205 protein-coding genes, 3 tRNA genes and 1 riboswitch (2 of these 209 cut by a window edge) are annotated in these 230,686 nt (G+C 69.0%); of the genes, 103 read left to right on the forward strand and 105 right to left on the reverse strand.

Annotated features, from left to right (window positions below; translation table 11 throughout):
- The 7 genes from ACFYRH_RS01760 to ACFYRH_RS01790 form a co-directional block, all read right to left on the reverse strand.
- Positions 1-1,038, reverse strand: the 5' portion of a protein-coding gene (locus ACFYRH_RS01760) for a VWA domain-containing protein (RefSeq protein WP_387766472.1). 111 nt of this gene lie to the left of the window's left edge; 1,038 of the gene's 1,149 nt are visible here — the first part of the coding sequence; the start codon lies at positions 1,036-1,038; the stop codon falls past the left edge of the window.
- Positions 1,035-3,212, reverse strand: a complete 2,178-nt coding sequence (locus ACFYRH_RS01765; RefSeq protein ID WP_387766475.1) for a DUF5682 family protein — start codon at positions 3,210-3,212, stop codon at positions 1,035-1,037. Before ACFYRH_RS01765 ends, ACFYRH_RS01760 begins: the two co-directional genes overlap by 4 nt.
- The gene (locus ACFYRH_RS01770) at positions 3,209-4,291 is read right to left on the reverse strand and encodes an AAA family ATPase (protein ID WP_387766478.1); all 1,083 of its coding nucleotides are present in this window, start codon (positions 4,289-4,291) and stop codon (positions 3,209-3,211) included. Before ACFYRH_RS01770 ends, ACFYRH_RS01765 begins: the two co-directional genes overlap by 4 nt.
- Complete coding sequence (locus ACFYRH_RS01775; protein ID WP_387766481.1) at positions 4,288-5,691, reverse strand: DUF5691 domain-containing protein; 1,404 nt, start codon at positions 5,689-5,691, stop codon at positions 4,288-4,290. The genes ACFYRH_RS01770 and ACFYRH_RS01775 overlap by 4 nt, the downstream gene beginning before the upstream one ends.
- Positions 5,688-6,971, reverse strand: coding sequence for an SWIM zinc finger family protein (locus ACFYRH_RS01780; protein ID WP_387766484.1), 1,284 nt, complete (start codon positions 6,969-6,971; stop codon positions 5,688-5,690). Before ACFYRH_RS01780 ends, ACFYRH_RS01775 begins: the two co-directional genes overlap by 4 nt.
- 422 nt (positions 6,972-7,393) lie before the next feature.
- Entirely contained in the window at positions 7,394-9,757 is a 2,364-nt protein-coding gene (locus tag ACFYRH_RS01785; RefSeq protein ID WP_387766487.1) for an MFS transporter, read from the reverse strand.
- A 287-nt stretch (positions 9,758-10,044) separates the two neighbouring features.
- Positions 10,045-10,896, reverse strand: a complete 852-nt coding sequence (locus ACFYRH_RS01790) for a LysR family transcriptional regulator (protein ID WP_387766490.1) — start codon at positions 10,894-10,896, stop codon at positions 10,045-10,047.
- Between the two features lie 88 nt (positions 10,897-10,984).
- On the opposite strand from ACFYRH_RS01790, the gene ACFYRH_RS01795 reads away from it, so the two are divergent.
- Together ACFYRH_RS01795 and ACFYRH_RS01800 are read left to right on the forward strand one after the other, a co-directional pair.
- Positions 10,985-11,884, forward strand: a complete 900-nt coding sequence (locus ACFYRH_RS01795; protein ID WP_387766493.1) for a TIGR03564 family F420-dependent LLM class oxidoreductase — start codon at positions 10,985-10,987, stop codon at positions 11,882-11,884.
- 39 nt (positions 11,885-11,923) lie between these two features.
- Positions 11,924-12,994: a serine hydrolase domain-containing protein gene (locus ACFYRH_RS01800; protein ID WP_387766496.1), complete on the forward strand. Its 1,071-nt coding sequence runs from the start codon at positions 11,924-11,926 to the stop codon at positions 12,992-12,994.
- 22 nt (positions 12,995-13,016) lie between these two features.
- Here the strand turns inward: ACFYRH_RS01800 and ACFYRH_RS01805 are convergent, their stop codons facing one another.
- Entirely contained in the window at positions 13,017-13,193 is a 177-nt protein-coding gene (locus ACFYRH_RS01805) for a hypothetical protein (protein WP_387766499.1), read from the reverse strand.
- Between the two features lie 128 nt (positions 13,194-13,321).
- Between ACFYRH_RS01805 and ACFYRH_RS01810 the strand changes: the two genes are divergently transcribed.
- Positions 13,322-13,813: a DNA polymerase ligase N-terminal domain-containing protein gene (locus tag ACFYRH_RS01810; protein WP_387766502.1), complete on the forward strand. Its 492-nt coding sequence runs from the start codon at positions 13,322-13,324 to the stop codon at positions 13,811-13,813.
- 30 nt (positions 13,814-13,843) lie between these two features.
- On the opposite strand, the gene ACFYRH_RS01815 is transcribed toward ACFYRH_RS01810, so the two are convergent.
- Complete coding sequence (locus ACFYRH_RS01815) at positions 13,844-14,491, reverse strand: nitroreductase family protein (RefSeq protein WP_387766505.1); 648 nt, start codon at positions 14,489-14,491, stop codon at positions 13,844-13,846.
- Positions 14,492-14,605: 114 nt separating this feature from the next.
- Between ACFYRH_RS01815 and ACFYRH_RS01820 the strand changes: the two genes are divergently transcribed.
- Positions 14,606-15,253: a nitroreductase family protein gene (locus tag ACFYRH_RS01820; RefSeq protein WP_387766508.1), complete on the forward strand. Its 648-nt coding sequence runs from the start codon at positions 14,606-14,608 to the stop codon at positions 15,251-15,253.
- A gap of 6 nt (positions 15,254-15,259) precedes the next feature.
- Here the strand turns inward: ACFYRH_RS01820 and ACFYRH_RS01825 are convergent, their stop codons facing one another.
- Entirely contained in the window at positions 15,260-15,877 is a 618-nt protein-coding gene (locus tag ACFYRH_RS01825; RefSeq protein WP_387766511.1) for an L-threonylcarbamoyladenylate synthase, read from the reverse strand.
- Between the two features lie 534 nt (positions 15,878-16,411).
- On the opposite strand from ACFYRH_RS01825, the gene ACFYRH_RS01830 reads away from it, so the two are divergent.
- Positions 16,412-17,896 (forward strand): MFS transporter, encoded by a 1,485-nt coding sequence (locus ACFYRH_RS01830; protein ID WP_387766514.1) that lies wholly within the window; start codon positions 16,412-16,414, stop codon positions 17,894-17,896.
- Between the two features lie 39 nt (positions 17,897-17,935).
- Here the strand turns inward: ACFYRH_RS01830 and ACFYRH_RS01835 are convergent, their stop codons facing one another.
- On the reverse strand, positions 17,936-18,718 hold the full coding sequence (locus ACFYRH_RS01835) for a DNA alkylation repair protein (RefSeq protein WP_387766517.1): 783 nt from the start codon (positions 18,716-18,718) through the stop codon (positions 17,936-17,938).
- Positions 18,670-19,413: an SDR family oxidoreductase gene (locus ACFYRH_RS01840; RefSeq protein WP_387766520.1), complete on the reverse strand. Its 744-nt coding sequence runs from the start codon at positions 19,411-19,413 to the stop codon at positions 18,670-18,672. The genes ACFYRH_RS01835 and ACFYRH_RS01840 overlap by 49 nt, the downstream gene beginning before the upstream one ends.
- A gap of 206 nt (positions 19,414-19,619) precedes the next feature.
- Here ACFYRH_RS01840 and ACFYRH_RS01845 point away from each other — a divergent pair, with 206 nt between their 5' ends.
- The 10 genes from ACFYRH_RS01845 to ACFYRH_RS01890 all read left to right on the forward strand — a co-directional run bounded on the left by ACFYRH_RS01845 (position 19,620) and on the right by ACFYRH_RS01890 (position 31,909).
- Positions 19,620-20,003: an STAS domain-containing protein gene (locus ACFYRH_RS01845; protein WP_387766523.1), complete on the forward strand. Its 384-nt coding sequence runs from the start codon at positions 19,620-19,622 to the stop codon at positions 20,001-20,003.
- A 53-nt stretch (positions 20,004-20,056) separates the two neighbouring features.
- A complete protein-coding gene (locus tag ACFYRH_RS01850; protein ID WP_387766526.1) occupies positions 20,057-21,787 on the forward strand; it encodes an MBL fold metallo-hydrolase in 1,731 nt (576 codons plus the stop codon).
- Positions 21,788-21,798: 11 nt separating this feature from the next.
- Complete coding sequence (locus tag ACFYRH_RS01855) at positions 21,799-23,457, forward strand: hypothetical protein (RefSeq protein WP_387766529.1); 1,659 nt, start codon at positions 21,799-21,801, stop codon at positions 23,455-23,457.
- A 9-nt stretch (positions 23,458-23,466) separates the two neighbouring features.
- The gene (locus ACFYRH_RS01860; RefSeq protein ID WP_387766532.1) at positions 23,467-24,531 is read left to right on the forward strand and encodes a LacI family DNA-binding transcriptional regulator; all 1,065 of its coding nucleotides are present in this window, start codon (positions 23,467-23,469) and stop codon (positions 24,529-24,531) included.
- Between the two features lie 136 nt (positions 24,532-24,667).
- Positions 24,668-26,038, forward strand: a complete 1,371-nt coding sequence (locus ACFYRH_RS01865) for an extracellular solute-binding protein (protein ID WP_387766535.1) — start codon at positions 24,668-24,670, stop codon at positions 26,036-26,038.
- A gap of 4 nt (positions 26,039-26,042) precedes the next feature.
- On the forward strand, positions 26,043-27,014 hold the full coding sequence (locus ACFYRH_RS01870) for a carbohydrate ABC transporter permease (RefSeq protein WP_387766538.1): 972 nt from the start codon (positions 26,043-26,045) through the stop codon (positions 27,012-27,014).
- Positions 27,014-27,844: a carbohydrate ABC transporter permease gene (locus ACFYRH_RS01875; protein ID WP_387766541.1), complete on the forward strand. Its 831-nt coding sequence runs from the start codon at positions 27,014-27,016 to the stop codon at positions 27,842-27,844. The genes ACFYRH_RS01870 and ACFYRH_RS01875 overlap by 1 nt, the downstream gene beginning before the upstream one ends.
- A 2-nt stretch (positions 27,845-27,846) precedes the next feature.
- The gene (locus ACFYRH_RS01880; protein ID WP_387766544.1) at positions 27,847-28,836 is read left to right on the forward strand and encodes an ROK family protein; all 990 of its coding nucleotides are present in this window, start codon (positions 27,847-27,849) and stop codon (positions 28,834-28,836) included.
- Positions 28,833-29,450, forward strand: a complete 618-nt coding sequence (locus tag ACFYRH_RS01885) for an SIS domain-containing protein (RefSeq protein WP_387766547.1) — start codon at positions 28,833-28,835, stop codon at positions 29,448-29,450. Before ACFYRH_RS01880 ends, ACFYRH_RS01885 begins: the two co-directional genes overlap by 4 nt.
- On the forward strand, positions 29,447-31,909 hold the full coding sequence (locus tag ACFYRH_RS01890) for an alpha-mannosidase (protein WP_387766550.1): 2,463 nt from the start codon (positions 29,447-29,449) through the stop codon (positions 31,907-31,909). The genes ACFYRH_RS01885 and ACFYRH_RS01890 overlap by 4 nt, the downstream gene beginning before the upstream one ends.
- 10 nt (positions 31,910-31,919) lie before the next feature.
- Here the strand turns inward: ACFYRH_RS01890 and ACFYRH_RS01895 are convergent, their stop codons facing one another.
- Positions 31,920-32,777 carry an aldolase gene (locus ACFYRH_RS01895; RefSeq protein WP_387766553.1) on the reverse strand — a complete coding sequence of 286 codons (858 nt, stop codon included), beginning with the start codon at positions 32,775-32,777 and terminating at the stop codon, positions 31,920-31,922.
- A complete protein-coding gene (locus ACFYRH_RS01900; protein WP_387766556.1) occupies positions 32,774-34,117 on the reverse strand; it encodes an L-fuculokinase in 1,344 nt (447 codons plus the stop codon). The genes ACFYRH_RS01895 and ACFYRH_RS01900 overlap by 4 nt, the downstream gene beginning before the upstream one ends.
- Before the next feature lie 58 nt (positions 34,118-34,175).
- Between ACFYRH_RS01900 and ACFYRH_RS01905 the strand changes: the two genes are divergently transcribed.
- Positions 34,176-34,904: a polyprenol monophosphomannose synthase gene (locus ACFYRH_RS01905; RefSeq protein ID WP_387766559.1), complete on the forward strand. Its 729-nt coding sequence runs from the start codon at positions 34,176-34,178 to the stop codon at positions 34,902-34,904.
- Between the two features lie 160 nt (positions 34,905-35,064).
- Here the strand turns inward: ACFYRH_RS01905 and ACFYRH_RS01910 are convergent, their stop codons facing one another.
- Positions 35,065-35,406: a metallopeptidase family protein gene (locus tag ACFYRH_RS01910; RefSeq protein ID WP_387771668.1), complete on the reverse strand. Its 342-nt coding sequence runs from the start codon at positions 35,404-35,406 to the stop codon at positions 35,065-35,067.
- 93 nt (positions 35,407-35,499) lie between these two features.
- On the opposite strand from ACFYRH_RS01910, the gene ACFYRH_RS01915 reads away from it, so the two are divergent.
- The 3 genes from ACFYRH_RS01915 to ACFYRH_RS01925 all read left to right on the forward strand — a co-directional run bounded on the left by ACFYRH_RS01915 (position 35,500) and on the right by ACFYRH_RS01925 (position 35,828).
- Positions 35,500-35,572 (forward strand) — tRNA-Glu (locus ACFYRH_RS01915).
- A gap of 60 nt (positions 35,573-35,632) precedes the next feature.
- A tRNA-Asp gene (locus tag ACFYRH_RS01920) sits at positions 35,633-35,709 on the forward strand.
- A gap of 46 nt (positions 35,710-35,755) precedes the next feature.
- Positions 35,756-35,828: transfer RNA gene (locus ACFYRH_RS01925), tRNA-Phe, on the forward strand.
- A gap of 427 nt (positions 35,829-36,255) precedes the next feature.
- Here the strand turns inward: ACFYRH_RS01925 and ACFYRH_RS01930 are convergent.
- The gene (locus ACFYRH_RS01930) at positions 36,256-37,104 is read right to left on the reverse strand and encodes a LysR family transcriptional regulator (protein WP_387766562.1); all 849 of its coding nucleotides are present in this window, start codon (positions 37,102-37,104) and stop codon (positions 36,256-36,258) included.
- Between the two features lie 103 nt (positions 37,105-37,207).
- On the opposite strand from ACFYRH_RS01930, the gene ACFYRH_RS01935 reads away from it, so the two are divergent.
- The 3 genes from ACFYRH_RS01935 (at position 37,208) to ACFYRH_RS01945 (ending at position 39,232) form a co-directional block, all read left to right on the forward strand.
- Positions 37,208-37,945 carry an SDR family oxidoreductase gene (locus ACFYRH_RS01935; protein WP_387766565.1) on the forward strand — a complete coding sequence of 246 codons (738 nt, stop codon included), beginning with the start codon at positions 37,208-37,210 and terminating at the stop codon, positions 37,943-37,945.
- 352 nt (positions 37,946-38,297) lie between these two features.
- Entirely contained in the window at positions 38,298-38,585 is a 288-nt protein-coding gene (locus ACFYRH_RS01940; protein WP_387766568.1) for a hypothetical protein, read from the forward strand.
- A 125-nt stretch (positions 38,586-38,710) separates the two neighbouring features.
- The gene (locus tag ACFYRH_RS01945; protein ID WP_387766571.1) at positions 38,711-39,232 is read left to right on the forward strand and encodes a nucleotidyltransferase domain-containing protein; all 522 of its coding nucleotides are present in this window, start codon (positions 38,711-38,713) and stop codon (positions 39,230-39,232) included.
- A 53-nt stretch (positions 39,233-39,285) separates the two neighbouring features.
- On the opposite strand, the gene ACFYRH_RS01950 is transcribed toward ACFYRH_RS01945, so the two are convergent.
- Complete coding sequence (locus tag ACFYRH_RS01950; RefSeq protein WP_387766574.1) at positions 39,286-39,486, reverse strand: hypothetical protein; 201 nt, start codon at positions 39,484-39,486, stop codon at positions 39,286-39,288.
- 254 nt (positions 39,487-39,740) lie between these two features.
- Here ACFYRH_RS01950 and ACFYRH_RS01955 point away from each other — a divergent pair, with 254 nt between their 5' ends.
- Together ACFYRH_RS01955 and ACFYRH_RS01960 are read left to right on the forward strand one after the other, a co-directional pair.
- Positions 39,741-40,238, forward strand: a complete 498-nt coding sequence (locus ACFYRH_RS01955; protein ID WP_387766577.1) for a TrmO family methyltransferase — start codon at positions 39,741-39,743, stop codon at positions 40,236-40,238.
- 115 nt (positions 40,239-40,353) lie between these two features.
- On the forward strand, positions 40,354-40,647 hold the full coding sequence (locus ACFYRH_RS01960) for a hypothetical protein (RefSeq protein WP_387766580.1): 294 nt from the start codon (positions 40,354-40,356) through the stop codon (positions 40,645-40,647).
- 373 nt (positions 40,648-41,020) lie between these two features.
- On the opposite strand, the gene ACFYRH_RS01965 is transcribed toward ACFYRH_RS01960, so the two are convergent.
- Positions 41,021-41,836, reverse strand: coding sequence for a hypothetical protein (locus ACFYRH_RS01965; RefSeq protein ID WP_387766583.1), 816 nt, complete (start codon positions 41,834-41,836; stop codon positions 41,021-41,023).
- Between the two features lie 1,037 nt (positions 41,837-42,873).
- Between ACFYRH_RS01965 and ACFYRH_RS01970 the strand changes: the two genes are divergently transcribed.
- The gene (locus ACFYRH_RS01970) at positions 42,874-43,650 is read left to right on the forward strand and encodes a hypothetical protein (RefSeq protein ID WP_387766586.1); all 777 of its coding nucleotides are present in this window, start codon (positions 42,874-42,876) and stop codon (positions 43,648-43,650) included.
- A gap of 96 nt (positions 43,651-43,746) precedes the next feature.
- Here ACFYRH_RS01970 and ACFYRH_RS01975 read toward each other — a convergent pair whose 3' ends face one another.
- A complete protein-coding gene (locus tag ACFYRH_RS01975; RefSeq protein ID WP_387766589.1) occupies positions 43,747-44,151 on the reverse strand; it encodes a hypothetical protein in 405 nt (134 codons plus the stop codon).
- An 83-nt stretch (positions 44,152-44,234) separates the two neighbouring features.
- Positions 44,235-45,518, reverse strand: a complete 1,284-nt coding sequence (locus ACFYRH_RS01980) for an alpha/beta hydrolase (RefSeq protein WP_387766591.1) — start codon at positions 45,516-45,518, stop codon at positions 44,235-44,237.
- A gap of 105 nt (positions 45,519-45,623) precedes the next feature.
- Between ACFYRH_RS01980 and ACFYRH_RS01985 the strand changes: the two genes are divergently transcribed.
- Together ACFYRH_RS01985 and ACFYRH_RS01990 are read left to right on the forward strand one after the other, a co-directional pair.
- The gene (locus ACFYRH_RS01985; protein WP_387766593.1) at positions 45,624-46,406 is read left to right on the forward strand and encodes an alpha/beta fold hydrolase; all 783 of its coding nucleotides are present in this window, start codon (positions 45,624-45,626) and stop codon (positions 46,404-46,406) included.
- Positions 46,407-46,452: 46 nt separating this feature from the next.
- Positions 46,453-47,055 (forward strand): hypothetical protein, encoded by a 603-nt coding sequence (locus ACFYRH_RS01990; protein WP_387766595.1) that lies wholly within the window; start codon positions 46,453-46,455, stop codon positions 47,053-47,055.
- A 4-nt stretch (positions 47,056-47,059) separates the two neighbouring features.
- On the opposite strand, the gene ACFYRH_RS01995 is transcribed toward ACFYRH_RS01990, so the two are convergent.
- The 3 genes from ACFYRH_RS01995 to ACFYRH_RS02005 all read right to left on the reverse strand — a co-directional run bounded on the left by ACFYRH_RS01995 (position 47,060) and on the right by ACFYRH_RS02005 (position 50,222).
- Positions 47,060-47,629: a hypothetical protein gene (locus ACFYRH_RS01995; protein WP_387766598.1), complete on the reverse strand. Its 570-nt coding sequence runs from the start codon at positions 47,627-47,629 to the stop codon at positions 47,060-47,062.
- 391 nt (positions 47,630-48,020) lie between these two features.
- Positions 48,021-49,310 carry a hypothetical protein gene (locus tag ACFYRH_RS02000; protein WP_387766601.1) on the reverse strand — a complete coding sequence of 430 codons (1,290 nt, stop codon included), beginning with the start codon at positions 49,308-49,310 and terminating at the stop codon, positions 48,021-48,023.
- Between the two features lie 132 nt (positions 49,311-49,442).
- Positions 49,443-50,222, reverse strand: coding sequence for a hypothetical protein (locus ACFYRH_RS02005; RefSeq protein ID WP_387766604.1), 780 nt, complete (start codon positions 50,220-50,222; stop codon positions 49,443-49,445).
- Between the two features lie 323 nt (positions 50,223-50,545).
- Between ACFYRH_RS02005 and ACFYRH_RS02010 the strand changes: the two genes are divergently transcribed.
- Both ACFYRH_RS02010 and ACFYRH_RS02015 read left to right on the forward strand, forming a co-directional pair.
- The gene (locus ACFYRH_RS02010; RefSeq protein ID WP_387766607.1) at positions 50,546-51,670 is read left to right on the forward strand and encodes a hypothetical protein; all 1,125 of its coding nucleotides are present in this window, start codon (positions 50,546-50,548) and stop codon (positions 51,668-51,670) included.
- Positions 51,667-52,872 carry a hypothetical protein gene (locus tag ACFYRH_RS02015; RefSeq protein ID WP_387766610.1) on the forward strand — a complete coding sequence of 402 codons (1,206 nt, stop codon included), beginning with the start codon at positions 51,667-51,669 and terminating at the stop codon, positions 52,870-52,872. Before ACFYRH_RS02010 ends, ACFYRH_RS02015 begins: the two co-directional genes overlap by 4 nt.
- Here the strand turns inward: ACFYRH_RS02015 and ACFYRH_RS02020 are convergent.
- From ACFYRH_RS02020 to ACFYRH_RS02035, 4 genes are all read right to left on the reverse strand, one after another.
- A complete protein-coding gene (locus ACFYRH_RS02020; RefSeq protein ID WP_387766613.1) occupies positions 52,807-53,316 on the reverse strand; it encodes a GNAT family N-acetyltransferase in 510 nt (169 codons plus the stop codon). The genes ACFYRH_RS02015 and ACFYRH_RS02020 overlap by 66 nt on opposite strands.
- Before the next feature lie 123 nt (positions 53,317-53,439).
- A complete protein-coding gene (locus tag ACFYRH_RS02025; RefSeq protein ID WP_387766616.1) occupies positions 53,440-54,510 on the reverse strand; it encodes a serine hydrolase domain-containing protein in 1,071 nt (356 codons plus the stop codon).
- 79 nt (positions 54,511-54,589) lie between these two features.
- Positions 54,590-55,207: a tyrosine-protein phosphatase gene (locus ACFYRH_RS02030; RefSeq protein WP_387766619.1), complete on the reverse strand. Its 618-nt coding sequence runs from the start codon at positions 55,205-55,207 to the stop codon at positions 54,590-54,592.
- A gap of 41 nt (positions 55,208-55,248) precedes the next feature.
- Complete coding sequence (locus tag ACFYRH_RS02035) at positions 55,249-56,673, reverse strand: DHA2 family efflux MFS transporter permease subunit (protein ID WP_387766621.1); 1,425 nt, start codon at positions 56,671-56,673, stop codon at positions 55,249-55,251.
- A 97-nt stretch (positions 56,674-56,770) separates the two neighbouring features.
- Between ACFYRH_RS02035 and ACFYRH_RS02040 the strand changes: the two genes are divergently transcribed.
- Both ACFYRH_RS02040 and ACFYRH_RS02045 read left to right on the forward strand, forming a co-directional pair.
- Complete coding sequence (locus ACFYRH_RS02040; RefSeq protein ID WP_387766624.1) at positions 56,771-57,433, forward strand: TetR/AcrR family transcriptional regulator; 663 nt, start codon at positions 56,771-56,773, stop codon at positions 57,431-57,433.
- Positions 57,434-57,522: 89 nt separating this feature from the next.
- Positions 57,523-57,708: a YegP family protein gene (locus ACFYRH_RS02045; protein WP_344188618.1), complete on the forward strand. Its 186-nt coding sequence runs from the start codon at positions 57,523-57,525 to the stop codon at positions 57,706-57,708.
- Between the two features lie 73 nt (positions 57,709-57,781).
- On the opposite strand, the gene ACFYRH_RS02050 is transcribed toward ACFYRH_RS02045, so the two are convergent.
- Complete coding sequence (locus tag ACFYRH_RS02050; RefSeq protein WP_387766627.1) at positions 57,782-58,144, reverse strand: YciI family protein; 363 nt, start codon at positions 58,142-58,144, stop codon at positions 57,782-57,784.
- A 97-nt stretch (positions 58,145-58,241) separates the two neighbouring features.
- Here ACFYRH_RS02050 and ACFYRH_RS02055 point away from each other — a divergent pair, with 97 nt between their 5' ends.
- Both ACFYRH_RS02055 and ACFYRH_RS02060 read left to right on the forward strand, forming a co-directional pair.
- A complete protein-coding gene (locus ACFYRH_RS02055; RefSeq protein WP_387766630.1) occupies positions 58,242-59,204 on the forward strand; it encodes a threo-3-hydroxy-L-aspartate ammonia-lyase in 963 nt (320 codons plus the stop codon).
- 271 nt (positions 59,205-59,475) lie between these two features.
- A riboswitch (cyclic di-AMP (ydaO/yuaA leader) is annotated at positions 59,476-59,668 on the forward strand.
- Positions 59,668-60,516, forward strand: coding sequence for a C40 family peptidase (locus ACFYRH_RS02060; protein ID WP_387766633.1), 849 nt, complete (start codon positions 59,668-59,670; stop codon positions 60,514-60,516). Its footprint overlaps the riboswitch before it by 1 nt.
- Before the next feature lie 200 nt (positions 60,517-60,716).
- Here ACFYRH_RS02060 and ACFYRH_RS02065 read toward each other — a convergent pair whose 3' ends face one another.
- Positions 60,717-61,373 carry a response regulator gene (locus ACFYRH_RS02065; RefSeq protein ID WP_387766636.1) on the reverse strand — a complete coding sequence of 219 codons (657 nt, stop codon included), beginning with the start codon at positions 61,371-61,373 and terminating at the stop codon, positions 60,717-60,719.
- Entirely contained in the window at positions 61,370-62,614 is a 1,245-nt protein-coding gene (locus tag ACFYRH_RS02070; protein ID WP_387766639.1) for a sensor histidine kinase, read from the reverse strand. The genes ACFYRH_RS02065 and ACFYRH_RS02070 overlap by 4 nt, the downstream gene beginning before the upstream one ends.
- Positions 62,615-62,757: 143 nt before the next feature.
- Here ACFYRH_RS02070 and ACFYRH_RS02075 point away from each other — a divergent pair, with 143 nt between their 5' ends.
- From ACFYRH_RS02075 to ACFYRH_RS02085, 3 genes are all read left to right on the forward strand, one after another.
- Complete coding sequence (locus ACFYRH_RS02075) at positions 62,758-63,642, forward strand: ABC transporter ATP-binding protein (protein WP_387766642.1); 885 nt, start codon at positions 62,758-62,760, stop codon at positions 63,640-63,642.
- Positions 63,643-63,670: 28 nt separating this feature from the next.
- Complete coding sequence (locus ACFYRH_RS02080) at positions 63,671-64,477, forward strand: ABC transporter permease (RefSeq protein ID WP_387766645.1); 807 nt, start codon at positions 63,671-63,673, stop codon at positions 64,475-64,477.
- Positions 64,478-64,670: 193 nt separating this feature from the next.
- Entirely contained in the window at positions 64,671-64,856 is a 186-nt protein-coding gene (locus tag ACFYRH_RS02085) for a DUF3073 domain-containing protein (RefSeq protein ID WP_387766647.1), read from the forward strand.
- Between the two features lie 235 nt (positions 64,857-65,091).
- Here ACFYRH_RS02085 and purM read toward each other — a convergent pair whose 3' ends face one another.
- The 3 genes from purM to ACFYRH_RS02100 all read right to left on the reverse strand — a co-directional run bounded on the left by purM (position 65,092) and on the right by ACFYRH_RS02100 (position 67,999).
- Positions 65,092-66,165, reverse strand: coding sequence for a phosphoribosylformylglycinamidine cyclo-ligase (gene purM, locus ACFYRH_RS02090; protein ID WP_387766650.1), 1,074 nt, complete (start codon positions 66,163-66,165; stop codon positions 65,092-65,094).
- Between the two features lie 106 nt (positions 66,166-66,271).
- Entirely contained in the window at positions 66,272-67,834 is a 1,563-nt protein-coding gene (purF, locus tag ACFYRH_RS02095) for an amidophosphoribosyltransferase (protein WP_387766653.1), read from the reverse strand.
- Between the two features lie 42 nt (positions 67,835-67,876).
- Positions 67,877-67,999 (reverse strand): hypothetical protein, encoded by a 123-nt coding sequence (locus ACFYRH_RS02100; protein ID WP_387766656.1) that lies wholly within the window; start codon positions 67,997-67,999, stop codon positions 67,877-67,879.
- Positions 68,000-68,100: 101 nt separating this feature from the next.
- Between ACFYRH_RS02100 and ACFYRH_RS02105 the strand changes: the two genes are divergently transcribed.
- On the forward strand, positions 68,101-69,081 hold the full coding sequence (locus tag ACFYRH_RS02105) for a LuxR C-terminal-related transcriptional regulator (protein ID WP_387766659.1): 981 nt from the start codon (positions 68,101-68,103) through the stop codon (positions 69,079-69,081).
- Between the two features lie 34 nt (positions 69,082-69,115).
- Here ACFYRH_RS02105 and ACFYRH_RS02110 read toward each other — a convergent pair whose 3' ends face one another.
- The 4 genes from ACFYRH_RS02110 to ACFYRH_RS02125 are packed head-to-tail and all read right to left on the reverse strand — an operon-like array spanning position 69,116 to position 73,287.
- Entirely contained in the window at positions 69,116-70,486 is a 1,371-nt protein-coding gene (locus tag ACFYRH_RS02110) for an NAD(P)(+) transhydrogenase (Re/Si-specific) subunit beta (protein ID WP_387766661.1), read from the reverse strand.
- On the reverse strand, positions 70,483-70,788 hold the full coding sequence (locus ACFYRH_RS02115; protein ID WP_387766664.1) for an NAD(P) transhydrogenase subunit alpha: 306 nt from the start codon (positions 70,786-70,788) through the stop codon (positions 70,483-70,485). Before ACFYRH_RS02115 ends, ACFYRH_RS02110 begins: the two co-directional genes overlap by 4 nt.
- Positions 70,788-71,909, reverse strand: coding sequence for an NAD(P) transhydrogenase subunit alpha (locus ACFYRH_RS02120; protein ID WP_387766667.1), 1,122 nt, complete (start codon positions 71,907-71,909; stop codon positions 70,788-70,790). Before ACFYRH_RS02120 ends, ACFYRH_RS02115 begins: the two co-directional genes overlap by 1 nt.
- Positions 71,910-71,952: 43 nt before the next feature.
- Entirely contained in the window at positions 71,953-73,287 is a 1,335-nt protein-coding gene (locus tag ACFYRH_RS02125; RefSeq protein WP_387766670.1) for a dipeptidase, read from the reverse strand.
- A gap of 119 nt (positions 73,288-73,406) precedes the next feature.
- Here ACFYRH_RS02125 and ACFYRH_RS02130 point away from each other — a divergent pair, with 119 nt between their 5' ends.
- Entirely contained in the window at positions 73,407-74,366 is a 960-nt protein-coding gene (locus ACFYRH_RS02130; protein ID WP_387766673.1) for a hypothetical protein, read from the forward strand.
- Here the strand turns inward: ACFYRH_RS02130 and ACFYRH_RS02135 are convergent.
- Positions 74,363-75,775: a serine/threonine-protein kinase gene (locus tag ACFYRH_RS02135; protein ID WP_387766676.1), complete on the reverse strand. Its 1,413-nt coding sequence runs from the start codon at positions 75,773-75,775 to the stop codon at positions 74,363-74,365. The genes ACFYRH_RS02130 and ACFYRH_RS02135 overlap by 4 nt on opposite strands.
- 167 nt (positions 75,776-75,942) lie before the next feature.
- Here ACFYRH_RS02135 and ACFYRH_RS02140 point away from each other — a divergent pair, with 167 nt between their 5' ends.
- The 10 genes from ACFYRH_RS02140 to ACFYRH_RS02185 all read left to right on the forward strand — a co-directional run bounded on the left by ACFYRH_RS02140 (position 75,943) and on the right by ACFYRH_RS02185 (position 85,912).
- Positions 75,943-77,103 carry a hypothetical protein gene (locus ACFYRH_RS02140; RefSeq protein WP_387766679.1) on the forward strand — a complete coding sequence of 387 codons (1,161 nt, stop codon included), beginning with the start codon at positions 75,943-75,945 and terminating at the stop codon, positions 77,101-77,103.
- 303 nt (positions 77,104-77,406) lie between these two features.
- Entirely contained in the window at positions 77,407-78,144 is a 738-nt protein-coding gene (locus ACFYRH_RS02145; protein ID WP_387766683.1) for a metallophosphoesterase family protein, read from the forward strand.
- A 17-nt stretch (positions 78,145-78,161) separates the two neighbouring features.
- The gene (locus ACFYRH_RS02150) at positions 78,162-79,292 is read left to right on the forward strand and encodes a histidine kinase (RefSeq protein ID WP_387766686.1); all 1,131 of its coding nucleotides are present in this window, start codon (positions 78,162-78,164) and stop codon (positions 79,290-79,292) included.
- 163 nt (positions 79,293-79,455) lie between these two features.
- Positions 79,456-80,670, forward strand: coding sequence for a formaldehyde dehydrogenase, glutathione-independent (gene fdhA / locus ACFYRH_RS02155; protein ID WP_387766689.1), 1,215 nt, complete (start codon positions 79,456-79,458; stop codon positions 80,668-80,670).
- Between the two features lie 98 nt (positions 80,671-80,768).
- A complete protein-coding gene (locus ACFYRH_RS02160) occupies positions 80,769-80,960 on the forward strand; it encodes a hypothetical protein (RefSeq protein WP_387766692.1) in 192 nt (63 codons plus the stop codon).
- A gap of 34 nt (positions 80,961-80,994) precedes the next feature.
- Complete coding sequence (locus ACFYRH_RS02165) at positions 80,995-81,741, forward strand: LytR/AlgR family response regulator transcription factor (protein ID WP_387766695.1); 747 nt, start codon at positions 80,995-80,997, stop codon at positions 81,739-81,741.
- Between the two features lies 1 nt (position 81,742).
- On the forward strand, positions 81,743-82,123 hold the full coding sequence (locus tag ACFYRH_RS02170; RefSeq protein WP_387766698.1) for a hypothetical protein: 381 nt from the start codon (positions 81,743-81,745) through the stop codon (positions 82,121-82,123).
- A 2-nt stretch (positions 82,124-82,125) separates the two neighbouring features.
- Positions 82,126-83,712 (forward strand): cation acetate symporter, encoded by a 1,587-nt coding sequence (locus ACFYRH_RS02175; protein WP_387766701.1) that lies wholly within the window; start codon positions 82,126-82,128, stop codon positions 83,710-83,712.
- Between the two features lie 221 nt (positions 83,713-83,933).
- Positions 83,934-84,269, forward strand: a complete 336-nt coding sequence (locus ACFYRH_RS02180) for a DUF485 domain-containing protein (protein WP_387766704.1) — start codon at positions 83,934-83,936, stop codon at positions 84,267-84,269.
- An 11-nt stretch (positions 84,270-84,280) separates the two neighbouring features.
- Positions 84,281-85,912, forward strand: a complete 1,632-nt coding sequence (locus ACFYRH_RS02185) for a cation acetate symporter (protein ID WP_387771671.1) — start codon at positions 84,281-84,283, stop codon at positions 85,910-85,912.
- Between the two features lie 116 nt (positions 85,913-86,028).
- Here the strand turns inward: ACFYRH_RS02185 and ACFYRH_RS02190 are convergent, their stop codons facing one another.
- The 3 genes from ACFYRH_RS02190 to ACFYRH_RS02200 are packed head-to-tail and all read right to left on the reverse strand — an operon-like array spanning position 86,029 to position 88,492.
- Complete coding sequence (locus ACFYRH_RS02190) at positions 86,029-87,522, reverse strand: CHAD domain-containing protein (protein ID WP_387766706.1); 1,494 nt, start codon at positions 87,520-87,522, stop codon at positions 86,029-86,031.
- A 32-nt stretch (positions 87,523-87,554) separates the two neighbouring features.
- Positions 87,555-87,695 (reverse strand): hypothetical protein, encoded by a 141-nt coding sequence (locus tag ACFYRH_RS02195; protein WP_387766709.1) that lies wholly within the window; start codon positions 87,693-87,695, stop codon positions 87,555-87,557.
- Positions 87,692-88,492, reverse strand: coding sequence for a methyltransferase (locus ACFYRH_RS02200; protein WP_387766711.1), 801 nt, complete (start codon positions 88,490-88,492; stop codon positions 87,692-87,694). Before ACFYRH_RS02200 ends, ACFYRH_RS02195 begins: the two co-directional genes overlap by 4 nt.
- Before the next feature lie 28 nt (positions 88,493-88,520).
- Here ACFYRH_RS02200 and ACFYRH_RS02205 point away from each other — a divergent pair, with 28 nt between their 5' ends.
- Positions 88,521-90,071, forward strand: coding sequence for a PLP-dependent aminotransferase family protein (locus tag ACFYRH_RS02205; protein WP_387766714.1), 1,551 nt, complete (start codon positions 88,521-88,523; stop codon positions 90,069-90,071).
- 48 nt (positions 90,072-90,119) lie between these two features.
- Here ACFYRH_RS02205 and ACFYRH_RS02210 read toward each other — a convergent pair whose 3' ends face one another.
- Together ACFYRH_RS02210 and ACFYRH_RS02215 are read right to left on the reverse strand one after the other, a co-directional pair.
- Positions 90,120-91,073 carry a hypothetical protein gene (locus ACFYRH_RS02210; RefSeq protein ID WP_387766717.1) on the reverse strand — a complete coding sequence of 318 codons (954 nt, stop codon included), beginning with the start codon at positions 91,071-91,073 and terminating at the stop codon, positions 90,120-90,122.
- A gap of 13 nt (positions 91,074-91,086) precedes the next feature.
- Entirely contained in the window at positions 91,087-92,373 is a 1,287-nt protein-coding gene (locus ACFYRH_RS02215) for an MFS transporter (RefSeq protein ID WP_387766720.1), read from the reverse strand.
- A 189-nt stretch (positions 92,374-92,562) separates the two neighbouring features.
- Here ACFYRH_RS02215 and ACFYRH_RS02220 point away from each other — a divergent pair, with 189 nt between their 5' ends.
- Positions 92,563-93,333: a hypothetical protein gene (locus ACFYRH_RS02220; protein ID WP_387766723.1), complete on the forward strand. Its 771-nt coding sequence runs from the start codon at positions 92,563-92,565 to the stop codon at positions 93,331-93,333.
- A gap of 53 nt (positions 93,334-93,386) precedes the next feature.
- Here the strand turns inward: ACFYRH_RS02220 and ACFYRH_RS02225 are convergent, their stop codons facing one another.
- A complete protein-coding gene (locus ACFYRH_RS02225; RefSeq protein WP_387771674.1) occupies positions 93,387-93,725 on the reverse strand; it encodes a sterol carrier family protein in 339 nt (112 codons plus the stop codon).
- 89 nt (positions 93,726-93,814) lie between these two features.
- On the opposite strand from ACFYRH_RS02225, the gene ACFYRH_RS02230 reads away from it, so the two are divergent.
- Complete coding sequence (locus tag ACFYRH_RS02230) at positions 93,815-94,447, forward strand: hypothetical protein (RefSeq protein ID WP_387766729.1); 633 nt, start codon at positions 93,815-93,817, stop codon at positions 94,445-94,447.
- On the opposite strand, the gene ACFYRH_RS02235 is transcribed toward ACFYRH_RS02230, so the two are convergent.
- Together ACFYRH_RS02235 and ACFYRH_RS02240 are read right to left on the reverse strand one after the other, a co-directional pair.
- Positions 94,448-95,986, reverse strand: coding sequence for an alpha/beta hydrolase (locus ACFYRH_RS02235; RefSeq protein ID WP_387766731.1), 1,539 nt, complete (start codon positions 95,984-95,986; stop codon positions 94,448-94,450).
- Positions 95,983-97,011 carry a stage 0 sporulation family protein gene (locus tag ACFYRH_RS02240; protein ID WP_387771677.1) on the reverse strand — a complete coding sequence of 343 codons (1,029 nt, stop codon included), beginning with the start codon at positions 97,009-97,011 and terminating at the stop codon, positions 95,983-95,985. Before ACFYRH_RS02240 ends, ACFYRH_RS02235 begins: the two co-directional genes overlap by 4 nt.
- 109 nt (positions 97,012-97,120) lie before the next feature.
- On the opposite strand from ACFYRH_RS02240, the gene ACFYRH_RS02245 reads away from it, so the two are divergent.
- Together ACFYRH_RS02245 and ACFYRH_RS02250 are read left to right on the forward strand one after the other, a co-directional pair.
- Entirely contained in the window at positions 97,121-97,636 is a 516-nt protein-coding gene (locus tag ACFYRH_RS02245; RefSeq protein ID WP_387766733.1) for a GNAT family N-acetyltransferase, read from the forward strand.
- Positions 97,637-97,719: 83 nt separating this feature from the next.
- Entirely contained in the window at positions 97,720-98,595 is an 876-nt protein-coding gene (locus tag ACFYRH_RS02250) for an NAD-dependent epimerase/dehydratase family protein (protein ID WP_387766736.1), read from the forward strand.
- A 25-nt stretch (positions 98,596-98,620) separates the two neighbouring features.
- On the opposite strand, the gene ACFYRH_RS02255 is transcribed toward ACFYRH_RS02250, so the two are convergent.
- The 5 genes from ACFYRH_RS02255 to ACFYRH_RS02275 all read right to left on the reverse strand — a co-directional run bounded on the left by ACFYRH_RS02255 (position 98,621) and on the right by ACFYRH_RS02275 (position 104,776).
- Positions 98,621-99,628, reverse strand: a complete 1,008-nt coding sequence (locus ACFYRH_RS02255; RefSeq protein ID WP_387766739.1) for a DUF4190 domain-containing protein — start codon at positions 99,626-99,628, stop codon at positions 98,621-98,623.
- A 27-nt stretch (positions 99,629-99,655) separates the two neighbouring features.
- On the reverse strand, positions 99,656-100,324 hold the full coding sequence (locus ACFYRH_RS02260; protein ID WP_387766742.1) for a DUF4190 domain-containing protein: 669 nt from the start codon (positions 100,322-100,324) through the stop codon (positions 99,656-99,658).
- A gap of 139 nt (positions 100,325-100,463) precedes the next feature.
- The gene (locus tag ACFYRH_RS02265) at positions 100,464-101,672 is read right to left on the reverse strand and encodes a DNA polymerase III subunit delta' (protein ID WP_387766745.1); all 1,209 of its coding nucleotides are present in this window, start codon (positions 101,670-101,672) and stop codon (positions 100,464-100,466) included.
- Positions 101,669-103,654, reverse strand: coding sequence for a dTMP kinase (gene tmk, locus ACFYRH_RS02270; RefSeq protein ID WP_387766747.1), 1,986 nt, complete (start codon positions 103,652-103,654; stop codon positions 101,669-101,671). Before tmk ends, ACFYRH_RS02265 begins: the two co-directional genes overlap by 4 nt.
- Positions 103,655-103,663: 9 nt before the next feature.
- On the reverse strand, positions 103,664-104,776 hold the full coding sequence (locus ACFYRH_RS02275; RefSeq protein ID WP_387766750.1) for a pyridoxal phosphate-dependent aminotransferase: 1,113 nt from the start codon (positions 104,774-104,776) through the stop codon (positions 103,664-103,666).
- Between the two features lie 64 nt (positions 104,777-104,840).
- Here ACFYRH_RS02275 and ACFYRH_RS02280 point away from each other — a divergent pair, with 64 nt between their 5' ends.
- The 3 genes from ACFYRH_RS02280 to ACFYRH_RS02290 are packed head-to-tail and all read left to right on the forward strand — an operon-like array spanning position 104,841 to position 106,967.
- Entirely contained in the window at positions 104,841-106,250 is a 1,410-nt protein-coding gene (locus tag ACFYRH_RS02280) for a PLP-dependent aminotransferase family protein (RefSeq protein ID WP_387766753.1), read from the forward strand.
- A 37-nt stretch (positions 106,251-106,287) separates the two neighbouring features.
- Positions 106,288-106,563, forward strand: a complete 276-nt coding sequence (locus tag ACFYRH_RS02285) for a type II toxin-antitoxin system Phd/YefM family antitoxin (protein WP_387766756.1) — start codon at positions 106,288-106,290, stop codon at positions 106,561-106,563.
- Positions 106,560-106,967 carry a type II toxin-antitoxin system VapC family toxin gene (locus ACFYRH_RS02290; protein ID WP_387766759.1) on the forward strand — a complete coding sequence of 136 codons (408 nt, stop codon included), beginning with the start codon at positions 106,560-106,562 and terminating at the stop codon, positions 106,965-106,967. Before ACFYRH_RS02285 ends, ACFYRH_RS02290 begins: the two co-directional genes overlap by 4 nt.
- Before the next feature lie 82 nt (positions 106,968-107,049).
- On the opposite strand, the gene ACFYRH_RS02295 is transcribed toward ACFYRH_RS02290, so the two are convergent.
- Together ACFYRH_RS02295 and ACFYRH_RS02300 are read right to left on the reverse strand one after the other, a co-directional pair.
- Complete coding sequence (locus ACFYRH_RS02295) at positions 107,050-109,836, reverse strand: glycoside hydrolase family 2 TIM barrel-domain containing protein (protein WP_387766762.1); 2,787 nt, start codon at positions 109,834-109,836, stop codon at positions 107,050-107,052.
- Positions 109,837-109,920: 84 nt separating this feature from the next.
- Positions 109,921-110,352: a Fur family transcriptional regulator gene (locus ACFYRH_RS02300; protein ID WP_387766765.1), complete on the reverse strand. Its 432-nt coding sequence runs from the start codon at positions 110,350-110,352 to the stop codon at positions 109,921-109,923.
- A 104-nt stretch (positions 110,353-110,456) separates the two neighbouring features.
- On the opposite strand from ACFYRH_RS02300, the gene ACFYRH_RS02305 reads away from it, so the two are divergent.
- On the forward strand, positions 110,457-110,861 hold the full coding sequence (locus ACFYRH_RS02305) for a hypothetical protein (RefSeq protein WP_387766768.1): 405 nt from the start codon (positions 110,457-110,459) through the stop codon (positions 110,859-110,861).
- Positions 110,862-110,875: 14 nt separating this feature from the next.
- Here ACFYRH_RS02305 and topA read toward each other — a convergent pair whose 3' ends face one another.
- Positions 110,876-113,656 (reverse strand): type I DNA topoisomerase, encoded by a 2,781-nt coding sequence (topA, locus tag ACFYRH_RS02310; RefSeq protein ID WP_387766770.1) that lies wholly within the window; start codon positions 113,654-113,656, stop codon positions 110,876-110,878.
- A gap of 242 nt (positions 113,657-113,898) precedes the next feature.
- A complete protein-coding gene (locus ACFYRH_RS02315) occupies positions 113,899-115,233 on the reverse strand; it encodes an alpha/beta hydrolase (RefSeq protein ID WP_387766772.1) in 1,335 nt (444 codons plus the stop codon).
- Positions 115,234-115,388: 155 nt separating this feature from the next.
- Here ACFYRH_RS02315 and ACFYRH_RS02320 point away from each other — a divergent pair, with 155 nt between their 5' ends.
- Together ACFYRH_RS02320 and ACFYRH_RS02325 are read left to right on the forward strand one after the other, a co-directional pair.
- Entirely contained in the window at positions 115,389-119,042 is a 3,654-nt protein-coding gene (locus ACFYRH_RS02320) for an NPCBM/NEW2 domain-containing protein (RefSeq protein ID WP_387766775.1), read from the forward strand.
- Positions 119,043-119,169: 127 nt separating this feature from the next.
- Positions 119,170-120,612 (forward strand): methyltransferase, encoded by a 1,443-nt coding sequence (locus ACFYRH_RS02325; protein ID WP_387766778.1) that lies wholly within the window; start codon positions 119,170-119,172, stop codon positions 120,610-120,612.
- Here ACFYRH_RS02325 and ACFYRH_RS02330 read toward each other — a convergent pair.
- A complete protein-coding gene (locus tag ACFYRH_RS02330) occupies positions 120,606-122,177 on the reverse strand; it encodes a diguanylate cyclase (protein WP_387766783.1) in 1,572 nt (523 codons plus the stop codon). The genes ACFYRH_RS02325 and ACFYRH_RS02330 overlap by 7 nt on opposite strands.
- A 28-nt stretch (positions 122,178-122,205) precedes the next feature.
- A complete protein-coding gene (locus tag ACFYRH_RS02335; RefSeq protein WP_387766786.1) occupies positions 122,206-123,768 on the reverse strand; it encodes a diguanylate cyclase domain-containing protein in 1,563 nt (520 codons plus the stop codon).
- Between the two features lie 221 nt (positions 123,769-123,989).
- Between ACFYRH_RS02335 and ACFYRH_RS02340 the strand changes: the two genes are divergently transcribed.
- Positions 123,990-124,799: a TIGR03619 family F420-dependent LLM class oxidoreductase gene (locus ACFYRH_RS02340; RefSeq protein WP_387766789.1), complete on the forward strand. Its 810-nt coding sequence runs from the start codon at positions 123,990-123,992 to the stop codon at positions 124,797-124,799.
- 2 nt (positions 124,800-124,801) lie between these two features.
- On the opposite strand, the gene ACFYRH_RS02345 is transcribed toward ACFYRH_RS02340, so the two are convergent.
- The 8 genes from ACFYRH_RS02345 to ACFYRH_RS02380 form a co-directional block, all read right to left on the reverse strand.
- A complete protein-coding gene (locus tag ACFYRH_RS02345) occupies positions 124,802-125,278 on the reverse strand; it encodes an NUDIX domain-containing protein (RefSeq protein WP_387766791.1) in 477 nt (158 codons plus the stop codon).
- Positions 125,279-125,439: 161 nt separating this feature from the next.
- Positions 125,440-126,744 (reverse strand): cytochrome P450, encoded by a 1,305-nt coding sequence (locus ACFYRH_RS02350; protein ID WP_387771680.1) that lies wholly within the window; start codon positions 126,742-126,744, stop codon positions 125,440-125,442.
- A gap of 326 nt (positions 126,745-127,070) precedes the next feature.
- Positions 127,071-127,865: a DUF2785 domain-containing protein gene (locus tag ACFYRH_RS02355; protein WP_387766794.1), complete on the reverse strand. Its 795-nt coding sequence runs from the start codon at positions 127,863-127,865 to the stop codon at positions 127,071-127,073.
- A gap of 186 nt (positions 127,866-128,051) precedes the next feature.
- Positions 128,052-128,801: a hypothetical protein gene (locus ACFYRH_RS02360; RefSeq protein ID WP_387766797.1), complete on the reverse strand. Its 750-nt coding sequence runs from the start codon at positions 128,799-128,801 to the stop codon at positions 128,052-128,054.
- Between the two features lies 1 nt (position 128,802).
- A complete protein-coding gene (locus ACFYRH_RS02365) occupies positions 128,803-129,795 on the reverse strand; it encodes an ABC transporter ATP-binding protein (RefSeq protein WP_387766800.1) in 993 nt (330 codons plus the stop codon).
- A gap of 302 nt (positions 129,796-130,097) precedes the next feature.
- Positions 130,098-131,327, reverse strand: a complete 1,230-nt coding sequence (locus ACFYRH_RS02370; protein ID WP_387766802.1) for a DUF4142 domain-containing protein — start codon at positions 131,325-131,327, stop codon at positions 130,098-130,100.
- Between the two features lie 139 nt (positions 131,328-131,466).
- On the reverse strand, positions 131,467-133,770 hold the full coding sequence (locus ACFYRH_RS02375; protein ID WP_387766805.1) for a sodium-translocating pyrophosphatase: 2,304 nt from the start codon (positions 133,768-133,770) through the stop codon (positions 131,467-131,469).
- A 238-nt stretch (positions 133,771-134,008) separates the two neighbouring features.
- Positions 134,009-134,338 (reverse strand): STAS domain-containing protein, encoded by a 330-nt coding sequence (locus ACFYRH_RS02380; RefSeq protein WP_387771683.1) that lies wholly within the window; start codon positions 134,336-134,338, stop codon positions 134,009-134,011.
- A 189-nt stretch (positions 134,339-134,527) separates the two neighbouring features.
- On the opposite strand from ACFYRH_RS02380, the gene ACFYRH_RS02385 reads away from it, so the two are divergent.
- The 8 genes from ACFYRH_RS02385 (at position 134,528) to ACFYRH_RS02420 (ending at position 144,577) form a co-directional block, all read left to right on the forward strand.
- Entirely contained in the window at positions 134,528-136,837 is a 2,310-nt protein-coding gene (locus tag ACFYRH_RS02385) for a DEAD/DEAH box helicase (RefSeq protein WP_387766808.1), read from the forward strand.
- 35 nt (positions 136,838-136,872) lie between these two features.
- Positions 136,873-137,250: a hypothetical protein gene (locus ACFYRH_RS02390; protein WP_387766811.1), complete on the forward strand. Its 378-nt coding sequence runs from the start codon at positions 136,873-136,875 to the stop codon at positions 137,248-137,250.
- Between the two features lie 320 nt (positions 137,251-137,570).
- Positions 137,571-138,338, forward strand: coding sequence for a ricin-type beta-trefoil lectin domain protein (locus tag ACFYRH_RS02395; RefSeq protein WP_387766814.1), 768 nt, complete (start codon positions 137,571-137,573; stop codon positions 138,336-138,338).
- A 587-nt stretch (positions 138,339-138,925) separates the two neighbouring features.
- A complete protein-coding gene (locus tag ACFYRH_RS02400) occupies positions 138,926-140,356 on the forward strand; it encodes an extracellular solute-binding protein (RefSeq protein ID WP_387766817.1) in 1,431 nt (476 codons plus the stop codon).
- Positions 140,356-141,300 carry a carbohydrate ABC transporter permease gene (locus ACFYRH_RS02405; protein WP_387766820.1) on the forward strand — a complete coding sequence of 315 codons (945 nt, stop codon included), beginning with the start codon at positions 140,356-140,358 and terminating at the stop codon, positions 141,298-141,300. Before ACFYRH_RS02400 ends, ACFYRH_RS02405 begins: the two co-directional genes overlap by 1 nt.
- Complete coding sequence (locus tag ACFYRH_RS02410; protein WP_387766823.1) at positions 141,297-142,115, forward strand: carbohydrate ABC transporter permease; 819 nt, start codon at positions 141,297-141,299, stop codon at positions 142,113-142,115. Before ACFYRH_RS02405 ends, ACFYRH_RS02410 begins: the two co-directional genes overlap by 4 nt.
- A gap of 61 nt (positions 142,116-142,176) precedes the next feature.
- Complete coding sequence (locus ACFYRH_RS02415) at positions 142,177-143,298, forward strand: ABC transporter ATP-binding protein (protein WP_387766826.1); 1,122 nt, start codon at positions 142,177-142,179, stop codon at positions 143,296-143,298.
- A gap of 31 nt (positions 143,299-143,329) precedes the next feature.
- Complete coding sequence (locus tag ACFYRH_RS02420; protein ID WP_387766829.1) at positions 143,330-144,577, forward strand: CehA/McbA family metallohydrolase; 1,248 nt, start codon at positions 143,330-143,332, stop codon at positions 144,575-144,577.
- Positions 144,578-145,204: 627 nt separating this feature from the next.
- Here the strand turns inward: ACFYRH_RS02420 and ACFYRH_RS02425 are convergent.
- The 8 genes from ACFYRH_RS02425 to ssd form a co-directional block, all read right to left on the reverse strand.
- Positions 145,205-145,825: a response regulator gene (locus ACFYRH_RS02425; protein WP_387766832.1), complete on the reverse strand. Its 621-nt coding sequence runs from the start codon at positions 145,823-145,825 to the stop codon at positions 145,205-145,207.
- Between the two features lie 177 nt (positions 145,826-146,002).
- Positions 146,003-146,500 carry a pilus assembly protein TadG-related protein gene (locus ACFYRH_RS02430; protein WP_387766834.1) on the reverse strand — a complete coding sequence of 166 codons (498 nt, stop codon included), beginning with the start codon at positions 146,498-146,500 and terminating at the stop codon, positions 146,003-146,005.
- A complete protein-coding gene (locus tag ACFYRH_RS02435; RefSeq protein ID WP_387766837.1) occupies positions 146,497-146,829 on the reverse strand; it encodes a TadE family type IV pilus minor pilin in 333 nt (110 codons plus the stop codon). The genes ACFYRH_RS02430 and ACFYRH_RS02435 overlap by 4 nt, the downstream gene beginning before the upstream one ends.
- Before the next feature lie 320 nt (positions 146,830-147,149).
- A complete protein-coding gene (locus ACFYRH_RS02440; protein ID WP_387766840.1) occupies positions 147,150-147,647 on the reverse strand; it encodes a DUF4244 domain-containing protein in 498 nt (165 codons plus the stop codon).
- Between the two features lie 105 nt (positions 147,648-147,752).
- A complete protein-coding gene (locus tag ACFYRH_RS02445; RefSeq protein ID WP_387766842.1) occupies positions 147,753-148,469 on the reverse strand; it encodes a type II secretion system F family protein in 717 nt (238 codons plus the stop codon).
- 13 nt (positions 148,470-148,482) lie between these two features.
- Positions 148,483-149,331 carry a type II secretion system F family protein gene (locus ACFYRH_RS02450; RefSeq protein WP_387766845.1) on the reverse strand — a complete coding sequence of 283 codons (849 nt, stop codon included), beginning with the start codon at positions 149,329-149,331 and terminating at the stop codon, positions 148,483-148,485.
- A complete protein-coding gene (locus ACFYRH_RS02455) occupies positions 149,328-150,809 on the reverse strand; it encodes a TadA family conjugal transfer-associated ATPase (RefSeq protein ID WP_387766848.1) in 1,482 nt (493 codons plus the stop codon). The genes ACFYRH_RS02450 and ACFYRH_RS02455 overlap by 4 nt, the downstream gene beginning before the upstream one ends.
- A complete protein-coding gene (gene ssd / locus ACFYRH_RS02460; protein WP_387766851.1) occupies positions 150,806-151,909 on the reverse strand; it encodes a septum site-determining protein Ssd in 1,104 nt (367 codons plus the stop codon). The genes ACFYRH_RS02455 and ssd overlap by 4 nt, the downstream gene beginning before the upstream one ends.
- Positions 151,910-152,114: 205 nt before the next feature.
- On the opposite strand from ssd, the gene ACFYRH_RS02465 reads away from it, so the two are divergent.
- Both ACFYRH_RS02465 and ACFYRH_RS02470 read left to right on the forward strand, forming a co-directional pair.
- The gene (locus ACFYRH_RS02465) at positions 152,115-153,851 is read left to right on the forward strand and encodes a glycosyl hydrolase family 18 protein (RefSeq protein WP_387766854.1); all 1,737 of its coding nucleotides are present in this window, start codon (positions 152,115-152,117) and stop codon (positions 153,849-153,851) included.
- Between the two features lie 28 nt (positions 153,852-153,879).
- On the forward strand, positions 153,880-155,421 hold the full coding sequence (locus ACFYRH_RS02470; protein WP_387766857.1) for a cellulose binding domain-containing protein: 1,542 nt from the start codon (positions 153,880-153,882) through the stop codon (positions 155,419-155,421).
- A gap of 36 nt (positions 155,422-155,457) precedes the next feature.
- Here the strand turns inward: ACFYRH_RS02470 and ACFYRH_RS02475 are convergent, their stop codons facing one another.
- On the reverse strand, positions 155,458-156,231 hold the full coding sequence (locus ACFYRH_RS02475) for a hypothetical protein (RefSeq protein WP_387766860.1): 774 nt from the start codon (positions 156,229-156,231) through the stop codon (positions 155,458-155,460).
- Positions 156,232-156,319: 88 nt separating this feature from the next.
- Positions 156,320-157,207, reverse strand: coding sequence for a LysR family transcriptional regulator (locus tag ACFYRH_RS02480; RefSeq protein ID WP_387766862.1), 888 nt, complete (start codon positions 157,205-157,207; stop codon positions 156,320-156,322).
- A gap of 71 nt (positions 157,208-157,278) precedes the next feature.
- On the opposite strand from ACFYRH_RS02480, the gene ACFYRH_RS02485 reads away from it, so the two are divergent.
- Together ACFYRH_RS02485 and ACFYRH_RS02490 are read left to right on the forward strand one after the other, a co-directional pair.
- Positions 157,279-158,490, forward strand: coding sequence for an MFS transporter (locus tag ACFYRH_RS02485; RefSeq protein WP_387766865.1), 1,212 nt, complete (start codon positions 157,279-157,281; stop codon positions 158,488-158,490).
- A 4-nt stretch (positions 158,491-158,494) separates the two neighbouring features.
- Positions 158,495-158,944, forward strand: a complete 450-nt coding sequence (locus tag ACFYRH_RS02490; protein WP_387766868.1) for an aminoacyl-tRNA deacylase — start codon at positions 158,495-158,497, stop codon at positions 158,942-158,944.
- On the opposite strand, the gene ACFYRH_RS02495 is transcribed toward ACFYRH_RS02490, so the two are convergent.
- Positions 158,941-159,843 carry a helix-turn-helix domain-containing protein gene (locus ACFYRH_RS02495; RefSeq protein ID WP_387766871.1) on the reverse strand — a complete coding sequence of 301 codons (903 nt, stop codon included), beginning with the start codon at positions 159,841-159,843 and terminating at the stop codon, positions 158,941-158,943. The two genes, ACFYRH_RS02490 and ACFYRH_RS02495, sit on opposite strands and share 4 nt — an antisense overlap.
- Positions 159,844-159,845: 2 nt before the next feature.
- Positions 159,846-161,525, reverse strand: coding sequence for a chitinase (locus ACFYRH_RS02500; protein WP_387766874.1), 1,680 nt, complete (start codon positions 161,523-161,525; stop codon positions 159,846-159,848).
- A gap of 408 nt (positions 161,526-161,933) precedes the next feature.
- Between ACFYRH_RS02500 and ACFYRH_RS02505 the strand changes: the two genes are divergently transcribed.
- Positions 161,934-162,743 carry an HAD family hydrolase gene (locus tag ACFYRH_RS02505; protein WP_387766877.1) on the forward strand — a complete coding sequence of 270 codons (810 nt, stop codon included), beginning with the start codon at positions 161,934-161,936 and terminating at the stop codon, positions 162,741-162,743.
- A gap of 314 nt (positions 162,744-163,057) precedes the next feature.
- Here the strand turns inward: ACFYRH_RS02505 and ACFYRH_RS02510 are convergent, their stop codons facing one another.
- On the reverse strand, positions 163,058-163,837 hold the full coding sequence (locus tag ACFYRH_RS02510) for a cell filamentation protein Fic (RefSeq protein ID WP_387766880.1): 780 nt from the start codon (positions 163,835-163,837) through the stop codon (positions 163,058-163,060).
- 90 nt (positions 163,838-163,927) lie between these two features.
- Here ACFYRH_RS02510 and ACFYRH_RS02515 point away from each other — a divergent pair, with 90 nt between their 5' ends.
- From ACFYRH_RS02515 to ACFYRH_RS02530, 4 genes are all read left to right on the forward strand, one after another.
- Positions 163,928-166,033, forward strand: a complete 2,106-nt coding sequence (locus ACFYRH_RS02515) for a CDP-glycerol glycerophosphotransferase family protein (RefSeq protein WP_387766883.1) — start codon at positions 163,928-163,930, stop codon at positions 166,031-166,033.
- Positions 166,034-166,162: 129 nt separating this feature from the next.
- On the forward strand, positions 166,163-167,836 hold the full coding sequence (argS, locus tag ACFYRH_RS02520) for an arginine--tRNA ligase (protein ID WP_387771686.1): 1,674 nt from the start codon (positions 166,163-166,165) through the stop codon (positions 167,834-167,836).
- Positions 167,837-167,853: 17 nt separating this feature from the next.
- Positions 167,854-168,885, forward strand: coding sequence for an alpha/beta hydrolase-fold protein (locus ACFYRH_RS02525; RefSeq protein WP_387766886.1), 1,032 nt, complete (start codon positions 167,854-167,856; stop codon positions 168,883-168,885).
- Positions 168,886-168,925: 40 nt separating this feature from the next.
- Complete coding sequence (locus ACFYRH_RS02530) at positions 168,926-169,906, forward strand: GNAT family N-acetyltransferase (protein WP_387766889.1); 981 nt, start codon at positions 168,926-168,928, stop codon at positions 169,904-169,906.
- On the opposite strand, the gene ACFYRH_RS02535 is transcribed toward ACFYRH_RS02530, so the two are convergent.
- A complete protein-coding gene (locus ACFYRH_RS02535) occupies positions 169,895-171,382 on the reverse strand; it encodes an MFS transporter (protein WP_387766892.1) in 1,488 nt (495 codons plus the stop codon). The genes ACFYRH_RS02530 and ACFYRH_RS02535 overlap by 12 nt on opposite strands.
- 123 nt (positions 171,383-171,505) lie before the next feature.
- Between ACFYRH_RS02535 and ACFYRH_RS02540 the strand changes: the two genes are divergently transcribed.
- Positions 171,506-172,105: a TetR/AcrR family transcriptional regulator gene (locus ACFYRH_RS02540; RefSeq protein WP_387766895.1), complete on the forward strand. Its 600-nt coding sequence runs from the start codon at positions 171,506-171,508 to the stop codon at positions 172,103-172,105.
- Here ACFYRH_RS02540 and ACFYRH_RS02545 read toward each other — a convergent pair.
- Both ACFYRH_RS02545 and ACFYRH_RS02550 read right to left on the reverse strand, forming a co-directional pair.
- Complete coding sequence (locus tag ACFYRH_RS02545) at positions 172,065-172,583, reverse strand: dTDP-4-dehydrorhamnose 3,5-epimerase family protein (RefSeq protein ID WP_387766898.1); 519 nt, start codon at positions 172,581-172,583, stop codon at positions 172,065-172,067. The genes ACFYRH_RS02540 and ACFYRH_RS02545 overlap by 41 nt on opposite strands.
- Entirely contained in the window at positions 172,580-173,785 is a 1,206-nt protein-coding gene (locus ACFYRH_RS02550; protein WP_387766901.1) for a DUF2786 domain-containing protein, read from the reverse strand. The genes ACFYRH_RS02545 and ACFYRH_RS02550 overlap by 4 nt, the downstream gene beginning before the upstream one ends.
- Before the next feature lie 133 nt (positions 173,786-173,918).
- Here ACFYRH_RS02550 and ACFYRH_RS02555 point away from each other — a divergent pair, with 133 nt between their 5' ends.
- The gene (locus ACFYRH_RS02555) at positions 173,919-175,295 is read left to right on the forward strand and encodes an FAD-binding oxidoreductase (protein WP_387766904.1); all 1,377 of its coding nucleotides are present in this window, start codon (positions 173,919-173,921) and stop codon (positions 175,293-175,295) included.
- Here the strand turns inward: ACFYRH_RS02555 and ACFYRH_RS02560 are convergent.
- The 3 genes from ACFYRH_RS02560 to ACFYRH_RS02570 are packed head-to-tail and all read right to left on the reverse strand — an operon-like array spanning position 175,292 to position 177,531.
- Positions 175,292-176,038: an SDR family NAD(P)-dependent oxidoreductase gene (locus tag ACFYRH_RS02560; RefSeq protein WP_387766907.1), complete on the reverse strand. Its 747-nt coding sequence runs from the start codon at positions 176,036-176,038 to the stop codon at positions 175,292-175,294. The two genes, ACFYRH_RS02555 and ACFYRH_RS02560, sit on opposite strands and share 4 nt — an antisense overlap.
- Complete coding sequence (locus ACFYRH_RS02565) at positions 176,031-177,272, reverse strand: AMP-binding protein (protein WP_387766910.1); 1,242 nt, start codon at positions 177,270-177,272, stop codon at positions 176,031-176,033. Before ACFYRH_RS02565 ends, ACFYRH_RS02560 begins: the two co-directional genes overlap by 8 nt.
- Positions 177,273-177,279: 7 nt before the next feature.
- Entirely contained in the window at positions 177,280-177,531 is a 252-nt protein-coding gene (locus ACFYRH_RS02570) for an acyl carrier protein (RefSeq protein WP_387766913.1), read from the reverse strand.
- A 312-nt stretch (positions 177,532-177,843) separates the two neighbouring features.
- Here ACFYRH_RS02570 and ACFYRH_RS02575 point away from each other — a divergent pair, with 312 nt between their 5' ends.
- Positions 177,844-180,336 (forward strand): hypothetical protein, encoded by a 2,493-nt coding sequence (locus ACFYRH_RS02575; RefSeq protein WP_387766916.1) that lies wholly within the window; start codon positions 177,844-177,846, stop codon positions 180,334-180,336.
- Here the strand turns inward: ACFYRH_RS02575 and ACFYRH_RS02580 are convergent.
- On the reverse strand, positions 180,311-181,891 hold the full coding sequence (locus ACFYRH_RS02580; RefSeq protein ID WP_387766919.1) for a glycoside hydrolase family 10 protein: 1,581 nt from the start codon (positions 181,889-181,891) through the stop codon (positions 180,311-180,313). The genes ACFYRH_RS02575 and ACFYRH_RS02580 overlap by 26 nt on opposite strands.
- A gap of 99 nt (positions 181,892-181,990) precedes the next feature.
- On the opposite strand from ACFYRH_RS02580, the gene ACFYRH_RS02585 reads away from it, so the two are divergent.
- Positions 181,991-182,500: a GNAT family N-acetyltransferase gene (locus ACFYRH_RS02585; protein WP_387766922.1), complete on the forward strand. Its 510-nt coding sequence runs from the start codon at positions 181,991-181,993 to the stop codon at positions 182,498-182,500.
- Positions 182,497-183,549, forward strand: a complete 1,053-nt coding sequence (gene pseI / locus ACFYRH_RS02590) for a pseudaminic acid synthase (RefSeq protein WP_387766925.1) — start codon at positions 182,497-182,499, stop codon at positions 183,547-183,549. Before ACFYRH_RS02585 ends, pseI begins: the two co-directional genes overlap by 4 nt.
- Here pseI and ACFYRH_RS02595 read toward each other — a convergent pair.
- Positions 183,546-184,331 carry a hypothetical protein gene (locus tag ACFYRH_RS02595; protein ID WP_387766927.1) on the reverse strand — a complete coding sequence of 262 codons (786 nt, stop codon included), beginning with the start codon at positions 184,329-184,331 and terminating at the stop codon, positions 183,546-183,548. The two genes, pseI and ACFYRH_RS02595, sit on opposite strands and share 4 nt — an antisense overlap.
- Before the next feature lie 98 nt (positions 184,332-184,429).
- On the opposite strand from ACFYRH_RS02595, the gene ACFYRH_RS02600 reads away from it, so the two are divergent.
- The gene (locus ACFYRH_RS02600; protein WP_387771688.1) at positions 184,430-185,884 is read left to right on the forward strand and encodes a class I SAM-dependent methyltransferase; all 1,455 of its coding nucleotides are present in this window, start codon (positions 184,430-184,432) and stop codon (positions 185,882-185,884) included.
- A gap of 105 nt (positions 185,885-185,989) precedes the next feature.
- Here the strand turns inward: ACFYRH_RS02600 and ACFYRH_RS02605 are convergent, their stop codons facing one another.
- Genes ACFYRH_RS02605 through ACFYRH_RS02625 form a run of 5 tightly spaced genes read right to left on the reverse strand, consistent with a single transcriptional unit; the run spans position 185,990 to position 193,716 of the window.
- On the reverse strand, positions 185,990-188,110 hold the full coding sequence (locus ACFYRH_RS02605) for a glycosyltransferase family 2 protein (RefSeq protein WP_387766930.1): 2,121 nt from the start codon (positions 188,108-188,110) through the stop codon (positions 185,990-185,992).
- A 35-nt stretch (positions 188,111-188,145) separates the two neighbouring features.
- On the reverse strand, positions 188,146-189,810 hold the full coding sequence (locus ACFYRH_RS02610; protein WP_387766933.1) for a hypothetical protein: 1,665 nt from the start codon (positions 189,808-189,810) through the stop codon (positions 188,146-188,148).
- A complete protein-coding gene (locus tag ACFYRH_RS02615; protein ID WP_387766935.1) occupies positions 189,803-190,627 on the reverse strand; it encodes a hypothetical protein in 825 nt (274 codons plus the stop codon). Before ACFYRH_RS02615 ends, ACFYRH_RS02610 begins: the two co-directional genes overlap by 8 nt.
- On the reverse strand, positions 190,627-192,912 hold the full coding sequence (locus ACFYRH_RS02620; protein ID WP_387766938.1) for a glycosyltransferase family 2 protein: 2,286 nt from the start codon (positions 192,910-192,912) through the stop codon (positions 190,627-190,629). The genes ACFYRH_RS02615 and ACFYRH_RS02620 overlap by 1 nt, the downstream gene beginning before the upstream one ends.
- Before the next feature lie 54 nt (positions 192,913-192,966).
- A complete protein-coding gene (locus ACFYRH_RS02625; RefSeq protein ID WP_387766941.1) occupies positions 192,967-193,716 on the reverse strand; it encodes an N-acetyltransferase in 750 nt (249 codons plus the stop codon).
- 120 nt (positions 193,717-193,836) lie between these two features.
- On the opposite strand from ACFYRH_RS02625, the gene ACFYRH_RS02630 reads away from it, so the two are divergent.
- Positions 193,837-196,065 carry a hypothetical protein gene (locus tag ACFYRH_RS02630; RefSeq protein WP_387766944.1) on the forward strand — a complete coding sequence of 743 codons (2,229 nt, stop codon included), beginning with the start codon at positions 193,837-193,839 and terminating at the stop codon, positions 196,063-196,065.
- Here ACFYRH_RS02630 and ACFYRH_RS02635 read toward each other — a convergent pair.
- Positions 196,058-197,080: a PseG/SpsG family protein gene (locus ACFYRH_RS02635; protein WP_387766947.1), complete on the reverse strand. Its 1,023-nt coding sequence runs from the start codon at positions 197,078-197,080 to the stop codon at positions 196,058-196,060. The two genes, ACFYRH_RS02630 and ACFYRH_RS02635, sit on opposite strands and share 8 nt — an antisense overlap.
- A 147-nt stretch (positions 197,081-197,227) precedes the next feature.
- Between ACFYRH_RS02635 and pseB the strand changes: the two genes are divergently transcribed.
- From pseB to ACFYRH_RS02680, 9 genes are all read left to right on the forward strand, one after another.
- Complete coding sequence (gene pseB, locus ACFYRH_RS02640; RefSeq protein WP_387766950.1) at positions 197,228-198,211, forward strand: UDP-N-acetylglucosamine 4,6-dehydratase (inverting); 984 nt, start codon at positions 197,228-197,230, stop codon at positions 198,209-198,211.
- Position 198,212: 1 nt separating this feature from the next.
- A complete protein-coding gene (pseC, locus tag ACFYRH_RS02645; protein ID WP_387766952.1) occupies positions 198,213-199,340 on the forward strand; it encodes a UDP-4-amino-4,6-dideoxy-N-acetyl-beta-L-altrosamine transaminase in 1,128 nt (375 codons plus the stop codon).
- A gap of 58 nt (positions 199,341-199,398) precedes the next feature.
- The gene (locus tag ACFYRH_RS02650; RefSeq protein ID WP_387766954.1) at positions 199,399-200,868 is read left to right on the forward strand and encodes a hypothetical protein; all 1,470 of its coding nucleotides are present in this window, start codon (positions 199,399-199,401) and stop codon (positions 200,866-200,868) included.
- Positions 200,868-201,683, forward strand: a complete 816-nt coding sequence (locus tag ACFYRH_RS02655) for a hypothetical protein (RefSeq protein WP_387766956.1) — start codon at positions 200,868-200,870, stop codon at positions 201,681-201,683. The genes ACFYRH_RS02650 and ACFYRH_RS02655 overlap by 1 nt, the downstream gene beginning before the upstream one ends.
- Entirely contained in the window at positions 201,671-202,408 is a 738-nt protein-coding gene (locus ACFYRH_RS02660; protein WP_387766959.1) for a cytidylyltransferase domain-containing protein, read from the forward strand. Before ACFYRH_RS02655 ends, ACFYRH_RS02660 begins: the two co-directional genes overlap by 13 nt.
- Before the next feature lie 37 nt (positions 202,409-202,445).
- Positions 202,446-203,282, forward strand: a complete 837-nt coding sequence (locus ACFYRH_RS02665) for a class I SAM-dependent methyltransferase (RefSeq protein WP_387766962.1) — start codon at positions 202,446-202,448, stop codon at positions 203,280-203,282.
- Positions 203,283-203,385: 103 nt separating this feature from the next.
- Positions 203,386-203,730, forward strand: coding sequence for a DUF485 domain-containing protein (locus tag ACFYRH_RS02670; RefSeq protein ID WP_387766965.1), 345 nt, complete (start codon positions 203,386-203,388; stop codon positions 203,728-203,730).
- The gene (locus ACFYRH_RS02675; RefSeq protein ID WP_387766968.1) at positions 203,727-205,364 is read left to right on the forward strand and encodes a cation acetate symporter; all 1,638 of its coding nucleotides are present in this window, start codon (positions 203,727-203,729) and stop codon (positions 205,362-205,364) included. Before ACFYRH_RS02670 ends, ACFYRH_RS02675 begins: the two co-directional genes overlap by 4 nt.
- Positions 205,365-205,549: 185 nt before the next feature.
- Entirely contained in the window at positions 205,550-209,128 is a 3,579-nt protein-coding gene (locus ACFYRH_RS02680; RefSeq protein ID WP_387766971.1) for a discoidin domain-containing protein, read from the forward strand.
- Between the two features lie 774 nt (positions 209,129-209,902).
- On the opposite strand, the gene ACFYRH_RS02685 is transcribed toward ACFYRH_RS02680, so the two are convergent.
- Both ACFYRH_RS02685 and ACFYRH_RS02690 read right to left on the reverse strand, forming a co-directional pair.
- Positions 209,903-212,260 (reverse strand): DUF222 domain-containing protein, encoded by a 2,358-nt coding sequence (locus ACFYRH_RS02685; protein WP_387766974.1) that lies wholly within the window; start codon positions 212,258-212,260, stop codon positions 209,903-209,905.
- A gap of 55 nt (positions 212,261-212,315) precedes the next feature.
- Positions 212,316-213,329, reverse strand: a complete 1,014-nt coding sequence (locus tag ACFYRH_RS02690; RefSeq protein ID WP_387766977.1) for an ArsR/SmtB family transcription factor — start codon at positions 213,327-213,329, stop codon at positions 212,316-212,318.
- Between the two features lie 198 nt (positions 213,330-213,527).
- On the opposite strand from ACFYRH_RS02690, the gene ACFYRH_RS02695 reads away from it, so the two are divergent.
- Entirely contained in the window at positions 213,528-214,457 is a 930-nt protein-coding gene (locus tag ACFYRH_RS02695; protein WP_387766980.1) for a superoxide dismutase, read from the forward strand.
- On the opposite strand, the gene ACFYRH_RS02700 is transcribed toward ACFYRH_RS02695, so the two are convergent.
- The 4 genes from ACFYRH_RS02700 to ACFYRH_RS02715 form a co-directional block, all read right to left on the reverse strand.
- Complete coding sequence (locus ACFYRH_RS02700) at positions 214,454-214,912, reverse strand: MarR family winged helix-turn-helix transcriptional regulator (protein ID WP_387766983.1); 459 nt, start codon at positions 214,910-214,912, stop codon at positions 214,454-214,456. The two genes, ACFYRH_RS02695 and ACFYRH_RS02700, sit on opposite strands and share 4 nt — an antisense overlap.
- 10 nt (positions 214,913-214,922) lie before the next feature.
- Positions 214,923-216,764, reverse strand: coding sequence for an asparagine synthase (glutamine-hydrolyzing) (gene asnB, locus ACFYRH_RS02705; protein ID WP_387766986.1), 1,842 nt, complete (start codon positions 216,762-216,764; stop codon positions 214,923-214,925).
- Between the two features lie 107 nt (positions 216,765-216,871).
- Complete coding sequence (locus tag ACFYRH_RS02710) at positions 216,872-217,312, reverse strand: hypothetical protein (protein ID WP_387766989.1); 441 nt, start codon at positions 217,310-217,312, stop codon at positions 216,872-216,874.
- Positions 217,309-217,962, reverse strand: coding sequence for a hypothetical protein (locus ACFYRH_RS02715; RefSeq protein WP_387766992.1), 654 nt, complete (start codon positions 217,960-217,962; stop codon positions 217,309-217,311). Before ACFYRH_RS02715 ends, ACFYRH_RS02710 begins: the two co-directional genes overlap by 4 nt.
- A gap of 49 nt (positions 217,963-218,011) precedes the next feature.
- On the opposite strand from ACFYRH_RS02715, the gene ACFYRH_RS02720 reads away from it, so the two are divergent.
- Together ACFYRH_RS02720 and ACFYRH_RS02725 are read left to right on the forward strand one after the other, a co-directional pair.
- Positions 218,012-218,728 carry a methyltransferase domain-containing protein gene (locus tag ACFYRH_RS02720; RefSeq protein WP_387766995.1) on the forward strand — a complete coding sequence of 239 codons (717 nt, stop codon included), beginning with the start codon at positions 218,012-218,014 and terminating at the stop codon, positions 218,726-218,728.
- Positions 218,725-219,264, forward strand: a complete 540-nt coding sequence (locus ACFYRH_RS02725; RefSeq protein ID WP_387766998.1) for a hypothetical protein — start codon at positions 218,725-218,727, stop codon at positions 219,262-219,264. The genes ACFYRH_RS02720 and ACFYRH_RS02725 overlap by 4 nt, the downstream gene beginning before the upstream one ends.
- Before the next feature lie 101 nt (positions 219,265-219,365).
- Here the strand turns inward: ACFYRH_RS02725 and acs are convergent, their stop codons facing one another.
- Entirely contained in the window at positions 219,366-221,300 is a 1,935-nt protein-coding gene (gene acs / locus ACFYRH_RS02730) for an acetate--CoA ligase (RefSeq protein WP_387771691.1), read from the reverse strand.
- A gap of 358 nt (positions 221,301-221,658) precedes the next feature.
- Here acs and ACFYRH_RS02735 point away from each other — a divergent pair, with 358 nt between their 5' ends.
- Positions 221,659-221,811 carry a hypothetical protein gene (locus ACFYRH_RS02735; RefSeq protein ID WP_387767001.1) on the forward strand — a complete coding sequence of 51 codons (153 nt, stop codon included), beginning with the start codon at positions 221,659-221,661 and terminating at the stop codon, positions 221,809-221,811.
- 3 nt (positions 221,812-221,814) lie between these two features.
- Here ACFYRH_RS02735 and ACFYRH_RS02740 read toward each other — a convergent pair whose 3' ends face one another.
- Together ACFYRH_RS02740 and ACFYRH_RS02745 are read right to left on the reverse strand one after the other, a co-directional pair.
- Entirely contained in the window at positions 221,815-222,255 is a 441-nt protein-coding gene (locus tag ACFYRH_RS02740) for a MarR family winged helix-turn-helix transcriptional regulator (protein ID WP_387767004.1), read from the reverse strand.
- Between the two features lie 56 nt (positions 222,256-222,311).
- Positions 222,312-222,665 (reverse strand): winged helix-turn-helix transcriptional regulator, encoded by a 354-nt coding sequence (locus ACFYRH_RS02745; RefSeq protein WP_387767008.1) that lies wholly within the window; start codon positions 222,663-222,665, stop codon positions 222,312-222,314.
- Positions 222,666-222,736: 71 nt separating this feature from the next.
- Here ACFYRH_RS02745 and ACFYRH_RS02750 point away from each other — a divergent pair, with 71 nt between their 5' ends.
- Entirely contained in the window at positions 222,737-223,348 is a 612-nt protein-coding gene (locus ACFYRH_RS02750; RefSeq protein ID WP_387767011.1) for an NAD(P)-dependent oxidoreductase, read from the forward strand.
- A gap of 45 nt (positions 223,349-223,393) precedes the next feature.
- Positions 223,394-224,068, forward strand: a complete 675-nt coding sequence (locus tag ACFYRH_RS02755; protein ID WP_387767014.1) for a sugar isomerase domain-containing protein — start codon at positions 223,394-223,396, stop codon at positions 224,066-224,068.
- A gap of 144 nt (positions 224,069-224,212) precedes the next feature.
- Here ACFYRH_RS02755 and ACFYRH_RS02760 read toward each other — a convergent pair whose 3' ends face one another.
- A complete protein-coding gene (locus ACFYRH_RS02760) occupies positions 224,213-224,971 on the reverse strand; it encodes a GntR family transcriptional regulator (protein ID WP_387767017.1) in 759 nt (252 codons plus the stop codon).
- A 199-nt stretch (positions 224,972-225,170) separates the two neighbouring features.
- Between ACFYRH_RS02760 and ACFYRH_RS02765 the strand changes: the two genes are divergently transcribed.
- A complete protein-coding gene (locus ACFYRH_RS02765; RefSeq protein ID WP_387767020.1) occupies positions 225,171-226,127 on the forward strand; it encodes a glutathione S-transferase family protein in 957 nt (318 codons plus the stop codon).
- On the opposite strand, the gene ACFYRH_RS02770 is transcribed toward ACFYRH_RS02765, so the two are convergent.
- Entirely contained in the window at positions 226,120-226,701 is a 582-nt protein-coding gene (locus ACFYRH_RS02770) for a TetR/AcrR family transcriptional regulator (RefSeq protein WP_387767023.1), read from the reverse strand. The two genes, ACFYRH_RS02765 and ACFYRH_RS02770, sit on opposite strands and share 8 nt — an antisense overlap.
- Positions 226,702-226,750: 49 nt before the next feature.
- On the opposite strand from ACFYRH_RS02770, the gene ACFYRH_RS02775 reads away from it, so the two are divergent.
- Complete coding sequence (locus tag ACFYRH_RS02775) at positions 226,751-227,422, forward strand: haloacid dehalogenase type II (protein WP_387767026.1); 672 nt, start codon at positions 226,751-226,753, stop codon at positions 227,420-227,422.
- On the opposite strand, the gene ACFYRH_RS02780 is transcribed toward ACFYRH_RS02775, so the two are convergent.
- Together ACFYRH_RS02780 and ACFYRH_RS02785 are read right to left on the reverse strand one after the other, a co-directional pair.
- On the reverse strand, positions 227,404-228,693 hold the full coding sequence (locus ACFYRH_RS02780; RefSeq protein WP_387767029.1) for an SLC13 family permease: 1,290 nt from the start codon (positions 228,691-228,693) through the stop codon (positions 227,404-227,406). The two genes, ACFYRH_RS02775 and ACFYRH_RS02780, sit on opposite strands and share 19 nt — an antisense overlap.
- 16 nt (positions 228,694-228,709) lie before the next feature.
- A complete protein-coding gene (locus tag ACFYRH_RS02785; protein ID WP_387767032.1) occupies positions 228,710-229,156 on the reverse strand; it encodes a CBS domain-containing protein in 447 nt (148 codons plus the stop codon).
- Positions 229,157-229,417: 261 nt separating this feature from the next.
- Between ACFYRH_RS02785 and nhaA the strand changes: the two genes are divergently transcribed.
- The gene (gene nhaA, locus ACFYRH_RS02790; RefSeq protein ID WP_387767035.1) at positions 229,418-230,632 is read left to right on the forward strand and encodes a Na+/H+ antiporter NhaA; all 1,215 of its coding nucleotides are present in this window, start codon (positions 229,418-229,420) and stop codon (positions 230,630-230,632) included.
- A 51-nt stretch (positions 230,633-230,683) separates the two neighbouring features.
- On the forward strand, positions 230,684-230,686 hold the start of the coding sequence (locus tag ACFYRH_RS02795) for a phage holin family protein (protein ID WP_387767038.1). 441 nt of this gene lie beyond the right edge of the window; only the first 3 of its 444 coding nucleotides appear in the window; it begins with the start codon at positions 230,684-230,686; the stop codon falls past the right edge of the window.

The following is a 230,686-nucleotide window of genomic DNA, read 5'->3' on the forward strand; positions in this document are numbered from 1 at the left end:
CGCCAGCGCGGCCGCGTTCTCGGCGTCGTACGACGGTGACCCCGAGTCCGCCAACGCCAGCAGTGCGATCACCTGTACGCCGGATTCCACCAAGGAACGCGCCCGGCGCAGCATCTCTTCCCGCACGCCGCCCTCGTAGAGATCCGAGATCAGCACCAGCACGGTCTCGCCGGGCTTCGTCACCAGCTCCTCGCAGTACGCGAGCGCCCGGTTGATGTCCGTACCGCCACCGAGCTGCGTACCGAACAGGACGTCGACCGGGTCCTCCAACTGGTCGGTCAGGTCGACCACTGCGGTGTCGAAGACGACCAGCGAGGTACGCAAGGTCCGGATCGACCCGAGCACCGCGCCGAACAGCGACGCGTAGACCACCGACTCGGCCATCGATCCGGACTGGTCGATCGCCAGCACGATGTCCCTCTGCACGCTGTGGTTCCGCCGCGCGTACCCGACCAGCCGGTCCGGCACGATCGTCCCCAGCGTCGGCGAGAAGTGCTTCAGGTTCGCGCGGATCGTCCGGTCCCAGTCGATGTCCGAGTGCCGCGGTCGCGACGTACGTCCGGCCCGGTCGAGCGCGCCCGTGACGGCGGCCCGGGTCCGCTCGGCCAGCCGTGCCTCGAGTTCGGCGACGACCCGCCCGACCACGTCGCGCGCGGTCTGCTTGGTCTCCTCCGGCATCACCTCGTTGAGCGCGAGCAACGTGGAGACCAGGTGCACGTCCGGCTCGACCGCTCCGAGCAGCTCCGGCTCCATCAGCATCCGGGTGATCCCGAGCCGCTCCACCGCGTCCCGCTGCATCACCTGTACGACGGTGCTCGGGAAGTACTGCCGGATGTCACCCAGCCAGCGCGCCACCCGCGGCGCCGACGACCCGAGCCCGGCCGACCGTTGCGTTCCCGACTCCCCCTCGGCGGCGTCGTACAAGGCCGCCAGCGCCGCGTCGACGGCCCGGTCCTCGGCCGCCAACGTCGTACCGGTCTCCGGCTCCGCTTCCCCGCCCAGCACCAGCCGCCAGCGGCGCATGCGTTCGTCACTCATGAGACCCCCAAGAGCTGAGCTACAACGGGGAGTGCGGTCGTGGCCAGGTCGGCGTCGAGGTCGTTGTCTTCGGCAACCACCACCGACGCGGGATCCGCGAGGACGCGGGCCCGCGCGCCGATCGACCGCCGCTCCGGCGCCGCGAAGGTCCCGAACGTCCGGCGCAACAACGGCAGCACTTCGGTGAACGCGTCGTCCGGGATCGCCGCCAGCCACCCGTCGACCATCGCCAGCAACCGCTCGTCGTGCACCAGCAACAATCCGCCGCCGGCGAGGAACCCCTCGACGTACCCGGCCGCGTCCGCGGTCGGCGTACCGGGCGACAAGGAGCGCCCCAACCGCAGCGCGACCTCGTGATCCGGCAAGCGCGACGTGTCGAGCATCAGACGCGTCAGCCGCCCGCGGATCAACGGCGGCACCGAGGGCCGATCGCTCAGCCCTTCCAGCGTGTCCAGCCACTGCGACCGAACATCCTCCGCCAACAGCACGGTCGCGTCCTGCACCCCGTCGATCAACTCCTGTACGGCGGCCGCCGCGTCCGGATCGAGCCCGTGCACGGTCCGGCCGAGACCGGCACACACCCGCGACACCATCCGCCCCGCCACCGCCGCGAGTCCCGCGGTGTCGGTACCGCGTACGTCGCCGTACCGCGACGCTCGGGCGAGGGCCGGGAGAGCCGCCATCAGGTGCCCGACGTCGGCATCGGCTGCCGCTCGGGTGTCGATGCCCTGCAGCAACGGGGGGAGCGCGTCGGCGAGATCGGCGAGCAGCGACTTCTCCAACGCGGCCGTGACATCGGCCAGCGTCGTCGAGTCGGCCGCCTTCAGCATCACGGTCGTCGCAGCGCCGAGCACCGTCGTACCGTGCGCGCCGGCCGCGACCAGCTCGACCTCCAGGCCCGGATCCCACGCCAGCCGCCACATCTCCCGGAACGTGCCCTGCGCCCGCCGCTCGTCGGTGGCCGGCACTCCCCAGTGCACGCCGAGGATCCGCAACCGGTGCAGGAGTCTGGACTTCTCCAGGTCGTTCGGCTTCCGCAGGTCGAGCTCGATCACCCGCTCGGTCACGTCCCGCCGCATCCGCAGCCGCCGCGCCTGCGCCGCGAGGTCCGCCGCGACCGGCGCCTGCGGCGTCTCGCCGGGCACCGATCCGAGCAGCTCCCCGACAACCGCCTCCCGCGTCACCAGATCCAGCAGTACGTCGTTCCCGCCGCAGAGCACCGCCCGCGTCGCCTCGGTCACCTCGCTCAACCCGGCCAGCGGGCGCTCCCGCAGCGCGGCCAGCGTGTCCGCGAGCCGGACCGCCTCGATGACGTGCGCGCTGGAGACCGGGAGATCCTCGTCGCGCAGTACCTGGGCGACCTTCGAGAGCCAGCGGGTGGTGATCTGGTCCGGCGCGGTGAACAGGTGGTGATACCAGCCCGGGGAGGTGATGCCGGCGCCGTACCCGCTGGTCGCGGCCAACCGGCCGTGGGTCCACGGCACCCAGGTGCACGCGACCTTGCGCTTCGGCAGGCCTTTCAGGATCCGTTGGTCGTGTGTTGCCGGAGGCAACGGAAGCTCGAGGGCCGGGACGTGCCAGGCGCCACAGATCACTGCGATGCGTTCGAAACCCTCACGCTGCGCCTTCCGCAGTACCGTCCGCATGTAGGCCTCGCGCTGCGCCTCGCGGCCGGTCGCGTCTTCGCCGTGCCGCAGTTCGCGCATCGCGTCGGCGATCACCGTGAACGGCTCGGCGCCCCCACGCCGCGACTCGATCACGTCGTCCCACCAGCGCTCGGGATCGTCGTACCCGCCCGCTTCGGCGAGAGTCGCCAGCGGGTCGATCGACGCCGCCCGCCGGCCCTCACCACCCGACGACGCGAACTGCTGCGCCGCGGGCAGATCGCAGAACCGCACCGGCACCCCGGCGGACAGTCCGTACCTGATCGCCTGCCACTCCGGGCTGAAGACCGCGAACGGCCAGAACGCGGCGCGCGTCGAGTCGTCCACCGCATACGCCAGCAGGGCGACCGGCGGCTCCATCTCTTCCGACGCCGCCAGCTCGACGAGCTTGTCGGCCTCCGGCGGTCCCTCGATCAGCACGATGTCCGGCTCGAGCTCGGCCAGCGCGGTCGTCACCGCGCGCGCCGACCCCGGCCCGTGGTGCCGGATCCCGAACAGGTGAACGGTCATCCGGAGATCTCTCGGCAGGCCCGGTAGAACGGCGCCCAGTCGTCCCGCTCGCGGACGACGGTCTCGAGGTACTCCGACCACACCACCCGGTCCGCCGAGGGGTCCTTGACGACGGCCCCGAGGATGCCGCCCGCCACGTCGGTCGGCCGCAGCACACCGTCGCCGAAGTGGGCGGCGAGCGCCAGACCGCCGGTGACGACACTGATCGCCTCCGCGGTGGACAGCGTGCCGGACGGAGACTTGACCGCCGTCCGGCCGTCCTCGGTCCGGCCGGACCGCAGCTCGCGGAAAATGGTCACCACCCGGCGGATCTCGTCGAGCGCATCGTCGGGCTGCGGTAGCTCCAGCGCCGATCCGAGTTGCGCGACGCGGCGGGACACGATCTCCACCTCGTCCTCGGCCGAATCCGGCAACGGCAGTACGACGGTGTTGAACCGCCGGCGCAGCGCGCTGGACAGCTCGTTGATGCCCTTGTCCCGATCGTTGGCGGTGGCAATGACGTTGAATCCCTTGCGGGCCTGGACTTCGCTGGCCAGCTCGGCGATCGGCAGTGTCTTCTCGGACAGGATCGTGATCAGCGCGTCCTGGACGTCGGACGGCATCCGGGTCAGCTCCTCGATCCGGGCGATCTTCGCCTCGGTCATCGCGCGCTGCACCGGGCTCGGCACCAACGCCGCCTCACTGGGGCCCTGGGCAATCAACTGGGCGTAGTTCCACCCGTACCGGATCGCTTCCTCCGCGGTGCCCGCCGTGCCCTGCACCAGCAGCGTCGAGTCACCGCTGATCGCGGCCGCGAGATGCTCGCTGACCCAGGTCTTCGCCGTCCCCGGTACTCCGAGCAGCAGCAGCGCCCGGTCCGTCGCGAGGGTGGCGACCGCGACCTCGATCAGCCGCCGCGGACCGACGTACTTGGGTGAGATCTCGGTGCCGGACGCCTGCCCACCGAGCAGGTACGTGACCACGGCACTCGGCGACAGCTGCCAGGCCGGCGGGCGCGGCTTGTCGTCGGCAGCGGCGAGCGCACGCAGCTCGTCGGCGTACTCGACTTCCGCGTGCGGGCGCAGTACCTCGGTCGTCATGAGAGCTCCTCGTACATTTCGCGGCGGAAGGTCAGGGTCTCCACCAGGCGCCGGCGCCAGGTGTCTTCCTCGCCGGTGGGTTCACGGGTGATCGGATGGTCGAGTACGTCGGACGGCACCGCGCGGGCCGCGATACTGGCCAGCCGGGCCCACGCGCGGTTGGTGCCGACCTTTCCGAGCTGGTCGAGAATCATGCTGCCCAGCTCCGCCGGCCACGGGACCGGAAGCCCACCGACCAGTTCGGCGACGTCGACAGTCTTGCGCAGTCCGTCGACTGCGCCGGCCCACTCCTCGGGTGGCAACAGCCGCAGCAACTCCGCGGGACTTCGGCTGCCGGTCGCGGATTGGCTGTCCAGGAGTGCGCGGGCCCATTCGGCCGAGCCTTCCCGAATGGCTGCCTCGGTCCAGGCTGCCTGGAGGATGTCGGGCGCGCAGCCCTCGACGGGTGTCTGCACCCAGGCGAGATCCATCGCCGCGAGAGGTGTGCTGGCGACGATCTGCAGGAACCACCAGGCCCGCTTGCCGAGGCCTTCGGGGTTCTGCGAGTCGAGGCCGTCGCGTTCCATCGCTTGGCTGAGGCTGCGGGGCAGGTCGACCGCGAGTACGCCTTGGGTGGGGGTGAGATGTGAGTTCAGGCGTTCGGTCATGCGGTCGGCGTAGCGGGACCCGGGGAGGCGGGCGAGCAGCCGCGCGGCGCCCCGGCGTACCTCACGGGAGCGGTCGTCGAGGGCCGCTTCGAGGAACTCCTCGTCGGCCGGCGAGAGTCCCTCGGCGAGCAGGCCGAGGAAGTCGGCCCGGGTCGCGGCGGCCTCCGTCGGCCAGACCTCGGCGAGCGCCTCGCGAGCGGCAGCCGGATCCTGGGCACGGGTGGCCCGCAACCAGGTCCGGCGCTGGATCGCGTTGCCGTGCGTCCACAGTTCCGGATCGTTGCTCTCAGCAACCGCCGCGTGCAGGAAGCGCCACTCGGGGTTCAGGTCCGCCAGCCACCGCGCGCGGCGGCCGGCCGCGGCGATCACGAGCGGACGGTACTCCGCGCGGTTGCGCGCGTAGTCGGCGAGCGCGGGCAGGTGCTCCGGCGGCACGCCCCACCCCCGTGCGTCGGCGGTACGCAGCCACTCGCCGAGCGCAGACGTCTGGAAGCCGCCGAGCATCGCGGCCAACCGGCGGATCGCCACTGGCCGCGGCAGTGGGCGATCCGCACCTGGGGCAGCGGGGAGCGGCTCGAGTTCGCGGAGCGGCTTGCGGCCGGCGCGCTTGAAGACGGTCGCCAGCGCGGCCGCATCGAGCAGTCCGCCGTCGCCCAGCCGCTCCTGGACGGGCTCCGGGAGTTCGTCGAAGTGCGGCGGACGGCGGTCGGTCCCGAGCAGGGCCGAGCTGACCAACCCGTCCCAGCCCTTCACAGGATCACCGGGCGGTCGTCGTGCCAGCAGGTCATCGGGCGGAAGCCGGCGCGGTTCCACTCGCCGGCGACTGTGATCGGGTCGCCTGCTGACACCGCGAGGAGTTTCATCGGGTCCCATCCGGGCAGGAGTTCGAGGCCGTCGCCGTCGGAGTCCGTGAGCGCCCAGCCTTCGCCGTGGCGGGATGGGCGGACGTCGCGCAGGACCAGGGGCCAGCGTTCGTTCCACGGGTCGGCGGCGAGCGATTCGACGTACGACGCGAGCGCCTGCCGGACCGTGAGTCCGGCGGGGCGCGGGGCCGGCAGGCGCGGGGCGGACTGGGTGAGGAGGGCGCGCAGCGGGAGGGCGCCAGGGTAGAAGGAGAGCGCGCCGGGAACGTACTCGCCGGGGCGGGCCGGGAGCGGGTCCAACGGGCGGCCGGCGGCAGCGAAGGTGAGGATCAGCCCGAGCCGCCCGGTGGTTGCCCCGCGCAACCACACGCGGCGGACCGTGAGCCGCTCGTCCGGCTCGATGATGCGGCCGAGCATCAGCCAGTCGTCCTCCACCTTCTCACCGTCGGCGAGCACGCGGGCGGTGTCGGTGGTCCAGCCGATCCGGGCCTGCACCGTGTCGGCGAGTGACGGCGGCAGGTCGGCGAGCCGGGCGTGCGCCGCGACGATCAGATGGATGAGCGAGAGCTCCTCGAGCAGTTCCCCGGGCCAGTCGTGACCGCGGCCGATGGCGCCGGCGGCACGTCGTACCGCTCCTGCCACGCCGGGCGCCTGGGCGTCGACCATGCGCGCGGCGAGCCGGCTCAACTCGGAGTACGCCCGTTGGTCGAAACCACCGAACCCCTGCCGGACCTGGTCGTCCAGCCAACCGGCCAGCTCCGCGAGCCCCGACGACACCCGATCGGCCCGCCGCGCGGCTCGCTCCTGGGCCGCGATCGGATCCGCCACCTCGCCCGGCTTCCGCTCCGGCCGCTCAGCCCGCTCGGCGCGCTGGTCGACCCACGTCCGCACCCACTCGGGCTCCTCGCCCGGCAGCACCTCGCCCTTGCTCCACAACAACATCAACCCGAGCGCGTGCTTGCAGGGAAACTTCCGCGACGGACAGGAACACTTGTACGCCGGGCCGCTCAGATCGACCGCGGTTTGGTACGGCTGCTTCCCGCTCCCCTGACACAGCCCCCAGACCGCCCGCTCCGTCGCGCCGGTCCCCGTCCACTTCGCACTCCGGGCCAGCCCCTGCCCAGCCTTCGCGGACGCAGGATCAGGCGCCAGCCCCACCACCTGCTCCACGTCCCACAACCCCACACCACTCCCTCACCAGCTACCTACCCCGAAGCATGCCACCCACCCCCGACACCCCCCGCCACCCGCCCCGCCCGCCCGGTCCCGCCCCGCCGGGCCCTCACCCGCCGAGTCGTGGGAAACGGCCGCGAGAACCGAACCGCCAGCCACGACTCGGCGATCGTGTCGACAACCTTTCTGCACGACTCGGCGGGCGGCGGGGTCAACCCGAACCGACGGGCCCGAGAGCAGCCAAAGACCAGGCAACCGGGTCGGCGGACCCCTCACCCGCCGAGTCGTGGAAAACGGCCGCGAAAGCCGAACCGCCCGCCACGACTCGGCGATCGTGTCGACAACCTTTCTGCACGACTCGGCGGGTGGTGCTTGCCGAGGCTGGTGAGGGGACCGGCTACGGGAGGCTCGGCGATGGGTCAGCCGAAGGGTTGGCGGGTGGTGGCGTCTTCGGGGTAGCCGTTGCCTGCTGTGGGCGTGGGCGTGGTGGGGGATGCGGGCGGGGTGGGGGTTTCGGAGAGGCCGTCGCGGACGGTGCCCAGGAGGCGGCGTTCGACGGCTTGGAGTTCGGTGATGCGGTCGCGGAGTTCCTGCTCCTCGGCGCGGGCCTCGGCGAGGAACTTGTCCGCCTCGGTCTGCGCGGCGGTGCGCAACCGATCGGCCTCGGCGCGAGCAGTCTCGCGCAACTGGTCGGCCTCGGTCTGAGCCGTTCCGCGAAGTTCCTCGGCGTCGGACCGCGCGGTCTCGCGGAGATGATCCGCCGTCCGCTGACTCGCGCTGAGGACGCTCAGTTCGTACCGGCGGAGTTCGTCGACCAACTCACCCGCGGGCCGCTGCGCGTCGAGGATCGCCGCGGCGGGCTGCGGGATGTCGCTGTCCGGCAGCGTGTTCTCCAACGCGGCAATCTGCTGATCCACCCGCGTGAACAGGTCCGCGACGTCCGTACGCATCTGGCGGATCGTGTTCGCCGCCGCCTGCACCCGCTCGCTCGCCTCGCGTTCCCGCTCGCGCGCGGTCCGCTCCGCCGACGTGATCACGTCCAGCGCCACCACGGCCGCCCGCTCGGCCGGATCGTCAGGCACCGTCTCCCGAACCGTCCCATCCGCAGGCGCGGCGCCGTCCGCAGCCGGAGCATTGATCGAGACAGTCCGCCGCAGCGGCACCTCGCGGATCATCAGCACCGCCAGCAGACTCACCACGGCCGCCCCGGCCGCGATCACGAAGATCCGCCCGGTGGCGTCGCCGTACGCATGCCGCACGATCTCCGCGACCGGCGCGGGCAGCGACTTCACGTCCAGGACGCTCCCCGACCCGCCCTGCGCCGCGGCACCCGCGCCCGGACCGAGCTCGTGCAGCCGCTCGGTGATCAGGTCCTTCACCCGGGTCGCCAGGATCGCACCGAGCACCGAGACACCGACCGCACCGCCGAGGCTGCGGAAGAAGGTGACGGTCGCGCTCGCCGCGCCGACCTCGCTGACGTCGACGGTGTTCTGCACCGCGAGCACCAGGTTCTGCATCGTCATGCCCATGCCGATGCCCATCGCGAGCATCCCGAGGCCGACGTACCAGTACGGCGACTCGTGGTCGATCGTCCCGAGCACCCCGAGGCCCGCGGTGAGGCACAGCCCACCGATCACCAGGTACCGCTTCCACTTGCCGAACCGGGTGATCAGCTGCCCGGACCCGACCGACCCGAGGAACGACCCGAACATCATCGGGATGGTCAGCAGGCCGGCCTCGGTCGCGCTGTACCCGCGGGCGACCTGGAAGTACTGCCCGAGGAACACCGCGCTGCCGAACATCGCGATCCCCACCGCGAGGCTCGCGAGGATCGCCAGCGCCGTCGTCCGCTCGCGCACGACGCGGACCGGGACCAGCGGCTCGGCGGCGTGTACCTCGACCACCACGGCCAGGATCGCGAGCAGCGCCGTACCGCCGAGGTAGGCGCCGGTCTGCCAGGACCACCAGGCGAAGTGGTCGCCGGCGAACGAGACCCAGATCAGCGGCAGGCTCGCGGCGCCGGCGATCAGCACCGCGCCGAGGTAGTCCATCTTGACCTTGCGCTTCACCACCGGCAGGTGCAGGAACCGCTGCAGGACGATCAGCGACACTACGGCGAGCGGCACGCACACGTAGAAGCACCAGCGCCAGCCGAGCCAGTCGGTGTCGACGATGACGCCACCGACGAGCGGCCCGGACACGGTCGCGAGCGCCATCACGGCACCCATGTACCCGGAGTACCGGCCGCGGTTGCGGGGTGGGATCGCCGCGCCGATGATCGCCTGGGCGAGCGCCATCAACCCGCCCATCCCGAGCCCCTGCAGGACCCGGGCGCCGATCAGGAACGGCACGTTCTGGGAGGCGCCGGCGAGCATCGAGCCGACCACGAACATGATGATCGCGAGCTGCACGAGCAGCTTCTTGCTGAGCAGGTCGGACAGCTTGCCCCAGACCGGGGTGGCCACGGTCATCGCGAGCAGGCTGGCGGTGACCACCCAGGTGTACTGCGTCTGCGAGCCTTCGAGGTCGGCGATGATCGTCGGGAGCGCGTTGCTGACGATCGTCGAGCTCAGCACCGCGGTGAACAGCGCGGCGAGCAGGCCGGCGAGGATCTCCAGGATCTCCCGGTGCGAGAGCTCCGCTCCGCCGGCCGGCGGCGCGGACGGCGGTGGCGGTGCGGCCGGTGCGGGTTCCGGGTCGCCGTCGGCGTACCGCGAGCGGTAGCGGTGCGGCGGGGTACTGCCGGCCGGAGGCATGGCCGACGGGGTCTGGGTGGCAGACATCAGCTTCCGTTTCGTACGGCGGGGTCGCTCCAACCAGGCGCGGTGGGTGCACTGCGCCCGGGGACGGAAACGGCTGTTCAGGTCCTCACTCAGCCCGATATTTGGTTGCAACTACCAACAATAATGCCGCAGTGTCAGGGACCGCTCACCGGGCGCCATCAAACGTTCGTGCCGCGAATTATGAGACGACCCCTCCTCGGAACGCGATTTCCCCCGTACGATCCGGTGCTTGTTGAGTACTCGACACATCGCCCCCGGCGGAGCTGTCAGGGCCCGCCGGGGGTCTTTCAGGCGAACGCGGCCAGCAGTACGTCGACACACCCGGCGCCCGGCCCGGGCGCGACGACCAGCTGACCCGGCGCGCTCAACGCCGGCGCGAACGGCCCCATCCACAGCGCGCCCTCGGCCGGCTCGCACGACGTCCCGTACACCACGGTCCAGGCCGGCGCCCCGGTCGACATCTCCACGATCGCGGCCTCGAAGTCGTCCACCGGCCGGCCGATGACCGGCTCGAAACCCGCCGCCCGGCAGGCCGCGGTGAGCTTCTCCTGCAGCCAAGGATCAGCCGGCAGCCGCAACGGCAGCGCGGCCAGATCGATCAGCTTCACGCCGCCCTCGGCCTGGTACGCCGACGGCACCAGGACCGACAGCGGATCCCGCCAGAGCTCGGTCACCAGAAGGTCGGCCGCGGCCACCTCCCCGCGGACGAACGCGATGTCCAACTCACCGGCCCGCAGCGCGGCCAGATACTCGCCGACGCTGCCCGACGTCAGCCGGATCTCGAGATCGGGCGTCCGATCGCGCAGCGCGGCGAGCCCGCGCTCGAGCCGATCACGCAACCCGGGCGCGGTCCCGATCCGCAGTACGCCGGAACGCCCGGATGCGAGCTCGGCGGCAACCTCGGCAGCCCGATCCGCGGCGGCGAGCACGCTGCGCGCCTCGGCCAGCATCCGTTCGCCGTCGCCGGTCAGTCGCACGTGCCGGGACGAGCGGTCGAGCAGCTGCAGGCCGAGTTCGCGTTCGAGCCGGGCGACCTGCTGCGAGACGGCCGGCTGGACGATCCGCAGTCGCTCGGCGGCCCGGCCGAAGTGCAGTTCCTCGGCGACGGTGACGAAGTACCGCAGCTGCCGCAGCTCCATCGGCCACCTCCGGCGATCACGATTCGTTATCGCTGCACAGCGTAACTGCGTCTGGGTCGGCGGGCCCCGGACCCGTTGACTGGTGGACATGAGGATCGGACTGTGGATCGACGAAGAAGGCCTGACCATCGACGAGATCGGCGCCGCCGCGAAGGCAGCCGAGGACAACGGCGTGCACCGGATCTGGTTCAGCCAGCGGCTCGGCTGGGACGCGCTGACGCTGATCGCCGGAGTGGCGCCGTACACCTCGAGCATCAAGTACGCCGTCGGCGTCGTGCCGGCGTACGGGCGGCACCCGCTCACCCTCGCGGCGCAGGCGCTGAGCGTGCAGGCACTGACGGGCAACCGGCTGATGCTCGGCATCGGCGCGAGCCACCCGCACATGGTGGAGGGCATGCTCGGCCTGTCGATGGACCGGCCCGCGGCCTACATCCGTGAGTACGTCGAGGCGCTCGGCCCGCTCGTCGCCGGTGCGGCCATCGACTACCAGGGCGAACGCGTCACCGCCCGCGGCCGGCTGGCGATCACCGGCGCCGGGGCACCCGAGCTCATCCTGGCCGCGCTCGGCCCACGGATGCTCAAGACGGCCGGCGAACTGACCGCCGGTACGACGACCAGCTGGGCTGGGCCCGAGGTCATCGAGAGCTTCATCCGTCCCACGATCGACCGGGCGGCGAGTGCCGCGGGACGGCCGGAGCCGCAGGTCGTGGCCGGCGTCTGCGTCGCGGTCACCGACGACCCGGACGGGACCCGGGAGTGGATCCGGTCCAACTACGGTGCCGCCGGGAGCATGCCGTCGTACCGGGCTGTGCTGGATCGCGGCGGAAAGGCGGGGCCGGAGGAGACCGCGGTCGTGGGCGACGAGGCGACGGTGGCGAAGGAGATCCAGCGGTTCGCGGATGCCGGTACGACGGAGTTCTTGTTCTGCCCGGTCGGGACGGCGGCGGAGCGGGAGCGGACGATCCGGTTCGCGCTCGACTATGCATGAGACATGTCAAAAGGCCCGGAGTCGTTCCGACGTACCTGCATGGATCTCCAAGAGGTAGTGCAGCGGCGGATCGACGAACTGGCTGGGACGGAGCTCGGCCTGCAGGTCGCCGTGTACCGCCACGGTGAGCTGGTCGTGGACGCGGTCGCGGGCGACGGTGTGACGTCGGAGACGTTGTACTGGGCCGCCTCCACCGGGAAGGGCGCGTCCGCGACGGTCGCGAACGTGCTGGTGGATCGCGGGGTGCTCGACTACGACCAGCCCATCGTGGACCTCTGGCCGGAGTTCGGCGCGCACGGGAAGGACAGGGCGACCCTGCGGCACGTCCTGACCCATTCGGTCGGACTCCCCGCGCTCCCGGCCGACACCACTCCGGAGCTACTCGCCGACACGCCGCGCATCACGGCGTACCTCGCGGCGGCCGAACCGTGGTGGGAGCCCGGGACCAAGATGACGTACCACGCGGAGACGGTCGGCCTGCTGCTCGGCGAGATCGTCCGGCGAGCGACCGGCCGGACGATCTCCGCCGTACTGCGGGAGATTGTGGAACCGCTCGGGATCGCAGACGACGTGTTCTTCGCACTGCCCGCGGACCAGCGGCACCGGCTCGCGGAACTGGTGGAGCCGGACGGCGCCGAGGAGACGTTCGCGACGCTCGCCGGGATGTTCGCGCAGGTCGTCCCGCCGGTGATGCAGCCCCGGGCCGCGGAACTGAACCGCCCGGAGCGACTCGCGATCGAGGACCCGTCCAGTGGGATCCTGAATGCCCGCGGCATCGCCAAGCTGTACGCCGGCCTGATCGGCGAGGTCGACGGAGTACGGCTGGTCCGGCCGGAGTCGGTCCCGCTGATCACCGGGCCGGCGCTGGTCGCGTCGGACGAACTGCTCGGCAACGAGGCGACGTTGGCCCTCGGTTACGCGATCGGCCGGCTCGGATCGAGCGCGCAGGAGAGCCCGGCGTCGTTCGGCTGGCCGGGCATGGGTGGCAGCGTCGCCTGGGCGGACACCCGCGCAGGTGTCACGTTCGCACTGACCAGGACGCTGTTCGATCCGGCCGGCTCGGCGTCGGCGATCGAGATCGGCAACCTGGTTGCGAAAGCTCTTTGCTGAAACCCCTTACCTGTAAGGGGTTTCAGCTTTCACGGACCGAGCTGTGGTCGACCCAGACGAGATGGCCGTGATGACTGACGAGAACCTCGTCGGTCCCGGCCGTCCCGGTCCGGCGACCCAGCTCCTGGCCGGCGATCCAGCGTCCGCCGATCAGAACCTGAACGGCGATCGGCCGCGCCGGGGAAGGGGCTACGGGCATGGCACCTGCTTCTGGACAGGGGCGGATGTGATGGGAAAGTAGTGGGGGCTGATTTCTCAACCAGGAGAAAGCCTACAACCGCCAGGTGACGGATCGTTAACGGTAACTCGAATTGACCAGGGAGCCCTGTGAGTAGGCCGATCTTCGTGGTGCAGCTGCACGACGCCCGACGGCGGCATTACGACGTACGGCTCGAGGTGGACGGGGTGCTGAAGTCCTGGGCGGTGCCGCGCGGCCCGTCGCTGGACCCGATCGTGAAGCGGCTGGCCGTGTTCACCACCGACCACGACCTGGAGTACGCGTCGTACGAGGGTGTGCACCGCGACGCGCAGTACGGCAGCGGTGCCGTGATCGTCTGGGACGCCGGCGTCTACACGAATCTCACCCGCGACGACCGGCAGCAGCTGGTCGACCCGGCCGAGGCGATCGAGCGCGGGCACTTGAAGGTGCAACTGCACGGCGTGAAACTCAACGGAGCCTGGGCCTTCACCCGCACCGGCGGCGACTGGCTGCTGGTCAAGGTGAAGGACGACGCGGCCGACCCGGGTCTGGATCTGACGGTCACCGAGCCGCGGTCGGTGCTCAGTGGTCTGACCATCGACGAGATGGCCGCCTCGTGATCCGGGCGGTCTGATCCTGGCGGTGCCGGATCACCAGCCGTCGATGTGCAGGACCTCGTCGAGCGGCTGCCGGGGGGCGGGCTTGAAGTCGGTCCCGATCGAGTACGCCGTCGGGATCAGCACCGTCTGCCGGATGTCTTCCGGCAACCCGAGCAGCTCCGACACCTCCTGCTCGTAGGTGAGGTGCAGCGTCGTCCACGCCGTACCGAGGCCGCGGGCGCGCGCGGCGAGCATGTAGCTCCACGCCGACGGGAGAATCGAGCCCCACAGGCCGGCCTGATTTCCGGCCGGCAACGACGTGGCCTTGAGGCACGGGATCACCAGGACCGGGACCTGGCCCATCCGCTCGCCCAGGTAGGCCACGCTGTCGCCGACCCGGCGCTGGACGGCGGCACGTTCGGGGTCGTCCGCGTGGAGTTTGCCCGCCGCTCCCGGACCGGCGAGGTACTGCTCCACCGAACGCCGGTAGTACTCACCGACCGCGGCGCGCTTCTCGGCGTCGGTGATCACGAGCCAGTGCCACGTCTGCCGATTACTCCCCGACGGCCCCTGCAGCGCGATCTCGATGCACTCCCGGACCAGATCCATCGGCACCGCCCGCTCCAGGTCGAGCCGCTTCCGCACCGTCCGCGTCGTGGTGAGCAACTCGTCAGGATTCAGGTCGAGTGTGTAGGTCACGCGCCCAGTGTGTCAGCAGACACCGCCGACCCACGGGCGACCACCTGGCACAAATCTGCGATACGCTACGAGATAGTTCTGAAGCAGATTATCTGTTAGTGGAAGGATCTGGCGATGACCTTGAACCTGTCGGCCGACGAGGTGCTGTCCACGACGCGGGCCGTCCGGAAGCGGCTCGACTTCTCCCGGCCGGTGCCGCGCAGGCTGATCGAGGAGTGCATCGATCTCGCGACCCAGGCGCCGACGGGGCGGAATCGGCAGCGATGGCATTTTCTGGTCGTCACCGAGGACGCGCAGCGGCGGGCGGTCGCGGACATCTTCCGGCGGGCACTGGCGCAGGCCGAGAGACAGCCGTTGACCACGGACGACGTACGGCGGATGAACCATCACGCCGGCTCCACCGAGCGGGTGTTCGACAGCCTGCGGTACCTGGCGGACAACATCCACCGGGTGCCCGCGTTCGTGATCCCGGCAGTGGAGGGACGCACCGACCACGCGTCGGCGGCCGTGCAGTCCGGGACCTGGGGATCGATCCTGCCGGCGGTCTGGAGTTTCATGCTCGCCGCCCGCGAGCGCGGCCTCGGCACGGTGTGGACGACCGCTCAAGGCCCGCTCGAGCGTGAACTCGCGACAGTCCTGCGCGTTCCGTACGACGACGTGATGCTGGCCGCGTTCATCCCGCTGGCGTTCACGATCGGAACCGATTTCCGGCCGGCGAAGCGAGTGCCGCGCGAGCAGGTCCTGCACTGGGATCGCTGGTAAGCCCGTTCACTCGAACGGGGTGGGGTCTCCTGAGCCGACGCGGACGATCTCCGGGACGTCGTCGGAGAAGTCGATGACCGTGGTGGGTTCGACTCCGGCTTCACCTTCGATGACGGCGTCGATCTGATTGTCGAGTTCTTCCTTGATCTCCCAGCCCTGCGTCATCGGCTCTTCGTGGCCCGGAAGCAGCAAGGTGCTCGAGACCAACGGCTCGCCGAGCTCGGCGACCAGCGCCTGGGTGACCACATGGTCCGGGATCCGCACGCCGACGGTCTTCTTCTTCGCGTGCAGCAACCGGCGCGGGACCTCCTTGGTGGCCGGCAGGATGAACGTATAACTGCCGGGGGTAGCTGCCTTGATCGAGCGGAAGACGGCGTTGCTGATGTGCACGAACTGCCCGAGCTGGGCGAAGTTCTCGCAGACCAGCGTGAAGTGGTGCCGGTCGTCCAGGTGCCGGATGGTGCGAATCCGGTCGATGCCGTCCCGGTTCCCCAGTTGGCAGCCGAGCGCGTAGCAGGAGTCGGTCGGGTACGCGATCAGCCCGTCCCCGCGCAGCAGGTCCACCACCTGCCCGATCGACCGCCGCTGAGGGTTCTCGGGATGGATGTCGAAATACCTGGCCATGACCGCCGAGCCTATCGCCCGCCGCCGCCGGACCGCCCGCGGTCACCGTCCCCGGCGCCCGGCGACAGTTGCCGCGAGCGCCGCTGAACAACACCGTTATCGGACCAGAAATTCTCGAAAAGACTTATTGCCGGCCCCATCGGATTACCCGGAAACCCTCCGCTCCGACATTCCCCGGCCGCTCAGAAAATAGCGGAGGAATTCCCCCACACCCGGCATTTCGGGCGTATCGTGTCGGCAAGTCGGGCCGGCCGGAGCCGGGGGAATCGGTCAGGTCCGTAATGGGGGGCGGTGACCTCTGGACAGGACGCTACTGCCCGCGGGTCCCGAGTTCCTTCCGGCCAGGAGAACGGGGGTGGGGGAGCTCCGGAGTCCGGCGGTGCGCCTGCTGGTGGCGGTCGCGCTGGTGCTGGGGGTGCAGCGCGGCCGTTACCTGGTCACCCGTGACCGGCCGAAACCCCGGTCCACGGCCGGCGCCGTCACGTTCGCGCGAGACCCTCGTCGTACGCCGGACCCATCTGCGACCCTGACTCCATGACTGACGAGCGGATCGCGCTGGGCACCGCGCGGGGCCGGTGGGTGCTGACAGCGACGGCCTTGGGCTCGGGGATGGCGTTCCTGGACGGGACCGTCGTGAACGTCGCGCTGCCGGCCATGGGCGAGGACCTGAACGCGAACATGGCCGGGCTGCAGTGGATCGTGAACGGCTACATGCTGATGCTCGCCTCGTTGGTGCTGCTCAGCGGCTCGCTCGGCGACCGGTTCGGCCGGCGACGGACGTTCGTCATCGGGGCGGTCTGGTTCGCGGCGGCGTCGGTGCTCTGCGCGTTCGCCCCGACCCTCGAGGTGATGATCGCCGGGCGGGTCCTGCAGGGCATCGGCGGCGCCCTGCTGACGCCGGGCAGCCTGGCGATCCTGCAGACGACGTTCCAGCACTCCGACCGCGGCAAGGCGGTCGGGATGTGGTCCGGTCTGACCTCGGTCGCCGCCGCGGTCGGTCCGTTCGTCGGTGGCACCCTGGTGGACAGCGGCTACTGGCAGCTGATCTTCCTGCTCAACGCACCGCTGGCGCTGGCCACCGTCGTCGTCGCGCTCCGGCACGTGCCCGAGACCCGCGACGAGAACGCGACCGGCAAACTCGACTTCACCGGCGCGGCTCTCGCCACCCTCGGTCTCGCCGGCCTGACGTACGGCCTGATCAGCGCCGGCGACCACGGTTTCGGCGACCCGCTGGTCCTCACCAGTCTCGCGATCGGCGTACTCGGCCTGGCCGCGTTCATCGAGGTGGAGCGCCGCAGTTCGCACCCGATGCTGCCGCTGGGCATGTTCGCCAACATCCGTTTCACCGGCGCCAACCTGGTCACGGTCGTCGTGTACGGCGCCCTCGGTACGTCGACCTTCCTCGTCGTCGTGTACCTCCAGACCGGCCTCCACTACTCGGCCCTCTGGGCGGGCGCCGCGCTGCTGCCGATGACCGCGCTGATGCTCGCCCTGTCCGGGTACGCCGGTGGTCTGGCGGACACCATCGGGCCTCGCATCCCGATGACGGTCGGACCGCTCCTGATGGCGGGCGGGTTCCTGCTGATGCTGCGTATCGACAGCGGCACGAGCTACTTCACCGCCGTACTCCCGGGGGTCGTGCTGCTCGGGCTCGGGCTGGTCTCGACCGTCGCACCGCTGACCGCGACCGTGCTGTCGTCGGTCGCGGACCATCACGCCGGGATCGCGTCCGGCGTGAACAACGCGATCGCCCGGTCGGCGCAGTTGATGGCGGTCGCGGCGATCCCGATGGCGGCCGGCATCACCGGCGACACGTACCGCGACCCGGCGGCCTTCCACGACGGGTTCGGGAACGCGCTGGTGATCTCCGCCGTCCTGGCCGCGTGCGGCAGCGTGATCGCCTGGGTCACCCTCGGCGACCGCCCGGGGCAGCAGCTCCGGCACGTGCTCACCACCGACATCCACCACCGGCACTGCGCCCTCGAGGCCCCGCCGCTGGCCGACGCCAAGCCGAACTGATTTGTCGACATTCGGCGACTGGTTGCTTGAAGCAATCAATTAGCGGGCGCGCGGCAGTTGCAGGTAGTGCCGGCGCGTCGCGGGGTCCAGGCGTTCGACGGCGTACCGGAGCATGGTCCTGGGCATCCGCGGCGCGTACCGGTCGAGGAATGCGCGGAGCTCGTCCTCCGAGACGCGTTTGCCCGCCTCGCGCACCATCCAGCCGGACGCCTTGTGGATCAGGTCTTCGGGATCGTCGAGGACCTCGACGGACAGCTTGTAGGTGTCCGCGGTCTGGCCCTGGCCGATCAGGTACTGCGTGGCGACCAGCGCGATCCGGCGTTCCCAGAGTGACGTCGACCGGATCAGGGCGTAGAGGATGTCCCGCGGCTCGTCGAGCAGGTATCCGCCGACGATCTGCGGTGCGCTGCAGTCCACCAGATCCCAGTTGTTGATGTACGCCGTACTGCGCAGATAGAGCTCGTAGATCGCCTGGAGTTCGGCAGGGTTCGCCGTACGGGGCTTGCGACTGCGGGCCGCGCGGTCGGCGAGCAGGCACAGAACGGCGAGGCGGTGTTCATGCACCGGGCTGGTCAACGCCTGCTCGAGATCGGACAGCGGGAGGTCGGCGCGCAGGTACGGCTTCAGGAGGGCGCGAATCGTGGACAGCTTCACGCCGATCATCCGGTCGCCGTGACCGTACCCGCCGGGCTGCAACTGGAAATAGCGCGACAACACCTCGGCCACCGCCGGGTCGGCGGCGGCGTCGATGTCGCCGAGCAGGTCTTTCGTGCTCAGACCAGCATCCCTCCGGTCGCCCGCAGGTTCTGCCCGGTCATCCACCGCGCGTCCGGACCGGCGAGGAACGCGACCACGTCGGCGATCTCCGCGGGCGCACCCATCCGGCCGAGCGCCGTGATCCCGACCAGGGCGTCCTGGATCTCCGGCGGGTTGTGGTCGTGGAACATGTCGGTGTCGGTCGCGCCCGGGGACACCGTGTTGACGGTGATCGCGCGCGGCCCGTACTCCCGCGCGGCGACCTTCACGAACTGCTCGAGGGCCGCTTTACCGGCGGCGTACAAGGAGATCCCGGGGCCCGGCATCACCGTGTTGAGGGTCGACAACGCGATGATCCGGCCGCCGTCGGGCAGCACGCGGCCCGCGCGCTGGATGGCGAAGTACGGTCCCTTCACGTTGGTCGCGAACATCCGGTCGTAGTCGTCCACGGTGACGTCGGCGATCGGCTTCACCATCGCCTGGCCCGCGTTGCACACGAAGACGTCCAACGTGCCGGTCGGTTCGGCCGCGCGATCGAAGAGCCCGTCGATCGCGGACAGATCGGCCTGATCAGCCTGTACGGCGGTCGCGGAACCGCCGGCCGCCCTGACCTCGGCCACCACGTCCGCCGCTGCGGATTCGCTGCTCGCATAGGTGAAGGTGACGACGGCACCGTCCGCCGCCAACCGCCGTACGATCGCCGCACCGATGCCCCGCGAGCCCCCGGTGACCAACGCTGCCTTACCGTCGAGAACGCCCATGCCGCCTTGTCTATCACCGTTCTGGGTCCGTCGTTTGCTTGATTCCGGCAGCCCCGACAGCGCTTACAGTCCCGAGGTCACGCTCCGGGGTCATCCGTGGCGAACCCGTTGTGACGCTCGCGCGTTGGGGCATACGGTGTGCGTACAGGGCAGTTCCATTTCCGCCAGGACCCGCGTTCGTGGCGCTACCCCGGGGGAGAACCCGCGTGACCAGCCAGCCAGAGCCGCGGGACGGCGACATGATCAGAACTACTTTCGATGCGGTCACCGAGGAACTGGAGCCTGGAGTCCTGCTGGTCCGGCTGTCCGGCGAGATCGACATCGCGAGCACCGACGACGCCGCGCAGGCGATCCGCACCGCGGTCGCACCACCCGCGCGGCTGGTGCTGATCGACGTCTCCGCGGTCACCTTCTGCAGCTCCGCCGGACTCGGGAATCTGGTCGAGGCCCGCAACCTGGCCGGCCGGCACAACATCCCGCTCGCCCTGGTCGGCGTCGGCCGCCCGGTCGACCGTCCGCTGAGTGTGACCGGTCTGGGCGGTCAGTTCCGCATCTACGCGACGATCGCCGAGGCGCTCGCCGACCTCTGACCGGCTCGGCCGGAGGTGGAATCGATTCCAGACCTCGCCTAGGGTGTGCTGCTGTGATCATCCACACCATCGAGGACAGCTGTTTGGTGTACCTCCTCGTCGACCCGCGGTCGCGCACCGCGGTGGCGGTCGACGCCGGAAGCGGACGGTGGCTCGAGCGGCTCGCGTCGTACGGCGTGGACCGGGTGACCGACGTGCTGGTCACCCATCACCACCGCGACCAGGTGGAGGGACTGCCGCTGCTGGCGGCCACCGGGACGCGGATCTGGGTGCCGGCGCACGAGGAGGAGCTGATCGCGGACGTCGGTCATCATTGGCTGCGACGGGGTCTGGTGCACAACTACGATCTGCACACCGACCGGTTCTCGTTGCTCGGGCCGGTGCCGGTGACCGGCGTGATGAAGGACTACAGCACATCGCGGATCGGCCATCTGACAGTGCGGACGGTGCCGACGCCCGGGCACACACCGGGGAGCGTCAGCTACCTGATCGACGGCTACGCGTTCACCGGTGACCTCATCCACAGCCCGGGGAAGGTGTGGTCGGCCGCCGCACTGCAGTGGTCGTACGTCGGGATGGAGGGCGCCGCCATGACCATGGCCTCGCTCGCGCAACTACTCGACTACGAGCCAAGGGCTCTCCTGCCCAGCCATGGTGCACGGATGGACGATCCGGCGACTGCTGTGCGGGCAACCTGTTCCGCACTGCAGGACCTCGTCCGCGTCCGGCTCGGGGCACCGAGCGGTCTGCTCGACAAGCTCGAGGATCCGTACGTCGAACTGAGCCCCCACCTGCTGATGAACCGAACCAGCGAGTCCCGCAGCTACGCACTGCTGAGCGACTCCGGTACGGCGCTGCTCATCGACTACGGCTACGACCTGACGACGAGCATCCCGGTCGGCGGCCCCCGGCACACGGTTCGGCCCTGGCTGCCCAGCCTGCGCGCTCTGCAGCGGGACTACGGAATCGAGCGGGTCGAGGTGGCGATCCCGACGCACTACCACGACGACCATGTTGCCGCGTTCAACCTGCTGCGGGAGGTGCAAGGCACCGAGGTGTGGGCCGCCGGTCCCGTGGCGCAGGTTCTGGAGAACCCGACCGACTACGACCTGCCGTGCCTGTGGTTCGAGCCGATTCCGTGCGCCCAGCACGTCCCGAACGGCGCCGGCCTCCGGTGGCGCGAGTACGAGCTGTCGCTGTACGACCTGCCCGGCCACACGCTCTACGCGTCGGCGATCGGGTTCGAGGTGGACGGACAGCGGGTGCTGGCAACAGGCGACCAGCAGACCGGTAGCTGGGAGCCTGGTGTGGCCGCCGAGATCCCGAACTTCCAGTACGCGAACGCCTTCGGCGCGGACGACTACGCCGCGTCGGCTGCGCTCTATCAACGCCTTCGGCCGGACCTGATGATCTCTGGCCACTGGGACCCGCGCGCGGTGACTCCGGCCTATCTGGACGAGCTGACGCGACTCGGCGACGAAGTCGCCCGGGTGCACCGGGCGTTGCTGCCGCCGGAGGACCCGGTGTTCACGGGCGCCGTGCGAATCTCGCCGTACCGCGTGCATGCTGTGAACGGGCAGCCGTTCACCGTGCGAGTCAGTGTGCCGGCGGACCTGGTGGTGCCCGCGGACTGGGAGTGCCAGCGGGTCGATGCGGCTGAGTTCGTCGTGATTCCGCGGGTGACCAGGCCGGTCCGGCAGGTGCCTATCGCGGCCGGGATCACGCGGGACGGGATCTATCTGGGGCAGCTGGCCGAGGCCCTCGTCGACGTACGCCTTTCCTGAGAGGAACCCTGGTGGACTACTCCGTGGATGTGAACGCCGCGAAGGCGTATGCAACCGTCAGCCGGGACGGACACGAGCTGTTCAAGCTGCGATTGTTCGCCTCGCTGGACACGGTGGGCGGCTTCGACGAGAGCTCCTCGCTGGAGATCGAGTCAGTGGCCGACGGCGTGGTCACGGCGACTGCGCGCAGCTCGGTCTGGGAGAGCCGGGTGACGACAACACGTTTCCTGGCGGACCGGATCGAAGTGCAGACGACTGTGACTGGGCAGGGCCGGCTGACCGACGTGCATCTGCTGGGCGGACGCCGGACGCCACGCGGGTTCCTGCCAAGCGGATCGGCCTTACGCCAGGTGTACTCACCGAACCCGGACCATCCGACGAGAGTTGTTCGGGACGCGACCGAGGCGGCGACGATCAGCGTGTGCGGTGAGGGTGGTGAACCAGGCATCGAACGCTGGCTGTTCACCCCGGCGCCCTGGTGCTTCGCCGCAGCAGCCGAGTCGGAGTGGGTCGGGTTCAGCGTTGTTGCGCCGGTAGCGGAGCAGAACTTCACCAGCTACCACTATCGCCCCGTGTCCGGTGGGTTCAGTCTCCAACTCGACTATGAGGGTCACACCGTGGTCGACGGCACCTTCACGACCCCCGCTCTCGTCGTACATCTTGCTGGCACTTCAGCGGAGGACGTGCTCGTTCAGCACCGCGCACTGCTCGACGCTGCAGGCGTCGTACCGGAGCGGGCCGTCGAGCGGCCGGAGTGGTGGTCGGGGACGATCTTCTGTGGCTGGGGCGCACAGTGTGCGCTGGGCGTCCGCACCGATCAGGCACCACAACCGCTGGCCACGCAGGCGAACTACGACACGTTCCTGGCGACCCTCGCCGGGCGGGGCATCGTGCCCGAGACAGTAGTGATCGACGACAAGTGGCAGGGGTCTTACGCGACCTGTCGCCCCGACCCGGATCGCTGGTCCGATCTGGCCGGGTGGATCGCCGGACGACATGCTGCGGGGCAGCGCGTACTGCTGTGGTGGAAGGCGTGGGATTACGAAGGCGCTCCGGTCGAGGCGTGCATCACTGACCAGGACGGCGCGCCGGTCGGGCTGGATGCGGAGTCCCAGGCCTGCGTCGAGCTGATCACGGATGCCGTGACCTACATGCTCTCGGCCGACGGGCTGAACGCCGACGGGTTCAAGATCGACTTCACGGCACGTACGCCGTCCGGCTCCTCGCTGCGGCACAGCGGTGCACGGTGGGGCGCGGCCCTGCTCCACGAGCAACTGCGCCTCGTCTACGACACGGCCAAGCAGGTCAAACCGGACGCCCTGGTCATCACCCACACCCCCAACCCGGCGTTCCTCGATGTCACGGACATGATCCGGCTGAACGACGTACTGCACGATCACTCGGCCGAACCGGGCTATGTAGCGCGTCACATGACCTACCGGGCCGGAGTGGTCCGATCGGTGCTGCCCGAGCTCGGCGTGGACACCGACGGGTGGATGATGCCGAGTCACGCCGAATGGCGCGGCTACCTGCAGATACAGGACTCGCTGGGGGTTCCCGCGCTGTACTACGTGGACGGCACCGACACCGATCGCTACGACTTCCGCGCCGAGGACTACGAGGCGGTCACGGACACGTGGAGCCGGTACAGAGCACGCGGGAGCATCTAGACTGCGGCCATGAGTCCCCGGGGGCAGCAGGCGGCACGCGCGGTAGCACCACAGCCGACGCAGCCGCCGGTACGTCGTCCCACGGTGCAGGACGTCGCCCGCGAGGCCGGTGTCTCTCCGTCGACCGTGTCGCGTGCACTGCACACCCGCGGGTACGCGTCTCCCGCCGTACGGGCGCGGGTCCGAGCGGCAGCCGACCGGATCGGGTACGTGACCGACCACAACGCCCGCAACCTGCGCAGCCGGACGTCGACGTCGATCGGCGTACTCATCTCGGACCTGCGGAACTCGTTCTACGCCGACCTCGCCGCCGGGATCGAGGAGGAGCTGCGCGCGGCGGAGTACCAGATGGTTCTGGTCAACGACAACGGCGATCCCGCGGAGGAGATGCGGGCCGCCGAGACACTGCTGGCGATGCGGGTGCCCGGCGTGATCGTGACGCCGGTGACCGCGAAGTGTCCACAGGTGCTGCAGGACAACGGAGTCCACGTCGTCTGCGCCGACCGGGAGCTCGGTCGGTCGAACGGTGACGTCGTACTGAGTGACAACAAGACTGGTGCGCGGGAGCTGACGGAGCATCTGATCTCCCTGGGGCACACGCGGATCGGACTGCTGATCGACGAGACGAAGTGGTCGACCGGTGCGGGCCGGCTGGCCGGGTTCCGGGCCGCACACGCCGACAACCAGCTCGACGTCGACGAGGACCTGATCGCGTACACCAGCTTCGACGCGAACGCGGCACAGCTGACGACACGCAAGCTGCTCAACGACCACGAGGTCACCGCGATCATCTCGGCGAACAACGTGCTCGCCCAGGGCGCGCTGGCCGAGGTGAAGGACCGGCGGCTGAAGGTCCCGCGGCAGATCAGCCTGGCGGCGTACGACGACGTGCCGTGGATGTCGCTGGTCCAGCCGGCTCTGACGACGGTCGACCAGAGCACGGTCGAGATGGGCCGTAGCTGCGCGCGCCTGCTGCTCGCCCGGATCCGGGGCGAACTGCCGGCCCGGCGCCGGCTGGTCAAGGTGCCGGCCCGGCTGGTCGTCCGCGGCTCCACCGGACCCGCCCCGCGCTGACGCTCGACGGTTGTCCACAAGGGCGGCGACCACGTCTTGACGCGGCCCGACCGCGCCCGTACGGTTCCTGGCATCCGGAATGTGGCATCGATGCCACAATCCGCCGCTCGTCCCTTGCCGACGTTAGGAGCAACCCATGAAGCACCTGCGCGTTCCCGTGGTGCTCGCGGCCGGAGCGCTCGCTCTCACCGCCTGCGCCGGCGTCGGGAAGAAGGATGCCGGCGGCGGGAGCAGCGGCCAGAGCTCGGCGGGCTCGACCCCGACCGGAGCCCTGAAAATCATGGGTTTCAGTGGTGAGGACGAGGTCGCGCAGTCCCGGATCACCGCCTTCAAGACCGCGTTCCCAGGTGTCACGGTGCAGAACAACAAGGGTGATTTCGACGCCCAGCAGTTCCTCACCGCGGTGTCCAGCGGCAACCCGCCGGATGTCGTCTACATGGCCCGCAACCTGGTCGGGACGTACGCCGCCAAGGGTGCGATCCAGCCGCTGGACGATTGCGTCAAGAACAGTGGAATCGATACCACACAGTACTTCGCCGCCGCGCTCAACGAGGTCAAGCTGAAGGACAAGACCTACGGCATCCCCGAGTTCTACACGGTGTCGACGAACCTGATCAGCCAGCCCGCGCTGGCGTCGGCCGGCGTGCAGGTCGGTGACATCCAGACCACCGACTGGGACAAGCTCGAGGCCACCGCGAAGAAGCTCTACAAGGCGAAGAACGGCCGCCCGGCGCGGATCGGCTACGACCCGAAGATGCCGGACTTCTTCCCGCTCTGGGCGATGGCGAACGGCGCCGAGCTGGTCAAGCCCGGCGGCGAGCCGAACCTGAACGACCCGAAGGCGGTCGAGGCGCTGCAGTACACGATCAAACTGATCAACGACCAGGGCGGCTGGTCGAACTTCAAGACCTTCCGGGACACCTTCGACCTGTTCGGCGCCAAGAACCAGTTCACCAAGGACCAGCTGGCCGCGTTCCCGATCGAGAACTGGTACGTCAACGTGCTCCTGGACGCCCGGGCGAACGGGCTGAAGCTGCAGTCGACGCCGTTCACCGACCGGCAGGGGCAGCCGATCAGCACGATCGGTGGCTCGGCCTGGGTGATCCCGAAGGGTGCGAAGAACCCGGCCGCCGCCTGCGAGTGGGCGAAGACGATGACGTCGACGGACACCTGGATGAAGGCCGCGGCGGCGCGGATGCAGACCGTCGCCAAGAACAAGACGTTCTTCACCGGCTTGTTCACCGGGAACAAGGTGGCCGACGAGCAGATCAAGGCGAAGTACCTGAAGCCGAGCGGTGACGCCGGGTTCGATGCCGCGATCAAGAACTACTACGACGTGCTGGACAAGGCGAAGACGCTGAACCCGTCGCCGGCCGGCGCGGAGATCGATGCCGCCTGGAAGAGCGCCGTGGCCAAGGCGCTGGCCGGATCCGCGACCCCGCAGGCCGCTCTCGACCAGGCACAGGCCGAGGCCAAGGCCGCCTTCGACAAGGCCAGCCAGGGCTGAGCGGATGACGACCACAGTCGAGCGTCCGGTGGCGCCCGGGGAGACCGAGCCCGAGCGTCGCCGGCGGCGGCCGAAGCGCAGCCCGCTGGCCAAGCGCGAGGACCGTGCCGGACTGCTGTTCATCTCGCCGTGGGTGCTCGGGTTCCTGATCTTCACCGCGGGGCCGATGATCGCCAGTCTGGTGCTGTCGTTCACCGACTACCAGATGATCCAGGCACCGCACGCGGTCGGGCTGGACAACTACCGCGAGCTGTTCGACGACCCGCGGGTGCTCAAGTCGCTCAGCAACACCTTCGTGTACGCGGCGATGTTCGTGCCGCTCGGCATGGTCTTCGCGCTCGCGCTGGCGATGATGCTGCAGCGGGTGGGTAAGGCCGGCGGCTTCTTCCGGACCGCCTTCTACCTGCCGGAGATGACGCCCGCCGTCGCGGCCGGCGCGATGTTCCTGCTGTTGCTGAACGGGCAACAGGGGCTGATCAACAAGGTCCTCGGCTGGTTCGGGATCAACGGGCCGAACTGGACGGCCGATCCCCACTGGCTGAAACCGTCACTCGCGATCGTCAGCCTGTGGACCGTCGGCGGCACCGTCATCATCTACCTGGCCGCGCTGAACGGCGTACCCAAGCAGCTGTACGAGGCGGCCGAGCTGGACGGGGCCGGTCCGGTGACGCGGTTCTTCAGGATCACCCTGCCGATGATCTCCGGAGCGCTGTTCTTCACGGTGATCACGCACACGATCGCGGCGATGCAGATGTTCGACCAGGCCTACACGATGTTCTACGGACCGCAGCAGAAGGCGACCGCGTCCGACGAGTCCCTCGTCTACATGGTCTACCTGTTCCAGAACGCCTTCCAGTTCTTCAAGATGGGCTTCGCCTCGGCGATGGCCTGGCTGCTGTTCGTGATCATCATGCTGATCACGTTCCTGCAGGTCCGGATCGGCAACCGCTACGTGTACTACCACGGGGAGCGCTGATGACCTTCCCCTGGAGACGCTTGCCGTTCTTCGTGTTCCTGACGCTGGCGACGATCGCGTTCGTCTACCCGCTGGTGTGGCTGGTGTCGGCGTCGCTGAAGCCACGGTCACAGGTGTTCGACAACCGGCTCGTCCCGGAGATCTTCCAGCCTTCGAACTACGTCCAGGTCTGGGACACGGCTCCGGTACTGCGCTGGCTGACCAACTCGTTGACGGTGGGGTTCATGGCCGCCGCGACCGTGACGCTGTCGAGTGCGCTGGTCGCCTTCGGGTTCGCGTACTTCCGCTTCCGCGGCCGGAACATCCTGTTCGGCATCCTGCTCTCGACGATGATGCTGCCCGGTGCGGTGACGATGATCCCGGTCTACCTGATCTGGAACAAGCTCGGCATGATCGACACCCAGATCCCGCTCTGGGCGCAGAACCTGTTCGGCTCCGCGTTCTACGTCTTCCTGCTCCGGCAGTTCTTCCTCGGCATCCCGCGCGAGTTGTTCGAGGCCGCCCGGGTCGACGGCTGCAGCTACTTCGGCCTGTTCCGGCGGATCGCCTTCCCGCTCTGCAAGCCGGCCCTGGTGATCGTGTTCGTCTTCGAGTTCAAGGCGAGCTGGTCCGATCTGCTGAAACCCCTGATCTACCTGCAGACACCGGAGTACTTCACGATGCCGCGCGGCCTGAAGCAGATCATCGACGCCTTCGCACTCTCCGGGCACTACGAGTGGGAGATCGCGGTGGCGGCCAGCGTGATCGCCGTGGTGCCGATGATCATCCTGTTCGCCTTCGGTCAGCGCTACATCCTCGACGGCGTGGCCACGACCGCGCAGAAAGGCTGAGTGTGCCTCAGCAGCAGGCTGTCCTCGCCCTCGACGTCGGCGGGACCAAACTCGCCGCCGGCGTCGTCACCCCGGACGGCACCGTACGGTCGTTCCGCCAGATCGAGACCGCGGTGGACGAAGGTCCCACCGCGGTCGTCAAACGCCTGCTGGATCTCGGCGAGCAGGCGGCGACCGATGCAGGGCTGCCGGTCGGCACGCTCGGCGGGACTGGGACCGGCGGCTCTGCACTGCCGCTCGCGGCAGTCGGTGTCGGCTGCGGCGGCCCGCTCGACCCCGAGAACGGGGTGATCCTGGGGCCACCTGGATTGCCCGGTTGGGACGCGGTGCCACTCGGCCGGATGGTCGCTGAGCGGTTCGGCCTTCCCGTCCATCTCGAGAACGACGCGACCGCGGCGGCGCTCGGCGAATACCGCTGGGGTGGCTGGGGCGTGGAGAACCTCGTCTACCTCACGGTCTCCACCGGTTTCGGTGGTGGGATCGTCAGCTCGGGCCAACTGTTCCACGGCGCCGCCCGGCAGGGCGGAGAGCTGGGACACGTGGTCGTCGACTGGCAGGGTCGGCTCTGCGGCTGCGGCGCCCGCGGCTGCGCCGAGGCCTACGTGTCCGGTACGTCGATCGCGCGCCGGGCCACCGAAGCGGCGGCCGGATCGGACTCGTCGCTCGCCGGTCTGACCGTGACGGCGAAGGACGTCGCGGACCACGCGCGGGCGGGCGATCCGGTCGCGCGCGCCGTCTGGGACGAGACGACCGCGATGCTCGGCCGGATGGTCGCCGTACTGATCAACGTCTGCGAGCCGCAACTCGTCGTGCTGGGTGGCGGAGTGACTCGGGCCGGGGCGCAACTCCTCGGTCCGGTGCGAGAAGCCGCGCTGCGGCAGGCGATGCCGCCGGCGGCGCGGGCGTGTGACGTCGTACTCAGCAGGCATGGTGACGCGGTCGGCGTGCTAGGTGCGGCAGCGATCGCCTACGAGCGCCTGGAGGCGTCATGATCACCGAACTCCACGGACTGCTCGACGGTCAACTGGACCGGCACTCGGAGGTGGCGGCCGCGATGCGGTCACAACTCCCCCAGGTGCAGGCCGTCGCGGACGAACTGATCCGGCGGCTGGCATCCGGCGGCGTGCTGTACACCTTCGGCAACGGCGGATCCGCGGCCGACGCGCAGCACCTCGCCGGTGAACTGATCGGCCGCTATCTGCGCGAACGCCGGCCACTCCCCGCGGTCGCGCTGATCGGTGACGCCGCGGTGGTCAGCTGTATCGCCAACGACTACACGTACGACGACGTGTTCGCCCGGCAGGTGACGGCGCTCGTCCGTCCACAGGACATGGTCGTCGGCTTCAGCACGTCCGGGACCTCACCAACCGTGGTCAAGGGTCTCGCGGCGGCGCGGGCCAACGGCGCCTGCTCCGTCGCGTTCACCTCGCTCCGTGGCAAGGACCTCGCGGCCGATGCCGACCTCGCGATCGTAGTACCGGCCGAGGAAACCGCACGTATCCAGGAGATGCACGTTCTCGCTCTCCATCTCGTCAGCGAACTCGTCGACCGGTGGGCGTTCGACACACCCGCCGGAACATCCTCCGACCCCGGGGAGCATCCATGACCCATCGCGGTCCGCTGCACATGATCGGCAACGCCCACATCGACGCGGTGTGGCTCTGGCAGTGGCAGGAGGGCTACCAGGAGGCCAGGGCGACGTTCCGCTCGGCCCTGGATCGAATGGACGAGTACCCGGACTACGTCTTCACCGCCGACTCGGTCGCGTACTTCGCCTGGATCGACGAGCACGATCCGGGGCTGTTCGAGCGCATCCGCAAGCGCGTCGCCGAGGGTCGCTTCGAGATCGTCGGCGGCTGGTGGGTGGAGCCGGACTGCAACATCCCGGGTGGTGAGGCGTTCGCCCGGCACGCGCTCTACTCGCAGCGCTGGCTCGCGGAGCACCTGGGCGTGATCGCGACCGTCGGGTGCAACGTCGACCCGTTCGGTCACAACGCCACGCTCCCCCAACTGCTCAGCAAGTCGCGGCTGGATTCGTATGCGTTCCTCCGGCCGCAGGCGCACGAGCGGGAGCTACCCGGCCAGAAGTTCTGGTGGCAGTCCCCGGACGGCTCTCGCGTACTGGCCTACCGGATCCCACACGAGTACTGCTCGCCCGGCGGCGAGATCTCCGGCCACGTCACCAAGGCGCTGCAACAGTTGCCAGTGACAACCGAACCGCTGATGGTCTTCTACGGCGTCGGCAACCACGGCGGTGGTCCGACGATCGAGAACATCGAGTCGATCAAACGACTCGCCGAGCGGGATCTGTACCCGGAGATGTTCCCGTCGACGATGCGCCGGTTCTTCGACGAGGCCCGTTCCTTCGACGGCATCCCGGTCCATCCGACCGAGCTGCAACCGCACGCGATCGGCTGCTACGCCGCCCATTCCGGCGTGAAACGGCAGAACCGGCTGGCCGAGCAGGCGTTGCTCGCGGCCGAGAAGTGGACAACGATCGCCGCCCACGTCGCCGGTCTCCCGGACGCGACCGCAGAGCTCGGCCACGCCTGGAAACAGGTGCTTTTCAACCAGTTCCACGACATCGCCGCGGGGACGGCGATCGAGCCGGCGTACGACGACGCGCGCGATCAGCTCGGCGAGGCGAAAGCGATCGCCGCCCGGCTGGCGAACCGGTCGATCCAGTCGATCGCCCGGCAGGTCGACATCCCGGCGGAGTCCTCGATGGTGCCGGTCGTGGTGTTCAATCCGCACGCCTGGCCGGTAACCGCGACGGTGGAACTCGAGCTCGGCTATCCGGCCCCGCTGCGCGGAGCGATCGAGCTCCGTGAAGGCCTCGACGGCCGGGTCCTCGACGTGCAGGAGATCCGATCGGCGGCGACCGCGAACGGGCGGCGCCGGATCGCGTTCACGGCCGGCGTCCCACCGCTCGGGTACCAGCTGTTCACGATGCGGCCGGGCGAAGCGACGTACCATCTGGGTGCGCCGGCCGACGACCGGATGACGCTCGACAACGGCCTGGTGCAGGCAGAGGTCGATCCGGCAACCGGCTGGCTGCGCTCGCTGGCGACAGCGGACGGGCCCAACCTGCTCGCTTCCGGAGTCCCGCATGCGCAGGTGATCGATGACGACACCGACACCTGGAGCCATGGCGTGCGTTCGCTGTGGAAAACCACGGGCGTTTTCGCGGTCACGCGGGTGCGACGGCTCGCCGACGGTCCGGTGCGCCAGTTGATCCGGGTGGAGTCGACGTACGGGGACTCGCGGCTGGTCGAGGAGTTCGTGCTGGACGCTGGCTCGGATGCCGTCGAGGTCCGCGTGACGGTGGACTGGCGGGAACGTCTGAAAGCGCTGAAGCTCTGCTTCCCCTTCGCGGTGCCGCAGTCGGTCGCGACACACGAGATCCCGTACGGCCATCTCGTCCGCGAGCAGAACCGCGAGGAGGTCCCCTCTCACGCGTGGGTCGACGTCTCCGGAGCGAACGGCGGCGTGGCCGTGCTCAACGACGGAAAGTACTCGTTCGCGGTCGACGGTACGACGAGCGGCCGGTCCGTGCTCGCGATGACGGCAGTGCGCTCCCCCGTCTACGCCTGGCACGATCCGCGGCAGCTGGACGAGGACGGCGTGTACGAGTACCTGGATCAGGGGATTCAGCACTTCACCTACCGGTTGCTCCCGCACGACCAGGACTGGCGGTCGGCCGCCGTGGTGCGCCGCGCCGCCGAGCTCAACCAGCGGGTGACACCGCTGATCGAGTGCTTCCACGCCGGTCCGTTGCCGCCGGCGCAGTCCTATCTGACGGTGACCGGCTCCGACACCGTGGTCGTCTCGGTCCTCAAACGAGCCGAGGACAACGACGGCGCCACGATCCTCCGCGCCTACGAAACCGCGGGCCGACCCGCCGAGGTCACGATCACCGTCCTGGGCCGCTCCTTCGACACGGTCGTCAACCCGCACGAAATCAAGACATTCCGGCTCCCGGCCGACGTCGGCACTCCACCGACCGAGGTCGACCTCCTCGAATGGGACCCCACCAAGCCCCCGCCCCTGAACAAGATTCCCTGACGAGGGGATCTCAGCTGGTGGCTTTGCGCCAGGGCCTGGCGTGCTCGTGGACGATGTCTGCGATCAGCGCGAGGCGGTCGCGGCAGGTGGTCGCCAGAGATCCGGCCGGGTCGGCTGCGTCGAGGGCGGGGGTCCAGAGGGCGCGGCCGGCGAGGGTGCCGGAGGCGCCGCCGCGGCAGGCCAGCTCGACTGCGCGAGGGAAGTCGTCGCGGGCCACGCCGTTGGACAGCACGACCCAAGGGACAGGCAGCAGCGCGGAAAGCTGCCGGCAGGTGGCCACGATGCCGTCCGGATCGCCCGTTCCGCGGCTCGGGACCTGCGCTTTGTACAGGTCCGGGCGGACCGGACCGAGGGCCTCGGCCGCCTCGAGGATCGCGGTGTCCAGATCGAAGTGTTGCTCTCCGTCGACGGGTTGCGCGACCGGCTCCAGTACCGAGAGCAGTCCGGCGGCGGCGCAGCGTCGTACGAACTCTTCGGCCATCTCGAGCCGTCGGGTCTGCTGACCGTCCCGTTTCCAGATGACCAGGAGTTTCAGCGCGACCGCGCCGGCATCGCGACCGCGCTGAGGGTCGACGGTCTCGTCCAGGTGTGTGTCGGTCACCGGGCCGCCGCGATCCTGGACCAGTGCGTCGACCGCCAGAATCCAGGGTCGCCCGGGCGGTGCGTCGTACCCCTGGTCGATCAGGAAGCCGGAGGCCAGCGGGGCGAGATGCTCGGCGACGGCGGCCTTGAAGGACCGGATCGCCGCCGGGTCGTCAGGCCGGCCGCGGTCGGCGAGCATCGTGCGCAGACTCTCGCGCTGATCCATGGCCACCATGGCGAAGGTGCCGTCGGGGTACGCGAGGGCGTCAAGCGTCGGAGAGCTCACCCGAGCAGTTTATGGAATCGATGCCAGAATGCGCCATCCCATGTCGCGGCCAACTGTGGATCGATCTCGAAAGCCCTTGCCCGCAAAGGTTCCGCGGGCTCTCCCGTCACCACCTCGGTTGCCATCAACGCTGCCCCTTCGGCGGCGGTCGCCGCACCGGACAGTACGGCGAAATCCCGCCCACCGGACGCGAGCGCCTTCCGCTCCATCCATCCACTGAGCCGTACCGGGCCGCCGAACGCGACCGTGCTGCGCCACCCGATCCCGAGGAGCCGCGTCTGCTCCTCCGCCATCCAGCGCGCGTGGAGACTGAGCGCGTCCACCAGCGCCCGCATCTCCTCGGCCGGATCGTCGACCAGCCGCGTCACGTCGTACGTCGATGTCGGATCAGGCGCCGGCGCCTGACGGCCTTGCGGATAGGGAGCGATCACGCTCTCACTCGGCGTACCGACCGGCGAGAGTACGTCGTTCAGCCACGAGTAGGACTGCCCGAGTACGGCGAGGCGCTGCTCGACCAGCCCGCCTGCTGCACCGTTCCCGGAGACCGCGCACCCGTGCAGCCCGTCGACGTACCAGCCCATGCTGATGCCCTGCCGTCGGAGCGCGTCGTCCAGTACCAGGCCCGAACTCGGGGTGATGATCGCCTCCGCCGTACCGAGCGAGTCCGCGACCTGACCGGGCTCCCGAACGCCGGCAGCCCATGCACCAACCAGATGGTCGTGACCGCACAGCACGACGGGTACGCCGTCCGGCGTGGTCCCGGCGACCGTCATCGGATCGACCACGGGAGGCAAGCGGTCCAGACCGCCGTACTCGAGTAGTTCCTCGTCCCAGACCCGGTTCCGCAGGTCCAGAACGCCGAGCCGCTGGGCGTGGGTCAGATGCATCGCGTAGCCGCCGGTGAGCGCGGCCAGCGCCAGATCGGGCGCGCCGGCCCACAACCGCGTCCGCGCGAGCAGCTCGGGATGCGTGTCTCGCAGCCACCGCCAGGTCACAACTGGCAGCTTCGCGCTCAGCCTGAGACCTGTCCGCCCGTAGAACGCCGCCGCGCCCAGCTCTGACGCGAGCTGCCGAGCCTGCTCCACACCCGGCTGGTCACGCCAGGTGATCAGCTCGGTCAGCGGCTGCAACTCCTGATCAAGCGGTACGCCGGTCTCGGCCATCGCGGTGATCCCGATAGCATCGATGCGCTGTCCCTCCGACAGCTCCGCGACCAACCGCCGTACGGCGTGCTGCAAGGCTTCCGCATCGTCCGGCGTACGGACCGAACGGACCGGCCCGTCGGGAACTCGGCACACCTTCAGGTTCGTCGTACCGACATCGACACCAAGCGCTATCACCTGCACGACCCTAAACCGGCGATGCGATAGCGTCCGGTGTCTCCGACGAAGGAAAGTCATGGGTGAGTTAGCGAAAATCGTGGTCGTCGTACCGACCTACAACGAGCGGGAGAACCTGCCCGTGCTGGCCGGGCTGCTGTCCGACCTGAACCTGCCCGGCCTGGAGCTTCTCGTCGTCGACGACAACTCCCCCGACGGCACGGGCGACCTCGCCGACGAACTGGCGAAGGAGTCACCGGAGAAGGTCGGCGTACTGCACCGGACCGTCAAGGACGGCCTCGGCCGCGCGTACGTCGCCGGCATCACCCGAGCGCTCGACGAGGGTGCCGACATCGTCATCCAGATGGACGCCGACCTGTCGCACCCCGCCTCGGTGATCCCGACCATGGTCGGGATCCTGCGGACCACCGACGCCGGTGTCGTGATCGGCTCCCGGTACGTACCCGGCGGCTCCGCCGCGGCCGAGTGGGGCTGGCACCGGCGAGCGCTGTCCGCCTGGGCGAACTTCTACGTGAACGCGATCCTGCGGCTGCACGTCAAGGACGCCACCGCCGGGTTCAAGGCGTGGAAGGCGGACACCCTGCGCTGGATCGACGTCGCGTCGATCGCCAGCAACGGGTACTCGTTCCAGGTTGAGATGAACTACCGGACGGTCAAGCGCGGCGTGAAGATCGCCGAGACGCCGATCCGCTTCGAGGAGCGCACCGAGGGTGTCTCCAAGATGAGCCTGAAGGTGCAGCTCGAGTCGGCGCTGATGCCGTGGAAGCTGCTGCTCAACCGGTCCTGAACCGAGGTTTCCGCGGTACGGCAGAGGCGTCCGCCGTACCGCGGATTTCGCCTGCCCGGGTCCGGTCGGCTGGGGCTCTGTCGGCTCGGGTCCGGTCGGCTCGGGTCCGGTCGGCTCGGGTCCGGTCGGCTCGGGTCCGGTCGGCTCGGGTTCGGTCGGCTCATCCGTAGCCGAGTTCGTGCAGGCGGGCGTCGTCGATGCCGAAGTGGTGCGCGATCTCGTGCACGACCGTGATGTTCACCTCATCTACGACGTCGTCGACGGTCGCGCAGATCTTCAGGGTCGGGTTGCGGTAGATCGTGATCCGGTCCGGCAGCACGCCGCCGTAGTAGTGCCCGCGCTCGGTCAGCGGGATGCCCTCGTAGATCCCGAGCAGCTCCGGCTCGCCCGCCGGCGGCTCGTCCTCGACGAACACCGCCACGTTGTCGATCAGCGCCGCCAGCTCCTCCGGCACCTCGTCCAGCGCCTGCGCGACCAGCTCCTCGAAGGCGGTCCGGCTCATCTCGATCACCCCGCCAGTATCTCGTTTTGGAAGCTGGCGCGGCGTCCTCTATGCTTACGGCTGTCCCTGGAGCTTCGGCTCCCGCGGGTCCGAGTCCCCATCGTCTAGTGGCCTAGGACGCTGCCCTTTCAAGGCGGTAACGCGGGTTCGAATCCCGTTGGGGATACGGCCGAAAGGCCGGTGCAAGAAGAGGCTCGAAGATGCTGTAGGATCATCGAGTCATTGAGGCCCAGTGGCGCAGTTGGTTAGCGTGCCGCCCTGTCACGGCGGAGGTCGCGGGTTCGAGTCCCGTCTGGGTCGCCAGGAGAAGGCGGCGGTGTCAAAAACACCGCCGCCGAATTTTCTCCCCGGTCAGGTAGCTCAGCTGGTAGAGCGTCCGCCTGAAAAGCGGAAGGTCGGCGGTTCGAGACCGCCCCTGACCACCCTTCTGACCTTCACATTTGCGTCGGAAACGATCCGAATCACCCACCTACTGCAGTAACGACGTTGCTGCAGTAGACCTCAGGTGAAGGTTTCCTGCAGCCGCCCGGGGAGTCTCTTGCGGTGACGCGTGCCACAGGTCATCCGGTCTCCTTCAACGTGCGGTGCGGTCCGCGAGCTTGGCGCTCTCGACTCGAAGATCCTCGACGCAAGTTTCCTCAGCGACCAAGCCCGGCGCCTCATACACAGCCGCTCGCTGCGCGACGTCATCAGGCGCCTCACGTTCCGGATGGCGGCATGTCCGGACGCTGCGTCCCCGCTTCAACGGCACTGCGTCAATCGCTGCGATAAGGCGCTGGCTGTCGAGGTGAACGGCACAACCGGCGCGCTTCACCGGTTGTAAGACCGATTCGCGTACGACGCAACCTCTCACAAGTTCGCTGCGGTGCGTACCAACGCCGCTACACCGTCGGAGGTGCTGTGGGGCGGCCACGCGATGACGGTCGTAACCTGCGGCGCGTCGGACAGGGGCACGATGGCGAGCCCGTCGTGGAGGTTGGTGCGCGCCGACTCCGGCAGCATGATCGCCGCGCGTCCCAGCCGCACAAGTTGCAGAATCTGCGTCAGGTCGCGCATTTCGGGGCCCGGCCCGTCGGGGTAAGTCCCATCCAGGTGTGGCCAGCGCGGCATGGGAAGGCCCGCGATCGAGGTCGCCTCGGCGAGGGTCATCGAGGCTTGCGTGCTCGCCGGGTGACCGGACGGCAGGATCAGGACCTGGTCCTCGACCGCAAGCGTGTCGACGTCGAATCCGCTGGTGTCGTCGAAAGGTCGGTGCAGAATCGCGACGTCGGCGCGTCCGTCGCGCAGCATCGCGGCTTGGTGTCCGGGTGGGCTCAGCACCACCTCGACGTCGACGGCATCGGGTTCGACTGCAAAGGCGTCGAGCAGTTTGGCCATCAGCTCGCTGGACGCACCGGCTTTGGCCGTGAGCACCACGGTGCCCGGGCCCGGGCTTGTCCGAATGGTCCGGCGGGTGCGCCGCTCAGCCGCCTCGACCGCGGCGAGAGCTGCCCTCCCCTCTCTCAGAAGGGTCTGGCCGGCGGTTGTGAGCGTCACGCCCCGCGGCCCACGGATGAACAGCTCGGCCCCGAGGCGCCGCTCCAGTCTCGCAATGGCTCGCGACAGCGGTGGTTGCGCCATACCCAGCCGCTCGGCGGCCCGGCCTACGTGCGACTCTTCGGCGACGGTCACGAAGTAGCGCAGCTCCCGGGTTTCCACGCCGTGATCGTACGCCGTTGACCTGCCCTCATACCCGTGCGGTATCGGCCTCCACCGGATCGGTGTTGGAAGCCGGCCACTGCCCGAGCACAAGATCAAAGGCATGACAGCAAACAGCACCGAGAAGAAGCCGACCGCCCTGGTCACCGGCGCCAACAAGGGCATCGGCTACGAGATAGCCGCCGGCCTCGCGCGGCTTGGGTTCCGCGTCGGCGTCGGCGCCCGCGACACTGGTCGCCGCGAAGAGGCCGTGGAAAAGCTCCGCGCCGGCGGGCTGGACGTGTTCGGCGTACCGCTGGACGTGACCGAGGACCTGAGCGTCGCCGGCGCGGCGGCTCAGCTCGAGGAGCTCGGTGGGCTCGACGTCCTGGTCAACAACGCCGCCATCACCGGCGGGATGCCACAGGAGCCGACGAAGGTCAGCGCCGAGCAGGTCCTCGCGGTCGTCAACACGAACGTCGTCGGCGTTATCAGGGTCACCAACGCGATGTTGCCCATGTTGCGCCGTTCCTCCTCGCCGCGCATCGTCAACGTCTCGAGCACCGTCGGCTCACTCACCCTGCAGACGGCACAGGCCGAGGCCATCGGGCCGATCTCGGGGGCCTACTCGCCGACCAAGTCCTACCTCAACGCCATCACGATCCAATACGCCAAGGAGCTGGTCGGCACTGGCATCTTGGTCAACGCAGGATGCCCGGGCTTCGTCGCGACCGACCTCAACGGTCACCGGGGGACCCGTACGCCCGAGCAGGGCGCCGCGATCTTTCTCGAGCTGGCGACCCTGCCCGATGATGGACCGAGCGGCACGTTCCGCGACGACACCGGCATCCAGCCCTGGTGAGTTGGCGGACCAGCCGGACACGCGGCCGAAAGACGCACCTCGCGAACGACCGGATCGCGACTTGTCCGGACGCGAATTGAGGCATCCTCATTACCGTGAGCAGCTTGCTGGAACGGTATCGGGAGCGTCGGGAGCGAGCCCGGCGGCTCCGGCACCTGGGCTTCTGTGCGGAGTGTCGTCATCCGTGGTGTGAGCATCCCGGCACTGGGAACGACTTCGAAGGTATGTGCGGCGAGTGTGCTTACGAGTTTGAGCACGACCAGCGCGAGTCCCCCGCGCCGGGATGCCGGCTCGCCTGCCCGCCACTGGATTAGGTGCACTCGTCGCGGCAAGTGCGTGCGATTATCGCTCGGTGGGTTGGGTTCAGGTCGAGGCGATGCGATGGGTCGACGAGGACTCGTTTCCGCGTGTGCTCGAAGTTCGCCTCACGGATGTGGAAGGCAAGGCACACCTTCTGGTCGACAAGGAGCCGGTCCTCAGCGCCGGCGACGTTGCCGTCCCCGGACATCTGGACATCGACTGCTCTATCGGCCGAGTTGATGGGGACCGTGTAACGGTCACCCTCGAGCACGGGGTCATGACTGCATCTGATCGATCCACGTTCGTGGTCTCGCGCAGCCTGGTCACGTTCGCCGCCTGAGATCTGCCCGCGGATCGCGGCAAATCGTGCATCGCTGCCCGGCTCCGCGGCCACGCAGACTTCCAGCTCCGGCCACGGGGCGCGGCTGCAGTAACGGAGTTTGCCAGACGTGAAAGTCTGAGCGCGTGACGGAATACGCTATGCCGCCAGAAGCGGCGAGCACGTTGATAACGGCCCTGCAGGAGCACGGAGTCGCAGCCTGCGTCGGCGGAGGTTGGGCTGTCGATGCGCTGGTAGGGAAACAAACTCGGGAACATCTAGATCTCGACATCTGGGTAGACGCGGTTGACTTCGAAGGTCTCGTCGCAGCCTTCGCCGACCAAGGAGTCGATCGGCTCTACCCCTGGCCCGGCGACCGTCCGTGGAACTTCGTCCTGCATGACGGCCACAGCCGTCGCGTAGATCTCCACCTCTACGAGACTCTGAGCGGTGACCGACTTCACTATGGCAGTCTCAACGCGCCGTTCATGTTCACCCACGAGGATCTCTCGGGTGAGGGTGAGATTGCCGGCGTATTGGTTAAGTGCGAACGTCCTGAGTTCGCCTTGCAGAACCACACCGGCTACGAGCTGCGTGAGATCGACCGGCACGATGTCGCGGTGCTCTGCGAGCGCTTCGGACTCCAGCCGCCAGACGACCTCCGCTAGAACACCTGGCCGGTGCGCCCTCATCGGCTAGATCCGGACGAGTGCTGTAGTCCTCAGTCTCTCAGGTGCTTCTTGTCGGTCCGCTCCGGTTGCAGTGAGTTGGTCGGCGCCGGACACTCGAGCTTCTTCCATGCGCGCTGGAAGTCGTCGCTTGTGAACCGGCTCGGGATCCAGGCTTGGACAGCCTTGACGACCTGGGTCAGGCCGACGTCGCCAGCGCCAACGACGTTGCGCACGCGCTCCTTGATGATCACGTTGCCGCCACCCTGGCTTCCCCTATGTTCCGGCCATTGCAGGCCAAGGGCTGGAACGTAGGGGAAGCGGTGAGCGGCAGGTGTAGCAGTTGGTGTAGCAACATAGGGCTACTGCTAGGCCGAGCCCGCCAAGCCGTCCGCGACATGCGCTCCAGCCTCTCCGTCTACCGGGCCAAAGGCATCCGCTCCGTCGCCGAACTAGACACCCGAGCCTCCAGATACCTCGCCGCCGTCGACCGCTGACAAGGGACCCAATGACCGACCAGTCGATCACTCTCCACCCCGTCGCCCACGTCATCGGCGGCCGAACCGAACCAACCGACGACTACTGGGGCGGCACCAAGGCGATCATCCGGATCGACGACCCACGACTCGGCCCCGACTCCACCAAAGGCCTCGAAGACTTCTCCCACATCGAGGTCGTCTTCTACTTCCACCTCACCGACCAATCCGACCTCCATCTAGGCGCTCGCTCAGCCCGTAACAACCCCAATTGGCCGGAAGCCGGCGTCTTCGCCCACCGCAACATGCGTCGCCTCAACTGGCTAGGCGTCTCCCGCTGCCGCCTCCTAAGAGTCGACGGCCTAGACCTTCACGTAGAAGACCTGGACGCCGTAGACGGCAGCCCGGTCCTAGACATCAAACCCTGGTTCACCGAGTTCGCCCCCCGAGGCCCCATCCATCAGCCCACCTGGCCCACCGAGATGCTCACCAACTACTTCGCCCCCCAGGATGAGGCAACCGGTCGCTAACGCGCTCTGGCCGCGGCCCGGGCCGAAAGTCCCCTTCCGCAGAACGACTCGCCACGTGGGCAGTGGCGTGTAGGTACGCGACCAGACGGGCCACGCGGTCAGCCTGCGTCCTCACATGGAGAAGGCGGTCGAGCAGGCCGCCGTACGCATCGACTTCGCCGGCCTGACCTGCGAAACATTCCTCGGCGCACTCGAGGAGCCGATCGACCGTATCCGGCGCGGTCGCCTCACCCCGCAGTCGATCAACTCCGCATGCTGCTGCCGGACCTCAATCAGCCGATCGATCCGAGAACTCGGAGAGCTGGGACTCGTGCCGAAGGTCGAGGTGGAAACACGTCTGGTCGCAGGTCTTCCGATGATGTTTAAGCTCTACGCGCTGAACGATGAAGAGATTAGTCGCTCCAGGTAGCCGTCGAACTGAAAAGCGGAGGTCGGCGGTTCGAGACGGCCCCTGACCACCTTTCTGACCTGCGAATTTACTCCATCAACGCAGGCGCGAACCTGTGAACTGCAGCAATAGCTGTAGCAGTCGCCACCTCGGGGTAGGCACCTGAGGGGATTCACGTTGTCAGCAGGGACGATCGACTTCGGTGCTCGACCATGGGCCATCGCGGTTGGGATCGCACCGGACACGAAGTTGGCCGACACCGTCCGCCGGCCACGTGGTGCGATCATCAACCCGGAGAGCTGCCTTCGCGACGAGCGCCGGAGAGGCCGGGCGTGCAGGTCGAGACGGAGACGACGGATTCGGATGGACGGCCGATCCTCGTGTATGGCCGACGCTAGGTCCGACGGCGCGCGCCGGGAGGTCCGTCGAGTGGCGGCCGACGATGGCGGAAGATGGTCCGGAGTCGGTCGACGTCCACTTCCGGAAGTTCGGCCTCGATGAGGGTGAAGGTTTCCTCGACGAGTTCGGCGAGGCTGTGCGCTGCAGCACGTGGCTCGACGGTGAAGACCTGCCGCAGCCTCTCGCCGAGATCGACAGGTGCGACGGCGAGCGTGTCGCTGAGGTGCGCGAGCCACTTGGGCTTGGGCCCGTACCTTCGGTTGAGCGCGAGGAGCATCGTGAGCAGTTGCTGGCTGGCCGAGCTGAGCAGACCGGCGAACAGAACGGGATTGCGGCGGTCGACGAGCATCTCCCACCGCCAGAAGTGGTCGATGACGCCCGCCGACTCGACCACCGCAACCGCGAGTTTCCGGGGATAACTCGTCGCGCGCATTTTCCATCCGTCGATCAGTTCGGCGCCGTGGAACGCGATCCCGTCAACCAGCCCGTCGGCGACATTTAGCCCTACCGGATCAGGAGAATGCGCAACCAGAACGCTGTCGAGCAGCTGCTCGGTCGACTCGGTCAGCGTGTGAACCACCTCGACGAGGAGCCCTTCCGGGCCAGGCGCTCCGAGGTACAGGTCGTCGCACCACACCTGCTCCTCCTCGTCGTACCCGAAGAGCCGGCTGTCCAGGGCTCCACCGGACGCAGCCAGGTCTGAGCGGTCGAAGTCCTCCGGTGGCGTCTGCCAGAACACGCCGATCTCGACATCCGACCAGCGATCGGCGGTCCCGCGCGCGGTCGAGCCACTCAGCAGGACAGCCTGCACGGCAGGCTCACCTGCGTACGCACGCAGCAGCGGCCGAACCATCTCCCGCCGCCAGCGTGCCGATGCCGATACAGACACAACGGCCCCCAGACGTCGAACTTCACTGCACCATCCCAAAGCCGCACCTGAGCGGCAATCCAATAATCGGGGAGGGCCTGGGGACGAGAATTCCCACCGCGCAGGAACGTGTCCCGGCTGTCCTGGCTGTCCCGGCAGGTGCTGCGACCTGCGGTTTTGCCTTCGGGGAGCGGGACACGAGCTGTCCCGGCTGTCCCGGCGATAGGTCAACTGATAGGACGGCCAGCGGGGGTGTACAGCGCCGCCCGGCGGACTTGACGTGCTGGCCAGGAGTGACAGAGAACCCGCATTGCTGGCCGTCGGAGGCCGGGATAATGCGAGAGATGAGGTGTGATGCGCGAGCCGTTCCAGATCCGCTCGGCCAAGGATGAGCACCCTTGTACCGTCCCCGACCTCGGCGCTACCGGCGAGACCTGGGACTGCCCGGACTGCGACTCCCGCTGGGTGGCCGATGAAAGCCGGCTCCCAAGTCGAGGCGTCGTCGGCTATTGGCGGCGCTTGACCTGATGCCCGTCAGCACCCAACTCGCCCCCACATGTTTCCACCTTTCTCACCTGCGGTTTCTTGTTCTGGGAACCGCCGAGCCTCCCGCTGGTTCAGCAACGTCTCCGGTAGCCATCTCATCAAGCGTCTTCCGCTGGTACAGGTCTGCGTTCGGGCTTGGGGTCGTCGGGCTCGAACGAAGCCCATCAACGGGGCCGTCTTGTGGGAGCGCAAGGTGACGGGACTGGCTCGGTCAGCGCATCAAACCTCGCTGCTTGAGGGGCCTAGAAGGGAAGTGAATACTCGGCCACATGGCGGGAAAGGTGTGGTTGGGGGTGGTGCTGGTGCTCGCTCTCGGAGGGTGTGGGTCCGAGGCCGCGCCGGGCTCTGCGCCTAGTAGTACGCCGGCCCCTCGGCCGGCGTGGAAGACACCGAGCGGTGATCTGGTGCCGCAGGCTCCGCCCACACAAGCGTTTGTGGAGCGCGCGGGAGTCGTGGCGCGGGTCGTGCGGGCGGCGGGGATTCCGGCGCCGGTGACCGGGATCTTCTTGTACTCGACGCGGACGCCGGGGCTCGGGTTCGACACCTCGCAGCAGAAGATCTCGTGGTTGTCCGGGCGGGTTGCCTTCGCGGACGGGGTCCAGTTCGCGGAAGGTGGTACGACGCGAGTCGATTTCGCGGATGGGTCGAACGAGACGATGCCGGTGCTCGAAGCTCAGCAAGCTCTGACCGAGGCGATCGGGCCGCCGAACGACATGTGCGAGAGGATGCCGAGCTGCGAAACGCTCACGATCACCGGCGGCTCGTTGACGACGACGGACGTGGAGACCAGCCATGGACGGGCGACCGTGCCGGCTTGGTCCTTCACGGTGCGAGGCCTGTCGAGACCTGTTGTCGCCGTCGCAGTCCCTGCGGGCGTGCTCAAGTCGCTGCAGTGGCCCGACCCGCTACCCGGTCTCGCCCGGCTCGAGCAGGGTCTGCTCCGCGTCGGCGTTCTCGACTGGGTCGACGGCAGGACCCTCAGTTTCGAGTTGAGCCACGGACTCCATGAGACCGACCTACGAGCCCACGTCGTCGAGTACGACGATTTGGTGGTCATCGGCGGCAGTCACGGTCCATTGCTCCCTGGCGTTGCGGACGTCGGGATGACATCGACCGCGGTCGTCACCCTCAGCAAGCCGCTCGGCGACCGGCCCGTCATCGCCGCGGACACCGGCATACGTCTCACGCCGTACCCGTACCTCAGAAAGTGATGAAGGTGAGGGCTCGGGTTTGGTCGGTGAAGGGGGTTCGTCGGGGGCGATCAACGGCAACGCCGCAGCCACAGGTGGATGGCCGGCCGTATCGGGTCAGAAGTACCAGAAGTTGTACATGTGGTGGCCGTTGGCTGCCGCGTGGCGCGCGACGATGGCTAGTCCCTGGACGACGTACTCGCCGTGCGACGCCGCTGCCGCTGACAGCGTCTCAGTATCCGCGACCGCCAGCGCATGGGTGAGCGTGTCGGTGACCGTCACGAGGCCGGCCTCCACGCCGCCGGAGCCCTCATCGAGGATCTCAGTGATCTGGACGCAGTGCCTGGGGTCCGCCGCAATCTTCTGGCTGTCCCGGCCGGTGAGGAGCGCTTCCAACTCGGCCAGTGCCTCGGGCCGGAGTCCATCGTCATTGTGGACAGGAGGACTCTCCAGCCAGTCCCCGAGCTCCGCGATCGCGGTCTCGTCGTCCGGCGCCGCGAAGACTATGTTCATCTCTCCCACGAACCCAGATTATCTTCGGAAGTACAGGAAGCCGCCAGGTCTTTCGCCCCGCTCATCGCGGCCCGCGGACAGAACGGCCTGGCCTAGGCGCGGGGGGATGTCGGGGTGGTGAGTTCGGTGACCAGCCAGGGGAATGTGGAGGCGAAGGCGGGGGCGGCGAACTGCCAGGTGTGTGTGCCTGGGTTGATCTCGACGCGGGACCGGATTCCGACCTTCGCCGCCGCCTCGGAGAGTTGTCGCGCTTCCCGCTGATGGCGGGGTTCGTCGGCGCTGGTGAGGAACACGCCGCTGACGTTCGAGTAATGCCCGTGTGCCTGCATGACGGAGAGTGCCTCGTTGGCACGCCGAGCTGCGACGCTTCCGCCGTACAGGTCCTGCAAGGTCTGTGCACGAGTGCCCGTGTACGGCACGAGGTCGCCGGAGATGTCGACGAAGTGGTTGAACACGTTCGGGTACTTGACGACCAGATCGATCGAGCACGTGCCGCCCATCGAGAACCCGGCGACCGCCCACTGCCGCGGATTCCGGGAGGCGCCGAAGGTCTTCTGCACGTACGCCGGGAGGTCGCGGGCCAGGTGGTCGGCGGCATTTCCCTTCGGGCCGTTCACGCACTCGGTGTCGTTGCTGAAGTGGCCCGTCGCATCGGCGAACACGAGGATCGGCGCGTAGCCACCGTGCAGCCGCGCGTAACTGTCGGCTACCTGTACGGCGTTCGCGAGTCGTACCCAGTCGCCCGGGCCACCGCGCTGGCCGCCGATCATCTCCACGACCGGCAGGACCGGACGGCGATGGCCGACGAACCAGATCGGCGGCAGGTACACGAGTTCCTGCCGGTGGACGAAGTGGCTGTACGTCGCCGGCACGGTCACCGCGACGAGCTTCCCGGCCTCCGGAACTCTCGCGGCGCCAGCAGCGCGAACTGCGCTCGGAAGCGTGGTCTGACCCGGCAGCGGGGCGTGAGTCCAATCGTCGATCGCGGCGCCGAGCGTCGGGTAGTAGCCGACGAACTGGTTGATCCCGTTAGCGCACACGAACGCGGCGAGCGCCGCGGCGAGCAGCGCCGTACCGCGTCTCCACCACCGCGCGCTGCGCCACCCGGCCACCAGTACGAGCAACGCGCCGGCTGCCGCTCCCAGCCAGAACCACACCGCGAAGGGCAACGGATCCACCTGCCGCATCGCCCGTGCGCCCGGATACGCCGCCAGCAGGGCCAGGAGCACGGCAGCAACAACCACGACCGGTAGCACCCGCCACCGCCACCGGTGGTCCCGCCAGCCGACGGCAAGCAGCAGCGCACCGGCCGCGACGACCTGCACCGTCACCGGGAACCAGCCGCCGAGCAGCGAGATGTTCCTCCAACCGCCCACAATTCGAACGTAGCTCTCTCGCCCCAACGGGCGTGGCTCAATGGGCTTCTCGGCGGGAGTCCGGGGTCGTACCGTCGAGAGGAGAGTTGTTCGGGGGAGGTTGTCATGCGGGAGGCCTGGGAGATCTTTGGTGCGGGCCCGGCAGACGCGGAGCGGGGAGTTCTGCTGTTGCCGGGTGGGGCCAACGCGGCGCGGTCGTTCGATCTGGTGATGGGCGACGAGGCGTTGGCCGGTGTTCGGCTGGTGGCTACTACGTTGCCGGGGATGGCAGGGGCGCCGTTGGTCGGTGATGCGTCGATTCCGGCCTTGGCGCGGCAGGCGTGTCAGGTGGCCAAGGAACACGGTTGTGACGTGGTCGTTGGGTTCTCCCACGGTGCGACGGTGGCGATGGAGATGCTGCTGTCCGGTGAGTTCCAGGGGCCGGTCGTGCTGCTCGGGATCAGCCTGACGACCGCTGACGAGGCCGCTTTCTTCCGAGGCGTGGTGCGGGCGTCGGAGAAGGTCGGCAGCTGGCCGATGGCCCTGCTGCTGCGGGGCTTGCCGCTGATGGCCCGGTCATCCAAGACGCCCGATGCGCACAAGCGGGATCTCATCCAGGACCTCAAGGCGAACCGGGCCGGCGATTCGGTCCGGACGTGCAGCAAGTACCTCGACTACATCGACGCCGATCGGGACTACGCCGGCCTGCTGGCCGCGTCCGGCCGGCCGGTGTGGGTGGTCCACGCCGAGAAAGGGGACGGCGGGCTCACAGACGCCGAGCGCGCCACCCTCGAAGCGGCGCCGAACGTCACGTTGGTCACGATCCCGGGATCGGTGTTTCTGCTCCCCGACGAGGCGCCCCGACAGACGGCTGCCGCGATCGCCGCCGCCGTCTCACAAGCCGCCTGACCGGTCAGGCCGTCGTGAACCGGTGGACTGGCTAGCCTGCCGAGTTATGGAGAATTCGTTCACCCCGCCGCCACCGAAGCCGATCACGCCGCAGGACCGGGAGTTCGTCGCGGGAGTGGAACGCTGGGCGCCGCGAGCGGTGCTCGAGACGGTGGCCGAGCAGTTCGCGCCGCCGAGCCTACCGCCGGCCGAGCTGCTGCACCGGATGGAAGCGGCAGCGCCTGGCGAACGCCTGCGCACCGCGATCGAGGCGAACATGAACGGCAGCCGGCATTTCGACCGGATCCCGGAGCCCGAACGATCCGCAACCGCCGAGCAAGCCAGTCTGAAAGCGGCCCGCAGAATCGACTCCAGCATCACCATCGAATCCGAGGGATCCACCGGTCGGCTCAGCCAACTGGCCGGCAAAGGGCTCGAGCGGCTCATGCGCGGTTCGTACCGCACTGTGGCTCAGGCAGCGTCGCACGAGGCCGCCGAAGCGCTGAGCGGCACGTTGGTCTGGTGGCACTTCCACCAGATGCAGGAAACGCAACGGCACGCCGGTGGCGTCGCGCCGGCCGCCGCGGCCGCCAACGGCAAGCCGGCTACCGCGCCCGCCGCCAAGTCGCCCCAGCGAGACACCGACCGCGGCCTCGGCGCGCGCGACTGACCGATCACGGCCGGAAAGCCCCGAAGACCAGCCTGCTGAGGAGGGTCGCCAGGAGCAGCGCCACGAGACCCGTGAGCGCAACAACGGACACGACACAGGCGACGGTCTTCAAGACGCTCAGGCGGCGGGTCAGGTGGATGAAGCCGTCACTGAGGATTGCCACCGTCGCCAGGGTCGTGAAGGCGACCGCAGCAACCGCGCGCACGAGGTAATGGTGTCCACCCAAGGTCGCGGTGGCGGTCAACTTCGACGCGTGATCCAGCCACCCACCGAGCGAGTACATCCAGATCACCGTGGCCAGGTCGGCCGCCATCAAGAACCACAGGATGAACGACTGCCGACCGCGCGCTCGGGTGCCAGGACGGCGGCTGAGCAGCACCGGCGCCAGGTACCGGCCGGTGGTGCCCGCCCTGCTGCGCGTGGGCGCGCGACGAGCAGTGGTGGCGGTACTGCGAGTTGGCCCGCGCCCCGCGGCGAGATCCGCACCGTGGCGGGTGGCGCGCGCACCGCCGTACCCCTCACGCGTCGGATAGATTCTCGCTCGGCGGCGGTTGGCTCGAGAGACGACGGTCATGCTCGCTCCTCGTGTGGACGGTCGGCGCGTGTTCTATTACGCGATGACCTGTGCACACAGGGCGAACAACGGTGCCGCAGCGGCACCACCGACTGACTAGTGCCACGTCAAGAAACCTTTCGGTTGTCAGGCCCCTTGGCGTCCCTGACAGCGACGACCTCAGTCGGCTCTACACGCGCCGTCGTGGCGCCGTTTTAGTGGTTCACCTCAGAAATGGTCCGTTCCCACGCGGCATGCCAACTGCTCAGGGACAACATCAGGGGTGAACCGCTCGAATGCCTGGCCTGGGTGCCTGGCCTGGGTGCCTGGCCTGGGTGCCTGGCCGGGGTGATGGCTGGGGAAACCCTCGAGGGTCGGATAACCGGGGGACGCGCTGAGCTGATGGACGAACTCAACGTTTCTTGTCACGGCACTGGCCGACAGCCAGTTCAGCAGTCAGGAGAGAGCCGGCCGCGGATGTGCTGGCGAACCATGGATGGGTCGCGGTGCCCTCGAGGAACTGCGCGATGTCCAGGGGAGCCGGACCACCCGAGAAGAGCGGCTCGGCACCAGGGCCGAACGCTTGCAGGAGCCGATTGAGGCGTTGCTTCCGTGGCCGGCTGCTGCGCGCGAGCCGCGACTCGGCCACCGCCCGCCGCCACTCGCTCAGCACCAGTTGAGCCCTTCGCAGCCGCAGCACTTCGCCGTCCGACCTAGCCGGCGCCGTATCGCTGTCAGCGTCGAAGACATCCGCCCGCAGATGCTCGACCGAAGCCCCACGCAGCGGCACAACCTCTGTAAACACAGGCTCATCGGTATCCGAGCGAAGCGTCAACAGCACCGGCTCCTGCGTCTCGCCCGAGCGCCGATCGACAAGCCGCACCAGCAACCGATCCGCGACCACAGCCGACGGCCTCGGGGCATACGCCGGTACGACAACCCGCACCGCCGCTCCTCGCTCCGCTCCGATCAGGCGTACGCCGGACCCCGCGATCCGCGCACGCAACTGCCGAGGATCCACCCCGTCAGGAACCGGCAGCGGCGCCTGCGAGGGAACCGTGAAACCCCCGACCGGTACGGCGGCCCGCAGCCTCTCCCACGCCGTCTGAACAGCCGCCAACGCGGCATCCGGCCCGTCCACCTCCCGAGCCAACGCGGCGTACCCAACGGTCAACCGGGACAGTCCCGCACCAAGGGCCCGAGGCAACGATCTGTCCGCGAGATCGTTCAGACAAGACACGACCTCGCCAGCGGACCGGCGCGCGAGGACGATCGCACGATCGACGAGGGTACGCCGAAGTTCGCCGCCCGCAAGCGTTCTCGCGGCCTGCGCAAGGACGATCGCCCGCTCCGCATCCAGCAACCCCTGCCGTAGCGGCACCTGCAACCACCAGTCCAGCGCCTCGACGACCGCGAGCCGCAACCACGCACCCGCCCCACCACAATCAACAGGTACGTCGCCCGTCGCCGCGCCCGCCGCCAACAGGCGATCCACTTCCCGCACCGCGGGAGCGCCGAGGATCGTCTCGAGGAGATCCCGGTCCGCGTCGGCCCAGCGCCGTACCTCGACCGCATGCCAGGCCGAAGGATCGGCCAGGTCGATCTCGGCCGTCACTCCGGGCGCCAGATCGACGGTCCGCACGAGATCCGCGGGAGCCGGCTTCACCAGACGCACTGTGGGCGCGGCCAGAAGGGCGATCATCAGGTCGGGGCCCTCCTTCACGCGCGGCCGGTCGGCGCTCGAGATTGTTGTCGGGCCCAACGATCTCGAACAGCTCGCCCTCGGATGGAGACGGTCTCCAAAGGTTAAGACCACAGCGCCTGCTGGTAAAGATCAGGCCGCGGACCTGGCCAGCATCCGCGCCATCCGAGCACCGATCCGGCTCGGGCAGCTCGCCGGCGCGGACGTATCCGTCCAGGGCGGATCCGAACGCTGCGCCAGGTCGAGGAGCGCCAGCCGGCGAAGACCGTGGTACCCGCCGGCCCGGCTCCAGACCGTCTTGGTCATCGATCCGGATCGCGGAAGAGCCAGCTGGCGCAGCTCGGTCGCACTGCGCAGGAACCCTTCCCGGCGCCGGTCCCGCAACTCGAACACCTGCGGCCCCACGAGCTCCTCGTCGTCCGCGACCTCGCTCAGCCCGGTCTCGGGGTCGAGCTCGAGCCAGGTGAGGTACTCGACGAAGGCCAGCACCAGGATGTGCCGGTCCTGCGGCATCCCACTGGGTCGGTCGGCGGCCAGCCGACGGAGGCTGCTGAGCTCGCTCTGCTCGCGCCAGATCAGCCGGACCGTCCGGTACGCCGCCCCCGCATGCTCGGGTGGCAGCGCGAGCCGGGTGACACCGTCCGCTGTGGCCGGAAGGACGGGCAGCCCGGGCTGTCGCCGCGCTATTCCCGCCGCTGCGATCCCGAGCGTCGCCCAGGCCTGTCCGTGCTCGCCGGCCGCGCGGTATGCCATCGCGCGCGCGACGGTCCGCAGGTTCACCCCGACGTACGCGTCGGCCACCCGGCCCTCGCCGAGCAGCCGCAGCGCGGTCCGCCAGTTCCCCGCCTCCAATGCCCGGATCGCCTCGACGTCGCCGGTGGCGATCGTCGGTACGGCGGCTGATCGATCCATGGGGGCACCTGGTTCCGCTGGGTGATGGGTCCTCGGAAAATCTCCCGTCGCCACGCCGCGGACGGCTTCAGTGGAGTTCAGTGGACTACAGCTAATCCCAGTATCCAAAGTAGAACCAGGTGTACTGCAGGTCAACGCCCAGTATCATTTCTACCGAACGTAGCCAGAGAATCGCAGTGAGTTGACCAATCTCAGGCTGCCGACACGTGCAGGATCTGCGGCTGTCCAGGTACAGCTCGATTCGGTAGAGTTGGGTAGATCGGGTGTACGATCAGCGAATCCGTGGTCGACGCGGTCGACTGACCACCTTTCGGGAGTGAACAGTGGCCCCTTCACCAGAGGCCGTTCGACTCGCCAGGAGGCTCCGAGAGCTCCGGGAGTCGCAGCGACTGACCCAGAAGGACGTGTCGCGCGCGCTCAGCGCGGACACCCGGGTCGCCGTCGCCACGATCAGCTCCTGGGAGTCGCAGTCCAACCCGAAGCTGCCACCGGAGGAGCGGCTGCGGTCCTACGCATTGCTGTTCGCCACGCCGTCGATGCCCGAGCGGCTGCCCCGTGAACAGGACCTCAGCGGGTCCGAGCGGGAGACCTTCACCAAGCTGCACCGCGAACTGGTCACCCTCCGGGACGACGTCCGCCACCAGCAGGCCGACTCCCCGTCGGGCAACGGCTCGTACACCTTCGACTTCGAGTCCGGGCGGATCACGATCATCTGCCCCGAGGCCCCCAAAGACGGACGTTCGCCACTCGCGGACGAGAACAACCCGAACCACACCCGCCTCTACAAGTACGCCGACCTCGACGCCCTGATCGAGATGTGGGGTCACGTGCGCGCCTCCAACCCGGAGCTCCGCGTCCGGCACCGACTGCCGTCCGAGGTGAGCGCGGACCATCTGTCCGGCCACCTGGTCGTGCTCGGCGGCACCGCCTGGAACCAACTCACCGGACGCCTGCTGCGCGTGCTGAACGAGCTGCCGATCAAACAGTTGTCGGTCGACGACCTCGCCGACGGTGAGATCTTCCGGTCCCGCGACGGTCGTGAGTACCGCCCGGTCTGGGAGGAACTCAAGGACGTCAAGCCCGACGAGGCACCGTCGAAGGCGAAGCTCGAGGAGATCCAGGCGCAGGACGCCTGGGACGGCAGGACTCCCCGGGAGCTCATCGAGGACGTCGCGCTGCTCGCCCGGTTGCGGAACCCGTTCAACCGGAGCCGCACCATCACGATCTGCAGCGGTGTCTACAGCCGCGGGGTCCTGGGCGCCGTCCGGGCGCTGACCGACGACGCGGTGCGCGAGCGCAACGAGGCCTATCTGGCCAGCCGGTTCCCGAGTGGGACCTTCGGGCTGCTGCTGAGGGTCCCGGTCGTCAACGGCGAGGCAGTCACTCCTGACATGGAAATCTCGGAGAACCGTTTCTACGAATGGTCTCCCGACGAGGAGGACGAATGAGCCGGCGCGTCACGCACGGCCAATCCCACGCTGCACTGCTGAACGACGTCTCCGCGGTCAAGGTCTCCCCGAACGCACGCACCCGGCTGGACGCCATCGTCGTACCGGCCGCGCGCCAGGCTTCCGCGTTGCAGAACGTCATTCGGCTGTCGATCAAGCTGTCGGTACCACTCGTCATCCTGTGCAGCCGCCAGGCGCAGGCCGACCAGGTCCGGGCCCGCGTCGAAAGCGTGAAGAACTTCGGCGCCCAGGCGCTGGTCATCGAGGTGCCCGAGGACTACCGGCCGCCGTGTACCGCGCCGTTGACATCCGGGCGCGAGTTCACCGAGGCTTCGGCGGGCCGCTCGAGTGACCTGAGCGTGAAGCGCAACATCGGCCTGCTGCTCGGCCGGCTGCGCGGCTGGAACAAGATCCTGTTCGTCGACGACGACATCAGCCAGTTCAACCAGCGCGACGTCGAGCGGCTGACGGCGTACCTCGACCGGTATCCGGTCGCATCGATGGTCAGTCAGTACTTCCCGGACAACTCGGTGGTCTGCCATGCCCGGCGGCTGGCTGGGTTCGGGCAGGACGTGTTCGTCAGCGGCGCGGCCCTCGGCGTGAACCTGAAGCACCCCGACCTGTCGTTCTTCGCCGACATCTACAACGAGGACTGGTTCTTCTTCGCCCGGCAGGCAGCCGACCGGTCGCTGCCGAAGATCGGCGTGGTCCGGCAGGAGGCGTACGAGCCGTTCGAGGACCCGGGCCGCGCGGATCGCGAGGAGTTCGGCGACATCCTCGCCGAGGGGCTGTACGGGTTGCTCGACAAGACGCCGAACTGGAGCTTCAAGGACCAGCTCGCCGCCGCGACCCGGAAGAACCACTGGCAGAGCTTCATCGAGGAACGGCTCGACACGATCCAGACGACGTACAAGGCGCTCACGCAGGCCGAGTTCACGGCCAGCCCGGCGAGCTACCGGGACATGGAGAACGCCCGCAACTCGCTGCAGATCGCGGAGACCCGGGCTACGAGCATCACGCCCGACCTGTGTGTCGACTTCATCGAGAAGTGGCACGAGGACGAGGTGCGGTGGCAACAGATGCTGCGCCGCTTCCCGTCCGGGCTGAGCGAGCAGGACGCGCTGTCCGAGCTGCAGCTAACGTCCTGGCTCTCCTGTGGGTACGGCCAGCTGGCCGGCGTCTCGGGGACGGCCGGCGCGTAGCCGGATCTCACGACGTCCCGAACCGTCCGGGAGCGGCTGGCGTTCCCCGGTCGGGAAGAAACCGAGCCGGTCGTACACCTCCTGTGCGACCGTGTTCGTGTCCAGCACCCAGACCCGCCACTCGGTGACGTCCGGATCGGCCGCGGCCAACTGCCACAGGATCGCCCGCAGCACCCCCGTACGGCGGTACCGCGGGTCGACCCAGACCGACTCGATGTGCCGTTCGTACGCCGGCCGGCCCGCGACCCGGACCGAACTCGCCGTACCGACGATCCGTCTGTCGTGGCGGGCAACGACCCACCGCATCCGGGTGAACCGCTCCCGCCAGCCCTCCTCCCCGACGGTGACTTCGTCCTCGTACTCCGAGATGTACGCCGACGGGGAGTCCTTCAACGCCCGGAGGCGGACCTCCCGGGCGATCGGCCAGTCTTCGGTACCGAGCATGGCGAGTTCCAAGGTCCCGGACCCCTTCGGGAGATGGCAGCAAGACATCCATCCCAGTGTCGCCGTTTCGGCCCTGGACCAAACCGATTGCCGGACAATCTCACAGTCCGTGGCAGCAAGCGGTCATCGGCAGATCGCCTGATCGACGAGCGCGTCGACCGACTTGTCGGGGTTGGTCCTGAAGTCCGGCGTCACCGCGACCGTCACCTGCCGGCGGATGTCCTCGGTGGCGAACGAGTACGCCTGGTACGCCAGCGCGTCGCCATCGTTGCCGTAGACCCGGACCCCGCACGCGGTGTCGTGCCACGACAGGCCCAGCCCGTACGTCCCGTCCTCGGTCCCCGGCGTCTTCATCGCGTCGAGCAGTCGCGCGGGCAGCAGACGCCCGCCGAGCAGCGCGGCGAAGAACCGGTTCAGGTCGTGCGTCGTCGAGATGATGTCGCCACCCGCGCCGAACAACGTCGGGTTCATCTCGGTGAAGTCGATCAGCCCGCCGTCCTTCGGCACGTAGCCGTGCGGGTGCGGTCCACGCAGGTACGTCGACGTACCTGGCATCGTCGTACCGCGCAGACCGAGTGGGCGGATCAGGCGGCGCTCGATCTCCTGGGAGTACGTGTGGCCGGTCGCCTTCCGGATGATCTCGCCGATCACGAGGTAGTTGGTGTTGGAGTAGCTGTACCGCGATCCCGGCTTGTCGAACACCGGCGGGTTCGCGACGGCGCGCTGAATCTGCTCCGCCGCGGTCCAGGTGCGGTACCGATTCGCGTAGAACTCGGCGCTCGGCGGCATCGGCAACGTGTTCTTGTAGTCGAACAAACCGCTGGTGTGGTTCAGCAACTGCCGTACGGTGATGTTCTCGCCGTTCGGCACCACGCCCGGGAGCCAGTGCGCCACCGAGTCGTCGAGCCGAATGCGCCCCTCGGCAACGAGTTGCAGGACGACGGTGGCAACAAACGTCTTCGTGATGCTCCCGGCCCGGAACCGCCCCTCGACCGGCACCTTCCGCGAACTCCCCAACTCCGCGACCCCACTGCTACCGCGCCACACGGCCCCACCGTCCCGTACCTCGGCCAGCGCCCCGATCGCCGCCACGCCGTCCAGCCCCTTCTGCAACTCCCCCGGCGAAGCAACAGCCACCCCCGGCACGAAACTCGCCACCGCCGCCGTCAACGCCACAATCCCCTGAACCAGCATCCCGATCTCCTCTTGTGTTTCCCGATGCCCTCACCCTTTCCTGCGACTCGAAGACAGACATCGGGGATCACCCGGGGAGCTACCCGGTGAGGCGGGCAACCAATGCGTCCAGGTGCCTAGTGGTTGCCCCCGAGTTCAGCAGGTAGTTCGAGGTTGTTTCGTGCTTGTCGTGGAGGTGGGTCAGGAGTCGGAGCATGGTGTCGGCGGAGGCGCCGGAGGCTTCGTAGTCGGCGGCAACTGTTTCGGTTGGTACGCCGAGCAGGTCGAGGATCAGCGCGATGACGACCCCGGTCCGGTCCATGCCGGCGTGGCAGTTGACGACGACGCAGCCGGGTGGGGCATCCGCGATCGCGACGACCGCCGATGCCACCCGGCCGCCGAAGTCGTCGACGAGGATGCGGTACTGGTCGAAGATTCCCAGTTCCGAGACGTCATCGTCGTCGAGCTCCCAGAGTGCGACGTTGTGCCAGCGCGGGTCGGCGGTGTACGGCGATGGCCACTTCCCGCACTCCCACGCGCTGCGCAGGTCCACGAACCTGCTGATCCCGGCGGCCTCGACCGCGGCGTGGCCGGCGGGGCTCAGTTGATCCAGGTTGTCACTCCGGATCAACCGCCCCGCCTGCAGTTCACCGCTTGATGTAGGTAGTCCCCCGAGATCTCTGACGTTGCGGCAGTCCGGCCAGCTCAGTATTCGCATAACCGATCAGCGTAGAGCGGATAGACATTGCCGCAGGCAACTTATGCCGCGGCGGTGGCCTCGGTGAGCTGCTCCGAGGTGGGCTGGAGCTGCGGCGTGGCCAGGGTGAGGAAGACGTTGGCGACCGCGAAGACAGCGGCTGCCATCAGCCCGCGCTCGTATCCGGACTGCAGAGCCTGGAGTTGCGTGGCCCCGTGGGTCAGCTCATGGGTCGTGTGACTGATCGAGAGCGTCGTGACGATCGCCAGACCGAGCGCACCACCGACCTGGTACATCGCGTTCACGACTCCGGACGCCGCGCCGGCCTCCGCCGGACGGACCTCGGAGACCGCGCTGATCTGACCGGGGACGCCGACTCCGATGATGCCGAAGCCGAAGATGATCAGGCCGGGCAACAGCTCCGAGCTGTAGCTACCCGTCGCGTCGGCCTGCGACAGAAGCAGCAGCCCCGTCACGCTCAGAACCGCACCCGCGAGCTGCACGGTCCGCGTGCCCAGCCGCTGCACCAACTGCGACGCGAGCACCGCACCGAGAATCGCCGCGCCGCCCATCGGCAGGAAGTGCACACCCGCCTCGAGCGCGCTGTCCCCGCGCACCTGCTGCAGGTAGATGGCAGTCAGGAAGAACATCGACAGGAACCCGGCACCGTTCAGCGCCAGCGAAGCGCCCGACACACTCAACGCCCGCGACCGGAACAGCCGCAGCGGGACCAGCGGAGCCTCCGACCGGGACTCGACCAGCACGAAAGCCGCGAGCAGGACGACACCGGCAGTCAGTACGCCGATCACCTCGAACGATCCCCACCCGGACGGTTCCGACCGCACCACGCCGTACACGACCGCCATCAAGCCGCCCGTGCCGAGGATCGCGCCGAGTGTGTCGAAGGTACGCCGGCCCGTCGCGTGCCGGACGTCGCGCACGAAGACCGGGATCAGTGCGACCAGCGCGATCACGATCGGCACGTTCACGAAGAACACCCACTGCCAGCTCAGCCGGTCGACGAGTACACCGCCCGCGACCACGCCGAGCGTGCCGCCGAGGCCGGCCAGACCGCCCCAGACACCCATCGCGATGTTCCGCTCGCGGCCGTGCGCGAACGTCATCGTCAGGATCGCCAGCGCCGCCGGCGAGAGCAGCGCACCGCCGAGCCCCTGGACCGCCCGCGCCCCGATCAGGAACTCGGGCGAGTTGGACAGGCCGGCCACCAGCGAGGTGACACCGAAGAGCAGCAGGCCCGCGGTGAACACCCGGCGCGGTCCGAGCAGGTCCGCCATCCGCCCGCCGAGCAGCAGGAAGCCGCCGAAGAGCAGCGTGTACGCGTTGATCACCCATTGCAGGGAGTCGGCGGAGAAGTGCAGGTCCGCCTGGATGTGGGGCAGCGCGACGTTCACGATCGTCACGTCGAGCACCACGATGAACTGCGCGAGAGCCAGCACCGCCAGGGTGGCCCAAGGACTGCGTCGCATCGCCGTACCTCATTCGATGAGTCATGTTGTCTACACCGTATGTATACGGCGTAAGCTTACGCAGTAGACGTTAGGTCTACGGTGTAAACTTGTCAACGTGATCACCAAGGAGAGCTCTCGACGCCTGGATCCGGCGAAGGTGGTGGACAGCGCGCTGGCCATCGCCGACGACGAGGGACCGGCCGCCGTCTCGTTCCGGAAGCTGGCCGCGCAACACGACGTCACGCCGATGGCGCTGTACCGGCACTTCAAGGACAAGGACGACCTGCTCGCCGCGCTCGGTGACCGCCTGCTCGCGGACGTCGTACTGCCGGAGCCGACCGACGAGCCGTGGGACACGCAGCTGCATCGGCTGCTGACGGCGTTCGTCACCGCGCTGCGGGCGCATCCGCGACTGGCGGACCTCACGCTGACCCGGATCCTGATCGCCGAGCCCGGCCTCGCGCTGTCCGAGCGGGCGCTGGAACTGCTGATCGAGGGCGGATTCTCCACCGACGACGCGGCCGAGGTCGGCCGGCAGTCGATCTGTTCGCTGATCGCGCTGGTCACCACGGACCCGATCGCCCGCGAGGTGAGCGACCCGGAGGCCCGCGAGGCCTCGCTCCGCAAGAAGCGGGCCGCCCTGAGCGCGCTGTCGCCGGAGCGGTACCCGCTGATCACCTCCGCCGCGGGCGCCCTGATCTGCCCGTCGTCACGCGATCGGTACTACACCCTCGGCATCGACCTGGTGGTCGCCGGAATCCGCGGCGTCCTCGACTAGCGGGTGTCTGACCGCACGGAGCGGGTTCGAAGGACTACGCTCCGACACGGAGCGACACCACTTTCTATGGTCTCTATGGAGGTACACCGATGGCGGGGAAGTTCGAGCTGTACAAGGACAAGTCCGGCGAGTTCCGGTTCCGCTTGAAGGCCGGCAACGGCGAAGTGATCGCGACCAGCAGTGAGAGCTACAAGACCAAGGCCTCCGCGCTGAACGGGATCGAGTCGATCAAGAAGAACGCCGCCGAGGCGAACCTCGACGACCAGACCGACTGAAACCTCAAGAAAACAAGGGGGTTTCTCCAGCACTCGCCGGAGAAACCCCCTTCGTCTGCCTTCTTCTGGCGACTCAGAGACCGTCCGCGAACTCCACGCCGCGGACCTCGACACCGAGCCCTTCGATGGCGGCGTCCGGGATCTGCGCGGCCAGCTCGCAGGCGCGCTCCCGGGACGCGACGTCGACCAGGTAGTAGCCGCCGAGGAACTCCTTCGACTCCACGAACGGCCCGTCGGTCACCGCGGGGACCCCGCCCCGAACCGTGACCACCGCCGACTGGGCCGGCTGCTGCAGCGCGACCGTGCTGTGGAACTCGCCCGACGCCTTGATCGCCTCCATGAACTTCTCGTGCCCGCTCATGATGGCCTGCTGGTCCGCCTCGGGCAGCGCGCCGAGCACGTCGGGGTTGATGTTCAGGATCAGTAGGTACTTCACGGTGTCTCCTTCACCCGCGGCCCCCGGTGGTGGGTGCCTCTCATCCATCAGTACGGAGCCGTCCGGCGGACCTTGACATGCCCCCTAGCTTCATCTCATGACCGTCTTGAGTCTCACAGATGTCCGGTCCGCCGCGGACCGCCTCGCCGGAGTGGCGCACCGTACGCCGGTCCTCACCTCGCGGACCCTCGACGAGCGGGTCGGGGCGCAGGTGTTCCTCAAGGCGGAGAACTTCCAGCGGATCGGCGCCTTCAAGTTCCGCGGGGCCTACAACGCGATCAGCCGGCTCACGCCCGAACAGCGTGCGGCAGGCGTGGCGGCGTACTCGTCAGGTAATCACGCCCAGGCCGTCGCGCTGGCGGCACGACTCGCCGGGACCAGCGCCGTGATCCTGATGCCGGCGGACGCCCCGCCGACGAAGCTGGCCGCGACCCGCGGGTACGGCGCTGAGGTGGTGACATACGACCGCTACACGCAGGACCGGACCGCGTTGGCACAGGAGCTGGCGAACGAGCGTGGACGGGCGCTGATCCCGCCGTACGACCATCCGGATGTGATGGCCGGCCAGGGGACGGTCGCGCTCGAGCTGATCGAAGAGGTCGGGCACCTCGGGGCGCTGCTGGTCCCGGTCGGCGGTGGTGGGCTGATGGCCGGCTGTGCCACCGCGGCGACCCTGATATGTCCGGGGATCCGGATGATCGGGGTCGAACCGGAGGCGGGCGACGACCACGTGCGGTCACTGGCGAAGGGCGAGCGCGTGGAGATCGCCGTACCGCGGACGATCGCGGACGGGCAGGCGATCTCGACGCCGGGCGAGCTCACGTTCGCGGTGAACCGGCGGCTGATGGAGTCGTGCGAGGTGGTCAGCGACGCCGAGATCGTGGCCGCGATGGCGTTCGCGTTCGAACGGCTGAAGATCGTGCTGGAGCCGAGCGGAGCCAGTGCGCTGGCCGCGCTGTTGGCCGGCCGGGTCCACGGGCTACCGGAACGCGTCGGCGTGGTGTTGTCCGGCGGGAACGTCGGCCTGGACCGGTTCCGCGAGCTGCTCGGAGATAGCTGAACTCGCAAGGACTTTAGGATGCCCTGACCACCCTCTGTGCTCGTTGTCACAGAAAGCCACCATGAAATGTGACCGAGGTCACACTGAAGCCGTCGTTTGCCGCCTAGGACCCGCTCAGTCGCGCTCAGGACACCTGATATTCACCCAGGCTTGCTGATCCGTCAGGGGCCCTTTCAGGGCCTTTTGAGAACGACTCTGTGGATCTGAGGGTTTGCGTCGTGATCATCCTGTTATACAGTCGTCGGCGGTTCGGTAAACAACACGAACCGCACACGGGTCAACGCCGAGCCCTGCCAGGGCCCATGTGCTCCCCTCGAACAACCATGGCAGGGGTGGGGGACCCAGGAAGTTGGGTAGCGGCCGTGAGTGGCCGAAACCCTGGGGTGAAGTCCGCGGGAGCGGACCGGGCTATGAATCCCAGCCCGAACCCGACAGCTAACTTCACAGGCGTCGGGAGACAACCATGCCCGTCACTGCCCGACGGACGTCGCTTTTGCGCGCCGTCAACCAGCTCGCGAGTACCGACCGGCCCACCGGCCGGACCCTGGGGAAGCACCGCAAGACCACCCGTCCGGGGACGCCCCGGGCCGCGGCCGCCGTTCTCTCGGTCGGCCTCGCCGTCGGCGGTGGAGCCGCACTCAGCCTGACTGCCGCTCCGGTGACCGCCTCCGCCAGCACCGCCATGACCGCGGCTCAGCAGCGCGGCCACATGAGCATCCCGAGCCGCCCGCTGCTCCGGCAGGGTGACTCCGGTCCGACCGTCAAGTACGTCCAGAAGGCCCTGCACCTGGGTCCGGACGGCTACTTCGGCACCAGCACCGTCCGGGTGCTGAAGAAGTTCCAGACGTCCTGGGGCCTGAAGGCGACCGGCTACACGGACAAGAAGACCTGGGGCCGGCTGACCTGGGCCGCCAAGCACAAGGTGCTCTACGGCAACTACGGCGCCAGCAGCGGCACCACGACCTTCCGGGCCAAGGTGCTCCGCGAGGCGGCCAAGCTCAAGGGCACGCCGTACCGCTACGGCGGCACGACCACCCGCGGCTTCGACTGCTCCGGCTACACCGGCTACGTGTACAAGAAGGCCGGGCACAAGCTGCCCCGTACGTCGCGTCAGCAGTACAGCGCGACCAAGCACATCAGCCGCAGCGCCGCGAAGCCCGGCGACCTGGTGTTCTTCCGCAACGGTGGCGGCGGTGTGTACCACGTCGGCATCTATGCCGGCGGCAACATGCTGTGGCACGCCTCGAAGCCGGGTCGCCCGGTCGCCAAGGCGAAGATCTGGACCAGCAGCGTGGCCTTCGGCCGCGTCTGAGTCCTGACCGGTCGGCGCCCTTCCCCCCATTGGGCGCCCGCTGGTCGTCAGCGTCCTATCCCCCCAGGCACGCTGGCCCCTGAAACCGGCCCGAGCCGTCGCTCTCCCCCACCCCTCCGACGGCCGGGCCGGTTTCCTCTGTCCCGGCCCCTGTTGTTCACCACCGCGCCCTGGGACGTCTGGCGGCGCTAGGGCGTGCCCTAGTCGTCGAGCAGGCCGGCCTCGTAGGCCAGGATCGCGACCTGGACGCGGTTGGTGGCGTCCAACTTCACCAGGGCCCGGGAGACGTGTGCCTTGACCGTGGCCTCGCTCATGAAGAGTTTCTTGCCGATGTCGGCGTTCTGCAGGCCGCGGCCGACCGCGACCAGCACTTCCCGCTCCCGGTCGGTGAGCTTGCTGATCCGCTCCTGCGCCACCCGCCGCCGGTCCGCGCGCGGGTCACCGGCGAAATGCCCGATCAGTCGCCGCGTCACCGCCGGCGACAACATCGCGTCGCCTGCCGCGACCACCTTGATCGCCTGGACGAGCTCCCGCGGCGGCGTGTCCTTCAGCAGGAACCCGCTCGCCCCGGCCTGCAACGCCCGGAACACGTAGTCGTCCAGATCGAAGGTCGTGAGTACGACGATCTTCGGCGGCTCCGGCAGCGCCTGGACCTCCCGCGTCGCGGCGAGCCCGTCGAGTCGCGGCATCCGGATGTCCATCAGCACGACGTCCGGACGGTGCTTGGTCACCATGGCCGCGGCATCCGCGCCGTCCTCGGCCTCGGCGACCACCTCGAGGTCGTCGTCGGACTCGAGAATCATCTTCAGCCCGGCCCGGACCAGCGCCTCGTCGTCCACGATCAGCAGCCGCGTCATCGGTCCCCTTCGCTGCGGTTCAAGGCGGTATCGCGATCCTGTGCCGTGTCGCGGTCCGACGTCGTGTCCAGGAGCACCGGCTCGGCGTCCTGGCGGTGATCGTCCCACGGCAGCCAGGCCTCGACCCGCCAGCCGCCCTTGGGTGTCGGCCCGGTGGTCAGCCGGCCGCCGACCAACTGCACGCGCTCACGCAGGCCGACCAGCCCCGCGCCGGCACCCGGCAGCAGCGATTCGGCCGCCACCGGCCGGACGTTCGTCACGCGCACCGTCACGCCCTCGCCGCGGGCTCCGTAGACCGTGACGTCCGTCGCCGCGCCGCGGGCGTGCTTGTGGACGTTGGTCAGCGACTCCTGCACCACCCGATAGACGGTCCGCCCGACCGAATCCGGTACGTCGTCCGGCAGCGCGCCGACGTACCCGACCGTCACCCCGGCGTCGCGCGAGGCCGTGACGAGCCGCTCGAGGTCCGCGGCCTGCGGGACAGGGGCCAGGTCGGCGCCGGCGACGCTGACATCGGACCGCAGTACGCCGAGGACCTCGCGGAGGTCCTCCATCGCCTGCCGGGCGGTCTCACGGATCAGTCGGGCCGAGCCCTCGACCTTGTCCGCGCCGACGGTCGGGTTCACCTCGAGGCCGCCGGCGTGCAGGGCGATCAGCGAGACCTTGTGGGCGAGCACGTCGTGCATCTCCTGGGCGATCCGGGACCGCTCACCCAGGCGGGCCTGCTCGCTGCGCAGCTCGCGCTCCGCCTCGGCGCGCTCGGCGCGGTCCCGCAGGGAGGCCATCAGGTCCCGGCGGGCGCCGATGTACGCACCGATGGCTATCCAGGTGCCGATCAGGAACGGGCCGGTGAAGACCGACACCCAGAGCTGTCCCCGATCGCTGACGCTGTTCAGGACGTAGGCGGCGTACGCGGCGAGGCCGAGGATCGCCAGCACGATGTCGCGGCGGCGGATCGACAGCGTCAGCAGGGCCAGGCCCATCGGCACGAAGATCGACGCGGTGAGCAGCGCCAGGACGGTGATCGCGGTGACGGTGACCGGGAAGCGGCGGCGCCAGAGCAGCGCGAGTGACGCCACCACGCCGGCGCCCAGCACGTACCAGTCCTTGACGCTCCAGCCGTTACCGCCGGAGGCCGCCTGCAGGACGATGGTCAGCAGGCTGAACCCGACGTACAGGATGTCGCGCAGGCGCGGGGCATGCCTGACCCACCAGGCGTACCACCGGCGCAACCGTCGCATTCGGTCACTGTAATTGGCCGGATGGCGGGTTCACGTCCCCCTTCCGGCTAGGTTCGGGGGCCGCAGCCGACAACTTTCGTAGGGGGTGGTCGCAGCCGCTCGTCCGATGTGCGACAGGGGTCGGTGACGGTTGACTCGTTGCCATGATCACCGTCGAGAACCTGACCAAGCGCTACGGCAGCACCACGGCTGTCCAGGACGTGTCGTTCACCGTGCAGCCGGGCAGCATCACCGGCTTCCTCGGCCCGAACGGCGCCGGCAAGTCGACCACGCTGCGGATGCTCACCGGGCTGACGCCGCCGACCTCCGGCACCGCCACCATCACCGGCAAGCGGTACGTCGACCTGCCGAACCCGGGCCGCGTCGTCGGGGTCATGCTGGACGCCGCCGCGCAGCACCCCGGCCGTACCGGCCGCGAGACGCTGCTGCTGAACGCCAGCCTGCTCGGGGTGCCGAAGACGCGCGCCGACGAGATGCTCGAGGCAGTCGGTCTCGAGCACGCCGCGAAGCGCCGCGTCGGTCAGTACTCGCTCGGTATGCGGCAGCGGCTCGGGATCGCCGGCGCGCTGCTCGGTGACCCCGCCGTCCTGATTCTCGACGAGCCCGCCAACGGGATGGACCCTGAGGGCATCCGCTGGATGCGTGGGCTGCTGCAGGACTTCGCCGCCCGCGGCGGCACCGTGATCCTGTCCAGCCACCTGCTGGGTGAGGTCCAGGCGACCGTCGACCGGCTGGTCGTCATCGGCGGCGGCCGGATCGTCGCCAACGGCTCGCTGGAGGAGCTGCTGGCCGGCACCGGCACGAAGGTCCGCGGCCTCGACCCGATCGGCCTGAACCAGGCCCTCACCGCCGCCGGCCTGAGCCTGGAGCCGCTCCCGGACGGATCGCTGCGCGTCGACGCCACCGCCGAGCAGGTCGGGCGGGCCGCCGCCGCTGCCGGTCAGATCCTGCTCGAGCTCCGCCAGAGCGACGGCGCCGGCCTGGAGGACCTGTTCTTCCAGCTCACCACCGTGCCCGCCGCCGCCTGATCACCCCGACTTCTTCCTGGAGACCCTGATGACCACAGTGACCGACGTCGCACCCACGGCGCCTGCCAAGCACCGCGCCGAAGTGGCAACCAGCCCGCCGCCCGCACGCGGCCAGTCCTTCCTGAAGCTCGTCACGATCGAGCTCCGCAAGTCCGTCAACACCCGCAGCGGCCGGGTCCTGATCGCCGCCATCCTGCTGATCGCGCTCGCCGCGCTGACCTGGCAGTTCACCCACCAGCCGCAGGGCGTGGCCGGTTTCGAGGGCTTCCTCGGCGCCGCGTCCACCGGCGTGATGCTGCTGCTCCCGGTCATCGGCGTGATGGCGATGACGTCGGAGTGGACGCAGCGGACCGCGCTGACCACCTTCACGCTGTCGCCCCGCCGAGTCCGGGTGCAGTTGGCCAAGTTCGTCTCCGCCGTGGTGCTGAGCGCGGTCGTGATGACCGTCGTCGTCGCGCTGGCCTTCGCGAGCACGGCCCTCGCCGGTGCGTTCACCGACCACGCGGCGTCGTACGCAGGGCTCGGTGGGCAGCTCGCCGGGGCCTACCTGACCGTCGCGCTGAACGTCGTGATGGGCGCCGCGTTCGGTGCCGTCATCCCGCAGACCGCGGTCGCGATCCTCGCCTACTTCATCGCGCCGACCGCCTGGTCGCTGGCCGGGCCGGCGCTGTTCAAGGACAACGCGAACTGGCTCGACGTGTTCGGCGCACTCGGCCGGATCGCGGAGCGTGACCTGCACGGGATGGTGCCGGAGACGCTCACCGCGGTGGGGGTCTGGATCGTCCTGCCGACGATCGTCGGACTGTGGGCTAGCTCACGTCGCGAGGTCAAGTAAGGCGCCGGACGCGGCGGGGCGGGCCGGTTTGAGGGGACCGGCCCGCCTCGCCGGTGCTGTGATCGGACCTCTGGCCGGGGGCGGTGCGTGTGTCGATCCCTGGCTCCGGGTATCCTTGAACCACGATTACTGACGACTGATCCGTGGGCGCCACGCAGCGTACCCGGTTGACTTGTGCGAGGGGGTCGACGCTATGGGGCGCGGCCGTGCAAAGGCCAAGCAGACGAAGGTCGCACGCGACCTGAAGTACCGCACCTGGGACACCGACTTGGACCAGCTCAAGCGAGAGCTGTCCGGTGAGCAGGGTGGGAACCGTTCTGCGAACGGCGACAACGACGGCGACGGTGACGACGCCGACGACTACCACCCCCGTCGGTAAGCAACATCAGCCCGGCTGAGCTGCTCGGCACCCCGTGGGGTGGCTGAGCAGTTCTCCGTGCGTCCGACGTAGTTCCACCACATCAGCACCACAGGTGCGTTCTTGCTGCGCAAGCCGGCGGGCCCAGGCAGCACGACCATCCGGCCGGTGCTCCTGACGGTGGCCAGGTCTCTGTGACACCGCCGCGTCCGGTGCTGCCAGGCGCGGCGGTCTCTGCAGCGGACCTGCTCGAGCACTATTTGGCGTAGGCGCCTTCGAGCGCGACCGTGCCACCGGCGTTCGCGGTGACCTCACCGCAGACCCACGCCGGGATGTCCCGCGCGGCCAGAGCCTGGATCGCCGCATCGGCCGACGCCGGGTCGAGGACGGCGACCATGCCCGCGCCCATGTTCAGCGTCTTCTCCAGCTCGGGCAGCGCGACGTCGCCGAGCAGGCCGACCAGCCCGAAGATCGGTGCCGGCGTCCACGTCGACCGGTCGATCCGCACCGACAGCTCGTCCGGGATCACCCGCGCCAGGTTCGCCGCGAACCCACCGCCCGTGATGTGCGACATCGCGTGCAGCGGCTTCTCGTCGGCGCCGTTCAGCTCCTGGATCAGCTCCAGGCAGTGCTTCGCGTACACCCGCGTCGGCGTCAGCAGCACCTCGCCGAGCGTCGTACCGAGCTCCGGCACCACGCGGTCGAGCGTCCACTTGGCCCGGTTGAAGAACACGTGCCGGACCAGGCTGTACCCGTTCGAGTGCAGTCCCGACGACGCCATCGCCAGGACGACGTCCCCCGCGCGGACCCGCTCCGCGCCGAGTAGCTCGTCGGCCTCGACCACACCGGTCGCCGCGCCCGCGACGTCGTACTCGTCCGGCTCCAGCAGGCCCGGGTGCTCCGCGGTCTCGCCGCCGACCAGCGCCGTACCGGCCTCGACGCACGCCTCGGCGATCCCCTTCACGATCTGCGCGATCGTCTCCGGGACCACCTTGCCGGTGCAGATGTAGTCGGTCATGAACAGCGGCTCGGCACCGCACACGACCAGGTCGTCGACGACCATCCCGACCAGGTCGAACCCGATCGTGTCGTGCTTGCCGAGCTTCTGGGCGATCGCGACCTTGGTCCCGATGCCGTCCGTCGAGGTCGCCAGCAGCGGCCGCCGGTACGACGTCAGGGCGGTCGCGTCGAACAGCCCGGCGAACCCGCCGAGACCGCCGACCACCTCGGGGCGGGTCGCCTTCGCCACCCACTCCTTCATCAGCTCGACGGCCCGGTCACCGGCCTCGATGTCGACCCCGGCGGCGGCGTAGCTCGCGCCTTCGCTCACGTTTCTCTCCTCGATACAACAGCTGTCCGGCCGGTACGGCGTACTTCCGGCGTCACCCGCCAGTCTGACGGACCGGCGCGCGCACCGAGTCGCCGGTCCGGGCGTTCTACGGCCGGCTGAGCGCGTCGGCCGCGCCGCCACCGCCGGAGATCGTCGCCAGCCCGTCCGCGTCGGTCCGCGCCGGCTCCTCGAGCAGGTGCTTGCCGAGCTGCTCGGGCTCGGGCAGCGCGACGGGGTAGACGCCGTCGAAGCAGGCCCGGCAGAGCCGGTCCTTCGGGACGGTGGTCGCCTCGACCAGACCGTCCAGGCTGATGTACCCGAGCGAGTCGGCGCCGAGCGAGCGGCAGATCTCCTCGGTGTTCAGCCCGTTGGCGATCAGCTCGGCGCGGCTGGCGAAGTCGATGCCGTAGAAGCACGGCCACTTCACCGGCGGCGCGGTGATCCGGACGTGGATCTCCTTCGCGCCGGCCTCGCGCAGCATCCGGATGACCGCGCGCTGGGTGTTGCCGCGGACGATCGTGTCGTCGACCACGACCAGGCGCTTGCCCTCGATCACCTCGCGGAGCGGGTTCAGCTTCAGGCGGATGCCGAGCTGGCGGATCGTCTGGCTGGGCTGGATGAACGTGCGGCCGACGTACGCGTTCTTGACGAGACCGGAACCGTACGGGATACCGGACTCCTCGGCGTACCCGATCGCGCCCGGCGTGCCGGACTCGGGAGTGGCGATCACCAGGTCGGCGTCGGCCGGGTACTCCCGGGCGAGGCGACGGCCGATCTCGACGCGGGTCGAGTAGATCCGCTGGCCGGAGATCTGGGTGTCCGGGCGGGCGAGGTAGACGAACTCGAAGAGGCAGCCCTTCGGGTCCTGCTCGGCGAACCGGGTCGAGCGCAGGCCGTCGGCGTCGATCGCGACGATCTCGCCCGGCTCGACCTCCCGGATGAACGAGGCGCCGACGATGTCGAGGGCGGCGGTCTCGCTGGCGATCACCCAGCCGCGCTCCAGCCGGCCGAGCACCAGCGGGCGGATGCCCTGCGGGTCGCGGGCGGCGTACAGCGTGTTCTCGTCCATGAAGATCAGGCTGAACGCGCCCTTGACCTTCGGGAGGATCTTCGCGGCCGCCTGCTCGATGGTGAGGTCCGGGTACCCGGCGAGCATCGAGGTGAGGATGTCGGTGTCACTCGAGGCGCCGTGCTTCGCGTTCGCCTTGGCGTGGTCGACCTCGGCGTCCAGGCCGAGGTCGAGGTCACCCTCGCCGTTCAGGCTGGCGGCGAGCTCGCTGGTGTTGGTCAGGTTTCCGTTGTGCCCCAGCGCGATCGACCCGGTCGCGGTGGACCGGAACGTCGGCTGCGCGTTGGCCCAGACGCTCGACCCGGTCGTCGAGTACCGGCAGTGACCGATCGCGATGTGCCCGCGCAGCGACGCCAGGGTCGCCTCGTCGAAGGCCTGGCTGACCAGCCCCATGTCCTTGTAGACGAGGATCTGGCTGCCGTTGCTGACCGCGATCCCCGCGGACTCCTGGCCCCGGTGCTGCAGGGCGTAGAGACCGAAGTAGGTGAGTTTGGCAACCTCTTCCCCCGGCGCCCAGACCCCGAAGACGCCACACGCGTCCTGCGGTCCCAAGTCCTGAGGGTCTAGTTCATCAGTGAGCCGACCATCGCCACGAGCCACGCCAGCAGTCTACGGGACGCCGGGCACGCCTCCGACCGGCGACTACCAGCAGACGAGACCTGGGCCGCAGGTCGGCTCGGACGGGGTGGCCGCCGACGCGGGGAGCGCCGTCGCCGCGCCGACGAGCAGGGCCATCGCGACTACACTCAGCAACTTCTTGATCACAATTCGCCCCTTCGAAATAATCCGCAACAACCTCTTGGCTGCTCTTTGTGGACGCTCTCTGTATATGGTCGGTTCCGACAAACATCTGAAGGAGAGGGACCGTGCTCGAGCCGCTGGGGGTGGACGAAGCCACTTTCGCGGTCTATCACGCCCTCCTCAGCCACCCGGACAGTACGCCGGAGCAGATAGCAGCGCTAGTGGATCGCCCGATCGCGGAAGTGAACGTGCTCCTGGACAAGCTCCGTGAGCTCGAACTCCTGGTCCCGACGTGGACGAATCCGTCGGCGGAGCACGCGGTCCACCCTCGCCTCGGACTCACCGGGCTGGCCGAGCGTCGGCGTACCGAGCTGAATCTCCGGCTGGGTGAGCTCAACGAGGCTGCCGCCACGGCCGAGGTGATCGCCGAGCAGTACAACGAGCTCCTGACCGCCCGGAGCAGCGGCGATGTCGAGGTACTGAAGGGACGGGCGAACGCGTCCCGGCGGATCGAGGAACTCGCGCTCAAGACCCGCGAGACGTTCTGGGTCCTCGCGCCGGTGCACGTCGAGGACATCATCCAGGTGGGCGACAACTCACCGGACTTCGCACTGCTCGAGCGTGGGATCAAGATCAAGTCCGTCTACCTGCAGAGCATGGCGGCCTCCCGGCAGGCCATCGAGTACGCCGCCAAGATGCACCGCCTCGGCTGCGAGATCCGAGCCACCCCGACGCTGCCGATGCGGCTGATGATCGTCGACCGGGAGCTCGCGGTGCTGCCGATGGACCCGGAGAACCCGACGGCCGGCGCCGTCATCCATCGAACGCCTGCCGTCGTTGCCGTGGCCATCGCCCTCTTCGACGCCTACTGGGCGCGGGGCACCGAGATGTTCGCCCCGGACGACCGGGACGACTCGCCGCTCACGCCGCACGAGTCCGAGGTACTGCGCTTGCTCGCCGGCGGCGCGAAGGACGAGCAGGTCGCACGCCTGCTCGGCATCTCGCTTCGCACGGCCAGGCGGATCACCGCCAACCTCTCCGAACGCCTCGACGCCGCCAGCCGTTTCGAACTCGGCGTGGCGGCGGCGAAACGCGGCTGGGTCTGACAGCCGCATTTCTCGCGGTTTGCCCGACGGTTTATCAGACCGTTTTCAGTGCCGTGAGCAGTTTGGTCAGGGAATCCCGGGCGTCGCCGAAGAGCAGCGTGGTCTTCGGGTCGTAGAGGAGTTCGTTCTCGATCCCCGCGAAACCCGGACGCATGGAGCGTTTGAGGAAGATGACGCGCTGCGCCTCGTCGGCGTTCAGGATCGGCATGCCGTAGATGGGAGCCGACGGGGTGGTGCGGGCGGCGGGGTTCACCACGTCGTTGGCGCCGACCACGAGGACGACATCGGTGGACTTGAAGTCGCCGTTGATGTCGTCCATCTCACGCAGCTGCTCGTACGGCACCTGGGCCTCGGCGAGCAGCACGTTCATGTGGCCGGGCATCCGGCCCGCGACCGGGTGGATGGCGTAGTCGACCTTCACGCCGCGGCCCTGCAGTTCCTCGACGAGGTCGCGCAGCGTGTGCTGTGCCTGCGCGACGGCGAGGCCGTAGCCGGGCACGATGATGACCTTGTTCGCGTACCCGAGCAGGATCGCGACGTCCTCCGGTCCCGCCGAGATCACCGGCCGGTCGGACGCCGTCCCGCCGCCGAGCGTCGAGCCGCCGCGGACCGCGCCGAAGAGGATGTTGAACACGGACCGCCCCATCGCGTCCGCCATCAGCTTGGTCAGCAACGTACCGGCGGCACCGACCAGGGTGCCGGCCACCAGCAGCAGCGTGTTGCCGAGCACGTACCCGCCCGCGGCCACCGTCAGACCGGTGAACGCGTTCAGCAGCGAGATCACGATCGGTACGTCGGCCCCGCCGACCGGCAGCACCAGCATCACGCCGATCGCCAGACCGACCAGACACAGCAGTACGCCCACCCACACCCGCGGGTCCGACACCAGCCAGACCGCCAGCGCCAGGCCACCGAGGATCGACGCGACGAACAGCACCGGAAGACCGGGGAACGTCACCGGCCGGGTGGTCATCAGCTCCTGAAGCTTGGCGAACGTCACCAACGAACCCGAGAAGCTGATCGCCCCGACCAGGATCGTGAACGCCGACGCGATCGCCGCCACCGTCGCGTCGGCCGACACCTCGCTGAGCTCGAGCAACGCGACCAGCGCGGCCGCGCCACCGCCGACACCGTTGAACAAGGCAACGAGCTGCGGCATCTGGGTCATCTGCACCCGCCGCGACCCGACCACACCACCGACGGTGCCGATCACCAGCGCGATCAGGATCGGCGCCAGGTGGTCCGGCTTGTACGCCGCGAACGTGATGAGCACCGCGAGCACCGCGCCGGCGGCACCGATCAGGTTGCCGGTCCGGGCGCTGCGCGGCGACGAGAGCGCCTTCAACGCGACGATGAAGCAGACCGCGGAGACCAGATACCCGATCTGGGCCCAGGTGGGGATCACTTCTGCAGCTCCTTCTTCCGTGCCCCCGGACCTCTGAACATCTGCAGCATCCGGTCGGTGACGACGAACCCGCCGACCATGTTCACCGTGGCCAGCACGACCGCGATCAACCCGACGATCACCACGATCACCGAGTCGGCCGCGCCGGTGACGATGATGGCGCCGACCAGGATGACGCCGTGGATGGCGTTCGCCCCGGACATCAACGGGGTGTGCAGCGTCGAGGAGACCTTGCTGATCACCTCGACCCCGACGAACGCCGCGAGGACGAAGATCGTCAGCAACGCGATGGACTCACTCATCAGGCCTGTCCTCCCAGCAGCTCGCGGGTCGGCTCGTGGAGCACGCTGCCGTCGTGGGTGACGCAGCAGCCGCGGACGATCTCGTCGTCGAAGTCCGGATCGAACGCGGCGTTCCGGGTCATCAGGCGAATCAGGTTCGCGATGTTCTGACCGTAGAGCCGCGATGCCGGTCCCGCCATCTGGCTGGGCACATTCGCACCGCCCCAGACCAGTGCGTCACCGATGGTGAGCTCGGTCCCGGCGACGGAGCCCTCGACGTTGCCGCCCTGTTCGGACGCCAGGTCGACGACCACGGACCCGGGCTTCATCTGCTCGACCATCGACCGCGACACGAGCATCGGCGCGGTCCGCCCCGGTACCGCGGCGGTCGTGATCAGGGCGTCCGCGGCGGCGACGTACGGCGTCAGCAGTTCGCGCTGGAGCTGCGCGCGCTCCGCGGTCATCTCGCGGGCGTAGCCACCGGGACCGTCGAGGGTTCCGAGCTCGAGCTCGATCGGGACGGCGCCCATCGAGGCGATCTCCTCGGCGGCGGCGGTCCGGACGTCGTACGCCTTGACGACCGCGCCGAGGCGTTTCGCGGTGGCGATCGCCTGCAGGCCGGCGACGCCGGCGCCGAGGACCAGGACCTGGGCCGGCGGGACGGTGCCGGCCGCGGTCATGTTCAGCGGGAAGAACCGGGGCAGTCGCTCGGCCGCGACGATCGCGGCGCGGTACCCGGCGACCAGTGCCTGCGAGGACAGTGCGTCCATCGACTGGGCCCGGGAGATCCGCGGGATCAGCTCCATCGCGAAAGCGGTCAGCTTGGCCCGGGTCGCCGTACGGACCATGTCCGGCGGGTTGGTCGGCAGGAACGACATCAGCGCCGTACCGGCGTGCAACCGCTGCAGGCGTTCGCGTTCCAGCGGTTGCACCGACGCCACGATGGTGGCCGCGTGGTCGGCGCCCCAGGCCACCTCGGCACCGGCTTCGCGGTACTGGTCGTCGGAGAACAGCGCGCGCTCGCCGGCGGCCGGCTCGACCGCGACCTCGTAACCGAGCTCGATCAGTTTCGCGACATGCTCCGGCACCAGCGCGACCCGACGCTCCGCCGGTCTGGTCTCCCGTACGACTGCGATCTTCACTCGCCGAAACCTATGCCAAACACTGGGTCGCCGGAAAGCTCGTTCATGCCTGGTTTGCGAGGTTCTGCAACAAAAGGGCCTCGGCGAGGCAGACCTTGCGGAACTCGGCGAGGTGCAGGCCTTCGTCGATGCCGTGGGCGCGGGTGTCCGGGTCCTCGACGCCGGTGACCAGGATCGTGGCCTTCGGGAAGGTCTGCTGGAACTCCGCGATGAACGGGATCGAGCCCCCCATCCCCATGTCGATCGGCTCGACGCCCCACGCCTCCTGGAAGGCCGAACGGGCCGCCTCGTACCCCGCGCCGCGCGCGTTCACGCTGCACGGCTGGCCGTTCTGTCCCTCGGTCACGGTGACCTGCGCACCCCACGGCGCGTTGTTCTCGAGGTGGTCCTTGAGCGCCGCGCCGGCCTTCACCGCGTCGTCGCCCGGAGCGACCCGCAGGCTCACCTTGGCCCGCGCGACCGGCACCAGCGTGTTGCTGGCCTCGGCCACCGACGGCGCATCGATGCCGACGATCGCGACCGACGGGCGCGTCCACAGCCGGTCGACCAGCGAGCCCGACCCGGTCAGCCGGACCGAGTCCAGCACGCTCGACTCGGCACGCAGCCGGTCCTCGGGGTACACCACGTCGGCAGCGCGCGAGGCGTGCAGACCGTCGACCGCGACGTCGCCCTTGTCGTCGTGCAGGGTCGCGAGCAGCCGGCACAGCGCGGACAGCGCGTCCGGGATCGGGCCGCCGAACAGACCGGAGTGGACCGCGTGCTCGAGCGTCCGAACCTCGACGTACGCCTCGACCAGGCCGCGCAGCGACACGGTCAGCGCCGGGTGCCCGACCTCCCAGTTGCCGGAGTCGGCGATCACGATGGCGTCGGCGGCGAGCTCCGCGGAGTACTCGTCGAGCAACTGCAGCAGCGTCGGCGAACCGATCTCCTCCTCGCCCTCGACGAACACCGTCACGCCGACCGGCAGATCGTTGCCGAAGGCCCGTACGGCGGCAAGGTGCGCGGCGATCCCGGCCTTGTCGTCGGCCGCGCCGCGCCCGTAGAGCCGGTCGCCGCGCTCGGTCGGCTCGAACGGCTGGGAGGTCCACTGCTCGACCGGACCGGTCGGCTGGACGTCGTGGTGCGCGTACAGCAGCACTGTCGGCTTCCCGGCCGGGGCCGGCCTCTTGGCGATCACCGCCGGCGCCCCGGCACCCGCGCGGACGATCTTGACCGTGAAGCCCTCGGCTTCGAACAGCGCCGCGGTCGCCTCGGCGGACCGCTGGACGTCGGCCGCGCGGGCCGGTTCGTAGCTGACCGAGGGGATCCGGATGAGGTCCTCGAGGTCGGCACGGACGCTGGGCAGAACGCGGTCGATCGCCGCGGACAGATCGGTCATGGGCCCTACGGTACGGCGTCTGTTCGCGAGCTCGACGCCCGGAACACCTGTCATGTCAACAATTGTCGTCCTACTCTGAAATTCTCGAAGGTTTTCGCCCACAACCGAAGAGGATCACTATGGTCAAGCGCCCCCTTGCCATCATCGTCACCGTCGTCACCGTCGTCACCGTCGTCACAGCGGCTGCGGCCCTCACGTCCGCGGCTCCGGCGTACGCCGCGATCAGTTGTGACACCGACACCACCGGCGGCTCCACGTTCTACGACGGTCCGTCCGCGTCGAAGAAGTACGACGCCCGCTTCAGCAACAGTGCGAGCATCCCCAACCTCAGCACCTACACGCCACAAGGCGCCGGTACCTGGTACGACTGGGACGGCTCCGGCAAGAACCTGCTCCTGGTCGCGGCCTACCGCGACGGGGCCGATTCGGAGATCTACGGCATCGACCCGTCCACCGGCTCCACGGTCGGCGTGGTCGCGATCGCGGAGTCCCACGTCGGCGGGATCACCGTGAGCAAAGGCTGGGCGTTCGTGTCCGGTCAAGGCAGCAGCATCCGGAAGTATCGGCTGACCGAGCTCCGCGACGCGTTGAAGGCCGCGGGTACGCCGTACCTCGCGCAGGTCGGCACTGCGCGGGACGTGGCCGGCTCGTCGTTCATCGGGAGCTACGGCGACTCGTTGTTCGCCGGGACGTTCAACGACACCGGACGCGGCACGATGTACGAGTACAAGATCGCGGACGACGGCACGCTGACCACCGTGGCCGGCGCGTGGGAGATCCCGACCAAGACGCAGGGTCTGACGATCACCGCGAACCATTTCATCTACAGCACGTCGTACGGACGTGGGAACCGCAGCAACATCTATGTGGTCAAGCGTGGCCAGAAGGACCTGGACGCGGCGGCGCTGAGCTGTTTCCGGGCACCGAGCATGACCGAGGGCATCACGGAGTACAACGGGACCGCGTACCTGGTCTACGAGTCCGGGTCGCACCTGTACGCGTCCGACCCCGCCACCCTCAACGTCATTCCCCGCATGCACAAGGCAACCATCACCTCGCTGACGTCACTCGTCCCCTAGGGCTGGTACTTCGCCGAGTCCAGCACCTCTTGGCGCGTCGTGGGGTTGTCATCTCGCACCTGAACACGAAGCTGGGTGGTGTCGTTCACCTGCTGGTACCGCTCGACGACAGTAGGAACGTTGTTGCAGCTGTATCTGAAGGTGACGGCATCCCCAGACTTCTCAGGTGTTGCTGGGGAGCAGCCCTCCGGCGCGGTAGCAGTTGACGGCAGCGTCCGCGAGTTGACCAGTCCTACGAACACGCCTTCAGTGTTCGGGTTGGTCTGCCAGGCCGCTGTGTCGGTGCTGACGACCAGGGACTTTCCGGCGTCGACCGCTTTCTGGTGCCAGTCTCTCGGGACCTTGACCGACAGCGGGGTGTTGTCGACCTCCACCGGGCGGGTGAGCACGTACCGGTACCCGCCGTACCCACCAGCGGCCGCCAGCACCACGGCGGCGAGTGCGGTGATCACCCCGGCCCGCCGACTGCGCTTCGGCTTCGCAGCCACGGTCGTCTGGCCGGAGCTGGCCGGTGCGGTCTCCTGGTCGACCGGTACCGCGGCCGGCGACGGTTTCGGCATCTCCGCGGCCGGCACCAACCCGGCCGGAACCTTGCCGGTCGTGTGCGCCTCACGCAGCGCGTTGAGGAAGCTGTCCAGGTCGGGCCAGCGCTGATCCCGGTCCGGCTCCAAAGCACGCCGTACGACGACATCGATCGCATCCGGCACGTCTTCGCGCAGCGTGGTCATCGAGGGTGGTGGTGAGTCGATCTGCATGACCGCGCCGAGGCTGACCACTCCATGCGGCGCCTGGCCGGTGAAGGCGGCGTACGCGACCGCTCCGAGCGAGTAGAGGTCGGCGCGGTGATCCAGGCGCTCACCGAGCACCTGCTCCGGGGCGACGTACGCCGGGGTGCCGCCGGGCATCGTGATGCGGGAGACCTCGGCCAGTGACTTGCCCAGACCGAGGTCGGACAGCATGGCGCGGTCGCCGGCCGGATCGGTGCGGAAGAGGACGTTGGCGGGCTTCACGTCGCGGTGCAGGACGCCGCGGGCATGCAGGTGCTTCAGGCCGCGGCCGACCTGGGTGATGATCCGGACCGCCTCGCCGAACTCCAGCTGGCCGGCCTTGATCCGGTCCGCGAGGGTGCCGCCGTCGGCGTAGGTGAGGACCATGAACGGGCGGCCGTCGTCGGCCTCGCCGATGTCGTGGACGCCGACGACGTACAGCGAGTCGACCTTGCGGAGGAACCGGCCCTCGGCGAGGAAGCGGCGCCGGACGTCCTCGTCCTCGACCCAGTTCTCGGACAGGATCTTGACCGCGACCTCGGCGTCCAGTTGCTCGTCGCGGGCCAGCCAGACCGTCGCGAAACCCCCGGCACCCACCCGGCGGACCAGGGAGTACCGGCCGATCCGCGGTGGCTGGTCCATGACGTAATTATGCTCGATCCGTTCTGCGACCCGTTCGCTGGAGTGAACAAAGCGGCGTTTCGGGACGTCCCATCTGCGACGGCGGGGCCTGGAGCCCCGCCGGACCGTGGTCCGCCGCACGGTCGCTACCCACCGTGCCCTGCCCACGATCGATAGGAGATCGCCCGATGCGAGCGCACAACGGCCGTCTGGTCGCCGTCGTCGCAGCCGTCGCCGTCGCCGCCATCGCGGGCGGCGGCGCCCTCGCCTCCCGCCAAGGCCCAGAGATCGCCAAGGCCGCCGACGCCGGTCCACTGACCAGCTCCCCGTCACCCGCCGCGAGCACCCCGCCGGCGACGTCGTCCGCCCCGAAACCGACACCGACCACGCCGTCGAAGACCACCCCGAGCGGCCCGGCCAAGACAAAGATCGACCTCCAGAAGCTCGCAACCGGCCGCGCGCCCCAGGTGACCTACCTGAGCGGCCGCACCATCCGCGGCGGCGCCGGCAACGACGTCACCATCCCGGGCAACGAAGAGATCCAACAGGTCGCTCGGCTCGGCTCCTCCTCGCTCGCGGTCGTCACCAAGGGCAACGGCACCGAGATGCTGACCGTCGACAACGACGGCAAGGTCACCCGACGAACGCCGGGCGTGACCCAGATCGTCACCACCGACGACGACCTCGCCGCCGCGTACGTCGGCACCCGGCTGAAGGACACCGGCGAGGAGATGGCCGGCGCAACGCTCTACGCGGAGCAGGACAAGGGCCAGGGTGGTGTCCGGCAGGTGAGTGTGCCGGACGTCTGGAACGCGTCATTGCTCGGCTACTTCAACGGCAAGGTCTACCTCTCGGCGTCGACCAAGCAGGACGCGCCGACGTACCTGTACGAATGGACACCGGGTGAGTCGAGGGCCACCCAGCTCAAGTCCGTCCCGAAGCCGATGGCGGTGTCGAGCGTCGGTACGGCGGGTTCGCTGACCACGCTGGCCGATCAGAACAGCTGCAGCAGCCTCCTCACGATGCCGGCAGGCAAGCGTCTCTGGCGCACCTGCGACAACCTGATCACGGGCTTCACCCCGGATGGTTCGACCGTCATCGCCGGACCGAAGTACCAGGACGGGTACGGCGACGGCATCGCGGCTGCTCTGGACGCGAAGACGGGCACCCTGCTCCAGGAATGGTCCGGCGTCTTCCGGCAGACGATCGCCGAGGACGACCAGCATCTCCTGCTGCTCGCGGACGACGGTGAGGCGACGCCGGCCTCAATCGTGCGTTGCACCATCTCCACCGGAGCGTGCGAGCTGGCGACCCCACTCGCCAAGGGCGCACTGCTGATCGGTAGCTGATCACATGTTCGGCGGATGTCACTTGCTGCAAGGACGTTGCCAGCGCTTTCCGGTCTAGGCAGAGCCGACGGCTGTCTCGGGAGACGGCCGCCTCGCCGCCACGACCATCAAGGACTGCTCGGCCGTTGTCGAGATTCCAACCGGCAGACTGCGCTTCCGGACCGATCGTTCGCTGCTCGCTGGACACGAGCAAGTGTGAACGGGCCACTCAGGTGGTTACCGCGAAGCAGGTCGACTTCGCACGGTGATCTGCCCTGAGCAGATAGCCCCGTGTTTGTTGAGCTTTGCGGGCAGACTGCGGGCATGACGACGGTTGCTGTGCTTGCTGATATCCATGGCGTACTGCCTGCGCTGGAGAGCGTCCTCGCAGAACCAGACGTGCAGACCGCTGACGTGATCGTGCTGGCCGGGGACATCGCGAGTGGCCCGCAGCCGGTGGAGACGCTGGACCTGTTGGTGGGTTTGGGCGAGCGCGCGGTGTGGGTACGCGGTAATGCGGACCGGGAGCTCGTGGAGATGGCCCAGGGGACGTACGACGCTGAGCCACCGGATGCGGTGAGTCCGTGGGCCGCGGCGCAGCTGCGGCCGGACCAGGTCGAGCTGCTCGACGGACTGCCGACGACGGTGACGCTCGGCGACACGCTCTTCTGTCACGCCACCCCACGCGACGACGAGGAGATGGTGCTGGTCGACAGTCCGATCTCGCGATGGACACAGGTGTTCGACGGACTCCCCGACGGCGTCCGGACGGTGGCCTGTGGCCACACCCACATGCCGTTCGCTCGTCAGTTCGACCGACGGCTCGTGGTGAACGCAGGCAGCGTCGGCATGCCGTACGGCGTACCCGGTCCGAGCTGGGCGCTCCTCACCGCAGACGGCGTACAACTGCGTCGTACAGCGATGGACACGGCCAAGGCGGCGGAGCGGGTCGTGAGCGAGTCTGCGTACCCCGGGCGAGCGGAGTGGGTCGCTGAGTACCTGCTGCACACGTACTCCGACACGGAAGTACTGGAGGCGTTCAGGCCGCGCGCGGACGGCTGAGCCGCTACCGTCATGGAGTGTTCACGCGGCGGCGCAAGCATTTCGGGACTCCGGCCGACAAGGCGACGTATGCAACCCTGCATACCGCCTCGCTGGCCAGCCCGCACCTGCGCGAGGGCCTGACCCCCGCCGCGGCCGGCAAGGCCAGCAAGCACCTCCGCGACCTCCTCGGTACGGCGGCCATCGCGATCTGCGACTCCTCCGGCGTACTCGCCTGGGACGGCATCGGCGGACCGTACGAGAGCAACCACCGCCGCGACGCCAAGGACCTCGCCGCACCGACCCTCCGCTCCGGCCGGACGGCGGTCCTCGGCGCGCACGACGTGGCGTGCGGCGACCCGCAGTGCCCCATCCGTACTGCGGTGGTCGCACCGATCGTCACCGAGGAGCGTGTGGTCGCCGTCCTGGTCGCGTACAGCAACAACACCTCGGCCGCACTGGTCAGAGCGACCGAAGAGGTCGCCCGCTGGGTCTCCGGCCAGGTGGAGCTGGCCGAGCTCAACAAAGAGCGCACCCGCGCGATGGAAGCCGAGCTGCGCGCACTCCGCGCCCAGATCAGTCCGCACTTCATCTACAACGCCCTGGCCGCTATTGCGTCGTTCGTGCGCACCGACCCCGAGCGCGCGCGTGAACTGCTGCTGGAGTTCGCGGACTTCTCCCGCTACGCACTCCGCCGCGGCGGCGAGTTCACGACGCTCGCCGACGAGCTGCGCAACGTGGAGCGCTACCTGGTCCTCGAACAGGCCCGCTTCGGCGATCGCCTCAAGGTGTCGCTGCAGATCGCTCCCGAGGTCCTCCCGGTGGTCATCCCGTTCCTCGTCGTCCAGCCCCTGGTGGAGAACGCCGTACGGCACGGCCTGGAAGGTACGACGGGAGTCGGCAACATCACCATCCGCGCGCGGGACCGGATCAACGAGGCCGAGATCAGCGTCGAGGACGACGGCGCCGGCAGCGATCCGGAGGTGATCCGGGCCGCCTTGTCCGGTGGCTCCGGCAGCGACTCGGTCGGTCTCGGAAACGTCGACGCGCGCCTGCGCCAGGTGTACGGCGACCCCTACGGACTGATCGTGGAGACCGCCGTGGACGCCGGGACGAAGGTGACGTTCCGCATTCCGAAATACTCCTCGGGTGTGCACGCATCGGCGTAGAAGACCCTTGTTTCATTGACGGTTCCGGCCCGGCGGACTAGCGTCGGGAGCATCCACAGGCGACGACCGGATCGCCTCTCCAGTGGCGATCACGGCCCACACCAAGCGGTATCGCACGACTCCACCGGCTCGTGGTGGAGCGTCCTGGAGGGGAGTAGTTCTCGTGCCGGGAAACAGGGCAGTCATCTACAAGGGACCGGGCTCCGTGGCAGTCGAGACCATCGACTATCCGACCCTGGAACTCAAGGACGGACCGGGGGTCAACCCTGCGAATGTCGGCCGGCAGATTCCGCACGGCGCGATCCTCAAGGTGGTCGCGACCAACATCTGCGGCAGCGACCAGCACATGGTGCGCGGCCGCACGACGGCGCCGCCGGGACTGGCGCTCGGCCACGAGATCACCGGTGAAGTGGTCGAGACCGGCCGGGACGTCGAGTTCATCAAGGTCGGCGACCTGGTCTCGGTACCGTTCAACATCGCCTGCGGGCGGTGCGTGAACTGCAAGGCCGGCAAGACCGGCGTCTGCCTGAACGTGAACCCCGACCGGCCGGGATCGGCGTACGGGTACGTCGACATGGGTGGCTGGGTCGGCGGCCAGGCGGAGTACGCGCTGGTCCCGTACGCGGACTGGAACCTGCTGAAGTTCCCCGACAAGGACAAGGCGATGGCGAAGATCCGCGACCTGGCGATGCTGGCCGACATCTTCCCGACCGGCTACCACGGCGCCGTCACCGCCGGTGTCGGCACCGGGTCGACGGTGTACGTCGCGGGCGCGGGCCCGGTCGGGCTCGCCGCGGCCACGTCGGCGTTCCTGCTCGGTGCGGCGGTCGTGATGGTCGCGGACCTGCAGAAGGAGCGGCTGGACCAGGCGCGCAGTTTCGGCTGCGAGGCGATCGACGTGTCGCAGGGCGACCCGAAGGACCAGATCGAGCAGATCCTCGGTGAACCCGAGGTCGACTGTGCGATCGACGCCGTCGGGTTCGAGGCTCACGGTCACGGCAGCGACGCCCAGGCCGAGCGGCCGGCAACGGTGCTGAACACGGTCATGGACGTCACCAAGGCCGGTGGCGCGGTCGGTATCCCGGGGCTGTACGTCACCGGTGACCCCGGGGCCGGCGACGAGGCGGCGAAGACCGGTTCGCTGTCGATCCGGCTCGGCCTCGGCTGGGCCAAGTCGTTGTCGTTCACGACCGGCCAGTGCCCGGTGATGAGGTACAACCGGCAGCTGATGAACGCGATCCTGCACGATCGCACCCAGATCGCGAAGAACGTCAATGCGACGGTCATCTCGCTGGACGACGCACCGCGTGGGTACGCCGAGTTCGACCACGGCGCCGCCCGCAAGTACATCCTCGATCCGCACGGGCTGATCAAGTAGCAGGTGTCCACGGTGGGAGCGGGTCTCCCCGCTCCCACCGCTTCGGGTGATACTGGCTTGTGGGTGGGGGCAGACCGCGCGCGACAAGGGCGACTTCCATGAGCACTGACACCCGATTGGACCTCGAGTTCGCTTACACGAGCCACGACGACTCGTGCAAGGACCTCTACTCTCCGCATTACTACTGCCGGCGACCACGCGGGCACGACGGCGTACATGCCGCGGGCTACGGCCCGGACCGGCTGCGCTGGGAGCACCAGTCGGATCTCCCGCCACGATTGGCTTCGTAGAGCTGATCGTGGTTCGGCGGCTACTGTTCGCACCATGGCCGACACTCCCCTACGCGCCCTGGTCGCGGACGACGAGGAGCCCGCCCTGGCGGAACTGGTGTACCTGCTCGGGCAGGACGCCAGGATCGGCGAGATCCGGACGGCCTCGAACGGCCCGGACGCGCTGAAGATCCTGCAGGCCACCGATCTGGACGTGGTGTTCTGCGACATCAAGATGCCCGGCCTCGACGGGATCGACCTGGCCCGGGTGCTGTCGAAGTTCGCCAGCCGCCCGCAGATCGTGTTCGTGACGGCGTACGACGAGCATGCCGTGGCAGCGTTCGATCTGGAAGCGACCGACTACGTCATGAAACCGGTCCGGCCGGAACGACTGGCCGAGGCGGTCCGGCGGGTGGTCACGCAGGGTGCACCGACAGCACTGCAGTCTCCGGACGAGACCGAGGACGAGGTGATCCCCGTCGAGCTCGCCGGTGTCACCAGGTTCGTCCAGCGCTCCACAGTCCGGTACGTCGAGGCACAAGGCGACTACGCACGACTGCACACCGGCCAGAACTCGCATCTGGTCCGCGTCCCCCTCAGCACCCTCGAGGAACGCTGGCGGGACGCAGGGTTCACCCGCATCCACCGGAGCACGCTGGTCGCTCTCCAGCACGTGGACGAGATGCGGGTCGACGGCGGACGCTGCGCGGTCCGAGTCGGCGACGACTGGCTCCCGGTGAGCCGACGACATACCCGCGAGCTCCGCGACCTTCTGGTCCGTTCGACGTCACTGCGCGCCTGACATGAGTACGCCGGAAGGACCACGCAGGGTCCGTGTCACCAGCCCGCGGGCCAGCGCGGCCCGGCGTCCGCTCACTCCCACCGGCACCCGCGAGATCGACGAGCAGACCCGACTCGGTGAGGTCTACATGCACTCACTGATCCAGTCCCAGCTCCGGCTGACGCTGGCCGTCATCGGCGGCGTACTGCTGGTGTTCGGGAGCATCCCGCTGCTGTTCTGGCTGGTCCCGCCGGCGCGCACATTGTCCGTCTTCGGGCTCCCGCTGCCCTGGGTGATCCTCGGCATCCTGGTGTACCCGGTGGTGTACGTCGCCGCGCGCATCTACGTCCGGAACGCGGAGCGAATCGAGGCCGAGTTCACCGAGTTCGTAGGGCGGCAGTAGCGATGTCGCCGGCGATCAGTCTGACCGCGATCGGATTGGTGGTCGTGGCAACGATCGGGATCGGACTGTTCGGTCTGCGCATCTCCCGGACCACCAGCGACTTCTACGTCGCCAGCCGCGCCGTCAGCCCACGCTGGAATGCCTCAGCGATCAGCGGGGAGTACCTGTCAGCAGCGTCGTTCCTCGGGGTCGCCGGACTGGTCCTCGTCAACGGTGCGGACATGCTGTGGTTCTCCGTCGGCTACACGGTCGGCTATCTGATGCTGCTGGTCCTGGTAGCCGCCCCGCTGCGCCGATCCGGTGCGTACACGCTTCCCGACTTCGCCGAGACCCGTTTCGAATCCCCAGCGGTACGCCGGATCTGCGCCGGCCTCGTCGTCGGTATTGGAACCCTCTACCTCCTCCCACAGCTGCACGGTGCCGGCCTGGCCGTCCAGACCGTCACGGGCGCGCCACCACAGGTCGGTGCGGCGATCGTCGCGGTGATCGTGGTGATCAACGTCGCCGCGGGTGGCATGCGGTCCATCACGTTCGTCCAGGCCTTCCAGTACTGGCTCAAACTCACCGCACTGGCCGCCCCGATCTTCGTCATCCTGCTCGTGTGGCGCCAGCCGGTCGGCGTACTCGACTCACTGCACGGTGCCGCGGGTGAGTGGGCCGAGCCGCTGTCCCGCGCCGGCGGCCGCGACCACCCGCTGTACGCGACCTATTCGTTGCTCCTGGCCCTTTGTTTCGGGACGATGGGGCTCCCGCACGTGCTGGTCCGGTTCTACACCAATCCGGACGGGCGGGCGGCCCGGCGTACCACTGTGGTCGTGCTGGCATTGCTCGGCTTCTTCTACTTGTTCCCACCGATGTACGCCGTGCTCGGGCGGGCGTTCGCACCGGACTTGGTGGCGACCGGCGGGGACACCGTCGTGCTCGAGCTGCCAGGACGCGTTTTCCCTGGCACGGTTGGGGATCTGCTCGGTGCGCTCGTCGCCGCGGGAGCGTTCGCGGCGTTCCTGTCGACGTCATCGGGGCTGACTGTCGCGATCGCCGGGGTGATCGACCAGGACCTGCTGCGGAGCCGCCTGCACCGGTGGACCGGTGGGGACTACGTCGCGGTGAACAGCTTCCGGATCGCGGCGCTGATCGCGATGGTCGTGCCGTACCTCGCTTTCAGCACGACCGGCGCGTTGAGTCTCGCGGACACCGTCGGGCTGGCGTTCGCGCTGGCCTCGTCGACGTTCTGCCCGCTGCTGGTGCTCGGGATCTGGTGGCGCCGGATGTCGACCACCGGCGCCGCGGCCGGGCTGGTCGTCGGCGGGATCGCGGCCAGCACCGCCGCGCTGGTCAACGTCGCCGGCGTACCCCAGGCCGGCTGGACCCGCGCCCTCGTCGGACAGCCCGCCGCGTGGACGATGCCGCTCGCGTTCCTGACCGTCATCGTGGTCTCGAAACTCACCCCCGACCGCATCCCGGCCGGCGCCGCCCGCAGCATGGTCCGCCTGCACACCCCCGAAGCGGTCGACGTCGACCGCGGCCCCGGACCTGCACCACTCAGCAACCGCCCGCCAAGCGCCGCGCGACCGCCGCGTCACGCCTGAGGAGTCGCAGCGGGGCGAGGTTGATGAGTGCTGGGCGTCCGCCGTTCGTCGCGTGTTTCCTACCGCTCGGCGCAGCTGGGTGATCCACCGGACGACTGGTGTGGTCCGCTGAGCGCTCGACGCGTGCCGGTGCTGTCGGCGGTGCGTGACCCGGGCCACAGTACGGGCAAGCCCGCCGGCTTCAACCGCCCGGCGTGATCCCCCGTCTGGAGGTCGACGCGATGAGTGATACGACGCGCGAACCCGAACTGACGACGTACCGGGATGTCCAGCTGTCGCCGGACTTCGCCGAGCTGCGCCGCCGGTTCCGGAACTTCGTGTTCCCGATGACCGCGCTGTTCCTGGTCTGGTACTTCGTCTACGTACTGCTCGCCGACTACGCGCACGGCTTCATGTCGCACAAGGTTGCCGGGAACATCACCGTCGCCCTGCTGTTCGGCCTCGGCCAGTTCGTCACCACGTTCGCGATCACGATGTTCTACGTCCGGTGGGCCGACCGCCGGATCGACCCGGACGCCGAGAAGCTGCGTCACCAGATCGAGGGAGCACCGCAGTGACCGCCCCGCTGATGTTGCCGCTGGCAACCGACATCGGTAACCCGACCGTCAACATCGTGATCTTCGCGCTGTTCGTGGTCGCCACCCTGGCGATCGTGTTCCGGGCGTCGCGGAACAACCGGACGGCGGCCGACTTCTACGCCGGCGGCCGCTCGTTCACCGGCCCGCAGAACGGCATCGCGATCTCCGGCGACTACCTGTCGGCGGCCTCGTTCCTCGGCATCGCCGGCGCGATCGCGCTGAACGGGTACGACGGCTTCCTGTACTCGATCGGCTTCCTGGTCGCGTGGCTGGTCGCACTGCTCCTCGTCGCCGAGCTGCTCCGGAACACGGGCCGGTTCACGATGGCCGACGTACTGTCCTTCCGGCTCAAGCAGCGCCCGGTGCGGATGGCGGCCGCGATCTCGACGCTGATCGTCTGCTTCTTCTACCTGCTGGCGCAGATGGCCGGCGCCGGTGGCCTGGTCGCGCTGCTGCTCGGTGTGAACGGTCGCACCGGTCAGGCGATCGTCATCGCGGTGGTCGGCATCCTGATGATCACCTACGTGCTCGTCGGTGGCATGAAGGGCACCACCTGGGTTCAGATCGTCAAGGCTGCCCTGCTGGTGGTCGGTGCCGGCCTCATGACGCTGTGGGTGCTGGCGAAGTACGCGTTCAACCTGTCCGGTCTGCTCGGTGCGGCGGTCGACAACAGCCCGGCGGCCGGCGAGAAGCTGCTCAGCCCGGGTCTGCAGTACGGCGCCACCGGCGTCACCAAGCTGGACTTCATCTCGCTCGCGCTGGCACTGGTGCTCGGTACGGCGGGCCTGCCGCACGTGCTGATGCGCTTCTACACCGTGCCGGACTCCAAGGAGGCCAGGCGCAGCGTCAGCTGGGCGATCTGGATCATCGGCATCTTCTACCTGTTCACGCTGGTCCTCGGGTACGGCGCTGCCGCGATCGTCGGGCCGGACCGGATCAAGGCCGCGCCGGGCAAGGCCAACTCGGCCGCACCGCTGCTGGCCTTCGAGCTCGGTGGCGAGGTCCTGCTCGGTGTCATCTCGGCGGTCGCGTTCGCGACGATCCTCGCCGTGGTCGCCGGCCTGACGATCACCGCGAGTACGTCGTTCGCGCACGACATCTACGGCCAGATCATCAAGAAGGGCCAGATCAGCGGCGTCGGCGAGGTGCGGGTCGCGCGGTACACCGCGGTCGTGATCGGCATCGTGGCGATCATCGGCGGTATCTTCGCGAACGGCCAGAACGTCGCCTTCCTGGTGGCGCTCGCGTTCGCGGTCGCGGCCAGCGCGAACCTGCCGACGATCCTGTACTCGCTGTTCTGGCGCCGGTTCAACACCCGCGGCGCGCTGTGGAGCATCTACGGCGGTCTGGCCTCGACGATCGTCCTGATCGCGTTCAGCCCGGTCGTCTCCGGCAAGGTGGACAAGAAGACCGGTGCCAGCCTGTCGATGATCACCGACACCGGGATCGACTTCCACTGGTTCCCGCTCGACAACCCCGGCATCGTCACGATCCCGCTGGCGTTCCTGCTCGGCTGGATCGGCACCATCACCAGCAAGGAGCCGGTCGACGTCGACAAGTTCGCCGAGATGGAGGTCCGCTCCTTGACCGGCGCCGGCGCCGAAAAGGCGGTCGACCACTGAAGGCCCACTGAAAGACCTGTCAGGCAGGCCCTGCTGACCCGACGCGATCCTGCCTGACAGCCCCACCCCGCCCCTCAGACGGACCCGGCACCCTCCCGCCGGGTCCGTCTCTGCGTCTACGACCGGAAGGTGAGCGTGGGCCAGAGTTTGTAGAAGGAGGTGCGGGAGGCGTTGCCGCGGTTCTCTTCGGCGGCGTGCAAGCGGCCGTAGGTGAAGGTGTTGCCGCCTTCGGCATAGACCTCGAGGGCCAGGTGGTGGAGGAGTTCGCGGGAGACGACCGAGTCCTGGTGTTCGCCGAGGATCTCCTGGACCTCCTCGGCCTGCGCGGCGAGCTTCGCCGCTTCGTCACCGAGCACGGGTACGGCGGACTCCGCGGCGTACCGCAGGCGCTTGGCGGCCTTCCGGACGTCGTGCAGCTCGTGGTCCTGCTCGGCGTCGGTCTCCGCGTCCTCGGACCGGCGGACGCCTTGCCGCATCCGCTTCAGGTCGTGCTTGAGGATGTCGCCCACCTGCTTGTGCGCCTTCCGGTCGTCGCCGGTGATCGGCGGCTCCGCGAGCAGCCTGTCGAGCGCGTCGAGCAGATGGAAATACCGCTCGCTCTCCAGCGCTGCCAGCGCCGCGGCCCGGCCGTCCTTGTAGACCTTTCGCAGGTGGTCGTCGATCCGCCCCGCGACCCGCCCGATGACGAGCTCGACCGGCTGCTCCGCGATCTCCGCCGCGAAGTGCTCCCGCTGGACCTCGGCGTCCCGCGCGGCCCCGAACTCACCGGCCAGCCACTTCAGCTCGTCCCGCAGCTCGTCGCCCACCGTGCGATCGATCACCGGCCGGTACGTCGCCAGCGCCGACCGGAGCCGCCGCGTCGCGACCCGGAACTTGTGGATCGAGTCGGGAACGTCGCGCCGGACCTCCGGGTCCCGTTCCCGGATCGCCGCGACCTGCGCCCCGGCGTACGCGCGGAACAGGTCCGAGGTCCGCGGCTTCTTCGGCAGCGTCCACTCGTCGCGCTTCGGGACGCGGTCGCCGAGCGCGCGAGCCAGCTTGCTCGGACCGCTCGCCGGTCGGGCGCCCGCCTGCTGCACCAGCTCACCGGCCGCTGCCAACAGGCCGGCGTCCCCGTCGACGAGCTCGACCTCCCACTCCCGCCAGCTCTCCGGCTCGCCACCCGTGACGGTCGCCGTCACGTGGTCGTCGGCGAACTCCGCGAGGACGCCGCCGTCCGCATCGAGCAGCCGATGCACGATCCGGCGCGTCTCGAGCCTGACGACCGGCGCGAGCTTGTGGTCGCGCACATGGACCCGGACCGTCCGCACGACCGCGATCGGCACGGTGCTCGTCGAGCGCCCGAGTGGGTGCCTGACTTCCAACCGCTCGCCGGATGACACCGGGAACTTCACGTGCCAGCCGTCGTCCTCGCCACCGGTGCGGCGACGCAATGTCACCTTGTTCGCGGCCAGGTCGAGGTCGGGAGTATCGAAGTACACGGCCTCCAGGTGCAGCTCGACCGGTTGCGCGACACTCGCGACTCCGGGCAGCTCGTGCAGCGCCGGCAGGACGGTGGTCTCGTCGACGTCGTACTTCGTCTCGATCTCGAGCTGCTCGGTGCGGGCCATACCCTCTTGTTTACCAGGCGTTCATGAACTGGTCAGCCGAGTGAACGGAGATCAGCCACCAACCGCTCGAGATCGCGATCCGGGATGCCGTGCGTGACGCACCGGATCTGCCGGCGGCGATTGCGGCCGAGCGCCCAGCAGACGGCGGCGATCAGGACGAGGAACCCGATCATGTCCGGCCCACTCCCTTGAAGAACGCGTAGTGGAGGGTGCCGCCGGGCAACGCGGTCTGCTCGAGGTCCCGGATGCCCGCGTTCCACTCGGCTTCGGTTCGCATCCCGGCCGCGATCGCGCGCTCGCGGACCGACTCGACCATCGCGATGAACGTCTTCCGCGTGAAGCCGTCGACGAGCTCCGGAACCGTCTGGTCGGCGTACACGGTGCGAGGACTCACGTGTACGTCGTCGTACCCGGCCTGCTCGAGAAGGGGCTGCAGGCGACGGCCGATCAGTGCGTCACCACCGGGTTCGGCCTGGAGGTCGACGAGGCAGTCGATGACCGCCTGGGCGCGCTCGCTGCGCGGGTGGTAGATCGCGGACCCGTGATCGCCTTCCACGACGGTGATCGTGCCACCGGGGTTGAGGAGACTGCGGAGCCGGATGAGCGCGTCGTGCGGGTTCGGGAGGTGCTCGAGGACGAAGCAGACGAAGACGTGGTCGAACGTCTCACCCGAGAGGTCGTGTAAGTCGGCGTGCCGGAAGTCGACGGTCGCTTCCGGAGCCAGGCTCGCGACGCGGGCCTTCGCCTGGGTGAGCGAGTCCTCGGAGATGTCGACCGACACCAGTTCGATGCCAGGGCTGCGGGTGACGAGTTGGACGGTCTGCGCGCCCACGCCACAGCCGGCCTCCAGCACGCGACTGCCGGGCGGGTAGGTGGTGCCGCCGTGCAGCAGGTCGGCCAGCGTGCCGGCCTGCTCGGAGAGCCGGCGGGTCTCCGCCGGGGTGTAGCCGTGGACGTAGTCAGTTCCCATCACTCCACGGTCGCGCCACAATGGTCCAGTGAACAGGTCCAATCCGACGGTAAGTGGCCGGTCCAAAGGTGCGGACTTCCTCCAGTTGGACCCGGCCGAGGCAGCCCCCGGCGGACTCGCCGACTGGCTCACCGACCGGCTCCGCACCGCGATCTCGACCGGCCACCTCCCGGTCGGCACGCGGCTCCCGGCGACCCGCACCCTCGCGGCCGACCTCGGCATCTCCCGGGGCGTGGTCACCGAGTCCTACCAGCGCCTCACCGAGGACGGCCAGATCGCCGGCCGCGGCCGCGCGGGCACCGTCGTCGTCGCGGCCCCGATCGGTACGGCGCCCGCACCGATGGAACCGGCGGTACGCCGATCGACCGTCCTGCGTCAGCCCGGGCTGGACGCGTTCGACACGTTGCGCGGCGTCGGGTCCCGGATCGATCTGACGCCGGGCGTCCCGGACCTCGCGGCGTTCCCGCGCGCCGCGTGGATACGCGCGGAGCGAGCGGTGCTCGGCAATCTCGAGGCCGCGGAGTTCGGGTACGGCGACCCCGCGGGAACGCCGGCCCTCCGTCGGGCGGTCGCGGCGTGGCTGGCGCAGTACCGCGGGATCGCGGCGGACCCCGACGACCTGATCGTGGTGGCCGGCGTGGCGCAGGCGATCGGGCTGGTCGCGCAACTGCTCGCCGAGCGCGGCGTCCACGAGGTCGCGGTCGAGGACCCCGGCTCGCTCGGCTCCCGCCAGCACCTGCGGAGCTGGGGGATGCGGACCCCGCCTGTCCCGGTCGACGACCGCGGCCTTGCTGTCGACGTACTGCGGAAGTCCGGCGCGAGCGTGGTGATGGTGACGCCCGCGCACCACTTCCCGACCGGCGTCGTACTCGACGGGGAACGCCGCCGGGACTTGATCCAGTGGGCCGCGGACGGCGGGCTGATCCTGGAGGACGACTACGACGCCGAGCACCGCTACGACCGCCCGCCGGTGCCGGCGCTGCGCGCGATGCTGCCCGACCAGGTGATCTACGCCGGCAGCGTCTCGAAGCTCCTCGCGCCCGCACTGCGGATCGGCTGGATGCTTGCGCCGCCGCAGTACAAGGACGAACTGATCGGCCGCAAGCGCCTCGCCGACCTCGGCAACGCGGCGCTCCCGCAGCTCACCCTGGCGCACCTGATGGAGTCCGGTGAGCTCGAGCGGCACCTCCGGTTCCTCCGCCGCCGGCATCGGGCCCGCCGGGACGCGATGGTCGCCGCCGTCCAGAAATATTTGCCCACCGCAACAATTCACGGTGCCGCAGCGGGCCTGCACCTGACGATCACCTTCGACGCCGCGTTCGACGATGTGTTCGACGACGTCGAGCTGGCCGCGGCCGCGCTCGACCGCGGCGTCAAGACCCATCCGCTGTCCTGGCACTGCCAACTGCCGCACGCGCCCGGCCTCGTCCTCGGCTACGCGGCCCGCACGCCCACCGAGATCACGGACGCGATCAGGACGATCGGCGAGGCCGCGGCGGCACCAACGGCGCACCGGTCAACGGGTCCGGGATCACCGAACACTCCAGCCCGAACACGTCGGCGACCACCTCGGGCGTGACACGGCGCCGGCACCATATCACCCGCGACCGGGTCGCAGATAGCGGTGTCAGTGGATGTACACCGAGGCCATCTTGAGCGCCAGCTGGGTCATCACATCCGGGTCGATCGCGCGCGCCGGGAGCGGGACGAAGTCGACGAGCTCGTCGTCGCCGACGCGGATCGTGGTCCGGCCGGTCACGGTATCGACGTACCCCTCGTCGCCGAACGGGATCGACTGCGAGGTCGGGGCCTTGGCGATCGGCGCCATCAACGCCTTCGCCTGCGGGGTACGCCGTACCGAGGTGGTCAGGACGCTTGCCGCGGTCACCCAGGCGCAGACCGGGTCGCCGGGCGCCGTCTCGCTGTCGCGGCGGGCCGTCGGCCGCGCGCCCAGGACCTTCTCGGCCGCGGACGTCCCACGGTCGCACTCCGGGCGCGTGATCACCGGGTCCGCGGTCGGAACACCTTCGGCCTGGCGGGCGACCTCCTGCGCGAGGACGACGTACTTCGCGAGCGTGGCCTTGGGGCCGGCGACCTTGTACAGCTTGCCGCCTTGCAGGAACACCACGAAGGTGCTCGCCCCGTATCCGCCTTCGCCGACCACCGCCGTCTGTGCCGGCTCGCCCTTGTACGCCTTCCGGGTCGCGGCCAGCGTCACCGCGGTCGCCGGGAGAACCGAGGTCTCGACGCTCAGCACCGGACCATTGGGGACGTTGCTCAGCGTCAGCTGACAGACGTCGTACGTCGGAGGGCCGAAGTCCGTCGGCGGTGTCTTGGTCTGGATGTCCACCGCCGGGACGGCGAGAGTGGTCCGGACCAGCGTCTGGTCCATCCGTTGGCACACCGTCTCCGCAGGCGCCGCGGACGGGCTGGGCGCCGGCGTTTCGGAGGGTGTCTCCGACGGGGTGTCCGCCGAGCTCATCGGCACCAGCGGCGGGGCGCTGGGCGCGTTCTCCTGCCCGGGACCGCTACAGCTCGCCAGCAGTACGGCGGCCAGTCCGGCAGCGATCAAGGTACGCATGATGCCTGGAACTCTAACCGGCGGTCCGGAGCTCCCTTTCCCGGACGGCGTGTTCGTCGGTACGGGCGTCGTACCGCCAGAACTCCCGCAGCCAGACCGCGGTCGCGATCACGCCGGCCACGCACATCACACCGCCGCTGACGATCGCGGTCCGGACGCCGGTCAGGTCGGCGACCAGGCCGGAGCGGGCCTGACCGCCGAGCGGGCCGAGCGAGTACCCGAGCATCTCGATCCCCGCCAGCCGGCCGCGCATCTCGTCCGGGATCGTCTGGTTCCAGATCACCGACCGGAACAACACCGAGACCATGTCGGCGGCGCCGGCCAGCGCGAAGAACCCGATCGCGACCCAGATGTTCGGCGCCAGACCGGCGATCCCGACCGCGGCGCCCCAGCCGATCGTGGCCAGCACCACCGCCCGGCCCTGGTGGTGGACGTGTTTCGCCCAGCCGCTGGTCAGGCTCGCGCACATCGCCCCGATCGCCTCGGCGCTGTACAGCAGGCCGAGCAGCTTCGGTTCCTTCAGGATGTCGGTCGCGAACGCCGGGAACAGCACGATCGGCATCGCGAGGAACATCCCGACCATGTCGACGAGGTACGTCGCCAGCAGGTCCTTGCGGCGGAACGCGTAGCCGATCCCGCCGCCGATCGCGCGCAGGCTCGGTGCGGTGGCGCCGTCGCCGGCCCGGTACGACCCGAGGCGGGAGTAGAGCAGCGTCGCGAAGACGATCCCGACCAGCTCCACCGAGAACGCCCAGGTCACGCCGACAGAACCGACCAGGACACCACCGAGGGCCGGGCCGGCGAGCTGGCCGACCTGAGAGGTCAGCGAGCTCAGCGCGACCGCGGCGGGGATTTCCTGGTGCTTGACCACGCGGGGCAGCAGCGCCTCGCGGCTCGGCCGCTGCAGCGAGGAGGCAACCGCGTTCAGCGCGCCGCAGACGTAGATCAGCCAGACCTGCGGGTTCGGGAGCAGCGTGTTGGCGACCATCAGTGCGGAGATCACGATCTGCGCCAGACCGGTGCCGACGAGCAGCTTCCGGCGCTCCACATGGTCGGCCAGCGCACCGCCGTACAGGCCGAAGACGACCAGGGGCACGATCGTCACCAGGCCCATCGCGCCGACCGCGAAGTTCGATCCGGTCAGTTGGTACAGCTGGTACGGCAGAGCGACGTACCCGACCATGCCGCCGAGGAAGAACACCGACCCGGCGACCAGCAGGATGCGGAAGTCACGGGAGCCGCGCCAGGGGGTCAGATCGACGCGCAGACGGGCCAGCCGCGCGCGGAAAGGGGTTGCCACCGCACCATGGTGACAGGTCCGACCGACCACGACGACCCTGATTTCGAGGCGTGGTTTCCACCTGCATCGAATGGTCCCGCCGAGGACCTCGGGCGGCTCTAGCGTGGGCCCGATTGGTTGCCCTGGGCGCCGATCCCACCGACCCGGATCGCCGGGCCGGCTCCCTTGCAGAGGAAGAAGACGAACCGCATGATCCCGATCAAGTCGGCCGGCATCCGGCTGCTCGCCACGCTGGCGGCCGGTGCGACCTTGCTCGTTCCCTCCGTGGCCCACGCCGGCGGTACGGCGTCCACCAGCACGACCGCCGTCTCGTCCGTGCTCAAGTCGGGCGAATACCTGAAGCCGGGCCAGTACCGGCGCTCACCCAACGGCGTCTACACGCTGATCATGCAGACCGACGGCAACGCGGTCCTCTACAAGGGCCGCACCGCGCTGTGGGCGAGCATGACGAACCGCAAGTCCTCGACGCTGATCATGCAGCGCGACGGCAACCTCGTCGTCATCTCCGGCCGGACGCCGGTCTGGGCGAGCAACACCGGCGGTAGCACCGGCGCGTACCTCGCGGTGCAGAGCGACTCCAACCTGGTCATCTACAACACCCGGAACAAGGCCGTGTGGTACCGGCACATGGTGATCGGCACGCTCGGTTCCGGCAGGCTGTTGCACCCCTACGACATGCTGTTCTCGCCGAACCGCGTCTTCCGCCTGCAGATGCAGACCGACGGCAACCTCGTGATGGTGAAGAACGGCAAGACCCCGGTGTGGTCCACCAAGACGGTCAGCAAGGGCGCGTACGCCGTCATGCAGCAGGACGGCAACCTCGTCGTGTACAGCGCCGCCAAGCGCGCTCTCTGGTCCAGCAAGACCACCCGGCGGGGCTCCGTCCTGCAGATGAACAACGACGGCCGCCTCGTGATCGTCTACGGCCGCACCGCGATCTGGTCCACCTCGGCCCACTGATCCATCCGCCTGGCTGACCGATGCGCGAGGTCAGCCAGGCGGATGCTGCCGGCTCAGGCCAGCGGAAGCAGGGCGGTCAGGTCGGTGCGTTCGCCGCTGGCGCGGAGTTTCCCGCTCACCCGGGCGTCGGCCCAGGTGATCCGGCCGAGCGCGACGTCGATCCACAGTTCGGGGGGCATCTCGATCACCGCGCCGGGGGTTCCCCGGGTATGGCGCGGGCCCTCGATGCATTGCACGGCGCCGTACGGCGGGACTCGGACCTCCACCGCGTGACCTGGTGCTTTCGCGACCAGGAGCTTCAGCAACTCCTTGGTGAGCAGCTTCAGGTCCGCGCGTTCCGCCGTACCGTCGTCGTAACGCCGCAAGGCCTGCTGGAGGGCGGGGTCGGACATCTTCACGACGTGTCAGCGTACGCGGCGGTTTGCGGAGACGCCCCTCTCGTCGGCGATAATCGGGCGGGAGAGAGGGAAGCGAGGTCGGGATGCTCACGCCCAGGCACCAGGCGCTGCTGATGACACTGGCGGGAATGACCGTCGGTGTGGCCGTGTTCGGCGCGGTGCTCGTCATCAACGGCGGGAACCCGTTCACGGCACACGACACGCCGAGCGGGATCGTGAACAGTCATCCCCCGAGCGGTACCCCGACCCGGACCGACGGGCTCCAGGCCGACTCGCTCCAGTACGTCGTCCAGAACTTCGGCTCCAGCAACGACCCGGTCTCCGCCGAGGTGCCGACCGGCTGGAAGAGCGCCCAGGCGGGCACCCGGCCGAAGTTCCTGGACCCGACCGGCGTCTGGCAGATCCGGTTCGACACCCGCGGCAGCAAGCAGACCCCGGACGAACTGGTCGCGAACCGCGAGCGCAGCATCGACGAGCACGACCTGAAGGTGCTCAGCCGGGACGGCGGCACGCTGATCTACACCTACACGGACCGGACTCGCGGCCCGCGGATGGGTCTCTCGCGCTGGATCTCGCTCGACGGTGGCAAGTCCTCAGCGGTCGAGATCACCGTCGGCGGCCGCCCGCAGGACGAAGCGGGCCTGCGCGCGATCCTGCAACACGCAACCGACACCATCAAGCTCCCGGTCGCGCCGGGCGACAACCGGCCCAACTAGCTAACACTTGATGTCGGCTGCGGGCGTGTTGCCCTGCACCAGGTAGCTCTCGACGACGTTCTTCACGCAGGCGTTGCCGGACAGGTACGCCGTGTGCCCGTCGCCGTCGCGGCTGACCAGGACACCGCTTTCCAGCTGGTGCGCCAATCCGACCGCCCACTCGTACGGCGTCGCCGGGTCGCGCGTCGTACCGACGACCATGATCGGCTTCGCGCCGGCCGCCTTGATCTTGTGCGGCTTGTCGACCGGCTTCACCGGCCAGTTCACGCACGACACCGACGACCAGGCCAGGAACTCGCCGAACCGCGGTGACGCCGCCTTGTACTCCCCGACCTTCGACTCGATCTGCGCGATCGATGTGAAGTCCGGGTGGTCGAGACAGTTGACCGCGATCTGGACCTCGTTCGAGTTGTCGGCGTACCCGGTCGGCTGGCGGTCGGTGTACTCGTCGGCCAGCGCGAGCAGCCGGGCGCCGTTGCCGGCCAACCCGTCGGCGACGGCGTCCTCGAGCCGCGGCCAGAAGTCCTTCAGGTACAGCGGGTAGATCAGGCCGAGGATCACCAGCGCCTGCGTGACCTTGCGGTTCCCGTTCCCGGGCAGCGGGTTCGCGTCGCTGTCCTTGATCAGCTGGTCGATCTTGCCCAGCACCTCGTTCTTGCTGCTCCCGAGCTTGCAGGACCGCTGCGCGCAGTCCTCCGCGAACGCGTCCAGCGCCTTGTCGAAGCCCTTCGCCTGCGCGATCGCCATCTGCTCGGACGTGATCGACGGGTCGACGGCGCCGTCCAGGACCATCCGTCCGACGTTCTTCGGGAACAGCTCGGCGTACGTCGCGCCGAGGAACGTGCCGTACGACATGCCCAGGTAGTACAGCTGTGGGTCGCCGACGATGCCGCGCAGTACGTCGATGTCGCGGGCCGCGTCCTTCGTGGACACGTGCGGGAGCAGCTGTCCGGAGCGCTGCTGGCAGCCGGCCGCCAGCGTCTTCGACTGCTTGTCCAGGTCGCTGATCTCGGCGGCGTCGTCCGGGCTGCCGTCCGCGGCGATCATCGCGTCGAGCTGAGCGGTGTCCAGACACTTCACCGGAGTGGACTCACCGACGCCGCGCGGGTCCCAGCCGATGATGTCGAACTTCCGCAGCAGCGCCGAACCGAACAGCATCGGCGCCTGTTGCGCGAAGTCCTGCCCGGAGGCGCCGGGGCCACCCGGGTTGATGAACAGAGTGCCGATCCGGCCGCCGCGGTCTCGCGCGAGCACCTTCCGCGCCCTGAGCTCAATCGTTTGCCCGGTCGGCTTGGTGTAGTCCAGCGGGACCTCGATGGTCGCGCACTGCTGGTTGGAGCCGCAGCGCTCCCAGTCCGGCTGCTGCTGGTAGAACTTCTCCAGCCCCGCCGGGATCGGCCCCACCGGCCCGCTGGGCGGATTGGTCCCGACGCCGGCCGCCGTACCGTCTCCTGCGTCCTGGGCACGGCCGGCCACCCCACAGCCGCTCGCCAGCACCGCAAGAGTTGCCACCAGTACGGTCGACCTGCGGAATCTCACTGCGTGCTTTCTCCCTCGTCGTCGTGGTGCAGGCGGCGGCGCCGGCGTGGTTTCCGGGCCCGCCGCTCCTCGCGCGTCTCGGCCACCGGCTCAGCCGGCTGCTCGTCCGGTACGGCGTCCTGAACCGGTGCTGCTGGCTCGACCGGTGCTGCTGGCTCGGCGGGTGGTGTTGGCTCGACCGGTGGCGCGTCCGAGGTCGTCGTACTGGACGCCTCGTACTGCTGCCGCGGCGAGCACACGTCCGCTCGGCTGCACGCACACCGGCGCCCGGAGGCCGCCAACCGGACGACCACGGTGTCGCTCGGAACGTTGTGCCCGACCACCACTCCATCACCCGCGGGGGTCTCCACCGCGGTCCCGGTCGCCGGAGCCTTCGCGGTGAACTCCTGGTACAGCGGGTGCTCGTACTTCAGGCAGCACATCAGCCGGCCGCACGCGCCGGAGATCTTCAGCGGGTTCAGTGGCAGGTCCTGGTCCTTCGCCATCCGCACGCTGACCGGCTCGAAGTCCTTCAGAAACGTCGCACAGCACAGGTCCCGGCCGCACGGCCCGATGCCACCCTGTAACCGCGCCTCGTCCCGCGCGCCCACCTGGCGGAGCTCGATCCGGGCCCGGAGCGCACGGGCGAGATCCCGCACCAGCTCACGGAAGTCCACCCGGTGCGGGGCGGAGAAGTACACGATCACCAACTGATCCACGTCCGGCCGGCGGTCGACGAAGTCGATCCCGACCACCTTCATCGGCAGGTCGTGCCGGCGGATCGTGCGCTTCGCGATCACCCGCGCGTCGGCCCGCCGCTGCCGGTTCTGCTCGTCCCGATCCAGGTCCGCCGGCGTCGCGATCCCCGCGCACGTCGGCAGCCCGCCGATCTCCTCGGTGACGTACTGCGGCGCCCACACGCACTCCGCCACCTCGGGCCCGTCATCGGTGGGCACCAGCACCTTGTCCCCCACCCGGGGCCGAACCTCACCCGGGTCGAGGTAGTAAAGCCGCCCGTACCGCTCGAACGACACCGCCATCACCATGCCCACGGCGCCAGAGTACTGGCACCACCCCTCCCAGGCGTGCCTCCCGCCCACACGCGCCCTCGGCAGCCGGAGCGGACGAGAAAGTGGGGTCGTAGGCTCCTGCCTCATGGCAGAGGCGACGCAGAGGGTGCGGATTCGGGACGCGGCGCCGGGGGACAGTGCTGCGCTTGCGGAGCTGCATGCTCGGTCGCGGGCTGCTTACTACGGCGCCGGCGGCCACGAGGTGGCGGCGACTCCCGACGAGAAGTACCGGGAGACGTGGCGCGCCATGGTGGCGGATGCTCGGCTGGCCGTCCTGGTCGCGGTCCTGGGTGACGACATCGTCGGTGTGATCACGCTCGATGCCAACGGAGTGTTCCCGACCAATGCACCGCACGAGACGCGCGTCCGGCTCGTCGGGATCTTCGTCGAGCCGGGCCAGTGGTCGGGCGGCGTCGGTAGCGCCCTGATGGCACGGTTCGTCTCCATCGCACGCCAAGCCGACGCGGTGGGCGAGGTCGACGTCTGGGAGCGGAACTCTCGCGCCATCCGGTTCTACGAGCGACACGGCTGGACCCGCGACGGAACTTCGCGTCCCGGCCCGGCCGGCGCGGACTACATCGGCTTCGTCCACCTGCCGTAGCAGGTATAGGTCGGGTCGCAGCTGGGTACGCATGAGCTGGCGATGTCGGGAAGTCCCGTTCGGTCTCGGTGTGGAGGAAACGGATGAGTGCAGTGCTGGTGACCGGTGCGTCGGGGGTTGCCGGGCGGGAGGTTTCCCGGGTCCTGGCCAAGGCGGGGCATCAGGTACGGCGGGCGGATGTCGCGCCGTCGCCGGATCCTGCCGACGCCGCGATCGGTGAGTTCGTGCGCTGCGACACGCGGACGCCGACCGACGTACTCGACGCTGTGCGGGGTTGTGACGCGGTCGTGCACCTCGCGGCGTGGCACAACGCGCATCGCCCAGGGGTCAGCGACGAGACGATCTTCGCGGTCAACGTCGACGGCACCTTCAACGTCGTCCAGGCGTGCCGCGCGGCCGGCATCCAGAGCGTGGTCTTCGCGTCCTCGATGGCGTACGGCTGGGGCAGCGTCTACAGCGTCACCAAGGTGCTCGGCGAGGACCTGTGGCGGATGTACCAGGAGGTCAGCGACGCCTCGGTCGCCCTTCTGCGGTACCACGGTTTCGTCCCGGAGCCGTACCTGCGCTGGGGCGAGCGACTGCTGCGGAACGGTGTCGACGTCCGCGACATCGCGACCTCGACGGCCGCCGCGACCGAGGCGGCGCTCGCGAAGCGCTTCGAGCTGTTCCGCACGATCGTGCACAGCGATCACGGGATGCCCGAGGAGATCCGGGCCGACTTCGCCAACCGCGGTACGGCGTGGGCCGAGTCGCGGCTGCCGGGTGCGGCGGAACTGATCCAGCGGCACGGGCTCGCGCTGCCGGACAGCGTCGAACAGCACGACCTCAGCGAGGCGGCGGACCTGCTCGGTTGGCGTCCACGGCACGACTTCGTCGAGTTCCTCGCCGACCTCCAGCGCCGGGAGAACGCCGGAGAGGACGTCGAGAGCCTGTGGGCACCGGGCCGTATCCCGGCCTGACCCCGGCCCAGAAGAACGGGCCGCCCTAGCGGTGGCTGTTCTTCACCGTGCTGGTGAGTTGGTCGCCGTCGGGCCCGTAGGCGGCGCAGATCGTCAGGCGGTCGCCCTGGTTCCAGCTGCTCTTCGTCGGCGTCCAGTAGGAGAGCTCCAGTTCGGAGTCAGCCGCGGACTTGCCGACGTAGCTGGTGAACGTGGGGCTGCAGGCCTGCTCGGCGGCCTTGTCGATGCCGTTCGTACCAGGCCAGGCACCGGCGGCGAGCGTGACGTCGGAGATGATCTCGCCGTCGTGCGGCTCGGTGCAGGGTTGCCGGATCACGTCAGAATCCTGGCCGGTTTCGTCAAAGCACTCGCCGACCGCCAGGCTGTCGACCGGGGTGGTCGGACCGCTGGAGTACGACGAGACCGGTTCGCCCGAGCCGTAGTCGTCGTCGCTGCTCGAGCCGAAGGCGATCACCAGACCGAACAGCAGCGCGTATCCCAGTGTCACCAGGGAACCGATCACCAGACCGGCGATCGCCATCCCCTTGCCGGCCTGGCCGCGGCGGTTGATCTGCACCAGCGCCGCGATCCCGAGGCCGATCGCCACCGGCGCCGACAGGCCGATGAAGATCCCGCCGAGCCCGGTCACCAGCGCCGCCGTCGCCAGCCCGTTCGTGCCGGAGCCACCCGGGTAGCCGTACCCATACCCGTACGGCGCCGGCGCCTGCCCGTACGCCGCCGGATACTGCCCCGGCCCATACCCAGCCCCGTACGGCGCCTGCCCCGGCTGCCCATAGCCCGGCTGTCCGTAGCCCTGCTGTCCGTAGCCCGGCTGCCCGGACGGTGCCTGCTGCCCAGGCCCGTACTGCGGCTGCTGCCCGTACGGCGGCTGCGGCTGTGACGGCTGCCCCGGTGCCGCCCAGGACGTCCCCTGCGAGCCCGTCTGCTGGGTGTGCGGCTGCTCCGGACGCCCGTACGTCGGGAACGGTCGGGTCGGATCGTGTGGCCGGTCCTGCGGCCGCTCCGGATCCGAACCGTACGGTGGTTGACTCACGCTACCCCACTGCTCCCCCGGGGACCTTTACCGCTGCGATCCGCGCATCGTACCGGTCAGCCGGGTCCCCGGCATCCCGACCAGACACAAGACGTTGCCGTCAGCAACAGCGCGATCCTCCAGCACCACGTAGTACATGTCCAGCTCGGACCGTTCGTACGGCGCCCCCACGAACTCCCGGAACGCCCCGGCGCACTGCTGCGTCGCCACCGTCCCGGTCTGCGCGGCGGCCAGCCCGACCAGGCTCGCCTGCACCTTGGCGTACGCCTCGCCGGTGTGCGGCACCGCGCAGTCCGCGATCCGCACCAGCCGGAGTGCCGCGGCGTCCAGGTCCGCGTCGAAGCAGCGCCCGACCTCCACCTGCGCGATCGAGACCGTCCGGCCGATCCCGCGCCGGTGCTCCCCGACCAGATTGAGCGTGACCGCGACACCGATCGCGATCACCCAGCACAGCGAGAGCAGCAACGCAGCGTGAGCGAGCCGTTTCCCGCGCCCGCCGGTGCGCTTGATCCGGCGCAGCGCGATCGCGGCGAGCGGTACGGCGATGGGCACCAGACCGGGCAGGCTGGTCGCGAGCGCCGCGACGGCGTACCCGTCCTGCCGCTGCTGGGCAGGGGTGGGAACGCCCTCCAACCACGACTCGGCCGACGGCAATGGCTGCCGTGCCGGCTGGATCGGGGAGGGCGACTGGTTCATCGGAGTCCGTTCGGCACTGTGACGCCGAGCGGTCCACTTCGCCTCGACACCCAGTCATCGGACTCGCCGGTCTTGGTGTTACAGCACCCGCCCAGTTATCGGACGTACGTGACACATGCCTCAGCCGGTGCGACCGCGCTCAGCGCAGGACGCGGCGGGGAATCGTGAACCCCTCGCTGCGCCCCTCGAACAGCGAGACGGTCATCGCCTCCAGGGCGACCAGCGGTGCGACGTTCGCCTCGATCGCCTCGCGGCACGTCGCGATCGCATCGATCCGGCGGATCGACTGCTCGGGGGTGGTCCGGGCCGCGAGCTGCTCGATGTTGCGGCTCAGCTCGGCGTTCACCAGCTGGCTGCCGGACCGGGTCTGCAGCACCAGGACGTCGCGGTACAGCGCCATCAGGTCGACCAGCGAACGATCCAGCACGTCTCGTTCCCAGCGCTTCGCGCGGGCCTTCTGCTGGTCCTCAAGCTCCTTCAGCGCGGCGTTCGCCTCACGCGGCTTGGCGCCCTTCGTGCCGACGCCGAGCGCCTGCTCGAGCGCGGCCCGCTCCTTCTCGTCCACCTTCTCGGCGCTGGCCTTGGCCTCTTCCTTGGCCGCGTCGACCAGCTGCTGCGCCGCCTTCAGGCAGGCGCCGAGGTCGCGCAACGCGAACGGGACCTCGAGCACCTTTGTACGCCGCGCCCGGACCGCTTCGTCCCGCGCGAGCGCCCGCGCCCGGCCGATGTGGCCCTGCGCGGCCCGGGCCGCGAACCAGGCCAGGTCCTGATCGATCTCGAGCTTGGTGGCCAGCATCTCCGCGACCGCGGCGACCGGCGGCGTCCGCAGCACCAGCAAGCGGCACCGCGACCGGATCGTCGGTACGACGTCCTCGACTGTCGGCGCGCACAGCACCCACACCGTCCGCGGCGCGGGCTCCTCGATGCTCTTCAGCAACGCGTCGGCGGCCTGCTCGGTCAGCCGGTCCGCGTCCTCGACGACCATCACCTGCCAGCGGCCCTGGGTCGGGCTCATCGCGGCCCGGCGCACGAGTTCACGCACCTCACTGACCCGGATCGAGAGCAGCTCGGTGCGGATCAGGGACACGTCGGGGTGCGCGCCGCTGAGCGCCGTACGGCAGTCGTTGCACTCGCCGCAGCCGTCGTTGCGGCACTGCAGGGCGGCCGCGAACGCCCGTCCCGCGTTCGAGCGGCCGGACCCGGGCGGCCCGGTGAGCAGCCACGCATGTGTCATCCCCGCGACCGCCGCGCCGGTCTCGCCGCGCAACACACCCGCCGCGCCACTGACCGCTTTCCGCAGTACGGCGACCGCGGGCTCCTGGCCGACGAGGTCGTCCCACACACTCATAGACCCACCTTGGGGAGCATCGGCTGGAGCCGGGCACGGATCTGTCGCGCGATCTCCTCGCGATCCAGCGACGCGTCCAGGATCAGGTAGTGCTGCGGCTCGGCCGCCGCGAGTTCGAGGAACGCGTGCCGGACCCGCTCGTGGAACTCGGCCGACTGGGCCTCGATGCGGTCCCGCTCGGAGAACCGGCCGAGGCCGCTCTTCGGCGGCAGGTCGAGCAGGATCGTCAGGTTCGGGCGGAGGTCGTCGGTGGCCCAGCGGTTCACCCGCTCGACATCGGTCAGGTCCAGGTCCCGGCCCGAGCCCTGGTAGGCCAGCGCGGAGTCGACGTACCGGTCGGTGATCACCACCGCGCCGGCCTTCAGCGCGGGTTTGATCACCGAGTCGACGTGCTCGGCCTTGTCGGCGGCGTACAGCAACGCCTCGGCGCGGTGCGAGATGTCGCCCGTCGCAGGGTCGAGGACAATCTGCCGCAGCGTCTTGCCGAGGTCGGTGGCGCCGGGCTCGCGGGTCAGCAGCACCTGCTGGCCCTGCTCCTTCAGCCACTCCACGAGCAGCGCGGCCTGTGTCGACTTGCCGGCCCCTTCGCCGCCCTCGAGCGCGATGAACAACCCGGTCGTCGGGTAGTCACCACGGGTCTTGCCGAAGCTCCGGCGTACGTCGCGCCAGAACGGAACCCCCGGCCGGTCGTCCATCTGCCGCCACGCGAGCAACCCGATCACGCCGGCCAGGATCGCGGCGATGAGCATCGTCATCGCGGCACCGTTGTACGTCGCCGAGTGGCCGCCGACCGTCCACGTGTGGCGGCCGATCGCGCCCGCGGCGAAGGGCGCGATCGCCAGCGTGACCGCGAGCACCGTGCGGACCGCGGACTGCACGAACGCGAACGTCCGGCCGCGCACCGCGTCCGGCACCTCGAGACCTAGCAACGTGTACCCCGACACCCACGAGCCGCCGGCACAGAACCCGAGCAGGATCGCGATCATCGTGGCGATCTCGATCTGGTGGATCAGCGCCAGCCCGGCCAGGCAGATCCCCGACCCGACCAGCCCGGCCGCGAACAGCCGGCGCCGCGACAACCCGGAGAAGATCCGCGGCGCGAACCCCATCCCGAGCGCGAGCCCGCCGAACACGGCACCGAACAGCACGCCGTACCCCGGGTCGCCCGCGCCGAGGTCCTCGACGTACGTCCGGCCCAGGCCGACCACGACGGCACCGGCCGCGAAGGCGCCGGAGATGCCGACCACGAGTCCGCGGACCACCGGCGTACCGGTGACGTAGGACCAGCCCTCGACCATGGTCCGCCACAGCGTCGGGTGTTCCTCGTGGTCGTGGACGGCGCGGCCGATCTCGGCGACCGACATGATCGCGAACGCGGAGACCACGAAGGTCGCGGCGTTCACGTAGACGGCCAGGTCGATCGAGAAGTCGCCGGCCCAGCGGGTGACCAGCGTGATCGCGGTGAAGATCACCGCCGCCGGGAGCGCGGTGCCGTACGTCGTGATCAGGCTGATCTGGTTGGCTGCCTCGAGCCGGTGCCGGGGAATCAGGTTCGGCACGCTGGCGTCCTTCGCCGGGCCCCAGATCAGGCTGACGATCTCGATCAGCACGGTCGCGACCAACAGCCAGGTGAGGGTGCCGACGATCGGGATCGTGACGAAGAACGCGGCCCGGATCAGGTCCCCGAGGATCATCGTCCAGCGCCGGTCCAGCCGGTCCGCGACCCAGCCGGCCACCGGACCCATCACCAACGCGGGCAGCACCCGCAGGAACAGCACGCCACCGATGGCGAAGTTCGCCAGCTGGTAGTTGTCGCCGGCGAACGACTTCGCCATCGCGGTCAGCGCCAGCAGCCCGATCCAGTCGCCCAGACTGGACAGACCGAACCCGATCCACAGCCGCCGGAACGCCCGGATCCGCAACACCGCGCGCACGTCGTGCGCCGGTGCGGGATCAGTCAGCGGGTCATAAGCCTCCGGCACACCGCAAGACTAGTGGGCCGCATGGACAGCCTCACGCAGTGCATCCAGGGCAGCATCCAGGGCAGCCTTCACGTCCGGCGCCGGGAGGAAGCCGAAGCCCAACCGGAACACCCGTGGCTCGTCGCCGAACCAGTCGCCGTCCGCCAAGCGGAGGCCCGCCGCCGCGGCCGCCCGGCGGAAACGCTCCAGGTCCACCGAGGGCTTCAGGCGGACCACGCAGAGCGCGCCGGCGTCGGGCCGGATCCACTCCACGACGTCGCTGTTCGCACGCACCCAGTCAGCGGTGATCGCGAGGTTCTCCGCGAGCCAGCCCCGGCGTACGGCGAGAATCTCGTCCTCCCGCTCGAACACCCGGACCGCGAGCGCCTCGGTCACCGGCGACGCGGAGACGACCGTGTTGAACTTCGCGGTCACGAGCTGATCCACCAACTCGGCGTCCGTGCTGATCACCCACCCGATCCGCAACCCGGCCGCCCCATGGCACTTCGACAGCGACGCGACGGACACCACCCGCGGACCGAGGTCGACCGCCGTCTCCGCGACCGCGTCGTCCCCGTACGCCGCGACGCGGTACGTCTCGTCGATCATCAGGTACGCATCCGGACACACCGCAGCCATCGCGTCGACGATCTCCCGCAGAACAGACCGGGGTACGGCGACCCCCGACGGGTTCTGTGGCGTCGTCAGGCTGACCAGCCTCGTGTCCGGCGTCAGTTGCGCGCGTACAGCGTCAGCGGTCAGCCGATACCCCTCGTCGAACGTCACCGGGATGACCCGGACGTCCGCGCCGAGCGACTCGTACGCCGTCCGCGTCATCGGGAACAGCGGAGCCGTTGTGACAACCTCACCGCCGCGCTCCGCGAGCAGATAGCCGAGCAGGAAGATCCCGTGCATCCCGCCGATCGTCACCACGACTTGCTCCGGCCGTACGCCGTGCCGCGCGGCGATCGCGCTCCGCAACTGCGGCGAGCCGGCCGCAGTGCCGTAGCCCAGCTCCAGTTCGGCCAACTCCGGGGTCAGCAGGTCCTCGAGCCGGAGGTCGGGCCCATAGCTCTCACCCAGCTCGTGCCGGGGCTGCTCGGCGGTCAGGGACATGATCGGGTTCCGCGGGAAGGTCGGCATACCCACCATGGTTCTGCGCCGTCGCAGGCCGCTGCAGAGCCAATCCGGCAGAATTGGTTCGCGGATGAGACCAATCGAGGTGGTTGACCGGTTGGGCCGCTGGTCGTCCGGCCGCGGCCCGCTCTACGTGCTGCTCGCGGCCCGGCTCCGGCACCTCATCGACGACGGAGAACTCCCACCCGGCGTGCTCCTACCACCGGACCGCGCGCTCGCCGGCGCCTTGGCAGTCGGGCGTACGACGGTGGTCGCGGCGTACGACCTGCTGCGGGCCGAGGGGCGCATCACCCGGCGTCAGGGCAGTGGGACGCGAGTGGCCGGCGTACCCCGCAACGTCGAGGACCCGGCTCCGGTCGACCCGATCTTCCTGGACTCACTGGAGGCGCGGGACGACGACGTACTACTGGCAATCTGTGCGGCGCCGGGCGATCCACCGCCGCAGTTGGCGGAGGCGTTCGTTCGGATCGCGCCAGAGCTGAGTCGAGTCAGCGACGACATCGGCTATTACCCGTACGGCCATCCGTCGCTGCGACAGGCGCTGGCGGACCGGTACGCCGCGCGTGGAGTGCCGACGCGCCCGGAGCAGATTCTGGTGACGAACGGCGGGCAACAGGCGCTGTCGTTGCTGGCGCATGCCTTGGTCTCACCGGGAGACCAGGTGCTGGTCGAGGCACCGACGTACCCGGGCGCGCTGGAGGCGTTCCGGGAACAGGGCGCGGTGCTCCGAGGGCTGCCGGTGGGGCTGGACGGGTTCGAGGCAGCGGTCCGCGAGCGGCGTCCTGCGGTCGCGTACGTGATCCCGACGTACCAGAACCCGACTGGCTCGGTGATGTCCGGGCTGGCGCGGCAGCGGTTGGCGAGCGCGGGCGTGCCGGTGATCGAGGACGAAGTACCGGGTGACCTGGCCTTTCCAGGCGAACCGCAGCCGGCACCGATGGCGGCGTACGGCGATTCGGTGATCTCGATCGGCTCGCTCAGCAAGAGCATCTGGGGTGGTCTCCGGATCGGCTGGATCCGCGCGACGCCGCCTTTGATCAATCGTGTGGCCAGACGGCGGGCAGTGCACGACCTCGGCGGCAACATCCCGACTCAACTGGCCGCCGTCCACCTGCTGCCGCTATTGGACGGCCCCGAGCTGCACAACACACTCAAGGCCCGCCACGACCACCTGCACACCCAGCTGACGCAGGCTCTCCCAACCTGGGAGGTCCCGACTGTCAGAGGCGGCCAGTGCCTCTGGGCCCGCCTGCCGTACGGCGACGGCACGTCCTTCGCCCAGACCACGCTCAGACACGGCCTGGCGATCCTCCCAGGCGGCGGGCTCGATGTCACCGGTGCCAGCGACGCCTACGTCCGCTTCCACTTCCGAGCCCGGCCGGATGATCTCACCGAGGCCGTCCAACGCCTGGCACAGGCGTGGACGGCCTACCACCCACCAGCCGACCGAGTACGCCCGCGGCCGGCCATCGCAATCTGACTGGCAGATGTAGAACGCCGCGTTCTACACTGGAGCCATGGACAGCATTCCCGTGCGCGAGCTCAACCAGCACACCAGCGCCGTGCTTGCGCGGGTCGCCAACGGTGAATCGCTCGAAATCACCGTGAGCGGCCGCCCGGCGGCACGCCTGGTGCCGATCGACGAGGCCGAGAACACCCTTGCCGACCTGGCTCGTCGGGGCCGGCTGATTCCGGCGAGCGACCCGACGCCTCTGGCCTTGCCGACCGGGCCGGCCGATCTGACGGTCGACTCCACCGACGTCGTGTCCGACCTACGCGACGAGCGGCTGTGATCTACCTGGACTCCGCCGCGATCGTGAAGCTGATCCGGCCGGAGAAGGAGACCGAAGCGCTGCATGCCTGGCTGACCGCCGAGCAGGACAAGACGCTGGTCGCGTCGTCCTTGGTGGCGACCGAGGTACCCCGCGCGCTGCGGAGAGCTGATCCTGGCCGTTTGGTGGCCGCACCAACAATCCTCGCCAAGCTGAACCGCGTTCCGATCGACGACACGGTCCTCGCGACGGCCGCCGCCTACGCGGATCCGATGCTCCGGACTCTCGACGCCATCCACCTCGCCAGCGCGCAGACCCTCGTCCTCGAAGGCGTACCACTCACAGCGCTCGTCACCTACGACCTGCGTCTGCTCGCGGCAGCGGCCGACGCAGGTCTGCCGACCGCCGCCCCAGGCGCTGACTAGCTCCGTCCGTCCCTCTCGCCAAGTCAAGGCTTGGGGAGGATTCCCTACCCAAATCGGGCAGAAATCCTCCCCAGCGACCTGGTCAGGCGGGGGTGAAGCGGAGAGTGAGGGTGGTGGGGCGGGTTTTCAGCTTGTCGCGGTCCGGGAGGGCTGGGCCGCAGGCTGCGGTGCCGACGCCGGTCTGGCCGAGGTCCAGGGTGACGTACGTCGTGTCGCCCGCGACCAGGTCAGCGGTGTGCTTCGCGGTCTCCAGGTCGTGCGTGGTCCAGTCGCGGACCGTGAAGCCGAAGAGCTGGTCGACCGCCTCGATGCGCAGGCCGTCCAGCGTGGCCCAGCGAGTGTCGATGCGCTGACCGTTCTCCTGCGGACGCACGTACGGCGTCTGCAGCTCGGCGACCGTGCCGGAGTACTTCCCGACCGCGGCGGCCTCGCGAGTGTCGACGTACGCCTCGTTGGGGCCGGTGCCGAACCACTCGACGTGCTGCACCTTCGGCAGCTCGAACGTGATACCCAATCGCGGCAGCACCTCCGGGAACAACCCCTCCGGTACGACGCTCAGCTCCAGCACCACCGCGTTGTCCACAGCGGTCCAGCGCCACGTGCTGCGCAGACCCCACTGCAGCTGCGGCGGCGCGGTCCGGGTGACGACCTCCCACGCGCCGTCCTTCTCGCCCTGGGACACGATCCGGTGCTGCACGCGGTGCAGCCCCTCCTCGCGCCAGGCCGCCGCGACGCCCGGAATCGCGTCGTTGTCGATCGGCGCCCGCCAGACGTCGAGGCGAGCGTTCCGCAGGCCCGCGACGTTGATGCCCGCGACACCCGCCGCACCTTCGGCCGGCGAACCGCTGACCGCGGGCGCGGCCTCGACCGGCTCGTCCAGGCGGATCTGACCCCAGGCAATCCGGTGCCCGGCCTCGGCCCACGGCGTCGCCTCGGTGAGCTCGGCGGTGATCGTCAGCCAGGTTTCCGCCCGGCCGTCCGCCCGCAGCTTCTCGATCGACGGCGGCAGCTCGAGAGAACCGGTCTCGCCGGGCGCGAGCACCAGCGCCGGAAGGGTGCCGCTGCCGATGACCTCACCTTCGGCCTCGACGCGCGCGGTGAACGTGAGGTGACTGGTGTCCAGCACCTCGTAGCGGTTCGTGACCGTCACCCCACCATTGCCGTCGGCAACGATACGGAGCGGCTCGATCACCTTCACGTACTCGTGCATCCCGGGCGACGGTGTCCGGTCCGGGAACAGCAGACCGTCGCAGACGAAGTTCCCGTCGTGAATCGACTCGCCGAAGTCACCGCCGTACGCGTAGACCTCCTTGCCGTCGATCGTGGTCCGCAGGCCGTGGTCGATGAACTCCCAGATGAAGCCGCCCTGGCAGCGCGGGTACTTCTCGAACACCTCGCGGTAGTCGAGCAGCCCGCCCGGCCCGTTGCCCATCGCGTGCCCGTACTCGCAGAGGATGAACGGCAGGTTCCGGTACAGGCTGGAGTCCGCGCCGATCTCCGCGCAGCCCTCCGGGGAGGTGTACATCCGCGAGTAGATGTCGACGAACTCGGCCTCGGTGTCGCGCTCGTAGTGCACCGGCCGCGACGGGTCGAGCTCCTTGACCAGGTCGTACATCGCCTTCAGGTTGTCGCCCATGCCGCACTCGTTGCCGAGCGACCAGATCACGATCGACGGGTGGTTCTTGTCGCGGTGCACGGTCCGGCGCATCCGGTCGACCAGGTCGTCGCGGAAGCGCTCGTCCATCACCGGGTTCGGCAGCTTCGGCGGCTGCGGCTCGTACCCGAACCCGTGCGACTCCAGGTCGCACTCGTCGATCACGTACAGCCCGTACTCGTCGCACAGCGACAGGAAGTGCGGGTGCGGCGGATAGTGGCTGGTCCGGACCGCGTTCATCCCGGCCCGCTTCATGATCAGTACGTCGTCCAGCATGTCCTGCTCGGTCACCGAGCGGCCCCGGTCCGGGTGGAACTCGTGCCGGTTCACGCCGTTGAACAGCACCCGGTTGCCGTTGACCGTGAAGATCCCGTCGACGATCGCGACCGTCCGGAACCCGATCCGCAGCCGCACCTCGCCACCGGCGGTCCGCAGTACGGCGTCGTACAGCCGCGGCACCTCGGCGCTCCAGGGCTGCACGCCCTCGACGCGGGTGTGTTCGCCGGTCGGCAGCTCCAGCCCGAGCTCGGCGATGCTGACGGTACCCGGCACATCGGACTCGACCAGCAGCGTGCCGGCGCCGTCGACGTGGTCCCAGGCTGCCTTCACGAACACGTCGGTCGGGGCGTCCGGGCGGAGCGCGAGCAGGTTCACCTCGCGGAAGATCCCGGACAGCCACCACATGTCCTGGTCCTCGACGTAGCTGCCCGTCGACCACTGGTGCACGCGGACCGCGATCCGCGCTTCCTTGCCCGGGGCAACCAGGTCGGTGACGTCGAACTCGCTGACCAGCCGGGAGCCGGACGACCAGCCGACCTCCGAGCCGTTCACGTACACCGCGAACCGCGAGTCCACACCCTCGAACCGGAGCACGATCCGGGCGCCCGCGAAGTCCTGCGGGACAGTCACGGTCCGCACGTAGTCACCGGTCGGGTTGTCGGTCGGCACGTACGGCGGCTCGAGCGGGAACGGGTAGACCACGTTCGTGTACGCCGGGGCGCCGTACCCGCTCAGCTGCCAGTGGCCCGGGACCACGATCGTGTCCCAGCCGGAGGTGTCCGGGTCCACCAGGTCGTCGGGCGCGTCCGCGACGCTCGGCGACAGCCGGAAGCTCCAGTCACCGGTCAGCGGCACCCGGCCCGAGTCGTCATCCATCCACGCGCGCGGCGGCAGCACGTTCAGCCCGGAGGCAAAGTCCTCGACGTAGTCAGTCACGGAAGTTGAGCCTAAGGCCAACCTGTTCACGAATCCACACCGATGAACAGATATGGACAGTCGTGACCGTGACGGGCCACCCGGTTACTGCTGGCAGTCCTTGCAGATACCGACCAGCGCGACCTGCTCGGGCGCGAGGTGGAACCCGAGCTCGCGGGCGACCTTCTTCCGCGCGGACTCGAGAATGTCCCCCGGGGCGTCGTACACCGTGCCGCACTCGGAGCAGCGCAGGTGCAGATGCCGCGGCGCCAGATCCCCGGCCAGGTGGTACGTCGTCCCGGCGCGCCCGAGATGCACGTGGGTCACGAGCCCGAACTCACCGAGCGCGTCGAGCGCCCGGTAGACCGTCGCGCGGTGGATCCCCGGCCGCAACTGCTCGGCACGCTCACCGATCTGCTCGGCGCTCAGGTGCTCCTCGGTCCCCGCCAGCACCTCGACCACCGCCAGCCGAGCAGGGGTGACCCGCTCACCGCGCTCCCGCAGGCGCTGCGCACTGACCTCGACCGGACTCGTCATGTGCGCTCCCTTGCGATTACGTCTCGTCCCACCCGCCGTCACGGCTGGGGCGGCGAACCCAATGTACTTTCCGGTTACCACAACTCACACCCGGGGAAACGCCGATGAGTGACCAGCCGAACGCAGTCGCCCGCAGCGGCGCCGCGCACCTCCGCGGTGTCGCCAGGAATGTGCAGTACCGCTCCGAAGGTCGCGGAGACAACGGCGCGATCCAGGTCCTGACCTTCCGGCTCGGACAACAGGACGCCGTCGGTACGGCGCTGCAGCCCGTGCTCGTCGAACTGCGCGGGACCAGCCTGGAGGGTCAGGTCGTCGACGGCGAACAAGTGACCGTCAACGGGAAGTGGCGCCGCGGCAGCGTCGTCGCCCAGGAAATCGTCAGCCAGAGCACCGGCGCGGTCGTCCGCGCCCGGCGGCCGCCACTGTGGGTGGCGGTGCCGGTCGCGGTCGTCTTCGCCGCGTTCTTCGCGTTCGTGCTCTATTTCATCGTCCGCGGCTTCGCCGGCTGACTCGGCCGAGGCGGTCAGCTCTTCTTCGCGGGCGCCTTCTTGGCGGTCGCCTTCTTGGCGGCCGTCTTCTTGGCGGCGGTCTTCTTGGTGGCGGTGGTCTTCTTGGCAGCCGCCGTCTTCTTCGCCGCCGCGGTCTTCTTGGTGGCCGTCTTCTTGGCGGCGGTCTTCTTGGCGGCGGTCTTCTTCGCCGTCCGCTTCACCGGGCCGCGGGCGCGCTTCTCGGCGAGCAGCTCGGCCGCGCGCAGCAGCGAGATCGTGTCGACCGAGTCGTCCTTGCGGAGCGTCGCGTTGGTCTCCCCGTCGGTGACGTACGGACCGAAGCGGCCCTCCTTCACCACCACCGGCTTCTTGGACTCCGGGTCCTCGCCCAGCTCCTTCAGCGGCGGCGCCGCGGCCCGCCGGCCGCGCTGCTTCGGCTCGGAGTAGATCTTCAGCGCCTCGTCGAGGGTGATGTCGAACATCTGCTCCTCGGTCGCCAGCGACCGCGAGTCCGTGCCCTTCTTCAGGTACGGCCCGTAGCGCCCGTTCTGCGCGGTGATCTCCTCACCGGACTCCGGGTCCTTGCCGACCACCCGCGGCAGCGACAGCAGCTTCATCGCGTCGTCGAGCCCGATGCTGTCCAGCGCCATCGACTTCAGCAGCGACCCCGTCCGCGGCTTCGCACCCTTCGGCGCGTCCTCCGGCAGCACCTCGGTGACGTACGGCCCGAAGCGGCCGGCCTTCGCCACCACCTTCAGCCCGGTGTCCGGAGCGGTCCCCAGGTCGTGCTCGACACCCGACGGCTGCTCGAGCAGCTCTTTCGCCTTGTCGACGGTCAGCTCGTCCGGCGGCAGGTCCTCGGGGACGTTCGCGCGGCGCTCGTCCTTGTCCTCGACGTACGGCCCGTAGCGTCCGACGCGGACGACGATCCCGCTGTCGTCCCCGCCGACCGGGAACGTGGACATCTCCCGGGCGTCGATGTCGCCCAGGTCGGTGACCATCGACTGCAGACCCTCGAGGTCGTCGTCACCGAAGTAGAACCGGGACAGCACGCCTTCGCGCTGCAGGTCGCCGGCCGCGACCTCGTCGAGCACGTCCTCCATGGTGGCCGTGAACGCGTAGTCCACCAGCCGGGTGAAGTGCTCCTCGAGCAGCCGGACCACCGCGAACGCCAGCCAGGCCGGAACCAGCGCCTGGCCCTTCTTGTAGATGTACTTGCGGGCCTGGATCGTGCCGATGATCGACGCGTACGTCGACGGCCGCCCGATCTCCCGCTCTTCCAGCTCCCGGATCAGCGTCGCTTCGGTGTAGCGCGCCGGCGGTTTCGTCTCGTGTCCCGACGCCAGCACCTCGATGGCCGGCAGTACGTCGCCCTCGGCCACGTCGGGCAGCCGGGTCTCCTGGTCGTCCGTCCCCGCGGACGGGTCGTCCGCGCCCTCGACGTACGCCTTGAGGAAGCCGTGGAAGGTGATCACCCGGCCGGACGAGGTGAACTCGCACTGCTCGCCGGTGGCGGCGGTCGCGTCGATCTTGATCGACACGCTGTTCCCGGAGGCGTCCTTCATCTGGGACGCGATCGTGCGCATCCAGATCAGCTCGTAGAGCCGGAACTCGGCGCCGCTCAGACCGGTCTGCGCCGGAGTCTGGAAGCTCTCACCGGCCGGCCGGATCGCCTCGTGCGCCTCCTGCGCGTTCTTCACCTTCGAGGTGTAGACGCGCGGCTTGTCCGGCAGGTACGACGCGCCGTACAGCTCCCGCACCTGGGCCCGGGCGGCGGTGATCGCGGTGTCCGACAGCGTCACGCTGTCGGTACGCATATAGGTGATGTTGCCGTTCTCGTACAGCCGCTGGGCGACCTGCATCGTCTGCGAGGCGGACATGCCGAGCTTGCGGCCGGCCTCCTGCTGCAGCGTCGTCGTCCGGAACGGTGCGTACGGCTTGCGCGTGTACGGCTTGGACTCGATCGACCGGACGGTGAACTGCGAGTCCCGCAGCGCGCCGGCCAGCGCGGTCGCGGTGGCCTCGTTCAGGTGCACCGTGTTGGCGCCCTTGAGCTCACCCGTCGAGCTGAAGTCGCGGCCCTGCGCCACCCGCTTGCTGTCCACCGAGACCAGGCGGGAACCGAACTGCCGCGGCGACCGGCTCTCGCCGGCGTCGAGCGTGGCGTCGAGATCCCAGTACGACGCGCTGCGGAACGCGATCCGCTCGCGCTCGCGGTCGACCACCATCCGGATCGCGACCGACTGGACCCGGCCCGCCGAGAGCCTCGGCATGACCTTCTTCCAGAGCACCGGGGACACCTCGTACCCGTACAGCCGGTCGAGGATCCGGCGCGCCTCCTGGGCGTCGACGAGCGCCTCGTCGATGTCCCGGGCGTTGCCGACCGCGTCCTGGATCGCCTTCGGGGTGATCTCGTGGAAGACCATCCGGCGGACCGGGACCTTCGGCTTCAGCTCCTCGAGCAGGTGCCAGGCGATCGCCTCGCCCTCGCGGTCCTCATCGGTCGCGAGGAAGAGTTCGTCGGCGCCCTTGAGCAGGTCCTTGAGCTTGCGGATCTGCGCCTTCTTGTCGGCGGGGACGACGTACAGCGGATCGAAGTGGTCCTCGACGTTCACGCCGAGCCGGGCCCACGGGAGGCCTTTGTACTTGGCGGGGATCTCGTCCGCCCCGCTCGGCAGGTCGCGGATGTGGCCGAAGCTGGACTCCACCACGTACCCGGACCCGAGGAAGCCGGCGATCATCCGCGCCTTCTTCGGCGACTCGACGATCACCAGGCGGGTCCCGGCCGCTGTCTTCGTCCCTGCTGCCCCTGCCACTGTGCTCCCTACTCTCGTCCTGCGACAACGCCTCTGCCCCGACGCCTGTTCCCCCGAACACAGACCGACCCCGCCCGAGGACAGGGTACGGCCGACGGCAACGCATTTCTCCACGCACCGTAACCGTTGCGGACCCGGTCGCGCTCCCCAGGGCTTCAGAAGGTGTCGAACAACCCACCGTCACCACGCGTGGCGGTCCCGCCACACCGAGCCCCCAGGCACGCTTACGAGAGTACGCCGTCTCAGCGCCGGAATCGGACCTCGGGGAATGTCGGGGAGTCTCCGCGGAGCAGCACCGAGGGCCGCCCCCGGAGCGTGAGACCGAAGAACGCGGCGACGTACTCCCGCTGCGCGAGCACGCTGCGGGCCGGCTTGGCGCTGCCCACCAGCGCCGTCATCACCGACGAGATGATCGGGTCGTTGCCGTAGATGTCGTGGAACAACTGGGAGAAGACGAACTGGTAGTCGGTGAACGCCTTCTGCTTGGTGCGGGCCAGCGCCAGGTCGAGCTTGCCGCCGCGCTGGGCAGCCCAGAAACTGGCCCACGACTTGTCGTACCCGTCCTTGGCCGGATCGGTCCGCTGCGTCTCCGCCGACCCGAACAGCAGGAACGGCCGGTCCAGACCTCTCTCCGCGACCACACCGAGCGGCCCCTTGGTCCGGTCGTCCTGGAGCGTTCCGTCCAGGTCGAGACCGGCCGCGATCCGCCGGTCCTCGAGCATCGTGTTCGCGGTCGTGTAGCCGCCGAGGGCGAAGCCGAACATGCCGATCGCGCGCAGGTCCAGGGTGCCGGCCAGCCCGTCCGGCAGCTGCTTGCCATCGGCATCGACAGTGTGCCCGTCTGCGATCCGCTCGAGCTGGTCAAGAACGAACCGCGCGTCCGCCGTCCTAATCTCGAGCGCCTTTCGGATGTCGTCCGGACCGGTCGGTTCGGACTGCGGTGCGCCTGGCAGGAACCGTCCGCCCGGGAACTCCACCGGCGTCTCGTGCGAGTGGTCCAGCGTCACCACGACGTACCCACGGCTGGCCAGGTCCTCCACCTGCGCAGTGTTCACGAACCGGGAGTACTGATACCCCGGCGAGAACAAGACGACGGGATGGCGCAACCGCTGCGCCGGCGCGTCGACCCGCGCGTGCGTCTCAGTGTTCGCGAAGTCGAACGACCCGGTCGGCAGGGCCAGCCCGTAGTCCCCCGTCCACGCGTCGTCCACAGCCACAGCGGTGCGCTCGGGCATGTACTTCGCGAGCGGCGCCGACTCGTCCGCGGACGCCGGATACCAGATGCTGATCATCAGCTCGCGCTGTCCGCTCGGCATGCTCGGGTCCTCACGGGACCGGTCGATCAGATGGAGCGCGGTCGTACCGAGCGCCTTCCGCCCGGTCGGTGCCGGGAGCCGGAACCGCACCGGATGGAAGTTCGGGTCACCCTGCGCACGGAGCGGACCGCGTGGGTCGAGTGGCGAGGCCTGCGCCAGGCCCGGCGCGGCCACCGTGACGCCCGCAGCCAGACCGGCCGTCAGGACGCGCCGCCTGGTGAAGACGGGACTACTGGGGCTACTGGGACGCCAGATGGTCATGCGACTCATCGTCATGGTGGCGTTTCACTCCGTGATGGCGACACTGTCTCAACTTCATGAAGCTGACCTGATGACAATCCGGAGCCGGTGAGCTTCAATGAGCCATCTTGTTCATTGATGCGTGAAGTGAGGCAGTCGTGAGCATCTTTGTCCGCATGAAACGTTCAGTAGTCGCCCTGGTGTTACTCGCCGGGGCACTGGTGGCTACCGCCGGTCCCGCCCGGGCCGCCGGCAACACGCTGGGTGACGTCACCGACTTCTCCGCCGAGCAGGCGACGTACACCTTGAGCGCCGGGACCGCGAAGGTTCGGGTGGTGTTCCTGAAGGACGACGTGTTCCGGCTGTGGATGGCGCCGGACGGGAACTTCACCGATCCCGCGAACACACCGCCCACCGATCCGAACGCCCCGGCCTCGAACATCGTCACCAAGACCGACTACGGGAAGCCGCGGACGACGTGGCAGGACCGCGGCACCTACTACTCGCTCAGCACCGGGAAGATCGAGGTCCGGGCGCAGAAGAAGCCGCTGCAGTTCTCGCTGTACCGCTCGAACGGTCAACTGGTGTGGTCCGAGGCCGCGCCGCTCTCGTGGACCGACACGTCGACGACGCAGACCCTCGGCCGCGGCGCGAACGAGCAGTTCTTCGGCGGAGGCATGCAGAACGGCCGCTTCTCGCACCGCGACCAGACGATCAGGATCTCCAAGGACTTCAACTGGGAGGACGGCGGCAACCCGAACGCGTCGCCGTACTACATGAGCACCGCGGGGTACGGCGTACTGCGGAACACGTTCAGCCCGGGTAGTTACGACTTCACCAGTCCGGTTGCCACCACGCACGACGAGAAGCGCTTCGACGCGTACTACTTCGTCGGCGACCTGAAGACCTCACTGGACCGCTACACCGAGCTCACCGGCCGGCCGTTCATGCCGCCGATCTACGGACTCGAGTACGGCGACTCGGACTGCTACAACCGCGGTCACTACGGGACGGACCCGGACCCCAGCAACGACTGGAAGGTCAACCCGGACAAGGTGACCACGCTGGACGCGGTGAAGATCGCGCAGAAGTTCCACGACGAGGACATCCCCGGCGGCTGGATGCTGGTCAACGACGACTACGGCTGCGGGTACTCCGCCAACACCGACTCCGAGCAGGTCGACGGCACCTGGTGGGGCAAGCGGGACATCCCGGCGCTGAAGCAGACCGGTGACGAGCTGCGGGCGCGGAACATCCAGATGGGCCTGTGGACGCAGTCCAACCTGGACCGCCAGCCGGCGGAGGTCGGCGACGCCGGTGTCCGCGTGCGGAAGCTGGACGTGGCGTGGGTCGGTCCGGGGTACCGGTACGCGCTGAGCGCCTGCGACGCGGCACACAACGGGATCGAGCAGTACAGCAACGCCCGCGGCTTCGCGTGGATGGTCGAGGGCTGGGCCGGCGCGCAGCGGTGTGCGGTGCAGTGGACCGGTGACCACAGCGGTTCGCTGGACGCGATCAAGTGGCAGATCCCGGCGATCACCGGTTCCGGCAACTCCGGGATCGCGTACAGCGCCGGTGACGTCGACGGCATCTTCGGTGGCTCCCCGACGTCGTACGTGCGGGACCTGCAGTGGAAGGTGTTCAACCCGGCCTTCATGAGCATGTCGGGCTGGGCCACGCCGGCCTACAAGCAGCCGTGGGCGTACGGCGATCCGTACACCGCGATCAACCGGAAGTACCTGAAGCTGCGCGAGCGGCTGCTGCCGTACTTCTACACGTACGCCGCCGAGGCGCACCGCACCGGCGCTCCGCTGAACCGGTCGCTGGTGCTCGAGTATCCGAACGACCCCAAGACGTGGGACGACACCACGAAGTACGAGTTCCTGGCCGGCAAGGAGTTCCTGGTCGCACCGATGTACGGCGCCGACGAGGTGAAGAACGGTATCTACCTGCCCGCCGGGCGCTGGGTCGACTACTGGACCGGTCGCGTCTACCAGGGACCGACGACCGTGAACGGGTACCACGCGGCGCTCGACACCCTGCCGCTGTTCGTCAAGGCCGGCGCCGTCGTGCCGATGTGGAAGTCCGGGATCAACAACGCGGTCGAGCAGAAGCCTGGCGACCCGGTGACGGTCGACATCTACCCGTCGGGCAAGTCGTCGTTCTCGCTGTACGAGGACGACCGGGTGACGCGGTCGCCGAAGTCCGCGACGCAGACCTTCGCTGTCGACGCCCCGGCCACGGGACGCGGTGACGTCACGGTGAACATCGGTGCGAGTGTCGGCACGTACGACGGCAAGCCGACGGCTCGCCCGTACAACCTGACGGTGCACACCGGCGCGGCTCCGGCGAACGTCTTCGTCGACGGCCACAAGGTCGCGTGGAAGTTCGCCGACGGCGTGGTCACGGTGCAGACGCCTGCGGTGTCGACGTCCAGGCCCGCAACGGTTCTGCTCACCGGAACGTCCGCGGTCGGCGGTCCGGAGGTCACCAGCACCTTCGGGACTCCCGAGCTCAGCACACCGTCGCTGTGGAACGCTCCGGGGCAGGCGACCGAGGTGACCGCGACGTTCCGCAACGGCTCTCCGACGACTGTGCGCGACGTGAAGCTCGACCTGCAGCTTCCGGCCGGGTGGACCGCGTCCGGCGCCAACACGTTCGCGACCGTGGCGCCGGGACAGACCGTGACGACGAAGCTTCAGGTGACACCGGGAGCGGACGTCAAGCCGGCGACCTTCACGCTGCAGCTCAAGGCGTCGTACGTTGCTCAGGGCAAGAGTTATGCGAATACGGCCTCCGCGACGGCGCAGTTGCCGTACGCCTCGGTGTCGCAGGCCGCGAATATCGTCGGGGTCAGCGATGCGGCGACGTACAAGCAGGGCAACTTCGACGGGTCAGGCGACAGCTACAACGGCGAGGCGCTGGCAGCCGCGGGATACACACCGGGCGCGAAGGTGACGGTGCAAGGCGCCGACTTCACCTGGCCGACCGGAGCTCCTGGTACGCCGAACCTCGTGAAGAACCAGACCGCACCGATCCTCGTGTCGGGGACCGGATCCCATCTCGCACTGCTGGGTGCCGGTGCGAGCCTGAACGCCCGCGGAACCGTCAAGATCATCTATACCGACGGTTCCACGTCGGACGGCACGTTCCAGTTGCCGAACTGGTGTTGTCAGGACCCGACGACCGGTGGTGCGAAGCTGGCGGTCTCGGTGAAGGGCCGCTACACACCGTCGGGTCTCGGGAACACGACGACGGACTATCGGGTGTTCTATACCGCCGTACCGCTGGATCCGGGGAAGACGGTGAAGGCCATCCAGTTGCCCGGCGGCGGGCTCGGGTTCTTCGCCGCGACGATCGCGAACAAGCCGTTGCCTCCGGCGCCCACCGGCGCGAACTGGGTCAGTGACCTGGAGTTCCTGGACTCGACCAACGGCTGGGGTCCGGTGGAACGCGACCACAGCAACGGCGAGGACGCGGCCGGCGACGGCGGCCCGATCACCCTCGACGGCGTCCAGTACGCCAAGGGACTCGGCACCCACGCCGTCTCCTCGGTCTCCGTCCGCCTGGGCGGCAACTGCACCACGTTCACCAGCCAACTGGGCATCGACGACGAGATGGAGGATCGCGGCAAGGTCACCTTCAAGGTCCTCACCGACGGGGTCGCCAAGTACACGTCGGACCAGTTGACCGGCACTTCTCCGACAGCCGGTACGACAGTCGACGTCACCGGTGCTCAAACGTTGACCCTCCAGGTCACCGACGGCGGCGACGGCAACACCAGCGACCACGCCGACTGGGCCAACGCGAAGGTCACCTGCAACCCCTGACGCCCACTCTTCGGCGCCAACCCTCCAACTGAGGAGGCGCCCCTGCAGCTGGAGGGTTGCCCCCTCGGAATCTCGAGGGGCAACCCTCCAACTCGGTAGGCAAGTCTGGCGGTGGCAGGATGTGGGCATGCTGGAGTTGGCGGGGAGTGCGGTCGAGGGATTGCGTACGGCGTTCGCCGCCGCGGGGTACACCGTGTACGGGGTCGCCGCACGCATCGGTGAGCAGGCGAACGGCGCGCTGGCGCGGAACGAGACGGCGCCGGCGTACCGGCGTACCGCCTCCGGGGATCCGCTCGACACGATGATCCGGCTGTTCCTGCTGCAGCGCGAAGTGCCGGAAAGCGCTGTGAACAAGGCATTTCCGGGGATAGATCTGGTTGCTTTGGGCATCGTTGAGCTCAGTGGCGGCGAGGTACGGGCGACGCTCGACATCCGGCCGTTCGCGGAGGACGGGCGGGAGTGGTGGGTGGTCGCCGACCTCACGCCCGGGCTCGACGGGCGGCGCGAGCCGATGCGGTCGGACTACGTTCTCGGAATCGCGCCGGCCAGCCTGAGCCTGATCCAGCTCACCGTGCCGATCAAGGCCGAGCGTGCGCTCGACATCGGCACCGGGTGCGGCGTCCAGTCCCTGCACCTCGCGGATCGGGTCAACCAGCTGACGGCGACCGACGTCAACCCGCGAGCACTCCAGCTGGCGCGGGCGACGGCGGCACTCAATCACGTCGAGCTCGACATCCGCGACGGCAGCCTCTACGAGCCGGTGCGGGGTGAGCGTTTCGACCTGATCGTCAGCAACCCGCCGTACGTGATCTCGCCGCCTGGCGGCGACCTGACCTATCGCGAGACCGGGTTCACCGGCGACGCCGTGGTGGAGCAGCTCGTCCGCCAGGCGCCGGAGCACCTGACCGACAGTGGGTGGTGCCAACTGCTTGCCAACTGGACCTGTGTCCGTGGTGAGGACTGGAAGGACCGCATCGCCGCCTGGACGGCAGACCGGTCCGCTTGGGCCGTCCAGCGCGAACAACTCGACCCCTCGGAGTACGTCGAACTCTGGCTCCGCGACGCCGGCCTGCACGGCACACCGCAATACACCAGCAGGTACGACGAGTGGATGCGCTACCTGGACGAGCAGGACGTCGAAGCGATCGGCATGGGGTGGATCACCCTGCACAACGTCGCCGGCAGCCTCGACGCCGAGCCGTGGCCGTACGAGATCGAGCGGCCGATCGGACCGCACGTCCTGCACCGCTTCGAACGAGTGGAAGGCCTCCCGGCCGACCTGACCGGCCTGCACCTGCGCGTCGCCGACGACGTCATCCAGGAGACCACCGGTCAGCCAGGTGCCGAGGACCCGGCCACCATCGTGCTCCGCCGGCAGCGCGGAATGCGCCGCGCCGAACAGGTCGACACCGTGCTGGCCGGTTTTGTCGGCGCCTGCGACGGCGATCTGAACACCGGTCAGATCCTGGCCGCGCTGGCGGACCTGATGGACCGGCCTGTCGTCGACGTCCTGTCCGACTACCTCCCGCAGGTGCGACGCCTCCTCATCGAAGGCTTCCTCGACTACTGAGCGGCAGTGCCGCGGCGCCGGCGCTTCTCGGCGTACATGCGTCGATCCGCCACGGTCAGCAGGTCACCGACCGGCGTACCGTCCGTACTGCTCGCCTGGCCGACGCTGAGCCGGAGCATCGCGAACCACGGCGCCTCCGCCCGCGCAGCCTCCCGATCCGCCGCGGTCCTGATCCGCTCCACCAGCTCCGGCGCGCCACGCTCGTCCGGGTTGGCCAGTACGACGACGAACTCGTCCCCACCCGCACGCGCGACGACGTCCTCCGCGCGGCACTGCTCGGTCAGCAGCGTCCCGACCCGGCGCAGCACCTCGTCGCCGCACGCATGTCCGTAGCTGTCGTTGATGACCTTCAGGTTGTCCACGTCAATGGCAATCACCGCGATCGACCGGCCGGAGTCGCGGGCCACCGACATCCGCTCGTCCAGCGCCCGCCGGTTCCCCACGCCGGTCAGCGGATCCTCCCGTGCCGCCCGCCACTCGGCGTCGTGCCGGATCGACAGCTCATGGTTCGCGAGGGCGCTGCGTACGGCGTACAGCCCGCGCAACCGCTCGGCCCACCACCCACGACTGATCGCCCGTGCATACTGCAGCCCGGTCGCCGCACCCGCGTCACCGGTCACCGCGGCGATCTGTACGGCGGTGTGCCGGATCAGCGCCTCCACCGGCGGATCCGACGCCGGCGGCAGGTCGCTCACCGCCCGGTCCGCCGCGGCGATCGCGTCGTCGCTGCGCCCGAGCGCCAGGTACGCCTTGGCCAGGTACGCGCCGGCGATCGCGGCCAGCTCGTGATCGCCGAGCTTCGCCAGCTGATCGCGGCAGTCCTTCAGGATCACGGCGGCCTCGTCGGCGTCTGCCTCGTCGTTGCTCGCCGCGAGCCACATCCGACCAGCCATCGGCCAGTACCCGAGCAGATCGGTCGCGAGGATCACCTCGACCGCCTCACCGGCCCACCGGTGCGCCGAACGACGGAGCCCCTTGATCTCTTCGTTGTACGACGTGTCGCCCAGCCGCTCGAGTTCGTGCGCCCACCGCAGGTTCGACTCGGCCAGGTTCAGCCGATTGATCGCCGGCGCCTCGGGCAGGCCGAGCGGGTCGTAATCACCCTCGGCCGCGAGCTCGAAGTGCGGGATGCACAGCTCGTACAACCGGAGCAGGTCGTAGGCGTAGCCCAGCCCGGTGTGCGCCCAGCCGGCCAGCCCCAGGTCCCGGGTGCGCGACAACGCGTTCTCGGCCGCGACCAGGTCGGCGACCGAGTCACCGCCCTCGCCGGTGCGGATCAGGGTGACGATCCGGAGCGCGATCGCGTTCGCCTCCCAGCCCGGCTCGTCGATCGCCCGGGCGACCCGGATGCAGCCGTCGACGGCGTCCAGCGCCTCGACCGCGTCGGTGGCGTGGTGGGCGGCGACGGCGCGCACGTACTCCGCGGCGGCCCGTTCATGACTGGGATCCGGGTCCAGCTCGGCGAGCAGCGCGCTGATCGCCTGACCGGCCGCGGCCGGATTGCCGGACTGTGCCCGCGTCATCGCCCTGGCGATCCGCTCGGTCACCCCCGACGTCTCGCGCACCGCACCTCCCCTGGTCACGAATTCCGGGCTATCTGTCCCGCTTGCGGCGCTTCGCCTGGTAGAGCCGCTGGTCCGCACGGGCGACCAACTGCTCCACCGCGAGCCCTTCGGCGGTCGCGGCGTACCCGAGGCTCAGTCCGAGCCGGCGCAGCCACGGTTTCTCCGTCGCCGCCGCGATCGCCGCCACGGCGACCCGGATCCGCTCGGCCAACGCGGCACCGCCTTTGGCGTCGGGCTGGTCGAGGACCACGAAGAACTCGTCGCCACCCGATCGAATCACGGCATCGGTGACTCGCGCCTGTTCTACCAGCAGATTTGCCACAACCTGCAGCAATTCGTCCCCGCAGGCGTGCCCGAACGTGTCGTTGACGATCTTCAGGTCGTCCACGTCGATGGCCAGCAGGGTGACCGCACGACCCGAGTCCCGGGCGGCGGTCAGCCGCTCGTCGAGCGCCCGCCGGTTACCCACGCCGGTCAACGGATCCTGCCGCGCCGCGTGCCACTCGGCATCGTGCCGCGCGGGCAGGTCGTGCACGGCAAGCGCATGCCGTACGGCGTTCAGCGCGCGCTGCCGTTCCTTCCACCAGCCCCGCGACACCGACCGCGCGTATTCCAGCCCGGCCAGCGCGCCCGGCGTACCGGTGAGTGCGTCGATCTCGGACCGGGTCTGCAGCACCAGCACATGGGTCGATGGGTCGGCCAACGGAATCAGGTCGGCCGCGGCCCGGTCGGCGGCCGCCTTCGCCTCGTCGGACCTGCCGTCGGCCTGCAGCGCCCTGGCCAGGTACGCGCCCGCGATCGCGAGCCGCTCGGTCTCACCCAGCTTGCTGATCTCGTCCCGGATGTCGGTCAGATCGACGACTGCCTGTCCCGGATCGGCGGCCGTCACAGCCGCGGCGAGCCACAGGCGGGCGCTGAGTTTCCAGAACTCCTGGCTCTCGTCGTCGACCACCACCCGCTCGCCCTCGCGGGCCCAGTACGCCGCGGACGCGAGGCGGTCCTCGATCTCCCTTGTAGACAAAGGATCTCCGAGGCGCTCGAGTTCGTGCGCCCAGCGCAGGTACGTCTCGGCGAGATTCAATCGGTCGATCGCCTCGGCCTCGGCCAACTCGAACACGTCGTCGTCGAGTTGGGTGGCGCGCTCGTAGTGCGGGATGCACAGTTCGAAGAGCCGCAGGACGTCGTACGCGTAGCCGAGGCCGGTGTGTGCCCAGGCGGTCAGGCCGGGATCCTTGGTCCGGTTCAGGGCCGCCTCGGCCGCGACCAGATCGTTGACCGTGTCGCCGCCGCGACCGCTGCGGGCGAGGTTGATGATCCGGATCGGCAGCGCATTGGCCTCCCAGCCCGGCTCGCCGATAGCGCGGGCGACCTCGATGCAGGCGTCCACGGCCCGCAGCGCCTCGTCGGCGTCGCTGGCGTGGTGGGCCGTCACCCCGCGCACGTACTCCGCAGCGGCCAGCGTGTAACTCGGGACGCCGCCGAGCTCCGCCCGTACCGCCTCGATCTCCGCCGCCGCGCTCGCATGGCCACCCGACTGCGCAGCGGTCATCGCGGCAGCGATCCGGGCGGTCAGCGCATCACCCGCCGCCATCTCGCCACTCCCCATCACCGCCGACGGCCCTTCTCTACCCGTCACCCGCATCTCGGGCCGGACCGCCCATTGTGACCACCCACCCCGCATCCTGTCACGACCCGATCCGGCCAACGACCACCTAGTGCCACAAACGCACTACTAGAAGAACCATCAGTACCCGTAGTCACCACCGCAATCCGGTTGCGTTGACCCCAGGGGCAGGGTTCTACGGTTCGGGAATGAGATTCGCGGTGAGTTACAGCACGCCGGCGTACGGGATGGATCCGGAGCGGCTGGTGGGGTTCGCGCGGCGGGCCGAGGAGTGTGGGTTCGAGGGGTTGTACGTCCCGGAGCACGTGGTGCTCTCTCAGGGCGCGACGTTCGGTGGCGTGCAGATGCCGACCGATCTCGTGTACGGCGACCCGCTGGAGCTGCTGACGTTTGTCGCGGGGGCAACGGAGCGGCTGCTACTCGGGACTGCCGTGTTGCTGTTGCCGTATCACCACCCAGTGGTGCTGGCGAAACGGCTGGCGACCCTGGACGTGCTGTCGAAGGGTCGCCTGCGCCTGCTGACTGTGGGGCTGGGCAGCTTGCCCGGTGAAGCTCAGGCCGTCGGGGTGGACTACGCCTCGCGCGGACGGCGCGCGGACGAGGCGATCGACGTACTGCGGTTGCTGTGGTCAGGGGAGGACGTCAGCTACTCGGGCGAGTTCTTCGAGTTCGAGGGCTTGAGCAGCTTCCCGCATCCGTTGGCGCCGCTGCCGATCCATGTCGGCGGCTCGAGCCGGGCCGCCGCGCGCCGTGCCGGAGCGAGAGGCGACGGCTACTTCCCCGGCGGTGCGCTGACGCCCGACGAACGCGCCGCCCAGTGGGAATTGGTCCGTACGACCTCCGGGCGCGACGACCTCGAGTACACCCGCTGGGCCTCCATCGAGGTGACGCCGGACGCCGTCGCGGCGTACGAGGCGCAAGGCGTCACCCGCCTGGTCGTCACGACCCCGGACCTGGACGAACTGACCCACTTCGCCAAACGCTTCCAGCTGCCCTGACATCAGACCACGCGCTTGCCGTGCCCACACAGAACGACAACCCCTTCGCGGACGGCATCCACGGCTGCCGTGAGACGGTTCGCGAGGAGGGGCTTGCCGAGGGTGCGGGCCTGGTCGACGGTGTACAGGCCGGTCGACAAGATCTCGCCATCGGGGAACGTGAAGCCCGCGACGTCCGCCTCGGTCACCAGACCGCCGTCGAAGACGAAGACCATCGCGTCCGGGCGGCCGTCGTACGCGTGGACGTGGTCGACGACCAGCAGCCGCCCCACCGCCCGCTCGACGCCGAGCTCCTCCAGTAGTTCCCGAGCCGCCGCGTCCCACGGGGACTCGTCAGCTTCGACCACACCGCCCGGGATCTCCCAGTTCGGCTTGTACGACGGCTCGACCAGCACGACCCGCTCGTCCGCCGACCGGAACAGCACCCCGGCGGCCACCCGCTTCTTCGGTAACCGAGCGACGTACTCCGCGTCCACCACGCGCCACACCCTCCACCTGGTCCACCGATGCCAGGGAGGTAGACGCCGCAGCAGCCACCAGAGTTCGTGGCTGTAACCATCTACTGGGGGCCGTGCACAGGCAATAGCTTGTTCACGGCACCCGCAGCCCCGCCACGCCCACCGGAGTGGGCGTGGCGTCGTCAGCCGGCGGCTTGTTCGGGGGTGGTGGCGTGCAGGCGGACGGGCAGCGCCTCGACGCCGTACACGAGCGAGAAGTCGCGGAAGCGGAGCTGGGACTCGGGGACCGCCAGCGCGAGATCCGGGAAGCGGTTCGCCAGCGCGGTGAACGCCGCCCGCAACTCCATTCGCGCAAGCTCCGCGCCCACGCACCGGTGCATGCCGTGACCGAACGCGAGATGCGCGGCCGACACGGTACGGCGTGGGTAGAAGTCCTCGGCGTCATCGCCGAAGACCGCCTTGTCCCGGTCCGCACCGGACAGCGACACCGCGACCAGGTCGCCCTTCTTGACCTGGTGCCCGAACAGCTCCTGGTCGTGCCGCGCGAACCGCGGGAACGCGACCTGCACGACGGTCAGGTACCGCAGGAGTTCCTCGACGATCCCGTCCACGGCGCCCGGCTCGTTGCGGATCCGCTCGAAGTTCTCCGGGTCGCGCAGCAGCACCAGCGTGCCGAGCGCGAGCATGCTCGCCGACGTCTCGTACCCGCCCAGGAACACTCCGTCGGCGAGCCCACCGAGCTCGACGTCGTCGATCGCGTCGCCCTGATCGCGGATGATCGACCCGATCAGCCCGTCACCCGGGTTCGCACGCTGCTTCCGGACGATCTCGAAGAGGAACTCGCGCGACTCCGACGCCGACCCGAAGACCCCGATCCCGCCACCGGACAGGTCGAACCGCGCCGGACCGAGCGCGCGGAAACGATCCCGGTCCTGCTCCTCGACACCGAGCAGGTCGGCGATCAGCAGGAAGGGCACGTTGAAGGCGAAGTCGGAGACGATGTCGACGACCGAACCCTTCGCCTCCATCAGGTCCAGTTGATCGTTGACGATCTTCTCGATGGCCGGCTCGAGCCGCGCCAGCTTGCGCTTGGTGAACTCGGGCGTGAGCAGCTTCCGCAGCCGGGTGTGGTCCGGCGGGTCGGTGAACCCGAGGCCGCCGATACCTTCGGACGGCTTGTTCGGGTCGGAGCCGACCAGCGGCCGGATGTCGTTGCTGAAATTCGTGGTGTCGCTGAGCACGACCTTGGCCTCGGCGTGCCCGCTGACCATCCAGACATTCAGTCCGAACAGGTGCGCCAGTTTGTGGACCGGCTCGGTCTCCCGCACCTGCGCCAGCTCCGGCACCGGATCGAGGCCTTGCCGGCGTAGCGGCATCGAGACCGAGCTGGGGAACATCCGCATTTTCGACAGGTCGAGACCACCCCTGCGGGTGGTCCTACTGAGAATGCGGTTGCCGACCCATCTCTTCAGGTATGTCGCAACCATGACTTCCACGCGCCCTCTCTAGAACCCGCTGCCCCCAACGGCTGTGTAGCTCAAAGCTAACCTCGCCGGGGACCAGATCTGATGGTGTTGGCACTACTCCGGTAGTGGCGTTGGCACCACCATGGGAGGGGGCCATGGCGTACCAGCAGAGACCTTGTCACGGACGACGCCTCCACTGCCACCTGAAACCACCTGTACTCCGCCCTGGAACGCGACGTGCCGTTCCTCGGGGAGGATTCAGGGAAAGTCGAGACGAAAGTCGGATGCGCCGTCCCCCGCCGGGTCGTTGCCCCGGCGCCGTAGCAAACCCCCTCGTTTCGAGTGTGTCAGAGGTAGTACGGCGTGACGATGCGGAAAACGTCGGCCAGTTTTGTCTTGACCTGTTCGCGTCGCGGGACCGGTGTGAGTTTCTTCGCATCTCCCACGCGCACACCGTGATCGGCCAGCACGTACAGCACGCGCAGCGTGCGGATCGTGTTCGTGACCTCCGGAGTGATCCCTTCGACCGGCGGATTCGCCAACGCGCGCAGCGCCGGGTCCAGCCAGTCGACCGCGTCGGAGTCCGAGAGGTCGCCGCGGGTGAGCGTCACCGCCAGCGCGTACCCGAGCCGGTCGTCCTCCATGTCCCGCAGCACGTACGACGTCGGCGTCAGCAACCGCCCGATCCCGAGCCGCAGCATCTGCACCGGCTCGACCGCGGAGTGCAGCCCGAGGGTGCCGAGCAGGTCTGCCCCGTGCGCCACCGCGTGCAGCCAGCCGAGCTTCTCGTCGTACCCGCGGAGGTCCTCCTCGGCGACGTACCAGCGCTCGAACGGGGGCACCCAGCTGGGTTCGAAGACGCCGGCGGTGACGATCGCGTCCAGGATCAGCGGCGCGAACGTCCGGGCCTGGATCTCCGGGTCGCCGAACCGCGGGACCATCGCGTCGCCGAGCGCCCGCAGCTCGGCCGCGGACAGCACGCCGCGCCCGATCCAGGTGGCGAGGATCGAGTACGCCTGCCGGTCCCGGACGACGGGATCCGGCGATCGCAGCATGCCCGCCAGCTCGGTCACCAGCTCCGCCGGTGAACGGCCCTCAGGAACCGCGTAGCCCGTGTCCCGCACCTGCGCCCAGTCGGTCATGCGCGGCACCGTAGACCCTGGTTCCCGCCGCCCGCCACCCCCGGTCCAGCAAAGAGCACGGCCCGTGGTTCATCCGGTCTCCCAGATCAACCACGGGCCGTCGCGACCAGGACCCCTCAGCCCGGCCGGGCTCGCGCCCCGGTCAGGGCCCCTCAACCTCCGACCGGGGTGGTCCAATCATCATCGTCAGGCGTCGCGCTTACTCGCCGAGACCAGGGCGATCGCCATCAGCGCGGCCGCCCAGCCGGCGAAGTACAGCAGCGCCCACCACGGACCCATCGCGTACTGCGAGTCGCCCTGCGGACCGTTGACGCCGAAGTCCTGCCCCTGGTTCAGGAACGACGCCGCGTTCTGGAACGGCGACCAGCGGGACATGTCGTCGCCGACCTTGGGGATCAGGTTGAACAGGTTCTCCACCAGCAGCGGCCAGAGGATCAGGATCGCGATCGCACCGGCGCTCTGCCGGATCAGGATGCCGATCGCCACCGCGATCACCGCGGACAGCGCGAACACCAGGCCCTGGCCGGCCAGCAGCCGCCACTCCGCCCCGGTGTTGATCGACAGGTCCGCACCCTTGGCGAAGATGTTGCCGATGCCCCAGGCACCGAACGACGCGACCAGGCCGACCAGCGCGGACAGCGCGGCGACGACGGCGGTCTTGCCGAGCAGCAGCGCGGCGCGCTGCGGGACGGCCTGGAAGCTGGTCCGGATGGTGCCGAAGCGGTACTCCGTGGTGACCGCGAGGGCCGCCATCACCATCATCACCATCTGGCTGAGCTGGGCCCCGCCCTGCGTCAGACCGATCGTCACCGTGCCCTGCGTGAAGCCGGCGGCCAGCGCGGCCAGACCGAGGGTCAGCACCGCGGCGACCACCATGCACCACCACGGCGAGCGGGTGGAGAAGAGCTTGATCCGCTCGACAGTGATTACCGACATCTCAGTTGTCCTCCTTCGGACCCGCGGCCACCTCGGTGCCGGAAGGGGCGGCGAGCTCGGCGATCGCGGCCGCCTCGTCGTGCGCGTGGTACTGGACCGAGTCACCGGTCATCTGCATGAACGCCTGCTCCAGCGAGCCGCGCTGCAGGGTCAGCTCGTGCAGCACGATGCCGTGCGCGGCGGCCGCCTCGCCGACCTGGTCGGTGCTCAGGTCGCCCTCGACGAACAGCACCTTGCCCTGGTTCTCGACGTCCTCGATCCGGGTCACGAGCTGCTGCTGGTGCAGGACGCTCGCGAGCTGGTCCAGCTGCGGGGTCCGCACCTTCACCGTCGTCCCGCTGGCGCGGTCGACGAACTCCTGCGTGGTGCTCTGGGCGATCAGCTTGCCGCGGCCGATGACGACCAGTTCCTCGGCGGTGAGCGCCATCTCGGACAGCAGGTGGCTGGAGACCAGCACCGTGCGGCCCTCGTCGGCCAGCTTGTGCATGAAGGTCCGGATCCAGACGATGCCCTCCGGGTCGAGCCCGTTCACCGGCTCGTCGAAGAGCAGCACCTCCGGGTCGCCGAGCAAGGCGCCGGCGATGCCGAGCCGCTGCGACATACCCAGCGAGAAGGCACCGGCGCGCTTGCCGGCCACCGACGAGAGGCCGACCATGTCGAGGGCCTTGTCGACCGATGACTTCGGCAACTTGTTGGACGCGGCCATCCAGGTCAGATGGGCACGCGCCGAACGGTTCGGGTGCACCCACTTGGCGTCCAGCAGCGCGCCGACCTTGGTCAACGGCCGCTTCAGGTCGCGGTACCGCTGGCCGTCGATCGTGACTTCGCCGGACGTCGGGGTGTCGAGTCCGAGGATCATCCGCATCGTGGTCGACTTGCCGGCCCCGTTCGGGCCGAGGAAGCCGGTCACCTTGCCGGGTTTCACCTCGAAAGACAGGTTGTCAACGGCAACTGTCGCGCCGTATCGCTTGGTGAGGCCTTTTGCCTCGATCATCGCCGTACTCCTCGTTCGGTGGCGTGAAGTCGTTCCCCAGTCGGGCGGGCTGTGTCGTGTATGACATCAAGTATCGAGGCCGAGGCGGTGCAGATCATCGGACCCCGGGCGGATCCGGTGTGTCCACCCGTGGGTTGATTCTGCCGTCCGCCCGGCGCCGGCTGCTATCGGTTAAAGCCCTGACCACGACCCCGACGATCCCCCATCTCGCGAGTGAGCACATCCGCCGAAAGTCGACACCCTGCTGAACTTCGGTCGCATCGATGGAAGTGACTACCAGGTTTAACGCGAAAGCAGCAAAGTCAGTCCAGCGGGACGCCGTACAGCACCAGGTTCTGGCTGTAGCGGTGCGCCTTGCGGTCGTACGAGCCGGTGCAGGTCACCAGCGCCAACCGGGGCTTCGCCGCGCCGTGGAACAGATCAGAAGGCAGCGCCTCCTGCCGGTAGGTCCGGCGAGCCACGATGCGGTACCAATGCACGTCGCCGTCCCCTGCTGTCACCGCCACCTTCGCGCCGACCGGCACCTCGGACAGCGCCGCGAACACCCCACGCCCCCTGGTGGTGTCCACATGACCAGCGAGCAGCACGGTGCCGCCTGCCGAGCCCGGCGCTGCGCCGGCCGCCCACCAGCCGACGTCGGCCTTCGTCGTGGGTACCTGCAGCTGCCCGTCGGGCGCCGTCGCAACCGGTGTCACCTGCGCATCGAGGAAGCCTGGCAACGCCAGCCGGACCGGCGGAACGGCCGCCTCCCGATCCGCCGCCGGCCCGCCGGCCTCTGGGACCTTCCCGGAATCACCGTGCAGCCCGCTGAATGTCAGGAGCAGCGCAAGTCCGACCGCTCCGGCCCCGAGCAACCGCCGCCGTACCGGAGCCTTCTTGCCGACGAGCAGCAGCAGTACGCCGATCCCCAGGAGCACCAACGCCACTCGCGTGCGAACCTGCGCAGCCGCGGCTACCTGGCCACCATCGCCAGTCGGCACCACGGGAGTGGTGGCGCCAGGGCGACAGGGCGTTGCCAGCATGCGCTGATGCATCGCGAGGACGGGCTTGGCGCCGTTCGCCAACGACTCGACAGCGGGTGAGGCGGATTTCGGCAACTCACCGTTCACCAATGCGAGGTACTGCTGGTGCGCCTTCTCCTGCAGGGCAACCCACGGAGCGTCGTACCCGGAGGTGCCTGCTTTGGCGGCGAGAGCTTCGAGTTGCTGACGCTGCGCCTGCGACGGGATCGATACCAGCCCGATGCCGAACCTGGTGGCGACGTCGATCTCCTGCGCGGCCAGCGTGCGGTGTTGCCGTTCGATCTGGGCGGCGGTGCTTCGCACGCACGAGCTCCGGCCCTGCGTCGTCGCCGCGTGGGCCGCCTGGATGATCGTCAGGTTGAGCTGGTGCGCGGCAGTCAGATACGCGACGTCCGGCTGCGGCGGCTGCGCGTTCGCGGACTGCGTCGTACCCAGCACAGCCAGGACGGCGACCAGCAGGAGTGCCGCCGTACGGGAAAGTGTCGAGCCTGTGTCATGCCGTCGAGGCACTCGCCACCTCCCCACGCGGAGCGCCAGTCCGTGTCTCGACAGTAAAGGGGCGTGCTGGCCGGGGTCCAGCCGTCAGTGGCCCCCAGGACGCGGAACGGCCCGCCGGAGAACCGGCGGGCCGTTGCGTCGCTTGCCTGCGTCAGGCGGCTGCCTTCGCCTCCGCCGGGGTGTCGGCGATGACCGACTCACGGCGCTTGGAGACGATCACGGCGGCGGCCAGGATGACCACCGCGACGACCGCGATGATGATCCGCAGCGTGGTGTTGGTGTCGTTGCCGATCGCCGACATGCCGACGACCGCCGGCGCGATCAGCACCGAGACCAGGTTCATCACCTTGATCAGCGGGTTGATGGCCGGGCCCGCGGTGTCCTTGAACGGGTCACCGACGGTGTCACCGATGACGGTGGCCTCGTGCGCGGGCGAACCCTTGCCACCGTGGTTGCCGTCCTCGACCAGCTTCTTGGCGTTGTCCCAGGCACCACCGGAGTTGGCCAGGAAGACCGCCATCAGCGTGCCGGAACCGATCGCACCGGCCAGGTAGCCGGCCAGCGCCGAGGCGCCCAGGCCGAAGCCGACGGCGATCGGCGCGGTCAGCGCGAGCAGACCCGGGGTGGCCAGCTCCCGCAGCGAGTCGCGGGTGCAGATGTCCACGACCTTGCCGTACTCCGGCTTGCCCGTGCCCTCCATGATCCCCGGGATGTCGCGGAACTGGCGCCGTACCTCGTAGACGACCGCACCGGCGGCGCGGCCGACCGCGTTGATGGCCAGACCCGAGAACATGAACACGACCGCGGCACCGAGGATCAGGCCGACCAGCGTGCCCGGGTTGAACACCAGGGCGTCCGCCTCGAACTTCGAGTAGCTGTCGCCCAGCGCGGACCGGATCGCGTCGGTGTAGGAACCGAACAGCGCGGTCGCGGCCAGTACGGCGGTCGCGATCGCGATGCCCTTGGTGATCGCCTTGGTGGTGTTGCCGACGGCGTCCAGCTCGGTGAGGATCTGGGCCGCCTCGCCGTCCACGTCACCGGACATCTCGGCGATGCCCTGCGCGTTGTCGGAGACCGGGCCGAAGGTGTCCATGGCGACGATGACGCCGACGGTGGTCAGCAGACCACAACCGGCCAGCGCGATCGCGAACAGCGCGACGACGCCGGAGCCACCGACCAGGAAGGCGCCGTACACGGCCGCCGCGATCACCACTGCGGTGTAGACGGCGGACTCGAAGCCGACCGAGATACCGGACAGGATGACGGTCGCGGCACCGGTCAGCGAGGACTTGCCGACGTCCTTGACCGGCTTGTCCTCGGTGCCGGTGAAGTAACCGGTCAGCGCCAGGATGATCGCCGCCAGCACGATGCCGATGATCACCGAGACGGTCGCGATCAGCCGCGGGTCGCCGTCGTGCGCGGCGATCGCCTCGGTCGCGCCGGTCAGCTCCTTGAAGCTGCTCGGCAGGTACACGAACGCCGCCACCGCGCAGAGCACGCCGGAGATGATCGCGGAGATGTAGAAGGCGCGGTTGATGGTCCGCAGGCCGTTCTCGCCGGTGCGCGGGCGGGTCAGGAAGACGCCGACGACCGCGGTGAGCGCGCCGATGGCCGGCACGATCAGCGGGAAGATCAGGCCCTGCTCGCCGAACGCGGCCTTGCCCAGGATCAGCGAGGCCACCAGCATCACGGCGTACGACTCGAACAGGTCGGCCGCCATCCCGGCGCAGTCGCCGACGTTGTCACCGACGTTGTCGGCGATGGTCGCGGCGTTCCGCGGGTCGTCCTCGGGGATGTTCTGCTCGACCTTGCCAACCAGGTCCGCGCCGACGTCGGCGGCCTTGGTGAAGATACCGCCGCCGACGCGCATGAACATCGCCAGCATCGCGGCGCCGAAACCGAAGCCCTCGAGCACCGTCGGGGCGTCGCCCTTGAACAGCAGCACGACCAGCGCGGCACCGAACAGACCGAAGCCCACGGTCGCCATGCCGACGGTGCCACCGGTGCGGAACGCGACCCGCATCGCCGGGTTGCGGCCCTCGTCCCGGGCGGCCGCGGCGACCCGGACGTTGGCGCGCGTCGCGAGCCACATGCCCAGGTAGCCGATCGCGGCCGAGAAGCCCGCTCCGACCAGGAAGAAGACCGACCGGAAGATCTTCAGCGTGGTCTCGTTACCACCGTCGGTGTGCGCCGGCAGCAGGAACAACAGCAGAAACGCGACCACGGCGAAGACCGACAGCGTCCGGAACTGCCGGTTCAGGTACGCCGAGGCGCCTTCCTGGACCGCAGCGGCGATCGTCTTCATGTTCTCGGTGCCATCGTTCGCGGCAAGCACCTGGCCCCGGAAGACCATCGCAATGGCAACCGCGAGGATCGCGATCACCCCGACGACGATCACCAGTGTGGTGTTGCTCGACGAAAGATCCACCGCTTGTGGCACAAGCCGTGCGGACATCCGTCCTCCTTGTAGGCAACCCATCCAGGCTTGACGGCCCCCGTCTGCCGCAACCGAAGGGTTGGGGAAATACGACACAGCGCCAGCGGTCTGGCGCGGTGGGCTACTTTAACGGGTTCCCGACCAGACCTGACGACAGGGTGGTCTACGCCATACCGGGTCGGCAGGGCAAGTCCTGTGCCGGAACCTGAGCGGGATGATCACCCTTCGTAGTGGTGCGGACACCATTTCACTTCGGTCAGATCGCCGACGCGACGTCCGGATGGATGTCGAAGACCTTGGTCAGGCCGGTGATCCGGAAGATCTTCAGCAGCCGTTCCTGGGTGCAGACCAGGGACAGGGATCCGTCGTGGGTGCGCACCCGTTTCAGTCCGCCGACGAGAACGCCGAGACCGGTGGAGTCCAGGAACTCCACGCGTTCCAGGTCGATGACGAGGTCGTACTGCCCTTCGTCGACGAGCGTGGCGATCTTCTCGCGGAGCTTCGGTGCGGTGTAGACGTCGATCTCCCCCGCCACCTCGATGACGGTGCGCCCGCCCTCGGCGCGCGCGGTCAGCGACAGATCCACTTCGGCCTCCGATCCCGTGAACTGCTGCATTCAACCATGTACGGACCGTGAGAAGACCCGTTGCAGAAAACTCTTTCATCTCGTCCGACCGAAGTCGATTCCCCTCCGGAAAAAGCGCGTGCATCCGCCCGTGCATTCTCAGCTGGTCCTCAGTCAGGAGCTGTCCGTGGCGAAGACTAGGCTCGCGGTATGCGTGCGGGTGGTGAGGCGGCGGCGGTGCTGAAACGGCTGGCCGCGGGCCGCGACGACCGGCTGACGCACGTCGAGTCGGTGCCACCCCGGCCGGGACAGACGTCCGACTGGCCGCGGTGGGTCCCGGCCGAGGTGCTCGGTCAGCTGAGCGACTGCGGCATCATCGCGCCCTGGACCCACCAGGTCGCGACCGCCGAAGCGGCGTACGCCGGGAAGCACGTCGTGGTCGCGACCGGGACGGCCTCGGGCAAGTCTCTCGGGTACCTACTACCCGCCTTCGCCACGTTGAGCATCGCGCAGGCCGCCTCGCCACACCGCCGGACGGCCTCGGTGCTGTACCTGTCGCCGACCAAGGCGCTGGCGCACGACCAGCTGCGCGCCGTGTCGTCGTACACCGTGCCCGGTCTGCGCGCGACGACCCTGGACGGGGACTCCGAGCGCACCGAGCGCGACTGGGCCCGCGACCACGCGACGTACGTGCTGAGCAACCCCGACATGTTGCACCGGTCGGTGCTGCCCAATCACCAGCGCTGGGCGCGTTTCCTGGGCTGCCTGCAGTACGTAGTGGTCGACGAGTGTCATCACTACCGCGGCGTCTTCGGTGCGCACGTGGCCGGCGTACTGCGACGGCTCCGTCGGGTGTGTGCCCAGTACGGCGCCCATCCGATCTTCATCTGCGCTTCGGCGACCGTGTCCGAGCCGGCGACGTCCGGGGAACGCCTGACCGGTCTACCGATGGTGGAGGTCGTCGAGGACGGCTCGCCGCGTGGCGGCGTCGCTTTCGGGCTCTGGGAGCCGCCGCTGACCTCCCTGCACGGCGAGAACGGCGCACCGGTACGGCGCTCCGCCACGGCCGAGGTCGCGGACCTGTTGAGCGATCTCGTGGTCACCGGCGTCCGGACCGTCGCGTTCGTGAGATCGCGGCGCGGGGCCGAGTCGGTCGCCATGACAGCCCGGGAGAACCTGGCGGAGGTCGACCCGTCGCTGATGGACCAGGTGTCGGCGTACCGGGCCGGCTATCTGCCGGAGGAGCGTCGTCGACTCGAGGGGATGCTGCAGAGCGGCGAGCTGACCGGCGTCGCGGCGACCAATGCTCTGGAGCTGGGCATCGACATCGCGGGGCTGGACGCCGTGCTGCTGTCTGGCTGGCCTGGCACGCGCGCATCGCTCTGGCAGCAGGCCGGGCGCGCCGGTCGCGCGGGCGGGGACGCGCTGGCCTTGCTGATCGCTCGAGACGACCCACTGGACACCTATCTGGTCCGGCACCCCACGGCGATCTTCGGACGGCCGGTCGAGGCAACGGTGTTCAACCCGGAGAACCCGTACGTCCTCGGACCGCAGCTGTGCGCTGCCGCGCAGGAGTTGCCGCTGACCACGGACGACTTCGAGATCTTCGGCAGTAGTACTGAGACGGTGATCGCCCAGCTCGTCCGGCAGGGGCTGCTGCGCGAGCGGCCGCACGGGTGGTTCTGGACACGGCGGGAGCGGGCTGTCGACGCCATCGACATCCGGTCGGCCGGTGGCAAGACGGTGCAGATCGTCGAGGACCGGACCGGTCGGCTGCTCGGCACGGTCGACGGCGGCTCGGCCCATGCCTCGGTCCACGAGGGCGCTGTCTACGTCCACGCGGGTGAGTCCTATCTGGTGCGTTCGCTGGACCTGGAGGAGCAGGCCGCGGTCGTCGAGCCGGCCTCGCCGGACTACACGACGTTCGCGCGGGACGTGACCGAGATCAGCATCCTGGCGACCGAGGAGACCTGCGCCTGGGGTACGGCGGAGCTCTCGCGCGGCTGGGTCCAGGTGACCAGCCAAGTCATCTCGTACCAGCGCAAGCTGATCGCGACCGGCGACGTACTCGACGAACAACCCCTGGACCTGCCGGTGCGCACTCTGCAGACCAAGGCCGTCTGGTGGACGATGCCCGACACCGTCGTCGCCGGGCTCGGGCTGGAAGACATCCCGGGAGCGGCGCACGCGGCCGAGCACGCGTCGATCGGCCTGCTCCCACTGTTCGCCACCTGCGACCGCTGGGACATCGGCGGCGTCTCCACCGCCCGGCACGCCGACACCGGCTGCCTCACCGTCTTCGTGTACGACGGCCACCCGGGTGGCGCGGGCTTCGCCGAACACGGGTACGCCGCGGCGCGCGAGTGGTTGACGGCGACACGCGAGGCGATTGCACACTGTGATTGCACGGATGGATGCCCTTCGTGCGTACAGTCGCCCAAGTGTGGGAACCAGAACAACCCACTCGACAAGAGCGGCGCGGTGACGCTGCTCTCCGCACTCCTGAGCAGTGAGGCCTGAAGGGCCGGCGTAGGCCGGCAGAAAGGCAGCTCGCCATGGCCGTCCTCGGAATCGTCCTGATCGCCCTCGCCGTACTGTTCGGACTCGGCGTCTCGGTGTCCTCGACCGCCTCCACCAAGCTGGAGGTGTTCGGCGTCGACTTCGGCGTCTCGGTGCCGACCGTCTACTTCCTCGGCGCCGTCACCGGTGCGGCCCTGGTCGCCGGCCTGTGGTTGCTGAAGAAGGGTCTCGGCCGCACGCTGCGCCGCCGTAAGGAGATGCGCGAGCTCCGCGCCCAGGTCACTCAGAGTGACAGCACTCCGGAGCTGTCCACGGAGCGCGACGAGACCCTTGTCGACGACGCCCCGGCGACCGAGGAGCCCGTCGCACGGCACTCCGCCGCCGACCCCACGGAGCACCGGCAGCCGCACTGACAACTCCGTTGCCTCCAGCACCAACCATCGCGGAGAACTACCGGAATCCCAGCGGATCACCGTAAGATCTCGAACAGTTCACAGCGATCGAACGGCGACCTCGCAGCCTGATGTCGATGCCCTGTGCAACGACATCAGATTGGCAGTTAGTTGCCATTGGCATCAAGTTTCGCGAAATCGGCATAACCTCACCGGACACTCCTGTGCCTTACTGGTTGTGGCGTCAACGTCGCGCTGCGTCACTGCCGGTTCACCGGCTCGCGCCACGGGGTCCCGACGACCTGACGCCTACTGCGATGGCACGACCTCTGGAGGTTGTCTTGATCATCCGAAAACTGTTCAGCCGCACCGGCGTGGTGGTGCTCGCGGTCAGCGTCGCGCTCGCCACCGCCGTACCGGCACAGGCCGCGAACCCGGCCTCCGGTGGCCCGAAGACACCAGGCGTCACGGTCGGCGTGGCACAGCAGATCGCCACTCGCTCCGACACCCGCTACTGCCTGACCTTCGTGGCGGCCGACAAGGTCCCGATGGCGGTCATGATGGCGTGCGCCCCGGGCAAGGAGGGCAAGACCCAGGAGTGGATCTACACCGAGTCCGGCCAGCTGCAGGTCGCGATGAGCAAGAGCGTCGGTGGCGCCCTTGCGACGACCGGAGCCTGCCTGGACAGCGGAGCGGACCTGGCCAAGGTGCCGGCCTCCGCACCACTGCTGGTGCTGCCCTGCCGTAACGGCGACGGGCAGAAGTGGAACTACGACGAGGGCAGCGGCACGTTCGTGAACGCGGCCAGTGGCCTCGCCCTGACGTCGCTGCTTGGCAAGGGGAAGGCCAAGCAAGCGCAACCGACCGGCAGCATGAGCGCAGCCGGCACGCCGATCCAGGCGTGGGCCGGACTGCCGGTACCGAGCCTGGACATCCTGGGCGCCGTTCTGGCGCTCGTGAACGCGCTGCTGGCATCGCTGGGCCTGGCCCTGCCGTTGCCGATCGCGGGTGCGGCAGCGAGCCTGCTGACGCTACTGCGGCCGCAGGTGCCGATCCCGGCCCAGATGTCGGTGCTGCCGAAGCAGATGATGCAGCTGGCCCAGAGCTAGCCGGGAAGGATTCGTACCGGACACTACCGAGAAGAGGACGGCCGGCCCCGACATCGTCGGGGCCGGCCGTTTTCGCTCCTTCGGATCGACACGTTCTGATTCGGTTGTCTCTGGTGAATCGAACGACGGTCGCTCGGTGCTCGGGGATGAGTCCCGGGATGCCCCGCTGCTTGCGCGTCAGCGGGAGCCGGGCAGCGTCGTCACCTCGCGGCCGTCAGGTCCGCAGCCGTCACCAGGCGGCCACGCTCACCACCAACACCAGCAGTCGAGCAGGTCGTCGAGAAGGCAAGCAACTCCGTGGAGCAGTCTCATGTCTGTCACCTCCGATCCACTGAACCGAACGGCAAGACAGTAGCTCCCCCGGTCACCCTCTGTATCTACTCAATCACCTGTTGCCACAGAACCTTGAGCATTCTTTAACTCTTCCGCAATGCATCCCGTGGGATCCCGGCTTGACAGTCCGCGGTTGGTTGCCTGCAGCACCTGATAACGTTCACTCAGGGTTGGGAAAAAGTCTTCACATAGTCGCCCGGGAATGCCAATCTTTGACCGGCACTGTCGCTGGACCACTTTCGCTAGGAGCCCTGATGCGATCTCTCTCGCGGTTGACCACCGCCGGCGTGCTCGGCGCCGCAGCCCTCGCCCTGCTCACCGGATGCCTCGGCTCGTCCGGGTCCGGCGACAGCGGCGGCCAGGACGCGAACCGCAACGCCGACGCCAAGCAGGTCGAGCTGACCATCGGCTCGAACTCGGTCAAGGGCGGTAAGAGCAGCGCCGGCGCGACCTTCATCTCCGACGTACTGATCCCGAAGTTCGTCGCCGAGCAGAAGGGCAAGGGCGTCGACGTCACCGTCAAGTTCCAGGGCGACGGCTCCGACGACGAGGTCTACAAGCAGAAACTGTCCCTCGACCTGTCGAACAAGTCCGGACCGGACCTGTTCCAGATCGACGGCATCTGGGTCGGCGAGTTCGCCCAGGCCGGCTACATCAAGCCGCTCACCGACACCGTCGGCGACGCCGGCAAGGTGAACGACTGGGACGGCTGGAAACAGATCCCGGAGTCGGTCCAGGCCCTCGGCAGCTTCGACGGCAAGCGGTACGGCGTGCCCGGCGGCACCGATGGCCGCGTGCTGTACTTCAACAAGAAGCTGTTCCAGCAGGCCGGCCTGCCCGCCGATTGGCAGCCGAAGTCCTGGGACGACATCATCACCGCAGGTCAGGCGCTGGAGAAGATCTCCGGCGTCACCCCGATCCAGATCAACGCCGGTACGGCGATGGGCGAGGCGACCTCCATGCAGGGCGTGCTGCCGCTGCTCGTCGGCACCGGCGCGACCGTGAACTCCGACGGCAAGTGGCTTGGCGACACCCCGAAGCTGCGCCAGGTGCTGGACTTCTACCACAAGATCTACAGCACCGGTCTCGGTGACCCGGTGCTGCAGCGCGAGGCCAAGGGCCGGGACAAGTCCTTCGCCGAGTTCGCCGCGAACAAGATCGGCATTCTGCTCGAGGGCGACTACTTCTGGCGCAGCGTGGTGGAGCCCAAGGCGGGCGTGGCCAAGATGGCCGACCGCGACTCCGCCGTCGGCTACGCGCTGATCCCGGCCGCCCGGCCGGGCGCCGGCGTCAAGGGCCAGGACTTCGTCTCGATGTCGGGTGGCGGTGCGACCGTGATCAACCCGAACACCAAGTTCCCGCAGCAGGCCTGGGAACTGCTGCAGTTCATGAACTCCGCGGAGATGGTCAAGGCGTCCCTCGACGGCGCGGCCAAGATCACCCAGCGCAACGACGTCAACAGCGAGGTCCTCGCGAGTGACCCGATGCTGAGCTTCGTGGCCGAGAAGGTCCTCCCGATCACGCAGTTCCGTCCGGGGCTGGCGGAGTACCCGAAGGTCTCGGCCGCGCTGCAGCAGGCGACGGCCGACGTCGTCGGCGGCAAGTCGACGGACGCGGCCGCTCGGGCCTACCAGAAGGCCGTCGAGACGGCGGCCGGCGGCAAGGACAAGGTCGCCGGCAACTGATGACTTCCGCTTCCGCACCTCCGGCGCCCGCCGAGCCGGCGCCGGGACGTGGATCGGCCGGCCCCCGAGGACCCGCGCGCGACGTCGCGGGGCTCGGGGTCGGCCGGGCGCTCGGTTTCCTCGCGCCCGCGCTGCTGCTGATCGGCGCGTTCCTGATCTTCCCCGCGCTCTGGACCATCTACATCGGCGTCACCAACTATCGGCTCACCGGCGTCGAGGCCGTCTCGCCCTCGATCGTGGGGCTGTCGAACTACACGAAGGCGCTGAACGACGCGCTCTTCCACAACGCGTTGTGGCTGACGTTGGTGTTCGTTCTCGGCTCGGCGATCATCGGCCAGAACGTCCTCGGCTTCACGCTGGCGTGGGTGATGCGGCGTGCACGGCCGGCGGTCCGGCGTACCGTCGAGGCGTTCGTGCTGCTCGCGTGGATCCTGCCGTCGACCGTGGTCGCATACCTGTGGGTCGCGTTCTTCGACCGCGACGGCGGCACGCTCAATAGTCTCCTAGGTACTCCGGGGACCGCCTGGCTGATCGACTACCCGATGGCCTGTCTCGTGGTGTTCAACACCTGGCGCGGTACGGCGTTCTCGATGATGCTCTACTCGTCCGCGCTGCAGGCGGTGCCACCGTCGCAACTCGAGTCGGCGCGGATGGTCGGCGCGTCGGGCTGGCAGACGCTGCGGGACGTGGTGTTCCCGCACATCCGCGGCCACGTGCTGACGAACACGCTGCTGATCTCGCTGTGGACGGCGAACGACTTCTCGCCGTTCCTGCTCACCAAGGGCGGGCCGAACCACGAGTCCGAGACCGTGCCGGTCTACATCTACAACGTGGCGCTGCAGGGCGGTGAGCTCGGGTACTCGTCGGCGATCTCGTTCCTGCTGCTGATCGCGAACCTGCTGGTCTCGCTGCTCTACCTGCGGTTGCTCCGGAGGCGGTCATGACGTCCTTTGTGCTGCGCCGCATCGGGTTCTACGTGCTGATCTGCGCGATCACGCTGTTCTTCGCCGTACCGATGTTGTGGATCGCTTCGGCGCCTTTCGACAGCAATCCCGGCCTCGGGGTGCGCTGGCCGGACTGGACGCTGGAGAACGTCCGGAAGACTCTGGACCATCCGTATGCGATGCATTCGATGGTCAACTCGCTGCTGATCTGCGTGACGACCGCTGTCGCCGTGACTGCGTTCGCAGCGCTGGCGTCGTACGCGTTGTCGCGGGTCCGCCTCCCGGGGCGGGACGCGCTGCTGTACGGGTTGCTGCTGCTGTCCTCGGTGGTGACCGGGACCGCGGCGATGGTGCCGATCTTCGTGATGATGTTCCAGCTCGGGCTGATCGACTCGCGGTTCGGCGTCGCGCTGGTGATGACCGGCGGTTTGTTGCCGGCGGCGATCTTCATCCTGAAGGACTTCGTCGACGCGGTGCCGAAGTCGTACGAGGAGTCGGCGCGGGTCTTCGGCGCGTCCACGGGCCAGATCCTGCGGGACGTCGTACTCCCGGTCGCTCGTCCCGGACTGGCGACGATCATGGTCTGGGCGTTCGTGAACTCCTGGGGCAACTTCCTGGTGCCCTTCCTGCTCATCCGGTCGATCGACAAGCAACCCGGTGCGGTGCTGATGCAGACCCTCACCGACGAGGGCGGCAGCGTGAACCTGCAGGTGCTGCCGGTGTTCTCGCTGTTGTTCTCGATCCCGGTCGTCGTGCTGTACCTGTTGGTGAACTCGCGGTACGGGTTCCGCTTCCACGGAGGGATCAAGAGCTGATGTCTGTCCACGAAAGGATCGGTTTGATGGCGGGCATCTTCCACGAAGGGACCACGGTCTGATGGCGGGCATCGACATCGAGGGCCTCGCGACCGTCTACCCGAACGGCGTCCGCGCTGTCGACGGGCTGGACCTGCACGTGGCCGACGGCGAGTTCTTCGCGCTGCTCGGCCCGTCGGGCTGTGGCAAGACCACGCTGCTGCGGACGATCGCCGGCCTGGAGTCCGCGACCGAGGGCACCGTCCGCATCGACGGCGCCGACGTCACCCGGACCGAACCGGGCAAGCGCGGCGTCGCGATGGTCTTCCAGGACTACGCGCTCTTCCCCCACATGAACGTCTCCGAGAACATCACCTACCCCCTGAAGGTACGCCGAGTTGCCGCGACCACCCGTGCCGCGACAGCTGAGCGCACCGCCGGCGAGCTGTCGCTGCAGGGTCTCCTGGAGCGGAAGCCCGGTCAGCTGTCCGGCGGTCAGCAGCAGCGCGTCGCGCTGGCCCGGGCGATTGCCTCCGAGGGCAAGGTGCTGCTCCTCGACGAGCCGCTGTCGAACCTCGACGCCCGGCTCCGCCTCGAGGCCCGGACGTTCCTGAAGAAGCTCCAGCGCGACCTCGGCATCACCACGGTCTTCGTCACCCACGACCAGGCGGAAGCGCTGGCGCTGGCCGACCGCATCGCGGTCATGGAGTCGGGCAAGCTCCGCCAGCTCGGTTCACCGCGCGAGGTCTTCGCCCGCCCGGCGAACACCTTCGTGGCCAACTTCATCGGTTCCACCCCGATGAACTTGCTGCCCGGGAAGGTCGTCGCTTCGTCCTCGGACCACTCGGACGCGACGCAGGGAGCAGTCTCGGTCGCCGGCGGCTCGTTGCCTGCAACCACGTTCTCGGTGCCGGTCGACGCCGAGGTCACGGTCGGCATCCGGCCGGAGTACCTCACGCTGGCCGCCGGCGACGTCACCGGCCCGGTCCTCCGGGGCACGGTCGTGGTCGCCGAGAACCTCGGCACCCAGTCGCTCGTCACCGTCGAGTGCGACGACACCTTGGTCGGTGTGACCGTCCCCGAGGAAACCGAACCGTCTCCGGGCTCCACGGTCGTTCTCACTGCGCCTGCGTCCCGGGTCCTCCTCTACGACCGGGACTCTGGCGAGCTCCTCGCCCGTCAGCCGGCCGCCGTCGCATCATGACCATTGCCCTTGCGAACTGGGATCTCGTCTGATGGCTGTCACCTCCTACCGCCGGCGCTGGACACTCGATGACCGCGCCGAATCGGTCTGGCACTCGCTTCCGGTGGACATCCCCGCCGACTGCCCCGGCCTCCTGGTCACGCTGACCGTCCCGGCAGTCGAAGGCGCGGTCATCGACATCGGCTGCGAGGGCGCGGCCGGCTGGCGCGGCTGGTCGGGCGGCGCCCGTCGTACCTTCGCCATCACTCCCGAGGCAGCCACTCCCGGCTATCTCGCCGGCGAGCTCGAGCCGGGCACGTGGTGGGTCGTGCTCGGCCTCCACCGGGTGCCCGTCGAAGGCGTAGAACTCCTCGTCGAAGCGGTCACCGGTCCCGTCGACACCATCCCCGGCCTGACCGAGTACGCCGACGCTTCCGCGGCAATCGCAGTACCCTCGCGACCTCCTCGGCGTACCCTTCCGGCTTCGTCCGGACTCAAGTGGATCGCGGGCGACTTCCACGCGCACTCGTTGCACTCCGACGGGTCCACACCGATCGCCAACCTCGCGGCGCTCGCGGTGTCAGCCGGGCTCGACGTACTGGCCGTCACCGACCACAACACGGTCGCCCATCACTCGGAACTCCCTTCCGTCGGTAGTCGCTTCGGCATCGGCCTCATCCCTGGCCAGGAAGTCACAACGGACACCGGGCACGCCAACGCGTTCGGCGACATCGGGTTCATCGACTTCCGTCGGCCCGCCGCGACGTGGGTCTCGGAGGTCGCCCGCCGCGGCGGTCTGCTGTCCATCAACCATCCGCTCGGCGGCGACTGCTCCTGGCGCCACCCGCTCCCCGAGCATCCGCCACTCGCGGAGATCTGGCATTCCTCCTGGCTGGATCACACGTGGGGTGGGCCGATCGCCTGGTGGCGGGCCTGGGGCCTCGAAGGCACCATCCCGATCGGTGGCAGCGACTGGCACAACCCCACGTCGATCGGCACGCCAGGCACTCCTACCACGTGGATCGCCGTCGACGCCTCCGCCGAAGGCCCCGACGAACTCGCCGCGGCCACCTTGGAAGGCTTAGCCGCCGGCCGGACCGCCCTCTCCTGGTCCTACACCGCCCCCGTCCTGGTCCGAGCCGACGACGAACTCATCGCCCTGGACGCCCCCAACACCCTCGTCATCTCCCCCGACGGCACCCGCCACCCCGTCAATTCCCCCGAAGCCCACCTCCCCGCCACTCCAGGCCCCCACCTCCTCCTAACCCACACCGGCGCCTTCCTAGCCACCTGCACCTAACCCCACCGCCCGCTCCAAGCCCACCCCACGCCGGCAGCCACCCACCCGCGCCCCGCCGCACGCCGACATCCGCCTACCCGCATGCCGCGCCATGCAGCCGCGAGTACTTGGCGATTCTGACCGCGGTTCAGCTGTGCGGTTGCTGGGGTAGTTCGTCCAACTGGTCCAGAAGCCAGCCCGGCCCCGTGAACGCAGCGCCGGCTGCTGCTATTCGTTGCCGGAGCCCCCGATCCGCGGTGACCACGGTGACCGCGGAACCCTGCGCCTGCGCAACAACCTCCGCCGTCACCCGCACGATCGTGTCATCACCAGACCCCGGCGCCAGTACCACTCGAACCCGCCCAGTATCAGGCGCATCCACCCCAGAAACCGCCCGACAAGCAGCACCCTCCAACACCACGATCAGGTCGGTGTCCACCAACCGCTCCTGCAACACCGCCAACCGCTCAAGCAGCCGCCGAGCAGCGCCGACCCGATCCCGCCACCACCCGTCCGGCCGCGACCCCACCACGTTCGCGGCGTCAACGACAACAACCTTCCGCCCACCATCCACAACCCCAGTCTGCCTCCGCCAAGTCGCAGCCGCCGCCCAAACCTCCGCGGACCCGGGGCGAATCGCCTGACGGGTCAGTCGAGGAGCCAGCCGTTCTGTTCGGCTACGTGGACCGCGTCGGAGCGGGTACGGGCGCCTGTCTTGCCGATAGCCGACCACAGCCGCGTACGCACGACCCGCTCGGAAACCTGAAGCTTCTGCGCCATCAACGCCACCGAACCGCCCTCCCGCGCCGCGCGCAGCGTGTCAGTCTCGTCTTCATTGAGCGGAGTCTCGGAGTACTTCAGCGTTTCCGCGGCGAGGTTCGCGTCAACGACCCGGAGCCCGAGGTGCACCCGTCGTACCGCGTCCGCGAGCTGCGGCGCCGGACTGCCCTTCAACGCGAACCCCTTGGCCCCTGCATCGAGCCCGCGACGGAGATGCACCGGCCGCCCGTACGTCGTCAGCATGACTACACGGCACTCGGGCATCGACGTACGCAGCTTGGTGGTCACCGTGATGCTGTTCTGCGCCGGCCCCGCCGCGTCGAGCAGCGCGACGTTCGCCCGGTGCCGCTTCGCCGCGCCAACGACGTCGTCGGTTCGGTTGAGCTCGGCAACGATCTCCAGATCGCGCTCGCGTTCCAGACCGCTCCGGAGCAAACCTCGGCTGAGGATCTGGTCGTCGACCAGCAACAGCCGAATCGGGTCGGGCACAGCGAGCCTCCGAGGTAACCGTCCGGGCGCCGGGGAAGTACGTCCGGGAAGATGAGCAGTACTCGGGTCCCGATTTTGAAGGGCCCGCCAGGACATCGTCCACATCAACGCGGCATCTCTACCAGATTGCGACCAGATCGCGATCACACCAGAGCCGACCCCGATTTTCCTGCCCAATCAGGCAGGCCCAGCCCGAGCGGCCGCGGTCAGCACCGGGTGGACGACACGCAGATCCAGTTCAACCGAAACCTCGACCATCACAGCCGCCGACGTGACGTCGCAGGCACGCAGCCGCACCCCATTGAGCGCCGCCGTACGAGCCGCTATCACGCAAGCCCGATCCACTGACGCCGCAGGCAACAGTCGCCCAGAGCTGTCGTTCTTCAGCGAATGTACGCCGAACACACTGCCCACCTCTCTCACCTGAAGAACCTCACCGGTTGATCGAGTCGAGGCCGCGGACGGGGCTGCGGATTGTGGCTCGGCCGTGCCTGGGACTGGGCTGGTGGTTAGGGACTGGGCGGCACTTAGCGCGGTCAGGTCTGCTGCGGCGGCGAGTTTGTGGCGGGCCGTTGAGATGGCGGACCAGAGGGTCGCGGCTGCTAGGGCGGTGAGGAGGAGCGTGGCGGCAATGAGGGCGTGGATGGTGGCGCTACCTCGTTCGGATCGGGTCATGAGGTCTCCGGTTCGGCCTGAAGGGTGGCGGTTGCAGCGATGCGGGTGGGAGTGAGAAAGGTGAGGAGTGGCGGTTTGTGAGCGGGAGTAGCTGTGACGGTTACGTGGATGTCCGAGGCCTGACGGGTGATGGTGACCGTCCCGGTGGGGATGGCTCGGCGGCCGATAGCTTCGGCCTGATCTGGCGACTCACCACGAGCGACTGCGCGTGCAACGTCCCGGGCGGCGTCGATGCACTGGATGTTGAGTACGACGAGTCCGATCGCCCAGATGCCCAACAGAAGAAGGGCAACCAGCACCGGAAGCACAATCGCCATTTCCGCGACCACAGCACCACGCTGAGGCCGGTCCACCCCACGAGCGCGCCCTGACCACCTCGGCCGGTGTGGGCGGTCGAAAAGCTCCGCACGGAGCAGCATTCGGACCGGCCCACGCCTGCGAGTCAACCGACGTGCGCCGGCAGACCGACATTCCCCGGCGACCCGCGTACTCCGGCGAGTCGACGTGGCCGGGTGGAGTGGTGCGCTGTGGGCTGTCGGCGTGGTCGGGCCGGGATGTTGCGCGTGGGTGTTGTGGTGGAGGGGCATCTGGGGTCCTTGGGGTGGCGACCGGCCGGGGAGGGGAGGCCGGCCGGTCGCCTGACTAGGGGTTAGAGGTGGACGCCTTCTACGCCGGCGAGCTTCAGGGCGTAGTTGATGAGGGCTTTGAGCGCGTTCATCATCACGGGGGATTTGAGAAGTGCGACCAGGACACCTCCGAGGCCACAGGCGGCGACGATGGTGATCGCGTACTCGGCGGTTGCCGCGCCTCGTTCTGTGCGTGCACGTAGGTGACGGAAGGCACTCCTGCGGAGGCGTCGGACCGAGCGGGAACTGTGGCAACTGGCGACGGGGAGTTCGCCTGGCTTGGGGAGCGGCATGCTGAGTGACTCGGCGAGCCGCAGACTGAACGGCTCGGCGGGGCGGCGGTTCGCCGGTTCGGCGACGAGCGGGGTGGACGACTTCGTTGGGTGGGTGTTCGGAACGCTGGTGGGATGTTGGCTCAGTGGGTTCGCGGGATACGGGGTGGGCGGTTCGGTGGGAGTCGAGGTGGGCTGGTTGCTGGTGGGGGTGGGAGGGGTGTTGGGAAGGGTTGTCGGGGTGCGCATTGTGTGCTCCTTGGTGGGTGCGGGGGCGGCGGGTTTGGGGGCTTGATTGGAGGATGCCGTTGTTGGGAGGGCTTATTTACAAGGAGTTTGAGGGTGTGGACAGCGCTAGGGGTGGAGGAGGTTGGGGATTAGGGAGTCGGCGATGGTGGGGACTATGGAGAGGAGGACGAAGGCTGGGAGGAAGCAGAGGCCGAGGGGTAGGGCGGCTCGGGATTCCGCGGAGCGGGCTTGTTGGTCGGCGGTGTGGTGGTGGGTGCGGCGGGTTTCGTCGGAGAGGTGTTCGAGGGTCTTGGAGAGTGGGGCGCCGGAGCGGAGAGAACGGGTGATTGCTCGGGCCATGGGGGCGCAGGAAGGTTCGGTGTGGAGGTGCGACCAGGCGGTCATGGGGTCTGCGCCTAGTGCGAGGTGGTGGGCGATCTTGGCGAAGACGTCGGCGAGTGGGCCGGGGAGGGCTTCGGCTACGAGGGTGAGGGCGTGTTGGGGTGGGCGGCCGGCTCGGAGGCAGGCGGTGAGGAGGTCGATGGCCAGCGGGAGGTCGCGGGCTAGTTGGGCGTTGCGTTGTTTGGTGGTGGCTGGTTCTAGGCGGGCTAGCGCTTTGGGGATGGCGTAGTACGCGATGGCGGCCGGGATGACGCCCCAGGGGAGGCCGATGATGAGGAGGGTGGCCAGGGCGGCGACAGTGCTGGCTAGGCGTGTTGCACGCGGGATTTGAGGGCGTTTTCGTGGCTTGGGTGGGGTCAGGCGGCGAAGGCTTTGGCGTGGCGGGATGAGTAGGTAGGTGCTGAGGGCAACCGATATGGCGGCGGGTGCGGCTGGCGGCATACGAAGACCTTGCTCAGGTTGGGGGTTTGGCGAGGTGGGTGGTCCAGTGGAGGCCGGCTGTGGTCAGGGCCAGGCCGACGGCCAGGCAGAGCCAGCCGGGTGGGGTGGCGGTCAGGAACGTGACTGGGTCTGCGCCTAGGGAGTAGCCGAGGGCTATGCCGAAGGCGGGGAGGATCGCCAGGAGTCGGGCGGTGGAGCGGGCGCCGGCGAGGCTGGATTCGGTTTGGCGGCGGATGGCTTCGTCGGCTCGGAGGGAGTCGGCCAGGCGTTCGGTGATGGTGGCGAAGGCGGCGCCGGATTGTTCGGTGACTCGCCAGGCTGCGGCTAGGGCGCGGAGGCTGGAGGCGCCTGGAGCGGTTGATGCTCGGGTCAGGGCAGCGGGGACGTCGGCGCCGAGGTTGGCTGCGGCGTGGGCTACTTCGAGGTCTGGGCTGATGGAGGCGGCGCCTTCGAGGGCGGCGATGGGTGGGCGGCCGGCAGAGAGGTCTGCGGCTAGGACGTCGAGGGCTTCGATGATTTGGGCTCGGCGGGCGGTGGTGGACTTCTGGTGTTGGTGGTGGGTTCGTTGGTTTGCGATGAGCGCTAGGACGGTGGCTGTTGCGAGGGTTGCGACGAGGGCTTGGGGGCCTAGTGCGGCGGTGGCTAAGGCGGTTGGTGGGGCCAGGAGCCAGATGCGAGTTCGTTGGGGGCGCCAGCGTCTGCGGGTTGGTTCGGCCTGGTCGAGGTTGCGGTCGGTTCGTTGGTTGCGGGTTAGCCGGCGGGTGCGGGTTGGTTGCAGGCGGTGGAGGCCTGGGGAGCGCGGTGGGAGGGCGAGGGTGCAGGTGATGAGGGCGAGGATCGCGGCGAGGAAGGCGGGGCTCATGGAGCACCGCTCGCGGGCGTGAGTGGTGCGGGAGCGGGCCGTGCGTTCGTGGCAGACGTGGATATGTGCGGCGTGGGCGAAGCATGGGAAGGTGGCGCGGGTGGAGTAGGAGTGAGCGACGCGGGCGTACCGGGAGCAGCGAGCGCGGGCGGAGTGCGGGTGGGCGAACCTGGCGTGGGTGATGTAGGCGGGTCGGCCGTGACTAGCGAGGATTGGGCCGAGGCGGCGGTGGGTGCCGAGGCGGCGGTGGGTGCCGAGGCGGCGGTGGGTGCCGAGGTGGTGGTGGGTGCCGAGGTGGCGGTGGGTGGGTGTGGGTGCGAGGGGGTGGGTGGGCGGGTGAAGAGGTGCGCGGGTGGGTGGAGGGTGAGGGTGTCGTTGGGGTGGAAGGTGACGGCGGGGTGGGTGGTTAGGGGGCCGGTGGGGGATCTGGTGAAGGTATGGATTTCTGATATTCGGCGGTGGCCCGTGGGGGTTCGGGTCAGGTGGATCACGGCGTGGAGGGCGGAGGCTGCTTGGCTGTGGATGGCTTGGGGGGATTGGCCGGCGAGGGCGCCGAGGGCTTCCAGACGGGCTGGGACGTCGGCGGCGGAGTTGGCGTGGATGGTGCCGCAGCCGCCCTCATGGCCGGTGTTGAGGGCGGTGAGGAGGTCGATTACTTCGGCGCCGCGGACCTCGCCGACGACCAGGCGGTCGGGGCGCATGCGGAGGGCCTGACGGACTAGATCCCGGAGGGAGATTTCGCCGGTGCCTTCGACGTTCGGTGGGCGGGCTTCCAGGCGGACCACATGCGGATGGTCGGGGCGGAGTTCGTTGGCGTCTTCGACCAGGACCAGGCGTTCGGACGGGTTCGCCAGGGACAGGAGGGAGTTGAGAAGGGTGGTCTTGCCGGTTCCGGTGCCGCCGCTGATCAGGAACGCCAGGCGTGAGTCGAGGAGGTCTTGGAGGATGGCGGCGCCGGGTTTCGGGAGGGCGCCGGCGGTGACGAGGTCGTCGAGGGTGAAGACCTTGCGCGACGGGACGCGGAGCGACAGGCAGGTGCCTGGCGCGGCGATGGGTGCCAGTACGGCGTGGAAGCGGGTGCCGTCGGCGAGGCGTACATCGACGTACGGAGTGGAGTCGTCCAGGCGGCGGCCGGCCGCGGCGGCCAGGCGGGTGGCGAGGCGGCGGATGGCGGGCTCGTCGCCGGTGCGGATGGCGACGAACTCGAGGCCGTGGCCGCGATCGATGTAGACCTCGTCGGGGCCGTTGACCAGGATGTCCGTGACACCGGGCTCGGCGAGCAGGCTGTCGAGCGGACCGGCACCGAGGGCTTCGCGGCGGAGGGCGGTGACGACGGCCAGAACCATCGCGTCGCCGCAGATGGTGCCGTCGGCGCGTAGGGCTGCCGCGACGTGAACCGGCGTTGGCGCGGCGCCCGTGAGGGCCAGGGTTCCGCGGACGCGATCGAGCAGGTCGGCGGGAACGACCGTGCTGCTCATGCGATCACCGAATGCGCGAGAGCGGATGGGGCGGCCGAGTCGATCAGGTCGAACAGGTCCAGGAGGGTGGTGGCCGCACGCGTCAACGGACTTCTGGGATGCGGGACGAAGTGGCCTTGATCCATCGCCCGAGGGAGCGTGCGTTCGGTGCCGACCTTTGTTGCTATGGGCAATGCGAGGTGCGATGCGACATCGGCGGCCGAGAGACCGGGGCGGGACTCGCGGAGGACGACCTGCAGGTCGCCGGCAACGGAACGGAGCGGACCGGAGAGGCGTTTCGCGGCGGCGACCGAGCGGACGTCGCACGGGACGACGAGGAGGGTGGCGGTGGAGCGGATGAAGCCTTCCTCGACGGTGGGATCGGCATGCCGGGGTAGGTCGAGGACGACGAGGTCGTTGCTGCGTTGGGCGGCGCCGATGACCGAGCTCATGGTGTCGGGCGGCAGCACGGTGACGTCGGACTGGTCCCAGGACAGGACGGCCAGGCCGTCGATCGAAGGGAGTGCTGAGCGCAACGCGGATGCGCTGATCCGTCCTGAGGCGTTCAGGAGTTTGGGCCAGCGGTCGCCGGCGTCGTGCTCGATACCGAGGGCGAGCTCGATGCCGCCGCCGAGTGGGTCACCGTCGATCAGCATCGTCCGGAATCCGCGGCGGTTGCCGAAGACGGCCACTGCCGCCGCGAGCGTGGTGGACCCTGCTCCCCCGCAGCCGCCGACGAACGCCAGCGTCACGGCGGTGCGCGTCGAACCGTCCAACGCATCGGCCAACTTGCCCGCGAGCAAGGTCTCGTCATCAGGCAGGCGGCAGACGGCATCCGCTCCGACGTCGAACGCGCAGCGATAGAGATCGTCGCCGTCCAGCGCCGAGCCGACCACGACGACGCCAGGCCGCTGGGCGGGCTGGATGCGGGCCAGAGGCTCGGCAAGGTCGCGACCGACGACCACCAGCGGACAGGTGTGCCAACTGCGCCGGAGGCCGAGCAGGTCGGGCTCGACCAGCGGAGTGATCGACGCGGCCGCGGCCAGCCTGAGCAGGTCGTCGAGGAGCGCCTCGTTAGTAGTTGCCATGAGCACCGATGGGGTTGCTGAGTTCGTGTCCATGCCTAGAACATGCCGTTGTTCGGCCAGTTCTGAGCAGGCGACCGGATCGCCTGTGGACAAAGGGCTGTCGGGTTTCCGTCAGCAGCGGGAATCCGCCACAACGAGGCCGCGACCAACCCGCCGGAAACGGCTACGGTTCCTTTCGAAGCGTCTTTAACTAAATTTCACCGGACCGCTTCCGTCCCATCGCTCCGGAGGAACTCTGATGAGTCGATTGCGCACGCTCACCGCCACCGCCGCCGTCGCGGCCACCGCCCTGATCACCGCCGCCGGCGTCTCGCTCGCGAGCCCGGACGCCACCGCGGCCACCGCAGCCAACGCAGCCACCTCGGCGCCACAGGCGACCAGCGGTGGCGTCAAGACGGCGTACTTCACCCAATGGGGGATCTACGCCAACGCCTTCTACCCGAAGAACATGGTCACCACCGGTGTCGCCGGCAAGCTGGACTTCCTGAACTACGCCTTCGCGAACATCGACCCGACCAACCACACCTGCTTCATGGCGAACAAGGCCGCGTCGCAGGACGAGAACAACCCGAGCGCCGGCGACGGCGCCGGTGACGCGTTCGCCGACTACGGCAAGTCGTACGGCGCCGACATCAGCGTCGACGGGGTGGGTGACGTCTGGAACCAGCCGATCCAGGGGAACTTCAACCAGCTGAAGAAGCTCAAGGCGAAGGCCCCGAACCTGAAGATCCTGATATCGATCGGGGGCTGGACGTACTCGAAGTACTTCTCCGACGCCGCCTCGACCGACGCCAAGCGCAAGGCCTTCGTGAGCTCCTGCGTGAACATGTTCCTCAAGGGCGATCTCCCGGTGATCGACGGCTTCGGCGGTCCTGGCTCGGCGGCCGGCATCTTCGACGGTGTCGACATCGACTGGGAGTACCCGGGCTCGCCGAACGGTCACGTCGGCAACCACTACAGCGCCGCCGACAAGCAGAACTTCACGCTGCTGCTGGCCGAGTTCCGCGCGCAGCTCGATGCCTACGGCAGCCAGACCGGCAAGAAGTACTACTTGACCGCCGCGACCCCGGCGGGTCAGGACAAGATCGCGACGATCGAGACGAACAAGGTCGGGCAGTACCTCGACTACAACAACGTGATGACGTACGACATGCACGGTGGCTGGGAAGCTACCGGGCCGACGAACTTCCAGGACCCGCTGTACACGGCGCCGAACGACCCGAGCAGCCCGATCCCACCGGGTCAGGGGAAGTACTCGATCGACTCCGCGGTGAAGGCGTGGACGACCGGCGACTCGGCGTACGGCATCCCCGGCGGGTTCCCCGCGAACAAGCTGAGTATCGGATATCCCTTCTACTACAGGGGATGGAAGGGTGTTCCGGCCACGGACAACGGTAAGTACCAGACCGCGACCGGACCGGCCGACGGACACGCGATGAGCGGCAATGTGCCCGGAGTGTCGTTCTACAAGGAGCTGACCGGCTTCGTGGACAGCCCGTCCGCGACGCACTTCGACGACGTCACCAAGTCGTCGTGGTTCTACAGCAACGGCACCTTCTGGTCCGGTGACAACGCGCAGTCGATCAAAGCGAGGGCCGACTACCAGCACTGCCACGGACTGGCCGGCGCGATGATGTATTCGCTCGAGGCGCTCGACCCGAACGTCACCCTCTTCAACAACGTGGTCGACGCGGTCAATGCCGACACGGCAGGGTGCAGCGCCCCTCCCACGACGCCTCCCACGACGCCGCCGACGACACCGCCCACCACGCCCCCGACTACGCCTCCCACCACCCCGCCCACGACTCCCCCGACGACCCCACCGGGTACGGCGGCTCCGTGGGCCCCGAACACGGCGTACGCGACCGGTGCGCTCGTGACCTACAACGGCGTCACCTACAAGTGCATCCAGGGCCACACCTCCCTGACCGGTTGGGAGCCGCCGAACGTCCCCGCACTCTGGGGCCGGGTCTGATCAAGTACCGCCCACTGATCGGAGCATCATGAAACGCATCTCCCTGGCGATCGCCGCCATCACCGCGGTGGTCGTCGCCCTCCTGACCGCACAGACGGCCAGCGCGGCAGGCGTCTCTGCCACCTTCACCAAAGTGTCCGACTGGGGCAGTGGCTTCGAGGGCAAGGTGACCGTCACCAACGGCACCACCAGCTCTCTCAGCACTTGGTCGGTCTCCCTGGACTTCCCGTCCGGATACACCGTCACCAGCTCCTGGGACGCCAACCACACCAGCAGCGGACAGACGCACACATTCACCCCGCCGAGCTGGGCCGGCCCACTGGCGCCCGGAGCGACCGTCACATTCGGCTTCAACGGCAGCCCCGGCAACTTCGCCGGGATCGCCTCCTGCCGATTGAACGGCGGCTCCTGCTCCGGCGGCGGTGGCGGCACCGTCCCCGGTGCACCAACAGGTCTGTCCGGTACGGCGTCCGCGTCGTCGGTGAACCTCACGTGGTCGGCTCCGTCCGGTGCAACCAGCTACAACGTCTACCGCAACGGCGCGAAGGTGGGCAGCCCGACCGGTACGTCGTACATCGACTCCGGCCTCACCGCGAACACGTCGTACAGCTATCAGGTCAGCGCCTCCAACAGTGCGGGTGAAGGCGCGAAGAGCACCAGCATCTCGGTCAAGACCGGCACGGGTGGTGGCAGCACCGGCAGCAAGCAGGCCGCTCCGTACCTGTACATGGGCTGGGGCGACCCGCCGAACCCCACGACCGTGATGAACGCGACCGGGATCAAGTGGTTCACGATGGCGTTCGTCCTCTCGTCCGGTGGCTGCAACCCCGCCTGGGACGGCAGCCGCCCGCTACAGGGTGGCGCGGACGCCAACGCGATCAACGCGATCCGGGCGGCCGGTGGCGACATCGTCCCGTCGTTCGGCGGCTGGAGCGGCAACAAGCTCGGCCCGAACTGCAGTACGCCGGAGGCTCTCGCCGGCGCGTACCAGCAGGTGATCGACGCCTACAACCTGAAGGCGATCGACATCGACATCGAGAACTCCGACGAGTTCGAGAACGAGGCCGTGCAGGACCGGATCCTGACCGCGCTGAAGATCGTCAAGCAGAACAACGCCGGCATCCAGACGATCGTCACCTTCGGTACGTCGACCACCGGGCCGACGTACTACGGCAACCGGCTGATCGACCGGTCGAAGGAGCTCGGCGCGAACATCGACGTGTTCACGCTGATGCCGTTCGACTTCGGCAGCTCGAACATCTACAACGACACGGTCGGCGCTTCCACCGGTCTGAACGCCAAGCTGAAGAGCACGTTCGGCTGGACCACCGCGGAGGCGTACGCGCACCAGGGCATCTCCGGCATGAACGGTCTGTCCGACCAGCAGGAGATGACCACGACCGCGACGTGGCAGAACATCACCAACTGGGCCAAGACCAACGGGCTCGGCAGACTGGCGTTCTGGTCGGTGAACCGCGACCGTGGTTGCGCCGGTGGCGGCGTGGTCTCGAACTGCTCCGGGATTGCCCAGGGCGACTGGGACTTCACCCGCATCACGGCTGGATTCTGAACAACCAGATACGGCTGAGCGCGGCGAGCGCCGCGCTCAGCCGGCCTTGATGGCGTCGATGATCAGGCCGTTGCGGGCGTTCTGCCCAAGCGTGACCGACGGGTGCAGGCCGTCGCGGAGATAGCGGGCCAGCCGGTTCGGGCTGGAGGCCAGGTGCTCGGCCCAGTGCACGATCCGCAGGTTGTCGTAGCGCCGCTGCGCCTCGGCGAGCTGCAGGTTGATCCAGGCACTGTTGCGCTGGTCGGAGACCTTGACGTCCGCGCCGTGCGCCGTCCGCGCTGCCTGGACGTTGACCCAGTAGACCGTCCGCTCCTCGCCGACGATCTGCATCGTGCGGTCGACCTGGGCCGCAACCGCCGGCGGCGTGAAGATGTCGTTCGAGCCGACCGACATCAGGATTCGGTGCGGCAGGCCGTACTCCTGCGCCCAGGTGTCCAGCGCGTCCACGGCAGGTGTCACCGGGCGACCGGCCCAGTTGTGCACGGCGATGCTGATGCCCAGCTTCGACAGTTGCCTGGCCAGCGCCGGTCCGTCCTGAACGCCGATGCTGTCGCCGAACATGAAGACGCCGTCGGTCTCCCGGGTACGGCGGATCTGTGCCTCGTTCGAGATCGCCCGGGCCTGCCGCTCCCAGGCGCCGAGTACGCCGGATCCGTAGTTGCCCAGCGAGCCCGAGCCATCGGTGATGGCCTGCGTGGAGCCCGGGACCGCCTCGGCCGCAGTGGCCGCAACCGTCGACGCAGCAGCCGCCGTCCCGGCTGCGAACAGCAGCCGCCGACTCGGCCGGAACGAACCCAGACGCTTCCTCACGCAGGAAAGAGTGCGGTGGAAAGCCCTCTCACTGCAAGTCGACACCGGGAAAATTGGACGAACGCTGCGGAACTGAGTGTCACGGCAGTCAGCTGGACGTCACCGGCCGAGAACGGACAAATGTCCGGAACCGCTCGCCGGCGGGCGTCAACGCCGTACCCAATCGCCACGACATCCCGATCTCCCGCCGAGCCTGTACGCCGGCCAGCGGCACGGACACCGCCCCACTGTCGGTCCCACGGACCGCGCCGGCCGGCAGGATCGCCACACCGAGCCCAGCGCCGACCATGCTGTCGATCGTCGCGAGGTCGGTCGCCTCGAACGCCAACTGGGGACTGAACCCGGCCGCCGCGCACAACTGGTCCGTCACGCGCCGGAAGCCGAAGCCGGGCTGCAGGCCGACAAAGGCCTCGTCTCGCGCCGCCTCCAGCTCCACCCGGTGACGCGCCGCCAGCGGGTGGCCGGGCGGCACGTGCAGGCACAGCCGCTGCCGCTCGAGCAGGTGCCAACCGAAGCGGGACGGGTCCGGGCGCGGCGCGATGATCGCGATCTCCGCCTCACCGGTCTCGAGGTCCTGGACGATGTCGTGCGCAGGCTCCTGCCGCAGCGCGAACTCGACGTGCGGTGCCACCGCCCGGAACGCCTTCAGGAGGTCGGGCATCAGGCTGGTGGCGACCGAATGCAGGAACGCGAGCCGCACCGTCCCGGACTCCGGGTCGAGCAGCGCGTCGACCCGGCGCTGCGCGGTGTCCACCGCCGCCGTCGCAGCGCGGGCCGCCTCCAGGACGACACGGCCGTACGGATTCAGCCGTACGCCGCGACGCTCGCGCTCGAACAGCGGCACTCCGAATGCCCGCTCGACGCGCTGCAGCGAGCGGGACAAGTTGGGCTGACTGGTCCCCAGCGCCGCGGCCGCCTCGGTCAGGTGCTCGGTCTCCGCCAGGACGGCGAACCACCGCAGATCCTCGACATGCATACTGAAATCGTATCGATTTCTGCTGAGATCGACATTTTACGTATCGCTCCAGGCGTGCGACCGTCGAAGACATGCACCAGGCCGTCGCTCGCCAGACCGGGTACCTTCCCGGAGATCCGGAGTACCGCAAGCTGTCTGTCGCGCTGTTCGCGGCCGGACTGGCGACGTTCGCGCTGCTCTACAGCACGCAGCCGCTGCTGCCCGAGCTCGTCGATGCCTTCCATGTCTCCCCGAGCCAGAGCGCGTTCAGCGTGTCGTTCGCCACCTTCGGCCTCGGTCTGGCGCTGCTGGTCGCCGGTCCGGCGTCCGAGAAACTCGGCCGAACCAATCTGATGCGTTGGTCGGTCGCGGCGACCTCTCTCTTCGCACTGCTCAGTGCCTTCGCGCCGACCTGGCACTTACTACTTGCTCTGCGCGGTCTGCAGGGCATTGCGATGGCCGGGCTCCCCGCGGTCGCGATGGCGTACCTGCGGGAGGAGGTGCACCAGACCAGCCACGCCCGAGCCAGCGGGCTCTACATCGCCGGTACGGCGGTTGGCGGTATGGCGGGCCGTCTGATCGCAGGAGGACTGTCGGACGTCGGCGGCTGGCGTTTCGCGACCGGGGGGATCGCGGTGGTCGGCGTATTGTGCGCGGCTGTCGTCTGGCTGCTGCTCCCGGCCTCGCGGAACTTCTATCCGAACGCCGCTCGGCCCCGCGACCTCTTCCGCGTACTGAAAGATCCAGCACTGCTCGCACTCTACGGAATCGCGGCGACAGCCGTGGGCGCCTTCGTGGCGGTCTACAACGGAGCCGTCTTCCGGCTGTCAGGTTCGCCGTACGAGCTGAGTGCTGGAGCCGCCGGGCTGGTGTTCTGCGTCTATCTCCTCGGGTCAGTCGGGTCAGCGACGGCGGGGACGCTGGCGGACCGGTACGGGCGGCGCGCCGTCGTTCCGGTTGGCTGTCTGATCACGCTGGCTGGTGTGGCGATAACGCTGGCCACCCCGCTGCCGTTCATCGTGCTTGGGCTCGCTGTGATGACCGCGGGGTTCTTCGCGGTCCATGGAGTAGCCAGCGGGTGGGTGCCGGCTCGGGCACACGCGAGCGGCGTCGGGACCGGACAGGCGTCCAGCATGTACCTGTTCGCGTTCTACCTCGGCTCCTCCGTCTTCGGCGGCCTGGCAGGTACGGCGTGGAGCCGCGCAGCGTGGACGGGCGTCGCGGGAGAGGCTGGGGTGCTGTTCGTCGTGACGCTCGTCCTCGCCGTACTGCTCAAGAACGTTCCCAGCAAGGTGCAAAACTAGCCAGGTGACGAAAGCTACCGATGCGGCCGATCGGCTGGGCCTGAGCTACGAGGTGACCAGGCACGGCCGGGTGAACTCTCTGGAGGAGGCCGCGGCGGCGCGAGGTATCGAGCCGGCGCGGTTGATCAAGACGATCGTCGTCCGGCTGTCCGACGACGACTACCGCTTCGTGCTGGTCCCGGGTGACCGGGAGATCGCGTGGCCGAAGCTGCGGGCGCTGCTCGGGGTGAACCGGATCTCGATGCCGGACAAGGACACGGCGTTCGACGTCACCGGGTACGTGCGCGGGACGATCACGCCGCTGGGCAGCACGCGCGACTGGCCGGTGATCGCGGACGAGCGGATCACCGGCACGATCTCCATCGGCGGCGGCGACCACGGCGTCGGGATCACTGTGGACGCCGAGGCCCTCACGAAGGCACTCGGCGCCACCGTGGCGGATGTGACCGACTAGACCAGTAGGCCTTGTTGACCTGCCCGGAGGCCGGCTTGGAAGCGGGTCGTGGCGTCGAGGGCCTTGAGGATGCGTTGCATGCGGCGCTCGACGGTGCGTTGAGCGACGCCCAAGCGGCGCGCTATGGCCTGGTCCGTCAGTCCGGCCGCGGCCAGTGAGAGCAGCGCCTGGTCGTCGGACGTGAGCGGCCCCTCGGACGCAGCCGGGGTCAGCGGGCTGGCCTGTTGCCACAGCAGGTCGAAGAGGCGTACCAAAGCATCCAGAAGACTGGAAGGGCCGAGCTCGACGACCACGTCAGGAGCTGTTGGCAGCAGAGCGATCCGGCGATCGACCAGCACCAGCTTCAGCGGTACGTCGCGCAGCATCCGGCAACACCCGGTCGACCGAGCAGCAGCCAGGTCACCGGGCTCGGACAGCGACGTCATGTCGTAGATCCGTCGGTACCTCACACCCTGGGCCCGACGCGGCTCCACCAGCATCCGGTCCAGCACGAGTACTTCGTCCTGCGCGCACTGCTGGGCCTGGTAGAACCGCTGCGCGATCGCCTCCGCGCCACGGATGACGGTGAAGGCATCCGGCTGCCGGAACTCCGCACTCAGCGCGGCAGCACCCAGCCGCGCCTCCACGATCGCCGACTGCTTCCGAAGCGCGAGCAGCTCGACCGCAGCCTCCGGTACTGCGGGCAGATAGCGAGCCGGACGGCCTGGCGTCCGGGACGCCAGGCCGAGGGACAGTAACGACCTGAGGTGCCGGCCGACGCGGTTCGCCGGCCAGTCGACGAAGGACGCCAGATCGGTCGCAGTGGATTCGGGGCGGGCCAGAAGCGCCCGGTAGAGCTGCTCGTCCTCCGAGCAGACACCGAGCGCCTCCAGCACCGGAGCCGGTCGATAGCTGTGCATGATCAGGGCAATGAGTGGACGTGACCGCCCACCTGGGAAGCGAACTGATTGCCGTTCGTCGCGTCCCAGTTGGTCGACCAGGTCATCGCACCACGCAGCGACGGCCACGGGGAGCTCGGCTTGTAGTTACCGCAGCCGGTGCCCTTGGCCAGGCAGTCCAGTGCGTTGTTCACCACCGTCGGAGAAACGTACCCGCTCCCGGCCGCCTGGGAGGACGCCGGCAGGCCTAGGCCGACCTGGTCGGGACGCAGACCGCCCTGCAGCATGATGCAGGCCTGCGCGGTGATGAAGTCGACCGAACCCTGCGAGTAGACCTGACCGTTGCAGCCGTTCATCGCGCCGGAGTTGTAGTACTGCACATTGACGATGGTCAGGATGTCCTTGATCGCCAGCGCCAGCTTGAAGTACTCCGTCGACGTACTCTGCATGTCGATCGTCTGGGGCGCCATGGTGATCACCAGCCCGCTGCCGAACTGACTCTGCAGGCTCTTCAGCGCCTGCCCCAGGTACTGCGCGTTGACGCCGTTCTCGAGGTCGATGTCGATCCCGTCGAACCCGTACTCGCGCAGGACGGACAGGGCGCTGCTGGCGAAGTTCGACGCGGCCGTCGGGTCTGCGACCGAGATGGTGCCGTTCTGGCCGCCGACGGACAGGATGACCTTCTTACCGGCCGCCTGCTTCGCCGCGATGTCGGCCTTGAACTGGGCGACCGTGTAGCCGCCCAGACCGGCACTGTCCAGATTGAACGTGATGCCGCCCGGCTTCGACGCGTCGGCGTCCGCGAATGCGACCGCGATCAGGTCGTACGCCGCCGGTACGTCGGCGATCTTCTGCACAGTTGCACCGTTGTTGAAGTTCTGCCAGTACCCGGTGAGCACGTGCGACGGCAAGCTGCTGACCGGCGGGTTGGTGCCGCCGTCTGCCGTGGTGCCCGACACCGCGGCGCCGTACGGCGAGCAGTTGCCGCTCGGGTCACAGGCCCGGACCTTGAACGAATACGTGGTTTGCGGGCTCAGACCGGTCGCGGTCCAGCTGGTCACGTTGCCGACGCTCTGGGCCGTACCGGTACCGCGGACGACGTCGTAGTGGTCAATACCGTTGGCGTCGGACGCGGCCGACCAACTGAGCTTCAGTGAGCTTGAGGTCTGGTCGCCGACCGTCAGACCGGCGGGTGTCGAGGGCGGCGTGGTGTCCTGCGCCCCGCCTGGGCCGTCGAGCACGACGTCATCGACCTGGTACGCCGGGAGCGCGTACCAACTGTTGACGTAGATCGTCACCGACGTCGCCGAGCTGCCCGTGGTGAACGGGACGGTCAACTGGCTCCAGCCGGAACTGGTGGTCCACGTACTCGGGCCACCGTCCACACCGAGGTAGACGTTCGATCCCTTCACCCACGCCGACAGCGTGTACGCCGTATTGGGCCGGACCGCAATCGACTGGGAGCACCGGGCGATGTCACTCGCACTCGGTGTCGCCTCGAGCGCGTACGAGCCGGAGTGTGGCGCGGACGTCGTGACGCCGCCGGCCGGGCACGACCAGCCGGAGAGCGCACCGGACTCGAAGCCGGAATTCGTGACGAGATTGGTCGCCGCGGAGGCGGCGCCGGGGGCCAGGAGGCCCATGAGTACGGCGAGCAGGCTGATGACGACCGCTGCCTGGGGGCGGTATGCAGGCGGTTTCATGCCTTACAACCTGTGACCGAGCGATTACATTGTCAAGACCCTACATAAAGTGGGAACGCTCCCACGGGCAGAAAAACGAGAATCTTTACCAGTCCTTGGCGAACTGGAGGAGGAAAGGCGACGGCCCCCGGCGGGGGGGTGACCGGGGGCCGTCTTCGGCCACGGGCTCGGGGGGAGGAGCCGGGGGCCGTTCAGGAGGCGACAGTCTGCCACTGTCAGAGGGTATGTACCCCCCGAGACCAGGCTCTACACATCTCAGTTCGATTTCGACTGCGAGCGTTTCACCCAAACGCTGGTCCCACCCGATCGGGCGCTTCCAGCCAGTGTCACTGTCACACTGATCAACAGTCTAACGGGAGACCGGCCCATGCAAAAGCCCGGGTCCCCCGGCGTTTCTCCCGGCTGCCTATGCTCGGTCCCATGGCGCACTCCGGAACGGCCCGACCGGCGGCTTTCTTCGATCTGGACAAGACCATTCTGGCGCGCTCCAGCACGCTCGCGTTCTCGCGGCCGTTCTATACCGGCGGGCTGATCAACCGCCGGACCGTGCTGCGCAGTGCGTACGCGCAGTTCGTCTACCTGCTCGGCGGCGCCGACCACGACCAGATGGAGCGGATGCGCGAGTACATCTCGGCGATGTGCACCGGCTGGGACGTCGCGACCGTGAAGACGATCGTCGCCGACACCCTGGACCACATCGTCCGGCCGATGATCCACACCGAGGCCGTCGAGCTGATCGCGCAGCACCATGCGGCCGGCCGGGACGTGGTGATCGTGTCGTCGTCCGGCGCCGAGGTGGTGGAGCCGATCGGCGCGATGCTCGGCGCCGACAAGGTGATCGCCACCAGGATGGTCGTTGCTGACGGCAAGTACACCGGCGAGATCGCGGAGTACGCCTACGGTCCGGCCAAGGTGACCGCGATGAAGGCGCTGGCGGCGACCGAGGGCTACGACCTCGCGAGTTCGTACGGTTACTCCGACTCGATCACCGACGAGCCGTTGCTCGCCGCGGTCGGGCACCCGTTCGCAGTCAATCCGGACAAGGCGTTGCGCAAGATCGCGGTCGAGCGCGGCTGGCCGGTGCTGGAGTTCGCCGAGCCCGCCGAGCGGCCCGTCTTCCCCGCCGTACGCCGGCCCGCGGTGGCTGCCGGTGTGGCTGCCGCGGTGCTCGCCGGCCTCGTCCTCCTGGCCTCCCGCCGACGCTCCCACACCAGCTGAAACCAGCCCCACGACGGCGGCGCCGGTGGGTCAAAGCTGAAGATAGCTTCATTGTTCTCAACTCCATGAAGACACCGCATCCCCTTCCCAGAAAGGGGTTTCAGGAGTACAAAGGAAGGCAACAAAGGATCTTCGGATCCGGTAGAGATTGCACGGCAGCCAGGCACCCACGCGGCGACCAGCCCATCCCAAAGGGGCAGCGCGACCCAGGTTCGACCTGAGGCGGCAGACCGGTGCACGCATGGTAACCAGGATGGCGTGCCAGCGACGGCGTTCTCGTTCGAGAGCGCCGTTCGCATGTCCGGCGGCGGCGATCAGCCGGCGGACACCAGCGGCGAGAGCTCGGCACCTTTTGTCACGACCTCGCAGGATCGCAGCAACCAATCACGGACTCCGGTCAATCCTCGCGCTGCGTAGTCGCTGAGACCGGACGCATAGGTCGCCTGCAACACATAGTGACCGGCCTCGGGAACCGTGACCGCGACCGGGTCGATGCCCCGGGCAACCAAGAGGCAGCGCTCGGCGGCGCGGGCGACGAGACCGTTGGCGGTCGGGAACGGACGGAGTACGGCCAGCTCGGCGTGCACGATCGCCGCGACCACCAGACCGGGCGCCTTGGTCGGGCGGGTGAGGTTCTGGGCTAGCGCGCTCAGTCGCTCCCACATCACGTCGGCGGGCGGCGCCGGCGGCAGACCGGGAATGTCGTCGGGGATGGGCTCGACGGCCGTCCGCAGGTGACCGAGTCCGTCGGCCGGTCCCAGGTCCAGACCGGCCAGCTGGTGCAGTCTGGTCCAGACCTGCACGGGCGCCTTGTCGACCTGTGGTGCGAGCGTCATCAGCTCACCGGTCAGTCGCACCGCGCCGGAGGCGAGCCCGTCGGCGGCACCAAGGCGTACGTCGTCGGGGGTCGCTGTGCTGCCGGCCAGGGCGGCGGAGGCGTGCGCGCCACGCAGCAGCGCCTCGGCCGTCATGTCCGATCCGACCCGGCGCAGCCCCCGGTCCCGGAGCAGTACGTCGACCGCGTCCCGGGCCGCCCGCGCCGCAGACCCGACCCCCTCCAACCCGGCAAGCGGCTCGAACACGTCAGTACTCATGTCCGCAGCCTAAGGCCGTGCCGAGCTACCGCGCCGAGCACCTGCTCGCGACGGCGTGGGATCACCAGACACGGCCTAGGATGACGTGGCATGGCGCTCGGCACCGTCCCCAGGTTCAGCATCGTGGTCCCCTGCCATGGCTCGCGGGCCTGGCTGCGTCCCTGCCTGGACTCGGTGCTCGGCCAGTCGTTCACCGACTTCGAGGTGATCGGGGTGGACGACGCGGACCACGACGGCTCCGGCCGGATCCTGGACGAGTACGCCGCCGCCGACCCGCGGGTCCGGGCGCTGCACCTGGACGAGAACATCGGGCTCGGGCCGACCCGGAACGCCGGGCTGAAGGAATGCCGCGGTGAGTACGTGCTGTTCCTGGACGCCGACGACGTCTGGCTGCCCGGATCCCTGGAGGCGATCGCCACCCGGATCGACAACGCGCGGCAGCCCGACATCGTGATGTTCGACTACGAGCGGATCTTCTGGGACGGCCGGGTGATCGGCAGCCAGCGGCACGACGCGTTCGCGCGCGAGGGCGCCGGGGTGTTCACGGCGGCCGAGCGGCCGATCTTCCTGACCTTCCTCGAGGTGGTCTGGAACAAGGCGTACCGGCGCGCCTTCCTCACCCGCCACGGGTTCGCGTTCACGTCCGGCTTCTACGAGGACGCGCCGTGGACCTACTCGACGATGCTGACCGCCGAGCGGATCGCCACCCTGGACCGGGTCGTCGTGCACTACCGCCAGCACCGGGCCGGCGGCAACATTCACGCCACCAGCGGGCGCCGGCAGTGGGACATCTTCGACCAGTACGACCGGGTGCACGCGTTCGTCCAGTCCGACCCGGAGCTGGCCGGCTGGCGGCGGTTCGTGTTCGACCGCTCCCTGGACCACATCATCGCCGTACTGGCGAAGCCGGAGCGGATCGACCCCGACGACCGGGCCGAGTTCTTCCACGCCGCGCACGCGTTCGCGAAACGGTGGAAGCCCGAGGGCTACACCAGCGACCGGACGGCGCGCGGGTTCAAGCGCTGGCTGCTGATCCACGACGACTACGCGACCTACTCGACACTCAAGCTGAGTGCGCGGATGCTGCAGGCGCCGAGCCCGCGCAAGACTGTCGGCAAACTGCTGCGCCGAGGCAAGCTCGACCCGAACCTGGTCGCGTACGCCGCCTGCGGGTTCCAGCAGTACGCCTGCAACCCGCGGGCGATCTTCGAGAAGGCGGCCGAGATCGCGCCGCACCTGCGCGGCGTGTGGGTGGTCGACAACGAGCACCTGGACGTGATCCCGGAGGGTGTCGAGTACGTCGTCGCGGACTCCCCGGCGTACGAGAGGCTGGTCAGCAGGGCGACGTACTTCGTCAGCAACATGAACTGGCCGAAGGACCTGCAGAAGCGGGAGGGCCAGATCCACCTGCAGACCCAGCACGGGACGCCGCTGAAGACGATCGGCACCGACCTGCGCAAGCAGGCCGGCCAGGAGCTCGACCTCGAGGAGCTGATGCGCGAGGTCGACCGCTGGGACTTCAACCTGTCCTCCAACCGGTACTCCTCGGAGATCTGGGAGCGCACCTACCCGGCGTACTTCGAGGAGCTCGAGTACGGCTACCCGCGGAACGACCGCCTGCTCACCGCGAGCCTCGAGGACGTCCGCGCGATCCGGGCCAGGCTCGGGTACGACGACTCGCACCTGGTGATCCTCTACGCGCCGGAGGACGAAGCACGACTCGACCGCGACAAGCTGGCGCAGGCGGCCGGCGGGCAGGCCCGCGTCCTGGTGCGTCCGGGCGATTCCCCCGAGACCCGGCAGCCGCGGATCGAGGACCTGATGCTGGCGGCCGACGTACTGGTCTCGGACCACTCGTCCATCACGTTCGATTACGCGAACCTGGACCGGCCGATCATCCTGCATCTGCAGGACAAGGCGGTCGACACGTACTTCGACGTCGCCGAGTTCCCGCCCGGTGTCGTGGCCGGGTCCGCCGGCGAGCTGTTCACCACGTTGCGGAGCGGCGCGTTCGCCTCACCGGAGGCAGCCAAGCACCGGCATCTGTTCCGCGAGCGGTTCTGCGAGTTCGACGACGGGCGGGCAGCCGAGCGAGTGGTACGACGGGTCCTCCTCGGCGAGACCGACGTCCCGTCGATCGTGCCGCTCGCGAACCGGGCCCCGGCACCGTCGGCGTACTTCGTGCATAATGGCTGACATGTCGATCAGCCTGAAGCCGTCACACGCCCTTCGCGTGCGCTTCAGCCTGCGACGACGACGCACTGTCTGAACACCTCAGCCTGTTCCAGTCGCGTCTGTCTGAAGGACCCTGCCATGTCCGCAGTTCTGCCTGTCCTGTCCACCCGGCTCTCCGCCGCCGCCGAGGCCGCGTTCGGCACGCCCTACGACCCTGAGCTGCGGTCGGCGACGAAGCCCGAGTTCGGCCACTTCCAGAGCAATCTCGCCTTGCGGATCGGGAACGCGGCCGGTCTGCCGCCGCGGGAGGTCGCGGCCCGTCTCGTCGAGGCACTGGAGATCGACGACCTGTGCGAGAGACCCGAGATCGCCGGGCCCGGGTTCATCAACCTGACGCTGCTGCCGTCCACGCTGACGAACGCGGTGAACGAGCCGGAGACCTTCGGCAGCAACGGTCTGCGGGTCGTCGTCGACTACTCGCAGCCGAACGTCGCGAAGCAGATGCACGTCGGCCACCTCCGGTCGACCGTGATCGGCGACGCACTCTGCAACGTCCTGAGCTACGTCGGGTACGACGTGATCCGGCAGAACCACGTCGGCGACTGGGGCACGCAGTACGGGATGATGATCGAGCAACTGCTCGCGGAGGGTACCGCGGCGCAATCCCTTGATCTGGAGGGATTGCAGCGGCTCTACGAGCGGAGCCGGAAGCATTTCGATGCCGATGGCACCTTTGCGGACCAGGCCCGGCTCCGGGTCGTCGCGCTGCAGTCGGGTGATCCGGAGACGCGGGCGATCTGGCGGCACATGGTCGACGTGTCGATGGACGACTTCGAGAAGGTGTACGCACTGCTCGGGTCGAAACTCACCCGGCAGGACGTGGTCGGTGAGAGTGCGTACAACGACGACCTGCCGCGGGTCGTGGCCGAGCTGGATTCGCAAGGTCTGCTGACCGAGTCCGACGGTGCGATGTGTGCGTTCCTCCCCGGCTACCTCGGCCGGGACGGCGATCCGCTGCCGGTGATCGTGCGGAAGTCCGACGGCGGATTCGGTTACAGCGCAACGGATCTGGCCGCCGTACGGCACCGGGTGAGCACGCTGCACGCCGACCGGATCGTGTACGTCGTCGACCATCGGCAGGCGCTGCACTTCGACATGATCTTCACGCTCGCGCGGACCGCCGGCTGGCTGCCCGCCACGACTCCGGCGGAGCACGTCTCGTTCGGCACTGTTCTCGGACCGAACGGAAAGCCCTTCAAAACAAGAGAAGGCGGCACGGTCAAGCTGGTCGACCTGCTCAGCAGCGCGGTCTCGCGGGCCGACGCGCTGCTGGACGGGCGGGATGGTGTCGACCGGAACGCCACGGCCAAGGCAGTAGGCATCGGCGCGGTCAAGTACGCCGATCTGTCGAGCGACCGGGGTAACGACTACGTCTTCGACCTGGACCGGATGGTCGCGATGACTGGCAACACCGGACCGTACCTCCAGTACGCGCATGCCCGGCTCACCAGGCTCCTGTCCAAGGCCGGCGGCGCCGCCGGTGAGGTGACCGAGCTGAGGGACCCCGCCGAACAGCGGCTGGCCTTCCTTCTCACTGGCTTCGCTGCCACCGTCCAGCAGGTCGCGGACACTCTTCAGCCGCACCGACTCTGCACCTACCTGTACGACGTCGCGTCAGCCCTGAGTGTCTTCTACGAGCAGTGCCCGGTGCTGAGCAGCGAAGGCGCGACCAGAGCAAGCCGCGTCGCCCTCTGCACGGCAACCCGCAAGGTGTTGCAGGATGGACTCGGCCTGCTGGGCATCGAGGCCCCCGACGCGATGTGACTCACCTGGAGGTACGGATGCTGCCGTGGTCGGCCGAGTTCAAGGGGCGCCTGGACCAGACGACGTACACCAGTGAGTTGTTGCGCGGGAACCCGCTGGGCGATCCACATGAGCGCCCGGTCCTGGTCTACCTGCCGCCGAGGTACGACGACTCGGACGAGCGCTACCCGTCGATCTACGTCACGATGGGCTACACCGGGCACGTCGGGATGTGGTTCAACCGGACACCGTTCCGGCAGCCGTACCCGGAGCTCCTGGACGCGATGTTCGCCGACGAGGGCGTGCCGCGGGCGGTCGTGGTGTTCGTCGACTCCTGGACGAGGTACGGCGGGAGCCAGTGCCTGGACTCCCCCGGGACCGGGCAGTACCAGTCGTACCTCTGCGACGAGATCGTGCCGTGGGTCGACGCGACGTACCGGACCATCGCGGATCGGGACCATCGCGCCGTCACCGGCAAGTCGAGTGGTGGGTACACGGCGATGGTGACGCCGTTGCTGCGGCCCGACGTCTTCGGGGCGCTCGCGACGCACGCCGGTGACGCGCTCTTCGACGTCTGCTACCGGCCGGAGTTCCCCGAGCGCGCCCGGACGCTGCGAGACAAGTACGACGGGAGCTACGAGAAGTACTTCGACGTGCTCGCGACCCGCACCGGCCGGACGACCAACGAGGATCTGCACCTGCTCGAGATGTACGGCTACGCGTCGGCGTACTCCGCGGAGCCCGACGGGACCGTTCTGCTGCCGTTCGACGACCTGGGCGCGATCGTCCCGGAGATCTGGGCACGCTGGCTGTCCCGCGACCCGGTCGAGATGGTGAAACAGGAGCAGTACGCCGCGGCGCTGCGCTCGCTGCGCGCGGTGTGGATCGACGCGGGGCGGCAGGACGAGTACTACCTCGATCTCGGCGCGACCGCGTTCCACCGGGCCGCGCGCGACGCCGGTCTGCCGGACGGGCGGATCCATTTCGAGCTGTTCGAGGGCACGCACGGCGGGATCGAGTACCGATACCCGATGGCGGTGCGCTGGCTCGCCGAGCAACTCAGCGGGTAATTGGCATGCTGTGGACCGATGGACGTCGTACCTTCGAGCCATGAACTGGCCGGAGGGAATCGAGGCGCGCCCGATCGACAAGGGTGACGTCGAGGCGTGGGCGGCACTACTGGCTGCCAAGGAGAAGGTCGACCAGGACGGCGAGAACTTCGACGTCGAGGACCTCGCCGAGCAACTGGATCGCCCGAACCTCGATCTGGCCAGGAACAGCATCGGCCTGTGGTCCGGCGACCGCCTGATCGGCTACGGCATCGTGCACGTCAGGACCGCGGTCGTGGACGTGGACCGGGTCAACACCGAGGGCACCATCGACCCGGAGTGGCGCCGGCAGGGACTCGGCACAGCGCTGATGCGCTGGCTGATCGGTCGCGCCGGCGAGCTGCACACCGCCACGCACCCGGACTCCCCTGGTCTGGTCGCGGCCGGCGTGGGCAGCACCAACGTCGGCGCGAACCAACTGCTGCGCGACCTGGGCTTCGAGGAGGCGCGCTACTTCTTCGACATGCGCCGGCCGCTCGACCAGCCGGTTCCGAACGCGCCGGTGCCCGACGGACTCAAGCTCAGGTCGTACGACACGTCCTACGAGGAGGCGCTGCGGCAGGCCCACTACGAGGCCTTCTCCGACCACTGGGGCTGGTCGCCACCCACCCCGGACGAGTGGCGATCCCGGAACGTCGGGTCACGCGCGTTCCGCGGCGCGCAGTCGTACTACGTCCTCGACGGCGACACCGTCGCGGCGTACGCCAACGGTTACGAGTGGGAGGCCGACACCGAGGCGACCGGGATTCGGGAGCTCTATATCGGGCAGGTCGGCACCCGCCGGGCCTACCGTGGCCGCGGGCTGGCCCGTGCGGCCCTGGCGAAGCTGCTCGCCAAGGCCGCAGAGGCGGGGTACCTTCGGGCTTCGCTCGGCGTCGACGCCGACAACCCGACCGGAGCCCTCGGTCTGTACGAGGGCCTCGGCTTCGTCACTCACCAGAAGTTCATCAGCTACCAGCTGCCGATCACGTCAGACGTGTGAGTCCACCACGGCCGGGGCCTCGACCGCCTCGACCGGCTTGAGTGTCGGGCGGAACCAGGTCCACGGGCGGACGGTGAGCGTGATGAGCGCCAGGCACACCGCGGCGTAGACCAGAGCTCCGACGAACGCGCCGTGGACGCCGTCGACCAGCACCTCGCGGGTCACGGTCGAGGTCGAGTTGCGGCTCGCCGTACCGAAGATCGTGACCAGGATGCCGAGGCCGAGCGCCCCGCCGACCTGCTGGACCACGTTCAGCATGCCGGACGCGGCACCCGAGTCCTCCGGTGCGACACCGGAGATCGCGCGGCCGACGAGCGGGATGAAGATCATCCCGGCACCCGCACCGAACAGCAGCAGTGGACCGACGACGTCGTGCAGGTAGGTGCTGTGCGAGTCGAGCCGAGTCAGCCAGATCGTGCCGAGCGTGACCAGCGTCGAACCGGCGAGCAAGAGCTTGCCGCCGTCGATCCGGGCGACCAGCTTCGGCACGATCCGTGACGCGGTGAACAGCAGACCGGTCATCGGCAGGAACGCCAGGCCGGCCGTCAGCGGGCTCAGCGCCAGCACACCCTGCAGGTACTGCGTCAGGAAGAAGAACATCCCGAACATCGTGCCGACGATGAGCAGCATGGTGACGTACGACGCCGACCGGCTGGCGGACCGGAACAGCCGCAGCGGAACGATCGGGTGGCTGACCCGGCGCTCGATCAGGACGAACGACACCAGCAGGACGACGCCCATCGCGAACGCGGTCAGCACCTCGGCCGACGACCAGCCCACCTCGGCGACCCGGATGAACCCGTAGACCAGCGACGTGATGCCGAGGGTCGAGGTGAGCGCGCCGGCCACGTCGAACCGGCCGGTCTCCCGCTCGGTCTCGGTCAGCACGCGACGGGCCGCGAAGACCAGCGCGATACCGATCGGGACGTTGATGAACAGACCCCAGCGCCAGGACACCCAGTCGGTGAGCATGCCGCCGAGCACCAGACCGACGCTGCCACCACCGGACGAGACCAGGCTGTAGTAACCGAGCGCCTTCATCCGCTCGGGTCCTTCGCGGTAGGTGAGCATCAGCAGCGTCAGGGCCGCCGGCGCCGCGATGGCACCACCGATGCCTTGCAGGACCCGGGCGGCGAGCAGGAGCTCGGCGTTCGGGGCGAGGCCGCCGAGCAGCGAGGCGAGCGTGAAGATGCTGACACCGGTGACGAAGACCCGGCGGCGGCCGAGCAGGTCACCGGCGCGGGCGCCGAGCAGGAGCAGACCACCGAACGCGAGCGCGTAGGCGTTCTGCACCCACGACAGGCTGGACGGGCTGAAGTGCAGGGCCTGCTGGATGTGCGGCATCGCGATGTTCACCACGGTGCCGTCGAGGATGACCATCAACTGGGTGACCAGGATGACCGCGAGAACTACCCCCGGCCGCCGCGCGGGCGTGCCGGTTCCGGCACCTGCCGGGCCTGAGGATGTTGCCGACATATTGCTCCTTACCCCAAGGGGGCTACAGTTGTGAGAGAAAAGCGGAGCGCTCCTCCGGTTACAATACGGAGGCACCCTCCGCTTTGCAAGCGATATTGTGGCCCGATCTCGGGAGGAGGCTGGATGGCCACGCAACCACTGCCGTGTTCACGGCCGACCCGCGCGGACGCGGCGCGGAACTACGACCGCCTGGTGACCGCCGCCCGGGACACCTTTGCCGAGCACGGCACCGACACCTCGCTCGAGGAGATCGCCCGTCGGGCCGGCGTCGGCATCGGCACGCTCTACCGCCGCTTCCCGAACCGGACCGCACTGCTCGAGGCGGTCTACGTCGACGAGATCCAGTCCGTCGTCGAGCGCGCCTACGACTTCGACCGGGAGCTGGAGCCGTTCGCCGCGCTCGAAGCGTGGTTGCGCAGCTTCGTCGGGTACGCGCTGTCCAAGAAGAGTCTGTCCCACGAGCTGACGCTGGCCATCGGCCAGGAGTCGCCGTTCTTCCAGGCCTGCAAGACGAACGTGCAGCAAGCGGGCAGCCTGCTGCTGGACAAGGCGAAGGCCACCGGCGACGTGCGGCCGGAGGTGGACCTGATGGATCTGCTGCGCCTCGTCGGCGGCATCACCCACTCGCCCGACACCCCGCCGGAGCAGGCCCATCGCCTGCTCGACATCGTGCTGTGCGGGCTCAGGCCCGCTGCTGCCGCAACTGCTCCAGCGAAGGGTTAGCGGCGTCCCGCTCGGTGTACCAGAGCGGCTGCACGGGCCAGTCGATCGCCAGCTCCGGGTCGAACAGGTCCACGCTCACCCGCTCCGGCGACCAGAACTCGTTCACCAGGAAGTTGTACGTCGTGTGCGGCGTCAGCGTGCAGAACGAGTTCCCGACGCCGCGGGGCACGTAGAGCGCGTCCGACGTACCGAGCTCGAAGGTCTCGACGGTGCCGAAGGTGTCGTTGTCGCGGAGATCGACGATCGCGGCGAACACCCGGCCGGACGACGGCGACAGGTACTTGTCCCAGGGCTCCGCATGGATCCCCCGGATCACGCCCGCGAACTCGAAGTACGCAACGTTGTGCTGGACGACGTCGAGCCCGATCTCGGCCAGTTTCGCGCGGTGGAAGTTCTCCTTGAACCAGCCGTCGTGGTTCGGCTGCACGTCCAGCTCGATCCGCAGTACGCCGGGGATCGTGGTCTTCACCGTCCTCATCGGTGCACCTGCCGACGGGCTTCGAGCTGGGCCTGGTCCGCGGCCGTGAGGCCGGCGTGCCAGCCGGCGCCGTTGGTGATCCGCGTCCGCCGGGTCGTCGTGTTCGGAAACAGCTGGGTGAACAGCGCGTCCACCTGCTCCTCCCGCCGGGCCAGCACCGGCAGCAGGCGACCGGCGTCCGCCGCGGGTACGGCGGCCTGGGTCGCGGCGGCGGTCTGCTCGAGCCGCTCACCGATCCGCTGCGCGTAGGCCATCAGGAACGACTGCCGGAACGAACGGGTCCGGGACTCGCCACGGTGACCGAAGTGTTTGCCTGCGGCAAGCATCGCCCGATTGGCCTGCACCAGAAGGGAGGTGCTGAGGATCTCGGTGTGCTGGAGATCCAGCTCGGCGCCGACAATGGTGACGACGGCCAGGTCCTCGATCACGACCGTGCGGCACCGGTTCGCCGCGGCGACCGCGCCGACCAACTGCGCCTTGGCCGAGACGTACGGCGTCTCGACCCACAGCCTGCGCCCCGCGGAGTCGTCCGGGATCTCCACCTCCGCCTCCAGCAGCGCACTGTCCAGCGAGAACTTCGCCATCAACTCCTGCGCCTTGCCCGACAGCGCCTCGGCTTCCTCCGGGAACTCGGTCGCCTCCGCCTTCGCCAGCAGCCCGCGAATCCGGGCGAGCATCTTCCCGCTCGCCGGTACGACGGGTTGCTCGCGGCGGACCGTCGTCCCGGGAAGGGGGAAGAGCCGGGCCAGGACCGGCAAGGTCTGGAGGAAACCGGCGAGGGAGAGCGCGTGGTGCAGCGTGAGGTAGCGGCCGACGCGCGCGCCGGCGGCCCACGAGGTGAGGCTGAACGCGGTGAACGGCTGCGGGACGCCGACGTCGGTCAGTTGGCTGAGCCAGCGTGCGTCGAGGGTGGCTCCGGCGTACCCCGTGTGCTCGGCCGAGATCGCGGCGAGCAACAACGGCTCGGCGCCGGGGTCGAGAATGCGACGGCCGTGCTGAACGATGTCCGCGGGCGCCCAGCCGCGCTCCCACGCGGTCCGCAACAGGCCGCCGAGGAACGCCTGCACGCACCGGTCCACCTGCGTCTGGTCGATCTCGTCGTACGCACCCAGCTGGGCCAGGTGCGTGTCGGCGCGATCGTCGCGCTCGGCAACGCCGGCGGCGGCAATCGGTAACAGTCGCAAGATTTCCTCGTCACTCACGCCATCGAGTCTGACACTCCCCGAAGTTCCCACCCAAACGGGAATTCTTCCCCTTGTGGGCAGGCGTGCGGCTCTGGAGGCTGGTCCGACGACGGCACTCGGACAGGCGGGTGCCCATGGGGGAGGAATCGGAATGACGCAGAGTGTGGCGGAACTGCGCACGGTCGTGAGTGGGGCCGTGTACGCACCGCAGGACGAGGGGTACGACGCCGCGCGCCGGCTGTGGAACGCCGAGCACGTGCGGGAGCCGGCCCTGATCGCTCAGGTCCGGTCGGCCGCGGACGTCCAGGCCGCCGTGCGGTACGCGGTGGCCGAGGGACTGGAGATCGCCGTCCGCTGCGGCGGGCACAACATGGCCGGGCTGGCGTCGGTGGACGGCGGGCTGATGATCGACCTGAGCCGGATGAACCAGGTCACGGTCGATCCCGAGGCCCGCCGGGCGCGGGTCGGCGGCGGGGCACTGCTGCGGGATCTCGACGCGGCCACCCAGCAGCACGGTCTCGCCGTACCCGCCGGGATGGTCTCCCACACCGGAGTCGGCGGGCTCACGCTCGGCGGCGGGATGGGGTGGCTGTCCCGGATGCACGGGCTGAGTATCGACAACCTGGAATCCGTGCAGATCGTCACCGCGGACGGCAGCATCCTGCGCGCCTCCACGGACGAGAACGCGGACCTGTTCTGGGCTGTCCGTGGGGGTGGCGGCAACTTCGGTGTGGTCACCGAGTTCGAGTTCCGGCTGCACCAGGCCGGGCCGATCGTCAACTACGGGATCGCGTTCTGGGGTCAGGACCAGGGCGCCGAGGTACTCCGGAACGCGCGCGAGGTGATCCCGGCGTTGCCGCGTGAGGTCAACGTGGTGATCGTCTGCCTGAACGCGCCGCCCGCACCGTTCGTCCCGGCGGAGCAGCGCTTCAAGCCCGGGTACGCGCTGGTGGCGGTCGGTTTCGGGCCTGCCGAGCAACACGCCGCGGCGATGGACCGGTTGCGCGGGACGCTGCCGCCGGCGTTCGAGTTCATCAGTCCGATGCCGTACGTCGCCGTACAGCAACTGCTCGACGAGGCGAACGCCGCGGGGAGGTACCACTACGAGAAGGGCACGTACCTCGAAACGCTGACCGATCCGGTCATCGACGTACTGACGACGCAGATGGCACAGAAGACGTCACCGATGTCGATCGCGCTGATGTACCGGCTCGACCACGGGTACCTCGAGACCCCGGACGACGCCACGGCGTTCGGTGGGCGGCGGACGCCGCGCTATGCGATGTTCACGATGGCGACCACGCCGGGACTGGACGGGCTGGACGCGGAACGGGCTTGGGTCCGGCGACTGTGGGACGCGCTGCAGCCGCATGCCATCAGCATCGGCAGCTACGTCAACGGCATCGCCGAGCCGGACGAGGCCCGGCTGCGGGCGTCGTACGGCCCGAAGTACGACCGGCTCGTCGAGACCAAACGCAAGTACGACCCCGACAACGTCTTCCACCGGAACCAGAACATCAAGCCCTAGATAGACGCCGCTCCGTCGATCACGAGGACTTGGCCGTTGATGTTGGTGTTGTCCAGGAGGAGCATGCGGACGATCGGGAGGACGTCCTCGGGTTCGGTCAGGTGACCGGTCGGGGTGCGGCGGACGATCTGGTCGAGCTGGGTCTGCCCGAGGACCGCGGACATCTCCGAGGCGAAGAAGCCCGGCGCGACGGCGTTGGCGAGGACGCGGCCACCGAGTTCACGAGCGAGTGAGCGGGTGGCCGCGTCCATGCCGCCCTTGGTGGCGGAGTACGCGACCAGGCCCGGGTACCCGCGTTGCGCACAGATCGAGGTGATGTTGACGACCCGGCCTTTGAGGCCCTTGGCGAGCATCCGGCGCAGGACGAAACGGGTGAGCACCAGCGGCGAGGTCAGGTTGGTCTGGATGATCTCGGCCAGCCGCTCGGGCGAGGTGTGAACGTGCAGTGAGTCCTGACCGATCGCCGCGTTGTTCACCAAGCCGTCGATCGGGCCGAGCGTGCGCTCGACCTCCTTCACGAACGCCTGGGCGGCCGCGGTGTCGTTCACGTCGACGGAGCCGAAGTGCAGGTGGTCCGGATACTTCTCGCCGAGCGCGCTCAGCTCGGGCGTGACGGTCCGGGCGAACGCGGCGACCTTGATCCCGGCGGCGAGCAGGTCGGTGACGACGGCCAGGCCTAGGCCGCGGGAACCGCCCGACACCAGCACGACCGAGGCCGGCGGGACAACACTGACTTCAGACATCGCTCTTCAGGGTTTCCTTCTGCGGGATCTCGTCGAGGAATCGGATCCGCCGCGGTACGCCGTAGTCCGGCAACCGCGTCGAACACCACTGGACCAGGTCGGCGTCCGTGATCGGGCCGAGCGCCAGGTTCGGGACGACTTCGGCCGCGACCATCCAGCCGACCAGCGGCGCCTTGCGCGCGAACACCCGCGCCCATGCGACGCCCGGGTGCCCCATCAGCACGTTGCGGACCACACCGGCCGAGACCTTGGAACCGCCGACGTTGATCTCGTCGGTGTCCAGACGGCCGGTGATCAGCACGCGGTCGTCGGCGTACTCGACCCGGTCGCCGGTGTGCACCGCGCCGACCAGGCCGGCGCCGTGGTGCGGCGAGCGGATGACGAGCTCGTCGCCCTCGACGCTGAGTGCCGGCCGGTCCGGCGTGGGTTCGCGATCCAGCCAGGACTTCGGGAAGCCGGCCTTGCCGTCGTGCACCACGATCGAGGCACCGACCTCGGAGGACGCGTAGATCCAGGAGATCCGGGCCTTCGGGAAGAGCTCCCGCAGCTGATCGAGGATCGCCTGGTCGACCGGCTCCCCGCCGAGCGTGATCTGCTCCAGCGGTACGGCGCTCAGCGCGTCGGCGTCCCGATAAATCGCCTGCCGCCAGAAGGTCGGCGTACCCGAGGCCGCGGTGACTCCGTGCTCGGTGGCGATCGCCGGCCAGTTCTCCAGCTCGCCGGGCTCGATCACGACCAGGCCCTGATCGGCCTGGGTCAGCGAGAGCGTGACGACCTGCCACCAGGCATAGGTCCCGGGCGAGTACGGCAGCAGCCAGGTGCGCGGTGGCTGGTCGGCGGTGACGGTGGTCAGCGTCTCCAGCGTGTGGCCGATCCGCTTCGGGCGGCCGGTCGAGCCGGAGGTGAGCAGCCAGGCGCGGCCCGACTCCTCGACGCGCTTCAGCTTGGCCGGGGTGACTGCCCCATCGGGCAGCACGATCGCGAACCCGGACTCGGCCAGCTCCTCCCGCATCCGCTCGTCGACGCGGGACTCGGTGGCGACCAGCAGCTCGGTGCCGTGCACCGCGTGATGGCGGAGGGCGGCGAGCGCGTCGGCACCGTTGTCGACCAGGACGGCCGCGGGTGACGGCAGCTGCGGCAACTTGTGCAGCGTCCGCCAGGTCAGGCGCTTGCCGGCGACGACCACAGTGTTGTCGTCACCGATCAGGGCGGTGGTACGGCGGCGGCTCGTCACGGCGCCGTCACGCGGACTGGAGGTGCTCGATGAAGTCGAGTACGTCGCCGACCGTCGCGATCCGGCGCAGCCCGGGGGCATCGAAGTTCAGCTCGTCGCCGAGCTCGTCCTCCACCCGGAGGGCCAGCTCGGAGAAGTCCAGCGACCGGAACCCGATCGCGCGGAGATCCGCTGTGTCGTCGGCGGGCAACGACCGGCCCTGGGCCGTCATCACCTCACCCATCAACGCCCTGACCCGACTCCGATCCACCGAACTCATAGTCCCGAAGCCTAGCGTCTCCGTCCGGGGAGCCCTCGGTCCGAGGAGATTTGTCACGCCGCAGGAGCCAGGCTCGCAGGCGTTTGAAACGGCTGCTGATCTCCCAGCCGACGAGGGCGATGACCGGGGCCGCGGCGGCCAGTGCCGCCAGCAGGACCTCCTCCACCGGCAGGCCGGCGATGTGCTCGACAACCATCGAACCTCCCGCACACTGCAAGGGCTTGGGAGATTACCGAGTGTAAACGCGAGGCGTGCGGTGGTAAACGGCTCACCGGCCGACGGCCGGTCCGGTAGGGCTCATACACTTTCCCGATGATCAGAGCGGGCCGACGGCGTGCGGCAGGGCGGGGCAAGCGGACCGCGGCACTGGTCAGTCTCCCGGTACTGCCGCTGGCCTGGTTCGTGGCACTGCAGGAGCACCCGCCGTGGATGCCGGCCGTGTACCTCGCTTACCTCCTGGTCGTGATCGTCGTCCCGGGCACGATGTTCTGGCGGCGGCTGACCGGCGGGATCGGGTGGCTGTCGGCGGACGTGGTGCTGGGGACCGCCTTCGGGCTCGCGGTCGAGGCGCTGATCTACCCGCTCGGCATGCTGTTCCAAATGCCGTTCGCGGCCCTGCTGATGCCCGCGCTGGCGTTCGGGATGTGGCGGGCCCTGCCGCGGCGCGAGCTGCCCGATCGGCCGACGCCGTGGTGGTCGATGGCCGGCGCGATGATCGCCGTCGGGGTCGCGGCCGCGTGGTTCGTCCGCGCCGGCGCGCACCTCGTCCCGCTGAACGGTCCCGAGGCTCTCCGACCGAACACGGACGCACCGCACAACCTCGCGATCGCCGGCGAGGTGGCGCACCACTTCCCGGCCCGTGTTCCGTACGCCGATGGTCGGTGGCTGACGAGCCACTGGGCGGCGTACGACCACATCGCGTCCGCGCACTGGATCACGACTGTGCCGCTCGACGTACTGACACATCGGGTGGCGCCGTTCGCGTGGATCCTGCTGACCGTGCTCGGCGCGGCTGCGGTCGGGATGCTGCTGACCGGGCGTGCGGTGGCCGCGCCGATCGCTGCGGGACTCGTCGTGGCCGGTGGGGATCTGGTGGCTTGGCCGTGGGCAGTGTCGGATCGGGTGTTCGCCGACGGGCCGTTCTCGCTCGGTGAGCTGACCAATCCGCCGCAGGCCTTCTCGACTGTGCTGTTGCTGCCGTTGATCGCCGTGACCACGTTGCTGCTGCGGCGCCGCCCGGGCACGACCCGCGGCCAGTTGTTCCGGCTGTTCGTCACGGCTGGTGTGCTGATCGCCGCGCTGGCGATGACGAAGGCCACCACGCTGCCCGTCTACGCCACCGGGCTCGCGGTGGCCTGGATCTACTTGACGGTTCGCGCCGGGCGGCTGAATCTCCGCGCGCTGGTGCTCGGGGTCGGTGTCGCGGCGGCGTACGCGCTGACGTTCTTCTTCGTCCTGCGGGGCGCGGCGTCGAGTGTGCGGTTCGATCCGGGCGCGACGTTCACCAGTCTGGCGGATCGGATGGGTGGTGGTTCCGCCGTCCCGGTGATCGCGGCGGTGGCCGTGGTCGGCTGGGTGATGCCGTTGGTCGGCGCGTTGCTGATCACGCGTCGCGTGGCTCGCGATCCGATGGTGGTCTTCCTGGTGGCCGGGTTCGTCGCCGCGGTGCTCGGTGCGTCGCTGCTGGCGGATCGTGGGGACACGCAACTGTTCTTCGTGCGGACGGGCTTCGTGTTCGGCGTACTGCTGGCCACCTGGGGTCTCGCGGCACTCGAGCGGCGGCTGTTCTGGGTAGCCGGCGTCGCGCTCGCGATCGGCGCCGCGGCGATCTACTGGGGCCGGTACCGGTCTCCCGACACGTGTACGTCGGCGAACTGTTTCGGGCAGGGTCTCGTGGTCGCGCTGGTGATCGCGGCGATCGGGATCGGTGTGTTCGGGCTGGTGCTGCGCGGAACCCGGCGGACCTGGGCCGTGATCGCGGTGGCGGTGCTGCTCGGTACGACGGTGTCGCCGACGATCGCGTCGGTACGGAAGTTCGCCGATGCACCGCTGACGGAGTACGAGTCGATCGCACCGGGCGGGATCGAGGCGGCCCGGTTCATCCGGCGGAACTCAGGATCGGACGACCGGATCGCCACCAACGTGCACTGCCACCAGGCGCGCGCGTCGCACTGCGGGACCGGGTCGTACTGGATCGCGGGGTACGCCGAGCGGCGGGTGCTGGTCGAGGGGTGGGCGTACCAGGCGAGGGTCGACGACAGCTATCCGGCCGGCGTTCAGGGACCGTACTGGAACCAGGACCTGCTGAAGCTGAACGACGAGGTCTTCAGCAACCCCACCCGGCAGACGATCGAGACGCTGCGGACGAAGTACGACGTGCAGTGGTTGCTGCTCGACGAACGGGTCGGTGCGGCGCCGAAGAACCTGGACAAGCTGACCGAGCTGCGGTTCCAGCTGGGCACCGTCCGCGTGTACCAGATCTATCCGCCACCGCCGGAGAACCCGTACCCGTCGAAGACGCCGTCGCCAACAGGCACGCCGTCACCCAGCTTCCCGACCACCACACCGGGCCCGTCGTCGGGAACTTCGTCGGACCCGTCGACGAGCGTGCCGGCGAATCTGCCGACCACCGTGCCGACGACTGGGCCGACAAGCACCGCGCCGAGCTTCCCGACCGGGCCGCCCAGCCCGTCGGGAAGCTTCACGACGCTTCCTGTCCGCAACTCCCCGACGAGCGTCCAGAGCCCGTCGTCGAGCTTCTCCGGCTCGACTCCCAGCGTCAGCGGATCGACACCGCTGGGATAGCGACGCTCTGGTTGGCGAGCCGGTCGAGGGCGGTCACGGAGTACAGGTACGCCGTCCCCGGCGTCGCGGTCGTGTCGACGTACGACTGCGCGGCCCCGGTCGACCGCACGGTCGCGATCAGGTTGCGGGCGTCGTTGTCCGGGCAGTGGTCGCCGCCCTTGAGCTCACGCCGGTAGATCGCGTACGACGTGGTGTCCTGCGACGTCCGCGACCACTTGACCCGCACGCCGTCCGCGGTCCGCGTCGCGTGGACGGCGTGTGCCGGGAGCGGCGGCCGCGCGTCGAGCGCCGGCATCGCGGGGATCAGCGCCGGCTTCGAGTACCACGTGGTGTTCAGCAGCGTGGTCGCACCGAGCCGGTCCGCCCGCACGTCCTTCGCCGAGAAGTAGATGTTCCCCTTGACCTCGGGAATCGTGCTGTCGAATGCCAGGTGGTCGCTCAGTTCCTTCGGGTCCGACCAGTCCGGCGACTGCGTCGACGTACCGACCTTGTACGTCGCCTCGCCGATGTACAGGTGCACGTGGGTACCGCGGACCTGGTCGGCCCACCACGGGACGATCTTGGTGTAGTCCGCCGGCGCGAACCCACCGGCCCAGTAGACCTGCGGCACGATGTAGTCGATCCACTCCTCGCGGACCCACTTGCGGGTGTCCGCCGCGAGGTCGTCGTAGGTCTGGACGCCGGCCGTGGTGTCGGTGCCCTCCGGGTCGGTCGCCTTGTTCCGCCAGACCGCGAACGGCGAGATGCCGAACTTGATCCACGGCTTGATCGCGTGCATCTTCTGGCTGAGCTCGCTGATCAGCAGGTCGATGTTGTGCCGTCGCCAGTCCTGCAGGTTCGTGTAGCCGTCGTTGTACTGCGCGAACGTCGCGGCGTCGTCGAAGGTCTGCCCGGCGACCGGGTACGGGTAGAAGTAGTCGTCGAAGTGCACGCCGTCGATGTCGTACCGCGAGACCGCGTCCATGATCGCGTCCTCGACCAGCTTGCGGGCGGCGGGGATGCCGGGGTTGTAGTAGAGCTTCCCGCCGTACGAAACCACCCAGTCGGGGTGCAGCCGGGCCGGGTGCGTCGGGACCAGCGCGTTGAGGTCGGTGCCCATCGAGAGCCGGTACGGGTTGAACCACGCGTGCAGCTCGAGGTTCCGCTTGTGCGCCTCGGCGACCGCGAACGCCAGCGGGTCGTACCCGGGGTCGCCGCCCTGGTGGCCGGTCAGGTACTGCGACCAGGGCTCCACCTTCGACGGCCAGAACGCGTCGGCGGTCGGGCGGACCTGCAGGACGACCGCGTTGTGGTGCTGCCGGACCGCGTCGTCGAGCCAGCCGATCAGCTCGGTCTGCTGCTGCGCGGCACTCAGGCCGGTCTTCGACGGCCAGTCGATGTTCACCACCGACGACACCCAGCTCGCCCGGAACTGCCGCAGCGGTGTGCTCGCGCTCGGCGTGCACGTCTGCTGGTCCGCGGCCGAGGTCGGCGCCGCGGACGCCGTACCTGTCAGACCGCCGAGCACCAGGCCCGCCGTTACGCCGAGAACACCCATCGATCGCCAGACTCTCATGTCACTCTCCGACTACAGTTCCGGTGAAGTGGAAAGATGTTTACACACTCAGGCACCCGAAGAACAGCACTCGACGAATCGGGGCGCTAGGTTAGAGCCATGCTGCGCCCCGCAACCGAAGACGACGTCGACACGATCCGGCGACTGCGGAACCAGCAGGCCAACCGGGACGTGAGCATCACCGCGCACGAGATCACCGTCGACGAGCACGCGGCCTGGTGGGCGAAGACCTCCGTGGACCCGAGCCGCCGGGTGCTGATCTACCTGCGCGACGACGCGACCGCGGGCGTGGTGAACTTCTTCGACCTGGCGGGCACCACCGGCTCCTGGGGGTTCTTCCTGGACGCCGACGGGCTCGCCGAGCGGGGCGAGACGCTGCCCGCGTGGATCGAGATCATGCGCGAGGCCACGACGTACGCGTTCGACGAACTCGGCCTCGAGACGCTCACCGGTGAGGTGCTCGAGCACAACGCCGTGGTCCGGCAGATGAACCGGCGCTTCCGGTTCGTCGAGGGGACGCCGCAGACGCGGTACGCCGACGGTCGCGAGATCACCGTGATTCCGATCAGCCTGCACAAGCAGGACCGTAGAAACCAGGGGAAACAATGAGCAGCACCATCGAGATCGGCGGGGTGCCGGTCGGTCCGGATCACCAGCCGTTCGTCATCGCGGAGATGTCGGGGAACCACAACGGCGACCTGGAGCGGGCGCTGGACATCGTCCGGGCGGTCGCGGAGACCGGCGCGCAGGCGCTGAAGCTGCAGACCTACACGGCCGACACGATGACGCTCGACCTCGACCTGCCGGCCTTCCGGCTGCCGGCCGAGCACGAACTGTGGAGCGACGCGCGGCTCTACGACCTCTACGAGGAGGCGCACACGCCATGGGCGTGGCACGAGCCGATCTTCGAGCTCGCGACGTCGCTCGGGATGGTCGCGTTCTCGTCCGCGTTCGACCAGACCGCGATCGACTTCCTGGAGAAGCTGAACGTCCCGGCGTACAAGGTCGCGTCGAACGAGATCGGTGACCTGCCGCTGGTCCGCGGGATGGCCGAGACCGGCAAGCCGATCATCATCTCGACCGGTTCGGCGACGCTGATGGACATCGACGCCGCCGTCCGCGCGGCCCGCTCGACCGGGAACGAGCAGATCATCGTGCTCTCCTGTACGGCGAGCTACCCGGCGCCGCCGGAACAGTCGAACCTGCGCGGCATCCCGGTGCTCCGCGACGCACTCGGCGTACAGATCGGGCTGTCGGACCACACGATGGGCATCGGCGCCGCGGTCGCCGCGGTCGCGCTCGGTGCGACCGTGATCGAGAAGCACGTGACGCTGAAGCGCGTCGACGGAGGTGTCGACTCGGCGTTCTCGCTGGAGCCGTGGGAGCTCGAGATGCTCGTCGAGAGCACGCGGGTCGCGCAGCTGTCCCTCGGCGAGCCGGTGATCGGGCCGAAGCAGGCAGAGCAGAACGTCCTCCGCTTCCGCCGCTCCCTCTTCGTCACCCAGGACGTCCGTGCCGGCGACCCGATCACCCCGGAGAACGTCCGCTCCATCCGCCCCGCCGGCGGCCTCGCCCCCGACCTCTTCACCCAGGTCAACGGCCGCCCCTTCCGCCAAGACGTACCGGCCGGCACCCCGCTCACCTGGGACCTCCTCTAACCCTTGAGCTCGGCAGTCAGCCGATCACGGGCCTGCCGAGCAAACGCGAGGAACCCCGCCTCCGGATTGATGTACGCGTCGAGCCGCACCAGCACGACGTACGTCGCCGTGCGGTACTGCAAGGTGCGCTCGGTCCAGGTCTTGCCCGCGATCGGGTAAGTCCGCACGATGTAGCGCGCCCGGACGCCGAATCCCGGCAGCCGTCGCTCGACCACCGCGGCGGCCGGGCGGCCGTCGACCTGGATCCGTGCACACTCGGCCGGCGTCGGCAGCCGCTGATCGAGCAGCCGGTCGCCGAGCGGGCCGGCGAGTTCGACGATGTTGATGCTGACGAACGGCCGCGCCGGGCCGGTGGTCGGTCCCAGCGCGGCGAACGCGGATGCCGACGGTGTGGTCGATGCGACGAAATCGCCTGGCACACCAGGCACGCCCGAGTACCGGATGATGTCCCGGCAGAGCTCCGGCGCCACGGCGTGTCCCGCCAACGGATCGGCTCGAGGCTTCCAGCCGGTCTCGGTCGGATAGGGATAGAGCGACTTGTTCAACGAGTGCCGGCCGTAGGCGACCGGTAGCGCATACTCCAGGTCGTTCACCAGGTACCTGTTTGCCGCGGGCGTCGGCGTCACCGACACCCGGGGTACGGGCGTCATGCGCGGCACGGCCGAAGTCACGGCCGAAGTCACGGTCGACGGGCGCGGCTCGGTGTTTCCACTCGGCGTCGTACAGGCGGTCAAGGGCAGCAGCAGACAGGCGGCCGCCGACCATCGGGTGAGGCTCCACATCCCGAGGCCCCTCCTCCTGGGATCATGTGATGTCGACGCATCGTATCCGGGGAAGGGCTGGGATGGGCGAGTACTTGTTGTTTCCGGGGCGGCATCATGTGTTGACGGGGTTTCAGGCGGAGTTCCTGCGGGGGTTCGCGGATCGGACCGTGGTGTGGGCGGTGACGTCGGCGAATCATCAGACGACGAAGCGGAATCCGGTGGCGTTCGATCGGCGGGAGGCGGCGATCGAGCGCTTCAGCGTCGGGACCGGGATCCGGTCGCTGGTGGTGGGCGTGGTGGACACGCCGCCGACCGACGAGTTCGCCGAGGTGACGGTGAAGGCGATCGAGGCCGGCACCGACGATCTCGTCCGGTTGACGCCGCAGAACACCGTGGTGGCGTGCTCGACGCCAGCGGTGAGCAAGCTGTACGAGCGGCTCGGGTTCACCGTGATCGGTGTCGAGCCCGAGGGTACGGCGCGCCCGTGGGACGTGCTCCTCATGATTGCCGCAGGCAACGAGCAGTGGAAGGAGCTCGCGCACCCCGCGACCGTCGACGTGTTCGAACGGTACGCCCTGGACGCGCACGTCGCGCGCTGCGTGAACGACCCGGTGGTCGGCGACGACGGCGGGCTCACCACGACCCGCGACTACAAGACGTACGCCGATGCGTTCGAGACCGCCGCCGACCGGAAATGGCTGCAGATCAAGGATTTCGTCCGCCCCGGCCGGATCCTCGACATCGGCTGCGCGACCGGCGCGACGCTGCAACTCGTCGACCGTGATCCACGGTTCCACGAGTCGGACCTGATCGGCGTCGAGGTCGCCCGGCACCTGTACGCCGAGTGCGTGCACAAGAAGGAGCAGGGTCTCTTCCAGAACCCGAACGTCTACTTCTACCAGCGCAACATGCTCGGCTCGGCCAGCTTCCCGCCGAGGTCCATCGACACCACGCTGACCCTCGCGCTGACCCACGAGATCTGGTCGTACGCCGACGGCTCCCGCCCCGCCACCGTCCAGCGGTTCGCGGACGCATTGTTCGCGCACACGGCACCGCACGGTGTCTGGATCAACTCCGACGTCTGCGGCCCCGACGAGCCCGACCGTCCCGTCGTACTACGCCTCGACGACAGCGATGGCGAGAACCCGGATGACGTCACCGATCTCGAAGCCCTCGCCGAACCGGCGGCGTACATCGGGAAACTGTCCACCAGGGCACGGTTCTTCCAGTTCGCGCACGACTTCCGGCGGAACGCGCGGGTCCCGTTCGGGTACGACGTCAGCGGCGACAAGCTCACGCTCCGGCTGGCCGACGCGATGGACTTCCTGACCCGGAAGGACTACGTCGACAACTGGCTCAGCGAGACCCACGAACAGTTCTGCGGCCTGGACTTCGCCGGCTGGACCGCGGTCGCCGAACGTGCCGGTTTCACCATCGACCCGGCGTCGAGGGCCTGGCGCAACGACTGGGTGATCGACCACCGCATCGCACCGGTCGCGACCATCACCACCCCCGACGGCACCCCGCTCGACTGGCCCGTCACCCACCAACTGATGGTCGCGCGCCGCTGAGGATCGGCAGCTCGACAGGAGGTGTCACCTCGGGCGGACCGCCCTCACGCTCAGCACGGCGCGCACAGGTGCTGATTTCGCGGACACCTCCTGTCGAGCTGCCGACTACTCGACCTCGAGGTGTAGCGTTCCGGCCAGCGGACGGACGGTCAGGGTGTACTCGCCGTGGCTGATGACCAGCGGGAGGCGGCTGGACAGGAACGGTTCGCATTGGACCGCGTGCGCTGTACCGTCCGGGGCTGTCGCGAACAGGATCCAGTCCGCCGGGCCCAGTTCGGCCATCTCGACGACCGCCGCCCAGCCGTCGTCCGACACGGTACGCCGGCACGCGACGTCCACGTGGTCGTCGGAATCGGGCAGGTAGCGCCGCCAGCCGAACTCGGCCGCACCCCAGTCCGGACCGCGCACCACCAGCATGTTGCCCGCCGCAACCGCAGCTGTCGCGGTCATCCGGACCGGCGACTCGTGCAGGTTCACGTACCCGCCGGTCGAACGGGTCAGCATCACCGCGCGGCCACCCTCGGCGTGCGAGACCAGCCGATCGCCGGCCGTCCACAGCAGCACCTGCTCGCGGCCCTCAGGCCCCCGCATCCGGAACGCCCGCGTCGTCCGTTGACTGAACGGATCGTCCGGGTTGATCTCCTCGAGAATGGGCCGGATCGGCAACCGTGCAGTGAAGTCGCGACCGCTGACCTCGAGCGGCAGCTCCTCCTCGCCACCCGACAACGGCCGGCTGACGAACAGCGACGGTTCGTCGAACGCCGACCGCCCGTGCAACACCAGCGCGTCCGGCGTCTGCTCCACCGACGTCAACCGGCACGGATCCGACAAGCGCCGTACGGCGAGCGCGCCTTCCTTGCCCGGTCCGGGCTGGATCCAGCTCGTGCCGTCGATCCACGCGCCCGGCGGCCAGCCAGGACTGCCGGCCTTCTGACCACGCAACAGGTCCCGGCGCCGGACTCCACCGACCCGCATCCGGACGTCGAACTGCGACGGTCCGGCCGGACATTTCGCCAGCAGCTCGCGGCTCACCCGAACCTCGAACCCGACGAGACTGTCCTCGCCACGCAGGTCGGTCGCCGCGTACCGACGTACCGGAAGGCGATGGTGTCTGCCGCCGACGACCAGGTCGATGCGGAGGGTCGACGGCTTGGACTGCAGGTGGCGGATCTCAGCGGTGCCCTTCACCACCAGCTCGCCGTCGATCCAGGTCACCTCGCGCACGCTCGTCGCCAGGGTCAGGTCGGTCTTGTCGATCTGCAAGTGTTCCTGAGCCGTGGCGGGGTCGAGCGCGACCATCCGGAGCAGCTCGATGTCGCGGGCGCGCAGGGCCTCGAACTGCAGCTGTGCCAGCCGCGGCGAGGTCCTCAGGACAGCAGGGTCGAGGCGGTCGAGGAGCTCGGTACTCAACTCGACGAGGTGCTGCTCCTCCTCGGCCGGAACCGTGCCGAAGGCGGACAGGATCGCGTGCAGGTCGATCTGCCGGAAGTGCGCGTGCACCCGGTGGCGGATGACCGGCAGCGCGTGCTCCACCTCGTCCAGCACCAGGCCGGCCGAGAACACCCGGTCCCGCATGTTCGCGAACTGGAACTTCTGCTGGGTGATCGAGTCACCGGACTCCCGCTCCCGCCAGAAGTACACCGGCGCCGCGATGGTGTCGACGGTGACGGCGTCCAGGTGCGCCTTGAGCGTGATCGGGTAGTCCTCGTACCGGATCGCCGGGAAGCGGTAGCTGTTCTCGTCCCAGAACGACCGGCGGTACACCTTGTTCCACACCATCCGGTCCAGCACCAGCTGCGGCGTCTCGGAGATGTGCGTGGCCTGCCGGTCCGCCGTGAACGCCTGCCCGTGCAACCACGACGGCCGTACGCCGTAACTGTTGTTGAACCGCCGCGCGTTGCCACCGGCGAAGTCCGAACCGGTCCGGTCGAGCGACCGGATCAGCAGTCCGAACCCGTGCCGGGTGACCAGGTCGTCGCTGTCGACGAACGTGATGTACTCCCCCGTCGCGTGCTCCACCCCGGTGTTGCGGGCCGGGCCGAGCCCGGCGTTCTCCTGCTGCACCACGCGAAACCGTGGATCGCGCTCGCAGAACTCCTTCGCGATCACCGCGCTCTCGTCCGGCGACCCGTCGTCGACCAGGATCGCCTCGAAGTCGGCGAACGTCTGCCGCGCGATCGAGTCCAGACAGTCCCCGATGTACGCCCCCACGTTGTAGAACGGCACTACCACGCTGAGTCTGACAGGCGGGCGTGGCCCTCTCATCGCTTCCGGATCCGGCGGGCGAGCTTCCGGGCGACGACCTTCGGCTTGCGGACCTGCGCGGCGTGGAAGAACACCCGCGACATCGCGTACGTGCGGGATCCGCGGATCCGCTCGTGGGCCGCCTGCAGGCGCTGCAGTTGCAGCCGCAGCTCGCGGATCCGGTTCTCGCGGGTCTTCATCGCCTTGTTGCGGAACCCGAGCGTGCGCTCCAGGCCGTACACGTGCCCCTTGAGCTCGAACAACTCGTGCTTGGCCTCTTCGGCCTCGGCCAGGGCGCTGCGGACGTCGACCGTGTGCGTGTCCGTGCCGAGTACCGCGGTCAGCGCCGCGGCGAGCTCTTTGCCTCGGGCAACTTGTTCGGTGGCGACCGGGAGCGTGTCGGGAGAGGTCGCCTGGACCGGCTCCGGCGCCTCGACGCCGGACATCCCGAGCCAGGCGGAGACCAGGTCGTCGCCCACCATCCACGGCGGCCACGGGTGCCGCCGGTGCTGCCCGATCAACCGGTCCTGGAACCGCGACCAGGCGGCCGCCAGCAGGTCTTCCTTCTCGACGGGTTCGTCGGTCACCCACGCCGAGACGCCGTACGCGAACGAGTCGCCGTCGTAGATCACGTCGTCCCAGCGGACGATCACGCGCGACGTGGTCACCCACTCGCCGAGGTCCGCGGCCAGCTTGCGGAAAGCCGGCACATCCTCGGCCGCGGCCAACCGGAAGAGCACGGTCTCGACCGATACACCCGAGGAGACCGTGGCGGGGACGACCGTGGGATCAAAGGAAAGAGCTTCGGAGACAAACGGCGTGTCGGTGACGGAGATGTCCCAGCCGGTGAGGGTCTGATCGGCGGTGAGTACTGCTTCCGCTGTCTGGGAGTAGACGTCGTGGGCGCCGTGAGCGCCGGCGATGGCGACCCACCCCGTGGGGACCGAGGCCAGCAGGCCGGCGCGCGCGGCAGCGTCGATACCCTCGTGGGCCGGGGACAACAGCGGTACGTCGACCGACTCGAGCGCGCCGATCGCCAACCGGGTCGGGAGTTCACCCGGACGGGCCCCGGCCGCCACGTCGCTGCGGACGAACGTGCGCGACCCGAAGTCGGCGTACACCTCCGCCTTCCACGGCAGCGCGGCCTGCAGCTGGTCGACCGACACCGGACGAGTCGGGTCGTCGTGCAGCGGCCGCCACTCGTCGTCGCCGTGCCGTTCGTCGGCGGGACGGCTGTCGAGCAGGTTCAGCAGCGAGAACTCGTTCTCCAGCCCGAGTACGACGACTGCGTCCGGCGTGGCCAATGCGGACAACGCGGCCAGGCGCTCGCTCCAGGACAGGTCGTCGCTGTCGTACCCGAGCAGCCGGTCGAGGCCGTCGCTCGCGATGATCACGTCGTACGGGTCGGCCTGCAGGCCGTCCAGCGCACCGGCGATCACCTGCAGGCACGGACCGAAGTCCGCACCCAGCTGCTGCGCGTCGGAGACCGAGCGGACCAGGATCGTGACATCCGCGGAGTGCGCCAGCACCGACTCGATCAGCGGCGCGGCATGCGGCCCGAGGATCAGCGTCCGCCGGTTGGCCGGGACGACGTCGGTGAGCAACGCCGCCAGCGCCGGCCGCGCCGTCGTCCGGTCCGTCCACGGCTGCATCTCACCGCGAACAACCTGTACTTCAGACACGCTCTCTCCAATCGAACAGGCTTCGCAGTTCCGCGGGCGGCATCATCCAGGGTTTGCCGAGCTCGAGGTCGGTGGTGGCCCGGGCCGCCTCGAGGTCGATCGACTTGCCGAGCATCTCCGGCCACAGCCGCTCGATCCGGCTCTGGCCGCCGAACAGCGGGTTCTCGCCTTCCATCTCCATCGGGTCGCCGTACACCGCCGGTTCGCAACCGGCCGCGATGCCGTAGAAGATCGCGGTCGACAACCGGTTGGCCGCGACCCGCTTGTGCTTGCGCAGCTCGGCCAGCTGCTTGAACAGGAAGCGCCGGTCGGTTCCCTCGTAGGAGAACCCGCGGCGCCCGAACGACACCACCCGGAAGCCGGCGTCCTCGTAGAAGCCGCGCACCTCGGGCCGGTCGAACTCCGTGTAGTACAGGCTGAAGGTCACCGGGCCGGGCTCGGTCTCGCGGATCTCGTCGATCAGCCGCTGGTGGTCGCCGTGGATCTTGCCGCCCTCCCACCCGTGGAACAGGAACCACAGCGTGCCCTCACGCTCGACCGGTTCCTCGGGCTCGGGCTCCAGCTCCAGCAGGTAGAGGAACGGCGCGCCGATGCTGTGGTAGTTCCGCCGGCCGAGGGCGTGACCACGCCGCTTCGGCGCGTCGCTCCAGGTGAACCGCCAGGCGCCGTCGTAGAACTCGTGCACCGGGTTCCAGCCGCAGCCGATGTTCCAGCCGTGCTGCAGGTACCCACGCAGCCGCGGCGGGTGGTCGAAGTCGAACCCGGCGTACCGCGACAGGATGTGCGTCTGGCCGTAGTAGTGGTTGTGATGATGCATCAGCGCACCTCCACGTGCAGAGTGCCGGCGTGTGGTCGGACGGCGAGCGCGTGGTTCCCGTGGGCGATCGCGAGGGGCAACCGGCTGCACAGGAACGGCTCGCACTGCACGGCGTGCGCCGTACCGTCGTCTTCGGAGGTCGCGAACAGGATCCAGTCGGCCAGTGCGGCGAGCGGGTCGACCGAGACCTGCACCGCGGTCACCGGGATCAGCGCGTCCACGTCGGCCGCCGCCGCCCAGCCTTCGGCCGTGAGGGTACGGCGGCATTCGACGTCCAGGTGGTCGTCGGAGTCGGCCAGGTACCGCCGCCAGCTGAAGCTCACGTCGCCGCCGGCCACCCCGCGCACGACCAACTGGTTGCCGTCAGCAACCGCGTGGGTCGCGGTGGTGCGGATCGGTGACTCGTGCAGGTTGACGTATCCGCCGGTCGAGCGGGTCAGCGTGACCACGCGCCCCTCCTCGACCATCGAGACCGCGTCGTCGCCGGCCGTCCAGAGCAGCACGCGCTGCTGTTCCTCCGGACCGCGCACTCGGAACGAGCGGGTCGTCCGCTGACCGAACGGGTCGTCGTGGTTCGCCGCCGCCCGCAGCTCGTGGATCGGCAACCGGGCGGTGAAGTCCCGCCCGTCGACCTCGAGCGGGATCTCCTCCTCGCCGCCGACGACCGGCCGGCTGAGGAACAGCGTCGGCTCGTCGAACGACGCGCGTCCGTGCAGCACCAGCTCGTCGGCGGTCCGCTCGACGGCGGTCAACCGGCACGGGTCCACCAACCGCCGCAACGAGAACCAGCCGTACTTGCCCGATCCCGGCTGGATCCAGCTCGTCTCGTCGATCCACGCACCAGGCGGCCACCCGGGACTCCCCGGCCCCTGACCACCGAGCATGCCCTTGCGGTCCCGCCGCCCGGACCGCATCTTCACCTCGAAGTGCGCCGGGTTCCCCGTGCAGTGCGCGAGCAGCTCCTGGTCCAGCAGGACCTCGAACCCGACGAGCGATGTCTCGCCGTCCAGCCCGAGCGCCTTGTACCGGCGTACCTCCAACGGGTACGACGTGTCGCCGACGGCCAGCGCGATCTGCAAGGTCGACGTTCGGTCGGTCTCCAGGTGACGGATCTCGGCGGTGCCCTTGACCGACAGCTTGCCGTCGGCCCACACCACCTCGCGCACGCTCGTCGCGAGCGTCAGGTCCTGCTCCCGGAGCTTGTAGAGCGCCCGCGGTACGACGGACTCGCCCAGGCCCGGGTAGTTGTAGTCGAGCTGCTTCGACCGCCGCGACCGCGGTACGGCGCGGGCGCCGCCCCGCAGCCCACCGGAGTTGCGGAACACCGCGAGCCGCCGCAGCAGGTCCACGTCGCCGGCCCGGAGCGCGGCGTGCTGGATCCGGTCGTACCGATGGGTGACCGCGAGTACCCCGTCGTCGAGGCGGTAGAGCAGCTCGCGGGACAGGTCGACCAACGCCTGCTCGTCGTCCACAGGCACCGTGCCGAACGCGGACATCAGCGTCAGTACGTCGATCTGCGCCAGGTGCGCGTGCACGCGCCGCCGTACCGCCGGGGGCGCGTCCTCGACCAGGTCGATCACCATCCCGGCCGACGTCACCCGGTCCCGGATGTTGCCGAGCTGGAACTTCTGCTGGGTGATCGACTCGCCGGACTCGCGCTCGCGCCAGTAGTAGACGGCCTGGGTGATCGTGTCCACGGTGACCGCGTCCAGGTGCGCCTTCAGGGCGACCGGGTAGTCCTCGTAGCGGATCGGCGGGAACGTGTAGCCGTTCTCGGTCCAGAAGGACCGGCGGTAGACCTTGTTCCAGAGCATTCGGTCCAGGACCAGGTCGGGGAACTCGGTGACGTGGGTGGCGTGCCGGACCCGCGCGAACGGCTGCTTGTGCAGCCACGACGGGCGCACCCCGAAGCTGTTGTTGAACCGGCGCGCGTTGCCGCCGGCGATGTCCGAGCCGGTCCGGTCCAGGGTCCGGACCAGGGCGGCGAAGCCGTACCGGGAGACCAGGTCGTCACCGTCGACGAAGGCCAGGTACTCACCGGACGCCTCGCGGATCCCGCGGTCGCGCGCGGGACCGGGCCCGGCGTTCTCCTGCTGGATCAACCGGAAGCGCGGATCCTTGGCACAGAAGTCCTTGGCCACGACGGCGCTGTCGTCCGGCGAGCCGTCGTCGACCAGGATCGCCTCGAAGTCGGTCCAGGCCTGCCGGGCGATCGATTCCAGGCAGTCCTCGAGATACTCGCCGACGCCGTAGAAGGGCACCACCACGCTCAACCGCGGCGTCACTACGGTGTGTCCTTTCTCGAGGTCGGCAGACAGTGGGCCCCCAGCGCACTCCTACTAAGCGGCAACGAGATGCACCGTCAGAAGGTTATGCACAGGCTCGAAGCCATAGCGAGCCCAAATTCGCTGAATACCGGTCTGGTGGGTCTGGGTGGTGACGACGAGCCGCCGGGTCGCGCAGACGTCCTCGACCGCAGCCAGCAGGTGGCCGTAGCGGCCACGGCCCTGCTCGGCCGGGACGACGCCGGCCAGCTGTACCTCGGTCCAGGACCGCTGCTGGTCGATCGCGGCCAGTGCGAGCACCCGTCGGTCCGGTCCGCGCAGTACGACGGCTCCCGCGTCGGCGATCCGCCGCCGGGCCCACTCCTGCCGACCGGCCAGCGCCAGCGCCCGGTCGAACAGCGGGTCTGAGCAGTAGTGGTTGCCGGAGTCGCCGAAGACGTCCGCGACCAGGTCGTCCACCACGTCGTCGGCGGCCTCGGGTTCGAGCTGCGCGGTGAACCCGGCCAGTGGCGCGGGCCGCCGGCCTTTCCCGACCGGGAGCGACCAGCAGACGACCGTGTCGGCGAGCAGCGCCTGCCGCGGTCCGTTCGCGAGCGCGGCGAACCAGGTGGTTTCGCGGGCCGGATACCGGAGCACGATCACGTCGGCGGTCGACTTCTCCACGGCGGCGAGAACCTCGGCGAGCGGCGTACCGGCCGACGCGGACACGGACATGCGGTCGATGGACAGCCCGAACCGCTTCGCCGCGTCCACCGACGGCCGCACGGTGAGCTCACCGGCCTCGAGCGCGTCGTACCAACTCATAGAGCGCTGAGCTTAAGGCATCGGGGTTACCACGTGTGCGCCGGAACGTACACTCCGGGACCTCACGCGCAGTGACACTCCACATTCGTGGCGCAACGGATTTCACATTAGTGTTACGACATGCGCGCGAAAGCGAGGCGGCGGGGGCCGCGGACCGCGGGACCGTCCCTTTCGGGGCTGGTCGCCGGCGTCGCCGTCGCGCTGCTCGCGATCGTCCTGCTCGCACTGCACTCGACACCCTTCGAGCTGGTCCGCTTCGTGCTGTTCACCTGCGTGGTGGTCACGCTGCCGGGATTCGCGCTCTGGCGGCTGATCGGCGGGTACGGGCGGAACCTGGTGGAGGACCTGTCCGCCGGATTCGCCGTCGGCACCGCCGCGCAGGTTCTGGTCTACCTGGCCAGCGCGTCGATTGGGCTGCAGGCCTGGTCGTGGGCGTGGGCGCCGGTCGTGCTGGTGATCGCGTTCGTCGACAGCGATGCCCGAGCGCGGGTCTGGCGGCGGGTCGAGCGGCCGTTGCGGCCGATGCAGGCCTGGTTGCTCGCGGCGTCGACCGCGGTCGTGCTGCTGATCGTGTTTCGGCGCGGTCCGGGACAGTTCCTGCCCGCGTACACCGACCCGCTGCGGGCGTATCCGGATCTGGCGTTCCAGCAGGCGCTGGCGGCGAGCGCGAAGTACGACGTACCGATCTCGACGTTGTGGCTCGGCGGCGAGCCGATGAAGTACCACACGTTCTTCCACCAGGCGACGGCCGCCACGCAGTGGGGTACGCGGATCGACCTGACCGATCTGATCCACTCGCTGAGCTGGCTGCCGCTGTTCCTGGCCGGGTGCGGGCTGGTGTTCGCGCTGGCGACGCGGCTGACGCCGACGGCCGAGTCCGGCGCCACCTGGGCCGGGCCGCTGGCGGTGTTCGTCGCCGGGCTCGGTGGGGCGGTGCAGCCGTTGGCGGGCGCCGGTCTGGGCGGGATCTCGACCGCCGTGGCGGCGTACCTGAGTCCGACGCAGAACCTCGGCGTCCTGATCGCGCTGGCGCTCTGCGTGGTGGCGGTGGACCTGCTGCGCGCCGACGGCAGGCCGCGCAGCCGGTGGGTGCTGCTGGTCCTGCTCGCGCTCGTCGCGTCCGGTGCGAAGTCGACGATCCTGCCACTGGTCGGCGTCGGCTTCGCCTTCGCATTCCTGCAGCTAGGACTGGTACGGCGGCCGACGCGGCCGGCGTTCCTCGGCGGGCTCGTGTCGCTGGCGGTGTTCGTGGCCGCGCTGATCACAATCTTCGGCGGCAGCACGTGGGGCACGGAGATCAAGCCGTTCGAGACGTTCGTGCAGCTGGCGCCGTACCCGATGCTCGTGTCGAACCCGCACGCGCAGCTCCTGTCCGGGCTGACGACGCTGCTGAGCTGGGCACTGGCGGCGTCGGGCCTGTTCTTCCTGGGCCGGAAGTGGCGGGACACCGGGGCAGCGTTCCTGGCCGGCGTCGGGGTTGCTGGACTGCTCGGGACGCTGCTGACGACCCAGTCCGGTGTCAGCCAGCTGTACTTCCTGCGGACGGCGTTCCCGGTGATCGCCGTACTCGCGGTTGTCGGGCTGGCGAACCTGGTCGGGCGGCTCGGCGATCGGCGGGCCGTGGTGCTGGTCGGAGTGGCTGGCCTGCTCGGTCTGGTGACGCTGGCGATCGCTCGGTGGCAATCGGCTGACTTGCCTGGCATCAAAGAGCCTTGGTTGTGGACAGCCGCGGGGGTAGTAGTGACGGCCTTTGTGGTAGCGGTGGGGTGGAAGGCAGCGCGGCGGCCGGGGAACTTCTTCGTGGCGTTGCTCGGCGGTGCGGTCGCTGCCTGCATGATCGGCGCGGCACTGGTGCCGTTGCAGGCGTTCGTGTCCGACAAGGCGTCCAATCTGGTCTTCGCGCGCCCCTTCCGCGGTGGAGCGACAGCGGCGGAAGCGGGCGCCGCCCAATGGCTGCGGCGCAACAGTGCGCCCGGCGACCTGATCGCGACCAACGCGCACTGCATCATCCAGCGCGACGGCGTCTGCGACAGCCGGCACTTCTGGCTCGCCGCTCTGTCCGAACGCCCGGTTCTCATCGAAGGCTGGTCCTACTCCAACCAGGCGAACCGGATCGCCCTCACCAACGACGGCAACCCGAGCCTCATCCCGTACTGGGACACCGCGAAGCTGACCGCGAACGACATCGTCTTCAAAGCGCCCACGCCGGCAGCGATCGAGCGCCTTCGCCAGGCCGGCGTCCGCTGGCTGTACGCCGACCACCGGGCCGGCGACGTCTCACCGGCGCTGCGCAACTACGTCCGCCTCCGGCACGCCACGCTGGACGCGACGATCTACGAACTCAGATAAGTCGCAGGAGCGCGTCGGCGACTCGCTCACGCCCTCGGCCGTCCACCAGCTCCCACCCGGCCCGCGCCAACCGGCCACGCTCGGTCGAGTCGGTGAGCAGCCGCTTGAGCACCGGGACCGCAGACGACGTGTCCGCCGCCAGTGCGCTCAGCAGACCGAGTCCAGCCGCCGCACCGGTGTCGATGGCGCGCTCGTAGCCCATCACCTGGTTGTCGACCACACACACCAATCCGGCCGTCGCGCCGAGGCACAGCAGCTCCCAGGTCGACGTACCGGAGGCACTGATCGTCAGGTCGGTTTCACGGACCTGCGCTGCCAGCTGATCAGTCGGACCGATGACCTGGAGACGCTGATGCGGCTGGGACTCCACGGCAGCGATCTGAGCAGCCAGCGCCGGCCCGGGAGCGACCAACGTTGCCTCAAAGGGCAATCCGGTGGCCACCAGCGCCCGCGCCACATGCGGACCGGCACCGAACGCATCGGTCCCGCCGAAGAACGCAAAAACCTTCGGTACGGCGCCCTGTCGCGCAGCCGGCGGCTCACTCGGACGATGCGCGAGGATCTCGTCGCGGATCATCACGTACGGCAGACCGGCCAGCCGGACCGAATCCCGCGGCAGGACCGGTTGGTCCAGCTCGGCGGCGAGGTTCTGATCGACCAGCACGTCCGCCTCGGCGCCGCGGAAGTCGCCGTCGACGATCGCCAGCGTGGGCAGACCGGTTGCCCGGACAGCCGCGTAGACGGCCGCATCCAGGTCGTAGGAGTCGAAGACGACCGCGTCCAGCCCGAGTGCGCCGAAGAGCTCGACATGCGCCTGCGGGGTCCACACCGCCGGGTTCACCGCGATCCCGCGAGCTGCGACCTGGCCGGCCGCCCACGGGACGGTGTGAGCATCGCAAACGAAGACGAGTTCGGCGCCGCGACGGCGTACCTCCTCGGCCAGCGCCAGGCAGCGCATCACGTGCCCGACGCCCCGGGCGGGTCCCACATCACATCGCACGCCGACGCGTTTCACGCCCCAGACCGTACCTGCGGAGCGTACGTTTGATCACACCGCACTGAGACGCGGATTGAAGGGACAGCTCGCCGGGCAGCTATTGTTTCGGAGGTTCGCACCGCGTGTGCGCAGCTCGAAACTGTCCGTCAGAAGGGTTCTGCTCGCGTGTCAATCCTCACCGGCTCCGACATCCTGGTCACCGGAGGCACCGGGTCGTTCGGGCGGACGTTCGTTCGGCACGTGCTCACCAACCTGAAGCCGCGGCGGGTGATCGTCTTCAGCCGCGACGAACTGAAGCAGTGGGAGGTCCGCCAGTCGTTCGGCGACGACCCGCGGCTGCGGTTCTTCCTCGGCGACGTCCGGGACCGCGCCCGGCTGCTGCGCGCCATGCACCGCGTCGACTACGTCGTGCACGCGGCCGCGCTGAAGCAGGTCGACAGCGGTGAGTACAACCCGTGGGAGTTCGTCCAGACCAACGTGGTCGGCTCGCAGAACGTGATCGAGGCGGCGATCGACAGCGGCGTGAAGCGCGTCGTCGCGCTGTCCACCGACAAGGCGTCCAGCCCGATCAACCTGTACGGCGCGACGAAGCTCACCGCGGACAAGCTGTTCATCAACGGCAACCACTACGCGGCGGCGTACGACACCCGCTTCAGCGTCGTGCGGTACGGCAACGTGATGGGCAGCCGCGGTTCGATCATCCCGAAGTTCCGGGCGCTGCACGCGGCCGGGCAGTCGCTGCCGATCACCGACCTGCGCTGCACCCGGTTCCTGATCACGCTGCCGGAGGCGGTCGAGTTCGTCGTCGACTCCTTCGACCTGATGACCGGCGGCGAGCTGTACGTGCCGCGGATCCCGTCGATGAAGGTCACCGACCTGGCCGAGGCGATCGCGCCCGGCGCGGCCATGCACGACGTCGGCCTGCGACCCGGCGAGAAGCTGCACGAGGAGATGATCAGCCCGGAGGAAGGCCGCCGCGCGCTCGTCCTCGGCAACCGGTTCGTGCTGCAGCCCGACCTGGCCAGCTGGGGCTACCAGCCGCCGGCCGCCGGCGTGCCGGTCCCGGAGGGCTTCCACTACGCCTCCGACACCAACAACCAGTGGTACTCGATCGAGGAGATCCGCAAGATCCTCGAGAGCGACGTCTGACGTGCTCCCGTACGGGCGCCAGTCGATCTCGGAGGAGGACATCGCGGCGGTCACCGCCGTACTCCGGGGCGACTGGCTGACCACCGGACCCGCGGTCACCGCCTTCGAGAACGCGATCTCCGAGCTCGCGGGCGGGCACCGGGCGATCAGCTGCACGTCCGGCACCGCTGCCCTGCACATCGCGTACGCCGCCCTCGGGGTCGGCCCCGGCGACGAGGTGATCACCACCCCGATGACCTTCGTGGCGACCGCGTCCTGCGCCGCGATGCTCGGTGCCAAGATCGTCTTCGCGGACGTGGACGAGGCCACGGCACTGCTCGACCCGCAGGCCGTGGAGGCCGCGCTGACCGACCGGACCAGCGTCATCGCAGCGGTCGACTACGCCGGCCAGTCCGCGGACTACGCCGCACTGCAGCCCCTGGCGGACCGAGTCGGCGCCCGGACCCTCGCCGACGCCGCGCACTCGGTGGGCGGCGCGGCGGACGGCCGTCCGGTCGGGGACCTCGCCGACGTCACCACGATGTCGTTCTTCCCCACCAAGAACCTCACCACCGGCGAGGGCGGGGCCGTGGTCTGCAAGGACCCTGCCGTCGCCCAGCGCGCGCACGAGTTCCACTTCATCGGCCTGGTCCGGGACGCCGCCCGGTTCGAGATCGCCGACGAAGGGCCGTGGCACCAGGAGGTCCACGAGTACGGCGTGAACTACCGGCTCACCGATCTCGGCGCGGCGCTCGGGTTGTCGCAGCTCGGGCGACTGGCCGAGTTCAAGCGCCGGCGGGCCGAGATCACCGCGCGGTACAACGCGGCGTTCGCCGGGGTGGACGGCGTACGGACGCCGGTTCAGCGGGCCGGCGTCGACCCGATGTGGCACCTGTACCCGATCCGGATCCTCGGCGGGCGCCGCCGGGAGATCTTCGAGCGGATGCGGGCGGCAGGCATCGGCGTCCAGGTCAACTACATCCCGGTGTACTGGCACCCGGTGTTCGCGCGGCAGGGCTACCAGCGCGGCCAGTGCCCGAACGCCGAGCAGTTCTACGCCGAGGAACTGTCCCTCCCGCTCTTCCCGGACCTCACCGACAGTGACGTGGACCGGGTGATCGAGACCCTTTCAGCCTTGGTTGGTCAGTGACCCCTGGATGGTGTGACTCGAACGATGGCGGCGTCCAGGGGGCACTAGAGTGACGGATGTGACCCGATCGAACCTGGTCGGCGGAGAGATGCTGAACTGGTCGGATCTGCACCCCGCCGACGCCCGCCCCGCGTGCACCGGCGCGGCCGCCACGGCGCTCCTGACCGCGGCTCTCCAGCCCGACGACGCCGTCCTGATCGCCGGCCCGCACGCCGCCGAGCTGATCACCGCCGTCGCCGCCGCGGTCACGTCGGTCGACCTGTTGGTCCGCTCGGCGCCCGACGCCGAGGAACTCGCGGAGCAGCTCGAGACCACCAAGGGTGAGGTCTTCTGCGGCTCCCTCGACCGCTTCGCCGCCGACGAGCCAGGCGGCGCGGCAGGCGGCGCGGCAGGCGGCGCGGCAGGTGGCGTGGCAGGCGGCGCGGTCGCGGGCGACGGTTATCACGGTTATGACGTGATCGTCGCGTTGGACGGCCTTGACCGGCTGGTGGGGCCGGACACCGCCGGTTTCAGCTGGGCGGACGGGCTCGAGCGCCTGCTCGGGCGTTTGCGACCGGGTGGGCGCCTGTTGCTCGGGGCTGAGAACGCGTTCGGCTTCGAGCGCCTGATCCAGCCCGACATCACCGCCGCCCTCCCCCGCGACGAGGACTGGGCCCGCGACGTCACCGATCGAGCCCCGGCCGGGCTCAAGCCGCTACAGGCCGCCCTCCACGACGCGGGCGTTGCGGTCACGCAGACGTATGCCGTCTTCCCCGCACTCGTGCAGGCCGACGTGGCACTCACCTCGGTCGACGGGTTCGCCGCCGTGGTCGCCGCACGAGCTGTTGCCACACGCAACGAAGGCCCAACCCTGATGGACCCGTACCGCGTGGTCCTCGACGCCGCCGCAGCCGGCCTCGCCCTGGAGCTGGCCCCCGCCTGGTACTTCGTCATCGGCACCGAAACCCCTGCTGTCCTGCCGGAAGAGAGCGTCCCTGGCGGCGACGGGGTGCTACTCGAGGAACACCTACTGACAGCCCTGCGCTGCGATGACCAGGCGGAACTTCGCCGCGTGATCCCCGAGTACGTCGCCTGGCTCGGCGCGGGTGGCGCGGGGTCGCCGGACAACGTGATCCGCGACGGGTCGTCGTACCGGCTGTTCGGCCACGCCCAGGAACTGGACGTGGTGGAACATCTGACCCGGTTCGCGCGGCGGGCGCTGGAAAGTGGCTCGCGGCAACCATGGCCCGCGGCGGCCGACCCGCACGCCCTGACGGCGCGGCTCGCCTCGATGGCCGGGATCACCGTGCCGGAGCAGGAGTTCACCCCGGACGAGGTCGTCCGGCCGCGCGGCAGTGCGGAGCAGTTGACCACGGTCGCCCGGCTCGCCGACGAACTCGCGCACGCGAGCGCCCGCGCGATCCTGTTCGAGGGCACGGTCAGCGGCATCCGCCGGTCCCGGCCGTACCGGGTCGGCCACGCGGTGATGAACCCGGCCCGGGTGATCCGCCGTCGCCTCAAGCGGGTCCTGAAGAAGGTACGGCGCTGATGCACCACGCCAACCACTTCTACGGGCACGCCAACATCATGGCGTCGTACGCCGGACTCGCGAAACCGCCGCGGATCTGGGGCTACCTGCAGCACGGCTGGAACATCCTCGACGGCTTCGCGTACGGCACCAACTTCGCGCCGGGGATGCCGAAGTTCGTCTGGTCGGACAGCGTCCGCCGCCGCGGCCACGCGCTCGGTCTGCGCAACTACTCGGTGATCGGCTCGGTCTGGCTGTACCTGCTGAAGGTGCACCCCGAGCTGGCCACCCGAGAGAAACGGGCCAAGGGCACCATCTTCTACCCGTTCCACGGCTGGGAAGGCCAGCACGTGCTCGGCGACCACGGCCGGATCGTTGCCTCGATCAACGAGCACGAGACCGGTCCGGTGACCGTCTGCCTGTACTGGAACGAATACGAGAAGCCCGCGATCCGCAACGTCTACTCCGACGCCGGCTTCCGGGTCATCACGCACGGCTACCGCGGCCTGCACTGGCGGCGGACCAACGCCAAGTTCCTGGTCAACCAACTGCGGGAACTCCGCAAGCACGAACGCGTCGCCTCCAACCGCCTCAGCTCCGCCGTCCTGTACGGCGCCTCGCTCGGTCTGCGGCCCGGGGTCTACGGTGATCCCATGGTGCTGGAGAACGAGCACCCGTCGTTCGGCGGTCAGGCGCGGATCAAACGGCTCTGGCCGGAGATGGACCAGCCGTACGTCCCGGCCGAGGTCGCGCGTGCGTTCACCGACACCGAACTGGGCGTCGACCACGTCGCCGGTCCGGCAGAGATCCGGGAGATGTTCCGATGGAACAGCTGAAGATTGGCATCATCACGCAGGTCCGGGTGACCAGCACACGGTTGCCGGCCAAGGTGCTGCTGACCGCTGCCGGCCGCTCCTACCTGGAGCACCACCTGGACCGCCTGCACCACACGGGACTGCCGGTGATCGTCGCGACCACCACGAACTTCAACGACGACCTGGTGGCGCAACTGTGCGCCGAGGACGGCATCCCGGTCTTCCGGGGCAGCGAGGACGACGTACTCAGCCGGTTCGCCGGCGCCGCCCGGGAGCACGACCTGGACGCGATCGTCCGGGTCACCTCGGACTGCCCGCTGATCGACCCGCAGATCGTTGCCGCGGGCGTCGACCGCTGGCGGTCCGAGAACGACCTCGACCTGTACGTGTCCAACTGCCTGGAGCGCACCTACCCGCGCGGCATGGACTTCGAGATCTTCTCGGCCGACCGGCTGTACGACGCGGAGGCGAAGGCCACGCTCAAGGCGGACCGCGAGCACGTCACGCCGTACCTGCACCAGAACCGGTCCGGCGAGATGCGGCTGCTGAACCTGCCGTGGAGCGGCGGCGGAGCGCAGTACCGGCTGACGCTGGACACCGCGGACGACTGGAAGTTGCTCGACGCCCTCATCGAGGACTTCGACGCGACCAAGCTGGGCTGCGCCGAACTGGTCGCGATCCTCGACGCGCACCCGGAGCTGGCGGCGCTGAACGCACACATCGAGCAGAAGAAACTCGGCGAGTAACAGCGTTCGTGGCTGCCACTACGGCATGATTTAGCTGATGACCACCAACGACCCGGCCGGGGACGCTGCCGCTGTCCCGGACCACGGCGCGCGCGCGGCGCGGGCGACGTCGTTCGGCGCCGTCGCGGCCGCGTACGAGGCCGGGCGGCCGGCGTTCCCGGTCGAGGCGCTGACCTGGATCCTGGGGCCCGGCCGCGGTCTCCAGGTGCTCGACCTGGGCGCCGGCACCGGCAAGCTCGCCGCGGTCGCCGCCGAGCTCGGGCACCACGTGATCGCGGTCGACCCGTCGCCGGAGATGCTCGAGGTCTGCCGCCGGCGGCCCGGGATCGACACGATGGCCGGCGCCGCGGAGTCGATCCCGCTCGCGCATGCCTCCGTCGACGCGGTGCTCGTCGGACAGGCCTTCCACTGGTTCGACCACGCCCGTGCCCTGCCGGAGATCGCCCGGGTGCTGCGGCCCAACGGCGTACTCGGCCTGCTCTGGAACAACGCCGACACGGTGGTCCCGTGGGTTCGCCGGATCTTCCAGGTGATCCAGGGCGACAGCTTCGGGGGGAGTGACGGGTTCGAGCCGATCCCGGTCCTCGAGCAGTCGAACCTGTTCACGCTGATCGAGCAGGCCCGGTTCCGGCACTGGCACGACCTGAACCGCGAAGGCCTGCGCCAGCTGGCCCGCTCGCACTCGGCGGTCGCGATCCTCAAGGACACCCGCCGCGAGCAGGTTCTGGAGCAGGTCGACCTGATCTACGAGCACAGTGCCCGCCCACCGGAGCCGCTGCGGATGCCATACCTCGTCAACTGCTACCGCGCCCACCCGAGCGAGTTCGCGAACTACCGCCGCACCCTCGACGGACCGGTCGCGCCGCACCTGTAGAACGCAGGTCGCCCCGCGGGTAGAAACGTTTTGGTTGCGGTAGGTCACAAATGGGCGACTTGCGGCTAACGTGCACCTGTTCGGGTCCAGCGAAGGGGAGCTCATGGACGACCAAGCGGTGCGCGAGCGGGATGCCCGCGCGTACGAGGCGGTGCACGAGGCGGCCGACTTCACCGAGCTGAAACGGCGGTACAAGAACTTCGTCGTACCGTGGACCATCGCCTTCATGGCGTGGTACCTCGCGTACGTCGCCTGCTGCAACTGGGCCCGGGGCTTCATGAGTCACCGGATCGGCGACACCCACATCAACGTGGCGCTGATCTTCGGGCTGCTGCAGTTCGCCTCGACGTTCCTGATCGCGGGCCTGTACGGCCGGTTCGCGAACCGCAAGCTCGACCCGCTGGCCCACGGCCTGAACGCCAAGTACAAGAGGGAGCGCCGCCGGTGACCACACTGCTCGTCCCGCTGGCGACCGAGCCGGGGAACCGCGCGCTGACCATCTCGCTGTTCACCGCGGTGGTCGCCGTGACGCTGTACATCACCTGGTGGGCGTCCCGGCAGAACAAGACCGCGGCCGACTACTACGCCGGCGGCCGCTCGTTCAGCGGCTCGCAGAACGGCCTGGCCGTCGCCGGCGACTACATGTCCGCGGCATCGTTCCTCGGGATCTCCGGCCAGATCGCCCTCTACGGGTACGACGGCTTCCTGTACTCGATCGGGTTCCTGGTGGCGTGGCTGGTCGCCCTGCTGCTGGTCGCCGAACTGCTGCGGAACTCCGGTCGCTTCACGATGGCGGACCAGCTCGCGTTCCGGATGAAGCAGCGCCCGGTCCGCACCGCGGCCGCGACGTCGACGATCGTGGTGTCGATCTTCTACCTGCTCGCCCAGATGGTCGGCGCCGGCTCGCTCGTCGGCCTGCTGCTCGGCGTCAAGGGCGACGGGGTGAAGGCCGCCGTCATCGTCCTGGTCGGCGCGCTGATGATCATCTACGTGACGATCGGCGGCATGAAGGGCACCACCTGGGTGCAGATCGTGAAGGCCGTGCTGCTGATGGCCGGCACGGTGCTGATCACCTTCCTGGTGCTGGTGAAGTTCCACTTCAACATCTCCGACCTGCTCGGTTCGGCGGCGGCGAAGTCCGGCAAGGGCGAGGCCTTCCTGCAGCCCGGCCTGCTCTACGGCAAGGACCTCACCGGCCAGATCGACTTCCTGTCCCTCGGCCTCGCCCTGGTCCTGGGTACGGCGGGTCTGCCGCACATCCTGATCCGCTTCTACACCGTGCCGGACTCCCGCGCCGCGCGCCGGTCGGTGCAGTGGGCGATCGGCCTGATCGGCGTGTTCTACCTGATGACGCTGGCCCTCGGGTTCGGCGCGGCGGCCCTGCTGGACACCGGCAAGGGTTCGGCCGTGGCGGAGTCGAAGGGCAACGTCGCCTCGCCGCTGCTGGCCGAGGCCGTCGGCGGCGGCGCCGGTTCGCTCGGCGGATCGATCCTGCTGGCACTGATCGCGGCGGTCGCGTTCGCGACGATCCTCGCGGTGGTCGCGGGCCTGACGCTGACGTCCGCGTCGTCGTTCGCCCACGACCTGTACGCCAACGTCATCGCGAAGGAGAAGCCGAGCGAGAAGCAGGAGCTGCGGGTCGCCCGGTTCGCGGCGATCGGGATCGGCGCCGTGTCGATCGCACTGGCGATCCCGGCGCAGAAACTGAACATCGCGTTCCTGGTCGCACTGGCGTTCGCGGTCGCGGCCTCGGCCAACCTTCCGGCGCTGCTGTTCAACCTGTTCTGGCGGCGGTTCAACACCTCGGGCGCGGCCTGGAGCATCTACGGCGGCCTGATCTCCGCCGTCGTCCTGGTGATCTTCTCGCCAGTGGTGTCCGGCAAGCCGACGTCGATGATCACCGGCGCCGACTTCGCCTGGTTCCCGCTGTCGAACCCGGGCATCGTGTCGATCCCGCTGGGCTTCCTGTTCGGCGTCCTCGGCACCTACCTCGGTCGCGACCGGTCCTCCGAGGCGCGGTACAACGAGCTCTCGGTCCGCGCCATGACCGGAGCCGGCGCGGAGGGTCCCGCCAAGCACTGACGTCTCCCCGGAAGGGCCGGCTCGCACTGCGCGAGCCGGCCCTTTCGTCGTTCGCGAACCGTTGACGCCTGCGTAGCGGTGCCGTAACAATGAGCCATCGCCGCGCAAGAATTGAGCAAACCTACGAAAGTTTTGGACTCCTGTGCGGTGGCTCTTCCCTGTCCCGCCCCACCAGGAGAGGCCTCATGCGAATTCCCCGATGGCGGTTGCTGACCGCCTTGCTGGCCGCGAGTCTCGCGGCCGCGCCGCTCGTCCGGCCCGCGCCCGCCGCGCAGGCCGCCGTACTCGCCGGAGCGAATCTCGCCGCCGGCAAGACCGCCTCGGCCAGCAGCAGCACCCAGGAGTACGGCGCGTCGAACGTGACCGACGGCAACCAGGCGACGTACTGGGAGAGCGCGAACAACGCGTTCCCGCAGTGGGTCCAGGTCGACCTCGGCTCGTCGGTCGCGACCAACCAGGTCGTCCTCAAACTGCCGACCACGAACTGGGGCGCCCGCGACGAGACCCTAGCCGTCCAGGGCAGCACCGACGGACAGAACTTCACGGACCTGTCCGCGTCCGCCGCGCGCACCTTCGGCCCGCCGAACAACACGGTGACGGTCGACTACGGTACGGCGACCGCGCGGTACGTCCGCGTCCGGATCACCGCGAACACCGGCTGGCCCGCCGGGCAACTGTCCGAACTCGAGGTCTACGGACCCGCGACCGGTGACACCCAGGCTCCCACCGCCCCGGGCAACCTGGCCTTCACCGAGCCCGGCGCCGGCCAGGTCAAACTCACCTGGAGCGCGTCGACCGACAACGTCGGGGTGACCGGGTACGACGTCTACGCGAACGGCCAGCTGCGAACGAGCGTGGCCGGCAACGTCCTGACCTACACGGACAACCAGCCCGCCAACACCTCGGTCGCGTACTTCGTCCGCGCGAAGGATGCCGCTGGCAACCAGTCCGCGAACAGCGCCACCGTCACGCGGAACGGCAGCGGCGGTCCGGGCAGCAACCTGGCGGCGCACAAGCCGATCACCGCGTCAGGGTCCACATTCACCTACGTCCCCGCGAACGCGAACGACGACGACGTGACGACGTACTGGGAGGGCAATGCCAACCCGGCCACGCTGACCACGCAACTCGGCTCGAACGCGGATCTCAGCTCGGTCGTCGTGCGACTCAACCCCGACCCGGCGTGGGGTCCGCGGACGCAGACGTTCTCGATCCTCGGGCGCGAACAGAGCTCCACGAACTTCACCACGATCGTCCCGAGCGCGGCGTACGACTTCAGCCCGTCGAGCGGGAACAGCGTGACGATCCCGGTGAGTGCGCGCGTGGCCGACGTACGGCTGAACTTCACCGGGAACACGGGTGCGCCGGCTGGTCAGGTCGCCGAGTTGCAGGTGCTCGGCGTACCGGCGCCGAACCCGGATCTCACGCTGTCCAACGTCTCCTGGACTCCCACGTCGCCGGTCGAGACCGACGCGATCACGGTCCGCGCGACGGTCGACAACGGCGGTACGGCGGGATCCGCGGCCACCGCGGTGAACTTCTATCTCGGCGGCACCAAGGTCGGTACGGCGGCTGTCGGCGCACTCGGCGCGGGCGCCTCGACGACTGTCAGCGCATCGATCGGGACGCGGGACGCCGGTTCGTACGCGTTGAGCGCGAAGGTCGACGAGGACAACGCGGTCATCGAGCAGAACGACGGAAACAACACAGCGAACGCCGCGGGCCCGATGGTGGTGACGCCGGTAGCGAGCTCGGACCTCCTCGCGGCCGCGGTGAACTGGACGCCGGGTAATCCGTCTGCCGGGAACTCCGTCGCGTTCTCGGTGTCGTTGAAGAACCAGGGCAGCGTCGCCTCGGCGTCCGGCGCGCACGGGATCACGCTCACGGTTCTGAACGGCTCGACCGTGGTGACGACGCTGACCGGCTCGTACAACGGATCGATCGCCGCCGCCGCGACCATCCCGGCGGTTGCCGTTGGCAACTGGACGGCCGCGAACGGTCGCTACACCGTGCGCGTCGTACTGGCGGACGACGCGAACGAACTGCCGGTGAAGCGGACGAACAACACCAGCGAGCGGCCGCTGTTCGTCGGGCGCGGCGCGAACATGCCGTACGACCATCTCGAGGCGGAAGACGCCGCGGTCGGTGGCGGCGCGGCCGTCGTCGGACCGAACCGGGCGATCGGCGACCTCGCCGGCGAGGCGTCCGGCCGACGCGCGGTGACGCTGAACACGAACGGCGCGTACGTCGAATTCACCACGCGGGCGTCGACGAACACACTCGTCACGCGGTTCTCGATCCCGGACTCCGCGGGCGGTGGCGGGCAGTCGTCGTCGCTGAGCGTCTATGTGAACGGCTCCTTCGCGAAGACATTGCCGCTGACCTCGAAGTACGCGTGGCTGTACGGGGCGGAGGCATCGCCGAACAACTCGCCCGGATCAGGTCCCGCGCGGCACATCTACGACGAAGCGAACCTGATGCTCGACCAGACGTACCCGGCGGGCACGAAGATCCGGTTGCAGAAGGATCCGGCGAACAGCACGACGTACTCGATCGACTTCCTCGACACCGAGGCGGCGACTGCTGTTGCGAATCCTGGTGCGGGTTTCGTGACGCCGACCGGATTCACGCAGCAGGACGTGCAGAACGCGCTCGACAAGGTACGGCAGGACTCGACGTTGCAGGGCGTGTACCTGCCGGCCGGTGACTACGAGACCTCCTCGAAGTTCCAGGTGTACGGGAAAGCCGTGAAGGTGGTCGGGGCCGGGCCGTGGTTCACGCGGTTCCACGCGCCGTCGACGCAGGACAACACCGACATCGGGTTCCGCTCCGAGGCCTCGGCGAACGGGTCGACGTTCAGCGGGTTCTCGTACTTCGGCAACTACACCTCACGAATCGACGGGCCCGGCAAGGTGTTCGACTTCTCGGGTACGGCGAACATGACCATCGACAACATCTGGGTCGAACACATGGTCTGCCTATACTGGGGTTCGAACACCGACAGCTCGACGATCAAGAACTCGCGGATCCGCGACACGTTCGCCGACGGCATCAACATGACGAACGGGTCGGCCGGGAACACCGTCAGCAACAACGACGCACGCTCGACCGGCGACGACAGCTTCGCGCTCTTCAACGCCACCGACAACGGCGGCGGCGAGGTCCGCGACAACGTCTTCGAAAACCTGTCCGCGTCGCTGACCTGGCGGGCCGCCGGGTTCGCGGTGTACGGCGGGACGAACAACATCTTCCGCAACCTGTACGCCGCGGACATGCTCACCTATCCCGGGATCACCATCAGTTCACTGGACTTCGGGATCCCGATGAACGGCTTCGGGGCGACACCGCCGACCCAGTTCCAGAACGCGACGGTGGTCCGGTCCGGCGGTCACTTCTGGGGCAACCAGGCGTTCCCCGGCGTGTGGGTCTTCTCGGCGTCGAAGGTCTTCCAGGGGATCCGCGTGAGTGACCTGGACGTGGTCGATCCGACGTACAGCGGGATCATGTTCCAGACGAACTACGTGGGCGGTCAGCCCCAGTTCCCGGTCGCGGACACCGTCTTCACCAACACCACGATCTCCGGCGCCCACAAATCCGGCGACGCCTTCGATGCCAAGTCCGGCTTCGGCATCTGGGCCAACGAACTCCCCGAACCAGGCCAAGGCCCCGCCGCAGGCACAGCCACCTTCAACAACCTCACCCTCACCGACAACGCAGTAGACATCCAAAACACCACCACAACCTTCACCCTCACCCGCAACTAACAGGCGGGAGCCGCGGGAGGGTTAACCCCTCCGGCGGCTCCCGCATTTCGCGGACCAGGCTCGAGTCCGGCTGGCCAGAGGTCGTCGGCTGCATGGCTGCCCGGGCCCCCGTCCGCCCCAGGATCTGGCATCACCCAAAACGCCTTCCCGCGCCCACCTACCGCCACCGTAGATCCACAGCCCCCTAACCTGTGGCCCCGCACCGCCCCGCCCTCCACGCGCTCAGACTCAGCCCGCTCCCCCAATCGCACTCCGCCAATTCCGCCCACCCACCTCCACCCCAACGACCTGCACCAGCCCCACCACACCCCGGGCCCCACCACACCCCGGGCCCCACCACACCCCCGGCCCCACCACACCCCGCGCCTCACCACCCGCGCCTCACCCGCGCCTCACCACCCGCGCTTCACCACACCCCGCAAAACGTCCGCCCACACCTCACGCGCGCCGCCGCCAACCTCTCCGACCGCACGAGGCTCACCCACACGCGTCGTACAGCTCACGTCTCCCGCCGTGCTCGGCGCCGTGCCTGCTGCCGCGGAGATTCCTCGGGACCCGTGGTTATCCTGCGGTCCCACACGACATGACCACGTACGTCGTTCCACCCAGGCCCGGCGAACCGCACCCACAGGTGTGCCGCGCCATATGTTGCGCCTCCCACCCCGCCCTGACGAGCTTCCTCGGACGAACCGCTTTGACGAACTCAGGCAGCGAAGTACGGGCAGTGCATCGGCGAAGGGCCGCAACGCTGGGGAGGGTCCGGTGGCGCGGAGCTCAAGTTGTTGCGAAGGGCGGCGGGCCGATGCCGGACTCGGTCTGAGGCGCGATCCCATGCATCGCGAAGAGTGCTGCGTTCGCCAGGGTGGCGTCGGTGGACTTCCAACGGCTTGTCCGTGGGCCGGCGGCAGCAGGCGCAGACAAGACCGTCCTGCTCCATGAATCACCCCCGCGCGCTTCACCCCCGCGCGCTTCGGGTTCGCGCGACGCGAGCTCACGCGACGCGGGTTCGGGCTCACGCGACTCGGGCTGACCCAGCGCCGGTTCACGCGACGCGGGCTCACGCGACGCGGGCTTACGCAGCTCAGGTTCTCGCGGCTCGGGCCCACGCGACGCGGGCTTACGCAGCTCAGGTTCACGCGACGCGGATTCACGCAGCTCGGGTTCACGCAGCGCCAGTTCACGCGACGCGGGCTCACGCGACGCGGGTTCACGCAGCTCAGGTTCACGCAGCTCAGGTTCACGCAGCTCAGGTTCACGCGGCTCGGGTTCACGCAGCGCCAGTTCACGCGACGCGGGCTTACGCAGCGCCAGTTCACGCGACGCGGGTTCACGCGACGCGGGCTCACGCAGCGCGGGTTCGCGCGACGCGGGCTCACGCGACGCGGGCTCACGCAGCTCAGGTTCACGCGGCTCGGGTTCACGCAGCGCCAGTTCACGCGACGCGGGCTCACGCAGCGCGGGCTCACGCAGCGCAGGTTCACGCAGCGCAGGTTCACGCGGCTTGGGATCGCGTGGCTTGGGATCGCGTGGCTTGGGATCGCGTGGCTTGGGATCGCGTGGCTTGGGATCGCGTGGCTTGGGATCGCGTGGCTTGGGCGTGGGTTGCTCGGAGGGTTGGGGGGCGCGTCGCGGTGGGTTGTGGTGGCGAGGAGGTGGTGGGTCCGCCCAGGTGGGGCGGGTGACGTGGACGGTGTCGTCGGTGATGGTGATGTGCCAGTGGCCGGCGTGCAGGTCGGCGTGGTGCCGGCGGCACAGCAGCACGAGGTTCGATACCGCGGTGACGCCGCCGTCGACCCAGGAGATCAGGTGGTGGGCGTCGCACATGACGGGTGGGGCGCCGCAGACGACGCAGCCTCGGTCGCGGGTGTTCAAGGCGCGGCGCATCGCTCGGGTGACGAGGCGTTCGCTTCGGCCGACGTCCAGTGGCTCTGATTTCGAGCCGAGGACTACCGGAATGATCTTCGCGTCGCACGCCAGCCGTCGGAGGGTGACGGCGGACAACCCGTTGCTGTACACGGTTTGTCCGATCGCGTCCGCGGTTGCCGCTTGCAGGTCTTGAAGGTCGATGGTCACGGTGATGTTCGCCTTGGCCCCGAAGCCAGGCACCACATCACCACTCGAACCTGCACGTCCTGCGGAGTCCGATGACCCACTGGCGCTCGAACCCGCTGGTGGGGTGCGCCCCGCAGAGTCCACGGCCCCCGCGACGCTCGCAACCGCTGCTGAAGTTCGCTCTGCGGATTCAGTAGACGTCGTGGGGCTCGCAAACGCTGCCGCAGTGCGCCCTGCGGTGTCCGTGGAGCCAATGGGGCTCGCACACGCTGGTGGAGTGGATCCTGCGGAGCCAGTGGGGCTCGCAGGTGCTGGTGGGGTGGTTTTGGTGGGGCGCGGGATGGTGGGGCTTGGGGTGCCGGTGTCCAGGGCTGTGGCGGCGAGGGTCAGGGCTGTGGTCAGGGCGTCGGCCTGGCGCTTCTCGCGGGAGCGGGGATCGGGCTCGCCGTCGATCGTCCGGTGGGGGCGCGCACCGGTGATGATCACGGTGCGAAGGAGTTCGGCGTTCTCGTTGGCCAGATAGCCCTTGAACTTCACACCGCGGTCGGCCGGGGTCAGGGTGAGGGTCTCGCGGGCGGAGGCCTTCCGTTCTTCGGGTTCCGGGCCGTCGGTGTCGAGGATGTCGCGGGCCTGGACGGCAGCTTTGCGCAGGTCGGCCGGGGGAAGATGGCGGGCGAGGCGGACCAGTTCGTGTTCGGCGCAGTCCAGGTCGTCGACGGGCACGGTCGACGGCGCCTTCTCCAGCTCGAGCACGATTGCCTCAGCTTGGGCCGGCCGCATCAGCACCACAGACTCGGCGTCGTCGGCCAGGGCGGCGGAAACAGCCTGGTACTTCGGTAGCGCACGGGCGAGCTGCATATCGCGACGGGCACGGAAGTGATCGAGGCGGTAGCGGTACTCGATGAACTGGACCGTGTCGCGGGCACCGACGGTCTCGGCGTGGCCGGTCTGATCCAGGGCCGCGAGGAGTCGCAGACGGTAGGTCTCCAGACGGGCGAGGTCGGCGTGGCTCTGGTCGAGAGCATGCACGAGCTCGCGCTCGCTCATTACCTCAGGAGGCCGCTCACCCAAGAGTTCCATACCCCAAAGCCTAGAGACCCCCACCGACAGTTCTCAAAGCCAGAACCCCTTTATTTCAACGAAATTCGTCATCCACAACCTGAACATCCTGTGGATATTGCCATGAGCAACTATCGCGCCGTCCAACGAGTAGTGAGCGGGCACTGGAGGTCAGGGCATGCAGCGCTGTGCCTTGACTTCTTTCGGTGGTGATCAGCCCGGCGGCACGGAGGACTCGGGTGTGGTCCGAGACGGAGGCCGGCGAGATGCCTACCCGGCGGGAGAGTTGCGTCGTCGTGGCGGGGTGGACGAGGGCTCGGAGTACGGCGGATCTGGTGCGCCCGAGGAGATCGGCCAATGCATCGGCGGTGGCGAGTTCGGTGGCGGGGAGTTCCGCGCACGGGTAGACGAGGACGGGACGGCGGTCCGGGACGTCCATGGCTGAACAGGTGGCCGCGAGCGGCGACGGGTAGAGCTCCAGGCCGCGGCCGTTCAGGTGGATGTCGGCGACCTGGTGGTCGGTGTCGTCCGGACCGTAGGTGGTGAGGACCGGAGCGGACCAGTCGACATCCGGGTGGAGAGAAGACAGGAGCGCGTCGACGCCTTCGTGGAGGATTGTCCGGGTACGTCGCCCCAGGTCGGCGCTGTAGTGACGGTGCAGTTCCGAAGGGGCCAGGACGTGCTCGTGGAAATCGCGAACGGCCGCGCCCAAGGCTCGACGGGAACCGGCCCGGCCTGCGAGCAGCCCCTGCAGGTAGCGATCGATCTCGGGCGGTAGCCACGGACCGAGCTGGTCGCGGATCACTTCTGCGGGCGTGTCCATCAGGGCCTCGACGGCCGGCTCCAAGCCACCGGTGACGTCCGGGACCAGGAAGCGCGGGAACAGTCCACCCGGCGAGATCAGCTTGAAGAGTGGACGCATCGAGCCCCGGACCCGAGGGCCTGCCGTTCGGCGCCAGCGGCACACCGCGGGCGAGAGTGACGGCTGCCCCAGTGCGCGGGCGGCGAGAGCGGCCTCCCACAAGGGATGCGGTTCGGCCGGGAAAGTGACCCGCCCGAGGTCCGCCGCGCTGAAGTGGACCCGGATCATCCCACGATTGTGACCGCAGAACGCCTCCCTGGGCAGGCCTGTCCGCCCCGAACTTCCCCGGCCCACCCTTCAGCCCCGGACCTCCTCCGCCCGAAGTTCGGCACGGCCTTCCCCGGCATACGCCCCTTCGGGCCGGACTTGTTCGGCTCAGACCGAATCCGGTCGCGCAGACCCGTCGTACTCTCCGACGCTGGGCTGATGAAACGTCTGGCAGTCCTCACCGTCCTGGCCGCGACCACCCTGGCGATCGCACCGTCGGCCACACCGTCCGCGTCCGCCTCGGCCACCCACCGGCCGACGGAGTACGTCGTCTCGACCGTACCCGGCGATACACCTGAGGGGATCACGGTGACGCCGGACGGCACGATGTACGTCACCAGCGTCGGCACCGGCGCCGTCTACAGGGGCACCACCCGTACCCCGAAGCTGACCCAGTTCCTCCCCGCCGGCAGCGATGGCCGGACGTCCGCGACCGGTGTTCATGTCGACCGCTGGGGCCGGGTCCTGATCGCCGGTGCGAGCACCTCGAAGCTGTTCCTGTACGACGCCCGCGGCCGCCTGCTCGACGTACGCCGGGCCGCCGCCGGCTCGTTCCTGAACGACTTCACGATCGCCGGTGACGCCGTGTACGTGACCGACTCGGCGACCAACCAGATCTGGCGTGCACCACTCACCCGCGACGGCCTCGGCGAACTCGAACCGTGGATCACGCGGGACGCGATCCGGCCCACGCCGTACTTCCTCAACGGGATCGTCACCGACGGCCGGGTCCTCCTGGTCGGCGAGCAGGGGCAGGACGTCACGTACCGGATCGACCTCCGCACGAAGCAGGTCACGGTCCTCGACGTCCCGAACGGCATCCTGTCCGGCGACGGCTACCTCCTCGAGGGACACCGCCTGTACGCCGTCTACAACGCCGGCGGCGGAAAGTACGTCACCAGACTCGCGATCCTGAACCACGACCTCACCCAGGCAACGCTGGTCGCGGATTCAGCACCCGGTACGGCGGGCGCGACCCCGACGACGATCGCCCGCGACCGCGACCGGCTGCTGTGGGTCAACAGCCAGCTCGACGGTGCGCCCGGAACGCCGCCCTACACCGTGAGCGTCGTCCCCGGGCTGCGTTAGAGGTCGTCGGCGATCCGCGCGAGGGCTTCGCCGGCTTTGAGGACGAGGGCTCGGTCGGGTTCGTCGAGGCGGCTGAGAAGGTGGGCCAGCTCGTCGGCGGCTTGACGGCCGGAGGCCTCGACGGTGGCGGCGCCGGTGTCGGTGAGGACCACCGCGGTGGCGCGGCCGTCGACGGGGTCGGGCTCGCGGCGGACCAGGCCGGACTGCTCCAGCGCCGCGACCGTCGTGGTCGCGGTGGGTTGGGAGCACGGGACCCGGGCCGCGATCTCGCCGATCCGGATCGGTTGCTCGTCGGCGATCAGCATCAGCGCCAGGAACTGCGTCGGGTGCAGGAGCGTCGTGGTCCTGCTCCGGCGCAGGTGTCTGACGATCCGGTGCATGCTGACGAGCAGCTGTAATGCTTCCTGCGCCATCGTGATCACCTCCGTCGGGAAGCGCCATCCTGGCACAGGCACCCAAATTGTCCTACCGACTGAGCTTGATATCCGGGTGATAGAGGTCCAGCCAGGTCGCCAGTGAGAGCGTCTGCTCGAGCTGCCGGCGCGCCGCGTCGTCGGCGGACCGCGCCAGCTCGTCCGCCCGCTTCCGGTCCACCAGCTCGAACACCGCGTGCTTGTCCGCGAGCAACTCCCGGACCTGACCGGCGAGCGTCACGACGTACGCCGGGTCCTGGGTCTGTGGGTACGGCGATTTGCGCCGCTCCACCACCGACCGCGGCAGCACGTCGGCGGTCGCGGCCCGCAGCAGACTCTTCTCGTGCCCGTCGAACGTCTTCAGCGACCACGGCGTGTTGTAGACGTACTCGACCAGCCGATGGTCGCAGAACGGGACCCGGACCTCGAGCCCGACGGCCATGCTCATCCGGTCCTTCCGGTCGAGCAGGATCCGCACCATCCGGGTCAGGTGCAGATAGCAGATCTTCCGCATCGCCCACTCGTCGTCGGATTCGCCGTCGAGCCGCCCGACCTCGCCCACTGCCTCGGCGTACCGATCGCGCAGATGCCCGCCGAGATCGAGCCTCTGCAGCACGTCCTTCCGCAGCACGTGGACGTGGTTTCCCGGGCGCCGCGACACCATGTACGCGAGCCACGGGAACATCGGCTTGCTCCGCACCTCAGGGTCGTGGAACCACAGGTACCCGCCGAACACCTCGTCGGCCGACTCCCCCGACAGCGCGACGGTCGACTGCTCCCGGATCGCCGAGAACAGCAGGTACAGCGACCCGAAGATGTCGCCACTGACCGGCGCGTCGTTCGCCCGGATCACCTTCCGCCGGATCTCCGGGTCGGTCAGCGCCGCGTTGTCGAGCACGATGTCGGAGTGCTGCGAATGCACCAGGTCCGCGACGTCGTGCACGTACGGCGTGTCCGGCGTACCGCGGAGCTCGGACGGCTGGAAGTTCTCTTCCTGCCCGACGAAGTCGACCGCGAAGCTGCGGACCTTCCGCCCCTCCTCGGCGAGCTGACCGGCCGCGAGCGCCGTGAGCGCGCTGGAGTCGAGCCCGCCCGACAACAGCACACACCTCGGTACGTCGGCCACGAGCTGGCGGCGGGTGACGTCGTCGAGCAACTCGCGGACCCGCGCGACGGAGGTCTCCTGATCGTCGACGTGTGGCCTGGTCTCCAGTCGCCAGTACACGCTCTTCCGTACTCCGGAACGGTCGACCGTGACGACAGTCCCCGGCTCCACCTCGGACATCCCGGCCCACAACGACCTGCCGGGCGTCTTCGTCGCGGTCAGCGTCTCCCGCAGCCCGTCCGCCTCGACCACAGCCGGTACGGCGGGGTTCGCGAGAATCGCCTTCGGTTCGGAGCCGAACAGCACCCCGTCCGCGGTCGGGTAGTAGAAGAACGGCTTGATGCCCATCCGGTCGCGGACCATCACCAGGGTCTCGATCCGCGGGTCCCAGATGGCGAGCGCGTACATCCCGTTGAGGTGTTCCGCGAACGCCGTACCCCATTCGGCGTAGGCGCGCAGGACGACCTCGGTGTCGGAGTCGGTGGTGAAGGCGTGGCCGCGGCGGCGGAGTTCGTCGCGGAGCTCGGTGTAGTTGTAGACCTCACCGCTGTAGACCATCGCGAGGGTGACCGCCCGGCCGTCGTGCCCGACCTCGGTGGTCATCGGCTGTTCACCGCCCGGGAGGTCGATGACCGCCAGTCTTCGGTGCCCGAGCGCGACGTGCGGGGCGTACCAGGTGCCGCGGGCGTCCGGTCCGCGGCAGGACATCGTCTCGGTCATCGCGTCGACGACGTCCCGCTGCGCTTCGAGGTCCTGCCGGTAGGCCACCCAGCCGGTGATGCCGCACATACCGTCGCTCCTCCCGCTCGCGAGATGCATTCCTTCCCAATGTATTTCTCGCGGTGTGTGACACAAGCGCTTCGTTCCGTGAGGAACCTCTCACCCCACGGGTGGACTCAGAGGTGTACTGAGAGGACGCCGAGCGCGAAGGCGAGCCCGGCGAGACCGAGCATCGTGGTGGCGAGCGCCACCAGCCGGCGTTGCAGGGCCGGGAGCTCGGCGGACGTCGCGAACACGCGTCGCGGCCAGTGCCGCCAGGAGACGTACCAGAAGACGCCGGTCGCGATCAGCAGGAGCAGGCCTTTGACCGCGTGGACCTGCCAGTGGTCGTGGTTCATCAACAGCAGGACGATCCCGCTGACCGCGATCGCGGCGATCAGGCCGACGACCTTCCACCGGTTGCCCGAGGCAATCACCGCGGTGAGCGTCTCGCGACCGTCCTGGTCCTTGCCGAAGTACTTCTTCAGCTTCGGCTGGACGACGAACAGCGAGTACGCCATCCCGCCGACCCAGGCCGCGGCGAGGCCGGCGTGGATGATCGCGACAACGGCGGTCATCGCTGCGGTCCGTTCGCGAAGGCCTGGAACGGGAACAAGTTCACCAGTTGCAGGAGTTTGCCGAGCGTCTCCACGATCTCGTCGGGTTTGGTCCGCCCGAAGATCGGGTGCTCCATGAACAGCAGGTCGTCACCGACGACCGCCCAGGTGTGCAGCTTGGCGTCCCGCATCAGCTTCATCAACTGTGGATGCAGGTAGTAGGCGGCGATGTTCGGGTCGGTGTCGATCAGCTTGTACCACCGGTTGAACTTGCCGTCCGGCGTCTGCGGCTCCGGGTACGGGTCGACGTCGAACGCCGGATCGATGCTCGAGGCCACTTGGAAGAACGGCATCGGCATCGGCAGCTTCACCGCCCACACGGTGTCGATCGTGACCGTGTCCCGCGAACTCAGCTCCCGGTCCGTCCACGCGTCGTGGTAGTGCGTCACCTTCGGGCGGCGATGGAAGTCGAAGGTCAGGAACGGCACCCCGTTGAACTGACCGTTGACCACGCCGAACGCGATCCGCTGATCCCCGCGCTGGGTGAACGGCAGCACCTGCCAGGCGTCGGCGTACTGCGGCGCCTCGGGCTGGAACTGCCAACCCCACTGCTGGGCGAGCTGGAACCGCTCCTGGTTGGTCTTCTCGATCCGCTTGGCCTCGATCGTCACCCCCCGACAGTAGAGCCGGCCCGGGGCCAGTGTCCGATAGCCTCGCTGGATGGACCCCTGGCAGACGTTGACGACCGACTACGAACAGCGCCGGGCCAGGGAGGACTCCCTGGACCACTTGCTGGAGTGGGACGCGCAGCGCTCGCTGATCGGCCCGGTCGCGGGAAAGACAGTCCTGGACGTTGGCTGCGGCAACGGCGGGAAGGCGATCGAACTCGCTCGGGACCACGGCGCTGCCTCGGTCTTCGGAGTGGATATCGGCGGTCAGTTCCTGACGCCGCCGGACGATCTGGACGTCACGCTGCACGCCGGCGACCTGTCGACGCTCGACGAGATCGACGCGCTGGCGGGCCGGCGGTTCGACGTGGTCGTGTTCCTACAGTCGCTGGCGTACGCCCGGGATCGCGCGCGGACGCTGCGCGCGGTGCGGTCGTTGATCGCGGATGACGGCGTACTCGTGGTGTCGATGGCCCATCCGATCCGGTACGCCGTGGAGCGGTCGGAACGCGATGGCGTCGGGATCGGGGATGCGTACCACGCGGTCGGACCGTACTCCTACCCGTCGCTGTGGAACCCCATGATCACCATTACGCACACGACCGACACGTTCTCGTCGATCCACAATTCCCTGACCGGCAACGGTTTCCGGGTCGACCAGGTCCTCGAACCGCAGCTGTCGGACGAGAACAAACAGCGCTATCCGCACAAGCAGGAGTGGCTGTCGCAGTACGTCGGCATCATCATCTTCCAGGCGCGCCCCGCGTGATCGAGGTTCAGGTCCTGCACCGCACCGGCCAATGGTGCCGCGGCCGCCAATTGGGGCGGGTCGTCGCGTACGACGTCCACATCCTCCCGCCGTACCAGGTCGCCGGCCGCCCCACGGTCGAACGCTGCTACCTGCTGCTCGACGAGGGCGTCCAACTCACCAGGCCGGCAGTCTTCGAGGGCCCGATGGAGGGCTGGTGGTACGTCGACCTGATCGACCTCGAGCACACCGCTGAGGGTCTCGTCGTCCACGACATGTACGTCGACTTCCTGATCCCACCGGCGAACAACCGCTACCAGATCCTGGACCTCGAAGAACTCGCCGAAGCCCTCACCACCGGCAAAGTCACCCCAGCCCAGTGCGCCACCACCCTCACCACCACCCAACAATTCGTCAACCACTACCTCCGCGGCCCCGAAGAAGGCCCCAACGGCCCGTCCCGGGACTTCCCACCGCCCGAGGTGACCAGCCTGGAGCAGCTCCCGTCCTTCCTCGCGCCGCTTCCCGGGTCCTCGGACACCCAGCAGTTGCCGTGAACAAGCAATAACCTGTTCACGGCCACCAGTGCCTGTGCAAGGTCCCCAAACGACAACAGGCCCCCGGGACAAACCGGGGGCCTGTTGAACGACCGCGGGGCTCAGTCCTCGTCGGACTTGCCGGCTTCGAGGTTGGTTTTGATCAGGTCCATGACGGTGGAGTCGGCGAGGGTGGTGACGTCGCCGACCTCGCGGTTCTCGGCGACGTCGCGGAGCAGGCGGCGCATGATCTTGCCGGAGCGGGTCTTCGGGAGCTCCGAGACGACCATGATCTGCCGCGGCTTCGCGATCGGGCCGATCTCCTTCGCGACGTGGTTGCGCAGCTCCTGGACCACGTCCGGACCGCCGTCGCCGGCCTCGGAGCGGAGGATCACGAACGCCGCGATCGCCTGCCCGGTGGTCGGGTCGGACGCGCCGACGACGGCCGCCTCGGCGACCTTCGGGTGCGACACCAGCGCCGACTCGATCTCGGTCGTCGAGAGCCGGTGCCCGGACACGTTCATCACGTCGTCGACCCGGCCGAGCAGCCACAGGTCGCCGTCCTCGTCCTTCTTGGCGCCGTCACCCGCGAAGTACATCCCCGGGAACCGCGACCAGTACGTGTCCACGAACCGCTGGTCGTCGCCCCACAGCGTCCGCAGCATCGACGGCCACGGCTTGGTGATCACGAGGTACCCGCCGGACCCGTCCGGCACCGGCTGGCCGGCGTCGTCGACGACGTCCACGTTCACGCCCGGGATCGCCCGCATCGCGGCACCCGGCTTGCCGGCCGTCACGCCGGGCAGCGGCGAGATCATGTGCATGCCGGTCTCGGTCTGCCACCAGGTGTCGACGACCGGCGCCTTGTTGCCGCCGATGTGCTCGCGGTACCAGACGTAGGCCTCGGGGTTGATCGGCTCGCCCACGGACCCGATCACCCGCAGCGACGACAGGTCGAACTTCGCCGGGACCTCGGCGCCCCACTTCATGAACGTCCGGATCGCGGTCGGCGCGCAGTACAGGATCGACACCTTGTACTTCTGCACGATCTCCCACCAGCGGCCCTGGTGCGGCGTGTCCGGCGTCCCTTCGTACAGCACCGAGGTGGTCGCGTTCGCGAGGGCGCCGTACACGATGTAGCTGTGCCCGGTGACCCACCCGATGTCGGCGGCGGTCCAGTAGACGTCGGTGTCCGGCTTGAGGTCGAACACACCCCACTGCGTGTACGACGTCCCGACCAGGTACCCGCCGGTCGTGTGCAGGATGCCCTTCGGCTTGCCGGTGCTGCCCGACGTGTACATCACGTACAGCGGGTGCTCGGCGTCGAACGCCTCCGGCGTGTGCTCGGTCGACTGCTTGCCGACGAAGTCCTGCCACCAGAGGTCGCGGCCCTCGGTCATCGCGGTGTCCTGGCCGGTGCGCTTCACGACGACCACGTTGCGGACGTCCGGGCAGTCCGCCAGCGCGGCGTCCACGGCCGGCTTCAGCGCCGCCGCCGCGCCCCGGCGGTAGCCACCGTCGGAGGTGATCACGACGCGGGCGTCGCAGTCCAGGATCCGGTCCTTCAGCGCCTCGGACGAGAAGCCGCCGAAGATCACCGTGTGCGGGGCGCCGATCCGGGCGCAGGCGAGCATCGCGACCACGGTCTCGGGGATCATCGGCATGTAGATGGCGACGATGTCACCGGCCTTGACGTTCAGCTCGAGCAGGGCGTTCGCGGCCTGGCTGACCTCGTCCTTGAGCTGGGCGTAGGTGATCTCGCGGGTGTCACCGGGCTCACCCTCGAAGTAGTACGCGACCTTGTCACCGAGGCCGTTCTCGACGTGCCGGTCGACACAGTTGTACGCCGCGTTGAGCTTGCCGTCGGCGTACCACTTGGCGAACGGCGGGTTGCTCCAGTCCAGCGTCTCGGTCGGCTCGGTGGCCCAGGTCAGCCGTTTGGCCTGCTCGGCCCAGAACCCCTCGAGGTCGGCCGCGGCCCGCTCGTACGCGTCGGCTTTCAGGTTGGCGTTCGCGGCGAGGTCGGCGGGCGGCTCGAACCGGCGCTCCTCGTGCATCAGGTTCGACAGTGCCTCGGACGGGGCCCCGGACGGCGCACCGGACTGGGGTGACTCTGCATTCGTCACGTCGACGACTCCTCCTCGCTGGCTTCGGCGCGCTGGAGCGCCCGGCTACCTTTCTACCAACGCTGACCTTGCCACGGAACCGGTGTATCGACGAGCCGTTTCGAATCTGCGCCGAACAGGACCAATTCCGGGTCGAGCGGATCTGTCTCACCGAGTGAGAAGCGTGTGATCGGCAGCGGTCGCGGCAGCGAGCAACCACCGGCGCCGGCATTGGCGCGGGTCAGGCATGCGGCAGGGGCAATTCGCCGTACGGCGGAACCAAACGGGTGGGGCGTGCATCGGACTTGGTATGAACCCGATGCAGCCGACCGCGCAGATCCGGACCGCCGTGACTGACGAGGGCCGGAAGATCTCGCGGGCCGCCCGGCGCCGGGTGCACGCGCGCGAGCTGCGGGTCCGGCGGACCCAGAAGGACGCCCGCGCCCAGCTCCCGACCTGGTAGCGATTACTCCTGGTGATAGGCCAGGAGTTTGCCGAGGATCGACCGCAGCTTGGTCCGGTCGGTCGCCGACAGCGGCGCGAAAATCTCCTCCTGCGCCTTGCCGATCAGGTTCGTGAGCCGCCGGTACTGGCGTTTGCCGGCCGTCGTGATCGTGATGATGTTGCGGCGGCCGTCGGCCGGGTCGGGGCTGCGCTCGACGTAGCCGTCCGCCTCCAGCTCGTTGAGGGCGGCAACCACATCGCTGCGGTCGATGAAACTGCGCCGCCCGAGCGTTGCCTGACTGGCCGGACCGAACTCCACCAGGGTCGCGAGCAGCCGATAGTGGTACGCCCGCGCACCTCCGGCGGCGAACGACTCGGTGACGATCCGGTGTGCCTGGGCCGCACTCTGGGTCAGCAACCAGCTCGGCAACTGGGCCAGGGCGTTCGGGGTCTGCTCGTCCACCCGCGCAGTCTAGGTGCTGAGGGGTTCCTTCCCCGTGATCCCAGCGTTGGCAGCACCTACGATTCGCGGGCGTCCAGGAGCTCGTCCCAGTGCTCCTCGGCCCATCCACAGAACACCCGGAGCGGCTCCAGCAGGCTCCGCCCGAGGTCCGTGAGCTCGTACGTGACCCGCCGGACCGGCTCGGCGTACTCCGTCCGGCGCACGAATCCGTCCCGCTCCAGCGACCGCAACGACTGGGTCAGCATCTTCGGGCTGACCCGCGCCAACGGAACCCGGAGCTCGGAGTACCGCCGCGGGCCGTCCTCGAGACAGCGCAGTACCAGTGCCGCCCACTTGTCGCCGCCGACCCGGAACGGCAGCAGCGACGACGGGCAGATCTCCTCGAACATGTCCGCTCGGAGCGCTTCCATACCCACCACGGTATCCAATCGGTAACCACGCTCCCGCCTACCGTCGCCGTACCCATTCCAAGGAGGTTGCGGTGAGCAAGATTCTGGTGATCGGAGCACGCGGACGCGCCGGCCGGGCGGCGGTCGACGAGGGCCTGGGGCGCGGTCACGAGGTGGTCGGGGTCGCACGTACGGCGGGCACGCGAGAGGCCGGCGTTGTCGTCGGGGACGTGACGGATGCAGGGCGGATCGCGGAGCTGGCGACCGGGCGGGACGCGGTGATCGCTGCGGTCTACGACGGCGGGAGCGACCCGTCGGCGTTCTTCCCGGCGGCCGCGCGAGCACTGGTCGAAGGGCTGGAGAAGGCCGGGGTACGGCGGCTGGTCTGGGTCGGCCTCGCCGCGATCCTCCCGACCGCGGACGGCACCCTCCTGATGGACTCGGCGGACTACCCGAGCGAGTACCGCTCGTTCTTCCTCGCCCATCAGGCGGCGCTCGACGTGTTCGCGGCCTCGTCCCTCGACTGGGTCTCGATCGCACCGACCGGCGACTTCGACCACGCCGATCCGTCCCGCAAGGGCAGCTACCGGGTCGCCCCGGCGAACGCCGCCGACCTGATCTCGTACGCCGACCTCGCGACCGCGCTCGTCGACGAGGTAGACCATCCGGCCCACCACCGGACGGCGATCGGCGTAGTGGTCTAGTCGGGGACCTCGCGGCGGCCGGCGGCCGGACGATAGGTTCGGCGCATGGCTGGGGCCGAGGAGTACTTGGGCAAGGCGTTGGCGATCGCGCAGCACGCGGCCGAGACGCAACTGGGAGCGATCCGGGTCGCGGCGGGCCTGGTCGCCGACGCGCTCGCGGGCGGGAAGCGGTTCTGGGTGTTCGGCACCGGGCACAGTCACGCACTCGCCGAGGAGGTCTACGGCCGAGCCGGCGGGCTGGCCGACGTACGGGCGATCCTCGAACCCGGACTGATGCTGCACGAAGGCCTGCAGAAGAGCTCGCTCCTCGAACGACTGCCCGGACTGGCCGCGGTCCTGCTGGAGATCAACGAGCTCGAAGCGGGCGACGTGGTCCTGATCGCGTCGAACTCCGGACGGAACGCCGTACCCGTCGAGTTCGCGCTCGGCGCCCGCGAACACGGCGCCCAGATCATCGCGCTGACTTCGCTGGCCCACTCCAACGCGACAAGCTCACGCGCGCCCGGCGGTCAACGCCTCTTCGAGACCGCCGACGTCGTCATCGACAACTGCGGCATCCCCGGCGACGCCCTGATCGAGGTCCCGGGTTCCACCGAACCCACCGGCGCCACCTCCACGATGATCGGCGCCATGCTCCTCCAGGCGCTGACCGTAGAAATAGTCACCCGCCTCACCGAACGCGGCCAGCCCCCCAACATCCTCCGCAGCCTGAACGTGTAGCCCGCCCGCCGGGCTCCCGCTCACGCGGCGCTAGCCGGAGGGCGGGTGAGAGCGCGTAGCGGACGCGTCTGAGGTGCTGCGCGACGAAGCTAGCGGCCGCACAGCACACGGGGCGGGCAACAACCCCTACCTACTACCTCGTGCTCAGGTGGCGCGGTAGGCGACCGTGATGTCGTAGCGGTCGGAGCGGTAGATGGAGCGGCCGAACTCGATGACCTGGTCGGTGGCGGTGCGGGGCGCCGAGGTGATGATCAGGCACGGGGTCGAGTTGTCGATCTCGAGCAGCTCGGCGTCGCCCGGCTCGGGCGGGGCGGCGACGATGGAGGCGGAGACCATGCCGAGCGTCACGCCGTACCGCGTGGAGAGTTCGGTGTAGAGGCTCTTCTCGCCGAAGTCGATCTCGTCGAGGCCGGGGTAGCGGTGCAGGGACAGCGCCGTGCGTTCGATCGCCATCGGGTCGCCGTCCGCGGTGCGGAGGCGGACGAGGTGCAGGACGGGGGTGCCGATCGGCTCTTCGAGTTCGCGGGCGAGATCCTCGTCGGCCGCGCCGACGCGGTGCTCGAGCACCTTGGCGCCGGGCTGGATGCCGCGGTTCGCCATGTCCTGGCTGAAGGAGGAGGCGAGCATCCGGGACGGGCGCGGCTCCGCGACGAACGTGCCGCCGCCGGGGCGGCGGTTGGCCAGACCTTCGGCCACCACGCGGTCCACTTCCTGGCGGACCGTCATCCGGGCGACACCGAAGCGCTCGGCCAGGACCCGTTCGGACGGCAGCACGGTGCCGACGGCCAGCGAGCGGGTGAGCTTCTCCAGAATCTCGCGAATCTGGTCACCCTTCGGGCGATCGGGCCGCAGCTCGGTGGGGAGCTCGGCGAGATCGCCTGGGTTGTTCCGTGGGCGGGCCATGAGGTCAGTATCCCTGGGAATCTGCCCGGCAAACCGGTTGCCGGGGGACGCGGGCCGCGGTGTGTCGTACCGCGCAAGCCGCCCGCGACCACATTGTCCCGAACGACCTTGTCAGCCCGACTGTAACGTCCACTGCCACCTAACGGCCAGTGACGATCCACAGGCCCAGCCAATTCACAGCGGGGGTAGTTTTAACGCTATGACCCCGGCACAGTTCGCACAGGAGACGTCGACGACCGGCGAGTGGAAACGGCAGGGCAACAGATTCACCGGCCGGATCAGCCGGGAGTCCACGGCGGCTCCGGGCGCGGGACCGGACGACCAAGGGCGCTGGCCGGTCGAACCGGGCCGGTACCGGCTGATCGTCAGCCTCGCCTGCCCGTGGGCGCACCGATCGGTGATCGTCCGCAAACTGCTCGGCCTGGAGGACGCGATCAGCCTCGGCGTGGTCGATCCCATCCGCGACGAGCGCGGCTGGCGCTTCACGCTGGACCCGGCCGGCCGCGACCCGGTGCTCGGCATCGAGTTCCTCTCCGATGCGTATCACCGCACCGACCCGGCGTACGACGGCCGCGTCACCGTGCCCGCGATCATCGACACCTTGACCGGCGACGTGGTCACCAACGACTACCCGCAGATCACCCTCGATCTCTCCACGGAGTGGACCGACTTCCATCGCCCGGACGCGCCCCAACTGATTCCCGCCGACGATGCTGCCCGCGCCGAGATGGACCAACTGATCGACGAGATCTACCGGGACGTGAACAACGGCGTCTACCGCTGTGGATTCGCCACCAGCCAGGAGGCGTACGAGGCGGCGTACGACGCTCTGTTCGCGCGCCTCGACGTACTGGAACAGCGGCTTGCCGACCGGCAGTATCTGCTCGGCGACACCCTGCGCGAGGTGGACATCCGTTTGTTCACGACGCTGGTCCGCTTCGACGCGGTGTACCACGGGCATTTCAAGTGCAACCGGCAGAAGCTGACCGAGTTCCCGAACCTGTGGGCGTACGCGCGCCGGCTCTACGCCCTCCCCGGTTTCGGCGAGACCGTCGACTTCGACCAGATCAAGCGGCACTACTACGTCACGCACGAGACGATCAACCCGACGGGCATCGTCCCGAAGGGCCCGGACCCGGCGGTCTGGCTCAGCTAGCCAGCGCGGTCAGCGCGGCAGTCACCGCCGATCGCAACTGCGCTCGCGTCGCCCCGGAGCGCGAGCGCAGGTTCACGGCGTACGCGAGCAGCGTCAGCATCTCCGCCGCGCCCCCGACCTCGATCCCGGAGCGCAACTCTCCGTTGCGCTGAGCAACCATCAGCGCGGCGGCCAGCGAGTCCCGCAGTACGTCGTGATGCTCGGTCAGCACCGCCCGTACGGCGTCCGGCGGGTTCTCGGCGTTCGCGTTCGCCATCATGCAACCCCAGCCGGCGTACTCGCCGGAGAGCCGCAGTCGCAGCAACTCGTCGAAGAACCCGCGCACTGCCGGCAGACCCCGGTCGTCGGCGGCGAGGTCGTCGAACATCGGACGCGATCGGTGCTCGAGGTACCGGCGGGCGGCGGCCGCGTACAGGTCGTCCTTGCCGCCGAACGCGTTGTAGAGGCTCGATCGGCTCAGCCCGGTCGCCGCGACCACGTCCTGGATCCCGGTCGCCGCGCTCCCGCGGCGCCAGAACAGCTGCTCGACGACGGCCAGCGCCTCGGCCTCGTCGAAGTGTTTGACATCCGGCATACCCCGCATCATATCTTGGAACGACTGATCCAAGATACGAGGAGTCGTGATGATCGACGTACTGGTGCTGGACGTCAACGAGACACTGACCGATATGGAGCCGCTGCGCGACGGGTTCGAGGCGGCCGGGCTGCCGCGGCACGGCCTCGACGCCTGGTTCGCGGCGACGCTGCGCGACGGCCTCGCACTGACCGCGGCCGGCGCGTCCGCGAACTTCCGCGAACTCGCCGCCGAACTCCTGGAGGCACAGCTCGTCGCGGCTGGGATCGAGCCGACCACCGAGCGGGTCGACGGCGTGTTGTCCGGGTTCACCCGCCTGCCGCTGCACCCCGATGTCGCTCCGGGCCTGCAGAAGATCCACGAGGCCGGTGTGCGGATCGTCACCCTGACCAATGGATCGGCAGCGATGTCGACGGGCGTGTTCACCGATGGCGGGATCATGCCGCTGCTCGAGCACCGGCTCGACGTCTCGGTGCCGGGACGCTGGAAACCGCATCCGGACGCCTACCGGTACGCCGCCGAGGTCTGCGGCGTCGCGGTCGAGCGGATGGGCCTCGCCGCGGTCCACCCCTGGGACATCGACGGCGCCCGCCGCGCGGGACTCCAGGGCTTCTACATCGACCGCCGGAATACGCCGTACCCGCGCGCGTTCCGCGCCCCGGACCGCACGGTCCGCGACTTCGAAGAGCTCGCGGAATCCCTTCAGGAGAAGGCGAAATAGCGCAACCACAGGTACGGCGCCGCCACCAGGATCGTGATCGCGGTCATCACGACGCCCTTGCGGGTGAACGTCCAGAAGCTGATCGGGTGCCCGGCCCGGAGCGCGAGACCGATCACCACCACGTTGGCGCTGGCGCCGATGGCGGTGGCGTTGCCGCCGAAGTCGGCGCCGATCGCGAGCGCCCACCACAGCGCATGGGCCTGGCCCGGGTCGGCGATCCCGCTGGTCAGGTCGGCAACGACGGGACTCATCGTGGCGACGTACGGAATGTTGTCGATGACGCCGGACAACACTGCGGAGACCACCAGGACCAGCATCGCGGCGAGCAAGGTGTGCCCACCGGTGAGCCGGCCGACCTGGTCGGCCAGGTCCGCGATCACGCCGGTCTTGACCAGGGCACCGACCATCACGAACAACCCGGCGAAGAACAGCAGGGTCTGCCACTCCACGCTCGCCATGTAGTCCCGGGTCGGGACCTTCGAGATCACCACCAGGACGCCGGCCCCGAGCAGCGCGACCACCGACGGCTCGATCTGGAAGACCGAGTGACCGACGAAGCCGGTGAACACGAGCAGCAGGACGACACCACACTTCAGCAGCAGTGCCCGGTCCTCGATCGCCTCCCGCTCGTTCAGCCGGAGTACGTCGGCGACGCGGTCCGGATCGACCGTGAACGAACCCTTGAACAACCGCGGCAGGACCAGCGTGAACACCACCAGCACGATCGCCACCAGCGGCGTCAGATGCACCAGGAAGTCGTTGAAGGTCAGACCGGAGCGGCTGGCGATGATGATGTTCGGCGGGTCGCCGATCAGGGTCGCCGCACCACCGATGTTCGAGGCCATCACCTCGGCGATCAGGAACGGGACCGGGTCGATGCCGAGGCGGTCGCAGACCAGCAGGGTGACCGGCGCGATCAGCAGCACGGTGGTCACGTTGTCGAGGAAGGCCGAGGCGCCCGCGGTGATCAGCGTCAGCAGGATCATCACCCGCAGCGCCGATCCCTTGGCCCGCTTGGCAGCCCAGATCGCGACGTACTCGAAGACCCCGGTACGCCGCAGGACGCCGACGATCACCATCATGCCGAACAGCAGGAACACGACGTCCCAGTCGATCCCGGTGTCGGGTGAGTAGAAGACGTGGTCGGAATCCGTCACGCCGAGCGCGAGCAGAATGCCGGCGCCACCGAGCGCGGCGAGCAGTTTGTGGGTCCACTCGGTCGCTATCAGCACGTAGGCGACCGCGAACACCGCCACCGCGACGACCGTCATGCGGCCGTCCCCAGGGTCAGTTCGGGCCGACCGCGAGTTCCAGCAGCCGGGACGCGGTGACCGCCCCAAGGATCCGCCGGTCGCGAACCACGACCACCAGCGGGCTGCGCAACCGGGCCATGACGGCCGCGATCTCGAGGATCGTGTCGTCGTGGTTGACCACCGGGATCTCCCGCGGATCGTCGGGCAGCAGAGTACGGACGGTGACCCCGGCCAGCTTGTCGGCGACCCGGTCGGCCAGCGACTCGTCGATCACGCGGGCCAGCGACGGGTCGTCCTGGACGTAGCTCGGCACCAGGAACCGGACGACCTGCGAAGCCGGGAGTACGCAGCACGGGCTCCCGTCGGCCTGCGCAACGATCAGGCCGGGCAGCCGGCGCGACGCGAGCAACTCGACAGCCTGCCGAGCGTCGTCGTCCAGGCCGACCACCGGGAACTCCTCGGCCATCTGCTCTCCGTGCACGCAGCGAGCGTACGCCGGATCGGTGGCGTCCAGTGATGACTCTCACAGGGCTCTGACGGAGCACGGCACCTCCCGGGGGCAGCAACAGACCACTCGCGCCCCTGTGCGGGCACGAGTGTTGCCGACCAGACTTCCCGGCGCACCGGGCCCCACCCTGCCGCAACAAGCTGCCCGGGGCAAACACGAGCCGTTAGAATGGTCGTGGTGCGCCGGGAAGTCTGGTCGGCTCCGTCCGACCGACCCCGAAATGAAGGGCCGTGCATGAGCCAGCACCCGAGAATGCGGCCGCGGAGGCGTGCGTTTCCCCGCGTCCTCGGCCGCGAGCGAGCCTTTCTGGCCGACACGTTGCGCGCCGAGACCACCGGTGGACTGCTCCTGTTGCTGGCGGCCGCGATCGCGATCGTCTGGGCGAACTCGCCGTGGCAGGACGCGTACCACCACCTGAGTGACACCCAGGTCGGGCCGCTGACCGTCGAGGGCTGGGCGTCCGACGGCGCGCTGACGCTGTTCTTCTACCTGGCCGGTGTCGAGCTGAAGCGTGAACTGGTGGTCGGCACGCTGTCGAAGCTCAGCGAAGCGGTCGTCCCGGTGGTCGCGGCGATCTCCGGAATGGTGCTTCCGGCAATCATCTACCTGGTCGTCAACCTGACGGCCCGGCACGGCAATCCGCACGGCTGGGCGGTGCCGACCGCGACCGACATCGCGTTCGCGCTGGCGGTGCTGGCGATCGTCGGGTCCTCGCTGCCGAGCGCGCTGCGGGCGTTCCTGCTCACGCTCGCGGTCGTCGACGACTTCGGTGCCATCCTGGTGATCGCGGTCTTCTTCTCGCACGGTTTCCACCTGCTCTCGCTGCTCGCCGCGCTCGCCCTGATCGCGCTCTGGTACGTCCTGCAGCGCCGCCGTGTCCGGACGCCGTTCCTCTACGTACCGATCGCCGTCGGGGCCTGGTGGTTCATGCACGAGTCCGGCATCCACGCGACGATCGCCGGCGTCGCGCTCGGCCTCGTCACCCGGGTGGTCGCGGATCCCGGCGAGGAGCATGCGCCGGCCGAGCGGATCGAGCACCGGCTGCGGCCGTGGTCCGCGGGAGTCGCCGTACCGTTCTTCGCGTTGTTCGCCGCCGGAGTCACGCTGAGCGGGAGCGCCGTACGGCAGATGCTGACCGACCCGGTCGCGATCGGGGTGGTGGCCGGGCTGCTGTTCGGGAAGGCCATCGGGGTGTTCGGCGGATCGTGGCTGACCGCGCGGTTCACGCGGGCCGAGTTGAACTCCGACCTGGCCTGGCGGGACGTCGGCGCGGTGTCGGTCCTCGCCGGTATCGGATTCACCGTCGCCCTGCTGATCGCCCAGCTCGCGTTCGGCTCCGACGAGGCCCAGGTCGAGCGCGCCAAGGCCGCCGTCCTGATCGCCTCGGTGCTGGCCGCACTGATCGCCTCCGTACTCCTGGCTCGCCGAAACCGCGCGTACGCCGATTGACACGGCTGCGGACGGTAGTGTCGGGGCACGGACCTGTCGGAAGGAGTTGCGATG

It is taken from the genome of Kribbella sp. NPDC004875 (genome assembly GCF_042873375.1).
GTDB lineage: Bacteria > Actinomycetota > Actinomycetes > Propionibacteriales > Kribbellaceae > Kribbella.

Coding starts and splice junctions, on each gene's coding strand:
- ACFYRH_RS01765 (WP_387766475.1), bottom strand. CDS start 3,212: ATGACCGTTCACCTGTTCGGGATCCGGCACCACGGGCCGGGGTCGGCG.
- ACFYRH_RS01770 (WP_387766478.1), bottom strand. CDS start 4,291: ATGACGACCGAGGTACTGCGCCCGCACGCGGAAGTCGAGTACGCCGAC.
- ACFYRH_RS01785 (WP_387766487.1), bottom strand. CDS start 9,757: ATGTCTGCCACCCAGACCCCGTCGGCCATGCCTCCGGCCGGCAGTACC.
- ACFYRH_RS01790 (WP_387766490.1), bottom strand. CDS start 10,896: ATGGAGCTGCGGCAGCTGCGGTACTTCGTCACCGTCGCCGAGGAACTG.
- ACFYRH_RS01795 (WP_387766493.1), top strand. CDS start 10,985: ATGAGGATCGGACTGTGGATCGACGAAGAAGGCCTGACCATCGACGAG.
- ACFYRH_RS01800 (WP_387766496.1), top strand. CDS start 11,924: ATGGATCTCCAAGAGGTAGTGCAGCGGCGGATCGACGAACTGGCTGGG.
- ACFYRH_RS01805 (WP_387766499.1), bottom strand. CDS start 13,193: ATGCCCGTAGCCCCTTCCCCGGCGCGGCCGATCGCCGTTCAGGTTCTG.
- ACFYRH_RS01820 (WP_387766508.1), top strand. CDS start 14,606: ATGACCTTGAACCTGTCGGCCGACGAGGTGCTGTCCACGACGCGGGCC.
- ACFYRH_RS01825 (WP_387766511.1), bottom strand. CDS start 15,877: ATGGCCAGGTATTTCGACATCCATCCCGAGAACCCTCAGCGGCGGTCG.
- ACFYRH_RS01830 (WP_387766514.1), top strand. CDS start 16,412: ATGACTGACGAGCGGATCGCGCTGGGCACCGCGCGGGGCCGGTGGGTG.
- ACFYRH_RS01840 (WP_387766520.1), bottom strand. CDS start 19,413: ATGGGCGTTCTCGACGGTAAGGCAGCGTTGGTCACCGGGGGCTCGCGG.
- ACFYRH_RS01860 (WP_387766532.1), top strand. CDS start 23,467: ATGAGTCCCCGGGGGCAGCAGGCGGCACGCGCGGTAGCACCACAGCCG.
- ACFYRH_RS01865 (WP_387766535.1), top strand. CDS start 24,668: ATGAAGCACCTGCGCGTTCCCGTGGTGCTCGCGGCCGGAGCGCTCGCT.
- ACFYRH_RS01870 (WP_387766538.1), top strand. CDS start 26,043: ATGACGACCACAGTCGAGCGTCCGGTGGCGCCCGGGGAGACCGAGCCC.
- ACFYRH_RS01875 (WP_387766541.1), top strand. CDS start 27,014: ATGACCTTCCCCTGGAGACGCTTGCCGTTCTTCGTGTTCCTGACGCTG.
- ACFYRH_RS01885 (WP_387766547.1), top strand. CDS start 28,833: ATGATCACCGAACTCCACGGACTGCTCGACGGTCAACTGGACCGGCAC.
- ACFYRH_RS01890 (WP_387766550.1), top strand. CDS start 29,447: ATGACCCATCGCGGTCCGCTGCACATGATCGGCAACGCCCACATCGAC.
- ACFYRH_RS01905 (WP_387766559.1), top strand. CDS start 34,176: ATGGGTGAGTTAGCGAAAATCGTGGTCGTCGTACCGACCTACAACGAG.
- ACFYRH_RS01910 (WP_387771668.1), bottom strand. CDS start 35,406: ATGAGCCGGACCGCCTTCGAGGAGCTGGTCGCGCAGGCGCTGGACGAG.
- ACFYRH_RS01935 (WP_387766565.1), top strand. CDS start 37,208: ATGACAGCAAACAGCACCGAGAAGAAGCCGACCGCCCTGGTCACCGGC.
- ACFYRH_RS01955 (WP_387766577.1), top strand. CDS start 39,741: ATGACCGACCAGTCGATCACTCTCCACCCCGTCGCCCACGTCATCGGC.
- ACFYRH_RS01960 (WP_387766580.1), top strand. CDS start 40,354: ATGGAGAAGGCGGTCGAGCAGGCCGCCGTACGCATCGACTTCGCCGGC.
- ACFYRH_RS01985 (WP_387766593.1), top strand. CDS start 45,624: ATGCGGGAGGCCTGGGAGATCTTTGGTGCGGGCCCGGCAGACGCGGAG.
- ACFYRH_RS01990 (WP_387766595.1), top strand. CDS start 46,453: ATGGAGAATTCGTTCACCCCGCCGCCACCGAAGCCGATCACGCCGCAG.
- ACFYRH_RS01995 (WP_387766598.1), bottom strand. CDS start 47,629: ATGACCGTCGTCTCTCGAGCCAACCGCCGCCGAGCGAGAATCTATCCG.
- ACFYRH_RS02000 (WP_387766601.1), bottom strand. CDS start 49,310: ATGATCGCCCTTCTGGCCGCGCCCACAGTGCGTCTGGTGAAGCCGGCT.
- ACFYRH_RS02005 (WP_387766604.1), bottom strand. CDS start 50,222: ATGGATCGATCAGCCGCCGTACCGACGATCGCCACCGGCGACGTCGAG.
- ACFYRH_RS02015 (WP_387766610.1), top strand. CDS start 51,667: ATGAGCCGGCGCGTCACGCACGGCCAATCCCACGCTGCACTGCTGAAC.
- ACFYRH_RS02020 (WP_387766613.1), bottom strand. CDS start 53,316: ATGCTCGGTACCGAAGACTGGCCGATCGCCCGGGAGGTCCGCCTCCGG.
- ACFYRH_RS02025 (WP_387766616.1), bottom strand. CDS start 54,510: ATGCTGGTTCAGGGGATTGTGGCGTTGACGGCGGCGGTGGCGAGTTTC.
- ACFYRH_RS02030 (WP_387766619.1), bottom strand. CDS start 55,207: ATGCGAATACTGAGCTGGCCGGACTGCCGCAACGTCAGAGATCTCGGG.
- ACFYRH_RS02035 (WP_387766621.1), bottom strand. CDS start 56,673: ATGCGACGCAGTCCTTGGGCCACCCTGGCGGTGCTGGCTCTCGCGCAG.
- ACFYRH_RS02045 (WP_344188618.1), top strand. CDS start 57,523: ATGGCGGGGAAGTTCGAGCTGTACAAGGACAAGTCCGGCGAGTTCCGG.
- ACFYRH_RS02055 (WP_387766630.1), top strand. CDS start 58,242: ATGACCGTCTTGAGTCTCACAGATGTCCGGTCCGCCGCGGACCGCCTC.
- ACFYRH_RS02060 (WP_387766633.1), top strand. CDS start 59,668: ATGCCCGTCACTGCCCGACGGACGTCGCTTTTGCGCGCCGTCAACCAG.
- ACFYRH_RS02065 (WP_387766636.1), bottom strand. CDS start 61,373: ATGACGCGGCTGCTGATCGTGGACGACGAGGCGCTGGTCCGGGCCGGG.
- ACFYRH_RS02070 (WP_387766639.1), bottom strand. CDS start 62,614: ATGCGACGGTTGCGCCGGTGGTACGCCTGGTGGGTCAGGCATGCCCCG.
- ACFYRH_RS02075 (WP_387766642.1), top strand. CDS start 62,758: ATGATCACCGTCGAGAACCTGACCAAGCGCTACGGCAGCACCACGGCT.
- ACFYRH_RS02080 (WP_387766645.1), top strand. CDS start 63,671: ATGACCACAGTGACCGACGTCGCACCCACGGCGCCTGCCAAGCACCGC.
- ACFYRH_RS02085 (WP_387766647.1), top strand. CDS start 64,671: ATGGGGCGCGGCCGTGCAAAGGCCAAGCAGACGAAGGTCGCACGCGAC.
- ACFYRH_RS02115 (WP_387766664.1), bottom strand. CDS start 70,788: ATGAGTGAGTCCATCGCGTTGCTGACGATCTTCGTCCTCGCGGCGTTC.
- ACFYRH_RS02125 (WP_387766670.1), bottom strand. CDS start 73,287: ATGACCGATCTGTCCGCGGCGATCGACCGCGTTCTGCCCAGCGTCCGT.
- ACFYRH_RS02130 (WP_387766673.1), top strand. CDS start 73,407: ATGGTCAAGCGCCCCCTTGCCATCATCGTCACCGTCGTCACCGTCGTC.
- ACFYRH_RS02135 (WP_387766676.1), bottom strand. CDS start 75,775: ATGGACCAGCCACCGCGGATCGGCCGGTACTCCCTGGTCCGCCGGGTG.
- ACFYRH_RS02140 (WP_387766679.1), top strand. CDS start 75,943: ATGCGAGCGCACAACGGCCGTCTGGTCGCCGTCGTCGCAGCCGTCGCC.
- ACFYRH_RS02145 (WP_387766683.1), top strand. CDS start 77,407: ATGACGACGGTTGCTGTGCTTGCTGATATCCATGGCGTACTGCCTGCG.
- ACFYRH_RS02160 (WP_387766692.1), top strand. CDS start 80,769: ATGAGCACTGACACCCGATTGGACCTCGAGTTCGCTTACACGAGCCAC.
- ACFYRH_RS02165 (WP_387766695.1), top strand. CDS start 80,995: ATGGCCGACACTCCCCTACGCGCCCTGGTCGCGGACGACGAGGAGCCC.
- ACFYRH_RS02170 (WP_387766698.1), top strand. CDS start 81,743: ATGAGTACGCCGGAAGGACCACGCAGGGTCCGTGTCACCAGCCCGCGG.
- ACFYRH_RS02175 (WP_387766701.1), top strand. CDS start 82,126: ATGTCGCCGGCGATCAGTCTGACCGCGATCGGATTGGTGGTCGTGGCA.
- ACFYRH_RS02180 (WP_387766704.1), top strand. CDS start 83,934: ATGAGTGATACGACGCGCGAACCCGAACTGACGACGTACCGGGATGTC.
- ACFYRH_RS02185 (WP_387771671.1), top strand. CDS start 84,281: ATGTTGCCGCTGGCAACCGACATCGGTAACCCGACCGTCAACATCGTG.
- ACFYRH_RS02190 (WP_387766706.1), bottom strand. CDS start 87,522: ATGGCCCGCACCGAGCAGCTCGAGATCGAGACGAAGTACGACGTCGAC.
- ACFYRH_RS02195 (WP_387766709.1), bottom strand. CDS start 87,695: ATGATCGGGTTCCTCGTCCTGATCGCCGCCGTCTGCTGGGCGCTCGGC.
- ACFYRH_RS02200 (WP_387766711.1), bottom strand. CDS start 88,492: ATGGGAACTGACTACGTCCACGGCTACACCCCGGCGGAGACCCGCCGG.
- ACFYRH_RS02210 (WP_387766717.1), bottom strand. CDS start 91,073: ATGCGTACCTTGATCGCTGCCGGACTGGCCGCCGTACTGCTGGCGAGC.
- ACFYRH_RS02220 (WP_387766723.1), top strand. CDS start 92,563: ATGATCCCGATCAAGTCGGCCGGCATCCGGCTGCTCGCCACGCTGGCG.
- ACFYRH_RS02225 (WP_387771674.1), bottom strand. CDS start 93,725: ATGTCCGACCCCGCCCTCCAGCAGGCCTTGCGGCGTTACGACGACGGT.
- ACFYRH_RS02230 (WP_387766729.1), top strand. CDS start 93,815: ATGCTCACGCCCAGGCACCAGGCGCTGCTGATGACACTGGCGGGAATG.
- ACFYRH_RS02240 (WP_387771677.1), bottom strand. CDS start 97,011: ATGGTGATGGCGGTGTCGTTCGAGCGGTACGGGCGGCTTTACTACCTC.
- ACFYRH_RS02245 (WP_387766733.1), top strand. CDS start 97,121: ATGGCAGAGGCGACGCAGAGGGTGCGGATTCGGGACGCGGCGCCGGGG.
- ACFYRH_RS02250 (WP_387766736.1), top strand. CDS start 97,720: ATGAGTGCAGTGCTGGTGACCGGTGCGTCGGGGGTTGCCGGGCGGGAG.
- ACFYRH_RS02260 (WP_387766742.1), bottom strand. CDS start 100,324: ATGAACCAGTCGCCCTCCCCGATCCAGCCGGCACGGCAGCCATTGCCG.
- ACFYRH_RS02265 (WP_387766745.1), bottom strand. CDS start 101,672: ATGAGTGTGTGGGACGACCTCGTCGGCCAGGAGCCCGCGGTCGCCGTA.
- ACFYRH_RS02275 (WP_387766750.1), bottom strand. CDS start 104,776: ATGCCGACCTTCCCGCGGAACCCGATCATGTCCCTGACCGCCGAGCAG.
- ACFYRH_RS02280 (WP_387766753.1), top strand. CDS start 104,841: ATGAGACCAATCGAGGTGGTTGACCGGTTGGGCCGCTGGTCGTCCGGC.
- ACFYRH_RS02285 (WP_387766756.1), top strand. CDS start 106,288: ATGGACAGCATTCCCGTGCGCGAGCTCAACCAGCACACCAGCGCCGTG.
- ACFYRH_RS02300 (WP_387766765.1), bottom strand. CDS start 110,352: ATGACGAGTCCGGTCGAGGTCAGTGCGCAGCGCCTGCGGGAGCGCGGT.
- ACFYRH_RS02305 (WP_387766768.1), top strand. CDS start 110,457: ATGAGTGACCAGCCGAACGCAGTCGCCCGCAGCGGCGCCGCGCACCTC.
- ACFYRH_RS02315 (WP_387766772.1), bottom strand. CDS start 115,233: ATGACCATCTGGCGTCCCAGTAGCCCCAGTAGTCCCGTCTTCACCAGG.
- ACFYRH_RS02320 (WP_387766775.1), top strand. CDS start 115,389: ATGAAACGTTCAGTAGTCGCCCTGGTGTTACTCGCCGGGGCACTGGTG.
- ACFYRH_RS02325 (WP_387766778.1), top strand. CDS start 119,170: ATGCTGGAGTTGGCGGGGAGTGCGGTCGAGGGATTGCGTACGGCGTTC.
- ACFYRH_RS02335 (WP_387766786.1), bottom strand. CDS start 123,768: ATGGCGGCGGGTGATGCGCTGACCGCCCGGATCGCTGCCGCGATGACC.
- ACFYRH_RS02340 (WP_387766789.1), top strand. CDS start 123,990: ATGAGATTCGCGGTGAGTTACAGCACGCCGGCGTACGGGATGGATCCG.
- ACFYRH_RS02350 (WP_387771680.1), bottom strand. CDS start 126,744: ATGGTTGCGACATACCTGAAGAGATGGGTCGGCAACCGCATTCTCAGT.
- ACFYRH_RS02355 (WP_387766794.1), bottom strand. CDS start 127,865: ATGACCGACTGGGCGCAGGTGCGGGACACGGGCTACGCGGTTCCTGAG.
- ACFYRH_RS02360 (WP_387766797.1), bottom strand. CDS start 128,801: ATGTCGGTAATCACTGTCGAGCGGATCAAGCTCTTCTCCACCCGCTCG.
- ACFYRH_RS02365 (WP_387766800.1), bottom strand. CDS start 129,795: ATGATCGAGGCAAAAGGCCTCACCAAGCGATACGGCGCGACAGTTGCC.
- ACFYRH_RS02375 (WP_387766805.1), bottom strand. CDS start 133,770: ATGTCCGCACGGCTTGTGCCACAAGCGGTGGATCTTTCGTCGAGCAAC.
- ACFYRH_RS02385 (WP_387766808.1), top strand. CDS start 134,528: ATGCGTGCGGGTGGTGAGGCGGCGGCGGTGCTGAAACGGCTGGCCGCG.
- ACFYRH_RS02390 (WP_387766811.1), top strand. CDS start 136,873: ATGGCCGTCCTCGGAATCGTCCTGATCGCCCTCGCCGTACTGTTCGGA.
- ACFYRH_RS02400 (WP_387766817.1), top strand. CDS start 138,926: ATGCGATCTCTCTCGCGGTTGACCACCGCCGGCGTGCTCGGCGCCGCA.
- ACFYRH_RS02405 (WP_387766820.1), top strand. CDS start 140,356: ATGACTTCCGCTTCCGCACCTCCGGCGCCCGCCGAGCCGGCGCCGGGA.
- ACFYRH_RS02410 (WP_387766823.1), top strand. CDS start 141,297: ATGACGTCCTTTGTGCTGCGCCGCATCGGGTTCTACGTGCTGATCTGC.
- ACFYRH_RS02415 (WP_387766826.1), top strand. CDS start 142,177: ATGGCGGGCATCGACATCGAGGGCCTCGCGACCGTCTACCCGAACGGC.
- ACFYRH_RS02420 (WP_387766829.1), top strand. CDS start 143,330: ATGGCTGTCACCTCCTACCGCCGGCGCTGGACACTCGATGACCGCGCC.
- ACFYRH_RS02430 (WP_387766834.1), bottom strand. CDS start 146,500: ATGACCCGATCCGAACGAGGTAGCGCCACCATCCACGCCCTCATTGCC.
- ACFYRH_RS02440 (WP_387766840.1), bottom strand. CDS start 147,647: ATGCGCACCCCGACAACCCTTCCCAACACCCCTCCCACCCCCACCAGC.
- ACFYRH_RS02445 (WP_387766842.1), bottom strand. CDS start 148,469: ATGCCGCCAGCCGCACCCGCCGCCATATCGGTTGCCCTCAGCACCTAC.
- ACFYRH_RS02450 (WP_387766845.1), bottom strand. CDS start 149,331: ATGAGCCCCGCCTTCCTCGCCGCGATCCTCGCCCTCATCACCTGCACC.
- ACFYRH_RS02455 (WP_387766848.1), bottom strand. CDS start 150,809: ATGAGCAGCACGGTCGTTCCCGCCGACCTGCTCGATCGCGTCCGCGGA.
- ssd (WP_387766851.1), bottom strand. CDS start 151,909: ATGGACACGAACTCAGCAACCCCATCGGTGCTCATGGCAACTACTAAC.
- ACFYRH_RS02465 (WP_387766854.1), top strand. CDS start 152,115: ATGAGTCGATTGCGCACGCTCACCGCCACCGCCGCCGTCGCGGCCACC.
- ACFYRH_RS02470 (WP_387766857.1), top strand. CDS start 153,880: ATGAAACGCATCTCCCTGGCGATCGCCGCCATCACCGCGGTGGTCGTC.
- ACFYRH_RS02480 (WP_387766862.1), bottom strand. CDS start 157,207: ATGCATGTCGAGGATCTGCGGTGGTTCGCCGTCCTGGCGGAGACCGAG.
- ACFYRH_RS02485 (WP_387766865.1), top strand. CDS start 157,279: ATGCACCAGGCCGTCGCTCGCCAGACCGGGTACCTTCCCGGAGATCCG.
- ACFYRH_RS02495 (WP_387766871.1), bottom strand. CDS start 159,843: ATGCACAGCTATCGACCGGCTCCGGTGCTGGAGGCGCTCGGTGTCTGC.
- ACFYRH_RS02500 (WP_387766874.1), bottom strand. CDS start 161,525: ATGAAACCGCCTGCATACCGCCCCCAGGCAGCGGTCGTCATCAGCCTG.
- ACFYRH_RS02505 (WP_387766877.1), top strand. CDS start 161,934: ATGCTCGGTCCCATGGCGCACTCCGGAACGGCCCGACCGGCGGCTTTC.
- ACFYRH_RS02510 (WP_387766880.1), bottom strand. CDS start 163,837: ATGAGTACTGACGTGTTCGAGCCGCTTGCCGGGTTGGAGGGGGTCGGG.
- ACFYRH_RS02515 (WP_387766883.1), top strand. CDS start 163,928: ATGGCGCTCGGCACCGTCCCCAGGTTCAGCATCGTGGTCCCCTGCCAT.
- ACFYRH_RS02525 (WP_387766886.1), top strand. CDS start 167,854: ATGCTGCCGTGGTCGGCCGAGTTCAAGGGGCGCCTGGACCAGACGACG.
- ACFYRH_RS02530 (WP_387766889.1), top strand. CDS start 168,926: ATGAACTGGCCGGAGGGAATCGAGGCGCGCCCGATCGACAAGGGTGAC.
- ACFYRH_RS02535 (WP_387766892.1), bottom strand. CDS start 171,382: ATGTCGGCAACATCCTCAGGCCCGGCAGGTGCCGGAACCGGCACGCCC.
- ACFYRH_RS02540 (WP_387766895.1), top strand. CDS start 171,506: ATGGCCACGCAACCACTGCCGTGTTCACGGCCGACCCGCGCGGACGCG.
- ACFYRH_RS02545 (WP_387766898.1), bottom strand. CDS start 172,583: ATGAGGACGGTGAAGACCACGATCCCCGGCGTACTGCGGATCGAGCTG.
- ACFYRH_RS02555 (WP_387766904.1), top strand. CDS start 173,919: ATGACGCAGAGTGTGGCGGAACTGCGCACGGTCGTGAGTGGGGCCGTG.
- ACFYRH_RS02560 (WP_387766907.1), bottom strand. CDS start 176,038: ATGTCTGAAGTCAGTGTTGTCCCGCCGGCCTCGGTCGTGCTGGTGTCG.
- ACFYRH_RS02570 (WP_387766913.1), bottom strand. CDS start 177,531: ATGAGTTCGGTGGATCGGAGTCGGGTCAGGGCGTTGATGGGTGAGGTG.
- ACFYRH_RS02575 (WP_387766916.1), top strand. CDS start 177,844: ATGATCAGAGCGGGCCGACGGCGTGCGGCAGGGCGGGGCAAGCGGACC.
- ACFYRH_RS02580 (WP_387766919.1), bottom strand. CDS start 181,891: ATGAGAGTCTGGCGATCGATGGGTGTTCTCGGCGTAACGGCGGGCCTG.
- ACFYRH_RS02585 (WP_387766922.1), top strand. CDS start 181,991: ATGCTGCGCCCCGCAACCGAAGACGACGTCGACACGATCCGGCGACTG.
- pseI (WP_387766925.1), top strand. CDS start 182,497: ATGAGCAGCACCATCGAGATCGGCGGGGTGCCGGTCGGTCCGGATCAC.
- ACFYRH_RS02595 (WP_387766927.1), bottom strand. CDS start 184,331: ATGTGGAGCCTCACCCGATGGTCGGCGGCCGCCTGTCTGCTGCTGCCC.
- ACFYRH_RS02615 (WP_387766935.1), bottom strand. CDS start 190,627: ATGCATCATCACAACCACTACTACGGCCAGACGCACATCCTGTCGCGG.
- ACFYRH_RS02625 (WP_387766941.1), bottom strand. CDS start 193,716: ATGAGTTGGTACGACGCGCTCGAGGCCGGTGAGCTCACCGTGCGGCCG.
- ACFYRH_RS02630 (WP_387766944.1), top strand. CDS start 193,837: ATGCGCGCGAAAGCGAGGCGGCGGGGGCCGCGGACCGCGGGACCGTCC.
- ACFYRH_RS02655 (WP_387766956.1), top strand. CDS start 200,868: ATGCACCACGCCAACCACTTCTACGGGCACGCCAACATCATGGCGTCG.
- ACFYRH_RS02660 (WP_387766959.1), top strand. CDS start 201,671: ATGGAACAGCTGAAGATTGGCATCATCACGCAGGTCCGGGTGACCAGC.
- ACFYRH_RS02665 (WP_387766962.1), top strand. CDS start 202,446: ATGACCACCAACGACCCGGCCGGGGACGCTGCCGCTGTCCCGGACCAC.
- ACFYRH_RS02670 (WP_387766965.1), top strand. CDS start 203,386: ATGGACGACCAAGCGGTGCGCGAGCGGGATGCCCGCGCGTACGAGGCG.
- ACFYRH_RS02680 (WP_387766971.1), top strand. CDS start 205,550: ATGCGAATTCCCCGATGGCGGTTGCTGACCGCCTTGCTGGCCGCGAGT.
- ACFYRH_RS02685 (WP_387766974.1), bottom strand. CDS start 212,260: ATGGAACTCTTGGGTGAGCGGCCTCCTGAGGTAATGAGCGAGCGCGAG.
- ACFYRH_RS02690 (WP_387766977.1), bottom strand. CDS start 213,329: ATGATCCGGGTCCACTTCAGCGCGGCGGACCTCGGGCGGGTCACTTTC.
- ACFYRH_RS02695 (WP_387766980.1), top strand. CDS start 213,528: ATGAAACGTCTGGCAGTCCTCACCGTCCTGGCCGCGACCACCCTGGCG.
- asnB (WP_387766986.1), bottom strand. CDS start 216,764: ATGTGCGGCATCACCGGCTGGGTGGCCTACCGGCAGGACCTCGAAGCG.
- ACFYRH_RS02710 (WP_387766989.1), bottom strand. CDS start 217,312: ATGACCGCCGTTGTCGCGATCATCCACGCCGGCCTCGCCGCGGCCTGG.
- ACFYRH_RS02720 (WP_387766995.1), top strand. CDS start 218,012: ATGGACCCCTGGCAGACGTTGACGACCGACTACGAACAGCGCCGGGCC.
- acs (WP_387771691.1), bottom strand. CDS start 221,300: ATGCACGAGGAGCGCCGGTTCGAGCCGCCCGCCGACCTCGCCGCGAAC.
- ACFYRH_RS02735 (WP_387767001.1), top strand. CDS start 221,659: ATGAACCCGATGCAGCCGACCGCGCAGATCCGGACCGCCGTGACTGAC.
- ACFYRH_RS02745 (WP_387767008.1), bottom strand. CDS start 222,665: ATGGAAGCGCTCCGAGCGGACATGTTCGAGGAGATCTGCCCGTCGTCG.
- ACFYRH_RS02755 (WP_387767014.1), top strand. CDS start 223,394: ATGGCTGGGGCCGAGGAGTACTTGGGCAAGGCGTTGGCGATCGCGCAG.
- ACFYRH_RS02760 (WP_387767017.1), bottom strand. CDS start 224,971: ATGGCCCGCCCACGGAACAACCCAGGCGATCTCGCCGAGCTCCCCACC.
- ACFYRH_RS02765 (WP_387767020.1), top strand. CDS start 225,171: ATGACCCCGGCACAGTTCGCACAGGAGACGTCGACGACCGGCGAGTGG.
- ACFYRH_RS02770 (WP_387767023.1), bottom strand. CDS start 226,701: ATGCCGGATGTCAAACACTTCGACGAGGCCGAGGCGCTGGCCGTCGTC.
- ACFYRH_RS02775 (WP_387767026.1), top strand. CDS start 226,751: ATGATCGACGTACTGGTGCTGGACGTCAACGAGACACTGACCGATATG.
- ACFYRH_RS02780 (WP_387767029.1), bottom strand. CDS start 228,693: ATGACGGTCGTCGCGGTGGCGGTGTTCGCGGTCGCCTACGTGCTGATA.
- nhaA (WP_387767035.1), top strand. CDS start 229,418: ATGAGCCAGCACCCGAGAATGCGGCCGCGGAGGCGTGCGTTTCCCCGC.